This window comes from Paractinoplanes ovalisporus, assembly GCF_016834655.1.
Taxonomy (GTDB): domain Bacteria; phylum Actinomycetota; class Actinomycetes; order Mycobacteriales; family Micromonosporaceae; genus Actinoplanes; species Actinoplanes ovalisporus.
The window spans coordinates 286020-470911 of record NZ_JAENHP010000005.1 but is presented as its reverse complement, the minus strand read 5'-3'; the positions used below and the strand labels follow the sequence as shown (position 1 = coordinate 470911).

Below are 184892 nucleotides of genomic sequence, written 5' to 3'. Positions count from 1 at the left end.
CCCGCGCGCACGCCCAATGACCCGCCCGCGCGCACGCCCAATGACCCGCCCGCGCGCACGCCCAATGACCCGCCCGCGCGCACGCCCAATGACCCGCCCGCGCGCACGCCCAATGACCCGCCCGCGCCGTCGCCCTTGACCCCCTCAGAAGCGCGCGAACGAGCGGATCGGCATGCGCGGTCCGAACTTGGGCGCCCCGATGCCGCCGTGGGCCAACAGGTCGCAGACCCGGCCCCGGTGCCCCACGAACGGCGCCAGCAGCTCCAGCATCCGGGCGTCGGTGCCGCGGGTCTCGCCGGCCAGCGCCCATGCCACCGTGTTGGGGATGTGGAAGTCGCCCACACTCACCGCGTCGGGATCGCCGTACGCGACCCGGACCACCTCGGCCGCGGTCCACGGGCCGATGCCGGGCAGCGCGGTCAGCCGGGTCGTGGCCTCGGCCGCGTCGGCGCAGCGCTCCAGCCGGTCGGCGACCAGGGCGGCCCGCTGCAGGGCCTGGGTGCGGCGCTGCTCGACCCCGAACGGGTGGAACACCCAGTACGGCGTCGCCGCGATCACGGCCGGGTCGGGCGGGAGATGCAGCTCGACCGGGCCGGGCGCCGGCTCGCTGAGGCGGGCGCAGATCAGCCGGTACGCCCGGTGCGCCTCCTTGCCGGTGACCTTCTGCTCGAGGACCGCCCGCAGAACGCTCCGGAAGACCAGGCCGGTGCGCGGAAGCCGTACGCCGGCGAAGGTCCTGGCCAGACGCTCGACGAGCGGGTGCGCCGCGGCCAGGGCCGGGAAGCCGCTCAGATCGTCCCGGAGGCCGGCGATGGCGTCGGCGTGCTCGAGAACCCACTCGGCGCCCGGGCCGTAGCCGGTGGCCGTCAGGTCCGTCTTCGAGCGGGACAGGTGCAGAGTAGCCGGGCCGTCGGGGGTGCGCAGGGCGAGCCAGAGGTCGTCGCCGGTGAAGCGGCCGCACGGGTCGTGCTTGGGGACCACCAGCGGCCGGACCGAGGCGCCGAAGTGGTAGCGCTCCGGCGGGGCCAGCGTGCGGGTCGAGCTCACCGGCACACTCTGCCACTTCGCCGCACGATTGCCCACCGGCCCGGCGGCGTCACCGGCCCCAGCGCGCCCGGACGGACCCAGCGCCATCGGAAAGGCCCAGCGCCATCGGCCCCAGCGCGACCGGACAAGCCGATAGCCCTGACCGCGCTCCCGGTCAGGGCCATCGGCCCCAGCGCGACCGGACAGCCCGATGGCCCTGACCGCGCTCCCGGTCAGGGCCATCGGAAGGGGCGACCGGACACCCGAGTGGTCCGGATCGCCATGGAGCGGCCGCTGCTGTCGTCCGTCAGGGGGATGGGCGACGGTCCGGAGGCGATGGGGGGCCCTGTCCGGGACGGGGGTCATGTCGGTGACCCCAGCCCCGGTCAGGTTCGCCTCCGGGATTCGCGGCGTGGCTCCTAGATCTTCATCAGTTGCGACCGCCGCCACGGCGGTTGCCGACCTGGATCTTCACCACGTCGAAGGCGGGCGTCTGGTTGGCCCGGACCATCATCGGGATGCGGTGCGAACCGTCACCGGCCCACGAGGCGCACTGCGCGGTGCCGGCGTCGGGCAGGCCCGGCACCTGGATCTGCACCGAGTCGGGCTGGGCGCCACCGCGGCTGTCCTCGGTCGCCACGAAGAACGCGGGGACCGGGTCGGGCGCGGGGGCCTCGTTGGTGCTGGCCAGCATGCGGCAGGCGGTGTGGAAGTGACCGCGGACCAGGCCGTTGGCCAGAACCGAGGACTCCACGTAGTAACCACCCTGGCCGGCCGCGAGGAACCGGTCACGGATCAGGTTGCGGGTGCTCACGGTGATCGTGAACGGGGTGTTCGGGGCGACCCGGGTCGGCGCGTTGGTGATCAGCAGGCTCGGGTTGGCGCTGGCCTCGCCGACCTCACCGAACTCGGTCGAGACGCAGCGGCTGCCTTCCTGGAAGCCGTTGTGCGGGGTCAGGTTGCTGGTGTCACAGCTGTTGGTCAGCACGCCCAGGCCGGCGCCGGGAGGCGGAGTGGTCTGCTCCTCGGTGGGCTCGGGGTCGGGCTGGTCGCCGCCCTGGTCGCCACCGTTGTTGCCCTCTTCGCCGTTGCCCTGGCCGTTGTCGCCGTTACCCTGGCCGTTGTCGCCCTGGCCCTGGTCACCGCCGTTGTTGCCCTCTTCGCCGTTGCCCTGACCGTTGTCGCCCTGGCCGTTGTCGCCCTGGCCGTTGTCGCCCTGGCCCTGGTCGCCGCCGTTGTTGCCCTCTTCACCGTTGCCCTGCTCGCCACCCGCGCTCGGGTCGGCGGCCGGAGCGGTGGTCGCGGCCTCGGTGGGCGGGGTCTGGTTGCCGCCGCCGTTGTTGTTGCCGACGTTGTTCATCACCCAGTTGCGGCAACGCGTACGCAGCGTCTGGGTCGACACGGTGTCACCCGCGCCGTCGTCCGGGTGCTGGGTGACCCGGCCGCCGTTGGTGGAGTACGTGCCTCGCTTCGTCTCCGTGGAGAGGTTCGTACGCTTCGGCGCCTGCACCTGGTCGCACGCGGCCAGTGCCTTCTTCTGCGTCCGGTCGGTGCTCGCGTTGGAGACCTGGGTGACGGTCACGATGCCGCCGAAGGCCACCAGCGTGGCGGCTACCGCGATGATGCGGCGCTTACCACTGAACCAGTTGTTACTGCTCCTGGATGCGCGCCGGTACTTGGACCTTCGCATGGGGGTGACACCTTTCTCTTACGCGACTGGACTCGGTTGGGGCTACCGGGCCCGGAAGATGCGCATGGACGTGATGACGCCGGCCACGAGAGCGGCGGCGAGGACGAGCAGGATCACGGTGGTGCTGACGCCCGGAATACCGCCACTGCTGCTGGCAGCCGCGAGCATCTGCCCGTCCACCGGGACCGGTCCACTGCCGGGGTTCGCGGGGGCGGGAGCTGTGGGAAGCGCCGCGTAGTCGACGATGTTGCTCGACTCCAGCAGCGTCATGTGCGTCATGACGAACTGGTTGGCCTCTTGGGCCAGCTTGCGCACGGAGTCGTTACGGGTGGTGGAACGGATCGTCGCGATGGCCGGGAAGATCTTGCCGTGCGCGGCGCGGAGGCGGTCGATGAAGATCTGGTCGAACGTCGTCGCGTTCGCGTCCTTCATCTCCTGCAGCCAGAACTGCTGGTCGTCGTTCGGCTTGCTCGGCAGGTCGATGTTGAGCTTCTTGGCGACCTCGCGGTCGAGCTTGTCGAGCACGACGTGCTGCGCCGCGATCGACTGGCCGATCTTGACGACCCGCTGGTCGTTCGACTTCTCGACCGCCATGTTGCCGGCCGGGATCTCCCAGAGCCCGGCGAGCCGGACCTTGATGACGAAATCCTTGTCGGCGTCGCTGATCGCGCCGACGCCCTTGTCGCTCAGCCCGTTGGAGCTGGGCACCGGAATCGGGTCGCCGGGAGCCGCCTGAACCGGGCTCACCGGCGCGAGCAGGAACGTCAGAGCCGCCGCTGAAATGCCCACCAACCATCGCGTCGTACGGCGCGAAGTGCGAGTGGTAAGCATTTTCCTCAACCTCCGAAAGAGCGATTTGTTAAAGGAGTTCTTAAGCGGCGGACTAATCAGTAGCTGTAGTCACTGCCGGTGCCGGAGTCGTCACCCGAATCCGCGCCGGAATCGTCACCGGCGGGCGGAGCCACGGGCTTGGACACCTTGGGCAGGCAGGTGAGGTTCTTGGCGCCGTCGGGCTGGATCACGAACCAGGAGCCGTTGACGTTCTGGCCCTTCCAGTTGCCCGGCTTCTTGTCACCGATGTAGGTGTAGAGCGGCCAGCCCTTGAGGGTGAGCTGCTTGCTGCCGTCGGCCCGGGTGACCGTGCCGACCAGCTTCGAGTCGACGCCCTTGAGGGTCGGCTTGCCGTCGTTGGTCAGGGCCGCCGGCCAGATCTCGGCGCACTCACCGGCACAGTTCGACTTGGCCGGGTTGTTGCCGTCGTTGTCGAAGCGGTAGAGCACGAAGCCTTCGTCGTTGACGACGACCTTGCCCATCCGCGCGACCTTGGTGCCGGTCAGCGAGTTGGTCGCCTCGTCGGCGCTGAGCTCGGGGGCGGCGTTGGGGTCGCCCGGGCCGTCGGTCGCGTTGGGGTCGGCCTCGGCGACCGGGTCGCTCGTGGCCGACGGGTCGGCGGTCGCCGCCGGGTCCGCGGTGGCCTCGGCGTTGGCCCCGGCCGGCACGGCCGAGTCGCCGTAGTCCGCGCCGTTGTATCCCTTCGGGGCGCAGCCGGTCACTGCGAACGCCGCGGCGAGTGCGGCGCCGACGACCATCAACTTTCGCTTCTCCGGAACCACTTGCCCTCCAGGCTGTTTCTTCGTCTGGCGTTTCCGGGCTGTAGTACGCGGACGGGGTCACGGCGGTTGAAGAAAGTTCCCATCAATTTCCGAGTTTTTGGCGGGACCCCGCGGGAGCTGCTTGGCTAAGCAAAAAGAAAGGATCCCGGCCGTTCGGCCGGGATCCTTTTTCCGTATTGGGGTCGTTACGGAACGCGCACCAGCGTCTCGCCGGCGCCGTTCGCGGCGACCTCCTGAACCTGCACGTGGGCGATCTGGTCGCGCGGGGTGGCCGTCACGGCCTGCAGCAGCAGCGGCTCGGCGTTCTTGGCCGTGCCCCAGCCGTTCTCCCCCACCGTCCACGACATCAGCGGCTCAGTGGTGCCGTCGGTGTGCACGGCGACGAGCCGGCACTCCTTCGGACCGCTGATGTTGGAGATGGCGAACGAGACCTGGGTGCCGAACGCCTTCTTCTCGAACGCGACCGACGCCGCCACTCCCGTACGGGGGTCGGAACCGTCGTAGCGCTCACCCGTCAGGTCGGGGCCGCCGATGCCCGGTCCGCCGTCCGTGTTGGGCAGCGGGTCGAGCTGGGTGTTGCCGCGCTGGGCGGTGTTCGTGGTGGACGGGTCGGCGCTGTCGTTGCCGAACACCTGCCCGCCCACGAAGAACGCGCCGATCGACAGCATCGCGAAGATGACGACCGCGGCGGCCAGCGAGTAGAGCCGGCGACTGTTGGCCCGGTGCCGCTCGTGGGCGACCTCACCGATCACCTTCTGCAGCATGAAGCCGTCGCGCCGGGTCTCCTCGGCGGCGATCACCGAATTCGCGTCGACGTCGGCCAGAAGGTCGGCGACCTCGACGAACGATTCGAGCTCGTACGCACAACGCGAGCACTCGATGAGATGGTCCTCGAAGCGCGAAGCGTCGTGCTCGTCGAGCACACCCAGTGCATACGACGCGACGTCGAAGTGGTCTTCCTGTGTCATTCGGTCACCCCCCGCTGCTGCAACGCCGTCCGCAACGCACGCAGAGCGTAATACACCCGTGACTTGGCGGTACCCAACGGAAGGTTGAGCTTCTCCGCCGCCTCCGGCACCGTGCGGCCCCGGAAGTACGTCTCGATGAGGATCTCGCGGTGCGACTGGCTGAGTTCGCGCAGCGCGTCGGAGACCGTCATCGACTGCAGAACGCGGTCGGTGTCGTCGGCCTGGCTGGGGAAGCTCTCGAGCTCACGGTCGTACGTCTCGGCCGGCCGGGCGCTCGCGCTGCGGTGATCGTCGATCGCGATCCGCCGAGCCACGGTCACCAGCCAGGGACGCAGCGACTGCTGGCCCTGGGCGCCGAGACGGTGCGCGTTGCGCCACGCCCGGAGCAGGGTCTCCTGCACGATGTCTTCCGCGCGCTGCCGGTCACCGCCGGTCAGGCGCAGGACGAACATCAGCAGAGGTCCCGCGTGCTCCTCATAGAGCATCTTGACCAGAGTGTCTTCGTGACTGGCCCCCGCGGGGGTCGCGGCCTCATGCCGCGGCGCCTGCCTAGGAATCACCGAAGAACCACCATCGTCCGCACTACGGCCTCCGTCAAGTGACTGCCACCGTCCACCGGAACGCTGCTGTGTCATCAGGCGCACCCCGCCCGGCGCCAGCCGATGTTCGGCCACCGCATGCATCGATACCTCCGCCCGGAGCTTTCCCCGTCGCCTGAGATACGGCTGGGGACAGCCCTCGGGATCAACGCGGACGGGAAAACTTTGGGGAGCGGTCTCAAACGGTCCTCCGGTCTCGTGTGGGGGGTCACGAGGCGCATGGATATTTCATCGATCTGCACCGATATGACTGTCAGGGCAGCCGAATAATACTCAGCCACACGCGTCCCATGAAACGTCGTTCTGAGCTGCCCTGACGCACTGCCGGTGCGGCGTTACCGCTAAGTAGGCACGCCCTTCCGGAGCGTTCCGGTCCCATCAGGTGGGAGCGCTCCCAAAGCCACGTCTTGCCCGTTCGGGGGATATCTGGCCTCCATCCGGCCCGTTCGAGCGATGCGTGTCGTGAAAATCCCAATTGGCCCTTTCTGTCGTATTTCCCGAGTGGCCCGCGATGCGTAGCGCCGCCGCCACCGCCTGTGGACAACGCGGCCCGGCGCGATCGCTCGGCGGTAGACTGTGGACAACGCAGGCCTCTCGCCGGCGCCACGGATTAGGGTGGGGGACCCCCTAGGCGGGCGGGTTTTGGGCTGGTTGTCCCTACGCAAGATCAGCCAGCGGCAAGCCCGGGTTGATCCCAGGCAAGATCAGCTGGCCGGCCGGAGTTGGCCCCACGCAAGATCAGCTGACGCCGGGCCGCATCGCTACGCGGGGAATCAGCGAACCCGCACCGCTGTGGTCGTGACGGTGGTGAAGTGCATCGGGAAGCTGCCGCCCACCTTGTCGACGGCCGCGCCCACGGCCTCCAGCAGCTCAGCCAGTTGATCGGCCGGCAGCGTGGTGAACAGACCCTGCGTGGGTAACTGGTCGAGCCATTCGTCGCGGGTGTAGACCCGTTCCCACTCGTCGGTCCAGCGCTCGGGCGCCCCGAACGCCCCACTCCCCCGGATGGCATCGTCGGCCCGGTCGGCGAGCATGCCGTACCCCTGCGCGGCCGACACCCCGGGCGCGCCGTTCATCGGGCTGCCGGGCATCAACCGCCGGAAGACCTCGGCGAAGGCATCCCCCACGGCGGGAGACGGCTGCCCGGCGTTCCAGAAGAGGGCCAGGCGGCCGCCGGGGCGCAACACCGTCGCCGCCGCAGCGGCTCCGGCGACCGGGTCGACCCAGTGCCACGTCTGACCGGCCACCACCGCGTCGAAGGTACGACCGGCCGGGTCCCAGTCCTCGAACTTCGCCACCTCGACCTCGAAGCCCTCGGCCCGGGCGAAGGCCGCCATCCGCGGGTCGGGCTCCACCCCGAGGACCCGGCATCCGGCCGCGCGTAGCTGCCGGGCCACGATGCCGGTGCCGATACCGACGTCCAGCACGGCCGGTCCGGCGACACCGGCAGCGATCCGCGTGATCAGCCCGGACGGGTAGCGGGGACGGGTGCGGTCGTACCGGGCGGCATCAACCCCGAACGACTCCGCGATACGACGTTCACGATGAGGAGTGGGCATGCGCCCACTCTAGTGGGCATGCGCCCACTCGGTCCACGGCCAAGGCCGACCGGCGTCAGGGAGACTGATAGCGCGACGACCGAAGGGAGATGCCTGGTGCCGACCGGGGTGGCGTTACGCGACGTACGACGGCAGCTGTTCGACGCCGCCGAGCGGGTGCTGCTGCGCGACGGCTCCAATGCGTTGACCAGCCGGGCCGTCACCGCCGAGGCCGGCTGCGCCAAGGGCGTCCTGCACCGGCACTTCGCCGACTTCGACGACTTCCTGGTCGAGCTGGTGCAGCGGCGCATCGTCGGGTTCGAGGCGTGGGGCGCCACCATGCGCTCCAACGCAGGCACCGGCGATGTCGCCGAGAACATCGCGGACGTCCTGAACGGCGTCCTCAACCGGCTCGGGCTCGCCCTGATCGGCCTGATCATGGCGCGCGACGAGCTGCGGGTCCGGTTGCGCGGCGAGCGGGACTTCGGCATCCCCTACCTGGCCGAGGCCACCGAGATGATCGCCGGCTATCTCATCGCCGAGCGCGACTGGAACCGCGTGGCGGAAGCCACCGACGCCCGGAACCTGGCTCTGACCCTGGTCGGCACCGCCCACCTGGTCGCCGGCGAGGGCAACGAGATCGACCCCGGCCTCCTGCGCACGATCATCGGCCCGGCCCAGTAGCCGGCAGAAACGCTGCAGAGCCCAGCCGCAGGCCCGGCCCAGCCGTCAGCGGGAACGGGCCGTAGCCAGCGTCAGCGCACGGTGCAGCACCCGGGAATCGCCCAGCATGCCGCGCAGGCGGCGCTCCAGCCCGGCGATGGGCACGAGATTCTGCGGCGCGCGGGGGTCCTTGTAGGCCGACGACGCGAACCGGGGCAGGGTGGCCACGGAGATCTCGGCCAGCTCGATCGCCATCTCGGGGCTCAGGTCGGGTGAACACTCCACCCGCACGATCCCCGACCATGGCGCCCCCGACGCTCCGGGCAGGCGCAGGTACCACGACCAGCCGCCCCACACCGTGCCCAGGTGGAAGACGGGCGTGCGCTGGCTGGGCCGCAGCGACGTGACAACCGCGGTCAGCGCCGCCGGCAGGTATTGCTTCTGCTGCGTCTTGACGTATCCGATGGTGCGCGGCAGCTGCCGCCGGTTACGCAACGGACCGTCGACCACCAGCAGGTCGTCGCCCGCGAAGGACGCGCCCATCTCGCGCGCGGCCGATGAGATGTCGATCTCGAGCGCGGTCAGCGGCCCCTGCACGGCGGCCGGCAGTTTGCTCGCCTCTCCCGCGCCGTGGATGCGGTGCACCTCGTAGCGCACCGATCCGGCCTGTACGTCTTCGGCCGACGGGCTCGCGGTGAACAGGCCCCGGCCGACCCGCGCACCCACCAGTTCGGCCGCCCCGCGGGCCAGGTCGCAGCGGACCACCCCGGCCGCGTACGAGGCGGCGAGCCCCGCGTACGAGGTTCCGTCCTCCTCGGAGGTCCAGAGCCCGGCGTCGTTGCGCCGCACGCCGTCGACCAGGAAGACCACGTCGGGGGCGCGTACCGAGGGCGAGACGTCGATCGGCGCCCACGAGGCGGCCGGCACCTCGACATCGGTGTCGACCTGCGCGCTGCTGGCCGAGGCCGGGCCGTCGCCGCCCTCACCGCCGCCCTCGAAGGAGGATCCGTACGACGGGTCCCACGCGTCCACGTACATCCTGGTCAAAGGCCCACCCTCGAAACGTGCGCGGTACGCGCGTCCTTGTGCACCTCGAACCGCACCGGCACCCGTTCGGCCAGCGCGTTGACGTGGGTGACCACCCCGACCATGCGGTCGCCCCGGGCGGCCAGGTTTTCCAACGTCGCCGCCACCACGTCGAGGGTGGCCGCGTCGAGCGTGCCGAAGCCCTCGTCGAGCACGATCGACTCGAGGCTGGCGGCCGTGGTCGACATGCCCGCGAGCTGCTCGGAGAGGGCGAGCGCGAGGGCCAGCGAGGCCTGGAACGTCTCGCCGCCGGAGAGCGTGCGCACCCCGCGCCGCAGCCCGGCGTCGTGGTGGTCGATCACGAAGAACTCGCCCTTGTCGTGCATCAGGTCGTACTGCCCGCCGGTGAGCTCGCGCAGGATCCGCGACGCGCCGTCGACCAGCATGTCGAGCGCCTCCTCGAGCAGCCAGCGCTCGAAGTTGTTGGCCCGCAGGTGCCCGGCCAGCGACTTGGCCACCCGCTGCTCGCGTTGCAGCGTCATCCGCTGCTCGGTGAGCTCGCCGACCTGGTCGCGGCGGTCGGAGAGCCGGCGCCAGGCGGCCTCGGAGCGTTCCACGGCGACCGCGGCGGCCCGGATGATGGCGGACTCGTCGGACGGCGGAACCGCGACCCCGGCCGCGGTGAACAGCGCGGCGATCTCCTGCAGCACGGCGACGGTCGAGCGGTGCGCGGTGGCCACGGCCTCTTCGGCCGCGGCACGGGCGGTCGCGCGCGAAGCCGTCTCGGCGCCGGCCCAGTCGACCAGCACCGACCACGCTCCGGCCAGGTCTTCGCGGTCGGCCGGCGGCGGGGAGAAACGGGCCACCCGATCCCGTACGGCGTCGAACTCGCGCCACGCGGTGCGCTGACGTTCCTCGGCGGCGACCACCGCGGCCTGGGCCTGCCGGTGCGCCGACCGGCTGCTCCGCACGGCGGTGCCGGCCCGGTCGAGCTGCTTCTGCAGGTTCTCGATCTCGGCCAGCTGACGCCGCAGGGCGTCGACCCCGGGCGATTCGGCGACCGCGGCCCGGGCCTCGGCCATCCGCGACAGGTGGTGCTCGTGCTGGGCGCGCTTGCGTTCGAGGTTGCTCTCGAGCTTGCGGGCCACGGCGTCGCGCTGCTGCCAGGCCGCCTCGGCGATCTCGGCGGCGGCGCGCGCGGCCTTGCCGGTGGTCTCGGCGGCCCGCACCGCGGATTCCTCGGACACCGGCGGCACGGTCGTCACGGTCTGTTCGCACACCGGGCAGTGGTCGCCGGCTGCGAGGTGGGCGCGCAGGGCGGAGGCACGGTCGGTGCGCTGGGCTTCCACGTAGTCGAGGCGAGCCTGCTCCAGCAGCTGGGCGGCTCCGAGGTGGGCGCTCTGGGCGATCGCGGCAGCGGCCGCGGCGTCCTTGTGCTCGACCTCGGCCACCGACACCTCGCCGGCGAACCATTCCTGCTGGCCGGTGAGGCGTTCCAACTCGGCGTGCCGGTCGAGCATCAGGCTGAGCGATCCGGCGTCGCCGGCGGCCGCGAGCTCCCCGCGGACCTTCTCCTCCTTCTCCTCGGCGGCGCGAACCTCGTCCGCGGCCTCGGCGGCACTCGCCCGGGCGGCCGCGGTCACGCCGGCGGTCTCCACGCTTCCCTCCGGCGTACGCACGGAGGAGAGCTGCCGCAACTCGGCGTCCAGCTCGTCGCGGGTGGCAGCGGCCTCGGCCTCGGCCGTCCGCCGGGCCCGCAGGCCCGGAACAGCCTGCTCGACGGCGGCGGTCAGCTCGCGCATGCGGCCGACGTGCTGCTCGGCCGCCTCGACGGCCTCGTCGGTGGCGTCGGCCAGCCCGGCCAGGCTCTGGTCGACGACGGCCAGCTTGCCCTCGGCCGTCTGGGCCCGGCCGGTCGCCTTGGTCTGCACCTCCTCATAGATGTGCAGGCCGAGCAGGTTGACCAGGATCTGCTGGCGGGTGGCCGGCTTGGCGTGCAGGAAGTCGGCGAACTGGCCCTGCGGCAGCACGACGCAGCTGGTGAACTGCTCGAACGGCAGGCCGACGGCGTCGAGCACGGCCTGGTCCATCTCGGCCGGGGTGCCGGCCAGCACGTCACCGAGATCGTCGAGGTCCATGCCGGTGTCGAGTTTGGTGACGTCGAACCCGGCCGGCATCAGCTGCAGGCCGGCCCCGGCGGTCTTGACGTTGCCGCGGCCGTCGCGGCGCACCACGCGGGTCGCGACGTAGCGGTCGCCGGCCGATTCGAAGACCAGCCGCACCCGGGCCTCGGTGGCCGACGGGGCGAGCGCGTTGCCGATGCCGCGGGCGCCGCCCCAGCGCGGGACCGTGCCGTAGAGCGCGAAGGTGATCGCGTCGAGGACCGTCGACTTGCCCGAGCCGGTCGGCCCGACCAGCGCGAAATAGTCCGCGTCGGTGAAGTCGACCGTGGTCTCGTCGCGGAAGACGGTGAACCCGGCCATATCAAGCCGAATAGGCCTCATGACATCACTCCGATACGAACGGACGGCCGGAAAGAGCTCATGAGTGAGTGCTCACCTCGTCGTACAGCTCGTCGAAGAGTTCGCGGACGCCGTCCTCGGCGTTCTCGCGACTGTCCAGGTAGTCGCCGAAGAGTTCACGCGGCGACCGTCCGGCCCGCTGTGCCATCCGCTCCCCCACCCGGTTGGGCATCATCTCGGGGTCGATCCGCACCTCGAGGGCGTTGGGCAGGAGCTCCTGCACGTCCTCGCGGAGACCGACCCGCGGCTTCTCGCGCACCAGGACACGGAGCCAGGCATCCGGAAGGTTCACCGTTGAGAGCTGTTCGAGCGTTCCCCGGACCGTCCGCAGCGGGACCGCCCCGGTGATCGGCACGTCACGCACCCGGGCCGCCTTGTCGATGCTCACGTCGACGATCGCGACCGACGAGACGTTTTCCTCCTCGCCGAAGTCGATGGCCAGGGGGCTGCCGCTGTACCGCGTCGGGCAGGGCGAGATGACCTGCTGGGCGCGGTGCAGATGGCCGAGCGCCACGTAGTGCGCGTTACGCGGGAAGACCGTGGCCGGAACCGCGTAACCCATGATGGTGTGCGCCTCGCGCTCGCCGCCGCCGGCCGACGCCCCGACGATCGTCAGGTGCGCGGTCAGCAGGTTGATCACGCCGGGCTGGTCGAAGCCCTCGGACAGCTTGGCGATCAGGCGGGCGATGTGATCCGCGTACGTCTGGGTGGCCTCGGCCGCGGTCAGCTCGTACATCTCGGCGGCCCGGATCGCGTACCGCTGGGAGAGGAACGGCAGCGTGACGAGCTGCCACTTCTCGCCGTCGGCGGTCTCGCCCTTGATCAGCAGTTCGTCGGCCTTGTCCTTCACGGCGCCGCGCAAGGTGATGCCGGCTGCCTCGGCCCACGGGCGCAGCGCGTCGAGCGCCGGCCCGTTGTCGTGGTTGCCGCCGATCGCCACCACCTGGGCGCCGGTGTTGCGCAGCGCGGTGAGCGCCCGGGTGACCACCCGCGTCGCGTCGGCCGTGGGCGCCGCCGTGTCGTAGAGATCACCGGCGATGACGACCAGGTCGGGGCGCTCGGCCCGGGCCGTCTCGACCACCTGGGCCAGCACGCGGATGTGTTCCTCGTGCCGGTTGCGCCCCTTGAGGACCTTGCCGACGTGCCAGTCGGACGTGTGCAGAATGCGCATCGCGGAACCTTAGAACGGAATGTCGTCGTCGGACGAACCACCACGGCTGCCCACGACGGCGAACGGGTCGGCGCCCTGGACGATGGACTTCATCGTGCCCTCGGGCGGCGGGCCGGACTCGGACTTGCGGGTGGCCCAGGCCGGGAACGGGAACTCCACGCAGAGCGGGACCGGGATGTCGGGCTGGTTGACGAACATGGTGCCGGGGCGGGCCAGCAGCGCGCGCTGACGCATGGCCGGGGGCAGGAAGCCGTATTCCGGGCGGGCCGCCTCGGCCGGGTCGAGCCGGCCGACCACGCGGATGGCCGAGTTCGTCACGATGCGCCGCTCGACCTCACTCGCCGTCTGCTGGGCGCCGATCAGGATGACCCCGAGCGAGCGGCCGCGCTCGGCGATGTCGAGCAGCACCTCCTTGATCGGCGAGGTGCCCTCGCGCGGGGCGTATTTGTTGAGCTCGTCGAGCACCACGAAAAGCAGCGGGCGGCCGGTGCCGGCCTTCTCCTTCTCCTCGAACTCGGTCTTGAGCGTCACGCCGACCACGAACCGCTGGGCGCGGTCGGGCAGGTTGTGCAGGTCGACGACGGTGACCTGGGCCGACTCGGCGGTCTTGATCTGGTGGGGGCGGCGCTGGGCCAGGTCGCCGCGGATCAGCCGGGCCAGGTCGCGCTTGCTGCCGATCAGGCGGCGGGCGAACGCGTTGACCGTGCCCATGTTGACCGCGCTGCCGGCCCAGGTGGACCGGGTCTCGTCGTCGGTCAGCTGCTCGACGATGTGGTCGACCAGATCCCCGTACGAGCCGATGCGGCGCCCGTCGATGCTGATGCCACCCTCGGCCGGCACGGCGTGGCGGTTCAGATGGGCGGTGACCGAGTGGACGACCATCGTGTATTGCTGGCGCTCGTCGTCGGCGTCGGCGAACACGTAGGGCAGCAGGCGCAGCGCGCAGAACTCCTCGAGCGTCCAGTAGAACGTGTCGACCCCGGTCAGGCGGCTGCTGACATCGGGGGCGCCGGACGAGTCGCCGGCGCGGGGCGGGGCATAGACCCGTACGTCGGAAAAGGGTGTCGCCGGAAGCTCGAGCAGCTTGTAGCCGGCCCGGGTCGCCTCGTCGAGCTTGGTGTTGGGGTGATCGAGGAAGAGCAGGTCCTCGCCCTTGACGTTGAAGATCAGCGCGCGAGCGTTCGTGCCGTCGGCGCCGAGCGCGCCCGACCGGAACACCGAATAAAGCAGGAACGTCGCGAAGCTGGTCTTGGTGGCCACGCCGGAGATGCCGGAGATCGACACGTGGGCGCCACGGGTGCCGTCGAGGAAGTCGGCGTTGAGGAACACCGGCACACCGTCGCGGCCGGTGCCCATCGGGATGCGCCTTTCCATCCGGTCGAAGTGCAGGGCGGCGTCGCGGGCCTCGCCGGACGCGCGGTGCACGATCGAGCCGGGCGAGGGCGGGACGTAGAGCTCGGGGTCGACGCGCGTGGTGGTGATCTCGGCCGCCTCCTGCACCAGGGCCGGCAGCGTGCCCTCGGCGATGGCGAAGACGTCGGAGTCGAACTGGGCGCCCTCGTGGCGCGCCCGCACCTGGGTCACCACCCCGGCGATCGTCACCGGTTCACGGTCCGGCAAGTCACGCTGGGTGACCACGACGTCGTCGAGCTGTAAGTAACTGCCCGGGGTCACGGCCGTCCAGAACTGGAGCGGTGTCGCATCGGCTGTACCTAGCACCCGCCCGACGGGGGAAGAATCGTCAGACACGCCGCTCATCGTGCACCAGGGGTACGACAGAACTCGCAGCCACCATGGGTTGGCACTCGTTGTCCACAACTTCTGGTGCTCATACACAGAGTTATCCACAAGATCTTGCTCAGCCTGTGGAGGCGCGCGGAGGAATCGAACCGATGTGAGCCGATCGGTCAAAGACGGGGTGACGGAACTCCCATCGACCGGAAGGGTTGCGCATGAGACCGACGGCCATGCGGGCCGAGCTCACCGACGGCGACCTGATCCAGCTCTCCGCCACCCAGCCCGAGGCGTTCGGATCGGTCTTCGACCGGCATGCCACCACCATCCACCGCTATCTCTCGCGCCGCGTCGGGGGCACGCTCGCCGACGACCTGACGGCCGAGACCTTCCTCACCGCGTTCAAGAGCCGGACCGCGTACGACGGAAGCCGGCCGGACGCCCTCCCGTGGCTCTACGGGATCGCGGCCAACCTGCTGCGCGGCCACCGGCGGGCCGAGACCCGCATGTATCGCGCGCTGGCCCGCACGGGCGTCGACCCGGCGCTCGCGGGCCACGACGACGAGGTGGCGTCCCAGGTCACCGCGTCCGAGCACGTACGGGTCCTGGCCACCGCCCTGGCCCGCCTCAACGCCGGTGAACGCGACGTGCTGACCCTGATCAGTCAGGCCCAGCTCAGCTATCCGGAGGTCGCCGAGGCCCTGGGCATCCCGCTCGGCACCGTCCGCTCCCGGCTGCACAGCGCCCGCAAACGCCTGCGCGCCGCCCTGCCCCACCTCGCCTTCGAGAACGGGACCGACGATGAATGACCTGAGCCTGATCGAGAAGTTCCGCGCCGACGTGCCACCACCCGCCCCGGAATCCCTCGCCCGGGCCCGCGCTGCGATGTTCACCGTCGGTGCCGAGCCCACCCGCCGCAGCCGCTGGATCTGGCGGCTGGCGCCGGCGGCCGCACTGGCCGCCGCGGTGGCCGTGGCCGCCGGAGTGGTCACCCAGCCGGAAAGCCGGCCCGCCGCCCCGGCCCCACGAGCCGAGGGACCGGCGGGATCGTCGGCCCCGGTGCTCCCGAGCAACGCCAGCGACGCCGCCGGGCTGCTGCGCCTGGCCGCGGCCGAGGTCCGCGCCGAGCCGGTGCTGCGGGTCGGGCCCGGCCAGGTCCTCTTCTTCGAGTCGATCGAGGCCCAGGACAACATCGAGAACCTCGAGACCAAGCCGACCTGGGTGCCACCCCAGGAGATCAACCGCAAGATCTGGCTCCCCGTGGACGGATCCACCGCCGGCCTGCTCATCCAGACGGTGACCCGGACCGGCGAGAAGTTCCACGTGCCGCTCGACGCCGACGGGACGACGCCCTACCTGACCGGGCTGCCCACCGAGTCGAAGGCCATGCGGGACTGGCTCTACACGGTCGACGCCGGCACCGCGGCCGAAGACGGGCCCGACGCCGCCGCCTGGGACAAGCTCGGTGAGACCCTCCGCGAGAAGTACCTGACCCCGGACTCGCGAGCCGCGCTCTACGAGGCGGCCGCCACCATCCCCGGCACCATCCTGGTCAAGCGGGCCGACCTGGCCGGGCGCAGGGGCATGGCGGTCTCCCGCCTCTCCGGCCCGGTCCGCTTCGACTACATCTTCGACGCCCGGACCTACGAGTTCCTGGGCGAACGGGTGGTCGTGGTGGGACACCTCAAGCCGTACCCGAAGGGCGTCGTCTCGCGGTACACGGCGCAGCTCCGCACGGCGGTGGTCGACAAGGTCGGTCAGCTGCCCTGACGGACGTACCGCAGGAAAAGCATGTCGTCGAGGGTCAGCACGTGACGCAGGGACATGCGCCGAGGGACCGTGACGGCCCCGGTCGCGATGCGGCCGGGGCCGCCGCCGACGAGCAGCGGCGACACCGTCAGGCAGAGCTCGTCGACCAGGTCGGCCGCGATCATCGAACCGAACAGGCTGGGGCCGCCCTCGCAGAGCAGCTGGGTGGCCCCGCGCTCGTGCAGCGCGGCGACCCCGGCCCCCAGGTCGGGCACCCGCACGACGTCGGCCGCATCGGCCAGGTGCGCGGCCTCGGCCCCGCCCGTGGCCAGCACGATCGGGCGGATCGGGGCGTCCGAGAACACGAGCTGGCCGAGGTCGAACTCCAGCGACCGCGACACGATCACCATGAGCGGGAACTCGGGCCGCCCATGAGCCACCCGCCACGCCCGCGCCTCGGGGGTCAGGCGTAAGGCGTCGTAGTTCTCCGCCCGTACGGTGCCCGCGGCGACCACCAGGGCGTCACAGACCATGCGCAGCGAGTCGAAGATCTCTTTGTCGCCCGGACCGTGCAGCCCGCCGGAGAGCCCGTCCACCGTCACCGCCCCGTCGGCGCTGGCGATGAAGTTCATCCGCAGCGTCGGTGCCGGATTTCGCGGATAGAGCTCGGTCAGGCCGTCCGCCGAGGACGGCCACGCGGGATAATTCGTCACGGGCCGGGCGGCCCGGTCACGGGCGGAACGGGCTCGGCGGTGCGGTGCTGACAGTCGCACCACGAGCCACCGCGGCACTCTTCGTGCTTCCGCTCCCGGCAGGCCTGGCAGATCACGAACTCGACCCTACCTCGGGATTTGTCGGCGAAGGACACGGCGCCGCAACCCGGGCGAAACGCCGAATTGGCAGGCTGTACGCCTACGGGGATGGCATCGCCGTGCCGTCCGCAGAACGGGAGGAGTCGCATGTTGCTGCGGGTTCGAGTCACTCTGCCCGATCGCCCCGGTGCCCTCGGACAGGTGGCTCGCACGCTGGGCGTCGCCGGTGCCGACATCGTGCAGGTGGTGGTTCTGGAACGTCTCGGCGGCCGGGCCGTCGACGACTTCACCGTCGTCTGGCCGGGCGCCTCCCGCGTGGAGCGCCTGCTGGCCGGCCTCGCCGCGATCCCCGGCGTTCAGGTCGACGGCGTGTGGAAGGCGATAGGAGCCCCGGTCTCGGGCGGCCACGACGCCGAGCTGCTGGCCCAGGTCGCCGCGAACCCCGCCGACGGTCTGGCCACGCTGGTCGACGCCGTGCCCGGGCTGCTCGCGGCCGACTGGGCCGCCGCCGCGATCGTGCCGGCCGACTGGGCCGCCCGTTCCGGTGCGCCCCGCCCGCTGCCCACCGAGCCCGGCTTCAGCATCGGGTCCGAGGCCACCATCGCGTACGCGAGCTGGCGCGCACCCACCCCGCTGCAGCTTCCCGAGATCACCCCGTTGCGGGCGCGGCCGCTCACCGGCCCCGAGAACACGCGCTACGCGATCGCCCCGTTCGGCCGGGCCGGGCTGGTGCTGGTGATCGCCCGCACCGACGAGGACGATCTGCCCGCCGCCGCCTTCCACATCACCGAGGTCGACCGGGTCGCGCAGCTGGTGCGAGCGGCCGCGGTGATCCTGGGCGACCGGCTCGACACCGCCGCCGTGCCCTCCACTCTGTGATCGGACTCATCCCGAAATCCCAGCTCAAGCAATGTGCGCTTAACAGCGGCGGAGGAGAATTGACCCCGGTACGAAGCTGACGTGACTCGCCGAAAGGAGTGCCGGCATGGCGCTGTGGCGGATCCGGGCAACGGTTGACGACCGGCCGGGCTATCTCTCCGTCCTGACCGCGAGCCTCGCTCTGCGGTCGGTGAACATCCTCGCCGTCCAGGTGCACACCACCGAAGCCGGCGCGGTCGACGACTTCCTGGTCGACGCGCCCGACTCGATGAACGAGACCGACCTGCTGGCCGCGGTCACCAAAGGCCGCGGCCGCGACGCCTACGTGTCCCGCGCCGAGGCCCAGGGCCTGGTCGACCAGCCGACGCGGGCACTGGCGCTCGCCGGTCGTCTGGTGCACGATCCCGACGCACTGGGCGAGGCGCTGGTCGCCCTGCTCGACGCGACCGAGGTGCGGTGGCGTCCCGAGCCCCTGAGCGGCCGCCCGGGTTACGAGGCCGCCCGCATGACCCTGGCCGACCCGGCCGGCGGCTCGTTCGAGGTGCTGCGGCGCATGCCCGCGTTCACCCCGGCCGAATACGCCCGGGCCCAGGCCCTGGTCGAGCTCTCCGGCTCGATGCTGCGCCGCGACGACGAGCAGATCACGCTGCTGCTGCCCGACGGCACCGAGCTGGTCATCCGGGCCGCCCGGATCGACGACCTGGAGGCCGTACGCGGTCTGCACGAGCGCAGTTCCGCGGCCACCCTGCAGCGCCGTTATCTCGGCGGTGGCGCCCCGAGCGAGGCCCGGCTGGCGCGGCTGCTCGAACCGGCCGGTGCCGGGCGCACGCTGATCGCGCTGGCCGGTGACCGGGTGGTCGCCATGGCCAACCTGCTCGCCGAGGGTGACCTGGCCGAGGTCGCGATGCTGGTCGAGGACGACTGGCAGCGCCGCGGCCTGGGGACGGCGCTGCTCCGGCGGATGCTCGCGCACGCCGAGCGGTCCGGTTTCGCGGCGCTGATGGCCCACACCGCGGCCGACAACGTGGCCATGCTGCGCACGTTGCGGCGGCTGGGCGCGGGTCAGGCTGACCGTGACGGCGGGATGGCGACCGTCACTCTGCCGGTGCCGGGCGCGCGTCCGGTGGGACCGGTAGGGAAAGAGACTCCGGCCGCCTTCGGGTGACGCAGCTGCCGCTCCGCGGCGACCTGGTTCCTGCCGCCTTCGGGTGACGCAGCTGCCGCTTCGCGGCGACTTGGCTCCTGCCGCCTTCGGGTGACGGGTGAGAGAGGTGGCGGCGGCCTTCGGGCCGTCGCCACCATGGGTCTTCCTACGAGGTGCGGGTGCCGTGTTCGACGCAGGTGGCCGTCCAGCCGGTCGGCACGACCTGCACCTTCATCCGCCGCCGGCAATCGGGGCAGAAGCGCGGCGGCTCCAGCTCACGCGCCGCGGCGCACCCTGAGTGATCACCCTGGGCGGCCGGCTCGCCGCAGCGGTCACAGAACATCAGATCGTCGCCGACAGCGCCTTGACCGGCATCTTCAGATCCTGCAGCAGCTCCAGGTCGGAAGTGGCCGGACGGCCCAGGGTGGTCAGGTAGTTGCCGACGATCACCGCGTTGATGCCGCCGAGCAGCCCGTCCCGCGTGCCCAGGTCACCCAGCGTGATCTCGCGACCGCCGGCGAACCGCAGGATCGTGCGCGGCATGGCCAGGCGGAACGCGGCGATGGCCCGCAGCGCGTCCTTGCCCTCGACCACCGGCTGATCGCCCAACGGCGTACCCGGGCGGGGGTTGAGGAAGTTCATCGGGACCTCGTGCGGGTCGAGCTCGGCCAGCTGGGCCGCGAACTCCGCCCGCTGCTCCAAGGTCTCGCCCAGGCCCAGGATGCCGCCGCAGCAGACCTCCATGCCCGAGTCGCGCACCATCTTGAGCGTGCCCCAGCGCTCCTCCCAGGTGTGGGTGGTCACCACGTTGGGGAAGTGCGACCGGCAGGTCTCCAGGTTGTGGTTGTAGCGGTGCACGCCCATGTCGACCAGGTCGTCGACCTGCTCCTGGCTGAGCATGCCGAGGCTGGCCGCGACCTGGATGTCGACCTCGGCCTTGATCGCCTTGACGCCCTCACGCATCTGGTCCATCAGGCGCTTGTCGGGGCCCCGGACGGCGGCCACGATGCAGAACTCCGTCGCGCCGGTGGCCGCGGTCTGCTTCGCCGCCTCGACCAGCGACGGGATGTCGAGCCAGACCGAGCGTACGGGGGAAGCGAACAGCCCCGACTGCGAGCAGAAATGGCAGTCCTCGGGGCAGCCGCCGGTCTTCAGCGAGATGATGCCCTCGACCTCGACCTCGGGGCCGCACCACTTCATGCGTACGTCGTGGGCCAGCTGAAGCAGCTCGGGGAGCTCGTCGTCGCCGAGTCGCAGCACCTCGAGGGTCTGCGCCTCGTCGAGACCGACGCCGTCGTTGAGCACCTGGGCGCGGGCCCGATCGAGGATCTCTGACATGCCCGCACCCTAACAAGCTTTCCGTCGGTTCCGAGGTGGTGGGCGTGGCGGTTGGACGGAAGTCTCAGCACCGGTAGGACTGTCGGTGGTGGGTGGTAGTTTCCCTTTCTCGTGATCGCCTCGGTGGGCGTTCTCGTGGCGTTGGAGGTGTCTTGTCCGGCTGGCTGGAGTCGTTGGAGGGCCTGGCGGTCAGCAGGTCCAAGGCAGGGCTGACCCGTCGGCTGCGGCCTCGCCCGGCCGGTGACCCCGTCGTCGACCTGGCCGGCAACGACTATCTCGGCCTGGCCACCCACCACGAGGTGATCGAGGCCTCGGTCCGGGGCCTGCGGGCCTATGGTCTGGGCGCCACCGGTTCCCGCCTGGTGCGCGGTTCCTCGGTGGCCCACGCCGACCTCGAGGCTGAGCTGGCGGGCTGGATGGGCGCCGGGTCGGCGCTGGTGTTCTCGTCGGGCTATCTGGCCAACCTGGCCGCCGTGCGCAGCCTCACCGCCGTGTGTGACCTGATCGTCTCCGACGCCTACAACCACGCCTCGCTGATCGACGGCTGCAAGATTTCCGGGGTACGCACGGTGGTCGCGCCCCACAACTCACCCCGGGCCGTCGCCGAGCTGCTCGACGCCCACGGCGGTCGCGCCCTCGTGGTCACCGAGTCGGTCTTCTCGGTCGACGGCGACCTGGCGCCGCTGGCCGAGCTTCACGAGGTCACCGCGGCCCGGGGTGCGCTGCTGCTGGTCGACGACGCCCACGCCCTGGGTCTGCTCGGCCCGGCCGGCGCCGGCGGGGTGGCGGCGGCCGGTCTCGCGGGCCGTTCCGATGTGGTCGTCACGGCCACCCTGTCGAAGTCGCTCGGCGGCGCCGGCGGCGTGGTCGCGGGCCCGCCACAGTTCATCCGTCACCTGATCGACACCGGCCGCACGTTCATCTACGACACCGCGCTGCCGCCCGCGGTGGCCGCCGGCGTGCACGAGGCCGTGCGCACAGCCCGCCTCGCCGACGACCGCCGGGCCCGCCTGCTCGCGCGCGGCGCCCTCACCGTGGCCCGCCTGCGCGAAGCCGGCTTCGAGGTCTCCCCGCCCGCCGCCGGCGTGCTGTCGGTCATGGCCCCCGGTCCCGAGGCCGCGCTGGCCTGGGCCGAGGATTGCCGTGACCGCGGCGTCGCGGTCGGCTGCTTCCGGCCGCCGTCCACCCCCGACGGCAGCTCCCGCCTGCGCCTGACCCTCAACGCGGGGGTTTCCGACGCCGATTTCGCCCGCGCCCTGGCCGTGATCGTGGAGTGTTCACCGTGACCCCCGCTTCGACCGACCTGACCGGCGTCCTGAGCCGGCTGCCGTCTGCCACCGTGGTGCTGACCGGCCGGGCCGGCCGCTTCACCGTCAGCACCCTCGACCCTTCAGCGATCCTCGCGCCGGTCGAACTGGAGGCGCTCGCCTCCCCGGTTTCGGCGGCCGTCACCGCCCCGGTCCCCGCCCCGCGTGCCGCCGAGCCTGGTGACGCCGCGCCCGACACTTCCGGCCTTGACTCCGCTTCCAGCCTCACTGCCGCTGCCGCGCCTGAGCCGGCCGACACCTCCAACTCCGCCGACCCGGATCGCCTTGTTCAGTCCGACGGCACCACGCCGGGCGACGAACCCGGGTTGACCGCAGCTCCGACCCCGCACACTGGTCCAGCCGATCCCGCCGCCACCGCCCCGCCCGCTGAGCCCGCGCCCGATATCGCACCCGTCTCGCCCGCGCCCGGCGCCCCGGCCCCGGTCTCCCCCGCGCCGGCATCACCCGGCCACCCCCTGCCCGAGCCCCTGATTCCCGCCCCCGGCGCCGACGGTCTGCCCAGCGGCGAGGCGATCGCCGAAGAGATCGCGGTCGAGCTCGAAGCGCAGGCACCCCCCGCCGCCCAGCCGGCCCCCCGCCGCCCCGAGACCGGTGGGTGGCGCGGCATCGTCCTGGTCACCGGCACCGACACCGGAGTCGGCAAGACCATCGTGACCGCGGCGGTGGCCGCGGCCGCCCAGTCGTCCGGCCTCCGGGTAGCCGTGATCAAGCCTGGCCAGACCGGCATCAACACCGGCGAGCCCACCGACATCGACGTCATCACCCGCCTGGCCGCCCCCGACACCACCCGCACCCTGGCCGAATACCCCGAGCCCATGGCCCCCTTGGCCGCCGCCACCGTGGCCGAGATGCCGCCGCTGGAGCTCTACGAGGTGGTAGACGCCATCCGAGCCGAGGCCGACAAACACGACCTGGTGCTGGTCGAGGGCGCCGGCGGCCTGCTGGTCCCGATGGGCGTGCGCCCTTCGGGCGAGTCCTGGACCGTGGCCGACCTGGCCACCACCCTGGGCATCAGCACCATCGTGGTGGCCCGGGCCGGCCTAGGCACCCTCAACCACACCGCGCTCACGCTGGAGGCGCTGGCCCGCCGAGGCGTACCGGCCGGGGTCGTCATCGGCGCCTGGCCCGCCGACCCCGACCTGGTCCACTGGGCCAACCTGAGCGAACTGGTCCCCCACCTGGTCGGCGCCCTCCCCGACGGCGCCGGCGCCCTCGACCCCGGCGTGTTCCGCCGCTCGGCCCCCGGTTGGCTGACCCCCGGCCTCTACGGCGACCTCGACAACTGGCGCGTATGGGCCGAAGAGTCCGGTGAGGGCCACCACTGATCGTCCCCTGTGGATAACCCGTTTCCCCCGCTTGACAGGGCGTAAAGTCCCTTCCTATTCCCCAGGGCGGGTGGGGGTTAGGGATGGCCGTATCACCAAGATCCGTACCGCCAAGATCCAGAGCAACAAGATTCAGAGCACCAAGATCCAGCGCAGCGTGGCAGCCGTCAGAAGTCGGCGGCCAGGTCGGCCAGCTTGAGGACCGTTGCCCAGTTGCGTTCGGTGCCGTGCTGGGACAAGCGCCTCGCCGCCATGCTCGTGTTGACCGGATTGCCGTGCACGCGGTCGCGGTAGTCGATGTAGATCTCGCGCTCCACCAGGCGTACGTCGTCGTGGGTCTCGAGCAAGCGGGCCGCCTCGGGGGACGGATGCTCGGCCAGGAACGTCACGCGCATCATCGTGGGCCGTTCGCGAGCGGCCTCGGGGAACGGGTTGGCGGCGATGATCTCGGACAGGCGGTCGCGGCTGCGGACCACCACCGGCTGGTCGACGTCGAACTCCCGGTGCAGCACCGAGCGGATCAGCGGGCCCACGTCCAGGTCGGACTTCACCACGACGTTGCCGCTCTGCAGCAGCGTGCGGGCGTCGGGCAGGCCGGCCGCCTCCAGTGCGGTGCGTAGCGCGGCCATCGGCACCTTGTTGCGCGCTCCCAGATTCACCGCGCGCAGCAGCGCCACCCAGACCGTCACCCGGCCAGCCTAAGCGGCCACAGCAGCGCACAGCGCCGACCGGCACCAGACAACGCACCATCCCGGGCCGACGTCGAACGACCGCGGACGCACCGAAAAGGGCAACGCGACACCCGAAGAAACGGCCAAAGGCAACGTCAGCCCGGCGGTGTGGGTGGGCGCGGCGTCGGGGGTGCGGGAAGGTCGTCCACCGGGTCGAGTTTGAACGTTGCCTCCTCGCCGGCGCGCAGCGACGTCTCCGAGTCGTAGTGGCGGAAGCTGATCGGCCCGTCCGCCTGGTAGGTCACCACGCCCGGCGTCACCGTCACGCACAAGGCGGCTCCGCGCCACCGCAGGCGGAAGCGCAGACGGGTCAGGCCGGGCGGGATCTTCGGCGAGAGGGCCAGCCGCCCGCCGGAGTCGCGCAAACCGCCGAAACCCATCACCACCGCGATCCACGCCCCGGCGCAGGCCGCGATGTGCAGGCCGTCGCCGCCCGACTCGCCGCCCGCGCGCAGGTCGAGCAGGGCCGCCTCGGACAGGTAGGCGTGGGCCAGCGACAAGTGATCCAGCTCGGCCGCCAGCACCGCCTGCATCGGCGCCGACAGGGACGAGTCCCGGACCGTACGGGCCTCGTAGTACTCGAAGTTGCGCCGTTTCTCGTCCCGGGTGAACTCGTCGCCGCACATCACCATCGCCAGCACCAGGTCGGCCTGTTTCACCACCTGCTTGCGATAGAGGTTCAGGTAGTGGTGGTGCAGCATCAGCGGATAGGACTCGTCGTCGAAGGACTTCCACTCGTCGAGCCGGGTGAAGCCCGCCGACTGCTCGTGCACCTCCCGCCGCGGGGAATACGGCACGGCCAGCCGGTCCGCGATGTGCCCGGACACCTCGTCCAGGGCCGCCGCCCGCAGGTTCCGCCGGGCCATCAGGTTCGTGTAGACGTTGTCGTCCATCAGTGCCGTGTACTCGTCGGGACCGGTCACGCCGGCGATGTGCGCGACCCCCTCCTCGTCGAGGTAGGCCACCTTGCGCCACAGCCGCGCGGTCTCGGCGATCAGCTCGTCGCCGGCCTCGCGCATGAACGTGTCGTCGCCGGTGGCCGCGTGGTAGCGCAGCACGGCGTCGGCGATGTCGGCGTTGATGTGCAGCGCGGCCGTCCCGGCCGGCCAGTAGCCGGAGCACTCGGGACCGCTGATCGTGCGCCACGGGAACGCCGCGCCGTCCAGCCGCAGCTCACGCGCCCTCGAACGGGCCTGGTCAAGGGTGCTGTGCCGCCAGCGCAGCGCCTGGCCGACGCAGGCCGGATGCGTGTACGTCAGCACGGGCAGCACGTACGTCTCGTTGTCCCACAGCGTGTGCCCGTCGTACCCGTTGCCGGTCAGCCCCTTGGCCGGAATCGGGTGCGGCCCGGCCTGGGCGCCCGCCTGCAGCACGTGGAAGAGCCCGAAACGCGTCCCCTGCTGCACCTCGTCGTCGCCGTCGAGCTCGATGTCCGCGTACGCCCAGAAGTCGTCCAGATAGGCGCGCTGCTCGGCCAGCAGCTCGTCGAAACCGGCGCGCGCGGCCGCGTCCCGGTCGGCGAGCGCCTGATCGCGCTGGTCCAGCCCGTCCCACCCGTACGCGAGAATCTTGTCGAACGACAGCGACCCGTGTGCCGTGGCGGTCCAGCGCAGACGGTCGGGCCCGGTGACGATCTCGCCGTCGTGCCCGGTGTGGGTCACCGCGACGGCCACCGTGATGCCGCTGCGACGGGTGCGGTGCACGAGCAGGTCGCGGTCGTGGAAGACGGGCACGAAGGCGTCGGCGATGACGGCGCTGGCCCGGGGGTCGTCGCGCGGCGGGGGCTGGGCCTCGTCGACCATCAGGTCGGAGTCGACCCGCAGCTCGGCGTCGGCGTCGACCGTGTAGCGGATCGCGGCCACCGACGGACGCCGGAACGACACCACCCGTACGCTGCGCAACCGCACCTCGACCCCGCCCGGTGACACCCAGACGGCCTCCCGGGTGAGCGTGCCCGCGCGCAGGTCGAGCACCCGTTCGTGCCGCCGCAACTCCCCGGTTTCCAGGTCGAACGGTTCCCCGCCGACGGTGAGGGTGATGGGCTTGCCGTTCGGGGCGTTGACAATCGTTTCCGTACGCTCGGGGAACGCGTACCCGGCCTCCGGATAGGTCAGCTCGCGCTCCTCGTAGAGCGAGTTCAGAAACGTCCCCGGCATCCCGCACGGCTGCGGCTCGTCCAGGTTGCCGCGCAGCCCGATGTGCCCGTTGGCCAGCGCGAACAGCGATTCGGCCTGACGCCGCCCGGCATCGTCGGAAGGCAGACCGATCTCCCGTACGGCCCAGGGCTCGGCCGGTGCGATCCGGCTCATCGGTTCAGCTCCGGACGGCCGCCGACATGCTGGACGGTCGACCCGGACGCGGCCGAGGCCCGGTGCGCCGCCTCCTCGTAGGACCCGCCGGCCAGCAGCGCCGCGGTCAGCGCGGCCACGAAGGAGTCCCCGCCCCCGGTGGTGTCGACCACCTCCGCGTCCCCGAGCGGGATCTTGACCCGGCCGCCCTTCCACACGAACAGGTTGCCGTCCTCCTGGGCGATCGCGAGCAGGCGCGGGCCGCTGTCCAGCACGTCCTCGCCCAGACCACCGGACTCCCGCTCGTCGGCGCGCACCACATCCGCGTACGGGAAAACGCTCTTGTCCTTGATCTCGCCGTCGAGCACGACCAGACGTCCGGCCTCGCGCCCGATGCGGGCCGCGGCCAGCGTCGCCTCGACCGGTTGCTGCAGCTGGATCAGCACGGCATCGGCCGCGGCGATCGTCTCGCGGGCGCTCAGCACGTCGGCCTCGGTGAGCAGCGACGGCAGATGCTCCACGTAGCGATACGTGCCGTCGGGTTCGAGGATCTCGACGATCAGGGCGGTCGGCTCGCCGGGGCGGCGCACCACCCCGCGTACGTCGATGCCGTCGCTCTCCGCCTGAGCCAGCAGCTCGCCACCCATCGGATCGTCGCCCGCCACCGCGATCAGAAACGGACGTACGCCCAACTGGGCCAGCGCGACGGCCTGGTTCGCGCCCTTGCCGCCGAGCTGTTCGAGGCGCCGGCCGGCGGCCGCCGAGCTGCCGCGCTCGGGCAGGCGGTCTACGGTGAGAACGAGGTCGCGGGCGAACTGACCGATCACGGCGGCGCTGGGTGCTGTCACAGGACGGGGAATACCCGCTGACCGACTGTTTGTGCGACATTCGCGACTGTGGCTTACCTGGGAACTTAATTCGCCCACCGAGAGCATTGCGGGACACCGGCACCCTTTCTAGGCTCGGCAGATCGCTGCCACTGTGAGGGGGATCACCGGCCATGACGAACAGCAATCCGGTGTCGTTGAACGCGTACGAATATCTGGACAACGTCGGTCCGGAGGAGCAGGCGCGACTCGCGGCCGTCCGGCGCTACCGGCTGGTCGACCAGCCGGTCGAGGACGCGTACGACCGGATCGCGTTCGTGGCGGGCGCCATCTTCGACACCCCGATCGCCACCGTGTCGCTCGTCGAGCAGGACAGGGTCTGGCTCGCCGCCTGCCAGGGGCTTTCCGGCGTACGGGAGGTGGGCAAGGAGCCCGGCCTGTGCGCGTCGGTCATCGCGCAGGACGACGTCTACGTGATCAACAACGCGGCCGTCGACCCACGTACGCTCGAGCACCCGCTGGTCCGCGGTGAGCTGGGCCTGCGCTTCTATGCCGCGGCGCCGATCCGCACCCACGACGGATACCGCCTGGGCACCGTCAACGTGATCGACAACCGGCCCCGCGAGGCCACGCCCAAGCAGCTCAAGGCCCTGGAACACCTGGCCTCGATGGTCTCCGACGAGCTCGAGCTGCGCCTCATGGTGATCCGCAGCGCGGCCGCCGAGCAGCGCATGCGCGAAACGGTGAGCTGATTACCGGAAGGACGGTTCGGGTAGTTCGCTCCACATGCGAACCCCCCGCACCATTGCCGTAGTCGCGCACCAGAAGAAGACGGTGGGCGGCGGCCTGGACGAACTGCGCCGCCGCCTGACCGACGCCGGGATCGACGACCTGCTCTGGTACGAGGTGCCGAAGAGCAAGAAGGCGCCCGCGGCCGTCAAGAAGGCGCTCAAGTCCAAGATCGACCGCCTGATCGTCTGGGGCGGGGACGGCATGGTGCAGCGCTCGCTCAATGTCGCCGCCGGTTCCAAGGTGCCGATCGGCATCATCCCGGCCGGCACCGGCAACCTGCTCGCGACCAACCTGGGCATCCCGGCCGACCTGCCCGAGGCGGTCGACATCGCCCTGCACGGCTCGCCGCACCGCATCGACCTCGGCCGCTTCGAGGGCGAGTACTTCGGCGTGATGGCCGGCGTCGGCTTCGACGGCGCGATGATCAGCGACGCCGACCGCAACCTGAAGGACCGGCTGGGCAAACTGGCCTACGTGTGGGCCGGCGTGCGTCACGTGAACGAGTCCGCGGCCACCGCCACCATCAAGATCGACGGCACCAAGTGGTTCGACGACGAGGCCAGCTGCGTCCTGATCGGCAACGTCGGCACGATCACCGGCGGGATCCGGGCCTTCGACGACGCGAAACCGGACGACGGCTGGCTCGATGTCGGCGTGGCCACGGCGCAGGGCGCCCTGCAGTGGGCGCGTGCCCTCGGCACGATGGCCGTGGGCCGGAGCGACAGTTCCCCCTTCGTACGCACGACACGCGCCCGCCGCGTCGACGTGAAGCTGCAGTCCAAGATGGAATACGAACTCGACGGCGGCGCCCGCGCCAAGACCAAGTCGTTCTCGGCCAAGGTCGCCCCCGGAGCCGTCCAGATCTGCGTCCCCCGGCAGCCGTCGCCCCTGTCCTGACCCGCCGCCCGTCCGACTATTGCAAAGGTAACTTTGCAAAGCTACCTTTGCATTCATGGACAGCGATGATGGCGCACGCCTCGACCCGCGAACTCTGCGCGGGCTGGCCCACCCCCTCCGGGTCCGCATGCTCAACCTCCTTCGCGAGCGCGGCCCGTCCACGGCCAGCAAACTGGCCGAGCTGCTCGGCCAGTCGAGCGGCGCCACCAGCTACCACCTGCGGCAACTCGCCACGTACGGGTTCGTCGAGGACGCCGGCGGCGGCTCCGGCCGGGAACGCTGGTGGCGCGCGGCCCACGCCCGTACGGACCTCGACGCCGACACCGGCCGGGCCGCCGGCGAAGCGACCGAGGGCTATCTGCGCGCGGTGGCGACGGCCGACTTCCAGCGGGTCGAGGCGACGATCGGCGACCTGCCCGGCATGTCGGAGGCCTGGCAGAATGCGTTCTTCCTGGGCACCGAGCAGCCCCTCCTCTCCGCCACCCAGGCCGTCGAACTGCGCGGGCGCATCAAGGCCCTGATCGACGAGTACGCCGAGGCCGCCCCGGCCGACGCGGCCCGGGTCAGCGTGCAGTGGCAGATCCTGCCGATGCCATGAGCCGGCGCCCACTCACCGGGCTGCTGACCGCCGAGGCGGTCTCGCTCACCGGCAGCCACATCGCCTCGGTCGCGGTGCCCTGGCTGGTCCTCGTCACCACGGGTTCGGCCACCCGCGTCGGCATCGTCGCCCTCGCCCAGACGCTGCCGTTCGTGCTGGCCGGGATCGCCGGTGGCGCGCTCGCCGACCGCATCGGCCCCCGCCGCGTGGCCGTCGCCGCCGATGCCGCGAGCGCGGTCGCCGTCGGCGTCATCCCGCTGCTGCACCTGCTCGGCCAGCTGACCTTCGGCCGGCTGGTCGCGGCGGTCGCCGTCGCGGGCACGGTCGCCGGCTGCGGCAACGTCGCCAAACGCACGCTCCTGCCGGTCACGGTCGAGATCTCCGGTACGCCCATGGCCCGCGCGACGGCACTCTTCGACGGCATCGCCCGGGCCGCCCTGCTCGTCGGCCTCCCGCTCGGCGGGCTGCTGGTCACCGCGTACGGGCCCGCCCTGGTCCTCGCCATCGACGCCGCGTCGTTCCTGTTCTGCGCGGTCGCGGTCGCCCTCACCGTCCGCGTGCCGCGCCCGTCCCCCGGCCCGGGAGCCGCCGGCGGCACGGCCGGTTTCGCCTTCATCCGGCGGGACCGCCTGGTCGTCGCCGTCACGTCCATGCTCTTCGTCACCAACCTGGCCGACCAGGCGTTCATGGCTGTCTTCCTGCCGGTCTGGGTGCGCGACACCGGCGCCGGACCGACCGCGCTGGGCCTGATCGGCGGCGTCTTCGGCCTGGGCGCGGTGATCGGCGCGGCGATCTATTCGGTCCTGGCCGTACGCCTCCCCCGCGTCACCACGTTCGCGATCTGCTCGCTGATCGCCGGCTCCCCCAAGCTGTTCGCGCTCGCCCTCACCGACGACGAGTGGACCGTGCTGGCGGTCGCCCTCGGAGCGGGCCTGGCCGCCTCGGTGCTCAACCCGATCCTGTCCGCGGTCGGCTACGAACGGATCCCGCCCCACCTGCGCGGTCGCGTCCTGGGCGTGATCGGCGCACTCTCCTTCGCCGGCGTTCCGCTGGGCGCCCTGCTCGGCGGGCTCTCGGTCGACGCCACCGGGCTGCGCAACGCCGTGCTGACCGCGGGCTCGATCTATCTGTTCGTCACGCTGGCGCCGTTCCTGGCCCTGGGCCGCTTGCGGAGGGCAGTCGGATAGCCGACAGCCACCTTCGTCCCGGCAAAGCCCGGCGATAGCACCTTAGGTCCGTATCTGCCCGCATATCCCCTGGATTGCACCGGTCGGCGGCCCCCACACTGGCCTTTCCATCCGGCACCGCTACGCATCTCCAGGGGGCACGCCATGACGTTCCACCAGAGTTCCGCAGTGAGCGTCGTATCCGTTCTGACCGCGGCCACCGTCATCGTCGTCGGCTACCGCCACGGTCACAATCCATCGGCCTGGCGGGCGACGAGGCGGCAGAAGAAGGCCAACCGCCACACCCAGCCTCACGCCTGGGTCGCGACCGCCCAGTTCATGACCGTCATGCTGGTGATCCTGGCCGTGATGTTCGCGGCCGCCTACGACGCCGGCAACTAGCGATCAGTCACGACGAATCTCAGCAGCGCCCGGTAGATCCGTGCCGCGTCACGGACCGACCCGAAATGCGACGAGGCATTGCCGTTGAGATAGGTCGTCGCGATCGGCACCTGCTCGATCGGGTGCCGATCGCGGGCCGCCCGCAGCAGCACCGTCATCTCGTAGTCGAACCGCTCGCCCGGGATCGAGCCGAGCCAGTCCAGCAACCCGGCCGGATATCCGCGCAGGCCGGTCTGCGTGTCCCGCACCCACCGCCCGGTCGCCGCCCGGAACAGCGACCTCGTCACGGCGTTGCCGATCCGGCTGCGGGCCGGCATCCGCCGCACCCGGCGCACACCCAGGACCAGCCGGCCGGTCTGTTCCACCCGCTCGGCCACACGCCGGATGTCCTCGGCCGAGTGCTGCCCGTCGGCGTCGGCGCAGATCACCGCCGAACCCGGATGCTCCCGGGCCGCGTACGCGAAACCGGTCTTCAACGCGGCCCCTTTGCCGAGATTGAACGGATGCCGCAGCACCACACAACCCGGCACCGACACGGGCGTCGTGCTCCCGTCGTCCACAATCACCACCTGGTCGAACTGGGCCGACAACGCCTGCAGCCGGTCGGGCGACGGCTGGTAGACCGGGAGAAGCAGCAGCATGGCCGCAGCTATACCCCGCGTCGCAACATCGTCACCATCCGGCGCTCGCGGCGCAGCAGGACGGCCGGGTCACGTACGCCGAAGAAGCACACCCTCGACGCGGCCCGGATCCCGTATTCGACGAGCGGCGAGACCCCGGGGACCGGCACGTCGACCAGGGCCCGCGACGGCAGGCCCAGCACCTTGCGGGCCAGAAAACGCGCCCGCGGCAGGTGCCAGGCGTGCGTGACCAGCCCCAGCGGCCGCGCCGGGCCCAGCTGCAGACCGTCGAGCAGGCCGTCCTCGACGACGTTGAGCAGGTTCTCCAGGGTGCTGCGGGAACGGCACTCGATACGTACGGAAACCGGATCCACCCCCGCGTCGAGGGCGACCCGACGCATCAGGTCACCCTCGCGGCAGCCCTCCGGAGGCTCGGCCGCGCCCGATCGGGCCTGCTCCCAGCCCCCGGCGAAGACGATGCGCTCGACCGGCGGGTAAGCGATCGCCGCCCGCGCCCGCACCAACGAACCGGTCGGCCCGTTGCCGAAGACCAGGAGCGCGGCCGCTACGCGATCTGCTGCCACCAGCCGTCCACCGCGGGCGGGTTGTCGACGTCGACGCGCTCACCGGGGCGCGGCACGGCCAGCCGTACGTCGCGGGCCTTGGCCTCACGCCACGTGCGGTCGGCCGGCTCGGACCAGTCGTGCAGCGCCAGGTTGAACGTCGCCCAGTGCACCGGGATCATCAGCCCGGCCTGGACGTCGACGTGGGTGGCCACGCCGTCTTCCGGGAACATGTGGATGTCGGGCCACGACTCGTTGTACGCCCCGACCTGCACCAGCGACACGTCGAACGGGCCGTGCTCCTGACCGATCTCGGCGAAGCCCGGGAAATAACCGGTGTCGCCCGAGTAGAAGACCTTGCGGCTCGGACCGTTGATCACCCAGCTGGTCCAGAGCGTGCCGTCGCGGCCGAGCCCGCGCCCGCTGAAGTGCCGGGCCGCAGTCGAGACGAACTCGAGGCTGCCGACGCGGTGCTTGTCGTTCCAGTCCATCTCGACGATGCGGGTGGCCGGCACGCCCCAGCGCTCGAGGTGCGCGCCCACGCCCAGCGGCACCAGGAACGGCGCGGCCTGCAGGTCGACCAGGTTCTGGATGGTCTCCATGTCGAGGTGGTCGTAGTGGTCGTGCGAGATCAGCACGGCGTCGAGCGGCGGCAGGTCACGCAGCGCGACCGGCGGCTCGTGCAGCCGCCGGGGGCCGCCCAGCCGCGACGGGGAGCAGCGCTCGCTCCACACCGGGTCGAGCAGCACCCGCCGGCCCTCGATCTCGACCAACGCCGAGGAGTGGCCGTACCAGGTGACGTGCAGCCCGTCGGCGGTGACGCCCGGGTCGGGAGTGACCACCGGGATGGGCAGGCGCGGGTGGCGGCGCTCCCGATCGCGCAGCGTGGCGGCGAAGACCTTCGGCATCGAGGCGGCGTCCAGCATCGTGGCCGGGACCGTGTTGTGGAACTTGCCCTCCGCGAACTGGGGCGAGGCCTGCATGCGGGCCAGCCGCTCGCCCTTGGCCTTGGCCCCCATCTGGCGCGGGATGTCACGGGCGGCCCACACCGCCGCGGCTCCCAGCGCCAGCGCAATCAATGATCCCCTACGTCCTCGCTTCGCCATTCGACCAGTTTGACGGTCCGGACAAGGGTCCCGCCACCGGATGGAGTTTGTGACACACTGCTCAGCCGTGACTGTCAACACCCTTCAGACTCAGCAGCAGCTGATCGTCCGTCAGCGCATCCGGCTGATGGTCAACCAATACGAGATCCACGCCGCCGCTCCGGACGGCAGTGAGGCCGGCATCCTCGCCTTCGCGCAGCAGAAGCGCATGGCGTTCAAGGAGCAGGTCACGCTCTACACCGACGACACCAAGACGACGCCGGTGCTGGGCTTCAAGGCCCGCCAGGTGATCGACCTGGGCGCCACGTACGACATCGTCGACGCCGGCGGCGCCCCGATCGGGCTGTTCCGCAAGAACTTCAAGGAGTCGCTGATCCGCTCGACGTGGCACCTCGAGCAGCCCGGCTTCGGCGAGATGATCGGCCGCGAGACCAACGTCTGGGTGGCCGTGCTGCGCCGCTTCGTCGAGGCGCTGTCGTGGCTGCCCTACCACTTCGACTTCGTGCTGGGCGACCGCCCGGTGTTCTCCGTGGTCAAGAAGTGGGGCCTGCGCGACCGCTACGTCGTGACGATCCACGACCCGAACGTGGACCGTCGCCTGGTCGCGGCCATGTCCGTCGCATTGGACGCCCTGCAGGCCCGGTAATCTCTGGCGGATGGACGATCCCCGGGCTCAGCGCCTCTTCGGCGACCGGTTGGTCGCTCCCGGCGACCTCGCCGCCAGCCCGTTCCGCGTCGACCGCGACCGGATCGTCGCCTCGCCGTTCTTCGCCCGGCTCGCCGGCGTCACCCAGGTCATCAGTCCCGGGGGCGCCGGCCTGCTGGTGCACAACCGGATGACCCACAGCCTCAAGGTGGCCCAGGTCGCGCGGGCCATCGCCGAGCGCGTCGACCCCGGCCTGGCCGACAAGCTGGGCGGCTGCGACCCCGACGTGGTCGAGGCGGCCGCCCTGGCCCACGACCTCGGCCACCCGCCGTTCGGCCACCTGGGCGAGCGGGTTCTCGACCGGGTCGCCCGCCAGCGGCTCCAGCTGCGCGACGGCTTCGAGGGCAACGCCCAGTCCTACCGCATCGTCACCAGCACCGAGATCCGCGGCCAGGCCACCATCGGGCTCAACCTGACCAACGCGGTCCGCGCCGCCATCCTGAAATACCCGTGGATCCGCCGCGGCCACGCCCGTCACATGGACCCCGCCCCGCGCGGCGCCGCCCCCGCGGCCGACGATCCCGACGGCGGTTCGGTGAAGTTCGGCGCCTACTCGACCGAGGCCGGCGACATGCGGGCGGCCCGGGCCCCGTTCGCGGGCCGGGTCGCCGACTGGCAGCAGACCGTCGAGGCCTCGGTCATGGACACCGCCGACGACATCGCCTACGCGATCCACGACCTCGAAGACGTGCACCGCGTCGGCGTGCTGCAGCAGGGCGCCGTGGCCACCGAGCTGATGGCCTGGCAGCGCTGGGGCCCCGACACCGACCCCAACCGGGCCGGCGGCGCGATCGAGTCGCTGCGCCGCCAGCTGCACCGCAAGGACGGCTGGATGGCCGACGACGAGGCCTTCGCGGCCGCCGTCGAGCTGGTGCGGGCCGAACTGGTCGACGGTTTGCTGGCCCGCCCGTTCGACGGCTCGCTCGAGGCGGAGGCCCAGGTCGCGGCGTTCTCGGCCACGTGGACCCGCCGCCTGGTCGAGTCGGTCGAGACGATCGCCGACCCCGCCATCCGCTCCGGCCATGTGCAACTCGCCACAGCCCAGTGGCACGAGGTGCAGATCCTCAAGTTCGTCCAGAACCGTTTCGTGCTGGCCCGGCCCGACCTCGCGCTGCACCAGCGGGGCCAGGGCCGCCTGGTCGCTTCGCTGGTCGACGCGCTGCTGGCCTGGCTCACCGACCCCGACGAGGTGGAGCGGATCCCGAGCCGCCTGCGTGACCTGGTCGAGCTGGCCGAGGCCGAGCTGCCCGACGACACGCCGGACCTGCTCAAACGGGCCCGCGGGCGTGCCGTGATCGACTTCGTGGCCGGCCTGACCGACAATCAGGCAGTGGGGCTGATGCAGGCGTTGTCCGGCAAGAGTCGCCAACTCTGGACGGATGCGTTCGTGCTTTAAGACCAAGATCCGGATGTCCCGGCTGGGTGGTGGGTGGCCGTCGCTCCTGCCCAGGCCGCCAAACCCGAAGATCAAATTCATGATGTCCCGGCTGAGTGGTGGGTGGCGGACCGTCGCTCCCGCGGGGGCCGCGGTGGCTTTCGCTGGCCGCTGGCGCGTCCAGAACGCGAAACCCGCCACGGCGACGTGCGTGAGCGGTCGCGCTCAAACCAAACCCCAACCCCGGCGACGCGCGTGTGTGGCTGCACCCCCAAGAACAAGCCCGGCCACGGCAAGCGCGTGAGCGGGTTGCCCGCCCTCCCAAGCGAACCGCACCCGTGACGCACGTGAGCGGGTTGCGCTCTCCAAACCGAACCCCCACCCCGGCGGCGCGTGATCAGGTCGCGCTCTCAAAACAAGCCCCACCCCGGCGGCGCGTGATCAGGTCGCGCTCTCAAAACAAACCCCACCCCGGCAGCGCGTGATCAGGTCGCGCTCTCAAAACAAAACCCACCCCGGCAGCGCGTGATCAGGTCGCGCTCTCAGAACAAAACCCACCCCGGTCACTGGGTGGGGCGAGTTAAGCAGGCGGGTACGACGTTTTCCGGTGGCTGTCCACAAAAACGAAAGCCGCCCGGGTTCCGGGCGGCTTTCGTTAGTGGAAGATGCGTCAGGCGCTGCGGCGGCGACGCGTGTACCAGACCGACGCCGCACCCGCGGCGACCAGCAGGGCACCCATCGAGACGATCGCGGCCATCGGCGTACCGGTGACCGGGAGCGCTCCGGCCGGGCTCACGCCGCCGCCGGGGGTCGTGGTCGCCGGGGCCACGCCCGGGCTGCTGGTGGTCGGGCTGACACCCGGCGGAACCGTGTCGACGCTGGCGGTCGGCGTCGGGCCGTAGCCGGGGTTGCCCCGGGTCGGCGTGTCGGTGTCCGGGGTGTCGGTGTCCGGCGTGTCCGTGTCGGGCGACTCGTCCGGGGTCGCCGTGGTGGCGCCCGGCGTGCCGTAACCGCCCTGCCCGCGGGTCGGCTCGTCGTCGTCGGTGGCGTCCGGGGTGCCGTAGCCGGTAGCGGCGACGACCGGCATCGCGGCCGGGTCGACGGTGGCCGACGTGGCCAGGGCCGGGGACACACCCAGCGCGAGAGCGGCGGTCAGGCCGGCGGCGGGCAGTCCGACGGCGATGATCCGGCGAATTGTGCTCATGAGGAGTTATCCATTCCTGTTCCGGTGTTTCCAGGTCCGGAGGGGAGCTTAGCGGCAATTGCCCGATTTACCCGTTAAGCCCCCTCGGCGGGTCATCATCCCGGAAGACCACCGAAACGGTGACTCCGCCACAGATGGGACAAAGCGAACATTTTGCCCTCGAATCGAGGGTCGGAGGCGAAGAGCTCGCCGCTGTACGGGGCCTGGAGCTGCACACTTGCGCCCGAGTTCAGATAGACAGAGACGACGGTCCGTGCCCCACGCCGCTCGGCCCGCAGGTCGACCACCTCGTCCCAGGGCGCCACGTCACCGTTGAAGACGGACCGCGTACGGATCCCGCGCGCACTGATCTGAGTGCCGGTGACCCGACCGGCCAGGATGCCCACCATCGCCCCGCCCAGCGGCGGCACCAGTGACATGGCCGCCCAGGTCACGCCCCGCGGCGGCTCGATGAAGCCGGTCAGGGTGAGCATGGCGGCCAGCAGCGTCACCCCCACTGCCACGAGTGAACCGAGGTAGAGCCCTCGTCCGAGAGCCTGCTGCGAGGTGGGCCTGAAAGTGGCCGGCGACACATCTTCCATGCCCTGGTTCAACGGTGACGGCGACCACCCCGGCCGCACCCCCGGTGCGTCGTACCTTTGATGTATGGCGACCAACGAATCCACCCTGCCCACCACCGAGGAACAGTGGCGCGTACGCCTCTCCCCCGACGAGTTCCGGGTTCTGCGTCAGGCCGGCACCGAGGCGCCCTGGTCCGGCGAATACGTCAGCACCAAGACCGAGGGCATGTACAACTGCCGGGCCTGCGGCGCCGCCCTCTACCCCAGCGGCGACAAGTTCGACTCGAACTGCGGCTGGCCGTCCTTCGACGACGCCATCCCCGGCGCCGTCAAGGAGATCGACGACTACTCCCACGGCATGGTCCGCACCGAGATCCGCTGCGCCAACTGCGACTCCCACCTGGGCCACGTCTTCCGCGGCGAGCACCTGACGGCCAAGAACACCCGGCACTGCGTCAACAGCCTCTCGATCAAGCTCGACCCGAAGAACGCGTAACAGCGGTCATCCCACGGCCGGCGCCCACCCGGGTGCTGGTCGGCCACCCCGACCACGCGCCCGGCTGAAGGCCCGGTGAGCTCGGCGTCACGGCCGGGCTGGGCGGCCCGGCTCAGCAGGGGTGTTCGCCGGGCACGACCTCGCGTCCAGGCCCGACGACAGTGCGGCGCCTCGAATCCACACAACAGTCCGCCACCCACACGGCCCAGCCACCTCAGCCCTCATTCAGCGCCGAGGCCGCTTGCGAGCTCCGGCGCGCGTCCGATCACCCCATCCGGCACTGCAACGACACCGCTGCCGGAGGTCAGCGCGTCTGGGCTGACGGCGCTGAAGAGGTAGCGGGTTGTAGGACAAGGGGAAGTAGCGGGTTGTGGACGACGGCGGGAAAGTGTCATACCCGCCTGCTTAACTCGCCCCACCCAGTGACCGGGGTGGGGAAGAGCTGGGGTGGTCAAGAGCTGCGGCAGGACGGTCAGCGCGATCTGACAGGGCGGCTACAGCTGAAGCGCCGGCAACAGTGCTTGGCGCACGGCCTGGTCGGGGTGCGCGTTTCTGGCAACGCTCCGAAGCCGGCCTGGTCGGGACTCACCCTGGCGCGCCTCCGAGTCGTCTGGGGGTGGCCGCAAGCGACGACGAGTGGCCCCTGCACGCCCGCTACCAAACCGAAGCGTGACCTGATCGGGGTTGGTCTTTGGGAGCGCGACCGCTCACGCACGTCGCCGTGGTGGGTTTCGCGTTCTGGACGCGCCAGCGGCCAGCGAAAGCCGCCGCGGTCCCCGCGGGAGCGACGGTCCGTCACCCACCACCCAGCCGGGACATCCTGCACTTGATCTTCAGGTTTGGCGGCCTGAGCAGGAGCCACAGCTACCCACATCCAGGTCTTGAGCGCAGCGACGACCGGGCGAACGACATCGGGAACGAAGCCGCACGCCCGGAACGACGCCAGGCACGCTGGAAGACGCCGGATACGACGTCACGCACGTCCGGGAACGAAGCTAGGCATGGAACGGACGCCCGGGAACGAAGCTTCGCACGTAGGGAACGACAGCTCGGGTGGAACGAACGCCCGGGTAAATGACGGCTCGGGCGCGGCTTCGGGGATCACCAGGGCGCCGGACAGGGCTTATGGTCGGTGCATGCCGAAAGCGCCCGCCGAAGAGATCGAGATCGCCGGCCATCAGGTGCGGCTCAGCAGCCCTGACAAGATTGTCTTCCCGCGGAAGGGCTACACCAAGCGGGACGTGTTCGACTACTACCGGTCGGTCGGCGACGGGATCATGCGTGCGCTGCACAACCGGCCGACCACGTTGCAGCGGTTTCCCGACGGCATCGAGGGCGAGGCGTTCTTCCAGAAGCGCATCCCCACCCGCGGCGTTCCGGACTGGATCCAGACGGCACAGATCAAGTTCCCCAGCATGCGTACGGCGGTGGAGCTGTGCCCGGCCGACCTGGCGCACGTCGCGTGGGCCGCGCAGATGGGCACCGTGGTCTTCCACCCGTGGCCGGTCCGCGGCGACAGACCCGACAACCCGGATGAGCTGCGTATCGACCTCGACCCGCAGCCGGGCACGTCGTTCGCCGATGTGGTGAGCACCGCCGGTGTGTTGCACGAGGTGCTCGACGATCTGGGCTGGGTCGGGTTCCCGAAGACGTCGGGCGGCCGCGGCGTGCACATCTACCTGCGTATCAAGCCTGACTGGTCGTTCGTCGAGGTGCGCCGGGCCGCGATCGCGCTGGCCCGCGAGGCCGAACGGCGCCGGCCCGAGCTGATCACGACGGCCTGGTGGAAGGAGGAGCGCGGCGAGCGGGTGTTCCTCGACTTCAACCAGATGGCCCGTGACCGCACGATCACCTGTGCATACTCGCTGCGCGCCAACGAGCGCGCCACCGCCTCGGCCCCGGTGACGTGGGACGAGCTGCCCGACGTCGAGCCGGACGACTTCGACCTGCGGACCGTGCCGAAGCGGTTCGCCGAGATCGGGGACCCGCACGCGGCCATTGACGACGTCGCGCACGACCTGGCGCCGCTGCTGGAGTGGGTCGAGCGGGACGAGAAGAACGGTCTGGGCGACATGCCTTACCCGCCCGACCACCCGAAGATGCCGGGCGAGCCGCCGCGCGTGCAGCCGAGCCGCAAGAACGCCGCGAACTGGGCGTCGGAGTCGTCGGAGCCCTCGGAGTCAGAGGGCTAGCTTCATGCCCTCGTGCGACGCGACGAAGCCGAGCCGTTCGTAGAAGCGGTGGGCGTCGCCGCGGCGCTTGTCGGTGGTCAGCTGGGCCACGCGGCAGCCGCGTTCACGGGCCCGGTCGAGCGCGAACCCCATGAAGTCGCTGCCCAGGCCGGAGCCGCGGCGGTCGGTGCGCACCCGTACGGCCTCGATGGTCATGCGGCGGGCCCCGCCCCGGCTCAGGCCGGGGATGAACGTCAGCTGACAGGTCGCGACGATCTCGCCGGCGTCGTCGGCCACGAGCAGTTCGTTGTTCGGGTCGGCGTCGATCTCGTCGAAGGCGGACCAGGTCGCGGCGTCGGCCTCCTCGGTGACGGTTTCCCGGGAACGGCTGATCTCGTCGTCGGCCAGCAGCGCGAGAACGGCCGGGACGTCGGCCCGGGCGGCGGTGCGGAACTTCATCGGGGCAGTCTATTAATGTCCGCGCGGACCTACGCGGGCAAGCGCCTCTCAGGCACCATGACGCCATGCATGTGCTGCTCACGCCGCTGAAGCGGATCTATCGCGGGATCGTCTGGCTGGCCAACTCGCCGGGCACGCTGATCCTCGCGTACGCCATCCTGATCGTCGTCTGCGGCGTGCTCTACCACTTCTTCGAGGACAAGTCGGTCGGCGACGCGATCTGGTGGGCGGTCGTCACCGCGTCGACCGTCGGCTACGGCGACATCTCACCGGCGTCGTGGCAGGCCCGGGTGCTGGCCGGACTGCTCATCTCGATCATGGTGCTGGTGGTCATCCCGCTGATCACGGCTCACTTCGCCAGCAAGCTGATCGTCGACTCCGACGCGTTCCACCACGAGGAGCAGGAGGAGCTCAAGAACAACCTGCGCCGCGTACGGGCGTTGCTCGAGGCCATGGCGGAGCGCGACGGCGTCACTTTGCCGGACAGCGCAGCCCCTCCTGCGGCACCTTCAGATCGATGAGGTAGGAGTCGACCGCGTTCACGATGCACGGCGTGTTCGGGTAGGCCGTGTGGCCCTCGCCCTCCCAGGTCAGCACATGCCCGACGCCCAGCATCGAGGCTAGGTCGGCAGTGTTCTCGTACGGCGTGGCCGGGTCACCGGTCGTGCCGACGACCACGATCGGCGGGGCGTCCTTGGCGGCGCCGGCCGGGTAGGGGTCGCGCCCGCCCTGCCAGACCGCGCAGGGCAGCATGCCGACCGCGAGCGCGCCCCCGAACAGCGGGTATTTCTGGCGCCACTCGCCCTGCAGGCGGCGCACCTCGTCGAGGCTCGGCGCGTCGTTGGTGTCGGCGCAGTTCACGGCCAGGTTGGCGTCGAACAGGTTGCTGTAGGTGCCGTCGGGCTTGCGCTCGGCGTATTGGTCGGCCAGCGTGAAGACGCCCTTGGGGTTGCCCTGCTTGAGTTCGGCGATCGCGTCGGCCAGCTTGGCCCAGCCCGACTCGGTGTAGAGCGACGAGATCACCGACACGAAGATCCAGCCGCTGGTGGCCTGACGCCCGTCGCTGCCGGGCACCGGCTTGGTGGCCGCGGCGCTCAGCGCGTCGGTCACCGCCTTGCGCGGGTCGGCCGAGATCGGGCACTTGTCGGGCGTCGCCTTGCACCAGTTGGTGAAGTTGGTGAACGCGCGCTCGAAGCCTTTGGCCTGGGTCTCGGAGCCCTCGACGAAGTTCTGCTTGGGGTCGACCGCGCCGTCGAGCACCAGCGCCCGCACGTTCTGCGGGAAGAGCTGGGCGTACGTGGCGCCGAGCAGGGTTCCGTACGAGAAACCGAGGTAGGTCAGTTTGTCGTCGCCGACGGCCGTGCGCAGCGAGTCCATGTCGCGGGCGGCCTGCTCGGTCGAGAAGTAGGGCAGCTGGTCGCCGTATTTGGAGGCGCAGTCGCCGGCGATCCGCTTGTTGAGCGCGACCAGCTTGTCGAAGTCGGCCTGGCTCACCGGGTCGGGCGTGGCGGCGAAGCTCTCGTCCTGGTCTTCCGAGCTGATGCACTTGACCGGGTCGGAGCGGCCGACGCCACGCGGGTCGAAGCCGATGATGTCGAACTTATTGGTGACCTCGGTCGGCAGGCCGCCGAAGGCCTCGCCGAACGACAGGTAGACCGACGTGTCGATGCCGGAGCCGCCGGGACCGCCCGGGTTGATCAGCAGCGAGCCGATGCGGCCCTGCTGCTTCGACGACCGGATGCGGATCATCGCGATCGAGTAGGTCTCGCCGTTGCCGGCGTTGTTCCAGTCGCGCGGGACGCTCACGTCGGCACAGTCGTATGTCATGCCGGGCGCGGACTGACCGACGAGCTGCTGCGGGATGTCGGGGCAGGGCCGCCAGTCGGCGCTGCCGCTCGCCCCCGAGGACGGGGCGGTCGCGGGCGCCTGCGTCTCGCCCGACCCGTTGGGTGCGAACGAGGGCACGGTGCACCCTGCGGAAACGGCCAGGACCGCGGCGAGGACGGCGACGACCAGACGGGAGCGGCGCTGCACGATGCGGACCTTTCGACGGCGGGTTGCTGCCACGAGGCTATCCGGTCGGTCTGACAGTTCGTCGGTCAGCGGCTCGTGAGGACCTCGGCCAGGTTGAACTGGACGGGTCGTTCCAGCTGCTCGTAGGTGCACGTACGCGGTTCGCGGTCGGGCCGCCACCGTTCGAACTGGGCGGTGTGGCGGAACCGGATGCCTTCCATGTAGTCGTAGCGCACCTCGACCACCCGCTCGGGCCGCAGCGGGGTGAACGACAGGTCCTTGCCGTTGTTCCAGCGGCTGACCTCGTTCTTGCGCGGGGTGCGCTCGCCCTGCATGTGGGCGGCCCAGTTCCACGGGTGGCCCTCGAACTCGGTGACCAGCGGCTGCATCTCCTCGAAGAGCTCCTCGCGCACCTTCATCGGGAACGAGCCGATGACCCCGACGCTGACCAGCACGTCGCGCTCGTCGTAGAGGCCGAGCAGCAGCGAGCCGATCCGGTTGTCGGCCGACTTGTGCACGCGGTAGCCGGCGACCACGCAGTCGGCCGTGCGCTTGTGCTTGATCTTCGTCATGACCCGCTTGTCGGGCTGGTAGGTCAGGTCGCGCTGCTTGGCGATCAGCCCGTCGAGTCCGGCGCCCTCGAACTCGGCGAACCAGCGCGCGGCGGTCTCGTGGTCGTCGGTGGCCGGGGTGACGTAGACCGGGGGCTTGGCGTCCTTCAGCACCTCGGCGAGCCGGTCGCGGCGCACGCTGAACGGCTGCTCGGTCAGGTCTTCGTCGCCGATCGCGAGCAGGTCGAACGCCACGAAACTGGCCGGCGTCTGCTCGCTGAGCAGCTTCACGCGGCTGGCCGCGGGGTGGATGCGCTGCTGAAGGGCCTCGAAGTCGAGGGTGTTGCGCGCGGTGTCGGCCACGATGATCTCGCCGTCGATCACCGCCCGCTCGGGGAAGTTGGCCAGCACGGCCTCGACGACCTCGGGAAAATAGCGGGTCATCGGCTTCTCGTTGCGGCTGCCGATCTCGACCTCGGCCCCGTCGCGGAAGATGATCGACCGGAAGCCGTCCCACTTGGGCTCATAGACCTGGCCCGGCGGGATCTCGGCGACGGGCTTGGCGAGCATCGGCTTGACCGGCGGATTGATCGGCAACTCCATGCCGCCCAGTGTGCCCGCTCCCGGCCGCTTCGGTGGCCCCCGCGGCGCCGAATCAGGGCCTCAGTTGCGGACGCGATTGTCCAGAGGCTGGGGCTGACTGGCCCACCACTCGGAAGGCACGAGGTCGTGGATCTCGCCGGCGAGGGCCTTCAAGTGATCACCCGTCGCATGCCCGTGGTGAGCATCGGCAAGCCCCTTGACGCGCATGTACCACTCGGCAAGTTGTTCGCATTTGACCGATACCTGATAGTCCATGAACCGACGCTAGGCCGCCCTCCCGCCAGCCGCCCCCAAAACCGCCCGCGCCCACCCCGACGTGTAGTGGTGGTCGCAACGTGAGGAACGGTGTAATCATGTAATCAAGAAAGCAAGGGGGAGGACGACCATGAGATTCCGCACCGCACCACCCGGACGAACCGAGCCACCGAACGCCGAGGACGCCCCCGGCTGGGTCGCCGGAGCGATCCCGGACGGCTGGTTCACCGAGCGCCCCGAAGTTGTCGTCGACCGCGACGAGATCATCATCTGGGGCCGGATCGGCGAGCCCGAGCTGGGCGCCGAGATCACCGACGCCGACCGGGCCGCCGCGCAGGCCGGGCGCATCCACCAGTTCCGTGAGAACACCCGGGACGGCCGCATGCGGGTGGCCCGGCAGATCGAATACCGCTACCAGCGCAAGGTCGCCTGGGGCGTGCGCTGCGGCGACACCAACGAGCTGTTCACCCATCTGGCCGCCCCGGTCATGACGCGCCTGCGGCAGCCCGAGCGCCAGATTCTCGACACGCTCGTCGACGCCGGCGTCGCCCGGTCGCGGTCCGAGGCACTGGCCTGGTGCGTCAAGCTGGTCGGTCAGCACACCGACCAGTGGCTCACCGACCTGCGCGAGGCCATGACCAAGGTGGATGAGCTGCGCAAGCAGGGGCCCGATACCGTCTAGGGGTGCTACGTCAGGTCACTGCGATCCGCTATGTCACCCCGCTGCGTGAGGGTGGCTCCCTGCCCGGCGTGGTCGAGGCCGACGACCTCGGCACCTATGTCGTGAAGTTCCGCGGCGCCGGGCAGGGCCCGCGGGCGCTGGTGGCCGAGGTGATCTCGGGCGAGCTGGGCCGCCGGCTGGGTCTGCCCGTGCCCGAGCTGACCGAGATCCACCTCGACCCGGTCGTCGCCCGCGCCGAGCCCGACGAGGAGATCCAGGAGCTCATCAAGGCCAGCGCCGGGGCCAACCTGGGCATGGACTTCCTGCCCGGCTCGCTCGGCTACGACCCGGTCGTGCACCCGGTCGAGGCCGGACTGGCCTCGCGGGTGGTGGCCTTCGACGCGTTCGTCGAGAACGTGGACCGCAGCTGGCGCAACCCCAACCTGCTGATGTGGCACGGCGGCCTCTGGCTGATCGACCACGGAGCGACGCTGTATTTCCATCACAACTGGCCACGGGCCGCCGCCGTCGTGCACCGTGCGTACAAGTGGGACGATCACGTTCTGAAGCCGTACGCGACCGAACTCGCCACCGAGGGCCCGGCGCTGGCCGCCCGCATCACGCCGGAACTGCTCGAAGACGTCATCGCCCAGGTCCCGGGGGAATGGCTGGACGAGGGCGACCGCGAGGCCTACCTGACACATCTCTCCGCCCGTGCCGAGCGCCCGGAGGCATGGCTGCCGTGAGAATCCCGTACGAGTACGCCGTGATCCAGGCCGTGCCCCGCATCGAGCGCGGCGAGCTGATCAACGTGGGCGTCATCCTCTACTGCCAGCGCCGCGACTTCCTGTCCGCCCGCACCGAGCTGCGCGAGGACAGGCTGCTCGCGCTCGATCCGAAGGCGGATGTGCCCGCGATCAAGGCCGCGCTCAGCTCGTGGGACGCCACCTGCGGCGGGAAGGGCGCGGCCGGCGACGTCAGCCTGGGCGAACGTTTCCGCTGGCTGGTCGCCCCGCGCAGCACGATCCTGCGGGCCGGCCCGGTGCACATGGGCCTGGCCGCCGACCCGTCCCAGGAGCTCGACCGGCTGGTCAAGATCCTGGTCAAGACCGATTAAGCGGCCGTACGGCGGGTGTCCGCGACCACGCTGACCCCCTCCAGCGACTCCACCGAGTCGGGCGGGGTCGTCGCCGTGTCGAACGCGACCAGGAACGGCGGCCGCGACTGGGTGGCCATGTAGATGCGGCCGACGTATTCGCCGAGCAGCCCGAGGCAGATCAGCTGGATGCCACCGAGCAGCAGCACCGCGATGTAGAGCGAGGTCCAGCCCGGGACGACCCCGCCCGTGCCCCACGCGATCAGCCCGGTCACGATCAGGACCACGCACAGCACGAAGCTGAGCAGCCCCAGCCAGGTCGCGATCTTCAGCGGCGCCGCCGAGAAGCCGGTCACGCTGTCGAAGGTCAGCCGGATCATGCGCGACAGCGGGTATTTCGTGTGGCCGGCGACGCGCTCCTCACGCACGTACGGAACCTCGGCGCTGGAGAACCCCAGCGAGGGCACGACGAGCCGGTAGACCGGGCGCGGTTCCGGAAGCTCGTTGAGCACGTCGACCACGGCCCGGCTCATCAGGCGGAAGTCGCCGGCCTGGTCGCTGACCCACGGGCCGACCATGCGCCGCATCATCCAGTAGTAGACCCCGGCCGTGTTGCGCTTGAAGACCGTGTCGGTGCTGCGGTCGCTGCGTACGCCGTAGACGACGTCGACCTTCTCGGCGAGCGCCTTGGCCAGCATCTCGCCGATCACCTCGGGCGGGTCCTGCAGGTCGGCGTCGATGCTGACCACGTAGTCACCGCGGGCGGCGCGCAGCCCGGCCCGCAGGGCGGTCTGGTGGCCGACGTTGCGGCGCAGCGAGACGACGCGCAGCTCGGACCAGTCGGCGCGCAACTGGAGCAGCCGGGCCACCGTGGCGTCGCTGCTGCCGTCGTCGACGGCGACCACCTCGTACGGCACGGCGAGGGCGTCGAGGACCGGCCGCAACCGGGCCACGAAGTGGTCGACCGCCTCGCGCTCGTTGTACATCGGGGTGACGACCGAGAGGGTCACCGGCGACACGAGGCTCTGCGGCATGGGCACTTCTTCCTTCTAGCTCTGGCGTAAAGACCGATTCGCCCCATAAATCATGAATGCGATTCGGCCCTCCCGTCGGCCGAAGAGACTAGCCCGCCCGCGTTGCGCCGATCTTACGAGGCTCGGTCGATTGCCCTTCGCGAACTAATTCCTCGACGACGAAGCGAAGCCCGCTCTGCGAAGTCTGCCAGCCCGCCGACGCCGTGACGACCCACCGTTCACCCGGATCGGGGGCGTAGGTGTCGCCGGGGACATCCAGCTCGAGCCGCGTGCGCAGGATGTGGTCGGCGTGCGGGAGGAAGGCCGCGTAGACGGCTTCCCCACCCATGACCCAGATTTCCCCGTACGCGAGAGCCTCGTCGATCGAGTGCGCGACCTCGGCCCCCGGCGCCGTCCATTGCGGATCGCGGGTCAGCACGACGTTGCGCCGGCCGGGCAGCGGCCGGAACCGCTCCGGCAGCGAATCCCAGGTGGCCCGGCCCATGACCACGGTCGCACCGGTCGTGCGCTGCCGGAACATGGCCTGATCTTCGGGCAGCCGCCACGGGATCTCACCGTTGGCGCCGACCACGCGCCCGTTGGCCTCGGCCCAGATCATGTGGACCGTCATACGGCGACCGGGGCCCGCAGAGCCGGGTGGTGCTTGTAGTCGACCACCGTGAAGTCTTCGTACTTGTAGTCGAAGAGCGAGGACGCCGGCGCGATCTCGAGGCGCGGGAACTCGTACGCCTCGCGGGACAGCTGCTCGGTCACCTGCTCGACGTGGTTGTTGTAGATGTGACAATCGCCACCGACCCAGATGAAGTCACCCGGAAGCAGGCCGACCTGCTCGGCGATCATCTGCGTCAGCAGCGCGTAGCTGGCGATGTTGAACGGCACGCCGAGGAAGAGGTCGGCGCTCCGCTGGTAGAGCTGGCACGAGAGCTTGCCGTCGGCCACGTAGAACTGGAACATCGCGTGGCACGGCGACAGCGCCATCTCGGGCAGGTCGGCCACGTTCCAGGCCGAGACGATCATGCGGCGGGAGTCAGGGTCGCGGCGCAGCGTGTCGAGCACGCCGGCGATCTGGTCGACATGCCCGCCGTCGGGGGTCGGCCAGGAGCGCCACTGCACGCCGTAGACCGGGCCGAGCTCGCCGGATTCCGACGCCCACTCGTCCCAGATCGTCACGCCCTGGTCGCGCAGCCAACCGACGTTGCTCTCGCCGCGCAGGAACCACAGCAACTCGACCGCGACCGACTTGAAGTGCACCCGCTTCGTGGTGATCAGCGGGAACCCGGCCGACAGGTCGTAGCGCAGGCGCTCGCCGAACAGACTCACCGTGCCGGTGCCGGTGCGGTCGCTCTTGGGCGTGCCGGTGTTCAGGACCCGGCTGAGCAGGTCTTCGTACTGGGTGTCGACGGGCATGGCAGCCAAAATACCCGCCGCACGGCCCGGCCCGGCACATCGTGGGGCCGAGTCGCGCGGCGCGCCCGGTGCGGCCGGCACCGGGCGCCGTCGGCGTCCTCCCGGTGGCAACCGGGCCTAGCTGGCCCAGGACTCCGACATCTGCGGGATCTGCTGGTTGAGGGACTGCAGATCCTGCTGCTGCCCGTTCGAGCCGGCGCCGGCACCGCCGACGAAGCCCAGCTCGTTGCCGATCTGCTGCCAGCGCTCGTAGAGCACCTGATCCTGGAGCACGGCCCGGACGTCGTGGTGCGCCGAGCGCAGCTCCTCGAGCGCCGTCTCGTACCGCGCGACCCGCGATTGCAGGTCCAAAGTCTCGTACGTGGTCATGCAGCCAGGTTAGCGAAAGATGAGTAGTTTTATTCGCTTTTCAGCTTCCCCGCGACACGAGCGTCAGGCGGTCCCTTCGAGCGGCGTGTTCCTGGTGCGAACAGATAGGCCTAGACCCGGATCTCACCGCCGTGCGGGCCGAACGCGTCGGCGTTCTCGTCGTCGAACCAGTGGCCGTCGGTGGCCAGGTAACGGAAGTGATAGCTGCCGGGCGGCACGGTCACGCTGACCGTACGGGTCCCGTCGCGACGCGGCTTCAGCTCGTGCGCACCGGGCTCCCAGCCGTTGAACGTGCCGACCACGCTCACGGGACCGGCCGGCTGGTTGACCGGCAGACTGAAAGTCACCCGCGTCTTGTTGCCGAAGAGCCTGTTCCTCTTGATCATCAAGACCTCCACAGCTCGGGCTTCCATCCCTATAACGGCACGCCGCGATACGGGTGACGGCACGCCGCTTACCCTTTCGGCATGCACCCCGAGTCAACTGACGACCTGCGTACGGCCAGCTTCCGAGACCTCGACACCACGACCCTGTACGGGATCCTGAAACTGCGCGCGGACGTCTTCGTGGTCGAGCAGGAATGCGTGTACGGCGATCTCGACGGCCGTGACGACGAGCCCGGTACGCGGCATTTGTGGTTCGAGCGCGACGGCGAGATCCGGGCATACATCCGCGTTCTGGACGACGGCGACGTTCAGCGCATCGGCCGCGTCGTGACCGCGAAGAGCGCCCGCGGCGCCCGCCTGGCGGGCCGGCTCATGGACGAGGCATTGACGATCATCGGCAATCGCCCGAGCGTCCTCGACGCCCAGGCCTACCTGGTCGACTTTTACGCCAAGTTTGGATACACCCAAACCGGCCCCGAATACATCGAGGACGGCATCCCGCACATCCCCATGCACCGCGCCTAGCGCAGGTTCCAGCCGGCCTCGACCGACTCGCGGCACTGCCCGGAGTCGTCGCCGGCGCTGACGAACAGGGCCGTCAACAGCGGGACGCCGTACGCGAGCGCCCCGGCCGGCAGTGCTCGGCTGAGGAACGTCAGGGCAACGTGGCGACGAGCTCGCTGACCGAACGACGGCGGCCCGTGTAGAACGGGACCTCCTCGCGTACGTGCCGGCGCGCGGTCGAGGCCCGCAGGTCGCGCATGAGGTCGACGATGCGGTGCAGCTCGTCGGCCTCGAAGGCCAGCATCCACTCGTAGTCGCCGAGCGCGAACGACGCCACCGTGTTGGCCCGCACGTCGGGGTAGCCCCGGGCCATCTTGCCGTGCTCGGCCAGCATGTAGCGGCGCTCCTCGTCGGGCAGCAGGTACCACTCGTAGGAGCGCACGAACGGGTACACGCAGATGTACGGGCGGGCCTCCTCGCCGGCCAGGAACGCGGGCAGGTGGCTCTTGTTGAACTCGGCCGGCCGGTGCAGCGCCATCTGCGACCAGACGGGGGCCAGGTGACGTCCCAGCGCCGTACGGCGGAACAGCGAGTACGCCTCCTGGAGCGCGTCCGGTGAGCCCGAGTGCCACCAGATCATCACGTCGGCGTCGGCCCGCAGACCCGAGACGTCGTACGTTCCCCGGATCGTCACCTCGGCAGAGCCTTCAGTCGGATTTTGGGTGGAGGGCGGGGTGGTTGGATGGGCGAGCTGCTCGAACAGCCCGTCGACCTCGGTCGCCAGCTCGTCGCGCAACGCCGGCAACGGCGCCTGGGCCCGGAACACCGACCACATCGTGTAGCGGATCGTCGCGTTCAGCTCGTTGATCCGCGCCGCGTTCGATTGCTGCTGCTCGCTCATGCGTCCTCCAAGACCTTGCTCACGTCTTCCGCCGCCCGTTCCCCGCTGGCGATGCAGGCCGGAATGCCCACCCCGTCGAACGCCGCCCCGGCCAGCGCCAGCCCCGGCGGCAGCGCGGCCCGGGCCACGGCCAGCCGGTCGCGGTGCCCCGGCGCGTATTGCGGCAGCCCGCCACCCCAGCGCTGCACCCAGGTGGCGGCCGGCGGCGGCAGCGGCGCGCCGATCAGCTCGCCCAGCTCGTGGTGGGCCCGCTCGGCCAGCACCGTGTCGTCGAACTGCAAGCGCTCCTGCTCGCCGGCCCGGCCCAGCGACACCCGCACGATCACCGGGCCACCCTCGGGGCGCTCCCACTTGCGGGTGACGAAGGTGGCCGCCTTGACCAGCGTGCCCTCGCTCGGCGGCACCAGGAACCCGCTCAGCTCGGGCAGCGGCGTGCCGGGCGGCAGCGCGAGGGCGACCAGCGCCACGCTCGCGTAGTCGAGCCCGCCGACCGCCTCGGCCGCGGTGGGCGCGATCGGGGCCAGCAGCCGCGACGACGGTTTGGCCGGCACGGCCAGAACCACCGCGTCGACGTCGTCGGTCTGCGGCGCCGGCACCGGACCCAGCAGCAGGCGCCAGCCGTGGGCGGTGCGGGCCAGTTCGCGGACGGGAAGACCGAGGCTGATCCGGGCCGCACCGGCCGTGGCGACCGCGCCCACCAGGCGGCTCAGCCCGCCCTCGAGCGCACCGAAGACCGGCCGGCCGGGCACACGACGGCTGGCCGCCTGCGCCGACCGCACGGCCGCCGACAACGTGTGCTCGACCCGCGCGGCCGCGGCCAGCTGGGGCATCGTCACTTCGAGGGACAGCCGGTCGGCCCGGCCGGCATAGACGCCGCCGAGCATCGGGTCGACCAGGCGGTCGACGACCTCGGCGCCGTAACGCTCGCGGACCAGCTCACCGACCGCGACGTCGGCACCCTCGCCCAGCAGCGGCCGCCCGCCGTCGGCGTCGTGACCGGGCGCCGCGTGCGCGATGTCGCCCAGCGTGGCCGGGTCGGCCGGGACGCCGACCAGGGTGCCGGCCGGCATCGGGGCCAGCCGCCCGCCGAACGCCAGCGCGGCCGGAACCTTGTGCGGATGCACCAGGGCGCTTTCCAGGCCCAGACGCTTGACCAGGGCGACCGCGGCCGACTCGGCGCCGTCGGGGCCGGTCATCAGGAACGACTCGGCGCCCCGCTCGACGGTCACGCCGGCCAGCTCACCGGTGCGCAGCTTGCCGCCGAGGGCGCCGCTCTGCTCGTACACGATGATCTCGGTGGCCGGCGGCGTCAGGTCGCGCAGACGCATCGCCGCCGCCAGACCGGCGATGCCGCCGCCGATGACCGCAACCCGCTTTCGCACGGGATCCAGCCTCCCAGGCGCCGCGACCCCCCGTACGGCTGGGGTCGGAAGGTGTGAATTGGATCCGGTGGGACTTTGGGCCCTACCGGGCGGACGCCTCGTGGACGTGGGCGACCAGGCGCGTCAGCACGTCGGGGTCGGTCTCGGGCATGACGCCGTGGCCGAGGTTGAAGACGTGCCCGGGGGCGGCCCGGCCCTGCTCGAGCACGCGGTCGGCCTCGCACCGCACGACATCCCAGCCCGCGAAGAGGATCGCCGGGTCGAGATTTCCCTGTAGGGCGTGATCGGGCCCGATGATTCCGGTCGCGTGGTCGAGCGGCGTCCGCCAGTCGACCCCCACCACGTCGGCGCCGGCCTCGCCCATGGCCCGCAGCAGCACGGCCGTTCCCACTCCGAAGTGGATGCGCGGCACGCCGGCGTCGGCCAGACCCCGCAGCACCCGGGCCGAGTGGGGAAGCACGTGTTCGCGGTAGTCGGCCTCGCTCAGCGCGCCGGCCCACGAGTCGAACAGCTGGACGGCGCTGACCCCGGCGTCGATCTGCGTACGCAGGAAGGTCAGCGTGATGTCGGCCAGGCGGGACAGCAGTGCGTCCCAGAGCTTCGGGGCCGCGTACATCATCGCCTTGGTCTTGAGATAGGTGCGCGACGGGCCGCCCTCGATGAGATAGCTGGCCAGGGTGAACGGCGCGCCCGCGAAACCGATCAGCGGGGTGGCGCCGAGCTCGGCGACCAGCAGCTTCACCGACTCGGCCACGAAGTCGACGTCGGCCGGGGTGATCGGGCGCAGCCGTTCCAGGTCGGCCTCGGCCCGGATCGGCTCGGCCACGACCGGCCCGGTGCCGGCGACGATGTCGAGGTCGACCCCGGCCGCCGCGATCGGCACGACGATGTCGCTGAACAGGATCGCGGCGTCGACGTGGTGCCGGCGTACGGGCTGCAGGGTGATCTCGGTGACCAGCTCGGGCCGCCGGCAGGACTCCAGCATCCCGACCCCCGCGCGGATCTTGCGGTATTCGGGCAGTGACCGGCCCGCCTGCCGCATGAACCAGACCGGGGTGTGCGGCACGTCCTGGCCGCGGCATGCCCGCACAAAAGGCGAATCGTTCAAGACTGAAGTCACCGCGCCATCGTGCCACGACACGCTCGGCGCGCCGATCGGCGACGGACACCGCGTGGCGGCATAGTCTTCCCCCATGGCGTCCCCCTCCGCTGTCCCTCCGGCGTTCGCCCGCGCGGTCGACGCTTTGCGGGCTCCGGCGCCACGCCCCGAGATCCTGCTCGAAGAGATCGCCGCGCCGCAGCGGCTCGCGCCCTACGCGTTCGCGATCAGCGCGACCGTGCTGCGCTCGGGCGACGAGGTCGCGGGCGGGCGGCTGATCCTGCTGCACGACCCGGCCGGGCACGAGGCCTGGCACGGTGACATCCGCCTGGTCACGCTGGTCACGGCCGAGCTCGAGGACGACCTGGCCGGCGACCCGATGCTGTCGGCGGTGGCCTGGACGTGGCTGACCGACGCGCTCGACCAGCACGCGGCGGCGTACACGGCGATCGGCGGCACGATCACCCAGACCACCTCGACCCGGTTCGGCGAGCTGGCCGGACCGGCGCCGACGGCCGACCTCGAGGTACGCGCGTCCTGGACCCCGACCGGCGACGACTTCACGGCCCACCTGCAGGGCTGGTGCGCGATGCTGGCCTCGACGGCCGGCCTCCCCCCACCCGGCGTGACCGCCCTAGGCGACCGCGCCCAGCGCGTGGGTTGAGCGCAACCAACCGGTGGTTCGAGTGCAACCAAAGTCGAAGTTCGCCCGTCGATGACTTGGGCTCTGAAACGGCTAGCGAAGCGAGGCCGTTTTCAGCGCCCAAGTCATCGACCTCCCGGGGCGAAATTCTCGCCGAGCGGGCAGCGAAGGCCTAACATACAGCGAATGTCTCGCAGGCTGTCTTGATCGGGATCGCCAGGCCGATGCCCTCGGCGTCCTTGGCCTTGGCCGTCGCCACGCCGACCACCTGCTCGTTCGCGTTGACCACGGGACCACCCGAGTTGCCCGGGTTGATCGGCGCGTCGAACTGGATCGTCGGGCCGTCGGCGTCGTTCGGGCGGTAGGCGCTGATCACGCCGGTGGTGACCGAGTCGTCCAGGCCGAGCGGCGCGCCCACCACCACGATCGGCTGGCCCGGCTTGACCTGCGTGGTCGACGTGCCGAGGCTGACGATCTTCTGGTTGGCCCGCAGCAGAGCCAGGTCCTTGGCCTTGTCGACCTTGACGATGGTGGCGTTGATGCGGGTGTTGCCGCGCTCGAGCGAGACCCGGCGGCCGCCGTCGGTCCAGGTCTCGGCGACCACGTGGTAGTTCGTGAACAGGTTGGCCTGGTTGCCGGTGGCCTTCTTGCCGACCGAGAACGCGGTGCCGGTGAAGTTGCCCGCGCGCACCCGGAACACGCTCGGCAGCACGCCCGACGAGACGCCCTCGGGGTCGAACACGCCGGCCAGCTGCTTCTCGAGGCGGTCGGTGCGGTCCTGCTCGGCCGAGAACGCGGAGGCCAGGTCCTGGTTGTGCCGGCTCATCCCCTCGATCCGGTACGCCTGCCAGCCCGCCACCAGGAGCAGCAGCACCACGACACCGATGATCAGCGGTTTGAGGCGGTTGCCGGTCGAGGGGGCGCGCTGGGGGATCGGTTCGGGTTCCGCCGTACGGGCGAGACCGCCCTGCCAAGTCGGCTGCTCTCCCGTGAACCTCGGCTGTTCTCCCGTTAAGCGCGGCTGTTCTCCCGTGAAGCGCGGCTGCTCTCCCGTGAAGCGCGGCTGCTCTCCCGTGTGGCGCTGCTGAGGGATCGGTGCGGGTGTCGCCCACTGCGGGTCCTCGACCCACTGCTGCTGCCTCGGCGCCGGCTCGGCCCATTGATCCGGCTGCGGCTCGGCCCACTGACCGGCCCGCGAATCCGTCCACTGATCCGCCCGCGAATCGGCCCACTGATCCGGCCGCGGCTCGGCCCACGGGTCGGCGGCCGGCTCGGCCCAGCGTCCCTCGGGCGTCGCCCGGACCTCCTCGGCGCGGCGCCGTCCGTCGTATCGGCGCTGCTCACCAGAGCCCGCGGGGGTGAACGGTTCGTAGGTCATGGTCATCCGGCGCGGCCTCCCGGGTATCGGCGCTGCGGGAGGTAGTACGGAGAAAACCGCGCTTCGGATCAGCCGAGTTGTCGATCGAGAAACGGCGCGCCGGGACCCGGCTGCAAGCAGGCGGGGTGGGGTCCCCGTACGGTAACGGAGTGACCGACGAAGCACCCCTGCGCCGTCGGGACACGCCGGAGCCCGAAAGGGACGGACGACCGCACGCCGACTCGCCCGACCCGACGTCTGGCGGTCCCGAACCCGTCCCGCTGACCGCACCCCGTGAGGGCACCCCTCGACCAGTCGAGACCGACGACGAACTCGCCGAGGTCGTGGCCCGGATGGCCGCCGGGTCGGGACCGGTCGCGGTCGACGCCGAGCGCGCCTCCGGCTACCGCTACACCCAGCGGGCCTACCTCGTCCAGCTGCGCCGGGCCGGCGCCGGGACCGTGCTGATCGACCCGATGCCGCTCGACGACCTGCGCACGCTCGACGCCGCGCTGGCCGAGAGCGAGTGGGTGCTGCACGCGGCCAGCCAGGACCTCGCGTGTCTCGCCGAACTGGGCATGAAGCCCCGCCGCCTGTTCGACACCGAACTGGCGGCCCGCCTGGCCGGCTTCGAGCGGGTCGGCTTGGCCGCGCTCACCGAGCAGCTGCTGGGCTATTCGCTCGAGAAGCACCACTCGGCCGCCGACTGGTCGACCCGTCCGCTGCCCGAGTCGTGGCTGACCTACGCCGCGCTCGACGTCGAGCTGCTCACCGACCTGCGCGACCACCTGGCGGCCGAGCTCGACCGGCAGGGCAAGACGGCCTGGGCCGCCGAGGAGTTCGCGGCCCTGGTCGCGAGTGCCGACCGCCCGCCGCGGGTGCGCCCCGACCCGTGGCGTCGCACGTCGGGAATACACCGTGTACGTGGTGCGCGGGCCCAGTCCCGGGTCCGTGCCCTCTGGTACGCCCGCGACGGCGTGGCCGCCCGGCGTGACTCGGCCCCCGGCCGGGTGCTGCCCGACTCCGCGATCGTCGCCGCCGCCGAGGCCGACCCCAAGGACGAGCGCACGCTGCTCGCGATCGCCGGTTTCGGTGGCCGCTCGGTGCGCCGCCTGGCCCGGGTGTGGCTCGACGCGCTCGACGAGGCCCGCGCCCTGCCCGACGACGCCCTGCCGGTGAACCAGCCGGTCGAGGGCCCGCCCCCGCCGCACCGCTGGGCCGAGCGCGACCCGGTGGCGGCGGCCCGCCTGGCCCGCTGCCGGGCGGTCGTCGTCGCCACCGCCGAGGGCCACAACCTGCCGCCGGAAAACCTGATCAGCCCCGATTTCGTACGGCGTCTGGCCTGGTCCCCACCCGACGAGGTGAACGCGCAGACGGTCGGCGACACGTTGCGGGGCTTCGGCGCCCGCAGCTGGCAGGTCACCTTGCTGGCCGACCAGCTGGCCGCAGTGCTGCCCGAGCCCTCCACCACCTGACAAACACCACGGGACAGCTGCTGCCGAAGCCGTCCACCACCCGAGAGACACCACGCAACGGGCCGAGCGCATTTCCGCGTTCGGCCCGTTCGCTTGTTACGCCCCACGTGTTACGCCGCCGCATCCCGTGTCCCACCCAGAGCTGGTGGCGACCGCCGCCTCCCCCGCCCAAGAGCTGGTGGCGACCGTCCCCACCCCCGCCCGAGAACTGGTGGCGACCGTCCCTCCCCCTGCCCGAGAACTGGCGGCGACCTACGTAGAAGTTACGCCGCCCCCTCCCCCGCCCCTTTGGGAGTGGTGACGACCGTACGGCCGCCCGCTGACAAGAAATCGCGTTGTCCACAGGCTGCCGGGTGTGCCCCTTGTCACGCTCCGGCGCTCCAGTGCACCTTGGCCCGGCCGTCGTCTGTGCCGCAGCGTTCGCACTGCGAGTAACGGACGCCTTCCGGGTTCGCGCGCCGCGCCCACTTGTGCCACCCCAGGCGGCACCTGAACGGCTTGCTCATAGCGTGAAGCTACGCTCACCCCGCGTTCACCCACCTCGCCCGAACGGCCTCGGCGAAACCCCCACCAACCAGCCCCAACGTGGTTTTGTGGGTGAAGCGCCACCGCTCACGCACGTCGCCGTGGTGGGTTTCGCGTTCTGGACGCGCCAGCGGCCAGCGAAAGCCGCCGCGGCCCCCGCGGGAGCGACGGTCCGACACCCACCACCCAGCCGGGACATCATGCACTTGATCTTCAGGTTTGACGGCCTGAGCAGGAGCCACGGCCACCCACCACCCAGCCAGGACATTCGGCATTTGATCTTGATTCAGGGCCCGCTTGATTCGGGGCACGAAAGCGTCCACCCCAGCCTGAACATGGATATCGATCTCCGCCTTGGATCGTCGTTGTGAGGTTTTCGCCAGGCGGTGGCAGACGTTAGTTACCGACGAGTAGCATCCCCTTTACAGCTTGGGCTCGCCTGCAAGGAGGCTTGTTGTGCCCCGTGAAGTACGCGAGGTCGTCTTCGTCGACGGCGTCCGCACACCGTTCGGCAAGGCGGGTGGCATGTATGCCGAGACCCGCGCCGACGACCTGGTCATCCGCTGCATCCGCGAGCTGATGCGCCGCAACCCCCAGCTCCCGCCCGACCGGGTCGACGAGGTCGCGATCGCGGCCACCACCCAGATCGGCGACCAGGGGCTCACCATCGGCCGCACCGCCGCCCTGCTCTCGGGGCTGCCCAAGACCGTCCCGGGCTACGCGGTCGACCGCATGTGCGCCGGCGCCATGACCGCGGTCACCAACGTGGCCGGCGGCATCGCGATGGGCGCCTACGACGTGGCGATCGCGGGCGGCGTCGAGCACATGGGCCGCCACCCGATGGGCGAGGGCGTCGACCCCAACCCGCGCATCATCGCCGAGAAACTGGTCGACCCGTCGGCCCTGGTGATGGGCTCCACGGCGGAGAACCTGCACGACCGCCTGCCCGGCATCACCAAGGAGCGGACCGACCGCTACGGGCTGAACTCGCAGCTCAAGACGGCCAAGGCGTACGCCGACGGCAAGCTTCAGCCCGACATGGTGCCGGTCGCGCTGCGCAGCGCCGAGCAGGGCTGGGGCCTGGCCACGGCCGACGAGGCGCCGCGCGAGACCTCGATGGAGAAGCTCGCGACCCTCAAGACCCCGTTCCGCCCGCACGGCCGGGTCACCGCGGGCAACGCGGCCGGTCTCAACGACGGCGCCACGGCGGCGCTGCTCGCGAGCGAGGAGACGGCCCGCGAGCTGGGCCTGCCGATCGCGATGCGGATGGTGTCGTACGGCTTCGTCGGCGTCGAGCCCGAGATCATGGGTTACGGCCCGATCCCGTCGACCGAGAAGGCCCTCAAGAAGGCCGGCCTCACCATCGACGACATCGGCCTGTTCGAGCTGAACGAGGCGTTCGCGGTTCAGGTGCTGGCGTTCCTCGACCACTACGGCATCGCCGACGACGACCCGCGGGTCAACCCGTGGGGCGGCGCGATCGCGATCGGCCACCCGCTCGCCTCCTCCGGCGTCCGCCTGATGACGCAGCTCGCGCGCCACTTCGCCGAGCACCCCGAGGTCCGTTACGGCCTCACCGCCATGTGCATCGGCATCGGCATGGGCGGCACCGTGATCTGGGAGAACCCGAACTGGGACGGAGCGGCGAAGTGATCGAGCACCCGAACGAGGTCGTCACCAAGGCGCTTGTCCGGTTTGTCCAGGTGGGGCAGCAGAAGGCCGCCCTGATCACGCTGGACAACGGGTTCGACCACAAGAAGCCGAACAGCTTCGGGCCCGCGGGGTTGAGAAGCCTGGACGAGGCGATCACGGTGGCCACCGAAGCGGACCCGGCCTTCATCGCGATCACCGGCAAGCCGTACATCTTCTGCGTCGGCGCGGACATCACCGGCATTCCGTACCTCACGAGTCGCGAGCAGGCGGTTGAGCTGGGCGAGCTCGGCCACCGTGTCTTCGCCCGGCTCAAGAACTCGGAAATTCCGACTTTTGCCTTCATCAACGGCGCCGCGCTCGGTGGCGGCCTCGAGGTGGCGCTGCACTGTCACTACCGCACGGTCTCGGGCGGCGCGGCGGCGCTCGGCCTGCCCGAGGTCGCGATCGGTCTGGTCCCCGGTTGGGGCGGCAGCCAGCTGCTCCCCAACCTGATCGGCGTTCCCGGCGCGGCCCAGGTCATCCTGCAGAACCCGCTGACCCAGAAGGTGCTGCGCCCCAAGCAGGCCCGCGAGTTCGGCCTGGCCGACGAGCTGTTCGAACCGGCCGACTTCCTGGAGCGCTCGCTCGAATGGGCGGCCGGCGTGGTCAAGGGCGACGTCACCGTCGAGCGGCCCGAGGTCGACCGGGACATGTGGGAGGGCGTGCTCTTCTTCGCCAAGCAGCAGCTCGACGAGAAGCTGCACGGCGCCGTCCCGAGCGCCAACAAGGCCCTCGAGCTGCTGGCCCTGGCCAAGGACGCGAGCTTCGAAGAGGGCACCGCGGCCGAGACCCAGGTGCTGGCCGACCTGATCATGGGGGACGAGTCGCGGGCCAGCCTGTACGCGTTCGACCTGGTGCAGCGGCGGGCCAAGCGCCCGGTCGGCGTGCCCGACAAGTCGCTCGCCCGCAAGGTCACCAAGGTCGGCATCGTCGGCGCCGGTCTGATGGCGTCGCAGCTGGCCCTGCTGTTCGTGCGCCGCCTGCAGGTGCCGGTGGTGCTCACCGACATCGACCAGGCCCGCGTCGACAAGGGCGTGTCGTACGTCACCGAGCAGATCGACAAGCTGGTCGCCAAGCGCCGCCTCGACGAGGGCACCGCGGCCAAGCTGCGCGGCCTGGTCAGCGGGTCGGTCGACAAGTCCGTCTTCGCCGATGCCGACTTCGTGATCGAGGCCGTCTTCGAGAACCTCGAGCTCAAGAAGCAGATCTGGGCCGAGCTCGAGAAGATCGTCACGCCCGAGGCGATCCTGGCGACCAACACCAGCTCGCTGTCGGTGACCGACATGGCGGCCGGCCTCGAGCACCCCGAGCGGGTCGTCGGTTTCCACTTCTTCAACCCGGTCGCCGTGCTGCCGCTCCTCGAGATCATCAAGGGCGAGCAGACCGACGACGCGACGCTGGCCACGGCATTCGCGGTCGGCAAGGAACTGAAGAAGTCGTCGGTGCTGGTCAAGGACGCCCCGGCGTTCGTGGTCAACCGGCTGCTGACCCGGGTCACCAGCGAGATCTTCCGGGCCATCGACGCCGGCACTCCGCTCGACGTGGTGAATGAGGCGATGGACCCGCTGGGCCTGCCGATGCGCCCGATCGCGCTGCTCCAGCTGGTCGGCCCGGCGGTCGCCTACCACGTGGGCGAGACCCTGCACGCGGCCTTCCCCGACCGGTTCGCCGAGTCGGAGAACCTCAAGAAGATCGTCGACGCCGGCCTGCCCGTCATGGTCGACGACGAGATCAACCCCGAGGTGGCCAAGCTGGTCGCGGGCGGCACGGCGCCGCTGAGCGCCGACGAGGTACGCCAGAAGGCCCTGGACGCCCTGGCCGAGGAGATCCGCATCATGCTCGACGAGGGCGTGGTCGCCGAGGCGCAGGACATCGACCTCTGCATGATCCTCGGCGCCGGATACCCGTTCCACCTCGGTGGTGTGACGCCGTACCTGGACCGCAGTGGCACTTCCGAGCGCGTGACCGGCAAGCGGTTCCTGCCCCGAGGGGTGGCCGGTCTGCCCGCCTGACCCACGGTGACGGTCTGATTGCCGACGCCCCGTACCCTCTGGTACGGGGCGTCGTCACGTTCTCATCCGATTTGCCCACATGGCCCGTCCCGCCACCGGCGAACGGGTGACGTGCACATTCGCGGCGTGCCGCTAGGCTCGCGCGGTACCCGATTGATGGAGCGCTCGATGTCGCAGCCCCCGTACCCCGGCCAGCCCTACCCCGGCGACCCGTCTTCCGGCCAGCCGAACCAGGGTCAGCCGCCCTATCAGGGTCAGCCGTACAACCCGCCGACCACGCCCTACCCGTCATCCGGCCAGCCCGACTACGGCCAGCCTTCGTACGGGCAGCAGCCGCAGTACGGTCAGCAGCCGCCGGCCTACGGTCAGCCCGTGTCCGGCGCCGAATACGGCCAGCCTCAGTACGGCCAGCAGCCCCAGTACGGGCAGCAGCCCGGCTACGGCGGCCAGCCCGGCTTCCCGCCGCCGCAGCCGCCGAAGAAGAAGTCCCGCGCCCTGCCGATCATCCTGGTCTCGGTCGCGATCGTGCTGGTGCTCTGCGTGGGTGGTGTCACCGCGCTCTACATGATCGGCAAGGACAAGGCCGACGACATCAACGACGCGGTCAGCGACCTCTCCACGACCGCGCCGGTGTCGCCGACCGACGAGCCGACGACCGACCCGACCACCGAGGCGCCGTCGACGACGGTCACCATCGCCGAGCCGACCACCCTGGGCGGCCGCAAGAAGCTGACCTCGGCCCAGTTCAAGGCGATCGCCGACCAGCTCAAGAACGGCCTTGAGTCGGTGCCCGGCGCCACCAACACGGTCGGCGCCCTCTACGGCGACATCGCCGACCAGGACATCGTCATCGTGGCGGCGGCCGAGGCCCCGATCAAGGACCCGAAGACCGAGCTGGAGCAGACCTTCTACGGCGCCGGCATCGGCGGGCTGAAGATCGACAACATCACCACCGCGCCGACCGGCACGCTGGGCGGGGCCGCCAAGTGCGGCAGCTCCGAGACCTCCGGCATCGACATGGCGATCTGCACCTGGGCCGACGAGGGCAGCGTCGGCATGTTCATCTGGTACTTCAGCTCGGTGAGCAGTGCCAAGGCCGAGTTCCCCAAGCTCCGGGCCCAGGTCGAAAAGAAGCGTTGACGCGTCAAGTCGACACGCCGGGCAACACGATCACATAGTCGCATCGCCTCCGGAACGGACCGGTCACGGTTCCCGCCCCGGAGGCGTTGTCGTAACCCGCAGCGGTCAGGATGGGCGCCGGTCGATCCGACGAACACGCTGAGGGAGAAGGTCCGGTGGTCCTGGAGCAACTGCGTCGCGTCCGCTGGGCCGTACGAGCCACGCTGCTGCTCGGCGTGGCGGCCTCGGTGGTCGCCAACATCCTGCACGCCCTGGACAACCCGATCAGCCAGGCGATCGCGGCCTGGCCGCCGCTGGCCCTGCTGCTCACCGTCGAGCTGATCTCCCGGGTGCCGGTCCACCGCCGCTACCTGGCCGTTCTGCGCTTCGCCGCCACCGCGATCATCGCGGGCATCGCGGCCTGGGTCTCCTACTGGCACATGGTCGGGGTGGCCGCCCGCTACGGCGAGACCGGCGCGTCGCCCTATCTTCTTCCGCTCTCGGTCGACGGCCTGATCGTGGTGGCCAGCATCTGCCTGGTCGAGCTGGGCGGGCGCATCTCGACGCTGGAGCGCGAGGCGCGGGAGCCGGCCGCACCGCCGGCACCGGCACCGGCGATCCGCGAAGAGGCCCCGGTCCCGGTCCCGGTCCCGGCACCTCTTCCGGGACTGATCCCGAGCCCGCTCAGCGCCGCTCATGCCCGTGTCAACGGCCCGCGAGCGGGAGCGTCCGCGCTCAACCCGGCCACCGCCGCCGCCCTGGCCGAGGTCGCCGCCGCGCTCCCCCGCTCCGACACCGGCAGCTATCCCCTGGCCACGCCCCGGCCGCCGACCACGCGTTCGGGCATGCCGCAGCCAGCAGCCGCGGCTCGGAGCGTCCCGGCCCAGCGCACGACGACCCGCACGGTCACGGCGTCGGCCCCCGAACCCGAGCGCAAGACCCGCCGCACGCCGGCCGAGACGGTCGCCCTGGCCGAGCAGATCCGGGCCGCCCGCCCCGAGCTGAACGAGACCGAACTCGCCGCCGAGCTGGGCATCAGCCCGTCCCGCTGGCGCTCGATCCGACGCGAGGCCGCATAAAGCGAGACCGCGTGAAGCGAGACCGCGTGAAGCGAGACCGCGTAAAGCGAGACCCCGGAGCGCTCAGGCGACGCCCAGTCCCTTCGCCCGCGGCACCGAGGCCGTGGCGGCCACCACCGGCGTCGTGTCGGCCGTCGGCAGCGACACCGTCACCTCGAGACCACCCCCGGCCTGGGCCACCGCCGACACCGTCCCGCCGTGGGCATCGCAGACGGCCCGCACGATCGACAGGCCAAGACCGGAACCCCGCGATCCCGTACGCTCCCAGCCGCCCCTCCGGAACGGTTCGAACAACCCGGGCACGTCGCCCGGCTCGACCTCATAGCCGGTGTTGCCGACGATCAGCCGGGCCTGCCCGTTGACCGTCTCGGTGCGCAGCCACAGCCGGCCCAGCAGGTGGTTGTAGCGGATGGCGTTCTCGATCAGGTTGCCGGCCAGCCGGTCGAGCAGCGACGGGTCGCCCACCACCGGGGCCGGCCGCAGGTCGGTGGTCACGTCGAGCTTGAGCCGTTCCGCCTCGGCCTTCACCGCCGAAAGCGCGTTGGTCACGCTGGTCGCCATGTCGGCCGGCACCTTACGCACCAGCCGCCGCCCGGACTGCGCCTCCGAGCGGGCGAGCACCAGCAGCGCGTCGACCAGCCCGTTGGCCCGCTCAGAGGCGTTGCGCACCACCTTGGCCATGCGGCGGTATTCGGCGACGTCGGCCTCGTCGTCGCTGAGGGTCACGTCGATCTCGGTGCGCATCACCGCCAGGGGTGTGCGCAGCTCGTGCGAGGCGTTGGCGACGAACCGCTTCTGCGACTCGAACGCGCCCGCCAGCCGGTCCAGCATCGCGTCGAACGTGCGGGCCAGCTCGGCCACCTCGTCGTCGGCGCCCGAGTATTTGATGCGCTGGTCGAGCGTCTCCTCGCCGAGACGCCGCGCGGTCTGGGTGACGGTGTGCAGCGGGCGCAGCGCCCGGCCGGCCACCGCGTAGGCCCCGGCGATGCCGATGATGCCGATCGCCACGAGCGCGACCAGCCCCTTGACCAGCATCTCGCGGGCCGCCTGGTCGATCAGCGTCTCCTGCCACTGCGCCGCGTCGACCGAGCGCCCGTCGGTGAGCGTGACCGTCGAACCGGGCTGCAGCCCCACGCCGGGGTGCATCACGTCGCCGACCAGCAGCCAGGCCAGCAGCACCAGGATCGCGCCGGCGCCGACCAGCAGGATGCCGTTGAGCAGGGTGAGCCGCAGCCGCAGGGTGGGTCGCAGGGTGAAGCCCGGGCCCCGCTTGTTGCGGCCGAGATAGACCGTCATGAGAGGACGACCGGTTCGGGCACCCGGTAGCCCGCGCCGACCACGGTCTCGATCAGCGGTGGGTCGCCCACCTTTTTCCGCAGCGTCATCACGGTCACCCGGACGGTCGTGGTGAACGGGTCGGTGTTGGCGTCCCAGACCCGTTCCAGCAGTTCCTCGCTCGACACGACCCCGCCGCGGGCCTTGAGCAGCTCTTCGAGGACGCCGAACTCCTTGTTGGTGAGCTCGATCGGGGTGCCGCCGCGGGTGACGACCCGGCGGGTCTGGTCGAGCACCAGGTTGCCGACCGTCAGCACGGGCGGGGCGGCCGGGGTGGCCCGCCGGCCCAGCGCCTGCACCCGGGCCACCAGTTCCTCGAAGGCGAACGGCTTGGCCAGGTAGTCGTCGGCACCCAGCTGCAGGCCCTCGACCCGGTCGGCGACGGTGCCGCTGGCCGTGAGCATCAGCACCCGGGTGAGCGCGCCCGACTCGACCAGGGCGGCGCAGATCTCGTCGCCGTGCATGCCGGGCAGGTCACGGTCGAGCACCACGACGTCGTACCTGGTCACGTAAGCCATTTCGTGGCCCTGGAGACCGTCGTACGCGACGTCGACCGCCATCCCCTTGCGTCGCAGCCCTCGCGCGATCGCGTCGCAGAGGTTCCGCTCGTCCTCGACTACCAGTACACGCACCGCAGACCTCCGTGAAACCGCCGGGCCCAGCCTCGCCGACCGGGTGTGAAGAGGCTGTGAGCAGAAGGCTACCGAAGTGGCCACATGGCGACCGAGGCGTCGATCAGCCGGCAGATCAGCAGACCGGCCGTGGTCTGGCAGCTGTTCGACACGTCGTCGACCGTGCCGAGCACCCGGACCGAGAGCGTGTCCGGGTCGAGAAGGCCGTAGTGCACGAGGTATTCGCCCCGGACGTCGAGTTTGGCGTAGAAGCTCCCGTTCGCGGCCGGCGCCAGGAACTCCCACCCGCCGAAGTTGCCCAGGGCCTGTCCCGTGGCCGGGTCGATCACCCACAGGCCGGGGTCGTCCACACCGCGCTCGGCCCGGGTGGCCAGCAGACGCCCGCCCACCGGTTCGGCGTACGCCCAATCGGGGTTCTCCCACAGCTCCCGCCCGGTGTCCGGGTCGATCGCGGTGAGCCCGCGCTGCTGCCGGAACGTGCAGATCAGCTGCCCGCAGGCGGCCTGCATCCAGCTGCCGGAGAGGTCGGCGTCCGTGTGCCACAGCGGAGTCAGGCCGGGCAGCTGATAGGCGGCGAAACCGGGTGCGCCGTCGTCGGCCATGACCAGGTCGTCGACCGGCCAGATGAGCCCGTTGGCGCGGCCGGGGCGCGGTGGCAGCGTCCGGGCGGCCAGCAACGCGCCGGTGTGCGGGTCGTGGCTCTCCAGCCGTCCCGAGTCGGTGAGCAGCACCAGCCAGCGTGGATAGTCGGCGTCCCAACCGGTCTCGGCGATGTAGCCGTCGGTGGGCCGGACCAGCCGCCACCGGGCCTTGCCGCTGCTGAGGTCGATGCCGGTCACGGCGGTGTCGGTGCCCAGCAGCACCAGCCCGTCGGCCTCCGAGACGGCGATCAGGCGCGACGTGCTGCGCCAGCGGGTCCGGTCGGTCCCCTCCTCGACCGCGACCGTGGCCCAGGTGCCGCTCGCGTCGACCTGGTAGGACACCACGACCGTGTCGCCGGCCAGGACCACCTGGTTGATGCCGCCCGAGACGGTGACCGTGGTGGTGCTGAGCAGGCGGGCGCTCGGCAGGGCGAAGCTGCGCACGACCCGGTGGCTGATCTGGGAAACGAGCGTGGCCGAGCCGCTGACCAGCATCATCCGGTCGCCGGCGAGGAACATCGTGTCGCCCAGCCGGGCCGGGACGACGGTCGGCCGGTCGAGCTGGGGAATCGGGGCGGCGCCGGCCGGCACGGCCAGCAGCACGATCGACAGCAGCGTCATCAGCGCCCGGCGGGGCATCAGCCGGTCCGTCCCTAAGGCGGCGGCGGGTGTCTCGCGGGGCACCTCGCCGAGTTCGATGACTCCGTTCGCCACGGCGCACCCCCGCTCATTGTGCGCCGAACGGGCGGTGTGAGGTAGATCAGGCCCGATAGGCCCAGATTCGCAGACCACCGTCGGTTCGGCAGACCACGTGACGCGCGTCGGAGGTGCAGTCGCTGACCGGGCCCCCGGTCACGCCGAGGGGCTGAATCGTGTCGCGGTCGGGCACCACCACGCCGAACGCGCTCGCCCCGGCGTCGAGGCTGCGCCGCAGCACGATCGGCTGGCCGGCCTCCCCCACCACCTCGGCCCGCCAGCCGGTCAGGTCGACCCGGGTGACGCCGGTGCCGGGGTCGACGAGCCGCACGGGCAGGCCTGACTCGATGCCCACCTCGACCACGTACCCGCCGTACTTGGTCAGGTCGACGTCGGTGGGGGCGCGCCAGCGGACCTCGCCCGAACCCGGGTCGAGCACGTCGAGGGCCTGACGGCCGCCTGAGCAGTGCATGCCGGTGCAGTTCGCCGGGTCGAGCATCATCTCGGGGACCGGCCGCGACCACCGCCGCTGCAGAGTGGCGGTGGAATAGGCCACCTCCTCCGAGACGACGCCGCGGTGGCCGTAGTAGACCATCATCAGCCCGTCGACCATCTCGCCGCTGGCCGGCGCCCGTCCCTTGTCCCGGCTCAGCGGGGTGGAGCGCACCACCCGGCCGGTCTCGCCGTCGATGCGGCTCAGCCGGTCGGAGGAGAGCAGCAGCGCGGCCGGCTCGTCGCCCGGCGGCACGGTCAGGTTCACCGAACCGGCCACGGTCAGGGTCCACCGCACCCGCCCGTTGCTCAGGTCGACGCCGCGCACGTGGGTGCGCAGCGGCGGCTCGGTGTGCGGTTCGCCGGTGGCCGAGAAATAGAGCATCCCGGGTTCGCCCGAGGCCTGGTCATAGACGGTGTCCGCGCGGAAGTCGTGCTCCTGGACGACGCCGACCCGGCCGCCCGGCAGCGGGGTGACGGCGACCGGTGAGCTCCAGCGGATCCGGCCGGTCCCGGCGTCGACGACCGTCGTGTCCGGCCCGTCGGCGAAGATCACCACGTCACCGGCCTGTTCGGCGTCGACCGTGCCCCAGCTGATCTCGTCGGGGCCGGAGAGCCGGGCCGGAAAGGTGACGGTCCACAGCTTGCGGGGCGACCCGGTCAGGTCCCAGGCGGTGGTGACGCGTTCCGTGCCCGCGGCCGCCACCGTGTAGACCCGCCCGCCGGTGAGCTGGAACGGCGCCTCGGGGCCGCCGGGTGCGGGCACGGCGCCCAGATAGCGCCAGAGCACCGGCAGGACGGGGGCGGCGCCTCCGGCGGCGAGCACCAGCACGAAGACCACCAGCAGGCCGGGAACGCGGTAGCGGTGGGCGGGCGGCGGAGGGGTGAGCGTCTGGTCGGGCTGGGCGGTCAGGTCCAGCTCGATCAACGCCAACGGTCTACCCCTTCTGGCCGTACGCCCAGACCACGAGCTGGCCGTACATCGAGCGGCACACCAGGCGCCCGGTCGCGGCCTGGCAGTCACCCGTGCCGGCCGGCAGCGTGCCCAGCAGCCTCGGTTGCGTCTCGCCCGGCTGGGCGACGGCGACCATCGTACGGCCTCCGGGTTCGCTCGCCCGCGTGACCAGCAGCTCGTCTTCGGTGGCCGTTCCGCTGATCGGGCGCCATCCGGTGAGGTCGACCTGCAGCTCGCCGGTGTCGGGGTCGATCAGCCCGAGAGGCCGGGTGTTCTCGGCCGAGCCGTAGGCGACGAACTTCGTGCCGAACTGCTGGATGCCCCGCCAGCCCGGCCTCGCCCAGACCACGTCGCCGGTGGTGGGCTCGATCGCGCGCATCCCGTCGGGCCCGGTCAGGCAGGCCAGGATCCCACAGACCTCGATTTCGTACGCCCCGTCGGCCGGCGCCGACCACAGGTTGCGCAGCGTCTGCGGGTCGTACGCGGAGAACTCCATGTTCGGCCGTCCCGGGTGCCGCAGCAGGATCGTCCCGCCGACCACCACCGGGTTGGACGGGTCGTAGTCGGCAGCCGGCACGCTCCCGGTCACCAGCCGCTCGCCGGTCACCAGGTCGTGCACGGCCATCGTGCGGTCGTCGTGCACGAGCAGCATGCGGGTGCCCTCGTCGCCCACCCCGGGCAGGGCGGCCAGCACGGCGCTGGACGGCACGTTGACGGTCCAGAGGGTGCGTCCGGTCGCCGGGTCGATCGCGTCGACCGGTCCCTGCACCCGCCGGTTGGCGCCGCCGAAGCTGCGGACGGGCGAGACCGAGAGCAGCGTCGGCGACCCGGCCAGGGTCATCACGTTGCCCGAGCGGTTCCAGCGGGAGGCGCCGTCGTCGAGCGAGACCGCCGTCGTGCCCGGGTCGCGTGAACCGACCGTCCACGGCCGCATCAGGATCAGGCCCGACCCGAGGCGCAGCCGGAAGGCCGGGGCGGTCGGCCCGGCCTCCCACTGCGTCTCGCCGTCGCGCAGGTCGTACGCGCTGAGCGAGCCGAACGTCTGGGCCAGCAGGCGGCCGTCGTCGGTCAGCGCGTACGCGTCGGCCGGGCCGACCTGCAGGCTGAACACCTCGGTGAAGGCCGGCTTTCCGGGTGCGGCCGCGGCCCCGGCCGTGAACATGACGAGGACCGCGAGAACGGCGGCCGGGAACCAGCCCGGGAAGGTCGAGCGTTGCGGCGAATCGTACGAATCAGGTTCTCCTCGTTCCAGACCCAAATCGATGATCACCGTGGTGCCCTGAACCGTCATGCTCCAAAAATAACGAGCAGATAACGGAAGTGCCCCTTCCCCGTCCGGTTCAGGGGCTTATCACCGTTTTTCCGCGCCGCCCGTCATGCCTTGGGCTGAAGCTCCGGCTGCTGGTCGAGCTTCGCGACCCACTCGGTGACGTCGCGGGCCACGTCCTGTGCGGTCAGGCCGAGCGAGGTCAGGATCTCGGCCCGCGTGCCGTGCGGGTGGAAGCCGGTCGGGACGCCGAAGTCGCGCAGCGGCACCTCGACCCCCGCGTCACGCAGGGCGGCCGCCACCGCGTCACCGACGCCACCGGTGCGCACGCCGTCCTCCAGCGTGACCACGAGACGGTGCTGGGCGGCCAGGCCGCTCAGTTCGATCGGGACCGGGCGCACCCAGCGCGGGTCGGCCACGGTGACGCCGAAGCCCTGCTCGGCCAGCCGCTCGGCCACCTCGAGGCCGAGGCCGGCGAACGAGCCGACCGCGACCAGCAGCACGTCCTTGCGGTCGTCCTCGCGCAGCACGTCGATCTGCCCGACCCGGCGTACGGCCGGCAGCGCGGCCGGGACCGCGCCGGTCGGGAAGCGCACGACGGTCGGGCCGTCGTCGACGGCGATCGCCTCGCGCAGCTCCTCGCGCAGGGTCGCCTCGTCGCGCGGGGCGGCGATGCGCAGGCCGGGCACGACGCCGAAGACGCTCATGTCCCAGATGCCGTAGTGGCTCGGGCCGTCGGGACCGGTGACACCGGCCCGGTCGAGCACGAAGGTGACCGGCAGCTCGTGCATCGCTACGTCGAGCAGCACCTGGTCGAACGCGCGGTTGAGGAACGTGGCGTAGACGGCCACCACCGGGTGCAGGCCGCCCATCGCCAGGCCGGCCGCGCTGGTCGCGGCGTGCTGCTCGGCGATGCCCACGTCGTACGCGCGCTCGGGGTACTTCTTGGCCAACGCGGCGATGCCGGTCGGCTCGGCCATGGCCGCGGTGATGCCGACCACGTCGGGCCGCTCGTCGGCGATCTTGACCAGCTCGTCGGCGAAGACGTTGGTCCACTTCAGCTTGGCCGGGGCCAGCAGCTTGCCGGTCTCGGCGTCGAACGCGCCGCCCGGGCCGTGCAGGCAGTCGGCCTCGTCCTGCTCGGCCGGGCGGTAGCCGTAGCCCTTGCGGGTGACCGAGTGCACGATGACCGGCGCGTTGAAGCCCTTGGCCCGCCGCAGCGCCGACTCCATGGCCTGGTGGTCGTGACCGTCGACCGGCCCGATGTATTTGATGCCGAGGTCTTCGAACATGGGCTGCGGGCTGACCGCGTCCTTGATGCCGCGCTTGACCGCGTGCAGCACCTCGTAGACCGGCTTGCCCACCACCGGGGTCGAGCCCAGCGCGTCCTTCACCAGGTCGAGCACCTTCTCGTAACCAGGGTTGAGCCGCAGCGTGGAGAGGTGGTCGGCCAGACCGCCGATCGTCGGCGCGTAGGACCGGCCGTTGTCGTTGACGACGATGACCAGGCGGTTCTTGGCGGCGGCGATGTTGTTGAGCGCCTCCCAGCACATGCCACCGGTGAGCGCGCCGTCGCCGACCACGGCCACCACGTGACGGTCCTCACCGCGCAGCGCGAACGCCTTGGACATGCCGTCGGCGTAGGACAGGGCGGTCGAGGCGTGCGAGTTCTCGATGAAGTCGTGCTCGCTCTCGGCCCGGCTCGGATAACCGGTGAGGCCGCCGCGCTGACGGAGCAGGTCGAAGCCGTCCTGCCGGCCGGTGACGATCTTGTGGACGTACGCCTGGTGGCCGGTGTCGAACAGGATCCGGTCGCGGGGCGAGTCGAAGACGCGGTGCAGGGCCAGGGTGGTCTCGACGACGCCCAGGTTGGGGCCGAGGTGACCGCCGGTGCGCGACACCTTGGCGACCAGGAAGTCACGAATCTCCGCCGCCAGGAGGGTCAGCTGCTCACTGCTGAGGCGCTTGAGGTCACCCGGCTCGGTGATGGTCGCCAGAATGCCGTCCGGGGCGGGGAGGGATTCGCTCATGGGGGCAAAGTCTATCGGCGTGTCGCGACCCCGCATCCCAGCCGTTGGGCTCTCCGCGGGTCCTACACACAACCGACGCATCCTCGTGACCTGCGCTCGGACGTGATCTACCACACGGTAACAACCCGGTCGCGGGCCCGCGGAGCGCGTCGGGCATCCTGGTAGGGACGCGACTGGCGGCACCGGGGATGGATCGACCATCGGGAAGCCTGTCACGGGGTTGCCGACCGCCTGGGCCCCCGTGCGACAAGGAGGTCGCATGTCCGCACGTCTTCTTCCCGGCAAGCCCGTAGCCGAGGCCGTCCTGGCCGACGTCGCCGAGCGCGCCGCCAAGCTCACCGCCCAGGGCGTCACGCCCAGCCTGGCCACCGTCCTCGTCGGTGACGACGACGCCAGCGCCGGCTACATCCGCATCAAGCAGCGGCAGGCGGCCGAGCTCGGCTTCGACTCGCCGCACCGGCACCTCTCGGGCGACATCACCCAGGAACACCTGCTGGCCGTGATCGCCGAGCTGAACGCCGACACCAGCGTGCACGGCGTGCTCATCCAATACCCGATCCCGGCCCACCTCGACTACGACGCGGCCCTGATGACGCTCGACCCCGACAAGGACGTCGACGGCATGCACCCGCTCAACATGGGCCGGCTCGCGGTCGGCCTGCCCGGCCCGCTGCCCTGCACCCCGGCCGGCATCGAGGCGCTGCTCGCGCACTACGAGATCCCGGTCGCCGGCCGCGAGGTCGTCATCCTCGGCCGCGGCGCGACCCTGGGCCGCCCGCTGGCCATGCTGCTGGCCCAGAAGCGGCCGACCGCCAACGCCGCCGTCACCGTGGTGCACACCGGCGTGCCCGACTGGGAGCGTTACACCAAGCGGGCCGAGATCCTGATCGCCGCCGCCGGCGTGCCCGGCATCATCCAGCCCGGACACGTGCGCCCGGGGGCGACGGTGGTCGGCGCCGGTGTCCGCTACGAGGGCAAGCGCCTGCTGCCCGACGTGGCCGAGGAGTGCGCCGAGGTCGCCGGGGCCATCACCCCGCGCGTGGGCGGGGTGGGCCCGACGACCGTCGCGATGCTGTTCCGCAACGCGATCACCGCCGCCGAGAAGGCGGTCGCTACAGCAGGGTGACCTTGCCGGTGTCGAGGTCGTAGCGGGCGCCGGCCACGCCCATGCGGCCGGCTTCGACCTTCTCCCGGATGATCCTGCTCTGCGCGAGAAGCGCCGCGACCTGGGCCCGCACGTTGGCCCGGACGCCGTTCTCGACCGGGTCGCCGGGCCGGTCGAGAACCGGCTCGACGATCGGGGTCAGCGCCTCGACGATGGCGGCGATGTGGCCGGGCGCCTCGCCGCCGTCGCGCAGGATGTCGACCGTGGCCGAGATCGCGCCGCAGCGCTCGTGGCCGAGCACCAGCAGCAGCGGCGGCTCGAAGTGCTCGGCGGCGTATTCGATGCTGCCCAGCAGCAGGTCGTCGACGATGTTGCCGGCCACCCGGTTGTCGAAGATGTCACCGAGACCCTGGTCGAAGAGAATTTCCGACGGTACGCGGGAGTCGGCGCAGCCCAGCGTGATGACGAACGGGTCCTGGGCCGCGGCCAGCCGGTGGATCGCGGCCACGTTCTGGTGCGGGTGACGGGTGGTGCCGTGGACGAACCGGCGGTTGCCCCGCAGCAGCTCGGCGATCGCCTCGTCGGCAGTGGCGGGCGGGGGCGGCTCCTGGGACCGGGCGGCCCCGGCGGCGGTGGGTGCGATCGTCGCGCCCAGTGCGGTGGCACCGGCGGCGGCGAGCAGGGAACGACGTCCGATGGACATGGATCTTCTCCGATCTTTCAAAGCGATCGGAGTCTATTGAGACAGGTTCCAGGATTCTGTCAGGGTTCCAACAGCGCGACGCACTCCACGTGCTGGGTCATCGGGAAGCAGTCGAAGGCGCGCAGTTCACTCAGCCGCCAGCCCAGCTCGCGGAAGGTGGCCACGTCCCGGGCGAGCGACGCCGGATCGCAGGCCACGTACGCCACCGCGCGGGGCCCGGCCGCCACGACCGAACGCACCACCTTGGCCCCGGCGCCGGCCCGGGGCGGGTCGAGCACCACGAGGTCGACCGGGCCGGTGATCCGCCGACGGGACAGCGCCGCGTCGACCCGGGCCTCGACCACCTCGGCGTCCACGTTCTCCCGGGCGGCGGCCACCCCGATCGCCGAGGACTCGACCACCGTCGTACGGGCGTGGGTGTGCCCGGCCAGGGCGGCGGCGAAGAGCCCGGCGCCCCCGTAGAGGTCCCAGGCGGTCTCGCCCTCGGCCGGGCGCAGCATCTCGACCACGGCCGCCGCCAGGGTCTCGGCCGCGGCCGGGTGCACCTGCCAGAAACCCTCGGGCGGCACCCGCCAACTGCGGCCGGCCGCCTCCTCGGTCACCTCGGCCGGGCCGGAGAGACGCACGCGACCGCCCCCGCCGAGCGTCGTGCCCTCGGCCGGGTCGTCCGGCGGAAGCATGCCACCGCCGCTGCCCGAGGGCCGGGCCAGCACAGCCACGTCGCCCCCGGTGGTCGCGACCGCCTCCAGCGCGTCGGCGTCCGGCCATTCGAGCTTCAGCAGGTCGAGGCCCTGGATGGCGGGGTGGGCGATCCGGCAGCGGTCGATCGCGACCACCTCGTGCGAACGGTGCTTGAGCAGCCCGGCCCGTCCGGCGGCGTCGACCGCGTACCGCACGCGGCTGCGCCAGCCCTCCAGACCACCGGGCAGTTCCTCCACCCGTACGTCGTAGGAAAGCCCGGCCAGACGCCGAAGCTGTTCCTCGACGACGGCGCCCTTCCACCGCCGCTGCGCCTCGCCCGACGCGTGCTGCAGGTCACAGCCGCCGCAGCCACCCGGATGGGCGAACGGGCAAGGCGGCTCGACCCGGTCGGGCGACGCCTCATGGATCTCCACCGCGTCGCCCCGGAGGAAGCCCTTGTGGATCTCGGTGATCTCGACGGTGACCCGCTCGCCCGGCAGCGCGTGCCGGACGAAGACCACCTGGCCGTGCTCCCCGCCGATCCGCGCGACGCAGTGCCCGCCGTGCGCGGGGGCACCCACGGTCACCTCGACGCGTTCGTTCTCTTCCCAGGCCGGGTTCGGGGTCACGTCCGGGTCTCCGTGTTCTCGCTCGCGGGCGGCTCGGCCGGCGGCCGCACACGCGGGCCGCGGGCGGGCACCCGGGTCAGGCTCTGGTCGAACCGGTCGAGGTTGCGGTCCTGGCTGGACCGCAGCTGCCAGGGCACGCTGGTGACCATCACGCCCGGCTCGAACAGCAGCCGGCCCTTGATCCGCAGCGCGCTCTGGTTGTGCAGCAGGTTCTCCCACCAACGACCGACCACATATTCCGGAACGAAGACCGTGACGACGTCGCGCGGGGACCCCCGCCGTACGCCCTTGACGAAGTCGATGATCGGGCCGGTGATCTCCCGGTAGGGCGAGTCGACCACGGTCAGCGGCACCGGGATCTGCCGGCGCTCCCACTCCTCCTGGATCGCCCGGGTGTCCTTGTCGTCCACGTTGACCGTGACCGCGGTGAGCGTGTCGGGCCGGGTCGCCTGGGCGTACGCGACCGCGCGCAGCGTCGGCATGTGCACCTTGCTGACCAGCACGATCGCGTGGTTGCGGGAGGGCAGCACGGGCCGCTCGTCGGTGGGCTGCAGCTCCTGCGAGACCCGCGTGTAGTGCTTGCGGATGGCCAGCATGAGCCCGTAGATGACGACCATGGCGGCGATCGCGATCCACGCCCCGAGCAGGAACTTGGTGATCAGCACGATGATCAGCACGGCGCCGGTGAGCCCCATGCCGAACGCGTTGATCGCGCGCGAGCGGATCATCCGTCGTCGTCGTTCGGGGTCGCGCTGGGTGCGCAGCAGGCGGTTCCAGTGCCGGATCATGCCGCCCTGCGACAGCGTGAACGACACGAACACGCCCACGATGTAGAGCTGGATCAGCCGCGTCGTCTCGGCCTGGAACGCCACCACCAGCACCATGGCGGCGATGGCGAGGAAGATGATGCCGTTGCTGAAGGCCAGCCGGTCGCCCCGGGTGTGCAGCTGGCGGGGCAGATAGCGGTCCTGGGCCAGGATCGAGCCGAGCACCGGGAAGCCGTTGAAGGCGGTGTTGGCGGCCAGGAACAGGATCAGGGCGGTGACCGCGCCGACCAGGTAGAGCAGGACCGAACCCGGCCCGAAGATCGTCTCGGCCAACTGGGCGGTGACGGTCTTCTGCACGTAGTTGGCCGGGCCCGACACGATCTGCAGGGTGGGGTCCTCGACGTACTGCAGCTTGGTCGCCCGGGCCAGCAGCACGATGCCGACCAGCATGATGATCGACAGACCGCCCAGCAGCATCAGCGTGGTCGCCGCGTTCCGGCTCTTGGGCGGCTTGAAGGCGGGCACGCCGTTCGAGATGGCCTCGACGCCGGTCAGCGCGGCACAGCCCGACGAGAAGGTCCGCAGCAGCAGATAGGCGAACCCGAAGCTGGTGAGGTGGTCCTCCTCGGCCGTGATGACCAGCCCCGCGCTCGGCGCCAGCAGGTCGTCGCCGAGCACGAACACCCGGAACAGACCGGTCAGGATCATGCCGACGATCACGATGATGAAGGCGTACGTCGGTACGGCGAACGCGGTGCCCGACTCGCGCAGCCCGCGCAGGTTGAGCGCGGTCAGCAGGGCGATGGCACCGATCGCGAAGGCCACCTTGTGCTCGGCGACGAACGGGACCACCGAGCCCAGGTTGTTGACGCCGGCCGAGGTCGAGACGGCCACGGTGAGGATGTAGTCGACCAGCAGCGCGCTGCCCACGCCCAGACCGGCCCGCGGGCCCAGGTTGACCGTCGCCACCTCGTAGTCGCCGCCGCCGGACGGGTAGGCGTGCACGTTCTGGCGGTAGCTGGCGACCACGGTGACCATCACGACCGCGACGGCCAGGGTGATCCAGGGGGAGATCCAGAAGGCGCCGGCGCCGGCGATCGAGAGCGTCAGCAGGATCTCGTCCGGCGCGTAGGCCACGCTCGACAACGCGTCGCTGGCGAACACGGGCAGCGCGATCCGCTTGGGCAACAGCGTGTGCTGCAGCTTGTCGGAGCGGAACGGCCGGCCCAGCAGCAGGCGTTTCGCGAGGGAGGTCGTACTGGCCACGAGTGCAAAGCGTACGGCCGCGGTTCCAGCCCTGTACCCCGCCCCGGCCACCGCTTCTGGCGGGGGCATGGCAATCTCTCACTCAGTAGCACCCATGCGGGAGGACGCGACACGTGCACGTGGTGATCATGGGGTGCGGCCGGCTCGGCTCGACGCTGGCCGCCAACCTCGAGCAGCGCGGTCACTCGGTGGCCGTCATCGACCAGAACGCGGACGCTTTCCGCAGGCTGGGCTCGGATTTCGGCGGCACCACGGTGACCGGCGTCGGCTTCGACCGCGACGTCATGCGGTCGGCCGGCATCGAGCGGGCGGACGCGTTCGCGGCCGTCTCCAGCGGCGACAACTCCAACATCATCTCGGCTCGTCTCGCCCGCGAGACGTTCGGCGTGGCCCGGGTCGTGGCCCGCATCTACGACGCCAAGCGGGCCCAGGTCTACGAGCGGCTGGGCATCCCGACCGTCGCCACGATCCGCTGGGCCGCCGACCGGATGGTGCGTCATCTCGTGCCCGAGGGCACGGTCGAGGTGTTCCGCGACCCGACCAGCGTGGTCTCGATCGTCGAGGCCCCGTTGCACCGCGACTGGGTCGGCCGCACCATCAGGTCACTGGAGGAGCGCTCGGGCGCCCGGGTGGCCTATCTGATGCGCTTCGGCATGGGCACGCTGGGCACCCCGTCCACCGTGCTCCAGGACGGCGACCAGGTGTTCATGCTGGTCACCGACGAGACGGTGGGCGCCGTGCTCGACATCGCCTCCGGGCCCGACAGGGAAGGGCACTGACCATGCGGATCGCCATCGCCGGGGCCGGCAACGTGGGCCGGTCCATCGCGCAGGAGCTGATCGGCAACGGGCACCGGGTCATGCTGATCGAGCGCCAGCCCCGCCAGCTGCGGCCCGAGCGGGTGCCCGAGGCCGAGTGGGTGCTGGCCGACGCGTGCGAGCTGAGCAGCCTCGAGGAGGCCGACGTGGCCGGCTGCGACGTCGTGGTGGCCGCCACCGGCGACGACAAGGCCAACCTGGTGGTGTCGCTGCTGGCCAAGACCGAGTTCGCCGTGCCCCGCGTGGTGGCCCGGGTCAACCGCGCCGAGAACGAGTGGCTGTTCACCGAGCAGTGGGGCGTCGACGTCTCGGTGAGCAAGCCCCGCCTGATGGCCGCGCTGGTCGAAGAGGCGGTGACGGTCGGAGACCTCGTACGGCTCATGACCTTCCGCCAGGGCGAGGCGAACCTGGTCGAGATCACCCTGCCCCACAACGCCCCGTACGAGGGTCAGCCCGTGCGCGACGTGCCGCTGCCCCGCGACTCGGCGCTGGTGGCGATCCTGCGCGGCAAGCGGGTCATGGTGCCGACCGCCGACGACCCGCTCGAGGCCGGCGACGAGCTGATCTTCGTCTGCACCGCCGAGGTGGAGGACCAGATCCGCGCGGTCGTCCTGGGCATCGACGGCCGGGAGTTGGGCTAGGCCGCGGCTTCGGCGGCCTTCTGCTCGCTGGTCACGCGGTGGATGGCCCAGGCGGTGAAGGCGAACGTGGCGGCGTAGATCGGCCAGCTGATCAGGATGCGCACGATGCCGAGCGCGTTCGCCTCGCCGGCGGCCCACAGGTAGTACTGGATGCCGGCGCGCACGCTCAGCGACGCCACCCAGACCAGGGTGAGCCACTGGAACGTCCGGAAGAGCCGCGCGTTGCCGAACCAGTTCTGCTGGCCCTTGTTGGCCATCACGCCCCACACGTAGCCGATGATCGGTTTACGCACGAAGACGGAGATCAGCAGGGCCGCGGCCTGGCCGAACGTGAGCAGGATGCCGGGCAGGTAGAAATCCTCGGCGTTGCCCGAGCGATAGGCCAGGAAGGCGCCCACCGCGATGCCGAACAGGCCGTTCACCGCGTGCCGGACGGGCTCCTTGCGGGCCAGCCGGAAGACACCGATGGCCAGCGCCGAGAACACCGCCCCGCCGATCGCCCAATAGAGCGCCGTACGCTTCTCGAGCCCGACCACGGAGTCGCCGAGAACCACGTTGAGGATCACGAAGGCGAACACCGGCAGGCTCGACTCGATCAGCCCGCGCACTCCGCCCAGCTGCTCGGAGATCTGCTCGCTCATGGACGGGAACGGTTCTTCGTCCTCGTCCTTCTTGTCCTTCGCGTCCTCGACCGTGTGGAGGTCGAGTTCCTCGACGACCTCCTCGGCGAGCCGTTCCTCCACGGTTTCGTGCGCGGCGTGACGCGGCTCGCTGCCGGGTGTCACCGGGGCGCCTCCAGCTCGTAGTACGGGTTGTAGATCACCTTACGGTCGTCCCGGATCGCGATACGGCCCCGCGCCGTGAGCTGACGCCCCGGTTCGATGCCGACGATCGACCGCCGGCCCAGGAAGACCAGGGTCACGACGTCGCTGCCGTCCCACAGGTCGGCCTCGAGCGTCGGCAGGTTCGTGCGGGGAGTGTATGCCACCGTGCGCAGACGACCGGAGACCGAGACGACCTGACCCCGGGTGCACTGCCCGGCCGGAACCGCCCCGCACTTGGCGCTCTCACGCTGGAGATCCCGCGCGTCGAGCTCGGAATCGGTGGCGGTCAACCGGTCGAAGAACCGGCGCAGGCCGGTGCGCTCGTCGGTGGTCATGACCTCTCCTAGCCCCCGCCGGGATGAACGGCACGGCCGCGTTCGCCGTGCCGTTCCTAGAGGGTACGCCCTGGGTGACCGCGGTCACGAGGTGCTAGGCGGGACCGGCGCCGTTGGTCTGCGCGGCCTGCTCCTGCTCGGCCTGCTCGGTCATCTCCTTGGGCAGCCGCAGCGGCAGCGCCTCGCGCACCGGCCGCGCCTCGGCGTCGCGGACGACCACCAGACCGGTCAGCACCTCGCCGAGCCGGCCCTCGCGGGACGGGTCGGCCGCCGCCGCACCCTGGAACAGCGCCCGCACCATCCAGCGCGGGCCGTCGACGCCCACGAACCGCACGTCGGCCGGGCCCTCCGGGGTGTTGACCCGGGCCGCCAATTCGATCCCGTACGGGCCGTCGAGCTCGCGGGGCGGCACGCCGTCGGACTTCATGGCGTTGGCGATCTCTTCGCGCACCTCGTCCCAGATGCCCTCGGAACGGGGGGCCGCGAACACGCCCAGCTGGAGCGCGCTCTCGCCGTCGACCAGCACGATCTGCTCGACCGCGCCGTCGGGGTTGGCCTGCACCCGCACCTCGACGCCGTCGACGGCCGGGATCAGGAGGCTGCCGAGGTCGAGCCGCTGCACGTCGTCCGGCGCGTGCGCCGAGTCCCAGGGCCCGCGGTCGGGCGGCGGCGGCTCGTCACCCGCGGCCAAGCTCTGCTTCAGGGCCTCCGAGGGCGGCGCGTCGGTCGCACGCACGTGCTTGGGGCCGCCGCGCTTACGCGAGAACATCAGTGACACCTTCCGTTTCAGACTTGCTGCGTGGGCAGCGCGCTGTGCCCGCCGGTCGACCCGTGCCCGCCGGCGCCACGAGCGGTGTCGTCGAGCTCGTCGACCACATGGAACGAGGCCCGCTCGACCCGCTGGACCACCAACTGGGCGATGCGATCGCCCCGGGAGATCTTGACGGTGTTCTCCGGGTCATGGTTCACCAGAATCACCAGAATCTCGCCGCGGTAACCGGCGTCGACCGTACCCGGCGCGTTCAGCACGGTCACGCCCAGGCGGGCGGCCAGACCCGATCGCGGATGCACCAGCCCGACGTACCCCTCGGGGATGGCCACCGCGATGCCCGTACGCACCTTGGCGCGGTGCCCCGGCGCCAGCTCGGCCTCCTCGGCGGCGACCAGGTCAGCGCCGGCGTCACCCGGGTGGGCGTAGGCCGGCAGCGGCAGGTCCTTCTCGAGCAGGCGGATCGGGATGACTACGTCGGTCAAGGCTCAGAATCCTCACTGGTGCGGCGGCGGGCGGCCCTCACCCTGCCATCCTGCCGTGCCCGGCAGCGGAGGCGCGCCGTACCCTTCCAGGGTGACACCGGAGTCCCCCGCGCGCACCACCACACCCCCCGCCTATCTCGAGCGGCTCAGCCTGACGTGGTGGTTCTGGCCGGTCGCGCTGATCCTGGTGGCGATCGTGGCCGTCGAGGTGCTGCTCGGCTTCCCGGCCATGCCCGAGTGGGTCCCGTTCGCCGTGCTGGTGCCGCTCACCGCGGCCGCCATGCTCTGGACCGGCCGCATCCGGGTGGCCGTCGCCGACGGGGAGTTCCAGGTCGACGACGCGCGCCTGCCGGTGTCGGTCATCAAGGACGTCGTGGCGCTCGACACCGCGGGCAAGCGGGAGGCGCTCGGGGTGGGCGCTCACCCGTACGCGTTCGTGATCCAGCGCCCGTGGGTCGGCCCGGCCGTCCAGGTGCTGCTCGACGACCCCGAAGACCCCACGCCCTACTGGATCGTCAGCACCCGCCGCCCGGTGGAGCTGGCCACCGCCCTGCTCGAGGCCCGCTCCCCGAAGGCCTGATCAGCCTCCGAGCGCCTTGCGGTGCGCCTTACGCAGGTCTTTCTGCACGTGCTCGCCCAGGTTGCGGGTGGCCCGGCGGTTGAGATAGCCCGCGACCGCGGCCCCGGTCAGCATCGGCCCCAGGGTCGTCAGGTTGCGCCCGAAGCGCTTGAGCAGCGTCGTCTGCAGCTCACGGCGGGCGGCGGTGCCGAGCACGGTGGCCACGCCGACGCCGGGCACCAGCGGGTTGACCCCGCGCTGCTGCGTCCAGGCCTGCACCAGGCCCGCGGCCCGCTGGCCGAGGCTGCCCCGGACCGGCTGGCCGTAGATCTCGTGCAGTTCGCCGATCAGCTTGAGCTCGATCGCGACCACGGCGACGGTCTCGGCGCCGAGCAGGATGGGCGCGGAGAGCAGGGTCGGCGGTGCGATCCACTCGATCGAGGCCACGCCACCCCCGGCCGCGCCGACCCCGGCCGTCGACCGCGCGGCGTTGCGGATCAGACGGTCGGCCAGATCGTCGTCGTCCAGCCCGGGGAAATGCCGGCGCAGGGTCTCGAGGTCACGGATCGGCACGTGCGGCGCGACGTCGGTGACGACGTCGGCCATCCAGCGCACCGCGGCCTTGGGCTTGAACATCTGGCCCAGTCCACGGCGGCGGATGTCCGCGACGAGCCGGCCGAGCAGTTGCCGGCGGCCGGCCGGTTCCAGGTCGTCGGCGGTGAGGGCGGCCACTGTCTGTCCGAGCTCGGCGTCGACCGAGGCCAGCTCCTGGTTCTTGGCAGGTGTCTGCTCCAGGGCTCCCGGCACGCCCGTCCCGGCGGTGTGATCCGTTCCGCTCATCGTCGTCGTCCTCCCGTTGTGGGCCCCCGGGCTCATCTCTTCATGGTGATGCCCGGTGTCGACCCCGGGTCAAACCCCGGCAACGGCCTGACGCCCGACCGCGAACCGCGGCCGGGTGGTGGTGCGCTGCTGCGAGTGGCCGGTCAGGCACACTCGCGGCAGATCAGCTCCCCGTTCCGCTCCGCGGCCAGCTGGCTGCGGTGATGAACGAGGAAGCAGCGAGAACAGCGGAACTCGTCGGTCTGCATCGGCAGTACCTTGACGGTCAACTCCTCGTCGGCCAGGTCGGCGCCGGGCAGCTCGAAGCTCTCCGCCACCTCGACCTCGTCGACGTCCACTGCGCCCGACTGCGAGTCGGCGCGGCGGGCCTTGAGCTCCTCGAGGCTGTCCTCGCCGAGGTCGACCTCATCGCGACGCGGAGCGTCGTAGTCGGTGGCCATCGGTCTTCACTCTCCTGTATCGATGTGTCACTTGGCGTTAGTAACGCCCGCGACGCTGTTTCGGTTCCCGGTTCCGCCGGACGATTTCTGACACTGCCCCTAACACGTGAAACTCCCCCGGTGAGCGCGGAACGTTACCGCTGTCGCGGCACTGTTGTACGCGCACGGGCGGCCCATTGTTCCCGATGTGACCGAGGCGACATCAAAGTAGGGGTATCAGCCTCTGGATCATCGTCAACGCGCCGGAAGTATTCCCTGTTTCCGCATGCCTGGCGGACAGACGCTAACCTCTCGACAGGTCCGCCCGTTGCCCGGTGGCCCTGACACCCCGGATTTCTCCCTGGAGCCAGCCCCATGAGCTTTGCGCGCGTACGAGCGCTCGTCGTCGTCGGCGTGCTTGCCGTGGCCGCGGTGGTGTTCGTCATCGTCGCGCTGGTGCGGGACACCCAGGGCGGAACGACCGCCGGCGAGGACTGCCCGGCCGGCGCCCCGAGGGCCGATCTGCGCCTGCCCGACGACCCGGCCGAGGTCTCGGTCAAGGTCTACAACGGTACGGACACGCCCGGCCTGGCCGACAGTGTCACCACCGAGTTCAAGAACCGGCGGTTCACCACGCAGAAGCCGGCCGAGAGCAAGACCAAGTACAAGGGCGTGGCCGAGATCCGCTACGGCCCCGACACCGTCGGCAAGGCCCAGCTGCTGCGGGCCTACTTCCTGGCCCAGTCCAAGATGTCCTACAGCGCCAAGCGCAAGGGCCAGGTCGTCGACATCGTGATCGGCAACGAGTTCCGGCAGCTCGCCACCACCACCGAGGTCAACCAGTCGCTGGTCGAGGTGGGCGAGCCGACCCTGCCGCCGGGTTCCTGCCTCAAGCCCGTCGAGAAGGCCAAGGACTCCTAGACCCCGTACGCGGGTGCCCCCGGGGCGTGGCAGGCGCTCAGGGGCCGCCTGAGGCCGTTCTTCTACGGGCCGCCGCTTGCGTCCAGCTCGGCCAGCGCGTCGTGGAGCGGGCCGAAGATCGCCGGTGGGGCCGCCACCAGCATGTCGAGGCCCGGAGCGGCGCCGTTCAGCCCGGAGACCACGATGCCGGCCTCGGTCGCGACCAGACCGCCGGCGGCCCAGTCCCAGGGATTGAGACCCTTCTCGTAGTAGCCGTCGAGCACACCCTCGGCCACCGCGCACAGGTCGAGGGCCGCCGCGCCGAGACGGCGGATGTCCCGCACACGGGTGATCAGCCCGGCCACGACCCGGCCCTGGTGTTCCCGGCGTCGCGCGTCGTAGCTGAACCCGGTGCCGACCAGGGACTGCCCCAGCCCGTCGGGCCCGGAGCCGCGCAGCCGGCGGTCGCCGCGCCAGGCGCCGCCGCCCCGGGTCGCCGTCCACTCGTCACCGGTGGCCGCGTTCACGACGACCCCGGCCACGACCACGCCGTCCACCTCGGCCGCGAGCGAGACCGCGTATTGCGGGATGCCGTAGAGGTAGTTCACCGTGCCGTCGATCGGGTCGAGGATCCACCGGACGGCCCCCGGCTCAGTGCGCCCCCCGGTTTCGGTGCTGCCGCGCTCCTCGGTTTCGGTGCTGCCGTACTCCTCGGTTTCGGTGCTGCCGTACTCCTCGGTTTCGGTGCTGCCGTACTCCTCGCCCAGCACGCTGTCGCCCGGGCGGGCCGTGCGCAACGCCTCGACCACCTGGCGCTCGACGGCCTTGTCGGCGGCCGTCACCACGTCGGTCGCCGTGCTCTTGGTCTGGACGTCACCGATCGCCTCGGCCCGCATCCGTCGCGCGGTGGCCGCCGCCTCGCGGGCCACCCGGACCGCCAGGTCCAGAAGTTCACCAGGTTGTTCGCCGGATTTTCCGCCGTCGTCCTGCGGGCCGTTGCCGGCCGGAAACTCGCTCACGTCTCTGCCCTTTCCGCCGATACCATTCTCGCGCCGGGCGTCTCCGGCGAGGTCGGCGGCCCCGAGCGGCGTGCTGTGACGGGAGGATCTCGCTCGACGGCGCTACAATTCACGCCTACCCACCGCTTCGCGGACACCGAGCACCGATGTTCCGCGTCCCGGGGGTCCCCACACCAACACCGGCCAGCCTCCTCGCCGTGCGCTGCGCTGGGCTCATGGCCGTGCTCAACCTGATTGCCTCCGGAAGGTCTTTCGTGACAGAAGCCCACCAGAACGGTGCCGACGTTCGTTCTCTCACCGAGGCCCTGATCGCCCATGCACAGGGTGCGGGCGGGCAGCTCACGTCGGTCGAGGTCGCGCGCACCCTGGAGTCCGCCCAGGTGAACCCGGCCCAGGCCAAGAAGATCCTTCGCGGTCTCATGGACGCGGGCGTCACCGTGGCCGTCGACGGTTCGGCGAGCACCCGCCGCAAGGTCTCCGCCGCCCGGGCCGCGACCCCGGCCTCCAAGGCCACCACGGCCAAGGCCGCCCCGGCCCGCAAGGCGACGCCGGCTCCCAAGCAGGCCGCCGCCGCGCCCGAGGCCGGCGACGACCCGGCCGCGACCACGCCCGCCAAGAAGGCGCCGGCGAAGAAGGCCGCGGCCAAAGCTGTCCCCGGCAAGAAGGCCGCTCCCGCCAAGGCCGCGAAGCCCGGCGAGGAGGGCCCCGCCGACGGCGAGGAGATCGATCCCGAAGAGCTCGCCGCCGAGATCGAAGACGTCGTCGTCGAGGAGCCGCCCGCGATGGTCGCGGCCGCCGCGACCGACGCCGCCAGCTCGGCCACCGACGGCGACTTCGAGTGGGACGACGAGGAGTCCGAGGCGCTCAAGCAGGCGCGTCGCGACGCCGAGCTCACCGCTTCGGCCGACTCCGTCCGCGCCTACCTCAAGCAGATCGGCAAGGTCCCGCTGCTCAACGCCGAGCAGGAGGTCGAACTGGCCAAGCGGATCGAGGCCGGGCTCTACGCCGCCGAGCGCCTGCGCGCCTGCGACGAGGGCGAGGAGAAGCTCGAGCGCAACATGGAGCGCGACCTGCGCTGGATCGGGCGGGACGGCGAACGCGCCAAGAACCACCTGCTCGAGGCCAACCTGCGTCTGGTGGTGTCGCTCGCGAAGCGCTACACGGGCCGCGGCATGGCGTTCCTCGACCTGATCCAGGAGGGCAACCTGGGTCTGATCCGCGCGGTCGAGAAGTTCGACTACACCAAGGGCTACAAGTTCTCCACGTACGCCACCTGGTGGATCCGCCAGGCCATCACGCGCGCCATGGCCGACCAGGCCCGCACCATCCGCATACCGGTGCACATGGTCGAGGTCATCAACAAGCTCGGCCGCATCCAGCGTGAGCTCCTCCAGGACCTGGGCCGTGAGCCCACGCCGGAAGAGCTGGCCAAGGAAATGGACATCACTCCCGAGAAGGTCCTCGAGATCCAGCAGTACGCCCGGGAGCCGATCTCGCTCGACCAGACGATCGGCGACGAGGGCGACAGCCAGCTCGGCGACTTCATCGAGGACTCCGAGGCGGTCGTCGCGGTCGACGCGGTGTCGTTCTCGCTCCTCCAGGATCAGCTGCAGCAGGTCCTCCAGACGCTCTCCGAGCGCGAGGCGGGCGTGGTGCGGTTGCGGTTCGGCCTGACCGACGGCCAGCCGCGCACGCTGGACGAGATCGGCCAGGTGTACGGGGTCACCCGTGAGCGCATCCGGCAGATCGAGTCCAAGACGATGTCGAAGTTGCGACACCCGTCCCGCTCCCAGGTTCTGCGCGACTACCTGGACTAGGGCGTTCGGTCAACAAAGCGTGCCCGAATGGTCACCACCCGTACAACATCGGGTGGTGATCAGACCGTTGTGCAGAAGTGATCGTTGACGTGGCACCCTTGGACCACGGCACACTTAGCCCAACACGGTGTGACCTCGGTCCCCCCGGGGCACTGTGGGAAGGCTGCAACGGTGCAGGGTGTTGCACGATGGTGAGCAGTAGCCGAGGAACATGTTCATCGGTTCGAACAGAGGAGGAAGGCGATGACCCCGACTCTCACGCCGCCGGCGGGTAGTGTGGCCGGCACCGCAGCCGATGAACGGTGCGACCGCTGCAATGCAGCTGGAAAGCTCCGTTTGACTCTGGCTGGTGGCGGTGAGCTGGTGTTCTGCGGACACCACGCCAACCGGTACGCCGAGGACCTGGTGAAGATCGCAGTGCAGTACGCGGCGGACCCGGAGTTCACCTGGCGTGGCGCGGACATGATGTCTAACTCCAACTGAAGAGTCCCCAACCCCCCGAGCAAGACTCGATAAAGGGGCGCCCACGGTGTGGGGCGCCCCTTTTCATGCCCGGAAATCCCCGCCGCGCGCCGGTCTCAGACGGCCCCAGCGGCTCTCGCGTCAGCTGAGCCCGCTGGCGTCCACCTCCGCGCCCCACAGCAGCTCTACGGTCGTGTTGAGAGCCCTGGCGACCTTCAACGCGAGGTAGACCGAGGGTGCGTAGTCGCCCGTCTCCATCGCGATGATGGTCTGGCGGCTCACCTGCACCGCGCTCGACAGCCCCTGCTGGGTCAGGCCGGCCTCCTTGCGCGCGGCCCGGATGCGCACCCCGGCCGTCCCGCCCGCCTCCGGAGCCCGCACCGGCCCGGCCGGTGGCGCCATCAGTCCTCGTCCGCGGTCGGGACGGCCTCGAGGCGTCGCCGGCGGCGGCTGTTGACGATCTGCGCCACGACGCCACCCGCTCCGCCGATGACGCCGCCGACGGCCGCGCCGACCCAGGTCGCTTCCTCCGGGCCATACGCACGGAGCGCCCCGACGAGGAACACCGCATAGGGCAGGCCGCCGGCCATGCCCCACAGGACGCGCTTGAGGTTCACGACACGGGGCGTCGTGTCGACACGGCGGGATCGCACGTACCACATGCAGATGAGCATCGGAACGAGCATCAGGAACAGCACGACCGCGAACGGGAGCACGACGGAGCGGCCCAGCGGCCAGACCAGGATCGCCGCCGCCCAGGGGACGCCGATCCACTGCATCGAAGCGGCGGCGGCGATTCCCTCATACCACCGGTAGCGCTCGCGCTCGTCCCCGTACCAGTCGCCGTCGGGATCGAGATTCCAGCGCACGACCCGATCGAGAATTGTCGTCGTCATGCGTCCATCATGATGTGAAGTCCTCTTGACGTCAAGGGGACTTGACGTCAAGACTGCTTAACATGACTTCAGGGCGGAGCGGCGACAAGCCGTACGGGCGTCACATGGTCTGGATCGTCGCGATCCTCTCCTCGAGCTGCTCGATCGTGGCCTGGGCGCTCGGCGGCCCGCCACAGAGCCGGCGCAGCTCCGCGTGGATCTTGCCGTGGGGCAGGTTGGTGCGGTGGTGATGCGCCGCGACCAGGGTGTTCAGCTGCCGGCGCAGGCTGTTGCGCCGCTCCCCCGCGGTCATCGGCACGGGCGCTTCCCGCTGGGCCGGCGCCGGGGGCTCGGCTGCCTTGCGCTTCTTCTGCGCCGCCATCTGCTCGGCCTGCCGCTTGTTCAGCAACACCGAGACCTGGTCGGCGGTGAGCAGCCCGGGCAGCCCGAGATATTCCTCCTCCTCGGCCGTGCCGGTCATCGCCCCCATGCCGAAGGAGGTGCCGTCATAGATGACCTGGTCGAGCTCGGCCGTGGCGGAAAGGGCCTCGAACTGCTTCTCGAGCTCGCCCTCCGCGTTCTCCTCCCGCTGCGCGCGCTCGAGCAGGTCGTCGTCCAGGCCGTCCTTCTGCTTCGGCAGCCCCAGCACGTGGTCGCGCTGGGCCTCCATCTCGCTGGCCAACCCGAGCAGGTGCGGCACGCTGGGCAGAAACACCGTCGCGGTCTCGCCCTTGCGCCGCGCCCGCACGAAGCGGCCGATCGCCTGGGCGAAATAGAGCGGGGTCGAGGCGCTGGTGGCATAGACGCCGACCGCCAGCCGTGGGATGTCGACGCCCTCCGACACCATCCGCACCGCGACCATCCAGCGCTCCTGCGAGGCGGCGAACACGGCGATGCGCTTCGAGGCGCCCTCGTCGTCGGAGAGCACGACCGTGGCCGGCTCCCCGCTGATCTCGCCGATGACCTTGGCGTAGGCCCGCGCGGTCTGCTGGTCGCTGGCGATGATCAGGCCGCCCGCGTCGGTCATGCCGTGCTCGCGCAGCTTGGTGAGCCGGGCGTTGGCGGCCCGCAACACCTGGGGCATCCAGTCGCCACGGTGGTCGAGCGCGGTCCGCCAGGCCTGCGCGATCAGGTCCTTGGTCATCGGCTCGCCGAGGCGGGCGGCGAGTTCGTCCCCGGCGTTCGTCCGCCAGCGGGTCTCGCCGGAATAGGCCATGAACAGCACCGGACGCACGACGCCGTCGCGCAGCGCGTCGGAATATCCGTAGACGGAGTCGGCCCGCGACCGCTGCAGGCCGTCCTCGCCCCGCTCGTAGGTGACGAACGGGATCGGGTTCTCGTCCGAGCGGAAGGGCGTGCCGGTGAGCATGAGACGGCGTACGGCGGGCTCGAAAGCGTTTTTGACCCCGTCACCCCAGCTCCGCGAGTCGCCGGCGTGGTGGATCTCGTCGAGGATCACCAGCGTCGAGCGCGTCATGGTGCGGCGGCGGTGCACCGCCGGGGCCATGCCGACCTGCGCGTAGGTGAGCACGGCGCCGTGGAAGTCACGCGACGAGTGGACGTCGGAGTTGCGGAACTCGTGGTCGAGCTGGATGCCGACCCGGGCCGCGGCCGAGGCCCACTGCACCTTGAGGTGCTCGGTGGGGCAGACCACGGTGACCGCTTCGACGGTGCGGTCGGCCAGCAGTTCGGCGGCGATCCGCAGGGCGAAAGTCGTCTTGCCGGCGCCGGGGGTCGCGACCGCCATGTAGTCGTCCCCGCGACGGCGCAGGTAGCCCACGAGAGCCTTGCGCTGCCAGTCACGAAGTGGCGGGAAGGTTTCCAGATCCGGCAGTGGCGGGCTCAAGCTGCGACGATCCCTTCCCTCAAGAAAACACCCCCGGCACGTGACCGGAGGCGGCAACTAGCATAGCCGCGACGGCGGCCCCGCGCGGGTTACGGCGCAGCCACCGGAGCCGACCATCGGCGGTAGAGCGCGACCAGCCGTACACCGGTGATGAGCAGCGCCGACACGCTCAGCGTGATCGGATCCGCGACGTCTGTCCCGCGCAGGATCGTGACAAGAATCGCGCCGCCCAGGGCCGCAACGGCATAGATGTCACGCTGGAGAACCACCGGAATCTCGCCGGTCAGCAGGTCACGGGCGAGGCCCCCGCCGATCGCGGTGAGCATGCCGATCAGGCACGCGCCGACCGCCGGCACGCCCGCGTCGAGCGCCTTGAGCGTGCCGGTGACGGTGAAGAGTCCGAGCCCCGCCGCGTCGAGCAGCAGGACGGGCCGGCGCCATCGGGCCAGCCGAGGGTGCAGCCAGAAGACGGCCAGCGAGGCCGCGACCGCGGTGACCGCGTACCGCCAGTCGGCGAAGGCCAGCGGCGGCACCGCACCGATCACCAGATCGCGCAGGATGCCGCCGCCGAGCGCCGCGATGAATCCGACGAACGCGATGCCGAACAGGTCGAGCCGCTTCGCGACTCCGGCTGAAGCGCCCGAGGCGGCGAAGACCGCGACACCGATCAGATCAGCGGCGAGGAGGCCGTCACTGGTCAGCGCTGCATCGATTCGTAGATTTCCTTGCACTGCGGACACACCGGGGAACCCGGCTTCGGCGACTTGGTCACCGGGAACTTCTCGCCACAGAGCGCCACTACATAGGTGCCCATGACCGCGCTCTCGGCAATCTTCTCCTTGCGCACGTAGTGGAACATCTCCGGCCCGGTGTCGGCATCCTTGGTCTCCGGACGCTCCAGAATCTCCGTGCTCACGACATCTGCCCTTCGTTCACGTTCTCGGGTATTACCGCCGGTCCCCCCGGCCTCGGCGGCCCTTACGAAAGCTCCAACCCGCAAGTGTGACACCTCGGACCGGGCCGGTCCAACGACCAGCTCACCGGTCTTTGGCCAGGTGAGGTCGGGGCCCCGTACGGTAGCTCTCGTGACTGACTTCGCGATTCGATACGGCGAGCACGTGACCCGCGCGCGCCGGGACGGCCGGCCGGTGGTCGCGCTGGAGAGCACGATCATCTCGCACGGTCTGCCGCACCCGGACAACCTTCGGGTGGCGCGTGAGATCGAGCAGACCGTACGGGATCAGGGCGCCGTTCCCGCGACGATCGGCATGGTCGGCGGCGAGTTGACGGTGGGCCTCGACGACGCGCAGATCGAGCACCTGGCCCTGGCCGCCGGCGTGGCGAAGCTCTCGGTTCGAGACCTCGCCGTGGCCGCGGCACGCCGGGCCGACGGCGCCACCACGGTCGCCGCGACCAGCGCCGTTGCGGCCGCCGCGGGCATCGGCGTGTTCGCCACGGGCGGTCTGGGCGGGGTGCACCGCGAGGCGAACGTCACCTTCGACGAGTCGGCCGACCTGACCACGCTCGCCGAGACGCCCATCGTGGTGGTCTGCGCCGGCGTGAAGTCGATCCTCGACGTGGGCGCCACGCTGGAACGGCTCGAGACACTGGGCGTCGCCGTGGCCGGCTACCGCACCCGGCGGTTCCCCGGCTTCTTCATCACCGACGGCGGCTTCGACGTCGACTGGGAACTCGACTCGCCCGAGCAGGTGGCCGACGTGATCCGGGCCCGCTCCGACCAGAACGTCGGCGCCGGCGCGCTGATCCTGGCCAACCCGCTGCCCGCCGACGAGCAGCTCGACCCGGCCCTGCACGACCACACGCTGGCCGAGGGCCTTTCGCTGCTGGCGCGCGCCGGGATCACCGGCAAGGCGGTCACCCCGTTCCTGCTGAGCCATTTCCACGAGAGCACCCAGGGCAAGAGCCTCGAGGTCAACGTACGGATCATCCTGCGCAACGCCGAGCTGGCCGCCAAGATCGCGGTCGCGACCGCCACCTCGTCGTCGGCCCCGCTCGGCTTCAGCGTCTCCGCGTGATCATCGTCGTGGGTGACCTGGTCACCGACGTCCTGGTAGCGCACAGCGGCCCGATCGAGCTGGGCTCGGACACGGCGGCCGCGATCACCGTGGGCGGCGGGGGCCAGGCCGCGAACACGGCCGCCTGGCTCGCGCACACCGGCCGTCCCGTCACGTTGGTCGCCGCGGTGGGCGACGACCCGGCCGGCCGCGAGCGGGTGGCCGAGCTGACCGCGGCCGACGTGCGGTGCGCGGTCAGCGTCCATTCCGGCGTGGCCACAGGCAGCATCGTGGTCCTGGCCGGTCCCGAGGAACGCACGATGATCACCGATCGGGGCGCCTCGCTGCGGCTGGATCCGGCCGATGTGCGGGCCGCCGTCCTGGCCGCTGACGGCGGGCATCTGCATCTGTCGGGTTATCCGCTGCTGCACGAAGGGTCGCGGGCAGCGGGTCTGGCCGCTCTTTCCGCCGCGGCCGAGCGCGGCATGACAACCAGCGTCGACGCGGCGTCGGCGGCTCCGTTGCGGTCGGTGGGGGCTTCGGCTTTCCTGACCTGGGTACGCGGGGTCGACCTGCTGCTGTGCAACGCGGATGAGGCGGACGAACTCGCCGGTGCGGGCTCCGCGGCCGAGCAGGCGGGGCGATTGACTGCCCACGTACGTCATGTGGTCGTCAAGCAGGGGGCCGCGGGCGCGACCTGGGCCTCTCGGGACGGCGCGGTCCACTCGGTGGCTCCTGAGCGGGTTCCTATGAAGGACCCCACCGGGGCGGGCGACGCTTTCGCCGCGGGGTTGTTGGCGGCCTGGTGCGCGGGCGAGTCTCCCGCGGCTGCTCTGAAGGCCGGTGCCGCCCTGGGCGCGGAGGCGGTCTCCTTGATCGGGGCCCGTCCGTCGGTGGCCTAGCGTTCCCCCGACTTGCCTTTCCCTCGGCGGGCCTTCCTTCGGTCGACTCAGCCCAACTCCCGGGCAGGCCCCTCTCCCGATGGGCTCAGCCCTTTCCCGGCCGGTCCCCTTTCCGGTCGCCCCCGTTCCCGGCCGGTCCCGTTCCCGGTCGCCCCCGTTCCCGGTCGGCCCCGTTCCCGGTCGGCCCTTTCCGGTTGGCCCTTTCCGGTTGGCCCGCCTGCCCTTTCCCGGCCGGCTCAGCCCTTTTCCCGGTCGCGGGTTTCAGTAGGGATCCAGCGCTCGCCGGTGTCGGTGGGTTCGAGGTCGATGGTCAGGTATTCGGCCTTCTCGGCGGTGTGCTGCGGCAGCGTGGCCTGCGACTTGGCTTCGCGAGCAGCGGCGTCGGCGGCACGCTCGGCCTTCGACTTGGCCGGCCGGTCGTTGGCGATGAGGACGGCCGCCCAGGGAAGAAACACCATGCCCGCGGCGCACAGAATGAGCCAGAACGGCAGCCACGGCGGCCGGGCACTGATCAGCACCGCGCCGATGATCAGGCAGGCGGCGCGGATGCTCATCATCGTCACGTAGCGGATCTGCCGACTGCGGAACTGATCGTCCGGGCTCCGGGCGGCGTCGGTGATCAGAACCGGCTGCTTCTTCACGATGGGGTCTCCGATCGACCCCTCATCCTTGCACCGTTCGCACCGATACGCCCAGCGCGCCCCCGGACCACTTCCAGAACGTCCACGAGCACGCCCAGCAGCCAGGCTGGGCTCAGGTTCGTAAGTGGGGTCAGGCCTTGGCCGCAGCCTTCATTTCCTTCTTGTAGGCGCGAACCTTGCTCAGCGACTGGTCGTCGATGATGTCGGCCACCGACTTGAACGAGCCGTCTTCGCCGTACCCACCGGCCGCCTCACGCCACCCGGCCGGCTGAACTGCGTACTGCTTGCCGAGCAACGCGACGAAGATCTGCGACTTCTGCTTGCCGAACCCCGGCAACGACGCCACCCGCTTGAGCAGCTCCGCGCCGTCCTCGACGCCTTCCCACAGGTTGGCGGCCTGCCCGTCGTACCGGTCGACCAGCGCCCGGCAGACCTCCTGCACCCGGACCGCCATCGCCTTGGGGAACCGGTGCAGGGCCGGCGGCTCGGCGAAGATCGCGATGAGCCCGTCCGGATCGAACTCCGCCAACTCGACCGCCGTCGGCGCGTGCCCCAGCCGCTGAGCCAGCACATACGGCGAGCTGAACGCCTTCTCCAGCGGAATCTGTTGGTCCAGCACCATGCCGATGAGCAGCGCCAACGGATCGGCAGACAGCAGCTTGTTGGCCTCAGCATCAATCGGCAGCGAAAGCGTCATGGCGCTCATCTTCGCAGGCCCTCCCGTTCCCCACCAACCTCACACCACCTCCGGAAAGACCACTCCCTCACCGCCGCAGTAAGGACCAGGACGCGGCGGCCTCAACGGAAACAGTCGTCCCAGCCATGCCCCTCGGGCCACGCCCATCAAGCCGCCCCAGCCCATCGCCGCAGGCCAGCCTCGCGAGCCGCGATACTCCCGAACGAAGGCGACCAGCCCAACCCCACCCATCTGACCGCACTCGCTCATCACAGGCCGGCCTCGCGAGCCGCGATGCCCACCGAGGCGACCACCCAACCCCCGCCCGTCGGACCGCACCCGCTCATCACAGGCCGGCCTCGCGAGCCGCGATGCCCACCGAGGCGACCACCCAACCCCCGCCCGTCGGACCGCACCCGCTCATCACAGGCCGGCCTCGTAGGCCGCGATGACCAGGTGGCTCCGGTCGCGGCCGTCGATCTTGGTGAGCAGGCGGTTGATGTGGGTCTTGACCGTGGACATGCTGACCCCGAGCGTGGACGAGATCTGGTCGTTCGAGAGCCCCCGCGCGACCAGCACCAGCACCTCACGCTCCCGCCCGGTGATCTGCGGAAGCGGGGTCAACGGCCGCTCGGGCAGCGCGATGTAAGCGTCGATCAACCGGCCCATCGGCCCCGGCGCCATCAGCCGGTCACCCGCCACAACAGCCCGGATCCCGCCGATCAGATCGTCGGGCATGACCTCCTTGAGCAGGAACCCGCTGGCCCCGGCCCGGAACCCCCCGATCACATACTCGTCCAGGTCGAAGGTGGTCAACATGATCACCTTCGTCTCCAGCGCATCGGCACCCTGGCAGATCACGCGGGTGGCTTCGACCCCGTCCATCTCCGGCATCCGGACGTCCATCAACAGCACGTCGGGCCGCTCCCGCCGAGCCACCTCGACCGCCTGCGCCCCCGTGCTCGCCTCCCCCACGCAGGCAAAGCCGGGCGTGGTGTCGATGAGCACCCGAAAACTCCCCCGCACCAATGCCTGGTCGTCCGCGATGACCACCCGGATGTCGCTCACGGTGCAAACCTCAAGGTCGCCACAACCGCCCAGCCCCCGCCCGGCGCCGGCCCCGCACTGAACTCCCCACCGAACTGCGCGACGCGCTCCCGCATCCCGATCAGCCCCTGCCCCAGCAACACACCGCGCGAGTCCGGCTCACCCCACGGCAGGACCCGCCCGGGCGACCCACCCGGCAACACGATCGGGTCAGGCGCCCCACCCCGCGCAACCAGCCTCACCGGCGGCGCTCCCAGCTCAGCCGGCTTTCCCAACGCCGTTCCGGACTTCGACGGCCCATCCGGCGCCACACGCCCTTCCGACGACCCGCCGGGCACTGCGGCCGGCGTTCGCGTTGCGGCGTTCGCGCGCCCGGTGCCGGGGCCGTCGTCTGCGACGTGCACGGTCACCTCGCTTCCAAGGCTGTTCACATCAATGCGGCAGGTGCCGGCCCCGGAGTGTTTCACCACATTGGTCAGGGCCTCCTGCACCAGGCGGTATGCGGACAGCCCGACGTCGCTGGGCAGGACCTCGTCGACGTCGACCTGGAGCTCCACCGTGAGGCCGGTCGAGCGGGCACTCTCGACCAGTTCGCCGAGGTCGGCGAGGGTCGGTGCCGGCCTCAGGGCAGCCTCGGTTCGCACCAGGGCGAGCGCCCGGCGTATCTCCCCCAACGTCTGACGGCTTGTTGTGCCGATGATGCGCAGCGCCGCCCGCATCTCCTCCGGGTGGTCGTCGCCGACGTGATCGGCGATCGCCGCCTTGATCGCGATCATGCTCATGCTGTGCCCGACAATGTCATGCAGTTCGCGGGCGAGACGCAGCCGCTCCTGCTCGACCGCCAGCGCGGTCGCCTGCTCCGCCCGTGAGGTCGCGAACGCCCGGCGCTCCCGGACCGTGCGGCCGGTCGCCCAGCACGCCGCCACCACCCAGGCCACGAAGATGATCTCGAACGGTTCGCTGGGCGTGAAGGCGAACGTCACCGCGAAGGCCGTCACGCTCACCAGGACGACCAGAATGGACGGCCGCCGCGAAATCTCGACACCGACGGTATAGAGGACAAGGCCGAGCGAGACGATGGGCGCCGCGCCGGCATAGCTCGGGATCGCGCCACTGATGACTACCGGTGCGGTGATGGCCAGGACCACGGCGGTCATCGTGATCGGCCACAGGCGACGGAGGGCGACCGGCACGCCGAGGGCCAAGCCGATCAGGGCGGAGACCCAGGCCGGCTCGAACCAGCCGGATTGAGTTGGCAACGGCGTCTCGGCCGCGGCGAACGAGCCGAGGCCGGTGGCTGCCGCGGCCAGCAGCACGTCGATCGCGAGCAGCTGACCACGGCTGAGCCTCCGGATGAGGATGGAAGGCGATGCAGCAGTCACGAAGGCGACGTTAACGACCCGGGGCGCCTGCCCGCGTCAAACCACGGTTCGATTTTCTGAGCCGATTTCGCCGAACCACGGGTTGACGACATTCGATCCGGAAGTCGCGAAGCTTTCCGCCATGACGACACCGATGCTTGCGATCAGAGACCTCCGGAGGGAGTACGACTCGGGGCCGAGCCTGGTGACCGCCCTCGATGGGGTCAACGTCGACCTCGCGGCGGGGACCTTCACCGCGATCATGGGCCCGTCCGGTTCGGGCAAGTCCACTCTGCTCCACTGTGTCGCCGGCCTCGACCGTCCGACGTCCGGCGAAGTGACCGTCGACGGCGTCCGTCTCGGCGACCTCGACGAGACCGGCCTGACCCTGCTGCGCCGCGAGCGGATCGGCTTCGTGTTCCAGGCTTTCAACCTGATCTCGTCGCTGACCGCCGCGCAGAACGTCGCTCTTCCCGTCCGGCTGGCCGGCCGCCGCCTCAGTCCTTCCGAGGTGACTGCCGCGCTCGACGAGGTCGGCTTGGGCGACCGGGCCAGGCATCGCCCCGTGGAGCTGTCCGGTGGTCAGCAACAGCGTGTGGCCATCGCCCGGGCGATCGTCACCCGGCCCGCCGTGATCTTCGCGGACGAGCCGACCGGTGCGCTCGACAACCAGACGTCCCACCTGGTCCTCGGTCTCCTGCGCGACCTGGCGACCAGCCGGGGCCAGACCATCGTCATGGTCACGCACGACCCGATGGCCGCCGCCGTGGCCGACTCCGTGCTGCTGCTCGCAGACGGGCGACTGGTCGATCGTCTCGACGGCGCCTCGGCCGAGGCGATCGCGGCCCGCATGGCCCGGGCGGAGTCGACATGCTGAGGCGAGACAGGTTGGGTGCGTTCGTCGCGGTCCTCTTCGGTACGGCGGTGGTCACGGTGACTCTCACGCTGCTGGCCTCGGCCGCACCACACAAGCCCGACCGGTTCGCCGCGGTGGCAGTCGCGGTGCAAAGCCCCTCGGTCACCACCCCGGCCGATCCCTTCCCCGAGACGCGTCCCTGGTCGTCCCGCGAAGCAGCCGCTCTGGCTGCCCGATTGGCCGCTCTTCCGGGCGTCCACTCGGCAGTCGCGGATCGCCGGTTCTACGCGCAGCCGGTGTTGTCCGGCCATCCGGTCGACGAGATGAGCGAGGGCCACGGTTGGGCGAGTTCGGCACTGGCCGGCGACAAACTGACCGCGGGACGCCCCGCCACCGCAGCCGGCGAGGTAGTCCTGGGCGCGGATCTCGGCGTTCGGCCGGGCGGCCAGGTGACGATCCTGACCGCCTCCGGACCGGCGACGTGGACCGTCACCGGGTTGATGGCGGCAGACCGGCTCTACGTCGCGGACAGTGAGGCCGCGCGGCTGGCTCCCGGCGTACGGGTGATCGGGCTGACCGGCAATCCCGATCCGGACGACGTTCAAGCGGCCGCGCCCGGCGCGACGGTGCTGTACGGCGCCGCGCTGGTTGATCTCGAACCGCGGGCCGATGCCCGTACGCGCTGGATCGGTCTTCAGGTGCTGAGCGCGATGGCCGCGCTTTCCGTGTTCTCGTGCGCCTTCGTGATCGCCTCGACGCTCGCGTTGTCGGTCCATCAGCGGCGCCGCGAGATCGGGTTGTTGCGGGCGATCGGCGCGACGCCTCGTCAGGTGAGGATCACCGTTCTGCGCGAGGCGGCCCTGACCGGTCTGGCCGCGGGCGCGGCCGGCACCGCGCTCGGACTGATCCTGGCGCCGTGGACCGGCGGGGTGCTGGTCGATGCCGGCTTCGAGCCCGAGTCGTTCCGAGCACGGGTGCATTTCTGGCCGGTAGTGGCCGGAGTCCTGATCGGACCGCTCGTCGCGGTCGCCGGCGGGTTGTTGGCCGCGCGCCGCGCCGCTCGCGTGCGACCGCTCGACGCCCTACGGCAGGCCGAGGTCGAAATGCGGCCGATGACCCGCGGTCGGTGGGCGGCGGGTCTGGCATTCGCTGTCATGGGTGTCGGCGCCACGGTGGCCACCGTGGTGACGGATGACCTGGCTGACCTCGGCACGTACGCGTTGCTGGGCGCCATGGCATTGGTGGTCGCGGCCACTCTGCTGGCGCCGGCGGTAGTGCCGCTGATCACACGGACCGTCCTACGGCCGGTTGGTGGCGCCTTGGGCACGATCGTCCGCGAGAGTGCGCTGACCGGCTCGCGGCGCACGGCTTCGACCGCCGCCCCTGTCCTGCTCACCGTCGCTTTCGCGGTCTTCATTGCGGGCAACGTCCAGACCGCGGAGAACGCGTACGCCGACCGGCGGGCCCATGCGGCCCAGGCCGGAACCGTGCTCGTCCCGGACCGGACACCCGGCCTGACCGACGCCGCGGCCCCCACCGCGACCCTGTCCACGGTCGCCTACCTGGGCGACACCGTCGCCACCGCGGCCGGAGTCTCGCAGGAACTGAGCGGGCTCGGCCGGCACGGTGCATCCGACCGGCCGGCCGGGGCAGATGGCCAGCCGGTCGAGGCAGATGGCCTGCCGGTCGAGGCACGTGGCCGTGACGGAAGTGGAACAGCGCGGGAGGTTGTGCTGAGTGAGTCGCGGGCGGCGAAAACGGGCCGGGGCGTGGGTGACACGGTTGTTGTCACGTTTGCCGATGGGGAGCCGCAACAGCTGCGGGTGGCGGACGTCGTACCGGACCGCGAGATCCCGGCCGAAGTTGTGGTCGGCAGAGACGTGGTGCGGCTGCACGATCCGTCGGCGCTTGCTCCCGCGCTGCCGGTTGCAGACGGAACCGTGGCCACGGCAACGACGGGAGCACGGGTGGTCGACGTTGCTACCTATGCGAGGGAGTCGGGCTCGGACGAAGACCGTCTGGTGTGGATCTTTACGTTGTTGCTGATCGGGGTGTCTGTCGGCTACGGGGCACTCGCTGTTGCCAACACGCTCTTCATGGCCAGCGCTCGCCGGGCGAACGACTACCGGCTTCTGCGGCTGGCCGGAGCCACGCCGCGGCAGGTTCTGGTTACCGTCGCGGGCGAGTCGGCTCTGGTTGTGACGATCGGTTCGGTGCTCGGGTGTGCGGCCGCGCTGCTCGGGCTCTGGGGGTCGACGGTGGGTCTGCGGGAACAGACCGGCACCTCGGTTGCCGTGAACGTGCCGTGGATGATCGCGGCGGCCGCCGTCGGAACGTGTTTGCTTCTGGCTCTGGTGGGCAGCGTGATTCCGGCTCGGGCTCAACTGGCGGGTACCGACGTCGTACGGGAGCGAGCATGATGGCCGTGCGACGCGTCACTCCGGTTTTAACCCCGGGCCGGCCGGGGCACGTTGAGTGCCGCCGAATTGTCGGGAGGGAACACAATGAGCGACTCGCAGGAGAGCATCGAACGGGAGATCATCGGAAGCGACTACGCGCCCGGGGTTCTCGACGAGCCCGAGACCTACCGCCCTGAGAAGGGTGACGACGACCCCGGCCTGTCCAGCACGCTCGCCGCGGGCACCGACACCGATCAGCTCCAGGACGGTGGGCCGCACCCGGAACATGGCGTGATGACCACGACCGGGGGCAACGCGGGACCGAACAGCTTCCGTACCCACCCGCGCTCCGGGCCCGGCGTCGCCAACACGACGACCGGCGACGCCACCACGGGAGCGATGGAGACGCCGGTCGACGGCTACACGAGCGACGCCAGCAGCAACGCGGTCGACTGACCTACGGGCTCAACCGCTACCGCCTCGTCCCGCCGCGACCTCGCCCGGGACGGGGCGGTAGCGGCCGTCTTGGACCACGATGGCGGACTCAGGGGTAACGGCGCGGTGGGTCGGCGAGGGCGCGGTAGGTCGGCGGGCTCACGGGCGAGGGCGCGGTAGGTCGGTGGGCTCACGGGTAAGGCCGCGTTAGGCCAGTGGGCTCACGAGTAAGGGCACGGTGGGCCAGTGGGTCACGGGTAAGGGCACGGTTGGCCAGTGGGTCACGGGTGAGGACGCGGTAGGTCGGTGGGCTCACGAGTAAGGGCGCGGTGGGCCAGTGGGTCACGGGTTAGCGCGCGGTGGGCCAGTGGGTCACGGGTGAGGACGCGGTAGGTCGGTGGGGTCACGGGTAAGGGCGCGGTGGGCTAGCGTCACGGCGTGAGTGGCTTGGGGGAACCGTTTGCGTTTGGGCGGGAAGCTGACGTTTACGCGCTCGGCGACGGCACGGTTTTGCGGCGGTATCGCGAAGGTGGGGACACCGCGCACGAAGCTGCGGTGATGCGGCACGTCAGCGGGCTGGGTTATCCGGTGCCCCGGGTGTTCGCGGCGGACGGGGCCGATCTGGTTCTGGAGCGGTTGGATGGGCCGACCATGGCTACCGATCTGCTTGCGGGGAACATGACGCTGCGCGACGGGGCGGGTGTTCTGGCCGATCTGCTTCGGCGGCTCCATGAACTGCCGCCGCTGGCGGGTGGGGGTGGGACGGTTGTTCACCTTGATCTGCATCCCGAGAACGTGGTCATGACCGGGCGCGGGCCGGTGGTGATCGACTGGCACAACTCGGGGGACGGGGACGCCGACCTGGACACGGCGTTCACGGCTCTGATTCTGGCGCAGATAGCGACCGGGGCGATCGAGCATCCGATTCGGGACGGTGTGGGAGCGATGCTCGATGTTTTCCTCGAGCTCGCGCCGGGGGAACCGCTTCGCGCGTTGGATGAAGCAGTGGCTATACGGTCGCGGCAGGTCACGATGTCGGTTGGTGAAGTTGCCATGCTGCCCCTCGCGGCGGCGCGCGTACGAGGGGTCGAGTGAAGTGCGAGCAGTGGTGCAGACGGTCAGCCGGGCGAGCGTGACCGTGGACGACGAAGTTGTCGGCAAGATCGAGGACGGGCTGCTGGTGCTGGTCGGCGTCACTCACGACGACACTCCGGCCAAGGCCGCCGAACTGGCACGTAAGACCTATGAGCTGCGAATTCTGGACAATGAGGAATCGGCCGCCGACTCCTCGGCGCCGTTGCTCGTGGTCAGCCAGTTCACGCTCTACGGCGACGCGCGCAAGGGGCGCCGGCCCACCTGGAACGCCGCCGCGCCGGCTGAGGTGGCGGAACCGCTCGTCACCGCGTACGTGGAAAGCCTGCGCGCCCGGGGAGCGACCGTGGAAACCGGCCGCTTCCGGGCGCACATGCTGGTCGAAAGCATCAACGTCGGACCGCGCACGATCCTGCTCGAGCTCTAGATCCGGCCGAGGCGAACTCGACACGCGGCACAAGCGCAACACGCGAGCGACGCAGCACGAGGCACGCGAGCACGAGCCACGCGAACACGAGCCACGCAAGCACAAGCCACGCGAACACGAGCGACGCGAGCACAAGCCACGCGAACGCGAGCGACGCGAGCACGAGCCACGCAAGCACGAGCCACGCAAGCACGAGCCACGCAAGCACGAGCCACGCAAGCACGAGCCACGCAAGCACGAGCCACGCAAGCACGAGCCACGCAAGCACGAGCCACGCAAGCACGAGCACGCGAACGCGAACGCCGCGAGCACGACATGCGGGCTCGAAGACGCGGACCCCGCGCGGCGGGGACTAGAAGAACAGGCCGCGACGCTGGGCGGACTGGCGCAGCCAGTTGTCGAGCTGCCCGGTCCAGTCGACCTGGTCGACCGTCGCGTAGTCGACGTCGAAGCGGCCGAACGCGTCGTGACCCTCGGTGAAGAGGCCGCCACGCTTGTCGATCTCGAGGATGACCTGGAGGTGCTGCGGCGTGGCCAGGAAGGTCAGCTCGAGCTGGTTGATGCCGCTCGCGTACGCGGACGGCGGGTAGAACTCGATCTCCTGGTAGAACGGCAGGTGCTGTTGCACGCCGTAGACCCGGCCGCGTTCGACGTCGGCCTTGCTGAAGCGGAAGCCCAGCCGCAGCAGCGCGTCGAGGATCCGTTCCTGGGCCGGCAGCGGGTGCACCATGACCGCGTCCAGATCGGATTTGTCGACCGCGCGCGCCACCTCGAGCTCGGTGGCGAGGCCCATCGTCATTCCGTGCAGCCGTTGCCCGTACACCTCAGTAATGGGTGTTTCCCAGGGCACATCGAACCGGAACGGGACGTCATAGCGCGCACCGGGATCAAGTCGGAACGAACCGGTCAAACGCTGACGATGGAATTCCTGGTTGGTGTTGTATTCACTGTCGCCACTTTCGACCTCGACGCGCGTCATCAGGCCAATTGCCACATATTCGACATCGACGGCGTGGTCTCCACCAACCACGTGCACCTGGCCCTCGAGGAATCCGCCGGGCCGGCAATTGGGGTTGGCCAGCACTGTTTCGACCGACGGGCCACCGACACCCATTGCCTGCATCAGTTTTTTGAAGACCACTGAACCTTCTCCTCCTAGTGGGCGTTTGGGGAACAGTATCGGCGCGCAACACGCGACGAGTACCGGCAATCCGGTCACTTGTCGGCTTGGCGACGTCAGGGTTCTCCCTGATTCATGCCACCTGGACGCTTGCCTCACCTCGGCTTAACGCGCTCCAGGCCAAGCTATCGATCACCGGCACGCAAGGGCTGGGTTTGCACGAGACGGTTATTCAGCGGGGAGGGGACTGAAAGGTGGTCCTGCAGATGAAGGCGTCGGAGTCCAAGGCGGCGGTTGCCGTTGAGAACAGCATGACCGATGGTGTCGAGCTCCTGACCGACCTGGACGCGACGGACGAGCGTGGCGTCTCCGCCGACCTGGTCCGTGCCTACTTGAACGGCATCGGCCGCACCCGGCTGCTGACCGCGGTCGAAGAGGTCGAACTCTCCAAGCGCATCGAGGCCGGCCTGTACGCGGAGGAGAAGCTCCCGGAGGCCACCGAAGACCTGGCCCCCCTCCTGCAGATCATTGTCGCGGAGGGCAAGGCCGCCAAGAACCACCTGCTCGAGGCCAACCTGCGGCTCGTCGTGAGCATCGCGAAGCGCTACACCGGGCGGGGCATGGCCTTCCTCGACCTGATCCAGGAAGGCAACCTGGGTCTGATCCGCGCGGTCGAGAAGTTCGACTACACCAAGGGCTACAAGTTCTCCACGTACGCGACGTGGTGGATCCGCCAGGCGATCACGCGGGCGATGGCCGACCAGGCGCGCACCATCCGCATCCCGGTGCACATGGTCGAGCAGGTCAACCGCATGGTCCGCAGCCGCCGTGACCTGGCCGCGACGCTGGGTCGTGAGCCCAGCATCGCCGAGATCGCCGAGGCCATGGGCGTGCCGGAGTTCCAGGTCATCGAGCTGATCTCGTACGACCGGGAGCCGGTCAGCCTCGACCAGGCGGTCGGCGAGGACGGCGAGAGCGCACTCGGCGACTTCGTGGCGGCGGTCGACCCGGCCCAGCCCGGTGCCGGCGCCGGTTCGGGCGAGCTGCGCAGTGAGGTCGAGATCGTGCTGGCGACCCTGAGCGAGCGCGAGTCGGCGGTCATCCGCCTGCGCTTCGGTCTCGACGACGGCCGTCAGCGCACCCTCGACGAGGTGGGTCGCGAGTTCGGTCTGAGCCGCGAGCGCATCCGCCAGATCGAGAAGGTCACCATGCTCAAGCTCCGCGACCCCGAGCGTGCGTCGCGCCTCGAGGCCTACACGGGCTGACCGAGACACCAGGCCGCCCGGCGAGCTTCGGCTCACCGGGCGGTCGCGCTTTTCCCAGGCTTCCCGTACGGAGGGAGGCCGCACGCCGCGACCAGTGTCACCGCGCCGGGCGGTCAGGGGTGCGGAGGCCGCGTGGGGGCCGGCGTCACCGCGGCGGGTGGTCACGGGGTGCGGAGGCGGCAGGGCCGGTGCCATCGCGGCGGGTGGTCACGGGGTGCGGAGGCGTCGGGGGCCGGTGTCGGGGCGGCGGGTGGGGTCGCCGACCTCGGTGGTGGCGTGCAGGACCGAGAAGCCGTCGGGGCGGGCCAGCACCGGGTTGAGGGAGAGGCCTCGGAGACGGGGATGGTCGTCGGCGAGACGGCCCACTCGGAGCAGCAGGTCGATCAGGGCTTCACGGTCGACCGGGGCCGAACCGCGGTAGCCGTGCAGCAGCGGCGCCGCGCGGGGCTCGACGACCAGGGCCTCGGCTGCGCGGTCGGTCAGCGGGGCGGCCCGCCAGGCGAGGTCGCCGAGCAGCTCACTGGCCACTCCGCCGAGGCCGAACCCGACAACCGGGCCGAACGCCGGGTCTTCCATCACCTCGATGCGGCAGGCCACCCCGGCCGGGACCATCGTCTGGACCAGCACGTCGGGACCGAAGGCTCCGGACAATTCCCCGTACGCGGAACGCACGTCTTCCTCGTCGGCCAGCGCGAGCCGGACCGCGCCGAGGTCGATGCGATGGCGCAGGGCGCCGCCGGCCGCCTTGAGAGCGACCGGGTAACCGAGCGCGGACGCCGCCGCGATCGCCTCGTCGGCACTCGCCGCGAGGGTGGACGGCACGACCTCGATCCCGTACGCCGCGAGCAGGTCGGACGGCGGCCCGTCGACCTCGGCGGCCAGCGGGTCGACCCCCTCGAGCACCGGGAGCCGGCCAGGCGGGCGACGCAGCCACTCGGAATAGGTCGCGACGCGGGCCAGGGCCCGGACCGCCTCTTCGACCGAGGGGTAGGCCGGGACGCGCGGGGGCAGGCTGCCGAGCAGGAACGTGGCCACGGTCGGCTTCTCGCCGGCGAGCGCGACGCTGGCCAGGGCCGCGGCGAAGTCGGCGTCTTCGTCGGCGAGCTGGCCCGGCAGCGGCGGCGCGAACACCACGACCAGGGCGTCGGCGCGGGTGTCGATGGCGGCGTCAGCCAGGGCGTCGGCGAAGTCGTGCGCGCCGGCCTGCGGGCTGATGTCGAGCGGGTAACCCTCGGCGACGGTCAGGCCGTTGGCCCGGCAGGCGGCCACCGCCAACTCCGACAGGGCGGACGAATTGCCAACCACGGCCACGCGGCGGCCGGTGGGCAGGGGCTGGTGGGCGAGCAGCAGGCCGACGTCGAACATCTCCTGCACCGTGTCGACCCGGATGACACCCGAGCGGGCGAACAACGCGGTGACCGCATGCACGTCGGGGCCGGGCAGGTCGCCGGCGAGACCGGCCGGGCGGGTGGCCGAGGAGACCGCGACCACCGGTTTCACCCGGCTCATGCGGCGGGCCAGGCGGGCGAACTTGCGCGGATTGCCGAACGTCTCGAGGTAGAGCAGGACGACGTCGGTGCCGGGGTCGTCCTGCCAGTACTGCAGGAGGTCGTTGCCGGAGACGTCGGCGCGGTTGCCGGCGGAGACGAAGCTGGACAGGCCCAGCCCGCGACGGTCGGCCTCGGCCAGGAGCGCGACACCGAGCGCACCGCTCTGGCTGAAGAACCCGACCCGCCCGGCGGCCGGCAGACGTGGGGCGAGCGTGGCGTTCAGCCGTACGGAAGGGTCGGTGTTGGCCACCCCCATGCTATTGGGCCCCACGACGCGCAACCCGGCCGCGTGCGCGCCCTCGATCAACGCCCGCTGCGCGGACGCGCCCTCGGCCCCGGTCTCGGCGAAACCCGCGGAGACCACCACGATGCCCCCGGCACCACTGGCCGCGGCGTCGGCCACCGCGTCTTCCACACCCTCGGGCGGCACGGCGATGAGGGCGAGGTCGATGTCGACGCCGGCCTCGGTGGCGGACGGGTAGGCGCGCAGGCCGGCCACCCGGTCGCTACTGCGGTGAACCGGCACGATCGCGCCCGTGTAGCCGCCGTCGCGCAGGTGGCCGAGCATGGCGGCGCCGATGCCCTGGCCGCTCTGGCTGGCGCCGTAGACCGCGACACCGCGCGGCGCCAGCAGCCGGGCGATCGAGCGGGCCTCGGTGATCTTCTCGCGCGACTCCTGCACCTCGCGGGACTTCTCGGTCGGCGCGATCGGGAAGCCGAGGTGGACGACGCCGTCGGCGTACTTGCGCTGCACCTGGTAGCCGAAGTCGCTGAAGACGCGCAGCATGCCGGCGTTTTCGGGAAGCACCTCGGCGACAAAACCGGTGATGCCGTTGGCCCGGGCGGCCTCGGCCAGATGCTCGAGCAGCACCGAGCCGATGCCGCGACCCTGGTGGGCGTCTTCCACCACGAACGCGACCTCGGCGTCGGGCGAGTCGGGGCCGAGACGTTCGTAGCGGCCGACGGCCATGATGCGGGACCCGCTGACGATGACGAAGGCCTCGCGGTCGTGGTGGTCGACGTTGACGAACCGTTCGAGGTCACGCTCGGGGATGCGCGGGTAGGGGGAGAAATAGCGCAGGTAGCGCGTGCGCTCGCTCATGCGGGAGTGGAACTCCACGATGGCGGGAGCGTCGCTGGGACGGATCTGTCGCAGGTGGACGGCACTCCCGTCGGAGAGCAGGACGTCGGCACTGATGTCCACGGCTCTCCTCCTCTCCAGCGCTCGATGGTCCGTTCGTCGGGGTGAGGCGCCGGGGCGGCGCTTCGTCAGTCGTGGCGGTGAGACGCCGGGCGGCGCTCTGCCGGTCGTCGGGTAGGGCGCCGGGCGGCGCTCTGCCGGGATTGAGGGTTCAGGAACGAGGGCCTGCGTGTGGCGTTTCGGGCGGAGGTCAGTCGCGGGGGTCGTGGGGGTCGAGGCCGTGCAGGGGGAACACGGCCATGCGGGTGGCCAGGATCGCGCGGTCGACGGCGTCGGGAGTGGTGCCGGGCTGCCAGCGCTCGATCGGTGGTTCGGTTCCGTCGGTCATCGTCTCGGGCACGACGGCTCGCGGGCAACGCTCGGCGGCCAGCTTGCGCCACGGCGCCGGGACGGCGGTGGCCGGCTCGATGGGCTCACCGGTGGCGACGGCCAGCAGGTGGGTCCAGGCGCGGGGCACGACCTCGACCAGCGCGTAGCCCCCGCCGCCCATCGCGACCCAGCGGCCGTCGCACAGCTCGTCGGCGAGGTCGCGCATCGCGAGATAGGCCGCGCGCTGACCGTCGACCGACAGCCGCAGGTCGGCCAGGGGGTCGAGGCGGTGGGCGTCGGCCCCGCACTGGCTGAAGATGATCTCGGGGCTGAACGCGCGGAGCACCGACGGCACGATCGCGTGGAACGCGCGCAGCCACGCCGCGTCACCCGTGCCGGGCGGCAGCGGGATGTTGACCGCCATGCCCTCGGCGCCGGGGCCGCCGGTCTCTTCGGCGAAGCCCGTGCCCGGGAAGAGGGTGAGCGGAGACTCGTGCAGGCTGACGGTCAGCACACGGGGGTCGTTGTAGAAGGCGGCCTGGACGCCGTCGCCGTGGTGGACATCGACATCCACATAGGCCACCCGCTGGGCGCCCTGGTCGAGGAGGCGGGCGATGGCGACGGCGGGATCGTTGTAGACGCAGAAGCCGGCGGCCCGGGCGGACAAAGCGTGATGAAGACCACCGGCGACGTTCACGGCCCGCTTGGTCGTGCCGTGCCACACGGCCTCGGCCGCCGCGATGCTCGCGCCGCAGATGCGCGCGGAGGCCTCGTGCATCCCGTCGAAAACCGGGTTGTCGTCGGTGTTGAGACCCCAGCCGCGGAAGAACGGATCGAGCGGCGCATGGCGTACGGCGTCGAGGTAGTCGGCGCGATGAACCCTGGTCAGGTCGACTTCGCCGGCCGGCTCGGGGGTGATCATGTGAACGCCGGGGCGGTCGAGAACACCGAGCTCGCGGGCGAGGGCCATGGTGAGCTCGACGCGCACCGGGTTGAGCGGGTGATCGCCCATGTCGTAGTCGAGCAGAGCTCGATCCCACACCACCGTGGTCGTCGGATCCACCATGAGGGTCATGCTGCCACGCGCCACCGACGCTTTTCCCTCACGGCGGTTGCCTACGTGGTCAGGTAGGCTCTCAGCACCTGCTCGGGGCGTCTGTCAACCCCCGGCAACGAGGTATTATCGCTGCTGGGAGGGCCGCACTGTGAAGGCGTCATTGCACAACCACGACCTGATCGACACCACCGAGATGTATCTGCGCACCATCCTCGAGCTCGAAGAGGAGGGTGTGCCGCCGCTGCGGGCACGCATCGCCGAGCGGCTGCACCAGAGCGGTCCTACGGTCAGTCAGACGGTCGCGCGCATGGAGCGTGACGGCCTGCTGACGATCGAGAACGATCGGCACCTCGTGCTGACCGACGACGGCCGCGCGACCGCGGTGGCCGTCATGCGCAAGCACCGCCTGGCCGAGTTGCTGCTGGTCAATGTGATCGGCATGCCCTACGAGGAGGCCCACGAAGAGGCCTGCCGGTGGGAACACGTGATGAGCGACTCGGTCGAGAAGAAGGTCTACGAGCTGCTCAACAAGCCGACCCGTTCGCCGTACGGGAATCCGATCCCCGGCCTCGACGCGTTCGGCGCGCCCGACCCGGCCGAGATCTCCGGTGAGCGCAACCTGGCGTTCCCGGGCCTCTCCGGCAGCGTCGTGGTGCAGCGCATCTGCGAGAGCGTGCAGACCAACGCCGACGTGTTGCGCCAGTTGCACGCGGCCGGCATCGACCCGGGCACGACGGTGACAGTGGCCCAGGAGCGTGACGGGGTGACCATCGACCGCTCGGGCGACAAGATCCGGCTGCCGCGCGAGGTGGCGTCCCGGGTGTTCGTCGCGGCGCGCTGACAAAGGCGCCGCCGCTCCTGACAAGAGGCGCGGCGCGATAGCAAAGGGTGCCGCCGCTCCGCGCACGGGATGCGCCGCGGCGACAAGGGGGCGCGACCCCGTGAGGGAAGCGCGCTCAGCCGTTCGTCGTGACCATCGCCTTGGCGAGGGCGATGAGCTTCGGGTTCATCGCGGTCACGGCGGCGGCGGTCGCGTCCTGGGCGAAGGTGAAGCGCAGCGTCTGCAACTGCTTCGCCCCGCTGAGCCAGCCGATCTCGATGATCGGCCCGCGACCGGCGGCGGGCGGGGTGTAGAGCCGGTAGGCCGCCTTGCCGATCCCCTTGACCGTGGTCGCCTTCGACGGTTTGAGATCGCTCAGGAACTGCGCGGAACTCGCCTGCGAGCTCTCCACGACCGAGAACATGAGGTCGGGATAGTCGCCGGCCGAGGTCTGCACGACGCACGTCGAGGTGTTGTCGACCTGGTCGGACGCGGCCACGTCGAACGCGACGCCGATCTTCTCCTGGATGAACGCGTAGTCCCAGAGGATGCAGGCGCCACCGGCGGAGGCGGCAGGCTGCTGGACGACGTTCACGGGCGGCGGCGGGGCGGCGTCCGCCTCGTCGTCACTCTCGTCACAGCCCGTCAGCGCGAGCAGCAGAACGACGCCGAGGACGACGGAACGCGATCGCACGAGTGATCCTCCCGAGTGATTTCGGGGCATACCGTACTGGTCCCGATGGATCAGCGGAAGACCGCGTCCGCGCGCGTTCACTTGACACTCGCCGTCAAGTAGCCGGAGGATGGCAGCGTGACCCGGGACGACCCGCTTCTCGACCAGATCGTGCGGCTGCTCGACGTGCGCCTGCTCGATCCGCTCGAGGTGCTGCTCGAGGGCGACGACGCGGTCGACGCGCTGCGGCAGCTGGTGCGTCTGCGGGCGCGCGGCTGGGCCTCGGCGATCCGCGGCGACGACGACACCACGGCCACGATGGCGATGGCACGGCTGATCGCGACGCTCTATCCGGGTGACGGCCCCTTCGACCCGCCGGCCGACTGGTGGGCGACACCGCTCGGGCAGACGATGGCACGGCGGCTGGGTCACCCGTGGTTCGCGTCGATCCCTTACGCGACGGCCGGCGCGATGCTCGGCATCACCCGTCAAGGCGTGCACGACCTGGTCAAACGCGGCCGGCTCCCGAGACATCCGGACGGCGGGGTGCCCTCTGAGGCCGTACGGGATCGCCTGCGCGCTCTTTCCGATTCTCAAGACCCACCGGGAGATTCTGATGATCAATGACCGGCTGATCGACGCGGGCGACGTGCCGCTGGCCGTGCGCGACTTCGGCGGTGACCAGCCGCCGCTGCTGTTGCTGCACGGCGCGGGCGGCAACCTGGCCATGATGACCACGCTGGCCCGGGCGCTGCGGCCCTACCACCGGGTGATCACAGTGGACCTGCGTGGCCACGGGCGTTCCGGCGAAGGGCCGTGGAGCTGGGACACCGCGCTGGGCGATCTGGCGGCGGTCTGCGTACAGATGGAGATCGAACGACCGGCTGTGGTGGGGCATTCGCTGGGCGGCATGCTGGCGGCGCTCTGGGGTCAGCGGCACCCGGAGGCGCCCGGCGTGGTGAGCCTGGACGGGAACCCGCCGCCCACCTCACCCGCGCAGCTGCCGGGACTCGACCTCGACAAGGCGGAGGCCGAGCTGACGCGGCTGCACGCGGTGTTCGACCAGATGGAGTCGATGGCGGGCCAGGTGATCGAGGCCGACCAGCTGGCCGACCTGGTCGAGCGTCAGCGGGCCGCGGCCCGTGACATGGGCGCCAACGAGAAGGTGTGGATCGAGGGGTTCCGGCGCAACCTGGCGCACGAGAACGGTGAGACGTCACTGCGCCCGTCGGCGGCGGCCACGACCCAATTGCGTACGCTGATGAACGGTCTTGACCTTGGCCCGGTGTACGCCGGAACCACGTGCCCCGAACTGGTCGTGCTCGCCACCCGGAACCTCCCCGAGCAGGAACCGTTCGCCGACCTCTACGAGGCGCACCGCCGCTACCTGCTCGACCAGGTGCGCGAGGCCGGACACCCGCGCTACATCCAGCTGGCCGACGCGTCACACGCCATGGTGATCGAGCAGCCCGCCGTGCTGGCCGGGCTGATCACCGACTTTCTGCACGCGGCGTAGACGCCGCCAGATAGGCCGGGAGGCGGGTCAGGCAGCTCTCCCATCCGGCGCGGTACATCTCGGCGGTCTCCTCGTCGAGCTCGTCGTGGACGATCAACAGTTCGGTGCCGTCGCCGGACGGGGTGAGCTCGATGGTGACGCGGCTGTCGCGGTCGTCGCCGGCCCACCGCCACGACTGCACAAGACGCCGCGGCGGGTCGAGCTCACGGTATTCGCCCGCGAACCCCATCTCACCCGCGTCGACGCCGAAGCGCCCGCCCACCACCGGTTCGGAGAACGCCCGCGGGTTCATCGAGGCCGGCCAGTACCACGCGGTGAGCGCCCCCGCGTCGGTCAGCGCGAACCACACGCGCTCGGGCGGGGCGCTCACCCGTGACTTGATCACGGCGGATCGGTCGTAGGCCATCCGCCGAGGCTGTCACTCCTTGGATTCCCCCGCCACCCCGTCGGGCCCTATTCGTAGGCGGACATCGAGCTGGAGACGATGTTGATCGCGATGAGGGCGGCGCCGATCAGGACCGGCCACAGCACGGCCCCAGCGAAGGCTCCGACGGCGGCGTCGGGGCGGGACCGCCGGCGGTGCCACTGGCCGAGCAGGATCACCGACACGAGTCCGATGCCGAGGCTGACCCACAGCACGGCGAGCCGGGGCACGAGCAGCACGACGAGCAGGACCGCCACCCAGACGGCGAGGGCCTGGCCCAGACCGTGGACGAGACGCATCGCCACACCGTAGTACAGGCGAAGGGCGGCTCCGGAAGCCCGGAACCGCCCTTCGTCACTTGCCTATGGCTGTCAGCTGCAGCCGGAGGTGGAGCCGCAGCCCTCGCAGACGTAGCAGCTTCCGGCGCGGCGCATCTTGGTGCCGCAGGTGAAGCAGAGCGGCGCGTCGGCCGAGTGGCCGGTCACGATCTCGAGCAGCTCGGTCGAGGAACCGACCGCGGACGGCGCGGCCTTCTCCGGCTCGGCGACCGGGGCCTCGGCGTCGGCCGGGGCGGACGCGGCGCCGACGGGCGCGGACACCGGGGCGGACGCGGCCATGCCGGCCAGGTCGACCGCGGCGGCTTCGGCGGCGGCCTCGGCCTGCACCTGCGCGGCCCGCTCCTTCGCCGTGAAGATGCCCAGGTCGGCCCGGGTGTCGTACGGCAGGAAGTCGAGCGCCAGACGACGGAAGATGTAGTCCATCACCGACGCCGCCATGCGCACGTCCGGGTCGTCGGTCATGCCGGCCGGCTCGAAGCGCATGTTGGTGAACTTGCTGACGTACGTCTCGAGCGGGACGCCGTACTGCAGGCCTATCGAGATGGCCACCGAGAAGGCGTCCATCACCCCGGCCAGCGTCGAGCCCTGCTTCGACATCTTGAGGAAGACCTCGCCGAGGCCGTCGTCGGGGTAGGACGACGCGGTGAGGTAGCCCTCGGCGCCGCCGACCGAGAAGGACACCGTCTCGGACGGGCGCTTCTTCGGCAGCCGCTTGCGGACCGGGCGGTACTCGATGACCTTCTCGACGACCTTCTCCACCTCGGCCGCGGGCGCCTCGACCGCGGTCTCGGTGGTGGCGGCGGTGGTCTTCTTGCCGGCGGCCGAGAGGGGCTGGCCCACCTTGCAGTTGTCGCGGTAGATCGCGAGCGCCTTCAGGCCGAGCTTCCAGCCCTGGTAGTGGATCTCCTCGATCTCTTCGACGGTCGCCGACTCCGGCATGTTGACCGTCTTGGAGATGGCGCCCGAGATGAACGGCTGCACGGCGGCCATCATGCGCACGTGGCCGAGCGGCGAGATCACGCGCTCGCCCATGGCGCAGTCGAAGACGGCGTAGTGCTCGGGCTTGAGGCCCGGCGCGTCGACGACGTTGCCGTTGTCGGAGATGTGCTCGACGATCGCCTCGACCTGCTCCTCGGGGTAACCGAGCTGGCGCAGGGCGCGCGGGACCGTCTGGTTGACGATCTGCATCGAGCCGCCGCCGACGAGCTTCTTGAACTTGACCAGGGCCAGGTCGGGCTCGATGCCGGTGGTGTCGCAGTCCATCATCAGGCCGATGGTGCCGGTCGGGGCGAGCACCGACGCCTGGGCGTTACGCCAGCCGTTCTTCTCACCGATCTTGAGGCCGTCCTGCCACTGCTTGCCGGCCTCGCGGGCCAGCTCGGCCGCGATCGGGTGGGTCGGGCGGATGTCGTCGCTGGCGGCGGCGTGCTTGCGCATGACCCGCTTGTGGGCGTCGGCGTTGCGGGCGTAACCCTCGTACGGCCCGACGACGCCGGCCAGCTCGGCCGAGCGACGGTACGCCGTGCCGGTCATCACCGAGGTGATGGCGGCGGCGACGCTGCGGCCCTGCTCCGAGTCGTAGGGCAGGCCGGACGCCATCAGCAGGGCGCCGATGTTGGCGTAGCCGATGCCGAGCTGACGGTAGGCGCGGGTGGTGACGCCGATCTTCTCGGTCGGGAAGTCGGCGAACGAGATCGAGATCTCCATCGCGGTGATGATGAACTCGACGCTCTTGACGAACTTCTCGGTCTCGAAGCCGCCGTCGGCCTTGAGGAACTTCATCAGGTTGAGCGAGGCCAGGTTGCAGGACGAGTCGTCCAGCGACATGTATTCCGAGCACGGGTTGGACGCGGTGATCCGGCCGGTCTCGGGGTTGGTGTGCCAGTCGTTGATGATGTCGTCGTACTGCAGGCCGGGGTCGGCGCACTCCCAGGCGGCCTGGGCGATGTCGCGGAAGAGCTTCTTGGCGTCGACCTTCTCGATGACCTCGCCGTCGAGCCGGCCGCGCAGGCCGAACTCGGCGCCCTCCTCGTAGGCCCGCATGAACTCGTCGGAGACGCGGACCGAGTTGTTGGCGTTCTGGTACTGCACGGAGACGATGTCGTCGCCGCCGAGGTCCATGTCGAAGCCGGCGTCGCGCAGGGCGCGGATCTTGTCTTCCTCACGCGCCTTGGTGCGGACGAACTCCTCGATGTCGGGGTGATCGACGTCGAGGATGACCATCTTGGCGGCCCGGCGGGTGGCGCCACCGGACTTGATCGTTCCGGCGCTCGCGTCGGCGCCGCGCATGAAGCTCACCGGGCCACTGGCGGTCCCCCCGGACGACAGCAGCTCCTTGGACGAGCGGATGCGGGACAGGTTCACGCCGGAGCCCGAACCGCCCTTGAAGATCAGGCCCTCTTCCTTGTACCAGTCGAGGATCGAGTCCATCGAGTCGTCGACCGAGAGGATGAAGCACGCGCTGACCTGCTGCGGCGACTTGGTGCCGACGTTGAACCAGACCGGCGAGTTGAAGCTGAACACCTGGTGCAGCAGCATCCAGGTGAGCTCGTGGTCGAACAGCTCGGCGTCGGCCTTGGTGGCGAAGTAGCCACCCTTCTCGCCCGCCTTGCGGTACGTCGACACGACCCGGTCGATCAGCTGCTTGAGCGACCATTCACGGTCGGGCGTGCCGACCGCGCCGCGGAAGTACTTGGTGGTGACGATGTTCGCCGCGTTGACACTCCACGCGGTCGGGAACTCGACGCCCTTCTGCTCGAAGTTGATCGAGCCGTCACGCCAGTTCGTCATGACGACGTCGCGGCGCTCCCACTCGATCTCGTCGTACGGGTGGACCCCCTCGGTCGTCCACACCCGCTCGACCCGCAGCCCCCCGCCGGCCGCGCTCGCGCCGTTCGCACGGCTGCGCTGCCGACCTGCTGTGATGCCGTCCCCGGCCATACTGCTCCCCCTCGAAAAATGCCGCTACTACGTCTGTTACGTCGTCAAACCCGCGGGGCGCGACCGCCGGACCGCGGAGTCACCGGGTGGCGTACCCCGGTCTCGCGGGCGGTCGCCGCCTCGCGCAGCGCACTGATCTCCTTCTCGAACTCGTCGAGCGAGTCGAAGGATTTGTAGACGCTGGCGAACCGGAGATAAGCCACCTGGTCGAGCTCGCGCAGAGGCGGCAGGATCGCCAGGCCCACCTCGTGGCTGGGCACCTCGGCCGCACCCTTGGCCCGGACGGTCTCCTCGACCTTCTGCGCGAGCAGGGCGATCGAGTCTTCGTCGACGGGCCGGCCCTGGCAGGCCTTGCGGACCCCGCTCATGATCTTGGCCCGGCTGAACGGCTCGGTGACCCCGCTGCGCTTCACAACGGCGAGGACCGCCTCCTCGACCGTGGTGAACCGCTTGCCGCACTCGGGGCACGATCGACGGCGACGGATCAACTGACCGTCGTCGGCCTCTCGCGAGTCAACCACGCGTGAATCGGCGTGACGACAGTACGGGCAGCGCACCGCGAACTCCCTCCGGAGCCCTCCGACGGCTTGACGCAGGCATGCAAAAGCCCGGCGTTTCGCTGATGACTCACCAGCTCGCGCCGTTCACAGCCTGTCGATAAACCGGGGAGGTGAACCCCAACCAGTGGATGACTTACACCCTTGTAACTACTAGATGTTGGGGTAGACGCTATGCCGCAGCGGACACCGGCGCAAGCTCAGCGGCGCGTCGGCGCGCCGTATTTTCCGACTCAACACGAGCGGTTGACCGGCGGTCACGGACCGCTGCACTCAACCACCTCGGACCGCCGCGTTCAGGCACCCCGCGGCAAGATCAAAACATCACCTTCGGCCACGCGGTAGCTCGACAGGCCGTTGAGCCGGCGGAGTTCATCCATCGCTTGCCAGGCGTCGCGCCGCGGCATCTCGCGGGACGCGATGTCCCACAGCGTGTCACCCGACCGGACGACGATCGTAGGCGGCGGGCCGGCGGGCGGCTCGTCGGCCCGCGACGCGGTGGTGAACAACACGGCACTGGCGAGCGACGCCAGCACCACGAGAAGACCGAGGATGACGGCCCGGCCGCGCCGGGTCAGTCGCAGCGGAGGCTCGACGTGCCTAACCCCGTTCGCCACCATGCCGTTTCCTCCGCCGAAACTCGATCTTCGTACGAGCGTTCGATCGAACGCCCGTACGACGGTCTATCAGAACAGGCGTACGGAAGTCGAGCACTTCCGGGCGACACGCCGGAGGAATGTCGTACAGATGTTTGAATATGTCGTACCGCGCTATTACGGTCTTCCCTCAAGAGGGGTCAGTCCGGGCGAACGCCATCCCCACGGCGCGCGGCCCGGCACCGCGAACGCACCACGTGCCGCCAGGCACTGGCCGACAGGGAGGGCGGACGTGTCGACCGACGACCGGACGAGCAGCCGGCAACATCAGACCAAGCCAGACAGCGGAGCCGCTCTGCGCCGCCGCACACCGAGCCGCGGACGCTCCGCCGACGCGCCCCAGCTGCGCTCGGTCACTCCCGTGGTCAGCCAGTTCCCCGAGCCCGTCACCGCCGACCTCACCGCCCGCCAGAAGCGCATCCTCGAGTTCATCCGTGACTGGGTGGAGCGCTACGGCTATCCGCCGAGCGTGCGCGAGATCGGCGAGGCGGTCGGCCTGGTCTCGCCGTCCAGCGTGGCCTATCAGCTGAAGGCGCTCGAGACCAAGGGCTTCCTGCGGCGCGACCCCAACCGGCCCCGCGCCGTCGACGTGCGCTCCCCCAGCGAGATGGTCGACGAGGAGGGTCTGCGGTCGGCGCGCCCCCAGCCGGCGTACGTGCCGCTCGTCGGTCGCATCGCCGCCGGTGGCCCGATCCTGGCCGAGCAGGCCGTCGAGGAGTTCTTCCCGCTGCCACGCGAGCTGGTCGGCGAGGGCGAGGTCTTCATGCTCGAGGTCAAGGGCGACTCGATGATCGACGCGGCCATCTGCAACGGCGACTGGGTGGTCGTGCGTCAGCAGCCGACGGCGAACGCCGGCGACATCGTGGCCGCGATGATCGACGGCGAGGCGACCGTGAAGAGCTACCGCCAGCGCGACGGGCACGTCTGGCTGATGCCGGCCAACCCCGCGTTCGACCCGATCCCCGGCGACGACGCGACCATCATGGGCCGCGTCGTGGCCGTGCTGCGCCGGGTCTAGACAAGCTGGGTCCAGTAAGCCGGGCCAGGAGAAGAGGTCAACGCCGAGGGCCGTCGAAGCGGCCCTCGGGGCGGGCCCGGAACTCGTTCTGACCGCCGCCGTAGACCCCGCCGCCACGAGGGGGCTGACCTTGCGGACCCCGGGGCGGCTGGCCCTGCGGACCCCGGGGCGGCTGGCCCTGCGGACCGCGCGGTTGCTGACCCTGCGGACCCCGGGGCGGCTGCCCCTGGGGACCACGCGGAGGCTGACCCTGCGGACCCCGAGGCGGCTGCCCCTGGGGACCACGCGGAGGCTGACCTTGCGGGCCACGGGGAGGCTGACCTTGCGGGCCACGGGGAGGCTGCCCCTGGGGACCGCGAGGCGGCTGACCCTGCGGCCCACGGGGAGGCTGACCTTGCGGGCCACGCGGAGGCTGACCCTGGGGACCGCGAGGCGGCTGACCCTGCGGCCCACGGGGAGGCTGACCCTGCGGACCGCGCGGCGGCTGCTGGCCCTGGGGTGGCTTGGCACCGCCGTAGACACCGGCCCGCGCGGGCTGCTGCCCACCCTTGGCCGGGCCCGAACCGCCGTAGACGCCGTTGCCGGGTCGCTGCCCGTTGGCGCCCGCGCCGCTGCCACCGGCACCGCCGTAGACACCCGACTTGGCGCCGGACGATCCGTTGACCGGCCCCGAGCGGGCCCCGCCGTAGACCCCGTTGCGCTGCGGCGCCCCGCCGACCCCGATCAGCTCGGTCTCGGGCTCACCCTCGAGCGGGTTCTTGAAGTCTTTGTCGTCGTCGTCGGACACGACCGGCGAGGCCGCGACCCGCTTGCGGTGCCGCATGATGCCCAGCGCGCCGACGCCGACGAGGATCAGGCCGAGCAGGCCGACGCCGCCGACCGCGTAGGTGATGTCGCTGAGCTCGAGGTTCGCGTACCACGCGCCGCCGGAGTCCTCGCCCGCCTCCTTGGCCACCGTCGCGATCTTCGTGGCCGGCGTGTAGCGGAGGATGTAGTTCGGCGGTTCCTTCTCGCCGTTCATGTCCGAGGTCGTGTAGAAGTACTTGCCGTCGGGGCTGTAGGCGATGGCCTCGCCCAGCGTCTCGTTCGGCAGGCCGGTCGTGCGGGGCTTGCCCTTGATCGCGGCGAGCACGTCGCCGTTCGGCACGTCCCACTCGAGCGCGTCGGTGTAGGTCCGCAGGGCGACCTTGCCCCCGCCGGGCGCCACCGCGCCACCGCTGATCGTCTTGTTGCCGATCCGCGCGTACGGCCCGCCGGCCGTCTGCGTGGCGGACGGCTGGATCTCGGCGACGCGCCGCATCGGCACGCCTTCCTCGTTGTTGTCCTTCAGCGGGGCGGTCGGCTGGTAGACGCCCGCCGGCCGGCCGATCTCCTTGGTGACGATCAGCGGGGTGCCGTCGCCGTTGAGCAGCAGCGCCTCGGCGTCGTGCTTGTCACCCTCGGGGTAGGAGAGCCGGTGTAGAACGGGCTCGCCCTTGCCGGTCGCCGGCAGCGACCAGAGACCGATGGTGGGCCGGCTCTTGTCGTTGTCGAAGTTGTTGTCGCCGATGTCGGCGACCCACAGCGTCTTGCCGTCGGGCGAGAGGATCAGGTCTTCCGGATCGAGCTGGCCCTTGCCGCTGTATTTGACGGCGTCGGTGACCTCACACTTGGTGTTCAGGAAGAAGATGCGTTTGTTGGCGCTCGTGTCCGTGCTGTCGTTGATCACGACGTAGCCCGTGCGGGTCGCCACCAGGCCGGACGCCTCGGTGATCCGCTCGTCCTTGATCTCGCACATCTTCTTGCCGGCCACCGAGGGCGCACTGACCGTCGGGGCTGGATCCTCGGCAAACGCCGCGGACGAGCCGATCATCACCAGCCCGGAGGCCACGATCACCGGGAACACGAGACGCCGCATCCGATCAGTGTCGCATGCGGCGTCGCGTGCCGGTGTTACGCGTTAATCAACCCAGGTGGCGGGTGCCACGCCGGACGTGTCGTGAGAAACGCTCAGTTGCGGAACGACTCCAGTTCGCTCGCGAGCCGCTCGTCGACCCGGATCCGCAACTCGGATCCTTCCTCCAAATGGCGGGTCTGGAGTACCTGACCGGTCCGATGAATACGGGCGACCAGATCACCACGGTCATAAGGGAGCAGAACCCTCATGTCGACCGCCGGTTTCGGCAGCTTCTCGGCGATCGCCTGGTGCAGCTCGGCGATGCCCGCGCCGGAGCGGGCCGACACGAAGACGGCGTCGGGCCACGCGCGCTTGAGCCGCAGCACCGTCTCCTCGTCCGCGGCGTCCATCTTGTTGATCACCAGAAGCTCGGGGATGGCGTCGGCACTGACCTCGGCCAGCACCTCACGCACGGCGCTGACCTGACCCTCGGGGTCGGGGTGGGCGCCGTCGACGACGTGCACGACGAGATCGGCGAACGAGACCTCCTCGAGCGTCGAACGGAACGCCTCGACGATCTGGTGCGGCAGGTGACGGACGAAGCCCACCGTGTCGGACAGCGTGTAGACGCGGCCGTCTTCGGCGGCGGTGCGCCGGGTGGTCGGGTCGAGCGTGGCGAACAGCGCGTCCTCGACCAGCACACCGGCCTGGGTCAGGCGGTTGAGCAGGCTGGACTTGCCGGCGTTGGTGTAGCCGGCGATGGCCACGGCCGGAACGCCGCTGCTCTGCCGCCGCGAGCGCTTGGTCTGGCGTACGGTCCGCATGGCCTTGATCTCGCGGCGGAGCTTGGCGATGCGCTGGTTGATGCGGCGGCGGTCGGTCTCGAGCTTGGTCTCACCGGGACCACGCGTCCCGACGCCACCACCGCCCGAACCACCACCGGCGCCACCACCCTGACGGGACAGCGACTCACCCCAACCACGCAGACGCGGCAGGAGGTATTGCAGCTGGGCCAGCTCGACCTGGGCCTTACCCTCTTTGCTCTTCGCGTGCTGGGCGAAGATGTCGAGGATCAGGGCCGTACGGTCGACGACTTTGACCTTGATCTGTTGCTCGAGATTCCGCAGCTGCGAAGGCGAGAGCTCGCCGTCGCAGATGACCGTGTCGGCCCCGGTGGCGATGACCGCGTCGCGCAGCTCGTCGACCTTGCCCCGGCCGATGAAGGTGGCCGTGTCGGGCCGGGAACGCCGCTGGATCAGACCCTCGAGCACCTGGGAGCCGGCCGTCTCGGCCAGCGCGGCGAGCTCGGTCAGCGAGTTGTCGGCGTCTTCGACCGTTCCCTCGGTCCAGACGCCGACCAGGACGACCCGCTCGAGCCGCAGCTGCCGGTACTCGACCTCGGTGATGTCGGTGAGCTCGGTGGAGAGGCCGGCGACCCGCCGCAGCGAGTGCCGCTCCTCGAGCTCGAGTTCCCCGGACGTCACATCCGGCTCGTCAACCTCAAGTACGGGTGCCTGGTAAGTGTTTCGCAAAAGGTGACCTCCTCGGCCCCGATCGTGGCACGTCACCGTGATGGGCGCATCCACATAACGTGGCCGGGCGTTGTCGAACGAGTGTTGGGCACTACTACAACCACCCGGATGGAATCCCATATTCCACGGGGGCAAGATTACGGTGACGCACCCACCAATGTCGGAGGGAACACCGTGGTGACGACCCGCCTGCCGAGCGCAGGATTCTCGATCACGATCCGGATAGCTGTGACCGCGGACGCCTCGTCCATCGGCCGGCTCACCACCTGTGTCGGCGAGGCCGGCGCCATCGTGACGGCCCTCGACGTGGTCGACTCGGACCCCACGCGCGTGCTCGTCGACCTCACCTGTGACACCGCCGACTCCAACCACGCCGACCAGGTGGTCAAGCAGCTGGAGGAGCAGGACGGCGTCGACGTCCGCAAGGTCTCCGACCGCACCTTCCTGCTGCACCTGGGCGGCAAGATCGAGGTCCAGTCGAAGGTCGCGCTGCGCACCCGTGACGAGCTCTCCCGGGCGTACACGCCGGGTGTGGCCCGGGTCTGCATGGCGATCGCGGAGAACCCGGCCGACGCCCGCCGCCTGACCATCAAGCGCAACACCGTCGCCGTGGTCAGCGACGGCTCGGCCGTGCTCGGCCTGGGCAACATCGGCCCGGCCGCGGCCATGCCGGTCATGGAGGGCAAGGCCGCGCTGTTCAAGCGGTTCGGCGGCGTCGACGCGTGGCCGGTCGTGCTCGACACGCAGGACACCGACGAGATCGTGAGCATCGTGAAGGCGATCGCTCCGGCCTACGGCGGCATCAACCTCGAGGACATCGCCGCGCCGCGCTGCTTCGAGATCGAGGCCCGCCTGCGCGAGCAGCTGGACATCCCGGTCTTCCACGACGACCAGCACGGCACCGCGATCTGCGTGCTGGCCGCGCTGACCAACGCGCTGCGGGTCGTGGGCAAGCGGCTCGAGGACGTGCGGGTCGTGGTGTCGGGTGCGGGCGCGGCCGGCACGGCGATCATGAAGCTGCTGCTGCGCCAGGGCGTGGGCGACATCATCGCGTACGACCGGAAGGGCGCCCTGCACCGCGGCATGCCGGACATGACGGAGACGTGGCAGTGGCTGGCCGAGCACACCAACAAGGCCAATTACTCGGGTGACCTGCCGGGCGCGATCGTCGGTGCCGACGTGTTCATCGGCGTGAGCGCGCCCAACCTGCTGACCGGCGACGACGTGGCCAAGATGGCCGACAAGTCGATCGTGTTCGCGCTGGCCAACCCCGACCCCGAGGTCGACCCGCGCGAGGCCCGCCGGCACGCCGCGGTGGTCGCCACCGGCCGGTCCGACCAGCCCAACCAGATCAACAACGTGCTGGCCTTCCCGGGCGTCTTCCGCGGCATGCTCGACGTGAGCGCCGAGGAGTTCACCGAGGAGATGGCGCTGGCCGCGGCTCGCGCGATCGCCGACGTGGTGGGCGAGGACAAGCTCAACCCCACGGTCATCATCCCGAGCGTCTTCGACCCGAAGGTGACGCCCGCGGTGGCGGCGGCGATCCGGGCGGCCGTACGCGGCCCGGTCGCGACCGCCCACAACACGGCCGCCCTGCCCGAGGCCGACCTCGACACCGCCCCCGAAGAGACCTTCTAGCGGGCGAGCCAGCCGGTCAGTTCGGCGACCCTGTCGGTGATCAGGCCGACCGCTCCGGCCCGGGTCAGCGGCTCCCACTCGGCGATGTCGTTGGCCGTCCAGGGCATCACGGCGACGCCCCGGGCGGTCAGCGAGGCCACCGTCTCCGGGTCGCCCAGCACATCGGCCGTCGACGGGTTGAGGCAGACCACCTCGAGCTCGTCGGCCAGGGCCAGGGTGTCGGCCTCGAAGCGCAGGCGCAGCAGGCCCCGGCGGATCGACGGGTCGGCCTCGCGGACCAGCCGCACGATCTCGGGGTCGAAGCTCTGCACGATCGTGCGGTCGCGGACCCCGGCCGCGGTGACCAGCTCCAGGATCGTCTTGATCTGGGGCCGGGTCGCGGGCGGCTTGATCTCCAGCAACAGCTCGGGGCCGGTCACCAGCTCGAGGACCGATGTGAGCGTGGGGACGCGGACCCCGGCGTACGCGGATGAGAACCACGCGCCGGCGTCGAGGGCGGCCACTTCGGCGTACGGGAGATCCCAGACGTGCCCGGAGCCCGCGGTCGTGCGGTCGAGGGTGCGGTCGTGGATGACCACCGGCACGTCGTCGGCCGTGGTGCGCACATCGAACTCCACATGGGTGGCGCCCGCTCGCACGGCCGCCTCGAAAGCGGGCAGCGTGTTCTCGGGCGCGACCCAGGAATAGCCGCGGTGCGCGACGTTGTGCATCAGACGGTTTCGCCCGTGGCCACCAGCACGGCCGGACCGGCCAGCCACCAGCGGTCCTGCTCGTCGTGGGTGACCGTCAGGCGACCGCCGGGCAGGTCGACCGCGACCGTGCCGGTGGCCAGGCCGGCGTCGCGCAGGGCGACCGCGCCGACGGCCAGCGCGCCCGAGCCGCACGACAGCGTCTCGCCGGAACCACGCTCGTACACGCGCATCTCGACGTGCAGGTCGGTCTCGGGCAGCGGCTCGGCCGGGACCACGAACTCGACGTTCACCCCGGAGGCGAACAGCGCGCGGTCGAAGCCCGGCGCCACGTGCAGATCGAGCGACGACAGCGACAGGCCGTCGTGCAGGCCGCACACCAGGTGGGGGTTGCCGCAGTCGACGGCCACGCCCGGGAAGGTCAGCGGGCCGGCGGTCGCGGTGCTGGCCGCGTACAGGGAAGGGCTTCTCATGTGCACCCGGATCTGGTCGCCCTCGACAACCGCGACCACGACGCCGGCTCGCGTCGCGACCGGAATGCCGCTCGGGTCGGCGGCGGCGAGACCGTGGGACACCAGGTAGCGGGTGAAGACACGCACCCCGTTGCCGCACATCTCGGCGATCGAGCCGTCGCTGTTGCGGTAGTCCATGAACCACTCGGCCTCGGACGCCAGACCCGCGCCGGCCGGTTCCTTCGCGCTGCGCACGACACGCAGGACGCCGTCGGCGCCGATGCCGAACCGCCGGTGACACAGCTGCGCCACCTGCTCAGCGGTGAGGTCGAGGGCGCCGTCGACGTCCTCGATGATCACAAAGTCGTTGCCGGTGCCGTGACCCTTGGTGAAATGCACGCCGACCATCATCGCGTAAGCGCGAGGGCATCCGCCAACAGCGTCGGCGAGGCGCCGTCCAACCAGGTGATCGACGGGTCACGCCGGAACCACGAGCGCTGCCGCCGCACAAAACGGCGAGTTCCCCGTACGGTGTCGGCCTTGGCCTCGTCCTGGGTCATGTCACCGTCGATCTCCGCCAGCGCCTGCTGGTAGCCGAGCGCCCGGGAAGCCGTACGGCCGTCGCGCAGCCCCAAGGGAAGCAGGGCGCGCACCTCTTCCAGAAGTCCCGCCTGCCACATCAGGTCGACCCGGAGCGCGATCCGCTCGTCGAGGTCGTCGGTGGCCCGGTCGACCCCGATCTGCACCGACGGGTAATAAGGCGTCGGCGACGGCAGGGCCGCGGTGAACGGCTGCCCGGTCAGCTCGATCACCTCCAGCGCGCGCACGATCCTCCGCCCGTTCGAGGGAAGAATCTTCTCGGCCGCCACCGGGTCGCTGACCCGCAGCCGCTCGTGCAGCTCGGCCGGGCCCGACGAGACCAGCTCCTGTTCGAGCCGCGCCCGGACGGCGGGATCGGTGCCCGGGAACTCGAACTCCTCGAGAACCGCCCGCACATAGAGACCGGAGCCGCCGACCAGAAGGGGCGTCTTTCCGCGCGCGAGGACGTCGTCGATCGCCGCCCGGGCCAGCGCCTGGTATTCGGCGACGGCCGCCGGGAACGTCACGTCCCAGATGTCGAGCAGGTGATGAGGTACGCCTTCCCGCTCGTCCGAGGTGAGTTTCGCGGTGCCGATGTCCATCCCGCGGTACAGCTGCATCGAGTCGGCGTTGACCACTTCGCCGCCCGTTTCGTGCGCGAGAGCGATGCTGAGTGCGGACTTGCCCGCCGCCGTCGGCCCGACGACGGTGATCACGCGGGGAGCTCCTGCGAACGGCACGGAGCAACGGTAGGCCAAGGTTTGGACACGATCATCGGCGGGCGCTTCCCCGTAACCGGGTTGGACCTGTGACAATGCGCGAGAAAGAATGCCTTGGAGAAGCTGGGCGTTCGACTGCGCCGTGGCGGTGGTCACCGATCAGGTGAGATCGGGGATGCCGGGAAGACGAGGATGGGTCATGAACGACTGGACGGCCTTCGGGCGGGTGGATGCCGACGGCACCGTGTACGTGAAGACCGCCGAGGGCGACCGCGTGGTCGGCTCCTGGCAGGCGGGCACCCCCGAGGAGGGGTTGGCCCACTTCGCGCGACGCTTCGCCGACCTGGTGACCGAGGTCGAGCTCGTCGAGGCCCGGCTCAAGTCCGGCGCGGCCGACGCGGCGCACTCCCTGACCAGCGTCAAGCGGCTGCGCCAGCAGCTCGACGAGGCGCACGTGGTCGGCGACATCGACGGCCTCGCCACGCGGCTCGACCGCCTGGCCACGCTGGCCGACGAGAAGGCCGGCGAGGCGCGTGCGGCCCGTGAGACGGCCCGGGCCGAGGCCGTCGTGCGCAAGACCGCGCTGGTCGAGGAGGCGGAGAAGATCGCCGCCGAGTCCACCGGCTGGAAGTCGGCGGGCGACCGGCTCAAGGAGATCCTCGACGAGTGGAAGACCATCCGCGGCGTCGACAAGAAGACCGACGGCGAGCTGTGGAAGCGGTTCGCCACGGCCCGTGACGGCTTCACCCGCCGCCGCGGCGCCCACTTCGCCACCCTCGACGGCCAGCGCAAGCAGGCCCAGACGGCCAAGGAAGAGCTGGTCGCCGAGGCCGAGAGCCTGTCCGAGTCGACCGAGTGGTCGGCCACGGCGAACCGGCTCAAGGAACTCATGGCCGAGTGGAAGGCCGCGCCGCGCGCCGCCAAGGAGGCCGAGCAGCGCCTCTGGGAAAGGTTCCGCGCCGCTCAGGACGCGTTCTTCACCCGCCGCAGCGAGGTCTTCTCGGCCCGCGACGCGGAATACAAGGGCAACCTCGACCGCAAGCACCAGATCCTGGCCGAGGTCGAGGCGCTCGACGTCGACGCCGACCCGCGCGGCGCGCAGAACAAGCTGCGTGACGCCCAGGCCGCGTGGCACGACGCGGGCCGGGTGCCGCGCGAGTCGGCCGCCTCGCTCGACCGTCGCTGGCGGGCCGCCGAAGAGCGCATCCGCGTGGCGATGGACTCGGCCTGGCGCAAGACCACGCCGCAGGACAACCCGCTGCTCCAGCAGATGCGTGAGCAGGTGGCCGAGGCCGAGCAGCGTCTCGAGCGGGCCAAGGCCGCCGGGGATGCCAAGCGGGTGCGTGAGGCTGAGCAGGCGCTCAACTCGAAGAAGCAGTTCCTCGCTCTGGCTGAGCAGGCTTCTTAATTTCCGTACGGGATTTTGGGGGCGCTTCGGTTTTCCGAGGCGCCCCTTTCTCGTGCGGCCCTGTCTCGTGCGCCCCTTTTCTCGTGCGGCCCTTTCTCGTGCGGCCCTTTCTCGTGCGGCCCTGTCTCGTGCGGCCCTGTCTCGTGCGGCCCTGTGGACAGCTGGCTTTGCGCTCGACGGCCGCTGTGGATAACGCGCGGTTTTGTCAGACCCCACCGATAGGCTTGCGCCGGGCTCCGGCCCCCGGTGGAGGGCGGGGACTGATTAGGAGTCGTACCTAGGCAAGATCGGCCAGCTCACGGGGTGAGGCGTTGCCCCCGGAGCAGACGACCGCCACCTCCCGGCCCGCGAACCGGTCCGGGAACTCCAGCAGCGCCGCCAACGCGGCCGCCCCCGCTCCCTCGGCCAGCGTGTGCGCCTTGGCCGCGAGCAGGCGCTGGGCCTCGGCGATGCGCTCGTCGGAGACCAGCACGAAGTCGGTCAGGTGCTTGCGCATCAGCGCCTGGGGCAGCTCGTAACCGCGGCCCGTGGCCAGGCCCTCGACGCGGGTCTGGTTGGGGCGCGTGCACAGGTCACCGGCTCGCCAGGAATCGTGGGCGGCGGGTGACGCGGCCGATTGCACCGCGATGACCTCGCAGCCCGGGGCCATCTCGGCCGCCACGACGGCCGCGGCTGCGGCGCCGGTTCCGCTGCCGACCGGCACGATGATCGCGGACAGCGTGGGCCGCTCGGTGAGGATCTCCTCGTAGAGGGTGCCGACTCCGGCCAGCAGCTCGGGCGTGTCGCCGGGGCTGACCAGCCGCTGACCGGTCTCGGCGGCCAAGGTGACAGCGTGCGCCTCGGCGTCGGCCAGCGTGTCGCCGGTCAGCACCACCGTGGCGCCCCAGGCCTGGACGGCGGCGACCTTGGACGGGTTCGCGGCGGCGGGCATGACGACCGTGCACGGCTGGCCGAAGCGGTGACTCGCGTACGCCATGGCCTGGGCGTGGTTGCCGGTCGAGTAGGTGACGGTGCCGCCGCGCGAGGTGGCCAGCAGGTTGAGCGCACCGCGCACCTTGAAGGCGCCGATGGGCTGGGTGTTCTCGTGCTTGACGTGCACGGTGGCGCCGACGGCGGCGTCGAGCACGGGATAGGACCACATCGGCGTGGGCGGCAGCGGGCGGACGGCGGCGCGGACGGCGGCGTACGAGAACTCCATGCCTTTGATCGTCGGGGTGCACCCATGCATCAGTCCAATGCCGGATCTCGAACGAACCTATAGACAGGGTCGATAGATTGGCCGGATGCTCGACGTTACTCGTCTGCGGGTCCTGGTCGCGGTCGCAAAACACGGGTCGGTGACCGCGGCCGCCGACGCGCTGCACTACGCCCAGCCGTCGGTCAGCCACCATCTGGCGCGGCTCGAGGCCGAGACCGGAGCCCGGCTGGTCCAGCGGGCCGGGCGCGGCATCCGGCTGACCGAGGCGGGGCGGCTGCTCGCGGACCGGGCCGAGGAGATCCTGGGGCGTCTCGACGCGGCCGAGGACGAGCTGGCCGCGCACACCGGGCTGCGGGCGGGACGCGTACGGCTGGCGGCTTTCCCCTCCGCGCTCGGCACCTTCGTCCCGGCGGCGGCCGCGGCCTTCGACGCCGATCATCCGGGGGTCGACCTGCGGTTCCGCGAGGCCGAACCGCCCGAGGCGATCGACCTGCTGCGCCGCGGCGAGGTGGACGTGGCGGTGATCTTCACGCACGACGACGGGCCGGACGTGGCGGGGCTGCGCACCGAGACGCTGTTCGAGGACGAGACCTACCTGGTCGCGCCGGCCGGCTGGCCCGGTGACCGGCTCGCCGACCATCGGGACCGGCGGTGGATCGGCGGGTGCGAGCGGTGCCGCGAGGAGCTGCTGCGGGCCTGCGCCGCCGAGGGTTTCACCCCGGACATCCGGTTCACCACCGACGACTACGTGGCCGCTCAGCAGCTCGTGGCGCGCGACCTCGGCGTGACGACCCTGCCCGCGCTGGCTCTCACGGCACACCGGAACGAGAGCGTACGGGTGGTGCCTCTGCCCGGACGCATGCGGCGCGTGCTCGTCGCGGTCGCCGGTGAGCCGCCCGACCCGCCGGCGACCCGGGCCCTGCTGGAACGGATCAGAGCGAGCAGCCCTCGGCCGCCGGCAGCGGAGCCGGAACCCCGATCGTCGGCAGGCCCAGCGACACACCCTTGAGCTTGGGGGTGCGGCCCGATTCAAAGGCGTCACCGGCCCGCGTACGGCGGTGGGTCAGCGGCACCCCGTCGGCGTTCAGGTGGTGCGGAGCCGCGTATGTCACCACGGTCTCGACGATGTCGCCGGGGCGCGGGGTGAGGTCGCCGGTCGCGAAGTGCACGAGGCGGCCGTCGCGGGCCCGGCCGCTCATCCGGCCCGTACGTTCGTCCTTGCGCCCCTCGCCGACCGCGACGAGCACCTCGACCTTCTCGCCGACCAGCTTCTTGTTCTCGGCCCAGGTGGTCTCTTCGAGCAGCGCGATCAGCCGCTCGTAACGCTCCTGCACCACGGCCTTGGGCAGCTGCTCGTCCATGATCGCGGCCGGGGTGCCGGGACGCTTGGAGTATTGGAAGGTGAACGCGCTGGAGAACCGGGCCCGGCGTACGACTTCGAGGGTCTGCTCGAAATCTTCGTCGGTCTCGCCCGGGAAGCCGACGATGATGTCGGTCGTGATCGCGGCGTCGGGCATGGCGGCCCGCACCTTGTCGATGATGCCGAGGTATTTCTCCTGGCGGTAGCTGCGGCGCATGGCCTTGAGCACACGGTCGGAGCCGGACTGCAGCGGCATGTGCAGCGAGTGGCAGACGTTGGGCGTCTCGGCCATCGCGGCGATCACGTCGTCGGTGAAGTCTTTCGGGTGGGGGCTGGTGAACCGGACCCGCTCCAGGCCCTCGATCTCGCCGGTGGCGCGCAGCAACTTGCCGAAGGCGAGGCGGTCGCCGAACTCGACGCCGTACGAGTTGACGTTCTGCCCGAGCAGCGTGACCTCGAGGACGCCCTCTTTGGTGAGCGCTTCGACCTCGGCCAGGATCTCGCCCGGGCGGCGGTCCTTCTCCTTGCCGCGCAGCGACGGGACGATGCAGAACGTGCAGGTGTTGTTGCACCCCACAGAGATCGAGACCCAGCCCGCGTACGTCGATTCGCGCTTGGTCGGCAGCGTCGACGGGAACACCTCGAGCGACTCGAGGATCTCGACCTCGGCCTCCTGGTTGTGCCGGGCGCGTTCGAGCAGGGCCGGCAGCGAGCCGATGTTGTGGGTGCCGAAGACGACGTCGACCCAGGGGGCCTTCTTGACGATGTCGCCGCGGTCCTTCTGGGCCAGGCAGCCCCCGACCGCGATCTGCATGTCGGGGTTCTTCACCTTGGTGGGGCGCAGGTGGCCGAGGTTGCCGTAGAGGCGGTTGTCGGCGTTCTCCCGCACGGCGCAGGTGTTGAAGACCACGACGTCGGCCGACTCGGGATCGGCGGCGCGCACGTAGCCCGCATCTTCCATCAGGCCGGAGATGCGCTCGCTGTCGTGCACGTTCATCTGGCAGCCGTAGGTGCGCACGTCGTACGTGCGCGAGGCGCCGGCGATTTCACTAGTCATGGCAATTGACCAGGGTACGTCAGGCCGCTTTGTCCTCGGGAGCCGCGGCGCATGCCGGATCGTCGCCGGTGCACGGGCGCACGTGCCGCCTCTCGGGGCCGTCGTCGGTCTCGACCTCGTCGACGTGCACGTGACGCAGGCCGCCGGCCGGGTCGGCCAACACGTAGCGTGTCGGGTTCAGCGAGTCGTCCGGAAGGATGATCTCCACCTCGAGCCGGACGGCGACGGCGCTCGCGGCGGTGGTTTCCGCGATCGTCTCCGGGGCCAGGTAGACATCGATCAGCGTCGGGAAGTCGCCGCTGACGTGATAGACGTCGCACAGCACCGCCCCGTCCATACCCTCCGCATCCAGGGAGATCACGGTGCGTTCCAGCGCGCCCGCGAGAGCGCCTTGGACCCGCTCTCCCGAGAGGGACGAGGAGGCCGCCCAGTTCCAAAGGCCGCCTGTCGGATCCATGTCAGCCATACCGAACATGGTGGACAATGCTCGCGCCTCGCACTTCCTGTGTTACCGCTCCGTGACCATTCTCGGTGTGAACCGATACAAGGGCCCACATAGAGTGTGCCCATCCGGGTGATCCGCCAGAACAGGGACGGTGGTCCAGCAGTGTCCGACGAGGCTCTCATCGTCCTCGACAAAGTGAACAAGTGGTTCGGTCCGCTGCATGTTCTCGACAACGTGAGTCTCTCCGTTGCCAAGGGCGAAGTAGTTGTCGTGATCGGACCGTCGGGTTCCGGCAAGTCCACACTTTGTCGCTCGATCAACCGGCTCGAGCCGATCAACGACGGCACCATCACCTTCGACGGGCAGCCGCTGCCCGCCGAGGGTCGCCCGCTCGCGCGGCTACGCAGCGAAGTCGGCATGGTGTTCCAGTCCTTCAACCTGTTCGCGCACAAGACGATCCTGCAGAACGTCATGCTCGGCCCGGTGAAGGTGCGCAAGGAGAAGCCGGCGGTCGTCCGCGACCGGGCGATGTCCCTGCTCGACCGGGTCGGCATCGGCAACCAGGCGGAGAAATACCCCGCCCAGCTCTCCGGCGGCCAGCAGCAGCGGGTGGCGATCGCCCGCGCCCTGGCCATGCAGCCCAAGGCGATGCTGTTCGACGAGCCCACCAGCGCCCTCGACCCCGAAATGGTCGGCGAGGTGCTCGAGGTCATGACCTCGCTCGCCAAGGAGGGCATGACGATGGTGGTCGTCACCCACGAGATGGGCTTCGCCCGCCACGCGGCCAACCGTGTGGTCTTCATGGCCGACGGCCAGCTTGTCGAGTCCGCTCCCCCGGCCGAGTTCTTCGCCAATCCGAAGAGCGATCGCGCCAAGGACTTCCTCTCCAAAATCCTCACGCACTAAAGCTCTCAGTCCATAAGACAGATACGAATTCGAGGAGCGACAATCATGCGCATCACCCGATTGGCAGCCACGCTCGGAGCGCTCACCATGGCGCTGGCCGTGGCCGCGTGCGGCGGGGACGACGAGGGCACCGGCAGCGGCAGCGGCGCGAGCGGCATCGAGGGCAAGGCCTCCAGCGGCAAGCTCGTGATCGGCGTCAAGGCCGACCAGCCCGGCCTCGGCCTGCAGACCGGCAGCACCTACGCCGGCTTCGACATCGAGATCGGCAAGATCATTGCCAAGGGTCTCGGCGTCCCCGAGTCCGGCATCGAGTGGAAGACCACGGTCTCCTCCAACCGCGAGCCGTACATCCAGCAGGGTCAGGTCGACGTGGTCGTGGCCACATACACGATCAACGACGAGCGCAAGAAGGTCGTCAACTTCGCCGGGCCGTACTACAAGGCCGGCCAGGACCTGCTCGTCCCGACCGCCTCGACGATCACCGGTCCCGAGGCGCTGGCCGGCAGGCGGGTCTGCTCGGTGAGCGGGTCGACCCCGGCCAAGCGGATCCAGACCGACTACAAGGACGCCAAGCTCCAGCAGTTCGACTCGTACTCGAAGTGCGTGACGGCACTGGCCGGCGGTCAGGTCGACGCGGTCACCACCGACGACATCATCCTCGCCGGGTACGCCGCGCAGGACCAGTACGCGGGCAAGTTCAAGGTGGTCGGCAAGCCGTTCAGCGAGGAGCCGTACGGCATCGGCCTGAAGAAGGACGACACCGCGGGCTGCAACAAGATCAACGACATCCTGAAGGCCGCGGCCACCGACGGGTCGTACAAGAAGGCCTGGGACGACACGCTCGGCAAGAGCGGCACGGCCGCGCCGGAGCTCGACACGGCGGCGCTCTCCAACTGCAGCTGATCCTCATCTAGTCGGCGGGGCCGGGCGACCGGCCCCGCCGCCTTTGTTCCACCTCACTCATCGAAGGTGCCGATGGACGTCTTCTCCGACCCGTTGAACCGGGACGTGTACATCACCGGGTTCCTCTGGATCCTGAAGCTCACGCTCGCCGGTGGTGTCGGCGCTCTGGTGCTCGGCGTCGTTCTCGCCGCGATGCGGGTGTCGCCGATTCCGGTGCTGCGTGGCTTCGGCACCGCCTGGGTCAACATCTTCCGCAACACCCCCCTCACACTGATCATCTTCTTCTGCTACTTCGGTCTCTTCTCGACGCTGGGCCTCTCGCTCGCCGACGACATCGACCTGAACAACTTCTGGCTCGGCGTGATCGGCGTCTCGGTCTACACCGCGGCGTTCGTCTGCGAGGCCATCCGCTCCGGCATCAACACGGTGCCCCCGGGTCAGGCCGAAGCGGCTCGCGCGATCGGCATGACGTTCCTGCAGACCCTGACGATCGTGATCCTGCCGCAGGCCGGCCGGGCGGTCATCGCGCCGCTGGGCAGCATCCTCATCGCGCTCTGCAAGAACACGACGATCGTCGGCACGATCGGCCTGATGGAGTCGTCGAGCGCGATGAAGCAGCTGATCAACGAGAACGGCGACAACGTCATCCCGATCTTCCTGGTCTTCGCCGGCACCTTCGCCCTGGTTCTGATCCCCACCGGCTACGCGTTCGGCTGGCTGGCCAACCGTCTGGCGGTGAAGCGATGAGTACCGACGCCGTCCTCTACGACCACCCGGGGCCCAAGGCCAAGGCGCGCAACCTCGTCCTGACGATCGTCTTCGGCATCGCCCTGCTGGGGCTGCTCTACTGGATCTACTCGCGCTTCGACGCGAAGGGCCAGTGGGACGGTGTGCTCTGGAAGCCCTTCACGTACGGCACCACCTGGAACGACTACATCATTCCGGGCCTGCTGAACACACTGAAGGCGGCCGCGGTCGCGATGGTGCTGTCGCTGGCGTTCGGCATCATCTTCGCCGTGGGCCGGCTCTCCGACCACTGGTGGGTGCGGCTGCCCGCCGGCGCGGTGGTCGAGTTCTTCCGGGCCGTGCCCCTGCTGCTGATGATGTTCTTCATCTTCTTCGGAGTGCCGTTCATCACCGAGCAGCCCATGTCGATCTTCTGGGCCGTGGTGATCGGCCTGACCCTCTACAACGGGTCGGTGCTGGCCGAGGCGTTCCGGGCCGGCGTCCACTCGGTGCCCCGGGGGCAGAGCGAGGCCGCGTACGCGATCGGCATGCGCAAGAGCCAGGTGATGGGCCAGATCCTGATCCCGCAGGCGGCCCGCGCGATGCTGCCGGTGATCGTCAGCCAGCTCGTCGTGCTGGTGAAGGACACCGCGCTGGGTTACATCATCTCGTACAGCGAACTCATCCAGCTCGGCGTCAACAACCTCTCGGCCAACTACGGCAACGTGCTGCAGGCCGCCATCGTGGCCGCGATCATCTACATCATCGTCAACACGCTGCTCACCTCGTTCGCCGGGTGGCTCTCGCGACGCACGCGTCGCCGCGGTCGCGCGCCTCGGGAGGCCGGCACGGCGGCCGAGCAGGCCACCATCGGGCCCAGCATGGGCGGCGGAGGCGTTTCCTGACACCGTTCGAACGATGTCGCTGTGGCCCCGGACATACTCCGGGGCCACAGTGGTATTCCGGCTTGCCCTCGCGCCGTGACGCTTGCGATGCTGCCGCCATGATCTCCACGGACGACGTCACCAACGAGCCGTTACGAGCCCAGTTCGAGGTCTTCCTCGACGAGCACCGCCGGGCTCTGCACGACTGTCTCGACGATCTGACCGAGGAGCAGGTGCGGCGTTCCCTGGTGCCGTCCCGCACCACGCTGCTGGGGCTGGTCAAGCACGCGACCTTCGTTGAGAAGGTGTGGTTCGACGAGGCCGTCACGGGGCGTCCCCGGTCCGAGATCGGCATTCCCGCCGACCCCGACGAGTCGTTCATCCTGGATGATTCGGACAGCATTGCTTCCGTACGGGCTGATTTTGCCGCCGCTGTCGAGGCGTCTCGGCGGGCCGTCGCCGATCTCTCGCTGGACGACACCCTGACCGGCAACCGTCGCGGTCCGCTGCCGCTGCGCTGGATCTATCTGCACCTGCTGCGGGAACTGGCGCAGCACTGCGGCCACGCCGACATCCTGCGCGAGCAGCTGGGACTAACGAGCGAGCTCGGTGACTCGTGATTCCCGGACGACCGTGACCCGGATCTGCCCCGGGTAGGTCAGCTCCTCCTCGATCTGCTTCGCCACGTCGCGGGCCAGCACCGCCGCGCCGATGTCGTCGATGTCGTCCGGGCGCACCATCACCCTGATCTCGCGCCCGGCCTGCATCGCGAAGACCTTCTCCACGCCGACCTTGCCGGCGGCGATCTCCTCGATGCGCTCCAGCCTCTTCACGTACGCCTCGAGGCTCTCCCGCCGGGCCCCCGGCCGCCCGCCCGAGCAGGCGTCAGCGGCCTGGGTCAGCACGGCCTCGATGGTCTGCGGCTGCACCTCGTTGTGGTGCGCCTCGATCGCGTGCACCACGTCGTCGGACTCGCCGAACTTGCGGGCCAGGTCGGCGCCGATCAGCGCGTGGCTGCCCTCCACCTCGTGGGTCAGCGCCTTGCCGATGTCGTGCAGGAAGGCCGCGCGCTTCATCGTCGGGATGTCCAGGCCCAGCTCGGCGGCCATGATCCCGGCGATGTGGGCGGTCTCGGAGAGGTGCTTGAGCACGTTCTGGCCGTAGCTGGTGCGGTAGCGCAGCCGGCCCAGCAGCTTGGCCAGCTCGGGGTGCAGGTCGGTGATGCCGACGTCGACCAGCGCCTCCTCGGCGGCCCGGTCACAGAGGATGTCGACCTCGTTCTTGGCGCTGTCGAAGACCTCCTCGATGCGGTGCGGGTGGATGCGCCCGTCCAGCACCAGCTTCTCGAGGGTCAGGCGGCCGACCTCACGCCGTACGGGATCGAAGCAGGAGAGCAGCACCGCCTCGGGAGTGTCGTCGATGATCAGGTTGACGCCGGTGACCGACTCGAACGCGCGGATGTTGCGGCCCTCGCGGCCGATGATCCGGCCCTTCATCTCGTCGCTCGGCAGATGCAGCACGCTGACCACGCTCTCCGAGGTCTGCTCGCTGGCGATGCGCTGGATGGCGTCGACCACGATGTGGCGGGCGCGGGTGTCGGCGGTGCTGCGGGCGTCGCTCTCGATGTCGCGCACCAGGATTGCGGCCTCGCGCTTGGCCTGCGCCTCGATGCTCTCGACGAGCTCGGTGCGGGCGACCTCGGCGGTCAGGCCGGCGATCCGTTCCAGCTCGCGGCGCTTCGTCTCCTCGGCACCGGCCAGCTCGGCCTCGCGGCCGGCCAGGGCGCTCTCACGGCCGGCCAGATCGGCGTCCATCGTCGCCAGGCGGCGCTCCCGCTCGACCAGGCGCTCGACCTCGTCGGCGTGCAGGCGCTCGCGCTCGTCGATGCGGGAGGTGCGGCGCTCGACCTCGGCCGCCTGCTCCTTGGCGGTCGTGTTGAGCAGGGCGACCTCGCGCTCCCCCTGGCGGCGGGCGGCCGCGCGGACCTGCTCGGCGTCGGCCTCGGCCTGGCGGTGCGCGTGCTCGAGGATCGTGTCGGCTTCACTGTGCGCCGCTTCGAGAACGCGGCGGGCTTCGGCGCGGGCGGCGCTGGCCTCGGCCTTGGCGGCGGCGGCCTCCGCCCGTACGGAAGCCGCTTTGGCATTGGCGTCGTCGACCTTGGCGTTGGCGTCCTCAACCTTGGCGAGCGCGTCGTCGACGGCCTGACCCTGCCCCTGGGCGTCGGCCCGGACCTTGTGCAACTGGCGCAGCGCCCGTGCGCCGAGCACCATGCCGGCCACCACGATGGCGGCGAGGACGACGATCGCCACCACCAGCACCCAGTCCAGGGCGGTCGTCATCTGCCGCGTCTCCCCTCGATCGCCGGGCGCGTTGTGAGCACGCCGGCCAGTTGCGGGATGCCCGACCAAGGCAGACGACCGCAGGCGTCATCGAGCCGCCGCCCTCGAGGGGGACAACGGTGCTGAACCGCCCATATATCGAGCCACGCGACGCCTGCGGTCGGGCGCCGGGGCCTTGCTTGCTGGCTACAAGTGATGCCGGAAAGTTATGCGATCTATGTTGTGCGTGTTGCATGCGATGGTCGAACAAACCTTGTGTAACGCGAGGCTAGGTCGCGAGTGCCACTTCGGTCAAGGATCCATGATTCGGCAGCGGATGGGACTTAGGGCACAGACCTGCTTACGCCCAGCTCACGATACCGGTGGGCAAATCAGGCGTACCGGGACCAGAGATCGCGCATCGGATCCCACTTCTCACCCAGACCCTCTTTCCAGTACGCCAGCAGGTAACCGGCGACCGGGGTGTCGGCGTCGTCCCACCACATGCCGCTGACCGTCCGGGTGGTTCCACTCTCCGTGAGACGGTACGCGTACTCCACGTAATTGCCCGTGGTTCGGCCCGACGGGGTGGCCCTTTCCGCCGCGGGGGCGACGCCCGGGGTGAGCGTGCGGGCGTCGACGGCCTGACCCAGCGCCTTCACCCGGGCCTTGTCACGGTCGGCGGTCGAGTTGTATTCCACGAAGATCGCGCTCATGCCGTCGAGGGTGCAGCGGACGCGGGCCTTCTCGCCAGTGTTGGCCTTGGGACGCGAACAGGCCGACAAATAGGGCAGGAAACCCTCGGAGATCGCGGTGAGGCCGGTGCCGGCGAAGTCGGGCTGGTTGATCGCCACCTGGTTCTGTTCGAACACGCCGAGCTGACCGCTCGCGGTCGGTGCCGGGGCCGGCTCGGTCGTGGCCGGGGTGGCCTTCGGAGCGGTGGCGCGGCCGGCGAACCAGCCGCCCGTGCCGAACAGGAGGAGGCCCGCTACCAGGCCGGCGAGGATGCCCAGGACCAGGCGGCTGCGCTCGGGCGGTGGGGTCGGCTCGATGCGGCGGCCGGGTGGGGCGTTGAAGCCGTACGGGGTTTCGGTCCAGCCCTCCTGGCGCTCGCCGAAGGGGTCGGGGGCGGGGCTGCTCTGGAAGGGGCCGTAGCCGCTGCCGCTCGTCGGGCTGAAGCCGCCGCCGCTCGTCGGGATGTAGCCGCCGCCGATTGTCGGGTTCGAGCCGTACGGCGGGCCCGACGGGGTGCCCGGGTAGGGCGCGCCGCTGGACGGAGTACCGCCTGTCGGGGTTCCCGGGTACGACGCGCCGCTGGACGGAGTACCGCCTGTCGGGGTTCCCGGGTAGGGCGCGCCGCTGGACGGAGTACCGCTCGTCGGAGCGCCGCTCGTCGGGGTCTCGCCCGCTGGGGTTTCGCTCGTCACCCACGGCTGTGTGCCGGCGGGGTCACCCGGCCGTGCCGGGCCGTGACCCGCGGCCACCTGGTGCGACGATGCCGGGCTGGGGTTGCCCGGTGCGGCCGCGCCGGGGCCTCGGACCGTCTGGCGCGGGATCGTCTCGGCGGGCGGCTGCGCGCTGATCGGCGCGGTCGGCTCGGCACCCTCCGGGAAGGGACCGTAGCCCCGCCTTCCTTGCTGCGAAGACTCGGTCACAACACCGCATATTACCAATCAGTGGCGAACGCCGATGTCCGCCGACGACCCCCGCCACCTGGGAATTCGATCACATTCGATCGTCGCGACACCGATAATGACGAGTCCGGCCGCGGCATGTCGCCACGACCGGATTCGATCCGTTTTATCGCACTCAGGACCCGGTTCCGCGCCTCGGCCCCTGCATCTCAGGCCCGAGCCTCGGCGCCTGGCCGGACCGAGTCGGTTCCGTCAGGCCCGAGTGTCGGGCCGACGCCGCGTCACGAGCATCAGAACCACGCCGCCGACCAGCACGGACGCCCCGAGGCCGGCCACGCCGACCACGTTCATGCCGGTGACCGGAAGGCCGCCGCCACCACTCGAGCCGCCACCGCCGCCGGTGTCGTTGTCGTCGTCCTGGTCGTCGGACACGCCGCCGTCCTGGTCGTCCTCGCCGGTGCCGCCACCCGTGCCGGTGTCGTCGGTCGGCGGGGTCTCCCCCGGACCGTTGTCACTCGGCGGGGTCTCCCCGCCGTTGCCGGGCGGGGTCTCGCCACCGTTACCCGGCGGAGTCTCCCCACCGTCACCGGGCGGAGTCTCGCCACCATCGCCAGGCGGAGTCTCCCCACCGTCACCGGGCGGGGTTTCCCCACCATCGCCAGGCGGAGTCTCGCCACCATCGCCGGGCGGAGTCTCCCCGCCGTCGCCGGGCGGGTTCTCGCCGCCACCGCCGCCGGGGTTCTCGCCCGGCGTGCCCGGAGTCTCGTCGTCGCCGGGAGTCTCCTCGTCGGCGGCCGCGCCGACGTCCTTCGGGTCCTCGGTGACGATGACAACGCCACGCGTGGCGGTCTGCGTGGTCGCCGCACTGGCAGCGTGCCCACCGGCGAGCGCCGCGACGCCGACCGCCCCGACCAACACACCGAGGCGCGCGACCACGCGCACACCCCGGTGGCGCGCAAGCTGATTGATCCGCATGTCCCTCCCCGTTTTTCGTGCAGCGGGGACACTCCACATGCCAGAGACCCCCGCGATCCGGCCAGCAACGTAGCCCAGATCAGAGATCTCGCGCCATCCACACCCAGCGATATGTGGATTTCCGGACACAGATCGTTACCTATATAGACCACTTTCACCCAAGCGGCCGCCGGCCCATCACACTCCGCACCAGACTCACAGCGCACCCAGGCCAGGGCCCCGAACCCCGCCGGCGCAGTCACCCACGCTCCGGTTCCACCCCGATTACAGCCGAGCCACAACGCGGAAGCGCGGCACGACCCAGAAGCACGCGGCACGACGCGGCGTGACGGCGGGCGGCAGGGACGTGTCGGAGGGGCGTCAGGAATCGGGTCGGCGTCGGAGGCGTCAGGAATCGGGTCGGCGTCGGAGGCGTCAGGAGTTGGGGTCGGCGTCGGAGGCCATGGCGTCGGCGTCGATCTGGTCTGCGAACTCGGCCGCCTCAGCGTCGCGGGCGGCCAAGGCGTCTTTGACCGCCCGGATGGCCACACCGGCGGAGTAACCCTTGCGGGCCAGCATGCCGACCAGGCGGCGGAACACCGCGTCGGGCTCACCGCGGGCCGTGCGCAGCTTGCGGTCGACCAGGGCGCGGGCCGTTGCGGCCTCGTCCTCGTCGTCGACCGTTTCGAGGGCCTCGCCGGCCACCTCGGCGTCGACACCACGCTGGCGCAGCTCATTGGCCAGCGCTCGCCGGGCCAGCCCACGACCGTGATGCCGGCTGGACACCCACGCCAGGGCGAACGCGGCGTCGTCGATGATCCCGACCTCGTCGTAACGGTCGAGAACCTCGGCGATCACCTCTTCCGAGATCTCCTTGCGAGCGAGCACCTTGGCCAGCTCGGCCCGGGTGCGCGGCCGCACCGCGAGCTGACGCAGACAGATCTCGCGCGCCCGTTCGCTCTCGCTCTGGGCCGGCTGCTTGTTGTCGTTCCGCGTGTTCTCGTTCCGTTTGTTCTCGCCCGGCCCGGATTCCCGGTCGCCACCACGACGTCCACGACGCGAGCCACGTCCGCCCGCTCCCCCGGACCCGGACTCCCCGAACCGTCCACGAGAGCCACCGAGCCGCGACCGGCCACCTTCTTCGGATCCGTCACCGCCCCACGCACCGCGCGCCGCGCCGGCCGAGTCGTCACCAGAATCACGACGCGACGAACCACCACGCGACCAACGGGCAGGCGCACCGAAATCCTCATCCGCCGAACCGTCAGGGCCCGCGGAGTCATCCCACACCGACCCGCCAGGGTTCGCGGAGCCATCCCACGCCGAGCCGCCAGGGTTCGCGGAGCCATCCCACGCCGAGCCGCCAGCGTTCGCGGAGCCATCCCACGCCGAGCCGCCAGGCTCGGCGAAACGACCATCCACCGACCCCGCCGACGCACCAGAACCGCTGCGCGCCTGATCACCGCGCGCCGAACCCGCCGGCCGCGCGGAACCGCCGGTCAGGTCGTCCCACGTCACCTCGACACCCTCACCGGAGGCGCCGCCGAAGCCACGCCGCACCAAACCGGCGAACCCACCGGAAGCACCGCCGAGACCATGTGACGTTGCGTCGTCCTCCGGGCGAGAGCCGCCACCCGAGCCACGCCGCGTCCCCCGACCGGGCGCGCCGGCGGCGCCACCGCGACCGCGGCGTGTCGCCTCGCCACGCGCGCCGGGAGTATCGGCAAGGCCGTCGTCGTCGGAGTCGATGAAAAGGTCGTCACGGTAGGGGATTCCGCCCGGCGAGGCCCGACGGCGACGGATGGGAACGTTGCCGCGTTCCTGGTCGTCGCCGGCGGAGGGCTCGCCGGGCGGGTGCTCATCGTAGGCGCGGGCGGGACGGGGCGGAATCGGGTCCCACCCACGCCCGGAACGCGCGCCTCGCCGGGCCGGCACGATGCGGACCTACCGATCAGAAGTCGACCGGCGGGAGCTCGGGGCCGCCCGCGGCGTCGCCGGTGGTCTGGCCGACACCCAGCTTCTCGAGGATCTTCTTCTCGATCTCGGCGGCGACGTCGGGGTTCTCCTTGAGGAACTCGCGCGCCTTCTCCTTGCCCTGGCCGAGCTGGTCACCGTCGTACGTGTACCAGGCGCCGGACTTGCGGATGATGCTCTGCTCGACGCCGACGTCGATCAGCGAGCCCTCGCGCGAGATGCCCTTGCCGTACATGATGTCGAACTCGGCCTGCTTGAACGGCGCGGCCACCTTGTTCTTCACGACCTTGACGCGGGTGCGGTTGCCCACCACGTCGGTGCCGTCCTTCAGGCTCTCGATGCGCCGGACATCAAGGCGTACGGAAGCGTAGAACTTGAGCGCGCGGCCACCGGTCGTCGTCTCGGGCGAGCCGAACATGACGCCGATCTTCTCGCGGAGCTGGTTGATGAAGATCGCGGTCGTGCCCGAGTTGTTCAGGATGCCGGTGATCTTGCGGAGGGCCTGGCTCATGAGGCGGGCCTGGAGACCGACGTGGCTGTCGCCCATCTCGCCCTCGATCTCGGCGCGCGGCACGAGCGCGGCCACCGAGTCGATGACGATGATGTCGAGCGCGCCGGAGCGGATCAGCATGTCGGCGATCTCGAGCGCCTGCTCACCCGTGTCGGGCTGGGACACGAGCAGCGCATCGGTGTCGACGCCGAGAGCCTTCGCGTATTCCGGGTCGAGCGCGTGCTCGGCGTCGATGAAGGCCGCGATGCCGCCGTTGCGCTGGGCGTTGGCGACCGCGTGCAGCGCGACGGTCGTCTTACCGCTGGACTCCGGGCCGTAGACCTCGATGACCCGGCCGCGCGGCAGGCCGCCGACGCCGAGCGCCACGTCGAGCGCGATGGAGCCGGTCGGGATGATGGCGGTCTCGACGACCGGCCGCTCCCCGAGCCGCATTACCGAGCCCTTGCCGAACTGCTTGTCAATCTGAGCCAACGCCAGATCGAGCGCTTTGTCCCGGTCAGGTCCTGCCACCATGTCCGCCACCCCTGTACTCGATTTCGCGGGCGTCTTCGCCGATGCGCTTCTGTTCACCACGGGCAACAAGGTAGGCGGTGGGTATGACAAAAATCGACCGCCCCGCTCCAGCCTGTGGATGACCAAGCCGTTGTGGACAATAGCCGAACACGTGTACGACTATCGAGTGACACGCCAGAACGGGTGTACGAAAATCGCGTTAATGCAGGCGGGAAGGCACCCGATCGGGGTACGCGGCGACAACTGCACGCCAGATAGTGGCCGTATCGATACCGTCCGCAATCGCTTTGTTGATGGTCCGGTCGCCGAGACCGGCAAAAGAATGGTCCGCCGCGATGCTGCGCGCGTAGGCGGCGCCGAAGGCTTCCTCCAGCCGCGCCCAGAAATCCGTCAACCGCACCCCGCGAGCGTACCCATTCGCGTCGCCGGTCCCGGCGTACGGTCTCAGCCGCGCAGCCGCCGGTAGGCCCGCGCCGACAGCGGCAGGAAGATCGCCGTGAGCAGCAACGGCCAGCCCAGGGCGAGCCACACCGCCGCATCCGCCAGCGGCCCCTCGGTGATGCCGGTCGGGTTGCCGAACAGCTCACGGGTCGCCGACGCCGTGGCCGACAGCGGGTTCCAGGCGGCGATCGCACCCAGCCAGCCGGGCATCGTCTCGGCCGAGACGATGGCGGTGGACAGGAAACCGATCGGCCAGACCAGCACCTGGACGGCCATCGTGGCGCCCTCGCCACGGAACGACAGCCCGACGAAGATGCCGATCCAGAGCATGGCGAACCGGAACAGCAACAGCAGCAGGACGGCCAGCACCGCCGACGCCGGGTCGGAGGTGATCCGCCAGCCGATCAGCAGGCCGCCGGCGAGCAGGACGAGCAGTTCGACCGTCGAGTTGGCCATGTCGGCGCCGACCCGGCCGAGGGCGACCGAGGCACTGCCGATGGGCAGCGAACGGAACCGGTCGGTGATGCCCTTGCGGGCGTCGGCGGCCATCGCGGTGGCCGTGCTCTCGACGCCGAACATCATGCTCAGCGCCAGCATGCCGGGCAGCAGGAAGGTGATGTAGTCGCCGCCGCCGGGCACGCTGATCGCGCCGCCGAAGAGGAAGCCGAAGACCAGCAGCAGCATGATCGAAAACATCAGCCCGAAGATCGGGGTCCAGGGCTGACGGGCCCAGTGGGCCAGGTTCCGCTGGGTCAGAACCCAGCCGGCACGGACGGCGGTCATCGCGCGGCCTCCTTACCCGCCCGGACAGCGGTCGTCGTGGTCATCGTGCGGGTCTCCTTACCTGCCCGGACAGCCGTCGTCGTGGTCATCGCGCGGTCTCCTTCGGAGCGGCGGTCAGGGTGAGGAAGACCTCGTCGAGGGTGGGCCGGCGCAGCACCAGGTCGTCCGGTGTGATGCCCGACTCGTCGAGGGCGCGGACGACGGCGGAGAGCCCGGCGACGCCCGAGCCGACCTCGAACGTGAGGCTGTGCGCCTCGAGGTCGGGCACGGCCGGGATGCCGATCGCGGCGCCGAGCCGCTCGGCCACCTGGTCGAGAGACTCGCCGGCCGCGATCGTCACCGTCACCCGGTCGCCGCCGATCTGGCGCTTGAGGACGGCCGGGGTGTCGTCGGCGACCACCCGGCCGTGGTTCATCACCGAGATGCGCGCGGCCAGCTGATCCGCCTCGTCGAGGTATTGCGTGGTCAGCAGCACCGTGGTGCCGGCGGCGGCGACCTCGCGGACGCTGGCCCAGACCTCGTTGCGGGCCCGTGGGTCGAGCCCGGTGGTGGGTTCGTCGAGAAAGAGCACGGCCGGGGTGAGGATGAAACCGGCGGCGATGTCGAGCCGGCGGCGCATGCCTCCGCTGTAGGTCGACACCGCGCGGTCGGCCGCCTCGACCAGCCCGAACATGTCGAGCAGCCGATCGGCGCGGCTGCGGGCGTCCACTGCGCTCAGGCCGTACAGCCGGCCGAACATGACCAGGTTCTGGCGACCTCCGAGAATTTCGTCGACGGCCGCGTTCTGCCCGACGAGGCCGATCCGCCGCCGCACCTGAGAGGCCTGGTTCCGTATGTCGAAACCCGCGACCCTCGCCGTGCCCCCGTCGACGTCGATCAGGGTGGCCAGCGCCTTGACCGCCGTGGTCTTGCCGGCGCCGTTCGGGCCGAGGAGCCCGTGGATCACGCCGGGCGCCACGGTCAGGTCGAAGCCGTCGAGCGCCTGAACATCCCCGTATTTCTTCCGCAGTCCATCCGCCACCAGATTCATCGCAGCCCCTAACTCCGTATGCCTTACGGTGTTTGTCGCGCGAACACCGTACACCACACGAAGTAAGATCCGCACATGGAAAATCGGGACGTCGACCGCACCCTGACCCTGCTGTGGCGGCGGAAGCTGGGGACCCCGCAGGGCACCCGGGGACCGAAGCAGCGGTTCAGCGTCGACGAGGTGATCCGTGCCGGGATCGAGGTGGCCGACGAGGAGGGGCTACCGGCGTTCTCGATGCGCAAGGTCGCGGACCGGCTCGGCCTCAAGCTGATGTCGATCTACACGTACGTTCCGGGCCGCGAAGAACTGATCGGCTTGATGGTCGACGAGGTGATGGGCGAGCCCGGCCTGCCGCCGCACGAGGGTGACTGGCGTACGCGTCTGACCGCGGTGGCCCGGCAGATGTGGGACGAGTTCCATCGGCATCCGTGGCTGCTCCAGGTGGAACAGCCACGCCCGTGGATCGGGCCGAACGGCTCCGACCGGTGGGAGTGGCAGCTGTCCGCGATCGAGGGCGCCGGCTTCACCGACCTGCAGATGGATCAGACGATCACGCTGATCAGCGACTTCACCGCCGCCTCGGCGCGGGCCGACGTCAACGCCCTGCGCGTGGCCGAGCAGTCCGGCATCTCGGACCTCGAGTGGTGGGAGGTCAACGCGCCGGTGCTGGAGCGCCTGATGCCGCTCGACGCCTACCCGATCTCGGGCCGCGTCGGCACCGCGGCGGGGCAGGAGTACAACGCCGTACGGGATTCGGACCGTTCTTTCCGTTTCGGCCTGGACCGCATCCTCGACGGCCTGGACGACCTGCTCACTTCAGGGACGACGCCGCCACCTTGAGATCGTCGACCAGTCCGCCGTACGCGATCTCGCGGTTGTCGGCCCGCAGCACCGCCGACGGGTGGATCGTGGCGAGCGCGTTGATCTCGGCGACCGGGAAGTCTTCCGGGTGCTGGGCCGAGGCGGGCCACGGCATCAGGCGGCCGCGCTGCTGGGTGACCCGGAACGACGGGCCCAGCAGCGCACGCCCGGCGGTGGCGCCCAGGATGATCACCAGTTCGGGCTGGAGCAGCGAGAACTCGGCCACCAGCCAGGGGCGGCAGGCGGTGATGTGGGCGGGGCCCGGATTCTGGTGGATGCGCCGGGTGCCGCGCCGCTCGAACCGGAAGTGCTTGACCGCGTTCGTGATGTAGACGTCGCCGGCGTCGAGGCCGGAGTCGTCGACCGCCTCGCGCAGCAGGCGGCCAGCGGGACCGACGAAGGGCAGGCCTTTCTGGTCCTCGACGTCGCCGGGCTGCTCGCCCACCAGCACGACGCGGGCGTTCGCCGCTCCCCGCCCGAAGACCGTCTGGGTCGCGTCGGCGTGCAGCTCACAGCCCTCACAGCCGGCCGCGGCGGACTTGAGCTGCTCGATGCTCCGCGGCCCGGACGGCACCCACTGCTGTGCGCCGACCGGCGCGTCGGTCCTAGGCATGGAGAAGGTTCTACCCGAAACCAGCCCCGAGAAGCATCCGGGACCCCCTAACGAGTCGGCGTGTAGAGCGACGGTGGACGCACGGCCGTGGCCACCGCGTCGGCCAGCGCGGGAATCTCCTCCTCAAGCAAAGGGCCGATTGATATCCGTACGCCGGGAGGTGTCGCCACCCGGAACAGCGAACCCGGCGCCACGGCGTAACCCGCGTCGCGCAGCAGGCCGACCGTGCGCGTTTCGTCGGGGACGGGCACCCACACGTTGATGCCCGTGTCGCCCTCGGCGGGGACGCCCCTCGCACGCAGAGCCTCGAGCAGGGCGCGCCGGCGACGACCGTACGTCTGGGCCGCCTCGGAGATCGCCGATGTGATCTCGTCGTCGCGCCAGAGGTGCAGGAGCATGCGCTGCAGGACCGTGGAGACCCAGCCGGAACCGATGCGCATGCGCCCGACGACCCGGGCGATGGTGGCCTCGTCGCCGGCCAGCACGGCGATGCGCAGGTCGGGGCCGAACGGCTTGGACGCCGAGCGGGTGAGGGCCCACGCGCCGGTGACCGGGCCGATGACGTGGGGCGAGTGTTCGGCCAGCTCGGCGGCGTGGTCGTCCTCAATCACCAGGACGCCCGGATGACCCCCGAACAGGACCCGCAACGCCGCCGCCCGGGCCTCGCTGACGGCGGCACCGGTCGGGTTCTGCGCGCGGACAGTGACGACCGCGGCCCGGGCCCCGGCCTGGAGGGCGCCGGCCATCGCGGACGGGTCGGGGCCCTGCTGATCGACAGTGACCGGCAGCGGGCGCAGACCGAGCGCGGCCAGCAGGTCGAGCAGGTTGGCCCAGCCCGGGTCTTCCACGGCGACCGCGTCGCCCGGCCGCAGGTGGGCGGTGAGCAGCCGCTCGATCGCGTCGAGGGTGCCGGAGGTGACGGTGATCTCGGCTTCGGCGGCCGGAATGCCGCCCGCGACCAGGCGGGGGCGGGCGGCCTCGATCAGCTCGGGCATCGCGGCGGCCGACGCATAACCCTGGGGCGGGCCGTTGGTCTCGGCGACCGCCCGCAGCGCGCGGTCGAGCGGGGGCAGCAGCCGGATGTCGGGCTCGCCGGACGAGAGGTCGAGCACATCGGCGGGCACAGGCAGACGCATCGCGGACCGCGGACCGGCCACTGGCGGACGCGACCGGATGCGGGTGCCGCGGCGGCCCTCGGTTTCGACCACGCCGCGTTGCCGCAGCTCCTGATAGGCCTTCGACACCGTGGCCGGGCTGACGTGCAGGTCTTCGGCGAGGACGCGGACCGACGGGAGGGCCGCGCCGAACACCCAGTCACCACGGCGGACGCCCTCCTCGATGCTCGCGGAAATCGAGGCGGCGCTGTCACCCGTGACCTGATACTGTGCTGACACACGAGGAATTCTGTACTAGTACAGAGCAGAACGCAAGCAAGGCAGAACACAAGCAGGGAGGCCTCGAATGTCCGACACCTACCCCCGGACGAGCCGCACGACTGCCACCCGCTACCGCGACCGCATGCACTACGACCGCGCGCTGGCGCACGCCATTCTCGACGAGGCGTATGACTGCACCGTTGGCTTCGCGGTCGATGGTGAGCCGCGGGTGCTGCCGACCCTGCACGTGCGCGTCGGCGAGACGCTCTATCTGCACGGCTCGTCCGGCGGCCGCATGGGCTTGTCGGCCCGCGGCGGCGACGTGCCGGTCGCGGTCAGCGTCACCCTGCTCGACGGGCTGGTCTATGCCCGGTCCCACCTGCACCACAGTGCCAACTACCGCTCGGTGATCGTGCACGGCCGGGCCCGGCTGGTCACCGATCCCGAAGAGAAGCTGGCGGCCATGGCGGCCCTGGTCGACAAGGTCGGCGCCGGCCGGTCCGCCGACAGCCGCCCAGCCGACACGAAGGAGGCGGCGCAGACCAGCGTGCTCGCGCTGCCCCTGGTCGAGGTCTCGGCCCGGGCGCGGCGCGGTGGGGTCATCGACGACCCCGACGACCTCGCGTTGCCACATTGGGCGGGCGTTCTTCCCGTACGCCGGGTGTTCGGCCCGCCCGAGGCCGACGCCGGTGTCGAGGCCGACGTCCCGGCTTATCTGCCCGGTGCCGGCCTGCCGTGGGCCTTCCCCGTGCCGCTCGCCGGCCGGCATGTGCGCCTCGAGCCGCTGACCCTCGGCCACGCCGCCGGGCTGGTGGAGGCCACCGGCGACGACGGGGTGTGGGAACACCTGCCCACCCGCGCGCCCCAGACGACCGAGGCGATGCGTGACTATCTGGCCCGGTTGCTGCGGTTCCAATGGTCGGGCAGCCAGATCTGCTGGGCCCAGGTCGACCCCGCGACCGGCCGGGTGATCGGGATGACCAGCTATCACGACGTCGATCCCGACCGGCGGGCGCTGGCGATCGGGCACACGATCGTCGGGCGACCGTGGTGGCGCACGGGCGTCAACACCGAGGCCAAACTGCTGCTGCTCGAGCATGCCTTCGACACCCTCGGGGCCGAGCGGGTGTTCTGGCACACCGACATCCGCAACGAGCGCTCCCAGCAGGCGATTGCCCGGTTGGGGGCGGTTCGCGAAGGGGTGCTGCGGCGGCACAAGCAGCGGCCGGACGGTTCGTGGCGCGACACCGTAGTGTTCGGCATGACCGCCGACGAGTGGCCCGGGGCCGGGCACCGTCTGCGGGAGCTGTTGGCCGCGGGTGGATCCACCGCCCTCGCGGCCGCCTAGGAGGGCGCGATGCTGGGGATCACCGACTTCTGGACGTACGTGGTCGGCACGTTGGCGATCATCCTGCTGCCCGGGCCCAATTCGATCTTCGTGCTGTCGGTCGGGGCCCGGCGTGGGGTGCGGGCGGGCTATCAGGCCGCGGCCGGGGTCTTCCTGGGCGACGCCGTGCTGATGGTGCTGTCGGCGGCCGGGGCGGCGTCGCTGCTGCGCACCTATCCGCCGTTGTTCCTGGTCATCAAGTACGCCGGCGCGGCCTACCTGTTGTGGGTCGGGTTCGGCATCGTGCGGGGTGGCTGGCGCAAGTGGCGCAGCCGGGGCGAGCCGGGCGCGCTCGCGCTGGAGGAGCCGGCCGAGCTGCGCAGCCCGTTCCGCCGCGCGGCCGTGATCAGCCTGCTCAACCCGAAGGCGATCCTGTTCTTCGTCTCGTTCTTCATCCAGTTCGTCGAGCCCGGCTACGCCCATCCGGCCCTGTCGTTCCTGATCCTGGGCGCGGTGGTCCAGCTGTTCAGCGCGCTCTACCTGACCGCCCTGATCTTCGGCGGCAAGTTCCTGGCCGGCCAGTTCCAGCGTCGCCGCCGTCTGGCCGCCGGCGCAGCGGCAGGTGTCGGCGCCTTGTTCGTCGGTTTCAGCATCAAGCTGGCCACCGCCAGCGTCGGCTGACCAGAACGCGGGATCGGCGGAGTCGGCGCGGTCAACGCGAGCACGGTCAACACGAGCGCGGTCAACACGAGCGCGGTCAACCCGAGCACGATCAACCCGAGCACGATCAACCCGAGCACGGTTAACGCGGGCACGGTTAACGCGGGCACGGTCAACGCGAGCGCGGTCAACGCGAGCGCGGTCAACGTAGGGCTGCCGGTCGACGCGCGTCGGCGTCCAAATCAAGACGACCCGGGCGTGGATCAGCGGTGCGGGGGCCGAGCGTGGCGCGAACGCACTTTGGTGGGCTGTGTTGTGAGCGATGTGGCTGGGGCCGTTTGAAGGGTGTCGCGGGTGGCCCGGCCTGAACCGGGCCACCCGCGGACGGGCTGAGCGTTCGCCCCAATGGAACGCTCAGCCGGGGAGGGTCACTCCTCTTCGCCGCCGCCGCCGTCGTCGCCCTCGAAGACCTCTTCCATGGCCTCGCCGAGGATCATGCCGCCTACTACGCCGCCGGCTACGCCCATGGCCATGCCGCCCATGCCCATGCCGCCTCGGCCTCCGTGGCCGTGGCCTGCGTAGTGGCCGTGGTGGCCGTGACCGCCGTGGCCGTAAGCGGGGGCGCCGTAGCCCGGCGCGCCGTAACCGGGGGCACCGTGGCCGGGGGCGCCATAGCCGGGAGCGCCGTAACCGGGGGCGCCGTGGCCGGGAGCTCCGTAACCGGGCGCGCCATAGCCGGGAGCGCCGTGGCCGGGGGCTCCGAAACCGCCGGCGGAGCGGAGGCCCTGGTAGCGGCCGGTGGCCTCGGACATCCACTGCTCGACCACGGCGGTCCAGTCGGTGGTGTCGGCTTCGGCGTGGGAGACGCGGAAACGGCCGTACGCGTCGTGGCCGGGCTGCAGGAAACCGCCGCGCTTGTCGAACTCGAGCACCACCTCTACGCCCTGCGGGTCGGCGATGAAAGTGACCTCGACCTCGTTGATGGCACCCGCGTACTGCGGGGGCGGGTAGAACTCGATCTCCTGGTAGAACGGCAGCGTCATGCGTACGCCGTAGATCGCGCCGTGTTCCAGGTCGGCGTTCTTGAAGCGGAAGCCGAGCCGCGCGAACGCGTCGAGGATGCGCTCCTGGGACGGCAACGGGTGCACGGCCACGTGGTCGAGGTCGCCCTTGTCGACGGCCTTGGCCACCGACAGTTCGGTGCGCAGCCCCATCGTCATGCCGTGCAGCCGCTGGCCGTAGACGTCGGTGATCGGCGTCTCCCACGGCATCGGGAACGAGAACGGCAGGTCCCTCTGCTCGCCCTTGCGCAGCTGGAAGGCGCCGGCGACCGGCAGCCGGTGGAACTCGATGAGATTCTCGCCGTGCTCGGACTCGACGCGGGTGACCAGGCCCAGCACGATTCCCTCGATGGTGACGTCGTGGTCACCGCCGGCGATCCGCACCTGACCCTCAAGGGCCAGTCCGGGCCGCGTGTTCGGGTTGGCCAGCACGGTGTCGACGGTCGGGCCGCCGACGCCGAAGGCGCGCATCATCTTCTTGAAGACCACCGGGTCATTCCTCCTTGAATTGACGTTGGGGTGGCTTGGGAGACCCGGCGCGGGATACGCCGGGCCGAGGGGTCGAAGGGGACTTCAGGCGCGAGGAGCGCGCTCGGGCGAGAGGCCGTCGGAATCGCGCCGGGTCGAGGTCGTCGGGAACACGCCGGGTCGGGTGTCGTCGGGAACACGCGAGGTCGGGAATACGCCGGGTCGAGGTCGAAGGGACCTCAGCCGCGGGAACACGCCCGGGCCGAGGGGTCGGACGGGATCACGCGTTCGCGGTGGCGGGCAGGTCGTCGGTCTCGTCGTCGAAGCGGCCGATCACCTGTTCCAGCAGGTCTTCCAGGGCGACAAAGCCGACCTGGGCCGCGTCGTCGCCGGTGACGATCGCGAGCTGGGTGCGGCCGGCGCGCAGGGCGGCCACCGCCTCGACGACGTTGACCCCGGCGTCGAGCAGGTAGGCCGGTTCCATCAGTTCGCCCGCGGTCGCGGCCCGGCCGGTCGCGCTGGCCCGTACGGCTTCACGGACGTGCACGACGCCGACCACTCGGCCGTCCTCGTCCGTGACGGCGATGCGGGCGCGGCCGCTGGTGAGCGACGCGAGCTCGATGTCGGCGACCGAGGCCGCCTCGGGCAGCGAGACCAGTTGTGCGGTCGGGAGCATGACATCGCGTACGGGAAGGGAAGCCAGACTGAGAACGCTCGTGAGCAGCTCACTCTGCTCGGCCTCGATCAGGCCCTCGGCCCGCGAACGGTCGAGCAGGATGCGCATCTCGGCCGGCCCGTGGGCCTGGGCCAGCTGGTCCTGCGGGTGCACGCCGAAGGGCTTGAGCGCGAGGTTGGCCAGCGCGTTCAGCACGCGCAGGGCCGGGCCGACGATCCTCGCGTACATGCGGAACGGCAGCGCCAGCAGGATGGCCGAGCGCTCGGGGTGGGTGATCGCCCACGACTTCGGCATCATCTCGCCGATCACCAGGTGCAGGAACGTGACGATGATCAGGGCGAGCAGGAACGCGATGACGTGGCTGGCGACGTCGGGCAGGCCGATCGCGTGCAGGGCCGGGCCGAACAGGTGCTCCAGCGATGGCTCGGCGAGCGCGCCCAAGCCCAGGGAACACAGCGTGATGCCCAGCTGGGCGCCGGCCAGCATGACCGAGAGTTCACGGGTGCCGTCGAGCGCCGCCTTGGCCGCCCGGCTGCCGTTGGCCGCGGACTGTTCGAGACGGTGCCGCTTGCTCGCCACCAGGGCGAACTCGGCGGCGACGAAGAAGGCGTTGCCGATCAGCAGCAACGTGACCCAGAGCGCGTTCATCGTGAGATCCGAACCGTGAGGGGGACGTGCCGGTCGACGCTCTCCACCCGTACGGAAAGGGAACCGCCGTCGAGGGTGACCGAGTCGCCGGCCTGAGCCACCCGCCCGAGCCGGGCCAGCACCAGGCCGGAGACCGTCTCGTAGTCGTCGCCGACCGGAAGGTCGACGCCGGTGGCATCGGTGATCTCGTCGATCCGCCAGCGGGCCGGGACGAGCCACGAGCCGTCGGGCTGGCGCACCGGGGCGGGCTCCTCCTCGTCGTCCTCGTCGCGGATCTGGCCGACGAGCTCCTCGGCGATGTCTTCGAGCGTGATGATGCCGGCGAAGCCGCCGAACTCGTCGACCACGCAGGCGAGCTGACGGTGGGCCGAGCGCAGGCGTTCGAGGACCGTGGGCAGTCGCAGCGACGACGGGACCAGCACGGGGGCCGACATCACGGAGGAGATCGGCGTGGTGGCGCGGTCGGCGGGGGCGATGGCCAGGATGTCGGCGATGCTGACGACACCCACGATTTCGTCGACCACGTCACCCCGTACGGGGAAACGGGATCTGTGGGTGTCGAGAAGAGCCACGACGTCGGCCGCGCTCGCTGTCGCGGGCACGGTGTGGACGTCGACGCGCGGGATCATGGCCTCGGCCGCCGTGCGCCCCCGGAAGTCGAGACCACGGTCGAGCAGCGTGGAGAGCTCGGCGTCGAGACCGCCGTTGGCCCGCGACTCACGGATGATCTGCTCGAGATCCTCCTCGGTCGCGCCCTCGGGCAGCTCCTCGATCGGCTCGATGCCGATGCGGCGCAGCAGGCCGGCGGCGGTGCGGTCGAACAACCGGATGATCGGCCCGAAAACGGTCAGATACATCAGCGTGGAGCGGCTGAGCACCTTGGCCAGGGTCTCGGCGCGGGCGATCGCGAGGTTCTTCGGGGCCAGCTCGCCGAACACCATCTGCACGATGGTGGCGATCAGCAGCGCCGCCGCGACCGAGACCGGCATGCTCACCGCGGTCGGCACGCCGGCCCCGCCGAGCAGCTCGGACAGCCCCTCACCGATGAACGGCTCGGCGACGTAACCCACGAGCAGTGCGGTGACGGTGATGCCGAGTTGCGCGCCGGAGAGCACGAACGAGAGGCGCTCGGTGACCTTGAGGGCTCGGACGGCGGCCTGGTCGCCCTGTTCGGCGTCGCGGCGCAGCTTGCCGCGGTCGGCCGCGACATAGCCGAATTCCTGCGCCACGAAATAGCCGGTGACCGCGGTCACCACAAGCACCAGGAGGAGGCCGGTGACGATCAACACGGCCGGAAAGATCTGACGGGACGCCGGGCCGAGCCCGGCTGTCTACTGCCGCTCATGACCGGAAACCCTAACAACTCCGGCTGAAGGATTGCTGTGAACCGGGTGACCTAACGCTGTGCGTAGAAGGTGGTCAGGGCCATGTTGATCTTAGCCAGGTCGCCGGTCCAGTCGAAGTCGCGCGTGGTCCAGCTGATCGCGAAGCCCCGGCCGGCCTTCACGAACCAGCGGGTCTGCGCGTGCATGCGGACGCCGTCCGCGGTGTACCGGTACTCCCAGTCGGCGGTCTTGTTGAGGAGCGGCTTCTTCTCGAGCGTCACCAGTTCGTAGCCCGGCAGCGCGCCCGCCTGCACGAGCCGGGCCGCCTCGGCGCGGCACGCCTGCACCGGGTCGCCGGCCGGGTTGCGGCCCGTGTCGAGGCTCAGCACGGTGTCGCCGACCGGGTCGCGGAAGCAGTACGTCGTGCCGATCCGCTGCCAGGTCCAGCCGTCCGGCACCGGCATGTGGAAGCCGCGGCCGTTGGTGAAGTAGGACCAGCCGGGGGTCAGCGCCCAGTCGTTGCCCCCGCGCGGCGCACCCGGCAGCGGGAGCTTGGGGAGGTTCGCGGGGGCCGGACGGGCGCAGGCCGCCGCCGAGAAACCCGCGGCCACGGCCGGCGAGGGTGGCGCGCTCGCCGGCGGCCGCGTGGGGCCGGCAGTGGGTGTTTCCTGGATCAGGTAGCTCGCGAGGATGCCGCCGACACCCAGCACCGCCACCAGGGCCAGGCCGGCCGCCACCAGGGCCGGGCGGGACTGACCGGCCGCCACCAGGGCCGGGCGGGACCGGCCGGTCGGCGTCGCCTCTCTCGGATGATCAATTTCGGACCCGATGACGGACGGCACCCGGCGCGGCGACGGCACCCGGGGCGGGGGCGGGGTGGACGCGAGGATCATGCGGAGACGCTGTTCGGTCTCGGCCGCGGTCAACCTGTCCCGCGGCTGGCGACGCAGCAGGCCGGTCAGCACCGGGCCCAGCATCCCGGCCCGGGCCGGCGGGTCGGGCTCCTCCGTGGCCAGCGCCATCAGGGTGGCCATGGCGTTCTCGCGCGCGTAGGGGGAACGGCCCTCGACCGCCGCGTAGAGGGTCGCGCCCAGCGACCACAGGTCGGACTCCGGGCTGGAGGTGCCGTCGCGGGCGCGCTCGGGCGACACGTACTGCGGGGAGCCGACCACCAGGCCGGGCCCGGTGACGGCGCCGTCGTCCACGAAGGTGGCCAGACCGAAATCGGTCAGGACCACCCGGCCGTCGAAGCCGATGAGCACGTTGTGGGGCTTCACGTCGCGGTGCAGCACCCCGGCCTCGTGGGCGGCGCGCAACGCGTCGAGCAGGGCCACGCCGATGCGGGCGGCGGTGGCCGGGGAGAACGGGCCGTCCTCGTGGATGACCTGGTGCAGCGAGCGCGACGGCACATACTCCATCACGATCCAGGGCAGGCCGTCGGCGTGGACGACGTCATAGATGCGTACGACGTGGGGATGGTTCAGCCGTCCGGCGCTGCGGGCCTCGCGCAGAGTGCGGTCACGCAGCCGGGCGCGTTCCTCGTCGGTCATCCAGTCGGGCGGGACGAACTCCTTGACCGCCACGTCACGGTCGAGCATCTCGTCGCGGGCCCGCCAGACACGGCCCATGCCACCGGAGCCGACCGGCTCGCCGAGACGATACCGACCGGCGACGAGCATGCGTCCGACCGCCATCCCGCCCCCACCCGTCGACTCGTTTCCCACCATAATTCGGCCGCCCGGACAGCGGAACGGCGATCACCCGGCCACCGCGTAGACCACGAGGTTGTCGCGGTAGGAACGCAGGGTCCGGTCGAAGACACCGCCACAGGTGATCAGCCGTAGCTGGCGGTCCGGGGTCGGGCCGTACACCTCCTCGGTCGGGAATTCGGTCTTGGGATACCAGCGGATCGCCGTGACCGTGAAGCTGAGGGTCGCGCCGCCGCGGACGACGTCGATGCGGTCGCCAGTGGTGAGGTCGCGCAGGCGGTAGAAGACGGCCGGGCCCTCCCGCGAGTCGACGTGGCCGGCTATGACGGCCGGGCCGTTGTCGCCGGGGGCGGTGCCGTCCGCGTACCAGCCGGCCAGGGCGAACTTCTTCGGCGGCTGGAGGGCGCCGTCGGGGCCGATCTTCAAGGTTTCGAGGGGCGTGTCGATCTTGATCGCGCCGACTCTCAGGCGGGTGGGGGCGCCGGTGGGAGCCGCGGCGATGCTGCCGAAAGGGTCGCCTGCGGGTCGTTCCGCGGTTCCGTTTTTTGTGGCCGCCTTGGTTGCTCCGGTCGTGGTTGCGCTGGTCGCGGTTGCGCCGGCGGTGATGCCGGCCCAGCGGCCCAGGTCGGCGGGGACGCGGTCGGTCATGACCAGATATCCGGTGGCTGCGATGGCGGCGGCCAGCGCTGCGGCGGCCACGGGGAGCGCGACCCCCCTCTTTGGTACTGGGTCGGGGCGGTCCTTTCGCAGCTGGGCCGGAGGCTTCCCCGGCGGCAGACTCGGGGCGTCATCAAAACCGTTTCCCCGTACGGGGTTTTGGCCGCCCACCGGCGAGGAGGAGTGAGTGTCCATGGACTTGGGGTCGTCTTTCCGGGCAGCCACGTCGCGCATGTCTCCCGGGCCGCCACCGGGCCGTTCGGGGTGACCGGGGATCGCCGCCCGGATGGGTGGCGGAACGATGGTGGCCGGTTCCGGGATCTCGGCCGGGGTTTCGGGGTCGGTCGTCTGCGGAGCTTTAGGGAAGACGCGGCGCGGAAAGGGGGCGGCGGCTTGTCCCAGACGTAGGTGCCGGCTGGGCTTGGGCCGCGGGATCGACAGCGCACCGGGCACGAGGGCGCGGGCGCGGACCGTCCCGGGCTTGACGAGTTTGGCCTTGCCGCGGGCGACCCAGCTGATCTCGCCCATGGCCACCGGCGCCGGCAGCTCGTGGGCGGCCGCGGGCTCCTGCGCCTCGCACGGAGGCGTGGCGGGCTCGTTCGCACCGTAGGGAGGCGTGGTGCCGTACGGGGGCGTGGCGCCGTACGCATCGCGCAGCGGGGCCTCACGCTCGCCGTGTTCGCCGCGCTCGTCGGGCGCGTCGGGCGCGTCGGTGTTCGGCGCGGGGAGAGCGGCTGGGCTGAGAAAGGCTGGACCGAGGGCAAGCGGGGTGGGGGCGGGAGGGAGGGCAGGGAGGGCGGGGCGGGCGGGGACCCGGACGATCAGCGGGGTCTCGTCGTCGTCGGGAGTCACCGGTGGGCCTCAGGCTGTGCGGAGCCGACGACGCAGGACCATGGTCAGGGCGCCGGCGACCAGGGCGGCCGCAGCCGCCGCGATCAGCGCGCCACCAACCGGCGAGCCCGGCGCGCTGCCACCGGCCCCGGTCGCGACGCTGCCCAGCGGGACCGTCCCCTGCCGTTCGGCGTCGACGTGCAGCTCGGGCTTGAGGCCGCCCGCATCGTCGTCGAGCACCACCAGCGAATAGACGCTGCCGGCGCCCAGGGTGCAGGGCAGCTCGCTGGCGCGACCGCCGCCCGTGGGCTCGACCCGCACGCTCCACTTGCCGGGGTTGACCTCGCGGTAGGCCGTCGTGGTGGCGAACTCGACACCGTCGGCGATCTTCGCGCCGCTCTTGCCGGCGACGTCGAGAACCGGCGCTTTCACCGAGGCCTGGATGACGCGGACCTTCGACTTTCCGGGGTCGGGCAGGCGCAGGTCGTCCTTGAGGACGCGCAGGCCGAGGTCGGCGAACCGGCCCACGCCGGCGACCGTGTAGGCGCCTTTGTCCTCCACGCCGACCTGGGTCGTGATCACCGGCTTCTCGCTCGCGGGGGCACCTGCTTTGCGCATGGCGACCTGGTAGCTGCCCGCGGGCAGGCGCAGGTAGCGGGACATGTCGCCGTACGCCACCGCTTTGAATGTCTGGGGCTCGACCGCGCCCGACTCCGACCTCAGATAGACGTCGACGGCCGGCGTGTCGGGCGAGAGGTGGGCCAGGCGCACATATCCGTTGCCGGCCGCCGCGTGGGCCGGTGGCGTACCGATCATCACCAGGGCGAGCGCCGCCGCGCCGGCCGCGAGGGTTCTTCCGAGCACGGAACCTCCTCCATCCAGTGGCGCCCATGTATATCCGTCTTGGACTCGACCGCACCATGGTCCGGGACGTCAAGAAATTCCGCTGGCCGGACGTCCCTCCCGTGCCCGGATGACCCTTTCGCGAGGGTTCAGTTTTTGTCGTACCCCCGAGGGAACATGGGTCCATGCGAGAAGTCCTGGAGCAGTTCGGTCCGGCCACGCGCGAGTGGTTCACGGCGGCCTTCGCCGAGCCCACCGCCGCGCAGGCCGGCGCCTGGCGTGCGGTCGGCGCCGGGCGCAACGCCCTCGTGGTCGCGCCGACCGGCTCCGGCAAGACGCTGGCCGCGTTCCTGTGGTCGCTCGACCGGCTGGCCCGCGAGCCCATGCCCGAAGATCCGAAGCGGCGCTGCCGGGTGCTTTATGTCAGCCCGCTCAAGGCGCTCGCGGTCGACGTCGAGCGCAACCTGCGGGCTCCGCTCACGGGCATCCGTCAGGCGGCCGGGCGGCTCGGGCTCGCTCCTCCCGACATCACGGTCTCCATGCGTACGGGCGACACCCCGGCCGACGAGAGGCGACTGTTCGCCCGCACTCCGCCCGACATCCTGATCACCACCCCCGAGTCGCTGTTCCTGCTGCTCACGTCGGCCGCGCGGGATTCGCTGCGCGGGGTCGAGACGGTGATCATCGACGAGGTGCACGCGGTCGCCGCCACCAAGCGCGGCGCTCACCTGGCGTTGTCGCTCGAACGGCTCGACGCGCTGCTCGGGCGCCCGGCCCAGCGCATCGGGCTCTCGGCCACCGTGCGCCCGATCGACGAGACGGCCCGGTTCCTCGGGGGCGCCCACGACGTCGAGATCGTCCAGCCGCCGACGGCCAAGACCATCGAGGTCGCGGTCGAGGTGCCGGTCGAAGACATGACCCGTCTCGACGAGGTGCCCGACGTCGACCCCGACGATCCGGGGGCGGGTCGCAACACCCCGTCGATCTGGCCCGCGGTCGAGGAAAGGGTGCTCGACCTGATCGAGGCCCACCGGTCGACGATCGTGTTCACGAATTCGCGGCGTGGCGCCGAGCGTCTGTGCGCGCGGATCAACGAGCTGGCCGCCGAGCGGGCCGGTGTCGAGCTGGAACAGGCGGCGAAACCGCCGGCCCAGGTCATGGCCCAGGCTGGGCAGTCCGGCGGCGCGCCCCCGGTCGTCGCGCGGGCCCATCACGGCAGCGTCTCCCGTGAGGAACGCAAGCAGATCGAGGAGGCGCTGAAGTCCGGCGTCCTGCCCGCCGTGGTCGCCACGTCCAGCCTCGAGCTGGGCATCGACATGGGCGCGGTCGACCTCGTGGTGCAGATCGAGGCGCCGCCGTCGGTCGCGGCGGGGCTGCAGCGCATCGGCCGCGCCGGTCACCAGGTGGGCGCGGTCTCGCGCGGGGTCGTGTTCCCGAAGCATCGCGGCGACCTGGTGTCGTGTGCCGTGGTCGCCGACCGGATGTCCGTCGGCGCGATCGAGGAGCTGCGTTACCCGCGCAACCCGCTCGACGTGCTGGCCCAGCAGATCGTGGCCATGGTTTCGCTCGACGCGTGGCAGGTCGACGAGATGGCGGCCCTGGTGCGCCGGGCCGCGCCGTTCGCCGAGCTGCCCGAGTCGGCGCTGCACGCGGTGCTCGACATGCTGTCCGGGCGTTATCCGTCGACCGCGTTCGCCGAGCTGCGTCCCCGCCTGGTGTGGGACCGCGGCACCGACGAGTTGACCGGCCGTCCCGGCGCGCAGCGTCTCGCCGTCACCAGCGGCGGCACGATTCCCGACCGGGGCATGTTCGGCGTGTTCCTGGCCGGTTCGGAGCGGGCGTCGCGGGTGGGCGAGCTCGACGAGGAGATGGTGTACGAGTCCCGGGTCGGTGACGTGTTCCTGCTGGGCTCGACGTCGTGGCGCATCGAGGACATCACGCCCGACCGGGTGCTGGTCTCCCCCGCGCCCGGCGCCCCGGCGCGCATGCCGTTCTGGAAGGGCGACTCCCCGGGCCGGCCGATCGAGCTGGGCCGGGCGATCGGCGCCCAGCTGCGTTCGCTGACCCGGGCCGCCGACGACAAGGCGACCGCCACGCTGCGCGAGTCCGGTCTCGACGAGTGGGCCGCCGGCAACCTGGTGGCTTACCTGCGTGAGCAGCGTGAGGCCACCCGTAACCTGCCCGACGACCGTACGGTGGTGGTCGAACGTTTCCGTGACGAGCTGGGCGACTGGCGCATGACCGTCCACTGTGTGCTCGGGGCGAAGGTCAACGCGCCGTGGGCGCTGGCGATCGCGCGGCGGTTGTCCGAGCGTTACGGCGTCGACGGTCAGGTCATGCCCTCCGACGACGGCATCGTGGTGCGCCTGCCCGACACTGCCGAGGAACCGCCCGGCGCCGATCTGGTGGCGTTCGACCCTGAAGAGATCACCCAGCTGGTCGAGGAGTCGGTCGGCACGTCGGCGCTGTTCGCGTCGCGTTTCCGCGAGTGCGCGGCCCGGTCGCTGCTGTTGCCCCGCCGCGACCCGCGCCGCCGTCAGCCGCTGTGGCAGCAGAGGCAGCGGTCGGCCCAGCTTCTCGACGTGGCCCGCGAGTTCGCCGACTTCCCGGTCACGCTCGAGGCGGCCCGCGAGTGTCTGCAAGACGTCTTCGACCTGCCCGGCCTCACCGGCCTGATGCGCGAGATCGCCGGCCGCAAGGTGCGCCTGATCGAGGTCGAGACCCCGCGGCCCTCGCCGTTCGCCCGGTCCCTGCTTTTCGGCTATGTCGGAGCTTTCCTGTACGAGGGTGACGCCCCGCTGGCCGAGCGGCGCGCCGCCGCGCTGGCTCTCGACTCGACGCTGCTCGGCGAGTTGCTGGGCCGGGTCGACCTGCGCGAGCTGCTCGACCCCGACGTGGTCGGCGAGACTGAGGCCCAGCTGCAGTGGCTGACCACGCAACGGCAGCCGCGCGACGCCGAAGACGCGGCCGAGCTGCTGCGCCTGCTGGGCGACCTGTCCCCGACCGAGCTCGCCGTGCGCGGGGTCGAGGAATCGTGGATGTCCACGTTGGAGACGAACCGGCGGGCGATCCGGATCCGCGTGGCCGGCGAGGAACGCTGGATCGGCATCGACGACGCCGGCCGCTACCGTGACGCGCTCGGTGTGGCGCTTCCGGTCGGGCTGCCCGAGGCCTACCTGTCGTCGGTCGCCGATCCGCTCGGCGACCTGGTGGCCCGCTATGCGCGTACGCACGGCCCGTTCGCGGCGGCGACCTGCGCGGCCCGGTTCGGGCTCGGGGTCTTCGTGGTGGAACAGGCGCTCAAGCGGCTCTCCGCGACCGGCCGGGTGGCGCAGGGCGAGTTCTCCCCCGGCGGCGCGGGCAGCGAGTGGTGCGACGCCGAGGTGCTGCGCATGCTGCGACGGCGGTCCCTGGCCGCGTTGCGCCGCGAGATCGAGCCGGTGCCGCCGCGGGTGCTGGCCGCGTTCCTGCCGCGCTGGCATCAGATCGGCGGCAACGCCCGGGGCATCGACGCCCTGGCCGCCTCGATCGAGCAGCTGCAGGGCATCGCCGTGCCGGCCTCGGCGTGGGAGCGGCTGGTGCTGCCGGCCCGGGTGGCGGATTACGCGCCCCCGATGCTCGACGAGCTGAGCGGCGGCGGTGAGGTGCTGTGGGCGGGTTCGGGGTCGATCGGCAACAACGACGGCTGGGTGACGCTGGCCTACGCCGACGCCGCGCCGCTGCTGCTGCCTCCGCCCGACGACGAGTTCGCCGCCACGCCGCTGCACCAGGCCGTGCTCGACGCGCTGGACGACGGGCAGGCGCTGTTCTTCCGCTCGTTGTCCGACCGGGTCGGCTCGACCGACGACACCGCGTTGTCGGCCGTCGTGTGGGACCTGGTGTGGGCGGGCCACCTGACCAACGACACGCTCGCCCCGCTGCGGGCCCTGCTCGGCGGCAGCGGCGCCCACAAATCAAAGGCCGCCCCCGCCCGTACGCGATATCGCCGCCCCGGCCGAGCCGTGATGCCGGCGCGTGGCGGCCCGCCGAACATGGCCGGTCGCTGGTCCCGGCTGCCCGACCGTGATCTCGACCCGACCCGTCGCGCGGCCGCCCTGGCCGACCTGCTGCTTGAACGCCACGGCGTGGTCACGCGCGGCGCGGTCATGGCCGAGGGCCCGGTCGGCGGCTTCGCGGGGGTCTATCCGGTGCTCGGCGCGCTCGAGGAGCGGGGCGCGGCCCGCCGGGGCTACTTCGTCGAGGGTCTGGGGGCGGCGCAGTTCGCGGTGCCGGGCGCGGTCGACCGCCTGCGGGCGCTGGCCGAGCCCGCCGAGCTGGCCAAACGCACCGGCACGACGGCCGTGGTGCTGGCGTCGACCGATCCCGCCAACCCGTACGGCGCCGCCCTGCCCTGGCCCGAACGCATCATCGACAGCGGCGACGGCGAGCCGGTGGCCAAGGCCGGTCACCGGGCGGGCCGCAAGGCGGGTGCCCTGGTGATCCTGGTCGGCGGCGACCTGACCCTCTACGTCGAACGCGGCGGCCGCACCCTGCTGTCCTTCACGGACGACCCGGAGGCCCTGGTGGCGGCCGGCCAGGCGCTGGCGGCCTCGGTGCGGTCCGGCGCCCTGGGCCCGATGTCGGTGGAACGAGCCGACGGCGAATCCGTCCATGCCTCCCCGCTGCGAGACGCCCTGACCGCGGCCGGCTTCCGAACAACACCGAGGGGGTTGCGTCTGCGCGGATGATCGTCTCCTGGAACGAAGACGCCCGTGGCCTGCCCCTCGAAGGTTGACCTCCGGTGATCGCCGGCCCTGCTCGGGCAACAGGACCGGCGGGCGGCGGGACCCGGTGATGATCGAGGAAGACGTTGTCGCCGGTGTTCGGGTGCGGTCAGCCGATGAAGACACCGCACGAGGGTTGGCCTATGGGGATATGGGTGCGATCAGCCGGTGATGCACCGACCCACCCCGGCTGGGGAGGACCGGCGGTGGGTCAGATCGGGCAGGTGATCGGGCCGAGTCGATTCGCACGGTCCGGGTCGTCGCCGAGGTCAGCCGGTGAGGCGGGTCAGCTCGCTGCAGGGGGTGGTGGGCGGGAGGCGGCCGGCGGTGAAGGCGGCGGGTGTCACGCCCATGAAGGCACGGAAGTCGCTGATCATGTGGGCCTGGTCGAAGAAGCCGGCGTCGTCAGCCAGGGATGACCACTGGCGGGTGCCGGCCTCTTCGAGCACGCGGCGCAGGCGGGTGATGCGGGCGAAGTGTTTGGGCGACAGGCCGATCTCGCGGGCGAAGACGTTGCGCAGGTGTCGTTCGCTCACGCCCAGGTCGACAGCGGCGTCGGCGAGGCGCCGCGAACCGCCCGACAACGACCGCACGGCCGCGGCCAGCAAACCGTCGTCCGGTGCCCAGGCCTCCGCTGCCGCAACTTCGGGCGAGCTGTCGACCCGGATCGCGCCGGCCGGGCTGCCGACCCCCACCGCGCCGGCCGAAGCGCCGAACAGCGCTGCCCCGGCCGGAACGCTGAACTGGCTGTCGGCTCTCGTGGGAACTGGCTGCGCGGTGGCTGTCGGTGTGAACGGGTCGGGCGGACGGGGTGCGCGCGACGGGAATGCGCCCTCGGTGGGGAAGCCGAGACGGGAACCGACCGCGTTCTGCAAGAGGTCGAGCACACGAGCGGTGTCGGGGGCGGCCGCCTTCAAGGAGGCGGTCAGGGCGGCGCCGTCGGTGCCCCAGAGGTCGGTTATCCGGACGGTTCGGTCGGCCAGCGCCTGGATCGGGATGCCGAAGAGGGCCCGGGCCACTCCGGGCCGCAAGCGGAGGCGTACGCAGACCGGGACGCCCTTGCCCGCGTGGTAGCGGCCCCTCGTGCGCGGGCCCACGACGAACAGGTCGCTCCGGCCGGAAGCGGTCGTGCGGAAAGCGAGCGCCGTCGCCGGGTCGGGGATCTGGACCACGGTGGCGCTGTCGGTCAGGCCCGATACCACCTCGACGTCGGCCAGCATGGGACCACGCTAGCCGGGGGAACGGTGGGCGGGCAGTGCCGAAAGTTCCAATACGGATGTGGGGCGGGGCCACGATCGTGAGGAGCATGATTCTGGTACTCGGTGCCACCGGCACCACCGGCTCCGCCCTGGTCGAGACGCTGCTCGCGCGGGGACGGGAGGTCACCGCCGTCACGCGGGATCCGTCCAAGGTCGCCGTGCGGGACGGGCTCGCGGTCAGCACCTCGATCGTTCCGGCCGAGGCGATCTATCTTGTCGCGCCGCCTGGGCCCGAGATCGTCGAGCACGACCGGCGTTATCTCGAGGCGGCCCGGGCCAACGGGATCGGGCGAGTGGTGAAGTTGTCGGCCATCGGGACTCCCGAAACGCCCGTACCGGACAACCAACTGGGTAGTTGGCATCAGCCGGGTGAGGAGGCGGTTCGCCGCAGCGGGCTGGTGTGGACGATCCTGCGGCCGACGACCTTCGCCTCCAACTCGCTGGCCTGGGCCGACGATCTGCGGAGCGGCCGGCCGGTGCCGAACTTCTGGGGTGACGGGCAGCAGGGTGTGATCGACCCGGCCGACATCGCGGCCGTGGCAGCCGAGGCGCTGACCGGTGATGACCACGATGGACAGACCTACACGCTGACCGGGCCCGAGCTGATCACGGTGCCCGAACAGGTGGCGATTCTCGGCGAAGTCATCGGCGGCGGGGCCACGACGAAGGACATGGACGCCGGGGAGATCGGGGTCTTCGCGGAGGGCGCCCGGTTCGTCCGCGAGGGCCGCAACGCCGTCCTCACCGACGACGTCGAGCGAATCCTCGGGCGCCGCCCGGCGACGTTCCGAGCCTGGGCCGAGGCGAACCGCGCCCGTTTCCAGCCCGCCTGAAACCGGGACCCAGCAGCCAGCCAGACGGAAGCAAGCGGCGCGGGACGGAAGGGACAGCAGCCGACCGCGCGAAAGCGAGCGGCAGCAGGCGGAACCGAAATGGCGGCCGATCACGCAGAAGCAGGCGGCAGCAGGACGACGGGACGGCGGCCGGCGCCCACCCGTGGAGGTGGGCGCCGGTCGGGAAACTAGAGCTTCGACGCCACCTCGGCGGCGACCAGCTCGATGTGGTCGAGGTCGCTCAGATCGAGGACCTGCAGGAACAGGCGGGAGGCACCGGCCGCCCGGTAGGCCTCGATGATCTCGACGGCCTCGGCCGGAGTGCCGACCACGCCGCCGTTCTCGCGCATCTCTTCGACCTCGCGGCCGATCGCGGCGGCCCGGCGGCGCACCTCGGCGTCGTCGCGGCCGACGCAGAGGACCGCTGCGGCCGAGAACGTCGGCAACGCCGTACGGCCGATGGCCTCTGACGCCGCCCGCACCCGCTGGAACGTGGGCGCCACGTCGCTGATCTTGGAGAACGGGACGTTGAACTCGTCGGCGTAGCGGGCCGCCAGCGCGGGGGTCCGCTTCTTGCCGTGGCCGCCCACGATCACCGGCGGGCGCGGCGACTGGGCCGGTTTGGGCAGCGCCGGCGAGTCGTTGAGCTGGTAGTACTTGCCCTGGAAGTCGTACGTGCTCCCGACCGGCGTCGACCACAGCCCGGTGATGATCTCGAGCTGCTCCTCGAGCCGGTCGAAACGCTCGCCCACGGGCGGGAACGGGATTCCGTACGCGGTGTGCTCCGCCTCGAACCACCCGCCGCCGAGCCCGAACTCGATGCGCCCGCCGCTCATCTGGTCGGCCTGCGCGACCGCGACGGCCAGCGGGCCGGGCAGCCGGAAGGTCGCGGACGTGACGAGCGTGCCGAGCCGGATCCGCGAAGTCTGCACGGCGAGCGCGGCCAGGGTGAGCCACGCGTCGCTGGGGCCGGGCCGGCCGTCGCCGCCCATCGTCACGTAGTGGTCGGAGCGGAAGAACCCGTCGTATCCGCTGGCCTCGGCGGTCTGCGCGACCTTGCGCAGGTCGTCGTGGCTTGCCCCTTGCTGGGGCTCGGTGAAGATCACGAGACGCATCACCCAACCCTGCCAGATCGCTCCCGGCGCGCCCTGTGGAACCTGCCACACACGATCCGTAGCAAGGCAGTAACGTTTCTCACCATGGCCGCGTACGCATGGATCAGCCTCACCACCGACTATGGAACGTTCGACGGGTTCGTCGCGGCGTGCCACGGATCGATCGCCCGCATCGCGCCCGAGGTGCGCGTCATCGACGTCACCCATCACGTGCCGCCGGCCGACGTCGCCCGCGGCGCCGCGGTGCTGGCCCAGACGGCGCCTCACCTGCCGCCGAGTGTGCACGTCGCCGTGGTCGACCCCGGCGTGGGCACGTCGCGCCGCGGTGTCGTGGTCACCACCCCCAACGGTCTGCTCGTCGGCCCCGACAACGGCGTGCTGATCTGGGCCGCCGAGGCGCTGGGCGGCGTCGAGGCGGCGCACGAGATCCGCGGCGAGGGTGCCATCTCCAGCACTTTCCACGGGCGTGACGTCTTCGCCCCGGCGGCGGCGCGTCTCGCCCTCGGCGGCAAGCCGTCCGAGCTGGGCGATGAGATCGACAGGCATTCCCTCGTACGCCTTCCCGACCCCGTCGTCACGGTCGGCGACGGCTGGTTGGAAGCCGAGGTGCTGACCGTCGACCGGTTCGGCAACGTGCAGCTGGCGGCGACCGGCGACATGTTGCGCGGCCTCGGCGCCGATCTGGTGGTCAACGCCACGGTCAGCGCCCACCTGGGCAGCACGTTCGCCGACGTCGACAAGGGTGGCCTGCTGGTCTTCGAAGACTCGGCCGGTCACGTCGCGATCGCCGTGAACAACGGCCGCGCCGTCGTCGTCCTCTCGGTACGCCCCGGCGACACCGTCAAGATCGCAACCCGCTAGAGCCAAGCGGCACGCCACGCCAAGGAAGGCAGCGCGCCGGAGCAAGGAAGCAGCACGCCGCCGCCGAGGGAAGCAGCGCGCCGGAGCAAGGAAGCGGCCCACCAAGCCGAGGGAAACAGCGCGCCGGAGGAAGAAAGCGGCCCGCCAAGCCAAGGAAAGCAGCGCGCCGGAGCAGGGAAGCAGCGCGACGCAGCCGAGCGATCCGGCGCCTAACCGCGCCGGATCCGGTCCCGCGCCGCGGCGTAGGTCCGTTCCCCGGTGAGCCGCCACAGCACCCGCGCGGCCACCGGCAGCTCGGCCAGGAACCGCCGGCGCTCGGCGTCGGACGCCTCCTCGAGGACGGCGCCCAGGAAGACCAGGGCCATCTTCCCCTTGGGGATGACCTCCTTGCCGCGGTCACCCACGGCCTTCCACTCGGCGGGCGTGAGGTGGTGCTCGATGAGCGGCAGCACCTCACGTTCCTCGTCGGCCAGGTGCTCGTCGAGGGCGGCCGCCGCCTCGGCGATCACGTCGGCCAGCGCGTCCCGGTCGGCGGCCAGCGCCCGGGCCCGCCACCGCGGCAGCATCTCGTCGATGCGGGCGAGCGGCTCGTGGAGGCGTTCGTGCTGCGCCTCCATCCGGTTGATCAGGTCGGCGTGCATGCGGGCGCGTTCGAGCATGAGCGGCCAGACCAGCTCGTCCTCGGCCGTGTGATGGTGGTGGAGGCCGAGCGCGACGTTGGCCAGGTGTTCGCCGAGCACCTCGGCGCGGGCCGTGTCGCCCGGTGTCACCGCGCGGACCAGCGCCGGCATGATGCGGAACTCGCGCCGGAACACCCGGTGAACCATGATCATGTCCCAGGTGTCGGTGCGTTCGGAGGTCGTGGTCGAAGTCATGCGCTCAAGGTCGCAGGGTCGTCTTGCAGACTGCCTGCAAGCGGCCTGCACTCCTATGCTCTGACCCGTGCAGGAACAGGCCAACCGCGGCGAACCCGTGCAGGAACAGGCCAACCGCGGCGAACCCGTGCAGGAACAGGCCGGACACGGGCGCGTGCTGATCGGCAAGGTGCTCGGCGCCACCGAGGTCGAGGTGGACGGGGTGCCGGCCGACCTGGGCGGTCCGCTGCCGCGCCGCCTGGTCACCGCCCTGCTCGCGGCCGAGGGCCGCCCCGTGACCGAAGACTCGCTGGCCGACGCGATCTGGGGTGACGACGCGCCCGCCAATCCCACGTCTTCCGTTCAGGCGTACGTCTCCCGGCTGCGCCGCACGCTGGGCCACGCGGCTCTCCCCCGGGCCGGCGAGGGTTACCGCCTCGCCGTGGACGACACCGACGCCGCCCGGTTCGCGGCCGACGTGCGCCGGGGCCGGGAACTGCTGGCCGACGAGCGTCCCGGTGAGGCCGTACGGCGGTTCGACGCGGCGCTGGCCCGGTGGCGGGGCGACGCCTATGCCGACCTTCCCCACACGTACGCCCGTACCCCGCTGGACGAGCTGCGGGCGGTCGCCGAGGAGGAGCGTCTGGCCGCCCGTCTCGCCACCGGTGACGCGCCCGGCGTGGTGGGCGGCCTGGAAGCGGCGGTGCGCGCCGAACCGTACCGGGAACGCCGTTGGGAGCTTTTGATCCTGGCCCTCTATCGCGGTGGGCGGCAGGCCGAGGCTCTGGCCGCGCTGCGCCGGGTGCGGCAGCGGCTCGCCGACGACCTCGGCATCGACCCCGGTCCGGCGCTGCAGAGCCTCGAGGGCCGGCTGCTGGCCCAGGATCCGGGACTTCTGCTGCCGTCCCGGCCCGCTCCCGCCGTACGGCCGCTGTCGCACTTCTTCGGGCGCACCACCGAGCTGGCGGCTCTCGCCGGGCTGCTGCAGACCGCGCGCCTGGTCACGCTGGTCGGTCCGGGCGGGGCAGGCAAGACGCGGCTGGCGGTCGAGTACGCCGCCGCGGGTGATCCGTGGTTCGTCCGGCTGGCCGACGTGACCGAGCCCGCGCTGCTGCCGGCCGCCGTCGCCGCCGCCATGGGGGTGCGCGGGGCGACGACCGACGCGATCGCCACCGCCCTGGGTGACCGGCCGGGTCTGCTGCTGCTCGACAACTGCGAGCACGTGGTGGCCGCGGCCGCCGCCCTGGCGCTGGAGCTGCTGACCCGCTGCCCGGGCCTGCGGGTGCTGGCCACCAGCCGGGAACCGCTCGCGGTCGACGGGGAACGGCTGCTGCCGGTCGCGCCGCTGCCCGCCGCCGACGCGATCGCGTTGCTGACCGACCGGATCACCGGCGTACGCCCCGGCTGGCGCCCCGACGAGGCCGAGTCGGCGACGCTGGCCCGGCTGGCCGCGGCCCTCGACGGCATCCCGCTCGCGCTCGAACTGGCCGCCGCCCGGGCCCGCGTGCTGGGCCTGGCCGAGCTGCTGGACATGCTGCACGACCGGTTCCCGGCGCTGGGCCCGGTGCCGCGGGGCGCGCTCGCCCCGCACGAGACGCTGGAGGCCGCGGTGGCCTGGAGCGTCGACCTGCTCGGGGCCCACGACCGGGCCCTGCTGCTGCGGTTGTGGCCGTTCGAGGGCGGTTTCCCGCTGTCGGCCGTCGACGACGACCTGGACGCCCTGTCGGCGCTGGTCGCGCGCTCGGTCGTGGCCGCCGACACGACCGTCACGCCGGCCCGCTACCGCCTGCTCGAGATCGTGCGGGCCTGGTGCCGCCAGCATGACCCCGACCCGTCCGGCAGCCGGGAACGGCACGCGGCCTGGGTGCGTGGGCTGGTCGAGCATCACGCACCGCTGCTGCGCGGGGAGCGGTCGGCCCACTCGATCCGGGTGCTCAACCGGGAACTGCCCAACCTGCGTACGGGCATTCAGCACGACCTGCGGGCCCGACCGGCCACCGCGTTGCGCACGGCCGGGCTGCTGGAGTGGTTCTGGTTCCGCGGCGGCCTGGTCGCCGACGGGCTGCCGCTGCTGCGGGCGGTGCTGGCCGCCGCCCCGGACGGCGCGGCCACCGACCGGGCGCGGGCCTTTCTCAGCGCGAGCCTGCTGCGCTACATGAGCGGTGACCTGGGTGCGACCGACGACCTCTACGCGGGGCTGGAGGTCCTGCGCGACCACCCCGACCATGAGGGCGAGATCGTGGCCGCGCAGGGCGCCTACTACGAGTCGCTGTACTGGTCGTTCCGCGGCGACTTCGACCGGGCGGTCGCTCCCGCCCACCGCTCGATGGAGGCGGCCCGGGCGATCGGCGAGGAGTGGATCCTGCCCGCGGCCACGATGTCGCTCGGGGCGGCGCTGGCCGGTGCGGGCGAGATCGAGGAGGGCCGGCGGGTGCTGGCGCGGGCCGGCGCCGAGGCGGTCGCGGCCCGGCAGGGCTGGACGGCCGCGATGTGCGGGCTGTTGCGGGCGCGGGCGTTGCTGACCGCCGGACCGGGGGGTGCCGGCTCAGCCCGGGGAGGCGCTCACCGCCGTACGGGAAGCTCGGGATCTTTTTGATTCGGAGGACGACGTCGGGAACGTGCTGGCCTGTCTGCACACCGGGGCGTACGCGCTGGCCCGCCTCGATCGGGGGAAGGACGCGGCCACGCTGCTGACCGCCGTCCGCCGGATCGCGGCCCGGCGGGGCATCGACCTCGACGCCGCCGACCCGATCCGGGCCGCCGGGCTGGCCGAGACGGTTCCCACCGATGTCCCGGACACGGGTGCGGACGAGTCGGCGCTCGCAACTCTGCTGAGCGCGGAAAGCCCACCGAATGCGAAAAGCCGGGCCTGACGCGGAAAGCCCACCGAAAGCGGAAGCCGGGACCCGACGCGGAAAGCCCACCGAACGCGGAAGCCAGGCCCGACGCGGAGAGCCCACCGAACGCGGGAAGCCGGGGCTGACCCGGAAAGCCCACCCGGCCCGATGCTTCCCGGGCCGGAAAACGGGAAGAATTGACCCCATGCCCGAGGGCGACACCGTCTGGAACACCGCGCGCGTGATCGAACGCGCCCTGCTGGGTGACGAGCTCACCGGCTCCGACTTCCGCGTGCCGCAGCTGGCCACCACCGACCTGAGCGGCTGGACCGTCGCCGAGTCGGCCAGCCGCGGCAAACATCTGCTGCTGCGCCTGACCCGCGACGGCGAGCAGCCGCTCACCCTGCACTCGCACCTGCGGATGGAGGGCGCCTGGCGGGCGTACGCGCCGGGGGAACGCTGGACCGCGCGCCCGGCCCACCTGATCCGGATCGTGCTGCGCACCAAACGGTCGGTGGCCGTCGGCTATCACCTGCACGAGCTCGCGCTCTATCCGACCGCCGACGAGGAACGGCATGTCGGGCATCTCGGGCCCGACCTGCTGGGCGCCGACTGGGACGCCGACGAGGCCGTACGCCGCATCGCCGCGCACCCGGAGACGACCATCGCCGAGGCCCTGCTCGATCAGCGCAACCTGGCCGGGGTCGGCAACCTCTACAAGGCCGAGACGCTGTTCCTGCGTGGACTGTGGCCGTGGACGCCGGTCTCGGGTGTGGCCGACCTGAAGGGCACGGTCACGCTCGCGCAGAAGCTGGTGGCCTCGAACCGCGGCCGCTGGACGCAGACCACCACGGGTTCACTGCGGCGCGGTGAGACGAGCTATGTGTACGGTCGGCGCGCGAAGCCGTGCCGGCGCTGCGGAAGCGCGATTCAGAAGGACGAGAAGGGCGAACGGATCACTTACTGGTGCCCGCGTTGTCAGCCGCGGCCTGCTTGAACACCGTGGTCGGGGTGCGCTTGAGCTCGGACAGCCCCTCGGCCAGGCCGCGCAGACGGTCGGTGGCGTCGACCAGGCTGCCCAGCGCCGGGTGCCGGCCGTCGGTGACCGGGTGGCCGTCTTCGGCGACATAGCTCGCGGCGGCGGCGACCAGACGTTCGTACGCGTCGACGCCCTCGGTGAACTGGGTGGCGAGCGACCCGTGGGACTCGGCCAGGCCGGTCCGCTGCCCGGGCGGGCTCAGCGGGAGGGCCCGTTCGACGCTCGCGACCCGCTGGCCGAGGTCGCGCAGCCACTCCTCGGCGACCGCGGCCTCGAGCAGGGCGCCCTCGCCGGGGCCGTTGAGCCGGCCGGCGAGCGCGGTCAGCGTCGTCGACGCGGCGTCGAGCCGGTCCCACGCCTGGGTGATCGCGGAACCCCGCAGGGCGTAGCGGTTCTTCTGCCGACGCACCTCGTTCATCACCGTGCGGCCGGCCGGGAACCTTTCGAGGGCCGCGGTGAGCTTGGCCCCGGGCACCATCGGCGGGGGCGGAGGCGGCGCCGGGGTGGCGGCCAGCTCGCGGTGGTCGCTGTGACGCCACCAGGCCAGCGCGATCGAGGAACCGGCGGCGCCGGCCCAGATCGCGTCGGCCCAGCCGATCCCCGCATAGGGAGTGAGGACGGCGGTGGCCGCGGCCAGCCCGCCTCCCAGCACGCTCCACCGCCGCGCCGAGCTGCGCAGCCGCTTGAGTCGCCGGAAGTATCTGGTCCGCTCGTCCACCGTCGCCCTCCCCGTCAAACTTCTCAGCCGGCGGCGGTCGTGTCGCCGCGCTTCTGATTCATGCTGGCCCGGATCTCGTCGAGCCGGGCCACGCTGGCCGGGTCGGAGGCCGGACCGGCCTGCTCGACCGCGGGCTGGGCCGGGGCGGCGCCGAGCTTGTCGCCCGCCATGCTGGCGCGGATCTGCTCGAGCCGGGACGAACCGGCCATGTCGAGGCTGGACTTCTGGACCTCGAGCATGCGGCCCTCGACCGAGTTGGAGGCAAGCTCGGCGCGGCCCATCGCGTCGGCGTAGCGGCGCTCGATCTTGTCGCGCACCTCGTCGAGGGACGGGGTGTTGCCGGGCGCGGCCAGCGACGACATCGACTCGAGCGACTTGGCCACAGTCTCCTGCATCTTGGCCTGCTCGAGCTGGCTCAGCAGGCGCGACCGCTCGCCGATGCGCTGCTGCAGCACCATCGCGTTGTTCTCGACAGCCTTGCGGGCCTGGCCCGCCGCCGAGAGCGCCTGGTCGTGCAGCGTCTTGAGGTCTTCCATCGACTGCTCGCCCGAGACCAGCTGGGTCGCCAGCGTCTGGGCGGTCGACTCGTACTTCTGGGCCTCGGACTCGTCACCGCCGGCGCGGGCGCGGTCGGCCAGGACGAGCGCCTGCCGGGCCATGCCCTGGAGCTTCTCGACCTCGGACATCTGGCGGGACAGCTTCATCTCCAGCTGACGCTGGTTTCCGATCACTGCCGCGGCCTGCTGCACGAGCGCCTGGTGCTGCCGCTGCGCGTCCTCGATGGCCTGCTGGATCTGAACCTTCGGGTCGGCGTATTCATCAATCTTCGCGCCGAAGAGCGCCATCATGTATCGCCAGCCCTTGACGAACGGATTCGCCATCTCGCGGTATCCCCTCAATGTCGCTCAGTCGGGTCCGCCACCGACGCAGATCGAGGAGCTGTCGCGATGGCGAGTTACCTGGTGTGGTCATGCCATCGTGTCAGCTCGACGCCACCGACGTCACGTGACCTCCGGGGGATCTCAGGGTCTCCCCCACGCATCGAGGCTACGCGCAATCCCTGCTCGGGGTCGATCCCGAGGGGCCGTCCCCGAGGCAGTCACAGGATCTGCACAGGCCTGCGGACAAGAAGCGGGCCGGGCTCCGCTCCGAAGAGCGGAACCCGGCCCGATCACAAGATCTCTCAGGCGGCGTAGACGACGTCGCGTTGTGGCTTCCTCGTCGCGTGCAGGGTCGCCTTGAGGGGCGATTCCTGCCGGACCTTGACGGAGACGTTGCCTTCGCTCGTCACGGTCTTCTTGTTGTTGTCGTCCACCGGCAGCAGCACGCCGTCCATGTCCTCGGCGAGGGACAGCGTGTCGCTGACCTCACTGAGAAGCTCGGAGAGTCGTGCGCCGAGAGCGTCACAGATGGCGGCGAGCAGCTCGCTGGACGCTTCCTTCTGGCCGCGTTCGATCTCGGACAGGTAACCGAGGCTGACATTCGCGGCGGTGGACACCTCGCGCAGCGTGCGGTGCTGCCCCTGCCGGCGCGCCCGTAGTGCGTCGCCGATGACCCGGCGTAGCAGGACCATGGCACCTCCTCCTGCGGCGGGGCCGCCGGCACACGCCGGAGGCTTCCCGCAACCGTACCCGCTGCCGGCCATACCGACATCCCGCCCCGCCGAATTCCGGGGCCGCCCGACAGCGGGGCATCTGTGCAACCGATCAGGCCGGGGCAACATTCCCAGCTCAGAGACAGTCTGCAAGCAGCTGTAGTGCTCTCGTCACACTTTCCGTCCGGATGGCGGCGCGGTTTCCTTCGAGTTTCAGCTCGCGCACCTCGGTGCCTGCCGGCCCGGCGACCGCGACGTAGACCAGGCCCACCGGCTTGCCGTCCTGGGGGTCGGGCCCGGCCACCCCGGTCGTCGCCACGCCCCAGTCGGCGCCGCAGCGTGCGCGGGCCCCCTCGGCCAGCGCCGCCGCGACATCGGGGTCGACCGGTCCGCGTTCGGCGAGCAGATCTTCCCGTACGCCGGCGAGCGTGTGCTTCAGATCGGTGGCGTAGACCACGAAGCCGCCGCGGTAGACCGCGCTGACGCCCGGGATCTCCACGACCGTCGCCGCGACCAGGCCGCCGGTCAGCGACTCGGCGGTGGCGAAGGTCTCATGGCGGTCGACCAGCCGGTGCACGGCCGCGGCCGCCGCGAGATTCTCATTCTCCACCCGAGGAGTCTATGCGCCGGGCCGTGCGGCGCAGGCGCAGAGCCTCGATCACATAGTCCACACCGGTCACCACCGTCACGACCGTCGCCGCGCCCATCAGCCCGGGGCCGATGATGTCGAACGGCTCGGGCACCGGCCACAGGTACCACGCGATGGCGGCGATCTGCAGCACGGTCTTGAGCTTGCCGCCGCGGCTGGCCGGGATGATGCCGTAGCGGATGACCCAGAACCGCAGCGCGGTGATGCCCCACTCGCGCACCAGGATGAGCAACGTCACCCACCAGGGCAGCCGGTCGTAGACCGACAACAGCACCAGCGCCGTGCCGGTGAGCGCCTTGTCGGCGATCGGGTCGGCCACCTTGCCGAACGAGGTGACCATCGACCAGCGCCGGGCGATCCAGCCGTCGACGAAGTCGGTCGCCGAGGCCACGCAGAAGACCAGGCAGGCCACGATCCGCTGGCCGGTGCCGGTGAGCTGCGACGAGACCACCAGCCCGAGGAACACCGGGACCAGCACGATCCGGACCACGGTGAGGATGTTCGCCGGGTTGTACGGCGAGACCGTCCGCGGCGCGGACACCGGGACCGGCTCGTCGGTCACCGCGGGGACACCGGCGCCGCTGAGATCATCTCGACCGGCACGGCGACCAGGTCGACGCCCTCGGTCGCGGTGACCCGCGCGCGCACGAAGTCACCGGGGCGCAGGGCGGCCAGGTCGACCCCGGACGTGTCGGAGACGAGCGTGGTGGAGCCGTCGACCTCGGGCGCCTGGTGCTCGGCGCGGCCTTCGACCTCGCCGTGCTCGACCGTGTCGACCAGCACCTCGACGATCGAGCCGAGCCGTTCCTCGGCCCGCTGGGCGCAGAGCTCGTCGGCCAGCGTGACGACCCGGTCGTACCGGCGCTTGATGGTGTCTTCCCGCACCTTCTTGTCGAGCCCGGCCGCCTCGGTGCCGTCCTCGTCGCTGTAGTCGAAGACGCCGATCGCGTCGAGCCGGGCCTCGGACAGGAACCGCACCAGCTCGTCGACATCGGCCTTGGTCTCGCCGGGGAAGCCGACGATGAAGTTGCTGCGGGCGCCGGCCGCCGGGGCCAGCTCGCGGGCCGAGGCGAGCAGGTCGAGGAACCGGTCGGTGGAGCCGAAACGGCGCATCCGGCGCAGCACGGGCTCGCTCGAGTGCTGGAACGAGAGGTCGAAATAGGGGGCGACGCCGGGGGTGGTCGCGATCGTCTCGACCAGGCCGGGCCGGGTCTCGGCGGGCTGCAGATAGCTCGCGCGCACCCGCACGATGCCGTCGACCGCGGCCAGCTGCGGCAACAGCTTCTCGAGCAGGCGCGGATCACCCAGATCTTTCCCGTACGAGGTGCTGTTCTCGCTCACCAGCACCAGCTCACGCACGCCGCTCCGGGCCAGCCACTCGGCCTCGGCCAGCAGCTCCTGCGGGTCGCGCGACACGAAGGCGCCGCGGAAGGCCGGGATGGCGCAGAACGCACACTTGCGGTCGCACCCGCTGGCCAGCTTGAGGCTGGCGACCGGGCCGTTGTCGAGCCGGCGGCGCAGCACCTTGCGCAGGTGGGCCGGGGTGTGTTCGTCGACCGTGGCGTGCCCGGGGATGACCACCTTGGCCGCTTGGCGCTGCACGGGCGTGATCGGCAGCAGCTCGCGGCGGTCGCGCGGGGTGTGCGCGTCGAACTTCTCGCCGGCCATCACCCCGTCGAGGCGGGCGGCGATGTCGGTGTAGTCGTCGAAGCTGACCACCGCCGACGCCTCGGGCAGGCTGTCGGCCAGTTCCTTGCCGTAGCGCTCGGCCATGCACCCGGCCGCGACCACCTTGGCCCCGGTGTCGGCCGCGGCCAGCAGCGTCTCGATCGAGTCCTGCTTGGCCTTCTCGACGAAACCGCAGGTGTTGACGACCACCACATCGGCCCCGTCGGCGTCGGTGCTCACCTGCCATCCGCCCGCGTCGAGGCGGGCCGCGAGCTCTTCCGAGTCGACCTCGTTACGGGCACATCCGAGGGTGAGCAGGGCGACACGGCGGGAGGAAGGAGTTACCGACACCAGGCAAGGTTAGCCGTCTTCCCACCCTCGTTCACCCGCGCACTGATCCGATCGGGGGCCGGGGCCGTACCCCAGGTCACCATGCAGACTTCAAAGACGCCCGCCCGGCACGCGGAGTGGCTGCTCATCGCCGCCCTCGTCGTGATCGCGATCCTGGCCCGCTGGGCCGGTTTCCGCGAGAAGACGAACGACATGAACATCTTCTTCCAGTGGTACCGCGAGCTGGGCCGGGTCGGTGACTGGCGGGCGATCGGGGCCGATGTCGGCAACTACAACGCCCCGTTCGTCTATCTGCTGGCGTTCCTCCACCTCGTGCCCGGCCCGCTGATCCTCAAGATCAAGGCGATGTGGGTGGTGTTCGACGTCGTGCTGGCGTTCTTCACCTACCGGATCGTGGCGCTGCGCTATCCGAACAGCCGCATCCCGGTCGCCGCGGCGCTGGTCGTGGTGCTGTTGCCGACCGTTGTGCTCAACGCCTCATGGTGGGGGCAGATCGACGCGATGTGGGCCGCCCCGGCGCTGGGCGGGGTCTACTACCTGCTGCGGGACAAGCCGTGGTGGGGTGTGGCCCTGTGCGGGGTCGCGGTCGCCCTCAAACCCCAGGGCGTCTTCATCCTCCCGCTCCTGCTGCTGCTCGTCCTGGCCGGCCGCATTCCCTGGCGTACGCTGCTGGCCGCCCCCGCCGCGTACCTGCTGCTCGACGTCCCGGCCGTCGTCTTCGGCCGCGACCCGGTCGAGCTGCTGACGATCTATTCGATGAACCGTCAGGCCGTCAACGTGCCCGAGCTGAGCCTGCGCGCCCCCAACGTGTTCGCCCTGGTCACCGGCAGCATCCGGGAGGACAGCCTGCGGATGCTGGGCTACCTGTTCTGCGCGGCGGTGGTCATCGGGGTCGTCTACGTGCTGATCGCGCGCTCGGTCGAACTCACCACCGAACGGATCGTGCTGATCGCCGCCCTGTTCTCGATCCTGGTGCCGTTCCTGCTGCCCGGCATGCACGAGCGGTACTTCTTCCTGGCCGACGTGACGACGATCATCCTGGCCGTCTTCATGCCCCGGCTCTGGTATGTCCCGCTGCTGGTGCAGGCGTCGTCGCTGCTCTCCTACCAGCCTTATCTGTTCGGCCGGGTCGTCCCGGTGCTGCCCACGATCGCCGCCCTGCTGATGCTGGCCGCCCTGATCGTCGTCGCCCACCGGCTGTTCCGCGACGCCTTCACCCCGCCGGCGCGGGCCGACGACGAGATCGACCGGGAGTTCACGGCCATGTTCGGCGACGCGCGGGGGCTGGAAGCGCCGGCCCGCGACCGTACGCCGGCCGTGGGACCTTGATCTTTAATCGACCCGCAGCGTGGCCAGGCTCTCCTCGAGCTCGTCCGGCTTGATCAGTACGTCGCGGGCCTTGGACCCCTCGGACGGGCCGACGATGCCGCGCGTCTCCATGAGGTCCATCAAGCGGCCCGCCTTGGCGAAACCGACCCGCAGCTTGCGCTGCAGCATCGACGTCGAGCCGAACTGCGACGTCACAACCAGCTCGATCGCCTGGACCAGCAGCTCCAGGTCGTCGCCGATCTCCTCGTCGATCTGCTTCTTCTTGCTGGCCGGGGCCTCGGTGACGTCTTCGCGGAACTCGGGCTCGCGCTGGTCCTTGCAGAACTTGACGACCGCCGCGATCTCTTTCTCGTCGACCCAGGCGCCCTGGATGCGGACGGGCTTGGACGCGCCCATCGGCAGGAACAGGCCGTCACCACGGCCGAGCAGCTTCTCGGCGCCCGGCTGGTCGAGGATGACCCGGCTGTCGGCCAGCGAGCTCGTCGCGAACGCCAGACGCGACGGCACGTTGGCCTTGATCAGGCCGGTGACCACGTCGACCGACGGGCGCTGGGTGGCCAGCACCAGGTGGATGCCGGCGGCCCGGGCGAGCTGGGTGATGCGGACGACCGAGTCCTCGACGTCGCGCGGGGCGACCATCATCAGGTCGGCCAGCTCGTCGATGATCACCAGAAGGTACGGGTACGGCTTCATGACCCGCTCGCTGCCCGGAGGCGCGGTGATCTCGCCGTTGCGGACCTTGCGGTTGAAGTCGTCGATGTGGCGTACGCCGTTGGCCGCGAGGTCGTCGTAGCGCATGTCCATCTCGCGGACGACCCATTCGAGGGCGTCGGCGGCCTTCTTCGGGTTCGTGATGATCGGCGTGACGAGGTGCGGGATTCCCTCGTACGCGGTCATCTCCACCCGCTTCGGGTCGACCAGCAGCAGCCGTACCTCGTCGGGGGTGGACCGGGTCAGCAGCGACACCAGCAGCGAGTTGAGGCAGGAGCTCTTGCCGGCGCCGGTCGCGCCCGCGATCAGGATGTGCGGCATCTTGGCCAGGTTGGCCACCACGAAGCCGCCCTCGATGTCCTTGCCCAGTGCGACCAGCATCGGGTGGTGGTCGGCGGTCGAGGCCCGCGAGCGCAGCACGTCACCCAGCGACACGTTCTCGGGGTCGGTGTTGGGGATCTCGACACCGACCGCGCTCTTGCCCGGGATCGGGCTCAGGATGCGCACGTCGGGCGACTTCACCGCGTACGCGATGTTGCGCGAGAGCTGGGTGATGCGCTCCACCTTGGTGCCCGGCCCGATCTCGACCTCGTAGCGGGTGACCGTCGGCCCCCGGGTGAAGCCGGTGACCATCGCGTCGACGTTGAACTGCTCGAACACCCCGGACAGGGCGGCCATGATCTCGTCGTTGGCGCGGCTGCGCGACTTCGGCGGCGCACCCTTGCCGAGCAGGCTGGGCGGCGGCAGGCGGTAGTCGCCCGGCACCGAGCTGATCTCGAGCTGCTCGGCCCGGGTCGGCAGCGGCTCCGAGTGCTCCGGCGGCTCGGGCTTCTTCTTGCCGGCGTTGGGCTGCTTGGGCACGACCACGGTGTCGTGCAGCAGGAAGTCGTCCTCCTCGGCGACCGGCTCGGGCTCGGCCAGGCCGATGTCGGCGAGCGAACCCTGGCGGCGGCGCGACGGGCGGCGCTTCTTGGCCGGCTCCTCCTCGTCGTCGTCGCCGTCGGGGTCGTAGTCGTCGGGCAGCTCCGGCGTGGGCAGCGGGGCCCGCTCGGTGGAACGGCCCATCAGCACGTCGACCAGCAGCATGATCCGCTCGGGGATCTTGTTGATCGGCGTGGCCGTGATCACCAGCAGGCCGAAGACGAACAGCAGCACCAGCAGCGGCACGGCGACCCAGGCGGTGACCGCCCGTTCCAGCAGCGCGCCGAACGCGTAGCCGAGCAGGCCGCCCGCCTTGGTGATGCCCACGTCGTCGGTGGGCCGCTCGCTGAGGTGCAGCAGCGCGGCGGTGGCGACGACCAGGGCCGTCCAGCCGACCACCGAGCGGCCGCGGTGCTCCGGGTCGGCCGGCTTGCGCATCAACCGGACCGCGCCATAGAGCAGCAGCAGCGGGAGCAGCACGGCGAGCCCGCCGAAAAACAGGTGGGTCGAGTCGGCCAGCCACTGCCCGACCGGGCCCGCGCTGTTGGCCCAGACCGCCACCCCGACCAGGATGGCCAGGCCGAGCATGAGCAGGCCGGCGCCGTCGCGGCGGTGTTCCGGATCGATCTCCTTGGCGGTGGCGGCCTGCCGGCCGACGCCGCGGGCGGCCCAGCCGACGCTGTGCGCCAGGCCCATCCACAGCGCGCCCAGGCCGCGGCCCATGCTGGTGGCGATCGCCGAGCCCATCGACGGGCGCGCGCGGGCCGCCGAGCGGCGGGCGGCCGGGCGGGTCGACTTGGTGGCCTTGCGGGCGGGCTGGCGCGCCGCCGGTTGCCGGGCACGACTGGTCGCGGCGCCGCGCGACGTGGACGCGGCGCGACCCCGGCTCGCCGGAGAGGTTCGGCCCGCCATGGTCACACCGTATCGCCGCGATGCTCATGAATCCGGGAGGCGCACCGAGCCACGACGCACGACGTAGGGTCGTCGGGTGCAGCCCTTCACCAAGCAGATGATCACGGACGCGCTCGACGCGCGGGAATTCAAGTACTTCGAGGACGCCGACGGTGACATCGGCGGCAACTTCCAGGGCAACCTGATCTATTTCTTCCGGATCGGGCAGCAGCAGGAGGTGCTCCAGGTCCGGGCGATGGTGCAGCACCTGTTCGGGATGGACGAGGTTCCCCGGCTGTACGAGTTCTGCAACGCCTGGAACCACGACCAGCTCTTCCCCAAGGCGTACGTGCACGTCAACGATGACGGCACGGTGCTGGTGGTCGGTGAGGTGATCAGCGACTGGGAAAAGGGAGTGACCCCCGAGCAGCTCGACCAGGTGATCATCGCCGCCGTCGCCACCAGTGTTCAGCTCGCGAACGAGGTCGCCGAGCTGCGGCAGTCGTCCTAGGTTTTCTCCCGATGTGCCTCCTGATTCTTCTCCCGACGTGCTGATGCCCGGGAGACCGCTGGGTCTCCCGGGCATCACTTGCGCTTTCGCCACCTAGGCAGGGTTGGTGGCCGGGCGCGTCACGGGGTGCTGAACCCCAGGTTGTACGAGCCGTTGCCGGAGGTGGCAACGACGACGTACCGGTACGTGCCGGAGCGGCCGTTGAAGGTGATCGACTTGTCACCGTCGCCGGTGTCGCTGGCGACCGTGCGGAAGCCCCGGTTGGTGAGCCGCTGCAGGAAGAGGTCGAAGTCGGCCCCGTCGGCGGCGGTCAGGCAGGCGGTCTGCGTGCCGGCGTTGGACCGGAACGCGGCGCCGTCGGGCTGGGCCTGCGCGGTGCGGGCGCGGGGCAGGCTGCCCGCGCGCTGCACGGCCTGATCGTCACAGGCGTTCGCGGACTCGGCCGGCGGGGCCGGCTCGGCCTCGCCACCACCGGCGCCGTTGTCGCCGCCCCCGCTGGTCACCAGCGTCAGGTTCTCGGCGGCCAGGATCTCGTTGATCGGCTGGAAGAAGGTCTCGCCGCCGACCGTGCAGTCACCGGAGCCGCCCGAGGTCATGCCCTGGGCCTGGTCGCCGCTGAGCCACGGACCGCCGGAGTCGCCGCCCTCGGCGCAGACGTTGGTGCGGGTGAGGCCGGTGACCGCGCCCTCCGGGTAGACCACGGTCTGGTTCTTGGCGAGGATCGTGCCGCAGAACGTGCCGGTGGTGGAGCCGGAACGGCAGACCGCGGCGCCCACCGGGGCCTCGGTGTTGCCGGCGACCGGGAGCTCGTTGCCCTCGAAGTCGTTGACCACCGCACGCGGGGTCCAGTCGCCGTTGACCTCGACGAAGCCCATGTCGGCGTCGCCCGGGAAGGTCGAGGCGCGAACCGTGCCCTGGGCCTCCTGGTTGAAGCCGGTCGTGGTGGTGCCGACCTCGCCGCAGTGGCCGGCCGTGACGAAGCCGCCCTCGACCGAGAACCCGATCGAGCAGCGCGCGGTGCCGCCGTCGACCGCGATGAAGTACGGGTCGGCGCCGCGCACGTCGAACAGCGGCTTCGGCTGGGCCTCGCTGGTGACCACCGAGTAGGTCCCGGCGGCGACACCGGCCGCGCGGGCCAGCTTCTTGGCCGCGGAGACCTCGCCCGGCTTGGCCACGACGACCAGCTTGTTGGTCTTGACGTCGACGTACCACCCGGTGATGCCCTCGGCGTCGGAGTCGACCGAGTCGAGCGCCTCCTTGGCCTTGACGAGCGCCTGCTCGCTGCGCTTGACCAGCACCGGCTCGGCACCGGCGGCGCGGACCGCCTCTTCCGCGGCCGGGTCGGTCACGGCGACCTTCAGCGTGTTGCCGTCCGTCGCCAGCCACGCACCGCCGAAGTCGGCGCCCGTCTGCGCGGACAGCTTGGAGGTCACGCCGCTGGCCCACTTCGACCGGGCCAGGCGAGCCGTCGCCTGATCGCCGTCCAGGCCCAGGTCACGCTTCATCGCCGCAAGAAGCTGCGGCGCGACGCCACCCGGCTCGGGTTGGGCGGTGGTGCTTGACGGCGTGGTGCCGGCCATGGAGGGCAGGGTGAAAGCCACCGCTGCCCCGGCCGCGACCACGACCGCCGCCGCCACGGCGATCCGTCTGCGCTGCATCTGAGGTACTCCCCTCGCCACAGGTGCCGTGGGGGCGGCACCGTCGTGACCAGAAGTACGGAACAGGGCAGCGAAAGGTTTAAATTGCCTCAGACTTCTACGACGGTCGGCACGATCATGGGCCGGCGACGATAGGCGTCGTTGACCCAGCGACCGACCGTACGCCGCACGACCTGCTGCAACTGGTGCGTGTCGGTGATGCCGTCCTCGGCCGAGCGGTGCAGCGCGGCGGTCAGCAGAGGGATCACCGGGTTGAACGCGTCCGGGTCCTCGCTGAAGCCCTTGGCCGAGATGTTCGGCTCGCCGACGACCTTGCCGGTCACCGAGTCGATCACCACGGTGGCCGAGATGAAGCCGCCGTCGCCCAGGATGCGCCGCTCGGTCAGCAGCGACTCGCTGACGTCACCGACCGCGAGGCCGTCGACGTAGACGTACCGGTTCTGCACCCGGCCGACGTGCCGGGCGTGACCCTCGACCAGGTCGACGACGTCGCCGTCCTCGCAGAGCACCACCCGGTCGGGCGCGACCCCGGTCTCGACGCCGAGCTGGGCGTGGGCGCGCAGGTGCCGCCACTCGCCGTGCACCGGCATGAGGTTGCTCGGGCGTACGACGTTGAGCAGGTAGCGCAACTCACCGGCCGGGGCGTGACCCGAGACGTGCACCTTGGCCGTCTCTTTGTGCACGACCGTGGCGCCGGCCCGGGACAGCCGGTTGATCACCCGGTAGACCGAGGTCTCGTTGCCCGGCACCAGCGAGCTGGCCAGCACGACCGTGTCGCCGGGGGCGATGGTGATGTGCCGGTGGTCGCCGGTGGCCATGCGGCCCAGCGCGCTCATCGGCTCGCCCTGCGACCCGGTCGACATGAAGACGATCTCGTCGCCCGGCATGTTGGTCGCCTCGTCGAGGTTGACCAGCAGGCCGTCCGGGATGTTCAGCAGGCCCAGGTCACGGGCGATGCCCATGTTGCGCACCATCGAGCGGCCGATCAGCGCGACCTTGCGGTCGTACTCCCAGGCGGCGTCCATGACCTGCTGCACGCGGTGCACGTGGGAGGCGAAGCTGGCCACGATGATGCGGCCGCGGGCCTTGCCGAAGATCGAGCTGAGCACCGGGCCGATGTCACGCTCGGGCGCCACGAAGCCGGGCACCTCGGCGTTGGTCGAGTCGGAGAGCAGCAGGTCGACACCCTCGGCGCCGAGCCGGGCGAAACCGGCCAGGTCGGTGATGCGGCCGTCGAGCGGCACCTGGTCCATCTTGAAGTCACCGGTGTGCAGGATCAGCCCGGCCGGCGTGCGCACCGCGACCGCGAGCGCGTCGGGGATGGAGTGGTTGACCGCGAAGAACTCGCACTCGAACGGTCCGAGACGCTCGGTCTGCCCCTCGCGCACGGTCAACGTGTACGGGTCGAGGCGGCGCTCGGCCAGCTTGGCCTCGACCAGCGCCAGCGTGAACTCCGAGCCGACCAGCGGGATGTCCGCCTTGTGGGCGAGCAGGTAGGGCACCGCGCCGATGTGGTCCTCGTGGCCGTGCGTGAGCACGATCGCCTGGACGTCGTCGAGCCGGTCGAGGATCGGCGAGAAGTCGGGCAGGATCAGGTCGACGCCGGGCTGCTCGACGTCGGGGAACAGCACCCCGCAGTCGATGACGAGCAGCTTCCCGTCGAACTCGAGCACGGTCATGTTGCGGCCGATGGCACCGAGGCCGCCCATCGGGATGACGCGCAGGGCGCCCTCGGGCAGCGGCGGGGGCGGATCGAGCTCCGCGTGGGCTTGACTCATTCGCTTCTATCTGTCTTTCGTCGTGTGGCCGGTCTCGCCCGTCACAGGGAGATGCCGGCTGCGGCGGCGTCCTGGCGCAGTTGGTCGAGTTCGGCACCGGTCGCGTCGACCAGCGGCGACCGGACCGGACCGGCCGGGCGGCCCTGAGCGTTCAGGCCCGCCTTGACCAGCATGGTGCCCGGGACCCGGAAGATGCCGGTGAACAGCGGCAAAGCCTGCCGGTGCAGGGTCAGGGCGGCGGCGTTGTCACCGCGCTCGAAGGCCTCGATCATGTCTTTGGCCAGGACACCGGTGAAATGGGTGGAGGTGCCGACCAGGCCGGCCCCGCCGATCGACAGCAGCGGCAGCGTGGCCGCGTCGTCGCCGGAGTAATAGGCCAGACCGGTGCGGCTGAGCACCCAGGAACTGGCGACGAAGTCGCCCTTGGCGTCCTTGACCGCCACGATGCGATCGTGCTCGGCGATGCGGCACATCGTCTCGGTGGCGATCGCCGTGCCGGCGCGGTGCGGGATGTCGTAGACCATCACCGGCAGACCGACCGCGTCCGCCACGGTGAGGAAATGCCTGGCCACGCCCGACTGCGGCGGCTTGTTGTAATAAGGCGTCACGACCAGCAGGCCGTGCGCGCCCGCCTTCTCCGCGGCGTGGGCCAGCTCGATGGTGTGTGCGGTGTTGTTGGTGCCCACACCCGCGACGACCTGAGCCCGGTCACCCACCGCCTCGACCACGGCGCGCAGCAGGGTGTCCTTCTCCGCGTCGGTGGTGGTCGGCGACTCACCGGTGGTGCCGCTGACGACGAGCGCGTCGTTGCGCTGCTCGTCCACGAGGTAGGTGGCCAGTTTCGCCGCGCCCTCGACGTCGAGGGAGCCGTCCGGGGCGAACGGGGTGACCATGGCGGTCAGCAGCCGTCCGAAGGGTCGCGGGTCGTGCGTCATACCCACAACCTATAGGACGACCCGGTCAGACGTAGAGCGCGGTGAACGGGGCCCAGGGCAGGTTGCGCAGCACGCTCCAGACCGCCCACACGGCGACAAACGTGATCAGGACGGCCGGGCTCAGATTGAGCTGCGGCAGGTTCCATTTGAAGAGGCGCTTCGCGGCCCAGGCGACGTAGAGGTAGAGCAGGAACGGGACCGCGAAGGTGAACAGGGCGTGGTGGCGGGCGGCGGCCGGGACGTCGCCGTGCAGCAGGAACCAGGCCGCGCGGGTGCCGCCGCAGCCCGGGCAGACGAAGCCGGTGGTGTATTTCAGCAGGCAGGTGGGTGCGTCGCCGGCGCCCGCCTCGGCCGGGTGGGTCGCCAGCGTGTAGCCGACCGCGCCACCCATGCAGACCAGCAACGCCACCGGGGCGGCCCAGATCGGCGACCTGGTCCAGATCTTCTGGACGAACCGGGTCACCCGGTCGGGCTCGCGGGCGGCCCGCTGCTGCGCGTAGTACGCCAGCCACTCGGGCGGGACCGGCGGCCCCTGAACCGGCTGGTCGTCAAGCCACGGTCGCGAGGTGGCGGCGGTCATGACCGTCACGGTACACCGGCCCGGCTCACTGCCACTCCCCCAAGATCACCGTCGCTCCAGCGCGCGCCCGAGCGCCGTCGCCGCCCGCGCTCAAGCACCGCCCCCGCTGATCGTGCTCGACCACCGCCCGCGCTGATCGTGCTCGACCACCCGCCTGCGCTGATCGTGCTCAAACGCCGGCCCCATCCGCGGCGATCGTTTTGAGGGCGGCGGCCAGCGGGCCGGCCAGGTCGCCCCGCTCCGGCAGCGTGACCTCGGTCAGGCCCAGCCACGCGGCCAGGCGGTGCAGCTCGGTGGCCAAGGCGGCGGCCGTCTCCTCCTGGTCGGCCTCGGGCTCGAGCCACGCGGCCGGGATCAGCAGGCGGCCCGTCTTGCGGTCGGCCTTGAGATCGACCCGGGCCGCCAACTGGTCGCCGAGCAGGAACGGCAGCACGTAATAGCCGTAGAGCCGCTGGGCGGCGGGCACGTAGATCTCGATGCGGTAGTTCATGCCGAACAGCCGCTCGGTGCGCCCGCGCTCCCAGATCAGCGGATCGAACGGGCTGACCAGGGTGGCCGCCCGCACCCAGCGCGGCACCTTCGCCTCGTGGTGCAGATAGGTCGGTTGCTTCCAGCCCGGGACGCTCACCGGCAGCAGCACCCGATCGTCGACCAGCTCGGCCACGGCCTGCTTGAAGCCGTCGACCGGAAGGCGGAAATAGTCGCGCAGCTCGGGCTCGGCGGCCACGCCCAGGGCCCGGGCCGAGAGCTCGACCAGGGCCCGGAAGGCGTCGGCCGGGGCCGGGGTCGGCGCGTTGAGCACGGCCTGGGGCAGCACCCGCTCGGGCAGGTCGTAACGCCGGGCGAACGACGTGGTGCGCTCGGCCGCGGTCACCTGGCCCGTGTAGAACAGCCACTCGAGCGCCTGCTTGACCGCCGACCAGTTCCAGCCCCAGTTGTCTTTCTGGCGGGGCTCGTCGTGCTCGATCTCGGCCGCCGTGATCGGCCCGCGGTCACGCACCACGCCGAGCACCCGCTCGACCAGCTCGGGCTGTTCCCGAGCCACCCGGCGCATGCCGCCCCAGGCCAGCTCGGCCGCGCGTTCCATGCGCCAGCGGAACAGCGGCTGCAGGTCGGTGGTGATCAGCGACGCCTCGTGACCCCAGAACTCGAACAGGTCGCGGGGCTTGCGGTAGGCCGCACGCTCGAGCAGCTCGACCGGGTAGGGCCCGAGACGGCTGTAGAGCGGCATGAAGTGGGCACGCTGCAGGACGTTGACCGAGTCCATCTGGATCAGGTGGACGCGGCGCAGCACCCGCCGGAGGTGGCGCAGATCGGTCGCGCCGCCCGGCTTGGGGTCGGCGAAACCCTGCGCGGCCAGCGTCACCCGGCGGGCCTGCGCGACGGAGAGAGAGTCTGGGAGAGCCATCGGCGAGCACGTTAGAGCAGGGGTACGACAAAATCGCCGGATGACCGAGATCAGGCGGATCACCGAGGCCGACTACGACGAGGTGGCGGCCTTGCACGTGCGGACCTGGCAGGTCGCGTACGAGGGAATTGTCCCGGCCGACGTGCTGGCCGCGCTCGACCCGGCCGCCTTCGCCGCGCGCCGCCGCAGCGACCCGCACCCCGGCGCCGAGACCCTGATCGCGGTGGACGAGGGCCGCGTCGCCGGCTTCGTCACCTTCGGACCCGACCGCAACGATCCCGGCGAGGGCGAGCTGTACGCCGTCTATGTGCACCCATACCACTGGGGACGCGGCACCGGCCGCCGGCTGGTCGAGGCGGCGCGGGCCGGGCTGACCGCGGGCGGCTACCCGAGCATGCGGTTGTGGGTGCTCGAGGAGAACCACGCGGCGCGAAGCTTCTACGAGCGGGTCGGCCTCGCGTGGGACGGCACCCGGCAGACGTGGTCGCCGCGAGGCTCGACGGTCGAACTGCCCGAACTGCGCTACGCGACCGCTCTGTAGGCTCCCCGCATGGCAATCGGCTTCGTCCGTCCCGCCCGTCCCGAGGACGCCGCGGAGATCGCCCGCATCCAGCTGGCCACGTGGCGCTCGGCGTACCGGCGCATGTTCCCCGCCCATGTGCTCGCGAACCTCGACGAGGCGTACCTGGGAA

At 70.9% G+C, this 184892-nt stretch carries 175 protein-coding genes, 1 pseudogene and 1 riboswitch (1 of these 177 only partly in view); of the genes and pseudogenes, 67 read left to right on the top strand and 109 right to left on the bottom strand.

Annotation, left to right across the window (positions count from 1 at the left end; translation table 11 throughout):
* Positions 1-144 precede the first annotated feature (144 nt).
* The 7 genes from JIG36_RS20080 to JIG36_RS20050 all read right to left on the bottom strand — a co-directional run bounded on the left by JIG36_RS20080 (position 145) and on the right by JIG36_RS20050 (position 7455).
* Positions 145-1047 carry a DNA-3-methyladenine glycosylase family protein gene (locus tag JIG36_RS20080; RefSeq protein WP_203377845.1) on the bottom strand — a complete coding sequence of 301 codons (903 nt, stop codon included), beginning with the start codon at positions 1045-1047 and terminating at the stop codon, positions 145-147.
* 409 nt (positions 1048-1456) lie between these two features.
* On the bottom strand, positions 1457-2716 hold the full coding sequence (locus JIG36_RS20075) for a Pecanex-like protein 1 (protein ID WP_203377844.1): 1260 nt from the start codon (positions 2714-2716) through the stop codon (positions 1457-1459).
* Positions 2717-2758: 42 nt separating this feature from the next.
* Positions 2759-3505, bottom strand: a complete 747-nt coding sequence (locus JIG36_RS20070) for a DUF4142 domain-containing protein (protein WP_307872808.1) — start codon at positions 3503-3505, stop codon at positions 2759-2761.
* 98 nt (positions 3506-3603) lie between these two features.
* Complete coding sequence (locus tag JIG36_RS20065; protein ID WP_203377891.1) at positions 3604-4305, bottom strand: COG4315 family predicted lipoprotein; 702 nt, start codon at positions 4303-4305, stop codon at positions 3604-3606.
* A gap of 209 nt (positions 4306-4514) precedes the next feature.
* Positions 4515-5297, bottom strand: a complete 783-nt coding sequence (locus JIG36_RS20060) for an anti-sigma factor family protein (protein ID WP_203377842.1) — start codon at positions 5295-5297, stop codon at positions 4515-4517.
* A complete protein-coding gene (locus JIG36_RS20055; protein WP_203377841.1) occupies positions 5294-5980 on the bottom strand; it encodes a sigma-70 family RNA polymerase sigma factor in 687 nt (228 codons plus the stop codon). Before JIG36_RS20055 ends, JIG36_RS20060 begins: the two co-directional genes overlap by 4 nt.
* 689 nt (positions 5981-6669) lie before the next feature.
* On the bottom strand, positions 6670-7455 hold the full coding sequence (locus JIG36_RS20050; protein ID WP_203377840.1) for a class I SAM-dependent methyltransferase: 786 nt from the start codon (positions 7453-7455) through the stop codon (positions 6670-6672).
* Positions 7456-7551: 96 nt separating this feature from the next.
* Between JIG36_RS20050 and JIG36_RS20045 the strand changes: the two genes are divergently transcribed.
* Positions 7552-8118: a TetR/AcrR family transcriptional regulator gene (locus JIG36_RS20045; RefSeq protein ID WP_307872807.1), complete on the top strand. Its 567-nt coding sequence runs from the start codon at positions 7552-7554 to the stop codon at positions 8116-8118.
* 45 nt (positions 8119-8163) lie between these two features.
* On the opposite strand, the gene JIG36_RS20040 is transcribed toward JIG36_RS20045, so the two are convergent.
* The 4 genes from JIG36_RS20040 to JIG36_RS20025 are packed head-to-tail and all read right to left on the bottom strand — an operon-like array spanning position 8164 to position 14574.
* Positions 8164-9144 (bottom strand): hypothetical protein, encoded by a 981-nt coding sequence (locus JIG36_RS20040; protein WP_203377838.1) that lies wholly within the window; start codon positions 9142-9144, stop codon positions 8164-8166.
* Positions 9141-11627: an AAA family ATPase gene (locus tag JIG36_RS20035; protein ID WP_203377837.1), complete on the bottom strand. Its 2487-nt coding sequence runs from the start codon at positions 11625-11627 to the stop codon at positions 9141-9143. Before JIG36_RS20035 ends, JIG36_RS20040 begins: the two co-directional genes overlap by 4 nt.
* A gap of 37 nt (positions 11628-11664) precedes the next feature.
* Positions 11665-12816: an exonuclease SbcCD subunit D gene (locus JIG36_RS20030; protein ID WP_203377836.1), complete on the bottom strand. Its 1152-nt coding sequence runs from the start codon at positions 12814-12816 to the stop codon at positions 11665-11667.
* 9 nt (positions 12817-12825) lie between these two features.
* Complete coding sequence (locus JIG36_RS20025; protein ID WP_203377835.1) at positions 12826-14574, bottom strand: ATP-binding protein; 1749 nt, start codon at positions 14572-14574, stop codon at positions 12826-12828.
* A gap of 194 nt (positions 14575-14768) precedes the next feature.
* On the opposite strand from JIG36_RS20025, the gene JIG36_RS20020 reads away from it, so the two are divergent.
* Positions 14769-15359 carry an RNA polymerase sigma factor gene (locus JIG36_RS20020; protein ID WP_236047606.1) on the top strand — a complete coding sequence of 197 codons (591 nt, stop codon included), beginning with the start codon at positions 14769-14771 and terminating at the stop codon, positions 15357-15359.
* A complete protein-coding gene (locus JIG36_RS20015) occupies positions 15352-16320 on the top strand; it encodes a CU044_5270 family protein (RefSeq protein WP_203377834.1) in 969 nt (322 codons plus the stop codon). Before JIG36_RS20020 ends, JIG36_RS20015 begins: the two co-directional genes overlap by 8 nt.
* Here JIG36_RS20015 and JIG36_RS20010 read toward each other — a convergent pair.
* Positions 16308-16931 carry a pyrimidine reductase family protein gene (locus JIG36_RS20010; RefSeq protein WP_236047810.1) on the bottom strand — a complete coding sequence of 208 codons (624 nt, stop codon included), beginning with the start codon at positions 16929-16931 and terminating at the stop codon, positions 16308-16310. The two genes, JIG36_RS20015 and JIG36_RS20010, sit on opposite strands and share 13 nt — an antisense overlap.
* A 327-nt stretch (positions 16932-17258) precedes the next feature.
* On the opposite strand from JIG36_RS20010, the gene JIG36_RS20005 reads away from it, so the two are divergent.
* Both JIG36_RS20005 and JIG36_RS20000 read left to right on the top strand, forming a co-directional pair.
* Positions 17259-17990, top strand: coding sequence for an ACT domain-containing protein (locus tag JIG36_RS20005; RefSeq protein WP_203377832.1), 732 nt, complete (start codon positions 17259-17261; stop codon positions 17988-17990).
* Positions 17991-18096: 106 nt separating this feature from the next.
* A complete protein-coding gene (locus tag JIG36_RS20000) occupies positions 18097-19155 on the top strand; it encodes a GNAT family N-acetyltransferase (protein WP_203377831.1) in 1059 nt (352 codons plus the stop codon).
* Positions 19156-19300: 145 nt separating this feature from the next.
* Here JIG36_RS20000 and bsaP read toward each other — a convergent pair whose 3' ends face one another.
* Positions 19301-19477, bottom strand: coding sequence for a biotin synthase auxiliary protein BsaP (gene bsaP / locus JIG36_RS54790; protein ID WP_438870740.1), 177 nt, complete (start codon positions 19475-19477; stop codon positions 19301-19303).
* Entirely contained in the window at positions 19477-20472 is a 996-nt protein-coding gene (gene bioB / locus JIG36_RS19995) for a biotin synthase BioB (RefSeq protein WP_203377830.1), read from the bottom strand. Before bioB ends, bsaP begins: the two co-directional genes overlap by 1 nt.
* 152 nt (positions 20473-20624) lie before the next feature.
* Here bioB and JIG36_RS19990 point away from each other — a divergent pair, with 152 nt between their 5' ends.
* Together JIG36_RS19990 and bioD are read left to right on the top strand one after the other, a co-directional pair.
* Positions 20625-21758, top strand: a complete 1134-nt coding sequence (locus tag JIG36_RS19990; protein WP_203377829.1) for an 8-amino-7-oxononanoate synthase — start codon at positions 20625-20627, stop codon at positions 21756-21758.
* 647 nt (positions 21759-22405) lie between these two features.
* Positions 22406-23125, top strand: coding sequence for a dethiobiotin synthase (gene bioD, locus JIG36_RS19985; RefSeq protein ID WP_307872810.1), 720 nt, complete (start codon positions 22406-22408; stop codon positions 23123-23125).
* 167 nt (positions 23126-23292) lie between these two features.
* On the opposite strand, the gene JIG36_RS19980 is transcribed toward bioD, so the two are convergent.
* From JIG36_RS19980 to JIG36_RS19970, 3 genes are all read right to left on the bottom strand, one after another.
* Entirely contained in the window at positions 23293-23814 is a 522-nt protein-coding gene (locus JIG36_RS19980) for a DUF1697 domain-containing protein (RefSeq protein WP_203377828.1), read from the bottom strand.
* Positions 23815-23951: 137 nt separating this feature from the next.
* The gene (locus tag JIG36_RS19975; protein WP_203377827.1) at positions 23952-26165 is read right to left on the bottom strand and encodes a glycoside hydrolase family 65 protein; all 2214 of its coding nucleotides are present in this window, start codon (positions 26163-26165) and stop codon (positions 23952-23954) included.
* Entirely contained in the window at positions 26162-26992 is an 831-nt protein-coding gene (locus JIG36_RS19970) for a PfkB family carbohydrate kinase (protein ID WP_307872805.1), read from the bottom strand. Before JIG36_RS19970 ends, JIG36_RS19975 begins: the two co-directional genes overlap by 4 nt.
* A 152-nt stretch (positions 26993-27144) precedes the next feature.
* Here JIG36_RS19970 and JIG36_RS19965 point away from each other — a divergent pair, with 152 nt between their 5' ends.
* The 5 genes from JIG36_RS19965 to JIG36_RS19945 all read left to right on the top strand — a co-directional run bounded on the left by JIG36_RS19965 (position 27145) and on the right by JIG36_RS19945 (position 30826).
* Positions 27145-27723: a GAF domain-containing protein gene (locus tag JIG36_RS19965; protein WP_203377825.1), complete on the top strand. Its 579-nt coding sequence runs from the start codon at positions 27145-27147 to the stop codon at positions 27721-27723.
* Positions 27724-27757: 34 nt separating this feature from the next.
* Positions 27758-28660, top strand: coding sequence for a diacylglycerol/lipid kinase family protein (locus JIG36_RS19960; RefSeq protein ID WP_203377824.1), 903 nt, complete (start codon positions 27758-27760; stop codon positions 28658-28660).
* Between the two features lie 55 nt (positions 28661-28715).
* The gene (locus tag JIG36_RS19955) at positions 28716-29258 is read left to right on the top strand and encodes an ArsR/SmtB family transcription factor (protein ID WP_203377823.1); all 543 of its coding nucleotides are present in this window, start codon (positions 28716-28718) and stop codon (positions 29256-29258) included.
* Entirely contained in the window at positions 29255-30445 is a 1191-nt protein-coding gene (locus JIG36_RS19950; RefSeq protein WP_203377822.1) for an MFS transporter, read from the top strand. The genes JIG36_RS19955 and JIG36_RS19950 overlap by 4 nt, the downstream gene beginning before the upstream one ends.
* Positions 30446-30613: 168 nt before the next feature.
* The gene (locus JIG36_RS19945; protein WP_203377821.1) at positions 30614-30826 is read left to right on the top strand and encodes a hypothetical protein; all 213 of its coding nucleotides are present in this window, start codon (positions 30614-30616) and stop codon (positions 30824-30826) included.
* Here the strand turns inward: JIG36_RS19945 and JIG36_RS19940 are convergent.
* Genes JIG36_RS19940 through JIG36_RS19930 form a run of 3 tightly spaced genes read right to left on the bottom strand, consistent with a single transcriptional unit; the run spans position 30823 to position 33115 of the window.
* Positions 30823-31467, bottom strand: a complete 645-nt coding sequence (locus tag JIG36_RS19940) for a glycosyltransferase family 2 protein (RefSeq protein ID WP_203377820.1) — start codon at positions 31465-31467, stop codon at positions 30823-30825. The genes JIG36_RS19945 and JIG36_RS19940 overlap by 4 nt on opposite strands.
* A gap of 8 nt (positions 31468-31475) precedes the next feature.
* Complete coding sequence (locus tag JIG36_RS19935) at positions 31476-32030, bottom strand: YdcF family protein (protein ID WP_307872804.1); 555 nt, start codon at positions 32028-32030, stop codon at positions 31476-31478.
* Positions 32012-33115, bottom strand: coding sequence for an MBL fold metallo-hydrolase (locus JIG36_RS19930; RefSeq protein ID WP_203377819.1), 1104 nt, complete (start codon positions 33113-33115; stop codon positions 32012-32014). The genes JIG36_RS19935 and JIG36_RS19930 overlap by 19 nt, the downstream gene beginning before the upstream one ends.
* Before the next feature lie 127 nt (positions 33116-33242).
* Between JIG36_RS19930 and JIG36_RS19925 the strand changes: the two genes are divergently transcribed.
* Together JIG36_RS19925 and JIG36_RS19920 are read left to right on the top strand one after the other, a co-directional pair.
* On the top strand, positions 33243-33761 hold the full coding sequence (locus JIG36_RS19925; RefSeq protein WP_236047800.1) for an LURP-one-related family protein: 519 nt from the start codon (positions 33243-33245) through the stop codon (positions 33759-33761).
* A gap of 10 nt (positions 33762-33771) precedes the next feature.
* Complete coding sequence (locus JIG36_RS19920; RefSeq protein ID WP_203377817.1) at positions 33772-35217, top strand: deoxyguanosinetriphosphate triphosphohydrolase family protein; 1446 nt, start codon at positions 33772-33774, stop codon at positions 35215-35217.
* A gap of 649 nt (positions 35218-35866) precedes the next feature.
* Here the strand turns inward: JIG36_RS19920 and JIG36_RS19915 are convergent.
* Together JIG36_RS19915 and JIG36_RS19910 are read right to left on the bottom strand one after the other, a co-directional pair.
* The gene (locus tag JIG36_RS19915) at positions 35867-36400 is read right to left on the bottom strand and encodes an LPXTG cell wall anchor domain-containing protein (RefSeq protein WP_203377816.1); all 534 of its coding nucleotides are present in this window, start codon (positions 36398-36400) and stop codon (positions 35867-35869) included.
* Positions 36401-36495: 95 nt separating this feature from the next.
* The gene (locus tag JIG36_RS19910; protein WP_307872803.1) at positions 36496-36903 is read right to left on the bottom strand and encodes a PH domain-containing protein; all 408 of its coding nucleotides are present in this window, start codon (positions 36901-36903) and stop codon (positions 36496-36498) included.
* Positions 36904-37045: 142 nt separating this feature from the next.
* On the opposite strand from JIG36_RS19910, the gene msrB reads away from it, so the two are divergent.
* Both msrB and ligD read left to right on the top strand, forming a co-directional pair.
* On the top strand, positions 37046-37456 hold the full coding sequence (msrB, locus tag JIG36_RS19905) for a peptide-methionine (R)-S-oxide reductase MsrB (protein ID WP_203377814.1): 411 nt from the start codon (positions 37046-37048) through the stop codon (positions 37454-37456).
* A 1136-nt stretch (positions 37457-38592) separates the two neighbouring features.
* Positions 38593-39648, top strand: a complete 1056-nt coding sequence (ligD, locus tag JIG36_RS19900; protein WP_203377813.1) for a non-homologous end-joining DNA ligase — start codon at positions 38593-38595, stop codon at positions 39646-39648.
* Here ligD and JIG36_RS19895 read toward each other — a convergent pair.
* A complete protein-coding gene (locus JIG36_RS19895) occupies positions 39637-40086 on the bottom strand; it encodes a GNAT family N-acetyltransferase (RefSeq protein WP_203377812.1) in 450 nt (149 codons plus the stop codon). The two genes, ligD and JIG36_RS19895, sit on opposite strands and share 12 nt — an antisense overlap.
* A gap of 65 nt (positions 40087-40151) precedes the next feature.
* On the opposite strand from JIG36_RS19895, the gene JIG36_RS19890 reads away from it, so the two are divergent.
* Positions 40152-40607 carry a potassium channel family protein gene (locus JIG36_RS19890; protein WP_203377811.1) on the top strand — a complete coding sequence of 152 codons (456 nt, stop codon included), beginning with the start codon at positions 40152-40154 and terminating at the stop codon, positions 40605-40607.
* Here the strand turns inward: JIG36_RS19890 and JIG36_RS19885 are convergent.
* The 3 genes from JIG36_RS19885 to JIG36_RS19875 form a co-directional block, all read right to left on the bottom strand.
* On the bottom strand, positions 40558-42120 hold the full coding sequence (locus tag JIG36_RS19885; RefSeq protein WP_307872802.1) for an alpha/beta hydrolase: 1563 nt from the start codon (positions 42118-42120) through the stop codon (positions 40558-40560). The genes JIG36_RS19890 and JIG36_RS19885 overlap by 50 nt on opposite strands.
* Before the next feature lie 65 nt (positions 42121-42185).
* Positions 42186-43253: an ATP-dependent DNA ligase gene (locus tag JIG36_RS19880; RefSeq protein ID WP_203377810.1), complete on the bottom strand. Its 1068-nt coding sequence runs from the start codon at positions 43251-43253 to the stop codon at positions 42186-42188.
* Positions 43254-43313: 60 nt separating this feature from the next.
* A complete protein-coding gene (locus tag JIG36_RS19875) occupies positions 43314-43508 on the bottom strand; it encodes a hypothetical protein (protein WP_203377809.1) in 195 nt (64 codons plus the stop codon).
* A gap of 130 nt (positions 43509-43638) precedes the next feature.
* Here JIG36_RS19875 and abmR point away from each other — a divergent pair, with 130 nt between their 5' ends.
* Genes abmR through JIG36_RS19860 form a run of 3 tightly spaced genes read left to right on the top strand, consistent with a single transcriptional unit; the run spans position 43639 to position 45286 of the window.
* Positions 43639-44190 carry an ATP-binding transcription factor AbmR gene (gene abmR / locus JIG36_RS19870; RefSeq protein WP_203377808.1) on the top strand — a complete coding sequence of 184 codons (552 nt, stop codon included), beginning with the start codon at positions 43639-43641 and terminating at the stop codon, positions 44188-44190.
* Between the two features lie 2 nt (positions 44191-44192).
* The gene (locus tag JIG36_RS19865) at positions 44193-44915 is read left to right on the top strand and encodes a HipA family kinase (RefSeq protein WP_203377807.1); all 723 of its coding nucleotides are present in this window, start codon (positions 44193-44195) and stop codon (positions 44913-44915) included.
* A complete protein-coding gene (locus JIG36_RS19860) occupies positions 44912-45286 on the top strand; it encodes a DUF3037 domain-containing protein (protein WP_203377886.1) in 375 nt (124 codons plus the stop codon). Before JIG36_RS19865 ends, JIG36_RS19860 begins: the two co-directional genes overlap by 4 nt.
* On the opposite strand, the gene JIG36_RS19855 is transcribed toward JIG36_RS19860, so the two are convergent.
* The 5 genes from JIG36_RS19855 to JIG36_RS19835 all read right to left on the bottom strand — a co-directional run bounded on the left by JIG36_RS19855 (position 45283) and on the right by JIG36_RS19835 (position 48461).
* Positions 45283-46299: a glycosyltransferase family 2 protein gene (locus tag JIG36_RS19855; RefSeq protein ID WP_203377806.1), complete on the bottom strand. Its 1017-nt coding sequence runs from the start codon at positions 46297-46299 to the stop codon at positions 45283-45285. The two genes, JIG36_RS19860 and JIG36_RS19855, sit on opposite strands and share 4 nt — an antisense overlap.
* 88 nt (positions 46300-46387) lie before the next feature.
* Positions 46388-46897, bottom strand: a complete 510-nt coding sequence (locus JIG36_RS19850; protein ID WP_236047603.1) for a dihydrofolate reductase — start codon at positions 46895-46897, stop codon at positions 46388-46390.
* A gap of 8 nt (positions 46898-46905) precedes the next feature.
* Entirely contained in the window at positions 46906-47706 is an 801-nt protein-coding gene (locus JIG36_RS19845) for a thymidylate synthase (RefSeq protein WP_203377804.1), read from the bottom strand.
* Between the two features lie 117 nt (positions 47707-47823).
* Positions 47824-48075 carry a hypothetical protein gene (locus JIG36_RS19840; protein WP_203377803.1) on the bottom strand — a complete coding sequence of 84 codons (252 nt, stop codon included), beginning with the start codon at positions 48073-48075 and terminating at the stop codon, positions 47824-47826.
* Positions 48076-48185: 110 nt separating this feature from the next.
* Positions 48186-48461: an isoamylase early set domain-containing protein gene (locus JIG36_RS19835; RefSeq protein WP_203377802.1), complete on the bottom strand. Its 276-nt coding sequence runs from the start codon at positions 48459-48461 to the stop codon at positions 48186-48188.
* An 81-nt stretch (positions 48462-48542) separates the two neighbouring features.
* Between JIG36_RS19835 and JIG36_RS19830 the strand changes: the two genes are divergently transcribed.
* Positions 48543-48986 carry a GNAT family N-acetyltransferase gene (locus JIG36_RS19830; RefSeq protein ID WP_203377801.1) on the top strand — a complete coding sequence of 148 codons (444 nt, stop codon included), beginning with the start codon at positions 48543-48545 and terminating at the stop codon, positions 48984-48986.
* Between the two features lie 130 nt (positions 48987-49116).
* On the opposite strand, the gene hemQ is transcribed toward JIG36_RS19830, so the two are convergent.
* The 3 genes from hemQ to hemE form a co-directional block, all read right to left on the bottom strand.
* Positions 49117-49866 carry a hydrogen peroxide-dependent heme synthase gene (gene hemQ / locus JIG36_RS19825; RefSeq protein WP_203377800.1) on the bottom strand — a complete coding sequence of 250 codons (750 nt, stop codon included), beginning with the start codon at positions 49864-49866 and terminating at the stop codon, positions 49117-49119.
* Positions 49863-51257, bottom strand: coding sequence for a protoporphyrinogen oxidase (hemG, locus tag JIG36_RS19820; protein ID WP_203377885.1), 1395 nt, complete (start codon positions 51255-51257; stop codon positions 49863-49865). The genes hemQ and hemG overlap by 4 nt, the downstream gene beginning before the upstream one ends.
* Positions 51258-51330: 73 nt before the next feature.
* Positions 51331-52368, bottom strand: coding sequence for a uroporphyrinogen decarboxylase (hemE, locus tag JIG36_RS19815; RefSeq protein WP_307872800.1), 1038 nt, complete (start codon positions 52366-52368; stop codon positions 51331-51333).
* A 73-nt stretch (positions 52369-52441) separates the two neighbouring features.
* Between hemE and JIG36_RS19810 the strand changes: the two genes are divergently transcribed.
* Positions 52442-53011 (top strand): DUF3000 domain-containing protein, encoded by a 570-nt coding sequence (locus JIG36_RS19810; RefSeq protein ID WP_203377798.1) that lies wholly within the window; start codon positions 52442-52444, stop codon positions 53009-53011.
* A 151-nt stretch (positions 53012-53162) separates the two neighbouring features.
* Here JIG36_RS19810 and JIG36_RS51975 read toward each other — a convergent pair whose 3' ends face one another.
* Positions 53163-54374 carry a S1C family serine protease gene (locus tag JIG36_RS51975; protein ID WP_236047601.1) on the bottom strand — a complete coding sequence of 404 codons (1212 nt, stop codon included), beginning with the start codon at positions 54372-54374 and terminating at the stop codon, positions 53163-53165.
* A 143-nt stretch (positions 54375-54517) separates the two neighbouring features.
* Between JIG36_RS51975 and JIG36_RS19800 the strand changes: the two genes are divergently transcribed.
* The 5 genes from JIG36_RS19800 (at position 54518) to JIG36_RS19780 (ending at position 62249) form a co-directional block, all read left to right on the top strand.
* Positions 54518-55822, top strand: coding sequence for a ribonuclease D (locus JIG36_RS19800; RefSeq protein ID WP_203377797.1), 1305 nt, complete (start codon positions 54518-54520; stop codon positions 55820-55822).
* Positions 55823-56803: 981 nt separating this feature from the next.
* On the top strand, positions 56804-58000 hold the full coding sequence (locus JIG36_RS19795; RefSeq protein WP_203377796.1) for a thiolase family protein: 1197 nt from the start codon (positions 56804-56806) through the stop codon (positions 57998-58000).
* Complete coding sequence (locus JIG36_RS19790) at positions 57997-60051, top strand: 3-hydroxyacyl-CoA dehydrogenase NAD-binding domain-containing protein (RefSeq protein ID WP_203377795.1); 2055 nt, start codon at positions 57997-57999, stop codon at positions 60049-60051. The genes JIG36_RS19795 and JIG36_RS19790 overlap by 4 nt, the downstream gene beginning before the upstream one ends.
* Before the next feature lie 168 nt (positions 60052-60219).
* Entirely contained in the window at positions 60220-61191 is a 972-nt protein-coding gene (locus JIG36_RS19785; protein WP_203377794.1) for a hypothetical protein, read from the top strand.
* A gap of 155 nt (positions 61192-61346) precedes the next feature.
* On the top strand, positions 61347-62249 hold the full coding sequence (locus JIG36_RS19780; RefSeq protein ID WP_203377793.1) for a DUF2637 domain-containing protein: 903 nt from the start codon (positions 61347-61349) through the stop codon (positions 62247-62249).
* A gap of 63 nt (positions 62250-62312) precedes the next feature.
* On the opposite strand, the gene JIG36_RS19775 is transcribed toward JIG36_RS19780, so the two are convergent.
* The 6 genes from JIG36_RS19775 to dxs all read right to left on the bottom strand — a co-directional run bounded on the left by JIG36_RS19775 (position 62313) and on the right by dxs (position 70297).
* Positions 62313-63545, bottom strand: coding sequence for a sensor histidine kinase (locus JIG36_RS19775; RefSeq protein WP_203377792.1), 1233 nt, complete (start codon positions 63543-63545; stop codon positions 62313-62315).
* Entirely contained in the window at positions 63542-64216 is a 675-nt protein-coding gene (locus JIG36_RS19770; RefSeq protein WP_133874990.1) for a response regulator transcription factor, read from the bottom strand. The genes JIG36_RS19775 and JIG36_RS19770 overlap by 4 nt, the downstream gene beginning before the upstream one ends.
* A 68-nt stretch (positions 64217-64284) precedes the next feature.
* Positions 64285-65571: an outer membrane protein assembly factor BamB family protein gene (locus tag JIG36_RS19765; RefSeq protein ID WP_203377791.1), complete on the bottom strand. Its 1287-nt coding sequence runs from the start codon at positions 65569-65571 to the stop codon at positions 64285-64287.
* A gap of 46 nt (positions 65572-65617) precedes the next feature.
* A complete protein-coding gene (locus tag JIG36_RS19760; RefSeq protein WP_203377790.1) occupies positions 65618-66979 on the bottom strand; it encodes a PQQ-binding-like beta-propeller repeat protein in 1362 nt (453 codons plus the stop codon).
* A gap of 4 nt (positions 66980-66983) precedes the next feature.
* The gene (locus JIG36_RS19755; RefSeq protein WP_203377789.1) at positions 66984-68291 is read right to left on the bottom strand and encodes an outer membrane protein assembly factor BamB family protein; all 1308 of its coding nucleotides are present in this window, start codon (positions 68289-68291) and stop codon (positions 66984-66986) included.
* A gap of 83 nt (positions 68292-68374) precedes the next feature.
* Complete coding sequence (dxs, locus tag JIG36_RS19750) at positions 68375-70297, bottom strand: 1-deoxy-D-xylulose-5-phosphate synthase (RefSeq protein ID WP_203377788.1); 1923 nt, start codon at positions 70295-70297, stop codon at positions 68375-68377.
* Between the two features lie 159 nt (positions 70298-70456).
* Positions 70457-70541, top strand: a riboswitch (ZMP/ZTP riboswitch).
* Positions 70542-70556: 15 nt separating this feature from the next.
* On the opposite strand from dxs, the gene JIG36_RS19745 reads away from it, so the two are divergent.
* The gene (locus tag JIG36_RS19745) at positions 70557-71423 is read left to right on the top strand and encodes a bifunctional 5,10-methylenetetrahydrofolate dehydrogenase/5,10-methenyltetrahydrofolate cyclohydrolase (RefSeq protein ID WP_203377787.1); all 867 of its coding nucleotides are present in this window, start codon (positions 70557-70559) and stop codon (positions 71421-71423) included.
* Here JIG36_RS19745 and JIG36_RS19740 read toward each other — a convergent pair.
* Genes JIG36_RS19740 through JIG36_RS19730 form a run of 3 tightly spaced genes read right to left on the bottom strand, consistent with a single transcriptional unit; the run spans position 71410 to position 75448 of the window.
* Complete coding sequence (locus JIG36_RS19740) at positions 71410-72105, bottom strand: carbonic anhydrase (protein ID WP_203377786.1); 696 nt, start codon at positions 72103-72105, stop codon at positions 71410-71412. The two genes, JIG36_RS19745 and JIG36_RS19740, sit on opposite strands and share 14 nt — an antisense overlap.
* A 59-nt stretch (positions 72106-72164) precedes the next feature.
* On the bottom strand, positions 72165-73415 hold the full coding sequence (locus tag JIG36_RS19735; RefSeq protein WP_203377785.1) for a class I SAM-dependent RNA methyltransferase: 1251 nt from the start codon (positions 73413-73415) through the stop codon (positions 72165-72167).
* Positions 73412-75448, bottom strand: a complete 2037-nt coding sequence (locus tag JIG36_RS19730) for an APC family permease (RefSeq protein ID WP_307872799.1) — start codon at positions 75446-75448, stop codon at positions 73412-73414. The genes JIG36_RS19735 and JIG36_RS19730 overlap by 4 nt, the downstream gene beginning before the upstream one ends.
* Positions 75449-75561: 113 nt before the next feature.
* Here JIG36_RS19730 and JIG36_RS19725 point away from each other — a divergent pair, with 113 nt between their 5' ends.
* Both JIG36_RS19725 and JIG36_RS19720 read left to right on the top strand, forming a co-directional pair.
* Positions 75562-76227, top strand: a complete 666-nt coding sequence (locus tag JIG36_RS19725) for a potassium channel family protein (protein WP_203377783.1) — start codon at positions 75562-75564, stop codon at positions 76225-76227.
* Positions 76224-76907 (top strand): potassium channel family protein, encoded by a 684-nt coding sequence (locus JIG36_RS19720; protein ID WP_203377883.1) that lies wholly within the window; start codon positions 76224-76226, stop codon positions 76905-76907. The genes JIG36_RS19725 and JIG36_RS19720 overlap by 4 nt, the downstream gene beginning before the upstream one ends.
* Here the strand turns inward: JIG36_RS19720 and JIG36_RS19715 are convergent.
* From JIG36_RS19715 to dut, 4 genes are all read right to left on the bottom strand, one after another.
* The gene (locus tag JIG36_RS19715; RefSeq protein WP_203377782.1) at positions 76904-77692 is read right to left on the bottom strand and encodes a DUF3159 domain-containing protein; all 789 of its coding nucleotides are present in this window, start codon (positions 77690-77692) and stop codon (positions 76904-76906) included. The two genes, JIG36_RS19720 and JIG36_RS19715, sit on opposite strands and share 4 nt — an antisense overlap.
* Positions 77689-78066 carry an OB-fold nucleic acid binding domain-containing protein gene (locus JIG36_RS19710; RefSeq protein ID WP_203377781.1) on the bottom strand — a complete coding sequence of 126 codons (378 nt, stop codon included), beginning with the start codon at positions 78064-78066 and terminating at the stop codon, positions 77689-77691. The genes JIG36_RS19715 and JIG36_RS19710 overlap by 4 nt, the downstream gene beginning before the upstream one ends.
* A gap of 94 nt (positions 78067-78160) precedes the next feature.
* Entirely contained in the window at positions 78161-78835 is a 675-nt protein-coding gene (locus tag JIG36_RS19705) for a DUF3710 domain-containing protein (RefSeq protein WP_203377780.1), read from the bottom strand.
* A gap of 17 nt (positions 78836-78852) precedes the next feature.
* Positions 78853-79320: a dUTP diphosphatase gene (gene dut, locus JIG36_RS19700; RefSeq protein ID WP_203377779.1), complete on the bottom strand. Its 468-nt coding sequence runs from the start codon at positions 79318-79320 to the stop codon at positions 78853-78855.
* 91 nt (positions 79321-79411) lie between these two features.
* Here dut and JIG36_RS19695 point away from each other — a divergent pair, with 91 nt between their 5' ends.
* Positions 79412-79900, top strand: coding sequence for a DUF3093 domain-containing protein (locus JIG36_RS19695; RefSeq protein ID WP_307872798.1), 489 nt, complete (start codon positions 79412-79414; stop codon positions 79898-79900).
* Here JIG36_RS19695 and JIG36_RS19690 read toward each other — a convergent pair whose 3' ends face one another.
* Positions 79901-80719 carry a hypothetical protein gene (locus tag JIG36_RS19690; protein ID WP_236047599.1) on the bottom strand — a complete coding sequence of 273 codons (819 nt, stop codon included), beginning with the start codon at positions 80717-80719 and terminating at the stop codon, positions 79901-79903.
* Between the two features lie 143 nt (positions 80720-80862).
* On the bottom strand, positions 80863-81159 hold the full coding sequence (locus tag JIG36_RS19685) for a DUF4193 domain-containing protein (RefSeq protein WP_203377777.1): 297 nt from the start codon (positions 81157-81159) through the stop codon (positions 80863-80865).
* A gap of 354 nt (positions 81160-81513) precedes the next feature.
* On the opposite strand from JIG36_RS19685, the gene JIG36_RS19680 reads away from it, so the two are divergent.
* Positions 81514-82059 (top strand): LytR C-terminal domain-containing protein, encoded by a 546-nt coding sequence (locus tag JIG36_RS19680; protein ID WP_203377776.1) that lies wholly within the window; start codon positions 81514-81516, stop codon positions 82057-82059.
* Positions 82060-82121: 62 nt separating this feature from the next.
* Here JIG36_RS19680 and JIG36_RS19675 read toward each other — a convergent pair whose 3' ends face one another.
* On the bottom strand, positions 82122-83057 hold the full coding sequence (locus JIG36_RS19675; protein WP_203377775.1) for an inositol monophosphatase family protein: 936 nt from the start codon (positions 83055-83057) through the stop codon (positions 82122-82124).
* A gap of 254 nt (positions 83058-83311) precedes the next feature.
* Between JIG36_RS19675 and JIG36_RS19670 the strand changes: the two genes are divergently transcribed.
* Complete coding sequence (locus tag JIG36_RS19670) at positions 83312-84874, top strand: RNA polymerase sigma factor (protein WP_203377774.1); 1563 nt, start codon at positions 83312-83314, stop codon at positions 84872-84874.
* Between the two features lie 243 nt (positions 84875-85117).
* Complete coding sequence (locus JIG36_RS19665; protein ID WP_026205883.1) at positions 85118-85357, top strand: DUF7455 domain-containing protein; 240 nt, start codon at positions 85118-85120, stop codon at positions 85355-85357.
* 120 nt (positions 85358-85477) lie between these two features.
* Here the strand turns inward: JIG36_RS19665 and JIG36_RS19660 are convergent, their stop codons facing one another.
* The 5 genes from JIG36_RS19660 to JIG36_RS19640 form a co-directional block, all read right to left on the bottom strand.
* Complete coding sequence (locus JIG36_RS19660; protein WP_203377773.1) at positions 85478-85738, bottom strand: helix-turn-helix transcriptional regulator; 261 nt, start codon at positions 85736-85738, stop codon at positions 85478-85480.
* Positions 85738-86232, bottom strand: coding sequence for a hypothetical protein (locus tag JIG36_RS19655; RefSeq protein WP_203377772.1), 495 nt, complete (start codon positions 86230-86232; stop codon positions 85738-85740). Before JIG36_RS19655 ends, JIG36_RS19660 begins: the two co-directional genes overlap by 1 nt.
* 100 nt (positions 86233-86332) lie before the next feature.
* Positions 86333-88057: a DEAD/DEAH box helicase gene (locus JIG36_RS19650; protein WP_203377771.1), complete on the bottom strand. Its 1725-nt coding sequence runs from the start codon at positions 88055-88057 to the stop codon at positions 86333-86335.
* Between the two features lie 89 nt (positions 88058-88146).
* Positions 88147-88788 carry a trimeric intracellular cation channel family protein gene (locus tag JIG36_RS19645; protein WP_307872809.1) on the bottom strand — a complete coding sequence of 214 codons (642 nt, stop codon included), beginning with the start codon at positions 88786-88788 and terminating at the stop codon, positions 88147-88149.
* Positions 88755-88973, bottom strand: a complete 219-nt coding sequence (locus tag JIG36_RS19640) for a DUF3039 domain-containing protein (protein ID WP_203377770.1) — start codon at positions 88971-88973, stop codon at positions 88755-88757. Before JIG36_RS19640 ends, JIG36_RS19645 begins: the two co-directional genes overlap by 34 nt.
* Positions 88974-89142: 169 nt before the next feature.
* On the opposite strand from JIG36_RS19640, the gene JIG36_RS19635 reads away from it, so the two are divergent.
* Together JIG36_RS19635 and JIG36_RS19630 are read left to right on the top strand one after the other, a co-directional pair.
* Positions 89143-90093, top strand: coding sequence for a pseudouridine-5'-phosphate glycosidase (locus JIG36_RS19635; RefSeq protein WP_203377769.1), 951 nt, complete (start codon positions 89143-89145; stop codon positions 90091-90093).
* A complete protein-coding gene (locus JIG36_RS19630) occupies positions 90093-90974 on the top strand; it encodes a carbohydrate kinase family protein (RefSeq protein ID WP_203377880.1) in 882 nt (293 codons plus the stop codon). The genes JIG36_RS19635 and JIG36_RS19630 overlap by 1 nt, the downstream gene beginning before the upstream one ends.
* A 236-nt stretch (positions 90975-91210) precedes the next feature.
* Here JIG36_RS19630 and JIG36_RS19625 read toward each other — a convergent pair whose 3' ends face one another.
* From JIG36_RS19625 to JIG36_RS19610, 4 genes are all read right to left on the bottom strand, one after another.
* Positions 91211-91615, bottom strand: coding sequence for a DUF3099 domain-containing protein (locus JIG36_RS19625; protein ID WP_203377768.1), 405 nt, complete (start codon positions 91613-91615; stop codon positions 91211-91213).
* A 130-nt stretch (positions 91616-91745) separates the two neighbouring features.
* Positions 91746-92312 (bottom strand): HhH-GPD-type base excision DNA repair protein, encoded by a 567-nt coding sequence (locus tag JIG36_RS19620; protein WP_203377767.1) that lies wholly within the window; start codon positions 92310-92312, stop codon positions 91746-91748.
* Between the two features lie 402 nt (positions 92313-92714).
* Positions 92715-93359, bottom strand: a complete 645-nt coding sequence (locus JIG36_RS19615) for a response regulator (RefSeq protein WP_203377766.1) — start codon at positions 93357-93359, stop codon at positions 92715-92717.
* Entirely contained in the window at positions 93356-94720 is a 1365-nt protein-coding gene (locus JIG36_RS19610; RefSeq protein ID WP_438870739.1) for a sensor histidine kinase, read from the bottom strand. The genes JIG36_RS19615 and JIG36_RS19610 overlap by 4 nt, the downstream gene beginning before the upstream one ends.
* 121 nt (positions 94721-94841) lie before the next feature.
* On the opposite strand from JIG36_RS19610, the gene JIG36_RS19605 reads away from it, so the two are divergent.
* From JIG36_RS19605 to dtd, 5 genes are all read left to right on the top strand, one after another.
* Positions 94842-95576: an ABC transporter ATP-binding protein gene (locus tag JIG36_RS19605; protein WP_203377764.1), complete on the top strand. Its 735-nt coding sequence runs from the start codon at positions 94842-94844 to the stop codon at positions 95574-95576.
* Positions 95570-97975 carry an ABC transporter permease gene (locus JIG36_RS19600; protein WP_203377763.1) on the top strand — a complete coding sequence of 802 codons (2406 nt, stop codon included), beginning with the start codon at positions 95570-95572 and terminating at the stop codon, positions 97973-97975. Before JIG36_RS19605 ends, JIG36_RS19600 begins: the two co-directional genes overlap by 7 nt.
* An 84-nt stretch (positions 97976-98059) precedes the next feature.
* On the top strand, positions 98060-98410 hold the full coding sequence (locus JIG36_RS19595; protein ID WP_203377762.1) for a hypothetical protein: 351 nt from the start codon (positions 98060-98062) through the stop codon (positions 98408-98410).
* Positions 98411-98827: 417 nt separating this feature from the next.
* Positions 98828-99484 carry a phosphotransferase gene (locus tag JIG36_RS19590; protein WP_203377761.1) on the top strand — a complete coding sequence of 219 codons (657 nt, stop codon included), beginning with the start codon at positions 98828-98830 and terminating at the stop codon, positions 99482-99484.
* 1 nt (position 99485) lies between these two features.
* The gene (gene dtd / locus JIG36_RS19585) at positions 99486-99908 is read left to right on the top strand and encodes a D-aminoacyl-tRNA deacylase (RefSeq protein ID WP_203377760.1); all 423 of its coding nucleotides are present in this window, start codon (positions 99486-99488) and stop codon (positions 99906-99908) included.
* Between the two features lie 177 nt (positions 99909-100085).
* Here dtd and JIG36_RS54880 read toward each other — a convergent pair.
* Positions 100086-100220 (bottom strand): annotated as a pseudogene (locus JIG36_RS54880) (pentapeptide repeat-containing protein); the annotation flags it as partial.
* A gap of 40 nt (positions 100221-100260) precedes the next feature.
* The gene (locus tag JIG36_RS19575) at positions 100261-101049 is read right to left on the bottom strand and encodes a sporulation protein (protein WP_203377879.1); all 789 of its coding nucleotides are present in this window, start codon (positions 101047-101049) and stop codon (positions 100261-100263) included.
* 290 nt (positions 101050-101339) lie between these two features.
* On the opposite strand from JIG36_RS19575, the gene sigB reads away from it, so the two are divergent.
* Positions 101340-102293: an RNA polymerase sigma factor SigB gene (gene sigB / locus JIG36_RS19570; protein ID WP_203377878.1), complete on the top strand. Its 954-nt coding sequence runs from the start codon at positions 101340-101342 to the stop codon at positions 102291-102293.
* A 207-nt stretch (positions 102294-102500) separates the two neighbouring features.
* Here sigB and JIG36_RS19565 read toward each other — a convergent pair whose 3' ends face one another.
* Together JIG36_RS19565 and JIG36_RS19560 are read right to left on the bottom strand one after the other, a co-directional pair.
* Positions 102501-105047, bottom strand: coding sequence for a bifunctional acetate--CoA ligase family protein/GNAT family N-acetyltransferase (locus tag JIG36_RS19565; protein WP_203377759.1), 2547 nt, complete (start codon positions 105045-105047; stop codon positions 102501-102503).
* A 187-nt stretch (positions 105048-105234) separates the two neighbouring features.
* Positions 105235-106419, bottom strand: a complete 1185-nt coding sequence (locus tag JIG36_RS19560) for an acetoin utilization protein AcuC (RefSeq protein WP_236047596.1) — start codon at positions 106417-106419, stop codon at positions 105235-105237.
* A 151-nt stretch (positions 106420-106570) separates the two neighbouring features.
* Between JIG36_RS19560 and JIG36_RS19555 the strand changes: the two genes are divergently transcribed.
* Entirely contained in the window at positions 106571-107251 is a 681-nt protein-coding gene (locus tag JIG36_RS19555; RefSeq protein WP_203377876.1) for an iron-dependent transcriptional repressor DtxR, read from the top strand.
* A gap of 115 nt (positions 107252-107366) precedes the next feature.
* On the opposite strand, the gene JIG36_RS19550 is transcribed toward JIG36_RS19555, so the two are convergent.
* Complete coding sequence (locus tag JIG36_RS19550; RefSeq protein ID WP_307872797.1) at positions 107367-107924, bottom strand: hypothetical protein; 558 nt, start codon at positions 107922-107924, stop codon at positions 107367-107369.
* A gap of 117 nt (positions 107925-108041) precedes the next feature.
* Here JIG36_RS19550 and JIG36_RS19545 point away from each other — a divergent pair, with 117 nt between their 5' ends.
* Both JIG36_RS19545 and JIG36_RS19540 read left to right on the top strand, forming a co-directional pair.
* Positions 108042-108530, top strand: a complete 489-nt coding sequence (locus tag JIG36_RS19545; protein ID WP_203377757.1) for a hypothetical protein — start codon at positions 108042-108044, stop codon at positions 108528-108530.
* Positions 108520-109419 carry an alpha/beta fold hydrolase gene (locus tag JIG36_RS19540; protein WP_203377756.1) on the top strand — a complete coding sequence of 300 codons (900 nt, stop codon included), beginning with the start codon at positions 108520-108522 and terminating at the stop codon, positions 109417-109419. Before JIG36_RS19545 ends, JIG36_RS19540 begins: the two co-directional genes overlap by 11 nt.
* On the opposite strand, the gene JIG36_RS19535 is transcribed toward JIG36_RS19540, so the two are convergent.
* The 5 genes from JIG36_RS19535 to JIG36_RS19515 all read right to left on the bottom strand — a co-directional run bounded on the left by JIG36_RS19535 (position 109394) and on the right by JIG36_RS19515 (position 114298).
* Complete coding sequence (locus JIG36_RS19535) at positions 109394-109825, bottom strand: SRPBCC family protein (RefSeq protein WP_203377755.1); 432 nt, start codon at positions 109823-109825, stop codon at positions 109394-109396. The two genes, JIG36_RS19540 and JIG36_RS19535, sit on opposite strands and share 26 nt — an antisense overlap.
* Before the next feature lie 47 nt (positions 109826-109872).
* On the bottom strand, positions 109873-110142 hold the full coding sequence (locus JIG36_RS19530; protein ID WP_203377754.1) for a hypothetical protein: 270 nt from the start codon (positions 110140-110142) through the stop codon (positions 109873-109875).
* A 72-nt stretch (positions 110143-110214) separates the two neighbouring features.
* Entirely contained in the window at positions 110215-113121 is a 2907-nt protein-coding gene (locus JIG36_RS19525; protein WP_203377753.1) for a vitamin B12-dependent ribonucleotide reductase, read from the bottom strand.
* Positions 113122-113165: 44 nt separating this feature from the next.
* Positions 113166-113678: a transcriptional regulator NrdR gene (gene nrdR, locus JIG36_RS19520; RefSeq protein ID WP_203377752.1), complete on the bottom strand. Its 513-nt coding sequence runs from the start codon at positions 113676-113678 to the stop codon at positions 113166-113168.
* A 296-nt stretch (positions 113679-113974) separates the two neighbouring features.
* Positions 113975-114298, bottom strand: a complete 324-nt coding sequence (locus JIG36_RS19515) for a LysM peptidoglycan-binding domain-containing protein (RefSeq protein WP_236047593.1) — start codon at positions 114296-114298, stop codon at positions 113975-113977.
* Positions 114299-114566: 268 nt separating this feature from the next.
* Between JIG36_RS19515 and lexA the strand changes: the two genes are divergently transcribed.
* Positions 114567-115352, top strand: a complete 786-nt coding sequence (lexA, locus tag JIG36_RS19510) for a transcriptional repressor LexA (protein WP_203377751.1) — start codon at positions 114567-114569, stop codon at positions 115350-115352.
* 37 nt (positions 115353-115389) lie between these two features.
* Here the strand turns inward: lexA and JIG36_RS19505 are convergent, their stop codons facing one another.
* Both JIG36_RS19505 and hflX read right to left on the bottom strand, forming a co-directional pair.
* Complete coding sequence (locus JIG36_RS19505; protein WP_203377750.1) at positions 115390-117249, bottom strand: hypothetical protein; 1860 nt, start codon at positions 117247-117249, stop codon at positions 115390-115392.
* Between the two features lie 92 nt (positions 117250-117341).
* The gene (hflX, locus tag JIG36_RS19500; RefSeq protein WP_203377749.1) at positions 117342-118760 is read right to left on the bottom strand and encodes a GTPase HflX; all 1419 of its coding nucleotides are present in this window, start codon (positions 118758-118760) and stop codon (positions 117342-117344) included.
* A 174-nt stretch (positions 118761-118934) separates the two neighbouring features.
* Here hflX and JIG36_RS19495 point away from each other — a divergent pair, with 174 nt between their 5' ends.
* Complete coding sequence (locus JIG36_RS19495; RefSeq protein WP_203377748.1) at positions 118935-120398, top strand: NAD-dependent malic enzyme; 1464 nt, start codon at positions 118935-118937, stop codon at positions 120396-120398.
* Here the strand turns inward: JIG36_RS19495 and JIG36_RS19490 are convergent.
* Genes JIG36_RS19490 through miaA form a run of 3 tightly spaced genes read right to left on the bottom strand, consistent with a single transcriptional unit; the run spans position 120395 to position 122876 of the window.
* On the bottom strand, positions 120395-121108 hold the full coding sequence (locus tag JIG36_RS19490; RefSeq protein WP_203377747.1) for a glycerophosphodiester phosphodiesterase: 714 nt from the start codon (positions 121106-121108) through the stop codon (positions 120395-120397). The genes JIG36_RS19495 and JIG36_RS19490 overlap by 4 nt on opposite strands.
* Positions 121108-121938: a diaminopimelate epimerase gene (gene dapF / locus JIG36_RS19485; RefSeq protein ID WP_203377746.1), complete on the bottom strand. Its 831-nt coding sequence runs from the start codon at positions 121936-121938 to the stop codon at positions 121108-121110. The genes JIG36_RS19490 and dapF overlap by 1 nt, the downstream gene beginning before the upstream one ends.
* An 8-nt stretch (positions 121939-121946) precedes the next feature.
* A complete protein-coding gene (gene miaA, locus JIG36_RS19480) occupies positions 121947-122876 on the bottom strand; it encodes a tRNA (adenosine(37)-N6)-dimethylallyltransferase MiaA (RefSeq protein WP_236047589.1) in 930 nt (309 codons plus the stop codon).
* Between the two features lie 160 nt (positions 122877-123036).
* Here miaA and JIG36_RS19475 point away from each other — a divergent pair, with 160 nt between their 5' ends.
* Positions 123037-124245 (top strand): DUF349 domain-containing protein, encoded by a 1209-nt coding sequence (locus tag JIG36_RS19475; RefSeq protein ID WP_203377745.1) that lies wholly within the window; start codon positions 123037-123039, stop codon positions 124243-124245.
* Between the two features lie 277 nt (positions 124246-124522).
* Here JIG36_RS19475 and JIG36_RS19470 read toward each other — a convergent pair whose 3' ends face one another.
* Positions 124523-125443: a threonine ammonia-lyase gene (locus tag JIG36_RS19470; RefSeq protein WP_203377744.1), complete on the bottom strand. Its 921-nt coding sequence runs from the start codon at positions 125441-125443 to the stop codon at positions 124523-124525.
* 85 nt (positions 125444-125528) lie between these two features.
* On the opposite strand from JIG36_RS19470, the gene JIG36_RS19465 reads away from it, so the two are divergent.
* Positions 125529-126452, top strand: coding sequence for a LysR family transcriptional regulator (locus tag JIG36_RS19465; protein ID WP_203377743.1), 924 nt, complete (start codon positions 125529-125531; stop codon positions 126450-126452).
* Here the strand turns inward: JIG36_RS19465 and miaB are convergent.
* On the bottom strand, positions 126376-127860 hold the full coding sequence (gene miaB, locus JIG36_RS19460; RefSeq protein WP_203377742.1) for a tRNA (N6-isopentenyl adenosine(37)-C2)-methylthiotransferase MiaB: 1485 nt from the start codon (positions 127858-127860) through the stop codon (positions 126376-126378). The genes JIG36_RS19465 and miaB overlap by 77 nt on opposite strands.
* Positions 127861-127879: 19 nt before the next feature.
* Positions 127880-128326 carry a hypothetical protein gene (locus tag JIG36_RS19455; RefSeq protein ID WP_236047586.1) on the bottom strand — a complete coding sequence of 149 codons (447 nt, stop codon included), beginning with the start codon at positions 128324-128326 and terminating at the stop codon, positions 127880-127882.
* Between the two features lie 141 nt (positions 128327-128467).
* Between JIG36_RS19455 and JIG36_RS19450 the strand changes: the two genes are divergently transcribed.
* From JIG36_RS19450 to JIG36_RS19430, 5 genes are all read left to right on the top strand, one after another.
* Complete coding sequence (locus JIG36_RS19450) at positions 128468-129211, top strand: amino acid ABC transporter ATP-binding protein (RefSeq protein ID WP_203377740.1); 744 nt, start codon at positions 128468-128470, stop codon at positions 129209-129211.
* A 45-nt stretch (positions 129212-129256) separates the two neighbouring features.
* Complete coding sequence (locus JIG36_RS19445; protein ID WP_203377739.1) at positions 129257-130114, top strand: glutamate ABC transporter substrate-binding protein; 858 nt, start codon at positions 129257-129259, stop codon at positions 130112-130114.
* A 72-nt stretch (positions 130115-130186) separates the two neighbouring features.
* Positions 130187-130861, top strand: a complete 675-nt coding sequence (locus JIG36_RS19440) for an amino acid ABC transporter permease (RefSeq protein WP_203377738.1) — start codon at positions 130187-130189, stop codon at positions 130859-130861.
* Positions 130858-131745, top strand: coding sequence for an amino acid ABC transporter permease (locus tag JIG36_RS19435; RefSeq protein ID WP_203377737.1), 888 nt, complete (start codon positions 130858-130860; stop codon positions 131743-131745). The genes JIG36_RS19440 and JIG36_RS19435 overlap by 4 nt, the downstream gene beginning before the upstream one ends.
* Positions 131746-131843: 98 nt before the next feature.
* Entirely contained in the window at positions 131844-132344 is a 501-nt protein-coding gene (locus tag JIG36_RS19430; protein WP_203377736.1) for a DinB family protein, read from the top strand.
* On the opposite strand, the gene rny is transcribed toward JIG36_RS19430, so the two are convergent.
* From rny to JIG36_RS19390, 8 genes are all read right to left on the bottom strand, one after another.
* Positions 132318-134063 (bottom strand): ribonuclease Y, encoded by a 1746-nt coding sequence (gene rny, locus JIG36_RS19425; RefSeq protein WP_203377735.1) that lies wholly within the window; start codon positions 134061-134063, stop codon positions 132318-132320. The genes JIG36_RS19430 and rny overlap by 27 nt on opposite strands.
* Before the next feature lie 371 nt (positions 134064-134434).
* Positions 134435-135697, bottom strand: a complete 1263-nt coding sequence (locus JIG36_RS19420; RefSeq protein WP_203377734.1) for a hypothetical protein — start codon at positions 135695-135697, stop codon at positions 134435-134437.
* 231 nt (positions 135698-135928) lie between these two features.
* The gene (locus JIG36_RS19415) at positions 135929-136651 is read right to left on the bottom strand and encodes a hypothetical protein (protein ID WP_203377733.1); all 723 of its coding nucleotides are present in this window, start codon (positions 136649-136651) and stop codon (positions 135929-135931) included.
* A 414-nt stretch (positions 136652-137065) separates the two neighbouring features.
* Entirely contained in the window at positions 137066-137572 is a 507-nt protein-coding gene (locus JIG36_RS19410; RefSeq protein ID WP_203377873.1) for a regulatory protein RecX, read from the bottom strand.
* A gap of 1009 nt (positions 137573-138581) precedes the next feature.
* Entirely contained in the window at positions 138582-139628 is a 1047-nt protein-coding gene (gene recA / locus JIG36_RS19405; RefSeq protein WP_203377732.1) for a recombinase RecA, read from the bottom strand.
* A 199-nt stretch (positions 139629-139827) separates the two neighbouring features.
* Positions 139828-140028 carry a DUF3046 domain-containing protein gene (locus tag JIG36_RS19400; RefSeq protein ID WP_203377731.1) on the bottom strand — a complete coding sequence of 67 codons (201 nt, stop codon included), beginning with the start codon at positions 140026-140028 and terminating at the stop codon, positions 139828-139830.
* 44 nt (positions 140029-140072) lie between these two features.
* Positions 140073-140852 (bottom strand): ABC transporter permease, encoded by a 780-nt coding sequence (locus tag JIG36_RS19395; RefSeq protein ID WP_203377730.1) that lies wholly within the window; start codon positions 140850-140852, stop codon positions 140073-140075.
* Between the two features lie 85 nt (positions 140853-140937).
* Positions 140938-141882, bottom strand: coding sequence for an ATP-binding cassette domain-containing protein (locus tag JIG36_RS19390; RefSeq protein ID WP_203377729.1), 945 nt, complete (start codon positions 141880-141882; stop codon positions 140938-140940).
* A gap of 75 nt (positions 141883-141957) precedes the next feature.
* On the opposite strand from JIG36_RS19390, the gene JIG36_RS19385 reads away from it, so the two are divergent.
* Positions 141958-142722, top strand: a complete 765-nt coding sequence (locus tag JIG36_RS19385) for a TetR/AcrR family transcriptional regulator (protein WP_203377728.1) — start codon at positions 141958-141960, stop codon at positions 142720-142722.
* Here JIG36_RS19385 and JIG36_RS19380 read toward each other — a convergent pair.
* Both JIG36_RS19380 and JIG36_RS19375 read right to left on the bottom strand, forming a co-directional pair.
* The gene (locus tag JIG36_RS19380) at positions 142694-143356 is read right to left on the bottom strand and encodes a UdgX family uracil-DNA binding protein (RefSeq protein ID WP_203377727.1); all 663 of its coding nucleotides are present in this window, start codon (positions 143354-143356) and stop codon (positions 142694-142696) included. The two genes, JIG36_RS19385 and JIG36_RS19380, sit on opposite strands and share 29 nt — an antisense overlap.
* A 47-nt stretch (positions 143357-143403) precedes the next feature.
* Positions 143404-144750: an aminotransferase class I/II-fold pyridoxal phosphate-dependent enzyme gene (locus JIG36_RS19375; RefSeq protein ID WP_203377726.1), complete on the bottom strand. Its 1347-nt coding sequence runs from the start codon at positions 144748-144750 to the stop codon at positions 143404-143406.
* Positions 144751-144817: 67 nt separating this feature from the next.
* On the opposite strand from JIG36_RS19375, the gene JIG36_RS19370 reads away from it, so the two are divergent.
* Together JIG36_RS19370 and leuE are read left to right on the top strand one after the other, a co-directional pair.
* Complete coding sequence (locus JIG36_RS19370; protein ID WP_203377725.1) at positions 144818-146080, top strand: bifunctional pyridoxamine 5'-phosphate oxidase family protein/GNAT family N-acetyltransferase; 1263 nt, start codon at positions 144818-144820, stop codon at positions 146078-146080.
* Between the two features lie 9 nt (positions 146081-146089).
* Complete coding sequence (gene leuE, locus JIG36_RS19365) at positions 146090-146740, top strand: leucine efflux protein LeuE (protein ID WP_203377724.1); 651 nt, start codon at positions 146090-146092, stop codon at positions 146738-146740.
* A gap of 407 nt (positions 146741-147147) precedes the next feature.
* On the opposite strand, the gene JIG36_RS19360 is transcribed toward leuE, so the two are convergent.
* The 6 genes from JIG36_RS19360 to JIG36_RS19335 form a co-directional block, all read right to left on the bottom strand.
* Positions 147148-148269 carry a sporulation protein gene (locus tag JIG36_RS19360; RefSeq protein WP_203377723.1) on the bottom strand — a complete coding sequence of 374 codons (1122 nt, stop codon included), beginning with the start codon at positions 148267-148269 and terminating at the stop codon, positions 147148-147150.
* Positions 148270-148528: 259 nt separating this feature from the next.
* A complete protein-coding gene (locus JIG36_RS19355; RefSeq protein ID WP_203377722.1) occupies positions 148529-149572 on the bottom strand; it encodes a hemolysin family protein in 1044 nt (347 codons plus the stop codon).
* Positions 149569-150861 carry a hemolysin family protein gene (locus tag JIG36_RS19350; protein ID WP_203377721.1) on the bottom strand — a complete coding sequence of 431 codons (1293 nt, stop codon included), beginning with the start codon at positions 150859-150861 and terminating at the stop codon, positions 149569-149571. The genes JIG36_RS19355 and JIG36_RS19350 overlap by 4 nt, the downstream gene beginning before the upstream one ends.
* Before the next feature lie 107 nt (positions 150862-150968).
* The gene (locus tag JIG36_RS19345) at positions 150969-152591 is read right to left on the bottom strand and encodes a serine/threonine-protein kinase (RefSeq protein ID WP_203377720.1); all 1623 of its coding nucleotides are present in this window, start codon (positions 152589-152591) and stop codon (positions 150969-150971) included.
* Between the two features lie 63 nt (positions 152592-152654).
* Positions 152655-154115: a class F sortase gene (locus tag JIG36_RS54080; protein ID WP_307872795.1), complete on the bottom strand. Its 1461-nt coding sequence runs from the start codon at positions 154113-154115 to the stop codon at positions 152655-152657.
* 9 nt (positions 154116-154124) lie between these two features.
* Positions 154125-154958 carry a DUF4397 domain-containing protein gene (locus JIG36_RS19335; protein WP_307872794.1) on the bottom strand — a complete coding sequence of 278 codons (834 nt, stop codon included), beginning with the start codon at positions 154956-154958 and terminating at the stop codon, positions 154125-154127.
* Between the two features lie 164 nt (positions 154959-155122).
* Between JIG36_RS19335 and JIG36_RS19330 the strand changes: the two genes are divergently transcribed.
* On the top strand, positions 155123-159664 hold the full coding sequence (locus JIG36_RS19330) for an ATP-dependent helicase (protein WP_203377719.1): 4542 nt from the start codon (positions 155123-155125) through the stop codon (positions 159662-159664).
* A 305-nt stretch (positions 159665-159969) separates the two neighbouring features.
* Here the strand turns inward: JIG36_RS19330 and JIG36_RS19325 are convergent, their stop codons facing one another.
* Positions 159970-160920: a helix-turn-helix domain-containing protein gene (locus JIG36_RS19325; protein WP_203377718.1), complete on the bottom strand. Its 951-nt coding sequence runs from the start codon at positions 160918-160920 to the stop codon at positions 159970-159972.
* Between the two features lie 86 nt (positions 160921-161006).
* On the opposite strand from JIG36_RS19325, the gene JIG36_RS19320 reads away from it, so the two are divergent.
* Complete coding sequence (locus JIG36_RS19320; protein WP_203377717.1) at positions 161007-161792, top strand: NAD(P)H-binding protein; 786 nt, start codon at positions 161007-161009, stop codon at positions 161790-161792.
* 188 nt (positions 161793-161980) lie between these two features.
* Here the strand turns inward: JIG36_RS19320 and JIG36_RS19315 are convergent, their stop codons facing one another.
* On the bottom strand, positions 161981-162907 hold the full coding sequence (locus tag JIG36_RS19315; RefSeq protein WP_203377716.1) for an LLM class F420-dependent oxidoreductase: 927 nt from the start codon (positions 162905-162907) through the stop codon (positions 161981-161983).
* Between the two features lie 84 nt (positions 162908-162991).
* Here JIG36_RS19315 and JIG36_RS19310 point away from each other — a divergent pair, with 84 nt between their 5' ends.
* A complete protein-coding gene (locus JIG36_RS19310) occupies positions 162992-163768 on the top strand; it encodes an SAM hydrolase/SAM-dependent halogenase family protein (RefSeq protein ID WP_203377715.1) in 777 nt (258 codons plus the stop codon).
* Positions 163769-163977: 209 nt separating this feature from the next.
* Here JIG36_RS19310 and JIG36_RS19305 read toward each other — a convergent pair whose 3' ends face one another.
* A complete protein-coding gene (locus tag JIG36_RS19305; protein WP_203377714.1) occupies positions 163978-164643 on the bottom strand; it encodes a hemerythrin domain-containing protein in 666 nt (221 codons plus the stop codon).
* 67 nt (positions 164644-164710) lie between these two features.
* Here JIG36_RS19305 and JIG36_RS19300 point away from each other — a divergent pair, with 67 nt between their 5' ends.
* From JIG36_RS19300 to JIG36_RS19290, 3 genes are all read left to right on the top strand, one after another.
* Complete coding sequence (locus tag JIG36_RS19300) at positions 164711-167218, top strand: AfsR/SARP family transcriptional regulator (protein ID WP_203377713.1); 2508 nt, start codon at positions 164711-164713, stop codon at positions 167216-167218.
* A complete protein-coding gene (locus tag JIG36_RS19295; protein WP_203377712.1) occupies positions 167160-167495 on the top strand; it encodes a hypothetical protein in 336 nt (111 codons plus the stop codon). The genes JIG36_RS19300 and JIG36_RS19295 overlap by 59 nt, the downstream gene beginning before the upstream one ends.
* A 169-nt stretch (positions 167496-167664) precedes the next feature.
* Positions 167665-168456: a DNA-formamidopyrimidine glycosylase family protein gene (locus tag JIG36_RS19290; RefSeq protein WP_203377711.1), complete on the top strand. Its 792-nt coding sequence runs from the start codon at positions 167665-167667 to the stop codon at positions 168454-168456.
* Here the strand turns inward: JIG36_RS19290 and pspM are convergent.
* The 6 genes from pspM to rimO all read right to left on the bottom strand — a co-directional run bounded on the left by pspM (position 168416) and on the right by rimO (position 173478).
* Positions 168416-169216, bottom strand: coding sequence for a phage shock envelope stress response protein PspM (gene pspM / locus JIG36_RS19285; protein ID WP_203377710.1), 801 nt, complete (start codon positions 169214-169216; stop codon positions 168416-168418). The two genes, JIG36_RS19290 and pspM, sit on opposite strands and share 41 nt — an antisense overlap.
* Before the next feature lie 23 nt (positions 169217-169239).
* Complete coding sequence (locus JIG36_RS19280) at positions 169240-170097, bottom strand: PspA/IM30 family protein (RefSeq protein WP_203377709.1); 858 nt, start codon at positions 170095-170097, stop codon at positions 169240-169242.
* Between the two features lie 302 nt (positions 170098-170399).
* A complete protein-coding gene (locus tag JIG36_RS19275) occupies positions 170400-170789 on the bottom strand; it encodes a helix-turn-helix domain-containing protein (protein WP_203377708.1) in 390 nt (129 codons plus the stop codon).
* A gap of 157 nt (positions 170790-170946) precedes the next feature.
* Positions 170947-171420, bottom strand: coding sequence for a CinA family protein (locus JIG36_RS19270; RefSeq protein ID WP_203377707.1), 474 nt, complete (start codon positions 171418-171420; stop codon positions 170947-170949).
* Positions 171410-172021 (bottom strand): CDP-diacylglycerol--glycerol-3-phosphate 3-phosphatidyltransferase, encoded by a 612-nt coding sequence (pgsA, locus tag JIG36_RS19265; RefSeq protein WP_203377706.1) that lies wholly within the window; start codon positions 172019-172021, stop codon positions 171410-171412. Before pgsA ends, JIG36_RS19270 begins: the two co-directional genes overlap by 11 nt.
* Entirely contained in the window at positions 172018-173478 is a 1461-nt protein-coding gene (rimO, locus tag JIG36_RS19260) for a 30S ribosomal protein S12 methylthiotransferase RimO (protein WP_438870738.1), read from the bottom strand. Before rimO ends, pgsA begins: the two co-directional genes overlap by 4 nt.
* A gap of 81 nt (positions 173479-173559) precedes the next feature.
* Here rimO and JIG36_RS19255 point away from each other — a divergent pair, with 81 nt between their 5' ends.
* Positions 173560-174807 (top strand): glycosyltransferase 87 family protein, encoded by a 1248-nt coding sequence (locus JIG36_RS19255; RefSeq protein ID WP_203377705.1) that lies wholly within the window; start codon positions 173560-173562, stop codon positions 174805-174807.
* 3 nt (positions 174808-174810) lie between these two features.
* Here JIG36_RS19255 and JIG36_RS19250 read toward each other — a convergent pair whose 3' ends face one another.
* Positions 174811-177351: an FtsK/SpoIIIE family DNA translocase gene (locus tag JIG36_RS19250; RefSeq protein ID WP_203377704.1), complete on the bottom strand. Its 2541-nt coding sequence runs from the start codon at positions 177349-177351 to the stop codon at positions 174811-174813.
* Between the two features lie 76 nt (positions 177352-177427).
* Between JIG36_RS19250 and JIG36_RS19245 the strand changes: the two genes are divergently transcribed.
* Complete coding sequence (locus tag JIG36_RS19245) at positions 177428-177841, top strand: YbjN domain-containing protein (RefSeq protein WP_307872793.1); 414 nt, start codon at positions 177428-177430, stop codon at positions 177839-177841.
* 119 nt (positions 177842-177960) lie between these two features.
* Here JIG36_RS19245 and JIG36_RS19240 read toward each other — a convergent pair whose 3' ends face one another.
* From JIG36_RS19240 to JIG36_RS19220, 5 genes are all read right to left on the bottom strand, one after another.
* Entirely contained in the window at positions 177961-179499 is a 1539-nt protein-coding gene (locus JIG36_RS19240; protein ID WP_203377703.1) for a S1 family peptidase, read from the bottom strand.
* A gap of 89 nt (positions 179500-179588) precedes the next feature.
* Positions 179589-181277, bottom strand: a complete 1689-nt coding sequence (locus JIG36_RS19235) for a ribonuclease J (protein WP_203377702.1) — start codon at positions 181275-181277, stop codon at positions 179589-179591.
* A gap of 41 nt (positions 181278-181318) precedes the next feature.
* Positions 181319-182212: a 4-hydroxy-tetrahydrodipicolinate synthase gene (dapA, locus tag JIG36_RS19230; RefSeq protein WP_203377701.1), complete on the bottom strand. Its 894-nt coding sequence runs from the start codon at positions 182210-182212 to the stop codon at positions 181319-181321.
* 25 nt (positions 182213-182237) lie between these two features.
* Positions 182238-182792 carry a DUF2752 domain-containing protein gene (locus JIG36_RS19225; protein WP_203377700.1) on the bottom strand — a complete coding sequence of 185 codons (555 nt, stop codon included), beginning with the start codon at positions 182790-182792 and terminating at the stop codon, positions 182238-182240.
* A gap of 169 nt (positions 182793-182961) precedes the next feature.
* Positions 182962-184200: a winged helix-turn-helix domain-containing protein gene (locus JIG36_RS19220; protein WP_203377699.1), complete on the bottom strand. Its 1239-nt coding sequence runs from the start codon at positions 184198-184200 to the stop codon at positions 182962-182964.
* 40 nt (positions 184201-184240) lie between these two features.
* On the opposite strand from JIG36_RS19220, the gene JIG36_RS19215 reads away from it, so the two are divergent.
* Together JIG36_RS19215 and JIG36_RS19210 are read left to right on the top strand one after the other, a co-directional pair.
* Positions 184241-184741, top strand: coding sequence for a GNAT family N-acetyltransferase (locus JIG36_RS19215; protein ID WP_203377698.1), 501 nt, complete (start codon positions 184241-184243; stop codon positions 184739-184741).
* A gap of 9 nt (positions 184742-184750) precedes the next feature.
* On the top strand, positions 184751-184892 hold the start of the coding sequence (locus tag JIG36_RS19210) for a GNAT family N-acetyltransferase (RefSeq protein ID WP_203377697.1). The gene runs 422 nt beyond the window's last position; only the first 142 of its 564 coding nucleotides appear in the window; the start codon lies at positions 184751-184753; its stop codon lies beyond the right edge, outside the window.

Coding starts and splice junctions, on each gene's coding strand:
- JIG36_RS20075 (WP_203377844.1), bottom strand. CDS start 2,716: ATGCGAAGGTCCAAGTACCGGCGCGCATCCAGGAGCAGTAACAACTGG.
- JIG36_RS20065 (WP_203377891.1), bottom strand. CDS start 4,305: ATGGTCGTCGGCGCCGCACTCGCCGCGGCGTTCGCAGTGACCGGCTGC.
- JIG36_RS20060 (WP_203377842.1), bottom strand. CDS start 5,297: ATGACACAGGAAGACCACTTCGACGTCGCGTCGTATGCACTGGGTGTG.
- JIG36_RS20055 (WP_203377841.1), bottom strand. CDS start 5,980: ATGCATGCGGTGGCCGAACATCGGCTGGCGCCGGGCGGGGTGCGCCTG.
- JIG36_RS20050 (WP_203377840.1), bottom strand. CDS start 7,455: ATGCCCACTCCTCATCGTGAACGTCGTATCGCGGAGTCGTTCGGGGTT.
- JIG36_RS20035 (WP_203377837.1), bottom strand. CDS start 11,627: ATGAGGCCTATTCGGCTTGATATGGCCGGGTTCACCGTCTTCCGCGAC.
- JIG36_RS20030 (WP_203377836.1), bottom strand. CDS start 12,816: ATGCGCATTCTGCACACGTCCGACTGGCACGTCGGCAAGGTCCTCAAG.
- JIG36_RS20025 (WP_203377835.1), bottom strand. CDS start 14,574: ATGAGCGGCGTGTCTGACGATTCTTCCCCCGTCGGGCGGGTGCTAGGT.
- JIG36_RS20020 (WP_236047606.1), top strand. CDS start 14,769: ATGAGACCGACGGCCATGCGGGCCGAGCTCACCGACGGCGACCTGATC.
- JIG36_RS20015 (WP_203377834.1), top strand. CDS start 15,352: ATGAATGACCTGAGCCTGATCGAGAAGTTCCGCGCCGACGTGCCACCA.
- JIG36_RS20010 (WP_236047810.1), bottom strand. CDS start 16,931: ATGAACTTCATCGCCAGCGCCGACGGGGCGGTGACGGTGGACGGGCTC.
- JIG36_RS20005 (WP_203377832.1), top strand. CDS start 17,259: ATGTTGCTGCGGGTTCGAGTCACTCTGCCCGATCGCCCCGGTGCCCTC.
- JIG36_RS20000 (WP_203377831.1), top strand. CDS start 18,097: ATGGCGCTGTGGCGGATCCGGGCAACGGTTGACGACCGGCCGGGCTAT.
- bsaP (WP_438870740.1), bottom strand. CDS start 19,477: ATGTTCTGTGACCGCTGCGGCGAGCCGGCCGCCCAGGGTGATCACTCA.
- bioB (WP_203377830.1), bottom strand. CDS start 20,472: ATGTCAGAGATCCTCGATCGGGCCCGCGCCCAGGTGCTCAACGACGGC.
- JIG36_RS19975 (WP_203377827.1), bottom strand. CDS start 26,165: ATGAGCCGGATCGCACCGGCCGAGCCCTGGGCCGTACGGGAGATCGGT.
- JIG36_RS19965 (WP_203377825.1), top strand. CDS start 27,145: ATGACGAACAGCAATCCGGTGTCGTTGAACGCGTACGAATATCTGGAC.
- JIG36_RS19960 (WP_203377824.1), top strand. CDS start 27,758: ATGCGAACCCCCCGCACCATTGCCGTAGTCGCGCACCAGAAGAAGACG.
- JIG36_RS19955 (WP_203377823.1), top strand. CDS start 28,716: ATGGACAGCGATGATGGCGCACGCCTCGACCCGCGAACTCTGCGCGGG.
- JIG36_RS19950 (WP_203377822.1), top strand. CDS start 29,255: ATGAGCCGGCGCCCACTCACCGGGCTGCTGACCGCCGAGGCGGTCTCG.
- JIG36_RS19940 (WP_203377820.1), bottom strand. CDS start 31,467: ATGCTGCTGCTTCTCCCGGTCTACCAGCCGTCGCCCGACCGGCTGCAG.
- JIG36_RS19930 (WP_203377819.1), bottom strand. CDS start 33,115: ATGGCGAAGCGAGGACGTAGGGGATCATTGATTGCGCTGGCGCTGGGA.
- JIG36_RS19925 (WP_236047800.1), top strand. CDS start 33,243: ATGGTCAACCAATACGAGATCCACGCCGCCGCTCCGGACGGCAGTGAG.
- JIG36_RS19920 (WP_203377817.1), top strand. CDS start 33,772: ATGGACGATCCCCGGGCTCAGCGCCTCTTCGGCGACCGGTTGGTCGCT.
- JIG36_RS19915 (WP_203377816.1), bottom strand. CDS start 36,400: ATGAGCACAATTCGCCGGATCATCGCCGTCGGACTGCCCGCCGCCGGC.
- msrB (WP_203377814.1), top strand. CDS start 37,046: ATGGCGACCAACGAATCCACCCTGCCCACCACCGAGGAACAGTGGCGC.
- ligD (WP_203377813.1), top strand. CDS start 38,593: ATGCCGAAAGCGCCCGCCGAAGAGATCGAGATCGCCGGCCATCAGGTG.
- JIG36_RS19895 (WP_203377812.1), bottom strand. CDS start 40,086: ATGAAGTTCCGCACCGCCGCCCGGGCCGACGTCCCGGCCGTTCTCGCG.
- JIG36_RS19890 (WP_203377811.1), top strand. CDS start 40,152: ATGCATGTGCTGCTCACGCCGCTGAAGCGGATCTATCGCGGGATCGTC.
- JIG36_RS19880 (WP_203377810.1), bottom strand. CDS start 43,253: ATGGAGTTGCCGATCAATCCGCCGGTCAAGCCGATGCTCGCCAAGCCC.
- JIG36_RS19875 (WP_203377809.1), bottom strand. CDS start 43,508: ATGGACTATCAGGTATCGGTCAAATGCGAACAACTTGCCGAGTGGTAC.
- abmR (WP_203377808.1), top strand. CDS start 43,639: ATGAGATTCCGCACCGCACCACCCGGACGAACCGAGCCACCGAACGCC.
- JIG36_RS19855 (WP_203377806.1), bottom strand. CDS start 46,299: ATGCCGCAGAGCCTCGTGTCGCCGGTGACCCTCTCGGTCGTCACCCCG.
- JIG36_RS19850 (WP_236047603.1), bottom strand. CDS start 46,897: ATGATCTGGGCCGAGGCCAACGGGCGCGTGGTCGGCGCCAACGGTGAG.
- JIG36_RS19845 (WP_203377804.1), bottom strand. CDS start 47,706: ATGCCCGTCGACACCCAGTACGAAGACCTGCTCAGCCGGGTCCTGAAC.
- JIG36_RS19840 (WP_203377803.1), bottom strand. CDS start 48,075: ATGACCACGTACGAGACTTTGGACCTGCAATCGCGGGTCGCGCGGTAC.
- JIG36_RS19835 (WP_203377802.1), bottom strand. CDS start 48,461: ATGATCAAGAGGAACAGGCTCTTCGGCAACAAGACGCGGGTGACTTTC.
- JIG36_RS19830 (WP_203377801.1), top strand. CDS start 48,543: ATGCACCCCGAGTCAACTGACGACCTGCGTACGGCCAGCTTCCGAGAC.
- hemQ (WP_203377800.1), bottom strand. CDS start 49,866: ATGAGCGAGCAGCAGCAATCGAACGCGGCGCGGATCAACGAGCTGAAC.
- JIG36_RS19810 (WP_203377798.1), top strand. CDS start 52,442: ATGGCGTCCCCCTCCGCTGTCCCTCCGGCGTTCGCCCGCGCGGTCGAC.
- JIG36_RS51975 (WP_236047601.1), bottom strand. CDS start 54,374: ATGACCATGACCTACGAACCGTTCACCCCCGCGGGCTCTGGTGAGCAG.
- JIG36_RS19785 (WP_203377794.1), top strand. CDS start 60,220: ATGTCGCAGCCCCCGTACCCCGGCCAGCCCTACCCCGGCGACCCGTCT.
- JIG36_RS19775 (WP_203377792.1), bottom strand. CDS start 63,545: ATGACGGTCTATCTCGGCCGCAACAAGCGGGGCCCGGGCTTCACCCTG.
- JIG36_RS19755 (WP_203377789.1), bottom strand. CDS start 68,291: ATGACGGTTCAGGGCACCACGGTGATCATCGATTTGGGTCTGGAACGA.
- dxs (WP_203377788.1), bottom strand. CDS start 70,297: ATGAGCGAATCCCTCCCCGCCCCGGACGGCATTCTGGCGACCATCACC.
- JIG36_RS19745 (WP_203377787.1), top strand. CDS start 70,557: ATGTCCGCACGTCTTCTTCCCGGCAAGCCCGTAGCCGAGGCCGTCCTG.
- JIG36_RS19740 (WP_203377786.1), bottom strand. CDS start 72,105: ATGTCCATCGGACGTCGTTCCCTGCTCGCCGCCGCCGGTGCCACCGCA.
- JIG36_RS19710 (WP_203377781.1), bottom strand. CDS start 78,066: ATGACCACCGACGAGCGCACCGGCCTGCGCCGGTTCTTCGACCGGTTG.
- JIG36_RS19705 (WP_203377780.1), bottom strand. CDS start 78,835: ATGTTCTCGCGTAAGCGCGGCGGCCCCAAGCACGTGCGTGCGACCGAC.
- JIG36_RS19690 (WP_236047599.1), bottom strand. CDS start 80,719: ATGAGCGGAACGGATCACACCGCCGGGACGGGCGTGCCGGGAGCCCTG.
- JIG36_RS19685 (WP_203377777.1), bottom strand. CDS start 81,159: ATGGCCACCGACTACGACGCTCCGCGTCGCGATGAGGTCGACCTCGGC.
- JIG36_RS19680 (WP_203377776.1), top strand. CDS start 81,514: ATGAGCTTTGCGCGCGTACGAGCGCTCGTCGTCGTCGGCGTGCTTGCC.
- JIG36_RS19665 (WP_026205883.1), top strand. CDS start 85,118: ATGACCCCGACTCTCACGCCGCCGGCGGGTAGTGTGGCCGGCACCGCA.
- JIG36_RS19660 (WP_203377773.1), bottom strand. CDS start 85,738: ATGGCGCCACCGGCCGGGCCGGTGCGGGCTCCGGAGGCGGGCGGGACG.
- JIG36_RS19655 (WP_203377772.1), bottom strand. CDS start 86,232: ATGACGACGACAATTCTCGATCGGGTCGTGCGCTGGAATCTCGATCCC.
- JIG36_RS19620 (WP_203377767.1), bottom strand. CDS start 92,312: ATGACGCTTTCGCTGCCGATTGATGCTGAGGCCAACAAGCTGCTGTCT.
- JIG36_RS19605 (WP_203377764.1), top strand. CDS start 94,842: ATGACGACACCGATGCTTGCGATCAGAGACCTCCGGAGGGAGTACGAC.
- JIG36_RS19600 (WP_203377763.1), top strand. CDS start 95,570: ATGCTGAGGCGAGACAGGTTGGGTGCGTTCGTCGCGGTCCTCTTCGGT.
- JIG36_RS19595 (WP_203377762.1), top strand. CDS start 98,060: ATGAGCGACTCGCAGGAGAGCATCGAACGGGAGATCATCGGAAGCGAC.
- sigB (WP_203377878.1), top strand. CDS start 101,340: ATGACCGATGGTGTCGAGCTCCTGACCGACCTGGACGCGACGGACGAG.
- JIG36_RS19560 (WP_236047596.1), bottom strand. CDS start 106,419: ATGGTGGATCCGACGACCACGGTGGTGTGGGATCGAGCTCTGCTCGAC.
- JIG36_RS19540 (WP_203377756.1), top strand. CDS start 108,520: ATGATCAATGACCGGCTGATCGACGCGGGCGACGTGCCGCTGGCCGTG.
- JIG36_RS19535 (WP_203377755.1), bottom strand. CDS start 109,825: ATGGCCTACGACCGATCCGCCGTGATCAAGTCACGGGTGAGCGCCCCG.
- JIG36_RS19530 (WP_203377754.1), bottom strand. CDS start 110,142: ATGCGTCTCGTCCACGGTCTGGGCCAGGCCCTCGCCGTCTGGGTGGCG.
- JIG36_RS19525 (WP_203377753.1), bottom strand. CDS start 113,121: ATGGCCGGGGACGGCATCACAGCAGGTCGGCAGCGCAGCCGTGCGAAC.
- JIG36_RS19515 (WP_236047593.1), bottom strand. CDS start 114,298: ATGGTGGCGAACGGGGTTAGGCACGTCGAGCCTCCGCTGCGACTGACC.
- JIG36_RS19505 (WP_203377750.1), bottom strand. CDS start 117,249: ATGCGGCGTCTCGTGTTCCCGGTGATCGTGGCCTCCGGGCTGGTGATG.
- JIG36_RS19490 (WP_203377747.1), bottom strand. CDS start 121,108: ATGCACAACGTCGCGCACCGCGGCTATTCCTGGGTCGCGCCCGAGAAC.
- JIG36_RS19475 (WP_203377745.1), top strand. CDS start 123,037: ATGAACGACTGGACGGCCTTCGGGCGGGTGGATGCCGACGGCACCGTG.
- JIG36_RS19470 (WP_203377744.1), bottom strand. CDS start 125,443: ATGGAGTTCTCGTACGCCGCCGTCCGCGCCGCCGTCCGCCCGCTGCCG.
- JIG36_RS19465 (WP_203377743.1), top strand. CDS start 125,529: ATGCTCGACGTTACTCGTCTGCGGGTCCTGGTCGCGGTCGCAAAACAC.
- miaB (WP_203377742.1), bottom strand. CDS start 127,860: ATGACTAGTGAAATCGCCGGCGCCTCGCGCACGTACGACGTGCGCACC.
- JIG36_RS19455 (WP_236047586.1), bottom strand. CDS start 128,326: ATGGCTGACATGGATCCGACAGGCGGCCTTTGGAACTGGGCGGCCTCC.
- JIG36_RS19445 (WP_203377739.1), top strand. CDS start 129,257: ATGCGCATCACCCGATTGGCAGCCACGCTCGGAGCGCTCACCATGGCG.
- JIG36_RS19440 (WP_203377738.1), top strand. CDS start 130,187: ATGGACGTCTTCTCCGACCCGTTGAACCGGGACGTGTACATCACCGGG.
- JIG36_RS19435 (WP_203377737.1), top strand. CDS start 130,858: ATGAGTACCGACGCCGTCCTCTACGACCACCCGGGGCCCAAGGCCAAG.
- JIG36_RS19430 (WP_203377736.1), top strand. CDS start 131,844: ATGATCTCCACGGACGACGTCACCAACGAGCCGTTACGAGCCCAGTTC.
- rny (WP_203377735.1), bottom strand. CDS start 134,063: ATGACGACCGCCCTGGACTGGGTGCTGGTGGTGGCGATCGTCGTCCTC.
- JIG36_RS19415 (WP_203377733.1), bottom strand. CDS start 136,651: ATGCGGATCAATCAGCTTGCGCGCCACCGGGGTGTGCGCGTGGTCGCG.
- recA (WP_203377732.1), bottom strand. CDS start 139,628: ATGGTGGCAGGACCTGACCGGGACAAAGCGCTCGATCTGGCGTTGGCT.
- JIG36_RS19395 (WP_203377730.1), bottom strand. CDS start 140,852: ATGACCGCCGTCCGTGCCGGCTGGGTTCTGACCCAGCGGAACCTGGCC.
- JIG36_RS19390 (WP_203377729.1), bottom strand. CDS start 141,882: ATGAATCTGGTGGCGGATGGACTGCGGAAGAAATACGGGGATGTTCAG.
- JIG36_RS19385 (WP_203377728.1), top strand. CDS start 141,958: ATGGAAAATCGGGACGTCGACCGCACCCTGACCCTGCTGTGGCGGCGG.
- JIG36_RS19380 (WP_203377727.1), bottom strand. CDS start 143,356: ATGCCTAGGACCGACGCGCCGGTCGGCGCACAGCAGTGGGTGCCGTCC.
- JIG36_RS19370 (WP_203377725.1), top strand. CDS start 144,818: ATGTCCGACACCTACCCCCGGACGAGCCGCACGACTGCCACCCGCTAC.
- leuE (WP_203377724.1), top strand. CDS start 146,090: ATGCTGGGGATCACCGACTTCTGGACGTACGTGGTCGGCACGTTGGCG.
- JIG36_RS19355 (WP_203377722.1), bottom strand. CDS start 149,572: ATGAACGCGCTCTGGGTCACGTTGCTGCTGATCGGCAACGCCTTCTTC.
- JIG36_RS19345 (WP_203377720.1), bottom strand. CDS start 152,591: ATGGCGGTCGGACGCATGCTCGTCGCCGGTCGGTATCGTCTCGGCGAG.
- JIG36_RS19330 (WP_203377719.1), top strand. CDS start 155,123: ATGCGAGAAGTCCTGGAGCAGTTCGGTCCGGCCACGCGCGAGTGGTTC.
- JIG36_RS19325 (WP_203377718.1), bottom strand. CDS start 160,920: ATGCTGGCCGACGTCGAGGTGGTATCGGGCCTGACCGACAGCGCCACC.
- JIG36_RS19320 (WP_203377717.1), top strand. CDS start 161,007: ATGATTCTGGTACTCGGTGCCACCGGCACCACCGGCTCCGCCCTGGTC.
- JIG36_RS19315 (WP_203377716.1), bottom strand. CDS start 162,907: ATGCGTCTCGTGATCTTCACCGAGCCCCAGCAAGGGGCAAGCCACGAC.
- JIG36_RS19310 (WP_203377715.1), top strand. CDS start 162,992: ATGGCCGCGTACGCATGGATCAGCCTCACCACCGACTATGGAACGTTC.
- JIG36_RS19305 (WP_203377714.1), bottom strand. CDS start 164,643: ATGACTTCGACCACGACCTCCGAACGCACCGACACCTGGGACATGATC.
- JIG36_RS19290 (WP_203377711.1), top strand. CDS start 167,665: ATGCCCGAGGGCGACACCGTCTGGAACACCGCGCGCGTGATCGAACGC.
- JIG36_RS19280 (WP_203377709.1), bottom strand. CDS start 170,097: ATGGCGAATCCGTTCGTCAAGGGCTGGCGATACATGATGGCGCTCTTC.
- JIG36_RS19275 (WP_203377708.1), bottom strand. CDS start 170,789: ATGGTCCTGCTACGCCGGGTCATCGGCGACGCACTACGGGCGCGCCGG.
- JIG36_RS19255 (WP_203377705.1), top strand. CDS start 173,560: ATGCAGACTTCAAAGACGCCCGCCCGGCACGCGGAGTGGCTGCTCATC.
- JIG36_RS19250 (WP_203377704.1), bottom strand. CDS start 177,351: ATGGCGGGCCGAACCTCTCCGGCGAGCCGGGGTCGCGCCGCGTCCACG.
- JIG36_RS19240 (WP_203377703.1), bottom strand. CDS start 179,499: ATGCAGCGCAGACGGATCGCCGTGGCGGCGGCGGTCGTGGTCGCGGCC.
- JIG36_RS19235 (WP_203377702.1), bottom strand. CDS start 181,277: ATGAGTCAAGCCCACGCGGAGCTCGATCCGCCCCCGCCGCTGCCCGAG.
- dapA (WP_203377701.1), bottom strand. CDS start 182,212: ATGACGCACGACCCGCGACCCTTCGGACGGCTGCTGACCGCCATGGTC.
- JIG36_RS19225 (WP_203377700.1), bottom strand. CDS start 182,792: ATGACCGCCGCCACCTCGCGACCGTGGCTTGACGACCAGCCGGTTCAG.
- JIG36_RS19220 (WP_203377699.1), bottom strand. CDS start 184,200: ATGGCTCTCCCAGACTCTCTCTCCGTCGCGCAGGCCCGCCGGGTGACG.
- JIG36_RS19215 (WP_203377698.1), top strand. CDS start 184,241: ATGACCGAGATCAGGCGGATCACCGAGGCCGACTACGACGAGGTGGCG.